Genomic DNA, 175,203 nt, shown 5'->3' with positions numbered 1-175,203 from the left:
CCCCGCCGGCACCGGGCGTGCGCGGCTTCCGCGACATCACGGCCGATGCCAACGATCTCGGCGGCGCTGCCGCGCAGGCCAGCCGCGCCGCGCGCCGCACCTATGCCAACGTGCCCTCGCCCTCGCCGGAATTCGACCGGCTGGAGCCGAGCCTGGAAAACCGTGCCGGCGAGTCCGAGGCGCCCTCTTCCTACGAAGAAGCGATCGAGGAGGCCGAGCGCTACGCGCCGCCGTCGCCGCGCTCACGCATCGCGCCCGAGCGCGAGGCCAAGAAGCGCGTCCGCACCGGCTCGGCCTTTCCGTTCAAGAGCGCGATCGCCGTTGGCATCGTGCTGATCCTGGTCGGCGCCGGCATCCTCTGGGGCAAGCAGGCCGTCCAGATCTTCAACGGCTTTTTCAAACCGTCCGCGACTCAGGTCGCGGAGACGCCGAGCCCGGCGCAGCCGCAGAGCAAGCCGAAGATTCCGGATCGCGTCGGCCAGCCCTCGGCCAGCGACCAGCCTGTCGCGCCGGTGGCGCAGAAGGTCGTGCTCTATGACGAGGATCCGTCCGACCCGAAGGGCAAGCAATATGTCGGCTCGGTGGTGTGGCGGCTCGAGCCGATCAAGGCCTCGGGCAACCAGAAGGCCGACGTCGCCGTGCGCGCCGACATCGAGATTCCCGACCGCAAATTCAAGATGACGATGTCGTTCCGCCGCAACACCGACTCCTCGCTGCCGGCGAGCCACACCGCGGAGCTGACCTTCATCCTGCCGCCGGATTTTCCGGGCGGCAGCGTCTCCAACGTGCCGGGCATCCTGATGAAGTCGAACGAGCAGGCGCGCGGCACGCCGCTCGCAGGCCTCGCGGTCAAGGTCACCGACGGCTTCTTCCTGGTCGGCCTCTCCAACGTCGACGCCGACCGCGCCCGCAACGTCCAGCTCCTGAAGGAGCGCTCCTGGTTCGACGTGCCCCTGGTCTACGCCAACCAGCGCCGCGCCATCATCGCCATCGAGAAAGGCGCCCCCGGCGAGCGCGCCTTCAACGACGCCTTCGCGCAGTGGGGCGATTGAGCCGCGCTGTCATTCCGGGGCGCGCGTAGCGCGAGCCCGGAATCCAGCTCCCTGCACGCTCGGCTGCATGACGGATTCCGGGCTCGGTGCTGCGCACCGCCCCGGAATGGCGACTGCGGCGCTACCGCGCCGCCGCTTCGCGCTTGCGCGATGCCGCGGCGGCGGCGTGCTCGCGGTCCATCACGGCGCGGCAGCCGGGGCTGACCTGCGACTTGTTCCTCACCATGCAGGCAGTGATCCGTGGAATGTCCGGGATCTCACTGGAGCACAGCCGCATCGCATCGCCGGAGCACATCTGCTGTGCTTCGGACGAGAAGGCGAGGCCGGGTGATGTCTGGAGTGCGAGGCTGGTGACGGCGAAAGCAAAGAGCGAAGCGATCGTCTGATGGCGTGTCATGCTGAATGGGTCCCCGATTTCCCTAGGGCTTGAGCCACTTGGCTTTTGGGGCGCCGCACGCGGCTTGATCTGCCGCACGTCACAGCCTTCACGCCGGGAGCTTTGGTCCCGCATGTGGTCGCTCGATCTCTTGATGCTCGAATCGAAAGTGCTGCGCCGCCCGAGCGAAGTATGCGCCATTGCCACGCGGCTGCAATGGTCAGCGCAAAGGAATTCGCAATTGTTGCGCGCGAGTCACGTCGCGCGCGATCAGATCAGCCGATCGGAGGATGCGCTCGCTTGTTCCGCATCGCTCGCGCCGAGAGCGGCAGCGTGTTCCTCGACGGCGGTGACGCCCTTGGCCGTGAGCTCGAACAGATCGCCGTCCTTCATCACGTAGCCGTCGGCGATCAATTGCCCGACCTTACCCTGCCGCTCGTCGGCAAACGCAACGGATTGGCTGATGTCCCGCAGGATCGAGAGTTGTTCGTCGCGCAACATGGCATCACTCTCCGTTCGCGGGGATGGTTCCGATTCTCACATGCCGTGGCTCTGAAACACCTTGCTGCAAGCGCGCGACAGCTTGGCGCGGTTGGCCTGCAGACAGCCCTGCACGGCCATGTCGTTGCCGAGCTCCTTGCGGCAGAAGCGCGATGCGTCCCTTGAGCAGGCCTTCTGCTCCTGCGGCGTGCCCATCTGGCCTTGGGCGAAAGCGGGGACACTCGAGAGGCCGCCCAGGGTTGCCAGCATGATTGTCGCCAGAACGAGTTGAGGGGACATTGGCGGCTCCAATCTGCCAGGGTTGAGTTCAGGTCCAGCATGAACTCGTCGCCTTGCCACTTGTTCCCCTCGCGTGGAGCCCGGCGCCCCGCTGTTCAAGGTTCCCGCTGCGCTGCTATAATACTGGCGAAGGATGAGGGTGTTTGATGAAACGCTATCTGGTGTTTGCGCTGGTCGGCCCCTTCGTGGGCGGGTTCCTGCTGCTGCTGACGACGACCTACCAGTCCGGCTATTGGACCCAGACCAGCCTCGGCGAGGTCGGCAAGCTGTTCGCGGTGTTCTTCAAGACCCTGCAATACAGCTATCTGTTCGGCTTCCTGCCCGCGCTGATGATCGGCGCAGTCGACGACATCCTGATCCATATCCGCCGGATCGGTCCGGGCTTGCGGATGCTCCTGGTCGGCATGTTCGCCTTCGTCCTGGCGTCGCTCACCTACAGCTCGCGCGGGCCGGATTCGGGCACGGTGCAGTTCATCCTGTATGGCCTCGTCGGATTCGTGCCGGCGGCGATTTCATCCTGGCTCGTGCATCGCTATGTCGAGGAGCCGCAAGCAGCGGCGGCGCCGACCTGACGCGCGGCATTCGATCGCGGCAGCAACCTCCGCCGCCGCGGCGCGTTGTCCAGAGACCATGACCATGTCCGACGACGACATCCTTGTTCCTCGCAGATCCCGTACGGGGAGCAGCTCGCGTGCGCCCTTTTCCGGCAAGCAGGCGCGCGGGCCGATCATCGACCAGGAAGGCCACGAGATCAGGCCGGAAAGCCTGGAGCAGGGATTTCGCGAGTTTCGCTTCGAGTTCGGGCAAGCGAGTCCGTTCGGCAATCTGACGCGCGAGCAGCGGATCGCGCGTATCGAGGCGATCGCGAAGCTGCTTGACGTCGCCTTCATCCTGCCCGGCACCAACATCCGCTACGGCATCGACGGGCTGATCGGCCTGATCCCCGTCGTCGGCGACATCATCACGACCGCGATCTCGCTGTGGCTGGTGCGCGAGGCCCGCGCGCTGGGCGCGCCCTGGTACATCACCGGGCGCATGCTCGGCAATGTCGCGCTCGACGGCGTGGTCGGCCTGGTGCCGTTCGCGGGCGACGCCTTCGACGTGATGTTCCGTGCCAACATGCGCAACGTGCGCCTGCTCCGCCGCTGGCTGGAGAAGCAGCCGCGGATGTAGGATCGCTCCTCTCCGCAATTGATGCATATGCTCGAACGGTCGTCATGTCATGCCCGAGCTTGTCCTGGCTTGTCCCGGGCATCCACGTTCTTTGTGCCGCGGCGCGAGGCGTGGATAGCCGGGACAAGCCCGGCCATCACGCTGTGGAAGCATGAAAGCCCCAAACGCAAAAAGCGCGACGACCTTTCGGCCATCGCGCTTTCTGCGCACATCGGAGGCTTGCGAAAAGCTTACGCCGCGTCGGCGTCGGTCTCCGCGGCCGGCGCGGGCTTGGGCCGACGGGGCAGCGGGAAGGCTTCGCTCTCGTACAGCGAGCGGATGCCGTTCTGGTCGAAGCGGGCTTCCTCGACCTGGAGATAGGCGCCGTTCAGCGAATCCGTCGGCAACTGCTCCATCGCGAACTGCACGGCTTCGGCCGCGGTGCCGAACCGGCGATAGGTGAAGCCTGCGCGCTTCTTCTTGCGGATCGCGGCGGGAAAGAGTTCGGCGGAGGTGTTGAAGTTGAACGGACGCAGTGGACGCATGGTCAAAGACCTCGTGATCTTCTCTGGGGCTTTAAGCGCGTGGGGTTGGGAGGGGCAGGAGCCGCCAAGCGGGCCCGCCGCATGTCATTCTCGTCCTCTAATATAGGCCGATTTGACAGAAATGCGACCCCTGCGACGCGAGATGATGAATCCGCGCATGGCAGCTCCGCGATCGAAATAAATCGAATTATTTCAATGGCTTAATTGGTTCACACTTTGCCAAGAAGCAGCAGCACGATCAGCACCACCAGCACGACCCCGCCGATGCCCATGCCGGAATGGCCCAGGCCATAGCCGTAGCCGCCGAACCGGCCGGACAGGCCGCCGAGCAGGTAGATGATCACCAGGATGATCAGGATGGTCCCAAGCGTCATGGCATCCTCCCTGGCGGCCGCCGAATGCGGTGATCGGCCGCACCGCCAAGGGAGAAAAGCACATCACACCGCCGGGTTCCACCGGGGAACCCGACAGCGCGCAAGCTTATTTGGGCTCGAGCTTCAGCGCTGCCGAGTTGATGCAGTAGCGCAGACCGGTCGGCCCGGGGCCGTCGGGGAAGACATGGCCGAGATGACCGCTGCATTTGGCGCAGAGCACCTCGGTGCGGATCATGCCGTGACTCGTATCCCGCTCCTCGTCGATATGGCTCTCGACCGTGGGCTGGGTGAAGCTCGGCCAGCCGCAGCCGGAATCGAACTTGGCGTCGGAAGAGAACAGCACATTGCCGCAGCCGGCGCAGACATAGGTGCCGGCGCGCTCGTCGTGCTCATATTCGCCTGAGAAGGGACGCTCGGTCGCCTTCTCGCGCAGCACGGCGTACTGCATCGGCGTCAGCTCGCGCCGCCACTGCTCTTCGCTCTTGATGACCTTGTCGGCCGTGATCTTCGTTTTGGTGTCGGGCATGGGTCTCCCGTTTCTTCGGTGATCTCGATCAGTTGGTGGCCTTGCTGGCATTCACCAGCGTCGGCTTCTCAATGTAGTTATCCGCGAACAGCTTTTTCAGGTTCTCGACCTTCGGAATGTCGTTATAGGCGATGTAGGGCTGGTTCGGGTGCAGCGTCAGATAGTCCTGGTGATAGGCCTCCGCCGGATAGAACGCCTCCAGCGCGCCGATCTTGGTCACGATCGGCTTGTTGAAGACGCGGGCCGCGTTGAGCTGGGCGATATAGGCCTCCGCCACCTTCTTCTGCTCGTCCGAGGTGGTGAAGATCGCCGAGCGATATTGCGGGCCGACGTCGGGGCCCTGGCGATTGAGCTGGGTTGGGTCGTGCACCACCGAGAAGTAGATCTGGAGGATCTTTCCGTAGGAGATCTTCTTCGGGTCGTACTTGATCTCGACCGACTCCGCGTGGCCGGTATGGCCGCTCGAGACGGTCTGGTAGTCGGCGGTCGCCTTGGTGCCGCCGGCATAGCCGGAGACCGCGTTGACGACGCCCGCGGTGTGCTGGAAGACGCCTTGCACGCCCCAGAAGCAGCCGCCGGCGACTACGGCGGTCTGGATGCCGCTCGCGGGCGCCGCGTCCAATGCGGGAGCGGGGATCACGACCGCCTCCTCCGCGGCGCGTGACGGCACGGTAAGGGCCAGCGTCAGGGCGGTGGTTGCGGCGAGCAGGAAGGCGAGGGCAGGTCGGCGCATGGCGGATCCTCTGGCAAGGGTGGGCAGTCTGAGGCGGGCCGGCGCGGGCGAATAGCCTCGCCGGCATTGTCGCTGCCAAAGATACGACTGCCCCGCCCCGCTGTTACAGGCGGCCAGACACGAGTCCGTGAGGACGCCGGCGGCCGGCGCACCGTCCCGCTCACGCCAGCGAATTGAACCAGTCGAACGCCGTCGACCGTCCGTTCAGGACGTTCGCCTCGCCATAGAGGCTCGACAGGAACGTGCCGCGATGGCTTGCGCCCTTGACCGCAACGCCCTCCGCGAAATGTCCGCCGGCGGCTATTGCGGGCCGCACCAGGCGTGGATGCAAAGCCTCGTCGGCCAGCCCGTAATAGAATCTGGTCGGGGAATCATAATCCCAGAAGGTCGAGCTGTTGGCGCCGAGGCGGCGCTGGAGGGCGCTGTTCGTATCGCTGGTGAAGCGATCGAAGAAGCCATCGACGAGGAAATCGCCGGCGGGAGGAATGCTCTTCGCGATCTCGCCCTCGAGGCTGTAATCGGACCAGTACTTCTCCGCGAACGCCTGATATTGCGACTTGATCGCCGTCTTGAACAAGCCGTTCAGCCCGTAATAGCGCCGGTAACTTCCGAGCAGGACGATCATGCAGGGCGTGATCCAGGCCGGCGGCGTCGGATACGAGCTTTCAGAGGCCGGAATAAAAGCCGCGGGGTTCGCCCAGTAGTGGAAGCTCTCGGCGAGATTGTTGAACGGGCTCTGTGTCGCCGCCGCCCGCACCTTGATGCCGCGGCGCTGCATCTCCTGTTTCAGCCACTGCGTGTTCAGCGCGCCCTGCGACCAACCGTTCAGGAACAGGGAGGACTGGCGCAGGCCCAGTGTCCGCAGCTCGAGCAGCCCCGCCTTCAGGATGTCGAGGCAGCATTGCACGGTCGCGCCCTTCACGGCATAGGCTTCGCTCCGGCCGTTGCGATAGGGGCCCTTGCCGACATAGTCGGCCGCGACGACGGCATAGCCGTTGCCGGCGAAGCGCTGCACATTGAACAAGGTCTCGATCGAATCGACATTGTCGCGCAGCTCGTATGTCTCGTCCTCCAGCCGCAGCAGGTTCGAGGGGACCTGGTCGAACGAGAGGATCGTGCCGTGCTGCCATGACAAGACCGGAACTGCGCCGCGCGCGCCCGCCGGGACGGCAAGCAGGCCGCTGACCTTGACGCGTTCTCCCGTCTCCGGGATGCGCGTGAAGGTGACGATGCGCCTCAGCTCCACGTCATGGCGCGCCGCATATTTGTCTGCAAAGCTCGCCGGCAGAATATTGCCTTCGTTGAAGACGGCATAGAATTTTGCCGCCAGCGTATTGAGCCTCTCCTTCGAGATTCGCACCGATCCGCCGGGCGCCGCAAGGGCAATCCCCGGAGCCGTGATCGACAGCGCGAGCGAACCGGCTGCCACGCTCGCCGATTTCAGGAAATCCCGACGGCTCGCTGTGAGACCATCGAGATCGGTATCGGGATGCTCAGGCTTTGTTGCGCGCGCCGTCATTCGCTCCACTCCAATGCGGTTTTCGTACGGATACATCGCAAAGCCTAGCGGGCAGTGAATGCATCTCGGTGAAGCCGCTCACCCGGAGATTGGCGAGTTCTACACCACCACGCTCAGCCGCTTCGCCGCCCGCGTGATGCCGGTATAGAGCCACCGCGCCCGGGACTCCTGAAACGCAAAGCTCTCGTCGAACAGCACGACATCGTCCCATTGCGAGCCCTGCGACTTGTGCACGGTCAGCACGTAGCCGTAGTCGAACTCGTCATAGGGCTTGCGCTGCTCCCAAGCGATCTGCTCGATGCCGCCCTCGAAGCAGTCGGCGCGCACCGAGACCTTCGTCACCTTGTGGCCGAAATCCTCGTCCGGCGACAGCCGCATGCTGAGAATGCGTGATTTCGAGCGCGAGGTGTTGCGCGACTTCACGCGCCACAGGCCGCCGTTGAACAGGCCCTTCTTGCGGTTGTTGCGCAGGCACACCAGCTTGTCGCCGGCGACGGGAAAGGCGTCCTCGATGTTCTGGCGCTGGCGCACCCGCATGTTGTAGGCGCGGCGGGTGTTGTTGCGCCCGACCAGGATCTGGTCGGCGCCCATGACGCGATCGGGATCGAGCTCTTTCCGCGATACCACCTCGCTCTCGCCATAACGGCCGATATCGAGCTCGCGTCCCTCGCGGACGTCCATCGACATCCGCACGATCGGATCGTCCTGGGCCTGGCGGTGCACCTCGGTCAGCATCGCATCCGGCTCGGAATTGGTGAAGAAGCCGCCGCCCTGGATCGGCGGCAGCTGCGCGGGATCGCCCAGCACCAAGAGAGGGCAGTCGAACGACATCAGGTCGCGCCCCAATTCGGCATCGACCATCGAGCATTCGTCGATCACGATCAGCTTCGCCTTCGATGCCGGCGCGTCGTCCCACAGCTCAAAGCTCGGCTGCTCCTCGCCGGATTCGCGGGCGCGGTAGATCAGCGAATGGATGGTCGAGGCGTCGTCGCAGCCCTTGTTGCGCATGACCAGAGCGGCCTTGCCGGTGAAGGCGGCGAACTTCACCTCGCCATCGACGCCGTCGGCGATGTGCCGCGCCAGCGTCGTCTTGCCGGTGCCGGCAAAGCCGAACAGGCGGAACACCGGCGGCGTGCCGTTGCGGCCCGGCTTGGCCTTGAGCCAGTCGCCGACGGCCTTGAGCGCGGCATCCTGATGCGGGGTGAAAGTGGCCATGTCTGTCTTGATGAGTGGCGAAAAGAGGCGATTCGCCGTCCCCCAAACTAACCATTCGCCCCGCCGGTTCAAGCGCGGTCGCCCCGCAATTGCCGGTGGGGCACCCGCAGGTGAGCCTTGCAAGAGGTCGTCATGCCCGGGCTTGTCCCGGGCATCCACGTTCCTTGTGCCGTGTGGTTAGGCGTGGGTGGCCGGGACATAGGCGAGCGGAAGCGACGCCGTCCTTCGGACGGCTATGCCCGGCCATGACGCCGTGAGAGCTGAGGCTACTGCCAGCCGGGAACGCCGCGCATGTCGGGCAATTGGTGGGCGATGCCCTTGTGGCAGTCGATGCAGGTCTTTTCCTTGGTGAACAGGAAGCGCTGATGCGCCACCGAGGCCCGCGGCGACTGCTTGGTGATGTCCATGGAATCGGCGCTGTGGCAGTTGCGGCATTCCAGCGAATCGTTGGCCTTGAAGCGCGCCCACTCGTGCGCCGCCAATTCGAGGCGGTGATCCTGAAATTTCTCCCTCGTGTCGATCGTGCCGAAGATCTTGCCCCAGACCTCCTTGGAGGCCTGCATCTTGCGCGCGATCTTGTCGGTCCAGTTGTGCGGCACGTGGCAGTCCGGACAGGTCGCGCGCACGCCGGAGCGGTTGGAGAAGTGGATGGTCGACTTCAGCTCGGCGTAGACGTTGTCCTTCATCTCATGACAGCTGGTGCAGAACTTCTCGGTGTTGGTCAATTCCAGCGCGGTGTTGAAGCCGCCCCAGAAGATCACGCCGGCAACGAAGCCGGCGAGCACCAGGGTGCCGAGGGCGAACACCGAGCTCGGTCGTGTCAGCACCCGCCAGAGCTCCAGCGCAAAGGCCCAGCTTCGCGCGAGGAAGCCGCGCTTGGCCTTCATCCCGGCATCAGGCTCGTCAGCGGTCGTCGTCATCGGCGGCCACCCGGGCTTGCGCGCGACAGCAGCGTGTCGATGTCGATGAAATCGTTGCTGACCGGCGGATTGGCGGTGTTCTGCGGCACGTGGCATTCCGTGCAGAAGAAGCGTCGCGGCGAGACCGAGCCCAGGAACTGGCCGTCGCGGTCCATGAAATGCGTGATGGACACCATCGGCGCCTGCGATTCAGCGGTGCGCGCCCGCGCATGGCAGGACAGGCATTTGTTGCCGTTGAGATCGACCTGGTAGCCGTCGATACTGTGCGGGATGACAGGCGGCTGCTCCGGATAGTTGCGCACCTCCTTCTCGGAGGTGTTGCGGTTCGGCAGCATCGGCGGCGCCGGGCCCTCGTCGTTGAGCGGGGTCGGGCCGCGCAGGCCTGACGTCACCGTCTGCGCGGTGAGCGAGCTCGCGCTGGCTGCGATCGCGAAGGCGAGCAGGGCGATTGCGGATCGTTTCATCATGACATGTTCACCCGCTCGATGCGCACGGCGCATTTCTTGAAATCGGTTTGCAGCGAGATCGGATCGGTGGCGTCCAGCGTCACCTTGTTGATCAGCTTGGATTCGTCGAACCACGGCACGAACACGAGGCCGCGCGGCGGCCGGTCGCGGCCGCGAGTCTCGACGCGGGCGCGGATGAAGCCGCGGCGGGAGACCACCTTGACTTCATCCCCGCGGCGGAGCCTGGCTTCCTGGGCATCGTCCGGATGCATGAAGCAGACGGCCTCGGGGAAGGCCTTGTAGAGCTCGGGCACGCGGCGCGTCATGGTGCCGGAATGCCAGTGCTCCAGCACGCGGCCGGTCGAGAGCCAGTAGGGATATTCGTTGTCGGGCGATTCCGCCGGCGGCTCGTAAGGCAGCGCGAAGATGCGCGCCTTGCCGTCGGCATGGCCGTAGAACTGCACGTCGGTGCCCTGCTTGACGTAGGGGTCGCTGCCCTCGCGGAAACGCCATCTGGTTTCCTGGCCGTTGACCACCGGCCAGCGCAGGCCGCGCTCGCGGTGATAGGTGTCGAACGGCGCGAGGTCGTGGCCATGGCCGCGGCCGAACTGGGCATATTCCTCGAACAGGCCCTTGTGCACGTAGAAGCCGAACGCCCTGGATTCGTCGTTGAGATAGCCCGGCTCGATGTCGGTGACAGGGAATTTGTCGACCTGGCCGTTCCTGTAGAGCACGTCGAACAGCGTCTTACCGCGGACGTCGGGCTTCTTGGCGATCAGCTCCTCGGGCCAGACTTCCTCGATCTTGAAGCGCTTGGAGAACTCCATGAGCTGCCAGAGGTCGGATTTCGATTCGCCGGGCGCGGAGACGAGCTGATGCCAGAACTGGGTGCGCCGCTCGGCGTTGCCATAGGCGCCTTCCTTCTCCACCCACATCGCGGTGGGCAGGATCAGATCGGCGGCAAGCGCGGTCACCGAGGGATAGGCGTCCGAGACCACGATGAAGTTCTCGGGGTTGCGGAAGCCCGGATAGGTCTCTTCGTTGATGTTGGGGCCGGCCTGAAGGTTGTTGTTGACCTGCACCCAATAGGCATTGATCAGGCCGTCCTTCAGCATCCGGCTCTGCAGCACGGCGTGTGCGCCGTTCTTGTCGGGAATGGTGCCTTCGGGCAGCCGCCAGATGTGCTCGGCGTGATCGCGATGCGCCTTGTTGGTGACGACCATGTCGGCGGGCAGGCGGTGCGAGAAGGTGCCGACCTCGCGCGCGGTGCCGCAGGCCGAGGGCTGGCCGGTCAGCGAGAACGGGCTGTTGCCGGGCGAGGAGATCTTCCCGGTCAGAAGATGGATGTTGTAGACGAGGTTGTTGCACCAGACGCCGCGGGTGTGCTGGTTGAAGCCCATGGTCCAGAACGAGACCACTTTCGTCTTTGGATCGGCGTAGAGCTCGGCGAGAGCTTCGAGACGGTTGAGCGGCACGCCCGACATTTCGGCGGCCTTCTCCAGCGTGTACTCCGAGACGAACTTGACGAACTCGTCATAGCTCATGTCGGTGGCGTCGTTGGGCTTCGCCGCGCCCGTCGCCTTCTTCTGCAGCGGATGCTCGGGCCGCAGGCCGTAACCGATGTCGGTCTGGCCGCGCTTGAACACGGTATGCGCGGCAACGAAGTCCTTGTTGACCCGGCCGGTCTTGATGATGTGGTTGGCGATGGCGTTGAGGATGTAGAGATCGGTCTGCGGCTTGAACACCATGCCGATGTCGGCGAGGTCGAACGAGCGATGCTCGAAGGTCGAGAGCACGGCGACGCGAACATGCGGCGCGGAGAGCCGGCGGTCGGCCAGGCGCGTCCACAGGATCGGGTGCATCTCCGCCATGTTGGAGCCCCACAGCACGAAGGCGTCGGTGGCCTCGATGTCATCGTAGCAGCCCGGGGGCTCGTCGATGCCGAAGGTCCGCATCATGCCGGCGACGGCCGAGGCCATGCAGTGCCGGGCATTGGGGTCGATGTTGTTGGTGCGGAAGCCGGCCTTGAACAGCTTCGAGGCGGCGTAGCCTTCCCAGATCGTCCACTGGCCGGAGCCGAACATGGCGACGCCGTTCGGCCCGCGCTTCTTGATCGCCTCCTTCCACTTCAGCTCCATGATGTCGAAGGCTTCGGTCCAGGTGACGGGCGTGAACTCGCCGTTCTTGTCGTACTTGCCGTTCGTCTTGCGCAGCAGCGGCTGCATCAGGCGGTCGTGGCCGTACATGATCTTGGAGAGGAAGTAGCCCTTGACGCAGTTGAGGCCGCGATTGACCTCGGACTTGGTGTCGCCATGGGTGGCGACGACGCGGTTCTCCTTGGTCGCGACCATCACCGAGCAGCCGGTGCCGCAGAAGCGGCACGCGGCCTTGTCCCACCTCATTTCGCTGATGTTCCGCTCGGCGACGAGATTGGCGGCGAGCGCCGGAGCGGGCATGCCAGCGGCAGCGGCAGCGATCGCGGCCGCCTCCAGCTTCAGCATCTGGCGGCGGTCGAGCTTGGGCGATGTCATGATGGCTCTTCCTGACTCAGGCGGTTTCGATGGCGTGGAAGACGAGGGCTGCGGAATAGACGTTTGGCAGCGACTGGATGGTGTTGAGCAGGGTGCCGAGGCTGCCGGCATCGGGCGCTTCGGTCACGACGACGAGCTTGCCGCGCGCGTCGCGGCCGTAAATCTCGCAGCCGGGCAGCGCGGTGATCTCGGCTTCGAGCTCGGCGAGACGTTCGGGCCGCGCCTGCACCAGGATGCTGGCGATCTCGGCGCCCGGCGGCGCGATGATGCGATCGGCGCTGAGCACCCGGCCGGTGATCAAGGCACGGCGGTTGAGTGTGTGGGGGGCGGCCTGGGCCATGATGCCTGTCTTTCGCTTCAGGGGAATCAATGTCGGGAGGGCGGGCCGGGAGGGCCGGCAAACATCTGGTAGATCCAGACCCCGAGCCCGTAGCTGCCGACGGTTCCGACCGCGAGGACGGGCATCACGACCGCGGTCAGGAACAGGAAGGCGAAAATCTCCATGCGCTTACGGCGCACGCGCGAAGACGCGTCGTCTGGGGCCGACATATTCGGTCTCATCTGAAATGTGGGGATTGGGACGGCATCCGGGCCGTTGCCTTGCTGCACTTCTGATGCAATCGGGCCGCCGCGGCGTTGATCTGGATCAATGTGCCGGCTTGCGCGGATGTCGCAGCGCTGCGTCGCGGCGGTCCGCCTTGCCACGCACAGGTGCGGATCATTCTCCCGCACGGCGGAATTGCCGCTCCGTAGACAGCGCCGCCTCACCCACTAAGATGCGATCAACAACAATAAACGGGAGGCGTCATGAAGTTCGGCATCTTCTACGAGCTGCAACTGCCACGGCCCTGGGTGCCCGGCGACGAGCTCAGGCTCTACCAGAACGCGCTCTCGCAGATGGAGCTCGCCGACAGTCTCGGCTACGACCACGCCTGGGTCGTCGAGCATCACTTCCTCGAGGAATATTCGCACTCGCCCTCGCCGGAATCGTTCCTGGCCGCAGCGAGCCAGCGCACGAAGAACATCAGGCTCGGCCACGGCATCCTCCAGCTCACCACCAACCATCCGGCGCGTGTCGCCGAACGTGTCGCGGTGCTCGACCTGCTCTCGAATGGCCGCTGCGAATTCGGCATGGGCGAGAGCGCGTCCATCACCGAGCTCACTCCGTTCGGGCGCGACATGGAGACCAAGAAGGAGGTGTTCGAGGAGGCGGTCGCCGCGATCTTCCCGATGTTCAAGGATGCCGGTAGCGAGCACCACGGCAAGTATTTCGACATCCCCCTGCGCAACGTGGTGCCGAAGCCGGTGCAGAAGCCGCATCCGCCGCTATGGATGGCGTGCTCGCAGCTGCCGACCATCGAGCGGGCCGGCCGTCACGGTTTCGGCGCGCTCGGCTTCCAGTTCGTCAGCGCCGACGCCGCGCACGCCTGGGTACACGCCTATTACAACGCGATGACCAAGCGGCTGCACAAACTGGCCGACTACGAGATCAACCCGAACATGGCGCTGGTGTCGTTCTTCATGTGCGCCAAGACCGACGAGGAGGCGCGTGCGCGCGCCGACGGCGCCACCTTCTTCCAGTTCGCGCTGCGCTTCTACGGCGCCGCGCAGAACCGCCAGCGGCCCGCGCCCTACACCGTCAACATGTGGGATGAGTACAACAAGTGGAAGCGCGACAACCCGGAAGCGCAGGAGGCGAGCTTGCGCGGCGGCCTGATCGGCTCGCCCGAGACCATCCGCAGGAAGCTGAAGCGGTTCCAGTCCTCGCACATCGACCAGGTCATCCTGCTCAACCAGGCCGGCAAGAACAGCCACGAGCACATCTGCGAATCGCTCGAGCTGTTCGGCCGCGAGGTGATGCCGGAGTTCCAGAACGATCCGGCACAGGCCGAATGGAAACGAGGCGTGATGAGCGGCGAGATCGAGCTGGAAGAGATCGACACGGAGGCCTTTACGGATCGCTACGGCAAGCTCGCCATCAACGTCGCGCCGGCGAAGGCTGCGGCGGGGTAGGGCTCGCACTTGGCCGCATGGCCCCCGGCTCAGCAGCGCATCGTTGCACGCTGCGCAGAGCCGGGACTCGAGAGGCGTCGTGAACCGCCGTCTCCGGCTTTCGGCAATATCCCGCGGCTGCTATCCTCCGCCAAAAGGACTTCGGTGGAGGAAACCAATGCGGCCCAAAGGGATGGTCTCAAATCCTGCGGCCGGCGATGTCACGCCGGCGGTGCTCGCCATCGGCCGAGCTGACTTTCCGAACATCCTCATCGACACGCTGCGCCGGCAGGCCGGGGTCGGTCATTGCATGGTGTTTGCGCTGACGCGCGCGGGCGCGGCCCGTTGTTTGCTGGACGCCGGCAACATCCCGATCGGCGGCGATCTCGGCGCCGCCTATGCCGGCCAGTTCCACGAATCCGATCCGAACCGCGATGCGCTGTTCGAGGCCGAGGGCGATGCGCCGATCATGCTTCCGTCCTTCGCGCCGCGCATGTACGGCGCGCGTTATCGCAAGATATTCTTCAACGATTCCGGCATCGTCGACAAATGCGCGACCGCGATCTGGACCGGCGACACCTGCTTCTATGTCAACTTCTATCGCATCGCCGCGCAAGGTCGCTTCGGCGACGAACAGTGCCGACGGCTTGGGGCAATCGCACCGGCGATCGCGGCGATCGTCGCGCGCCATTTCCAGGGAAGCGCAACGCCGGACCAGACCCTCGCCGCGCTGTTCGCCACCCGCGCGCCGCTCGCCGATCTCACGCCGCGCGAGCGGGAAGTCTGCCACCGCATCCTGCTTGGCTTCAGCTCCGAAGCGATCTCGAGAGGACTCGGCATCAGCCTGCATTCGACACTGACCTATCGCAAGCGCGCCTATGAACGGCTGGGCATCTCCTCGCAGAACGAGCTGTTCGGAATTGTGCTGCGGTTGCTCTCGGGGCCTCACGGACCGAACTGAGGGGACACCAGGTTCGCGATATCGGCTTTCCGAGAGCAAAATGGAACACGCAGTCTGGCCGCCGTGATTGTCGTATTTTGACCCAGAGCGGACATTGAACCAGTCGAAACAGCTTCGTAGAAACAAATATTACCGGGGTCGCCATTGTTCGCGAAACTGCCCTGGAGTGACGCCAGCGATCCTCCGGAAGGCGCGGGTAAAGTGGGCAGGATCCGCGTAGCCAGAAGCGAAAGCAATTTCGATGATCTTGGAATCGGTGTTACGTAGGAGCTGCCTGGCATTTTCAAACCTGACAGCATCCACCAGCCCCGAATAAGTAAAACCGGCCCGCGAGAGCTGGCGTTGAAGGCTTCGCGCACTGATGCCCGCCATTTCTGCAATTTCAGCAAGCATTGGAGGTCGCTCGTCAAGATAGGACGGAAGCATCAGCTTTAGTACCTGGATGAAATCAAAACCGGAATGTTGGACGTGGTCGTTCAGATCGATAGAACTTTCGTTGGACCTGTTAGGAAGTGCCAGAAGCGAAACAGGCACGTCGATCCACGATGCCCCTTGACCGGACAGGAATCGAGAGGTTGGCCAAAATGACTGGCAAGCCGGACCCGGCGTGTACCGCGCTTCAAAGGCGATAGTTGCGGGAGCCCAATCCGGTCCGGCGAACTGCCGGACGATGTAAATCGGAAAAACGTTCTGAAGCCACTGCGAATGCTCGAGATGCTGAAGCCCCTTGGTCCCGGCAAGCCTGCTGCAATAGCGCGCATGATCGTCGTGATACTCGAGCCAGTTGCTCAAGTTTGAGTCTTCAAGCGAGGCCCATTTGCAGGCCTGTTGCAGCGCGACAAGCAGCGTCGGAGAATGACGGATCAAAATCCGGGTTCTTTCACTCAGGTGGCCGAAGTGTAGCGTCTTGGCAGCGTGGAATCCGAAATCCTCAATACCCTGCGACCTGCTGGCAAATGCTGCAAACTCGATCGCCGGCAAAATGGGAACGTAGTGATCGGATTTTTCCTCCAACGAAGCGGGTAGTCGAAACCTTTCCAGAAGGGAAGCGGCTGGCGTGCCAAGATTATTCAGAATGTCCACGAAGGGACTAAGGTGTTGGCAACGTGTCAAATGAATCTTCGCCACTGACTGCACCTCAAACGAAAACTTGGGAAAATACTAAGAACGCAGCTTGTCGGGCACAATCCTTCCGAGAGAATTTCAGGTTTCAGACAATCCCATTTGGCGAAAATTCTGGCGCTTGGTGGCCAGAGGGGGCTTTCATGGGGCCATAGTCTCTTGATCCGAATTCCATCGAGGGAGCATAGGCTTCGCGCCTCATACCAACCGATGAGAGCTGTCCGCTTGCCTTCATCCAAGGCGGTCCGCGCCGCCATTGTCGCATCGCTGCGGCACGGTGACGCAACCCTCGATAGAACGGCGCAAGCGCTCAAGATCAGTGGCCGTACATTGCAGCGTCACCTCGAGCGCATGGGCACAAGCCACAGCAAACTGCTCGCAGAGGTGCGTTTGCAGATCGCCTGCCACTTGCTCGCCGATTCGAGTAAGCGGTTGTCGGACATCGCAGAATCACTCGGCTATACCAACGCAAGTAGCTTCAGCCGATCTTTTGCACGTTTGATGAAAATTCAACCTGTTGTTTACCGGCGGCAGCAACAGAGCCGCGAGCATGATCGGCTGAATGCCCGCCGTCGTTCTCGCGCGATTGACCGCTAACAATTCCTGACGATTGGCGCGAAATGGCAAGACGCGCGATGTGAATTGGCGAGAAATGCAGAACGATTGCTGCGGCGGGGTCAGCGTCACCATCGCGAACGCGCTGTCCCGCCATTGATCTATACCAATTCCTGACAAGAGAAGCCGTCTTGTCTCGGCGGCGCTGCTCCAAGGCATTCTTTAATTGTTCAGTTGCTGATCGAAAGAACAAACCAGCCTGCAAAGGAGAAGACCATCATGACGGTTCGTCTTGCGATGATCGCGGTTTGCGCCGCTGGCTTAGTGGCTTTCCCGCATAAACTTCTGGCTCAATCGTCGGCAGAGAACAAGCGGCACATTCCGCTCGAGAAATCCATCGGTCAGGCAAAGCCGGAAGTGGTCCCGTCTCTTTTTGTCCTCAACTCGCGCGGCGCGAGCCTGAAAGAAGGGACGCTGGTGCTGACGGGAATTTCACCGAATGCGATCGTGTTTGCCGATCGGCCTGTTCGCGCCGCGGGGCACGATCTCACGTCGCGAATTGTCGAGGATTGGGGCAACGGGAGCGACAACTTCGCGAAGGATCCCCCGAACGCCACCGTGTCAGGATTCAAGAAGGACGGATCATCCGTGGTCGATGCCGTCGTCGTACTGAAATCGCCCAGGCTTGAGGGTGACAAGCTGACCTTCGATGTCGACGTACTCGAAGGCGATCTGGCTGGAGCGGATGGCCCGGCATCGGTTTTTATCGACATCATTGGCCGGCCGTTCACGCCGTTGTCTTTCGCCGGCGTCGCCCGCCGTACGGCCTGGCGCGGAGCGTTCTACCGTGGCGCTGCTTTCGCGGGAGCGGCTGCTGTGGCTGGCGCGGCAGCGTACCCCTATTACGCCCCCCGGTGCGGATACTATCCGTATCCGCCTTGTTACTGAGCAACGCGACCGGCCACGTCACGACCGCTGAGCCGACAGGTGGAAGGTCGGCCCGATCTAAGCCCAACACGAGTTCACAGGAGGGAGATCATGGAACGAACCACCATGATTGCAGCATCGCTGATCGTCGTCAGCATTCAGTCAGCGCATGCGCAGACGGACCTGAGCAGTTATGCCAACGCCAGAAGGCTATCTGGATGTTCAGAAGCTGACATGCGCGCAGCTCGCCGGAACGCGGCAGGGAGACGCCGATCTTCTCACTGCCTGGTATAGCGGTTGGTACAACGGCCTCGCGCGCAAGCACTACCTCGACATCAAGAAGTCCCGCGAGGCGGAGCACGAAGTGATCCAATATTGCAAGGCACATCCTGACCAGCTCATCATCGAGGCGATCGCTGTGGTCTTCAAGGATATGAGAGCGGCGCTCGGGATCAAGATGCAACCGTAATTGTGGGATTGGGCACCTTGTACGGCAGGCCGACAGTCGGAGCCGCCTGCCGATAGTTCGAAGACCATTCGATTTGCAAACAGGGAGAGAACGATGGAGATCACACGTCGCAGTCTTGCGCTTGGCGGAATGAGTCTGCTCGCCGGAGCGGGAATAGCTCAGTCGGCCGGCGCCCAGGAGGGGTCTTTCCTCGGGGTAGGTCAGGGCCTGGAGGACTTCTGGCTCGCGAGCGACGCCTACATATTCGGCTATCCGTTGGTGACGATGGAGATGACTCGTCGGGTCCTCACGAATGTTGCCGAGCCCGTCGGAACACGGGGGCCGATGGGCCATATCATCAAGCTGCGTCAATATCCGGACGCATCGTTCCGGGATGTCACGGCACCGAACGCAGACACGCTCTATACAACTTCGTTCTTTGACGTCGGAAAAGAGCCATGGGTCCTCAGCATCCCGGATATGAAGGGGCGCTATTTCCTGATGCCAATGCTGGATGGCTGGACGACGGTGTTCCAGGTGCCGGGGAAGCGCACCACCGGCACGGGCGCACAGACCTACGCCATCACCGGGCCCGGCTGGAAAGGCAAACTGCCGGACGGGGTGAAGGAATACAAGTCGCAGACCAATATTGTGTGGTTGCTCGGCCGCATCTATTGCACGGGAACTCCAGAGGATTACGCCGCCGTGCACAAGCTGCAGGACGAGTTCAAGCTCGTGCCGCTCAGCGCCTACGGCAAGCCATACACACCGCCTCCGGGAAATGTCGATCCGTCGATTGACATGAAGACGGCTGTCCGTGAACAGGTCAATCGCATGGACGCAGTGTCGTATTTCAAGCTGCTCTGCGACCTCATGAAAACCAATCCGCCATATGCTGCAGATGCCCCCCAGTTAGCCAAATTCGCCCGGATCGGCATCGTCCCCGGCCAGGATTTCGATGAGAGCAAGCTCAAAGCGGACTTCCTCAGACGCTTGCCGGAACTATCGGTCGACAGGATCATGCTCCAGTTCAAGATCAACAAAGCTATCAAGGACGAGAATGGCTTTGCCTTCACGACGAAAGGCGGCATCTACGGCACCGACTATCTGATGCGGGCACTCATCACCGCGATCGGACTCGGCTGCAACCGTCCGCAAGACGCGGTCTACCCGACCTCGGAAAAGGATGCGGAGGGCCACAAGTACAATGGCGCAAACAAGTACGTCATGCGGTTTCCCAAGGGGCACCTGCCTCCGGCGGAAGGATTCTGGTCGCTCACAATGTACGACAGCGGCTACTTCTTCGTGAGCAATCCGATCAACCGTTACTCGGTCAGCGCACGTCAAGAACTGAAGGAAAATCCGGACGGCTCGACCGATCTCTACATCCAGAAGGAGTCCCCCGGCAAAGAAAAGGAGTCGAACTGGCTTCCGGCGCCTGCGGGAGATTTCGTACTCATGCTGCGCATGTATTGGCCGCAGGAGACTGACCCGTCGATCATCAATGGCACATGGACAGTTCCCGGCGCCAGAAAGGTTGCTTGAGAGTACGAACTAGGGTCGCCCCCCCGCTCCGCGGGGGGCGGATTTCTTACTTGGAGCTTAGTAGATCTCCCTGACCACGAGCTAATCTCATGCTCATCATACTGACGCTTTACCTGGTCTTGGTTTGGCTGGTCTTCTCAAAATTCAAGCTCCTTAGATTGGGGTGGGCTTCCGGCACAATCGCGGCCCTGATCGGCGCTTTCATCCTCGCGGTCTTCCTTGCGATGTTCAACTACCTCACGCCATCGGGAAGTTTCGTTGTCGGCTCGCGGGTGGGGGAGATCGCGCCCAACGTTTCCGGTCAGGTGACCAAGATTCCGGTTCTGCCCAACATGCCGGTGAAGGCGGGAACGACATTGTTCCAAATCGATCCGATGCCATTCCAGTACAAGGTCGATCAGCTTGAGGCCTCGCTGGCGGGGGCAAGGCAGCAAGTTCTCCAGCTTAGGGCGAGTTACGAACAGGCGAGCGCTAACGTCGAGGGGCTGACCAAGCAACTCGCTTATCACGACAAGCGGCTCGCCGATTACGCGCAACTGACCGGACAAGGGGCGCAAAGTGAATTTCGGTTACAGGACGCGCAGCTTCAGCAGGAGACGGCCCGATTCCAACTGCAGGCGGCCAAGGCAGCACAACAAAGCGCCAAGCTCGCTATGGACGCTGAGATCGGCGGCATCAACACGACCGTGGCTCAAGTCCAAGCTCAGCTCGAGGATGCCAAGTGGGAGCTCGAGCAGACCACCGTCCGCGCGCCCGCCGAAGGCTACGTGACTGCCATGGCCCTGTCAGCCGGCGACCGGGCAACGCAGGCGCGCGCCGTGATGTCGTTCGTTGTCACAAACGAGATCACAATTCTTGGCATGTTTTCGCCCAACGGATTCCGAACCATAAAGCCGGGTGCGAAGGTCAAGCTGGTGTTCGATGACGATCCCGGCCGCATCTATAATGCGACGATCACGGCAATCCCGCAGGGTACGGGCGAAGGCCAGATTGCTGTTTCCGGAACGCTTACCCGGGCGGGTTCGATCCGGGGTGCCAGGACATATCCGGCACTTATCTCCATCCCGAAGGATACCGATCCCAGTCACCTCAAGCTGGGTATGCCCGGCACCGCGACCGTATTTGCCGATAATGCCGGTGTCATCGGACTACTCATGTCGATTCTGGTTTGGATCAGTTCTTACACCGCTTTTCTGTGAGGTTGCAGGAAGGCCCTCGATTGAGGCTGGTTTGTTGAAAAGCTTCGCGTGGACAAGAATCAACAAAAATGAGGCCAAACATGACAAACGCGCGATACGCAGTATTCTCGTCGCCGGGGCGGGAGAAGCGACCTGCGCCACGAATTGTAGCCGGATTGCTGGCGGCATCTATTGCGTTTCTCTCGCAGCCTGCAAGCGCCGATGAGGGCGGCGTTTCCTACTGGCTTCCTGGCCGCTTTAGCAGCCTTGCTGCGACACCTCAGGTTCCCGGCTGGTCGATGGCGGCAGTCTACTATCACACCAGCGTAAGCGCATTTGGTACTGCGGCCGCCGCGAGAGAGGTTCACGTTGGCAGAATTCCCACAACAGTAAACGTCGATCTGAACTTGCGCTTGAATGGGCGGGGAGATCTTGTCCTGCTCAATCCCACGTTCACCTTCGCAACGCCGGTGCTGGGCGGGCAACTCGCCATCGGGGTAACGGGACTATTCGGGCGATCGAGCGCCGATCTTGCCGGAACGCTGACGACGGCTATTGGCCCCCTCGGGATAACGCGTGCGGGCGGTTTCGGCGACTCGATCACATCTATCGGCGATCTCTACCCGCAGGCGACACTCAAGTGGAATGCAGGCGTCCACAACTTCATGACCTATGTCACAGGAGATATCCCTGTTGGCGCTTACAGTTCGTCTCGGCTCGCCAATCTTGGCATCGGTCATGCCGCCATCGACGCCGGCGGCGGCTACACATACTTCAATCAGCAGGCCGGTTACGAATTTTCCGCCGTGGCAGGCTTCACCTACAATTTAAAGAATCCGGATACGCAATACCAGAACGGCATCGACTTCCACGTAGATTGGGGAGCCTCGCAATTTCTGTCGAAGCAGAACTTCGTCGGCCTCGTTGGTTATGCTTATCAGCAGATCACCGATGACTTCGGCCAGCATCCCGCCCTGGGAGGCTTTCGGTCGCGTGTGCTGGGCATCGGTCCGCAGGTCGGCTTCCTATTCCCCGTGGGGGACATGCAGGGATATCTGAACCTGAGAGGATATGGTGAGTTCGCTGCCGAGAATCGCCCGGCTGGCTGGAATACATGGTTGACCTTCTCAATCTCGCCGATGGCGCCGACCAGCACGGTCACGCCAACCCGGCGGCTAACGAAATAGCTGCGGGCCTCGCCAACCAATGCTGCCGGACACACCGTCAATCAGCCAGCTCTCTCACGTCATTTCGCAGGCGGCCGCACCGGCGTTTCTTCTTGGCGCACTGGCGGCCTTCATCGCCCTGCTGATATCTCGCCTGAACAGGATCATCGACAGATCGATCTATCTGAATCAGATCTCTGATCAGGATCAGGCGAGAAGCCGGCTGAAGGCAGACTTGCCCCGCCTTGTTCGGCGTGCCGCCATGATCAATCGTGCGATCTTCTGGGCCATTGTGGGAAGCATTTCGATAGGCATCGTCATCATCGTAGGCTTCGTAAGTGCATTCTTTGAGATCCGGCACGAAAGAGGCGTCGCCATCCTCTTCGTCATTTCTGTTTCAGTCTTCATCGTGTCTCTGATGGATTTCGCGCGCGAGGTTCGGATTGCGCTGAACGAATTTGACCACTACGGCTGATTTGGCACCACTCTTGTCTGTACTTGGCTCCCAAAGCCGTCGCTGACGAATGAGCAAAGCATATCCGCTCCGCGGGGCAATTCAGACCTCTATTCGCTCCGCGATCAGAAGTGCGTTGTCCGCGTCGCCAGCTCAATATCGAGCGGTGCTCCCAATCTCATGTTGCCGAGCAGGAGTTCGGCGTTAACCATCGCCAACGGTTCCGGTCTGGGCGAAATCGCTTCGAAGTTTCTTAAATCTTGCTGGGTACCTCTTCCAGGCATGATGATCTGGGAGAAGACATGAGCAAGCGGGCCAGACGTGGAAAGGCGGAGACGCTCGCGCTACCGATGGCCGCGAGAGTTGCAATTGGCGCCGTGGCTGTCGCCGCGTTGGGGTACGGTTTGCTGTCTCGCCCCGCGAGCGTGCAACCGGCGCGGAAGCCGTCCGCGCAGGAAGCCCGGGCATCGTCGACTCCGGTTTACGTGTCGACGCCGGTTCAGGCATCAGCGCCGGCTCCGGCTCCAATTCCCGCCCCGGCGCCTCTGGTCGAGCCGCCGAAAGCCGCCGAAGGTCCCGGAGCACTTGTTCGGCAGGTGGTCGACTACGCCAGCCGCCAGCCGCCGGGCACCGTGATCATCGATACCAAGAACACATTCCTTTATTTCGTCCTGAACGACACGCAGGCGATGCGCTACGGCATCGGTGTCGGCCGCGAGGGCTTCACCTGGTCCGGTGAACAGACCGTGGCTCGCAAGGCGGAATGGCCGGATTGGCATCCGCCGGCGGAGATGGTCTCGCGTCAGCCTTATCTGCCGCGGTTCATGGCAGGTGGCCCCGGCAATCCGCTCGGCGCCCGGGCGATGTATCTGGGCGAGACCGAATATCGAATTCACGGCACCAACAACCCCGATACGATCGGGAAGCGGGTTTCGTCCGGCTGCATCCGGCTGACCAACGAGGACGTCGTGGACCTCTATGAGCGGGTGAAGATCGGAGCGAAGGTGATCGTGCTTCCGGCAACCGCTGCCCGTCGTCCGGGAACGCCGCCCGACGCCGCCTTCCGATTGCCGGACCCGGCATCGCCGTCGAAGCGGCCCTTGGCGGCCAACGCGCAGATGCCGTCATCCGGACCGAAGATCGCCGAGGCCCGGTAACTCCAATGCCGCCCGTCCCTATCGTTAGGGACAGACGCCGGCGTCGGACCTCGCTAGTCTCCTGGAAACGAGAATCCAGGAGGGACCGCATTGAGCACGGCGCCGCGCATCGACATCGACCCGGCCGCCTTCTGGGCCGATCCCTATCCGATGCTCGCGAAGATGCGGCGAGAGGCGCCGATCGCCTTCGTGCCGCAGCTCGGCTCGACGCTGCTGACGAGCCGGGACGACATCTCGATCTCCGAGAAGCAGATCGACGTGTTCTCCTCGCACCAGCCCGCCGGCCTGATGAACCGGCTGATGGGCCACAACATGATGCGCAAGGACGGTGAGGCGCACCAGGTCGAGCGCCGCGCGATGTTTCCGACGGTCTCGCCGAAGACGGTGAAGGCGCACTGGACCGCGCAGTTCCAGGCCCATGCCGATCGCATCATCGCTTGCATCGAGCCGGGCCGGATCGATTTCATGCGCGACTTCGCGCTGCCCTTCTCCGGCGAGTGCCTGAAGTCGATCACCGGCCTCACCAATATCGGCTTTCGGGACATGGACGCGTGGTCGCAAGGCATGATCGAGGGCATCGCCAATTATGCCGGCGACCCCGAGGTCGAGGCGCGCTGCCACGCCGCGACGTCGGGCATCGATGCCGCGATCGACGACATGCTGCCGGTGATGTGCAAGCGTCCAAACCAGAGCATTCTCGGCGTGCTGCTCGCCTCGGGCATGCCGATGGAGAGCGTGCGCGCCAACGTCAAGCTCGCGATCTCGGGCGGCCAGAACGAGCCGCGCAAGGCGATCGCCGGCACGGTGTGGGCGCTGCTCACCCATCCCGGGCAGCTCGACCTCGTGCGCAGGGGCGAGGTGTCCTGGCTGCAGGCCTTCGAGGAATATGCCCGCTGGATCTCGCCGATCGGCATGTCGCCGCGGCGCATCGCAAAGCCGTGGAGCATCCGCGACGTCGCCTTCGAAACCGACGAGCGCGTGTTCCTGATGTTCGGCTCCGCCAACCGCGACGAGAAGCACTTCGAGCGCGCCGATGCGTTCGACGTGAGACGAGATACGTCCAGGAGCGTCGCCTTCGGCGCCGGCCCGCATTTCTGCGCCGGCGCCTTCGCCTCCCGCGCCATGATCGCCGACGTCGCCCTGCCGACCGTGTTCGCCCGCGCCAAACGGCTCGAGTTGGCCGATGACGAGGAGGTGCGGATCGGCGGCTGGGCGTTCCGCGGGCTGCTCAATCTGCCGGTGAAGTGGCACTAGGCCGGTGGTGCTCGGGGCACCTAGTCCTCACACGTTCGGTGTCATCGCCCGGCTTGACCGGGCGATCCAGTACTCCGAGACGGTTGTGGTTGAATCGATGGGCCGCGGCGTACTGGATTCCCCGCCTTCGCGGGGAATGACAGCGGAGATGGTGGAAGCTTCGCGCCCCAGTACCCCCAGTCCGCCATGGTGCCATTCTGCCACTGTATTGCCCGACGGGTCAAGTAAATTTCGCTAAATACGAAATTCGTTTCGTAACAAGACCTTGGCTACTGTGCATGGGGTTGTTTTCGCATTTTCATGGTGCTGGGGCGCCGTGCGTTCCGATTGTCACATTCGCGTGCGGAAAAATTCGCTCTGCATTCGCTCCGCGGATTGAAAGATTAATCATGCGCCGCGCCTCGCGCGCAGTGCGCGCATCGCTATTTTTCCGCACGTCTCGACACCTCCGATAAGCCGCACCATCATCCGAGCAACACGAATGAATGACGGCCGCATGCGGCCGGGAGAGTGGAATGCAGCGTCGGGACTTTCTGAAACTGTCGATTGGAACTGCGGCCGTCGCCGCGTTCGCCTCGCGCGTCAACGCGCAAGGTGCGGTGAAGGAGATTCGTATCGGCTACCAGAAGAACGGCGTGCTGGTCATCACGCGCCAGCAGGCCGCCCTGGAAAAACATTTCGCCCCGCAAGGCATCGAGGTGAAGTGGGTCGAATTCTCCTCGGGGCCTCCGATGATGGAGGCGATGAACGTCGGCAGCGTCGATTACGGCGCGGTCGGCGATTCCCCGCCGGTGTTCGCCCAGGCCGCGGGCGCCGCAATCGTCTATGCCGCCGGCCAGCCGATCACCAACGGCCAGGGCATCCTGGTGCCGAAGGATTCGCCGATCCGCACCATCGCTGAATTGAAAGGCAAGCGCATCGGTTTCACCAAGGGCTCCAGCGCTCACAACATCGTGGTGCAGACGCTGGAGAAGGCCGGCCTCACCTATGCCGACATCACGCCAGTCTATCTGACGCCGCCGGACGCCGGCCCTGCCTTCGCCAATGGCAGCATCGAGGCCTGGGCGATCTGGGATCCTTACTTCGCGATCGGCGAGACCAGGCAGAGCGGCCGCATCCTGATCAATGCGCGCGAGGTCACCAAGACCAATTCGTTCTACATCGCCAATCGCGACTTCGCGAGGAACCACGGCGAGATCCTGCAACAGATCGTCGACGTCACCACCGCGACCGCCCGATGGGCCGAGCACCACCGCGACGAGGTCGCGAAATCGCTCGCTGCGGTCACCGGCATTCCCCTCGACATCCAGACCATCGCAGCGAACCGCTCGTCATTCGTGGTCGGCCCCGTCACCGACGACATCGTCGCGACCCAGCAGGGCGTCGCCGACCGCTTCTACAAGCTCGGCCTGATCCCGAAGCCGATCGTGATTCGCGACATCGTGTGGCGCAACCCGGCAGCCTGATCGTGCCGACCGGCCTTCCCATCCACAAGGGTTTGAACATGAGACGTATCATTCAGCGTCTGATCGCAGCCATCGTGCTCTCGATCGGCATCGTCGCCGCCGCAGTCGGCACGACCTACGGTTAGGAGCACATCCATGAGCCAATCCAAGAGCAATATCCTCTGGTTCCTGCCGACCCATGGCGACGGGCGCTATCTCGGCACCGGCATCGGCGGCCGCGAGGTCGACTTCAACTATCTGCGCCAGATCGCGCAGGCCGCCGATCAGCTCGGCTATTTCGGCGTGCTGATCCCGACCGGCCGGTCGTGCGAGGATTCCTGGATCGTCGCCTCGAGCGTGGCGCCGTTCACCGAGCGGCTGCGCTATCTCGTGGCGGTCCGTCCCGGCCTGCAATCGCCGAGCGTGGCGGCGCGCATGACGGCGACGCTCGATCGCATCTCGAACGGCCGGCTTCTCGTCAACGTCGTTACCGGCGGCGATCCGGTTGAGAACAAGGGCGACGGTGTCTTCCTCGGCCATGACGAACGCTACCAGGTCACCCGCGAGTTCCTGGGCGTCTACAGCGACCTGCTCGCCGGCAAGACGGTCAATGTCGAAGGCAAGCACATCCATGTCGAGGGCGGCAAGCTGCTGTTTCCTCCGGTGCAGTCCCCGCGGCCGCCGCTCTATTTCGGCGGTTCGTCCGATGCCGGCATCGACGTCGCCGTGGACACCGTCGACAAATATCTCACCTGGGGCGAGCCGCCGGCGCAGGTCGCCGAGAAGATCGCGAAGGTGAGGGAGGTTGCCGCCGCGCGCGGCAGAAAGCTCTCCTTCGGCATTCGCCTTCACGTGATCGTCCGCGAGACCAATGAAGAGGCCTGGAGCGCTGCGAACGAGCTGATCAGGCATGTCAGCGACGAGACCATCGCGCTGGCGCAGAAGAACTTTGCCCGCATGGATTCCGTGGGCCAGCAGCGCATGGCGCAGCTCCATGGCGGCAGGCGCGACAAGCTCGAGATCGCGCCGAACCTGTGGGCCGGTGTCGGCCTCGTGCGCGGCGGCGCCGGCACGGCGCTGGTCGGCGACGCCCAGACCGTCGCGGCCCGCATCAAGGAGTATCAGGATCTCGGCATCGATACCTTCATCATGTCAGGCTATCCGCATCTGGAGGAAGCCTATCGCTTCGCCGAGCTGGTGTTCCCGCTGCTCTCGCTGGAGCAGCCGAACAACGTGACGAAGCTCCATTTCAACGGCGGTCCGTTCGGCGAGACGGTCGGCAGCGATCTCCGTCCGCAGCACCGGGTGTCGCAGTCATGAGCCTGATCGACAGCGTTTCGCTTCCGCGCAGCCTCCGCCTGCCGCGTCTCGACGGCCTGATCCAGTGGATCGTGCCGCTCGCCATCATCGCGATCTGGCAGGTCGCGAGCGTCACCGGCTTCGTGCCGACCCGTGTGCTGCCGGCGCCGAGCGACGTCGTGCTGGCCGGCTGGAAGCTGCTGCTTTCCGGCGAGCTCGTCCGCAACATCTGGGTCTCGTTCTGGCGCGCCTCGATCGGTTTTCTGATCGGCGGCAGCATCGGTTTCGCGTTCGGCCTCGCCAACGGTCTGTCGCAGCTCTCGGCAAAGCTCACCGACACCACGCTGCAGATGGTGCGCAACGTGCCGCATCTGGCGCTGATCCCGCTGGTCATCCTCTGGTTCGGCATCGACGAGAGCGCGAAGCTGTTCCTGGTGGCGCTCGGCGTCTTCTTCCCGATCTACCTCAACACGCTGCACGGCATCCGCACCGTCGATCCGCAGCTGATCGAGATGGGCCGCATCTACGGCATGACTGACGGCGAATTGTTCCGCCGCGTGATCTTTCCGGGCGCGCTGCCCTCGATCTTCGTCGGCATCCGCTTCGCGCTCGGCATCATGTGGCTGACCCTGATCGTCGCCGAGACCATCGCGGCGTCCTCGGGCCTCGGCTACATGGCGATGCAAGCGCGCGAGTTCATGCTGATCGACGTCGTCGTGCTCTCGATCCTGATCTACGCTCTGCTCGGCAAGCTTGCCGACAGCCCCTCCCGCGTGCTGGAGCGCCTGACGCTTTCCTGGCACCCCGCCTTCCAGAAACGTTGAGCAGAAATACTGGGAATCACATGCAGACAGCGCTTCGTACGTCCCTTCCCGAGACCGAGCTCGCCAGCCGCGCCAATTTCGTCCCTCATGTCCCTCATGCTCGTGTCGTGCACGAGGAGCGTCCGGTTCACACCGGCGGCCGGCCGCTCAGCATCCGGGGCTTGCGCAAATCCTTCGGCGCCAACGAGGTGCTGCGCGGCATTGATTTGCACATCCCCGCCGGCCAGTTCGTCGCGATCGTCGGCAAGAGTGGCTGCGGCAAGAGCACGCTGCTGCGTCTGATCGCCGGCTTGGACGAGATCGACGCCGGCAGCATCAGCTTCGGCGGTGACGTCCAGCCCGAAGACATCCGCGTGATGTTCCAGGAGCCGCGGCTGCTGCCCTGGGCCCGCGTGCTCGCCAATGTCGAGGTCGGCCTCGGCCGCGATCGTGCCTCCAGCGATGCGCATGCGCGTGCCGAGAAAGCCTTGGGCGAGGTCGGCCTCGCCGACAAGCGCGACCAATGGCCCTCGGTGCTGTCGGGAGGCCAGAAGCAGCGCGTCGCGCTCGGCCGCGCGCTGGTTTCGCGCCCGCGCGTGCTCGCCTTCGACGAGCCGCTCGGCGCACTGGACGCTTTGACCCGCATCTCGATGCAGCGGCTCTTGGAGCGCGTCTGGCGTGACCAGGGCTTCACCGCGATCCTGGTGACCCACGACGTCTCCGAAGCGGTCGCCTTGGCGGACCGGGTGCTGGTGATCGAGGAGGGCCGGATCGCCCATGACGTCACGGTCGACACGGCCCGGCCGCGCGCGCGCGGCTCGGCCGAGCTCGCAAGCCTTGAAGGCTCGATCCTGAGCCACCTTTTGTCGGCGGACGATCGTACCTAAATATGAGGGAAGCCCCGCTTCGGGGAGCAATGCCATGAATGTAGTGCCCCGCGATCTCATGACCGAAATCCCCGTCTCGTCCGCCGATTTTCGCGGCGCCATGCGCCACCTCACCGGCGGCGTCAGCGTCATCACCGCCGGGCGGGGCAAGGATATTACGGGCATGACGGTGACCTCGGTCACCTCGCTGTCGGTCGAGCCGCCGACGCTGCTGGTCAGCATCAACCGCGATGCGTCGTCCTTTCCGCTGATCAAGCGCCACGGCGCCTTCGGCGTGAACATCCTCAACGCCGACCAGCTCGAGATTGCCGAGCGCTTTTCCGGCAAGGGCGGGCTGAAGGGCGCCGATCGTTTCGCAGGCGCCAAATGGGTGACGTCGGTCTCGGGCGTTCCCCTGCTGTTCGACGCTTTGTCCGCCTTCGATTGCGAGGTCGAGGAGATCGTCGAACGCCACTCGCACGGCATCGTCATCGGCCGCGTCAGGGACATCAGGAACTCGGCCCGCACCGCGGCCCTTGCCTATTGGCACGGCCAGTATGTGGCGGTCGACCAGGACGAGGACGCCGCCAGGCTCGCAGACGTCAGCCTTCCCGCGCGCGGCCGCCGCGGTATTTGATCGCCGCGCGTGTCGGCGCGGAAGGCTGGCCTTTTCTCCGTCGTCGCTCTAGAAGCGCCTGAACCCCCATGCGGGACGGCAATGGAGCGGATCGATGAAACGCGTTGCAACCTGGGCCTTCTACGCCGTCGGCGCGCTTGCGATCGCCTATCTCGCGCTCTACGCCTACGCGATGTTCTCAGGCTCTCCGATCGTGCCGGGCGACCCCATCCACATCTTCCGCAAGCCCGACGCGCCGAGTTATTCGTGAGGCTCGGGAGGTCTCGTAGGGTGGGCAAAGCGAAGCGTGCCCACCGTTATCTCGTATAAGAGGCGATGGTGGACACGGCGCAAGTGCGCCTTTGCCCACCCTACGGCACCTTCATTCACCCGCGCAGAATCGCCAGCGCCAGCGCCTGTGCGCGCGGCACGATGCTGTCGAGCTCGAGATATTCCTCCGGCGTGTGCGCGAGCCCGCCGACCGGCCCGAGGCCGCAGATGGTCGGCGTGCCGACCGCGGCGGTGAAGCCGGAATCGGCGCAGCCGCCGGAGAATTCGCCCTGGAGCGTAGTGAGGCCGACCTGTCTTGCGGCGGCCTGATAATTTTCGAACAGCGCTTTCGAATCCGCGCTCTGCACCACCGGCACGAACTCGCCCTTGATCGTCAGCGTTGCACTCGTGCCCGGCACGTAGGAGGTCGTGACGATCGTCTCGATTGCGGCCATCACCCTCGCGCGGTCCGCCGGATCGACATAACGCAGGTCGATCTGACCCTCGGCGTAGGGCGCCGTGGTGTTGACGGACTGGCCGCCCGAGACGAGGCCGACATTCAGCGTGATGCCCTTGTCGAGGTCGGTCAGCGCATGGATCTGCACGATCTTGTGCGCGAGCTCGCCGATCGCGCTGATGCCGGCAGCGAAATTGGCGCCGGAATGCGCGGCTTTGCCGGTAATGCCGAGATGCATGAAGATGCCGCCCTTGCGGCCGGTGACCACGTTGCCGGTGGGACGGCCCGGCTCCGAATTGAACACCGCGCGCGCGGCGCGTCCCTCCCGTTCGATCACCGGGCGCGAGGAGGGCGAACCGATCTCCTCGTCCGAGGTGATCAATACCTTGATCGGGTGCGGTGAGCCGCCGAATTTGTGGAAGGCGGTCGCCACGAACACGTTCATGACGAGGCCGGACTTCATGTCGGCGACACCCGGTCCATAGGCGCGGCCATCTCGAATCGTGAACGGACGCCGACCGGCCTCGCCCTTGCCGAATACGGTGTCGCGATGCCCCATCAACAGCACCGGCTTCTCGTTGCTGCCGGGCTTTGCCACCTCGGCATGGATCGCATCACCGAAGGTGGCGTTGGCCTCGCGCCGGAACGGAATGCCGTGCTCGGCAAAGTGCCGCTCGAACCGCGCACCGACCGCATCGACGCCCTCCTTGTCGTAGGATCCGGAATCGATGTTCACGACGTCGCGGAGAAGATCGATCATCGCCTGCCGCTGCGACGCCAGCCAATCCGTGATTTGAGCTTCAGACATGTTCATCCTCGCGTGATTCTCGCAGGGTTATAGGGCCTGGCGTCGCCATGGCCTAGTCACGCGGCGCGGTTCGGTCATGCGAAGGATGCTCTTGAGGTTCGTCATTTCGCTGCGCTCGCAATGACGAGGTTGGCAGCCTGCATCAAACAAAATGCCCGGGACCAGCCCGGGCATCTGCGTTCTCTCAACCAGCGGGGCCGCCTACGCCCCCATCATCGGCATCCGCGGATACTCACCCGGCGTTCCCGCGGGCGGGATCGGGATGCCGCCGTCGGCATATTCGTTGAGCTTGTTGCGCAGCGTGCGGATCGAGATGCCGAGGATGTTGGCGGCATGGGTCCGGTTGCCGAGGCAGTGCTTCAGCGTCTCCAGGATGAGGTCGCGCTCGACATCGGCCACGGTGCGCCCCACCAATGCGCGCGTCACCTGCTCGGCGGCCATGGTGGCATGCGCCACGGCCGGCGCGGTCTTGGCGAGATCGAGGCGGTCGCCGTCCGGCGTGATGATGGCGTCGGGTCCGATCTCGTCGCCGTGCGCCATCAGCACCGCGCGGTGCATGGTGTTTTCGAGCTCGCGGACGTTGCCCTGCCAGCGGTTGGCGGAGAGCACGCGGCGGGCTTCCGCCGAGATCGGGCGCAGCGGCACGCCGTTGGCCTCGGCGTATTTCTTCACGAAGTGCTGGGCGAGCTCCAGGATGTCGGCAGGGCGCTCGCGCAGCGGCGGGATCTTCAGATTGACGACGTTGAGGCGGAACAGGAGGTCCTCACGGAACGTGCCCTCGCGCACGGCTTCGACGAGATTGCGGTTCGAGGTCGCGATGATGCGGATGTCCACGGGCACCGGCTTGGTGCCGCCGACGCGATCGATCACGCGCTCCTGGATGGCGCGCAGCAGTTTCGATTGCAGGCGGACGTCCATCTCCGAGATTTCGTCGAGCAGCAGCGTGCCGCCGGTCGCTTCCTCGAACTTGCCGATGCGGCGCGCGACTGCGCCGGTGAAGGCGCCCTTCTCGTGGCCGAACAGCTCGGACTCCAGGAGGTGTTCGGGGATCGCGGCGCAGTTGATGGAGATGAACGGGCGCTTGGCGCGCGCCGAGCGGGTATGGACGTAACGGGCCAGCACCTCCTTGCCCGTGCCGGATTCCCCCGTGATCATCACCGAGGCGTCGGAGCCGGCGATCTGCTGGGCGAGCTTGATCACCTTCGCCATCGCCTCGTCGCGATAGACCAGCTCGCGGGAATCGTTGGCGACCGCGGCGAGCACCGCGGCGATCAGCTCCGGGTCCGGCGGCAGCGGGATGTATTCCTTGGCGCCGGCGTGGATCGCGGCGACCGCGGCGCGGGCGTCATTGGTGATGCCGCAGGCGACGATCGGGGCGTGGATGTGCTCGGCCTCCAGCCGTAGCACGAGGTCGCGGATGTCGAGGGCGACGTCGACCAGCAGAAGGTCGGCGCCCTTGCCGCCGCGCAGCACGCGCATCGCCTGCTCGTGATCCTCGGCATGGGTCACGGTGGCGCCGTTCTCCATCGCGATCTTGGTGGCGGTGGTGAGCTGGCCCTTCAATGTGCCAACGATGAGAAGCCGCATGTCAGTCTCCTGTCCGTCTGTTCGCGCTGCCGCGCGTCATGTCCTTGTATCTTGCGCTAGCCGCGTTCGGCCTTGATGATTTCCGTCATGGTCACGCCGAGCTTGTCCTCGACCAGGACGACCTCGCCGCGGGCGACCAGCTTGTTGTTGACGTAAATGTCGATGGCTTCGCCGACGCGCCGGTCGAGCTCGAGCACGGTGCCTGGTCCGAGCTTCAGGAGCTCGCCGACGTCCATCTTGGAGCGGCCGAGCACGGCCGAGACCTGCACCGGCACGTCGAACACCGCTTCGAGGTCGGCGGCGGCACGCGCCGCATATTCGTCCTCGTTGTAGCCGACGTCGGTGCCGGTCGGAGGCATCGGGCCGTTGAGATCGGGCAGCGGGACCTGTCCGTCTGTGTCGCTCATGGCTTAATTCCCCCTGCGGGACGCGATATAGCGTCCGACCATTTCGTCGATCTTGGCCGCGATGGCGCCGCGCTCCAGCACGACGCCGCCATCGGCCCATTCGATCCGGCAGTCGCCGGTGGCAATTTCCGGCTCGGCCAGGATCACCAGCCGGCCCTCGAAGCCGCTCTGCTTGGCGAGCCGCTCGATCTTCTCGCGCGCGGCGTCGTAGAGCGCATCGTTGATGCGGACGACGAGATGCGGCGTCGCGACCAGATGCGAGAAGCAGTCCTTGACCAGCGCGACGACCTCGCCGAGCGGCTCGGCGGCGACGAGATCGGCGCACAGCTTGCGCGCCACCGCGACCGCGACCTCGACCGCCTCGGTTTCCATCCTGGTCTCGATGTTGCCGATGCCGGAGGCGACGCCCCGAATTGCGATGTTGATCTCCTCCATGGCGAGCGCGACGCGGCGGTCGCTCTCGGCCTTGGCCTCGTGCTGGCCGGCGGCAAAGCCCTGCTGGTAGGCGCGCGCTTCGGCTTCCGCGACCTTCTGGGCGATCTCGGCTGCAGTCGCGGCCTTCTCGCGCGTCGTCCGCTCGGGCGCCGCGAAGTCGGTATCGAACAGGAATTTTGCCGGAGCGGCCATCAATACACCAGCTCGTCGTCGGCGCGGTTCTTGGTCAGCATGATCTCGCCCTTGGCGGCGAGGTCCTTGGCGAGATTGACCAGAAGCGCCTGCGCCTCGTCGACGTCGCGCAGGCGCACCGGGCCCATCGCCGCCATGTCGTCCTGGAGCATCTTGGCCGCGCGCGAGGACATGTTGCCGAAGAAGAAGTTGCGGACGTCCTCGTTGGCGCTCTTGAGCGCGACGCCCAGCTTGTCCTTGTCGACGTTGCGCATCAGGGTCTGGGCGGAGCCGGAATCGAGCTTCACGAGGTCGTCGAAGGTGAACATCAGCGCCTTGATGCGCTCGGCCGATTCGCGGTTGTCCTCTTCCAGCGAGGTGATGAAGCGGGTTTCGGTCTGGCGGTCGAAATTGTTGAAGATCTCCGCCATCACCTCGTGGGCGTCGCGACGGCGGGTCTGCGACAGGTTCGACATGAATTCGGTGCGCAGCGTCTTCTCCACGCTCTCGATCACCTCCTTCTGTACCGCCTCCATCTTCAGCATGCGGTTGACGACGTCGAGCGCGAGCTCCTCGGGCAGGATGCCGAGCACGCGCGCCGCATGCTCCGACTTCAGCTTCGACAGCACCACGGCGATGGTCTGCGGATATTCGTTCTTGAGGTAGTTGGCGAGGACCTCTTCCTGCACGTTGGAGAGTTTCTCCCACATGTTGCGTCCTGCGGGGCCGCGGATCTCATCCATGATGCCGTTGACGCGCTCCGGCGGCAGGTATTGCTGGAGCAGGCGCTCGGTGGCGTCGAAATTGCCCATCAGCGCGCCGGAAGCCGACATGCGCGAGACGAATTCGAGCAGCATGTCCTCGACGGTGTCGACCTCGACGGTGCCAAGCGTCGACATCTCCAGCGAGAGCTGGCGCACCTCGTCGTCGTCGAGCAGGCTCCAGATCTTGCCGCCATATTGCTCGCCCAGCGCCAGCATCAGGATCGCAGCACGCTTCGGCCCGGCCAGCGCCTCGGTCTTGCTGCCCCCGCGGCTGCCGGCGCGCTGGCCCAGCGTGGAGATCACGCTGGTGATGTCGTTCGAATTGGCGTTTTGCAGGGAGGCGGCCATGTCAGATCACTTCTTGATTCACTTGGCAGAGTTACGTGGCTTGGGTTATTTCGCGGGTTCGGTGAGCCATTGGCGGATGATGGCGACGGTTTCGTTGGGGTTGCGCTCGGCGAGCTCGCCGACGCGATGAACGGACTGGGCGTGGACTTGGCCCTGGATGGTGGCGACGTCGATGGCGCTGGCGGCGCCGCTCGGCAGCAGCGGCTGGCCGGAGGCCGGCGCGGCCTCTTCCGACGCGGCGGGACCCGTCAGCACGCCGGAGATGGCGGCGGCGACCTCGTCGGAGGCGAGGATGCGCTTGACCAGCGGGCGGATCACCAGGAACAGCACGACTAGGCCGAGCAGCATCATCACGCCGAGCTCGACGAAGTACATGACGTCGTCCTTGGTGAACTGGAGCATGCCGAGAAAGCCTGAGGACTCGCCGATCGGCGCGGTGGAAGGCGCGTCGGCAAAGCGCAGATTCACGACCTCGACCTGGTCGCCGCGCTTCTGGTCGAAGCCGATCGCCGAGCGCACCAGGGTGGCGATGCTGTCGAGCTGCTCCTTGGTACGGTCCTGGTAGGCCAGCTCGCCCTTGTCGTTCTTGGAGTAGATGCCGTCGACCAGCACCGCGACCGAGATGCGATTGACCCGGCCGGCTTCGGTCACCTCGGTCTTGGTGGTGCGGGAGATCTCGTAATTGTTGGTCTCTTCGGACTTCTTGCTCTGGTCCTTGGCGGCAGCGCCGGCGTTGTTCTGCTGGCTGCCGGGCAGCTCGTTGTTGACGGTGACCTGGCCGTTGTTGTCGGCGGTCATGCTCTGCTCTTCGCGGGTCTGGCTCGAGCGCAGCACGCGGCCTTCGGGGTCGAACTTGTCCGAGGTCTGGGTGATCTTGTTGAAGTCGAAATCAGCGGAGAGCTGCACGCGGGCGCGGCCCGAGCCGACCACGGAGGACACGATGTCCTCGACCTGCTTGCGCATGCGCTTTTCGAAGGCGATGCGGCGCTCGTCTCCGACCGTCTGCTCCGGATCGGTCGCCGCGCCGTCGGCGAGCAGCTGCCCGGCCTCGTCGACGATCGAGACCCGCTGCGGCTTCAGCCCGTTGACGGCGGAGGCGACGAGATGGCGGATGGCGCGGATCTGCTGGGCTTCCAGCGAGCCGCGGACGCGGACCACGATCGAGGCCGACGGCTCCGGCGCCTCGCGCGCAAACAGCGGGCGCTCGGGCAGCACCAGATGGACGCGCGCGGCCTGGATGCGGTCGATGGCGCGGATGGTGCGGGCGAGCTCGCCCTCCAGCGCGCGGAGATGATTGATGTTCTGGACGAAGGAGGTGGTGCCGAGTGCGTCCGACTTGTCGAACACCTCGTAGCCGACGCCGCCGCCCTTGGGCAGGCCGCCCTCGGCGAGCTTCATCCGCAGCCGCGTGACCTTGTCCTTGGGCACCATGATGATGGAGCCCTCATTACGAATCTCGAACTGGATGCCCTGGCGTTCCAGGTCCTTGATGATGCTCGAGGAATCCTCGACGCTGAGGTCCGTGAACAGCGTCGTCATCTGCGGCGTGGTGACGCGCATGATGACGAAGGCGAAGAAGCCGATGAGCGCGGCAGTGACCGCGATCATCGCCCCGAACCGGGCGGCACCGATACTCTTCAGAAAGTCCGCAAGCCCTTGCAAGCAACCGCCCCAACAGATTCGGCCGCTTTCACCGGAAAGGCCGAGTGGGCAATTATTGCCTAGGTGATGGTTTCGATATGGTTAACGAGAGTTAAGAGGTCGGACAAAACTGCATCATGAAAAAAATCGGCCTCGCTGGGCGAGGCCGATTTTCGTCAAAAGCCGCAGATTTCCGGATCGCCTACTGGCGATATTGCTGGATGCGGGTGGTGCGAAGACCCGCCAGACCGTGCTGGTCGATGGAAAACTGCCAGGAGAGGAATTCGTCGACCGTCAGGGTATAACGGCTGCAGGCCTCCTCGAGCGAGAGAAGTCCACCACGGACAGCGGCGACGACTTCGGCCTTGCGGCGGATGACCCAGCGTTTGGTGCCCGGAGCAGGCAGATCCGCGATCGTCAACGGACTGCCGTCCGGCCCGATGACGTATTTTACCCTCGGGCGATGGGGTTCTGTCATGGCGTACTCACAAACTCTCAACCACTGAACTCACGCCCGTAACCCTACGCCCCGCGGCTTAAAAATCCGCTAAGCCTAAGGCTTCAATACAATTCTCGTTGAAACTTGCGGGAACACGGCCGTCTCGGCCGGCGGGAGACGAGATTCCGGCGGGCCAAGCGGGCAGAAGGTAAATACTTTACTAACGCCGAAAGTCATTCGCGGGCTCGGCGAAAGCCCTGACTCTGATCCGCCTCTCCCCGCTGGGGAGAGGTGCTCTGCCCTCAATAGGCGCTCGTCGCGATGATGCTCTTGACCTGGCTCAGCGTGTAGCTCGCACCGTCGATGGTGAGCAGCGGCGGCGACTGCGTCAGGTCGACCGACGACACCACGCCCTGTACCTGCGCGGCGATGCCGACATTGTTGTTCGCAACGTCCTTGCCGGTGGCCGAGATCGTGTACCTGCCGTCGGGCCATTGCGTGCCGTCATTGCCCATGCCGTTCCAGGTGAAGGGAATGTCGGTGCCGGCGGAGGAGCTGTATTTGCCGGTGAACACGGTCTGGCCGCTGGAATTGGCGATGGAGATCTCGACGGTGGAGTCGGTCGGCACGTTGAGATGCCAAATCGCCGCCGAGTTCGTCATGCTCGTGGTCGAGCCGTCGACCAGCGCGGTCTTGCCGACGAAGCCCAGCGCCTGGGTCGCCTGCGTGGTCTGCTGGAGGGTGACGAGCTGGGCCAGCGAATCGTTGGTCTTGAGCTGCTGCTCGACGCCGGCGAACTGAACCAGCTGCTGGGTGAACTGGTTGGTGTCGAGCGGATCGAGCGGGTTCTGGTTCTGGAGCTGCGTCGTCAGCAGCGTGAGGAAGGTCTGGAAATTGCCGGCGAGCGTCGACCCCGTGGTCGAGCTCATCGAGTTCGACGAGGAGGATTTCGGGATGTCGGTCGTCCCGGAGACGACGGAAGGGGCGGTGGCGGCATTCGTGGTGGTCATTTGCGAATACTCCTCACACTCTGATGTCGACGCCGCCGCTCGATCCGAGCATGCGGCCGTAGCCGCGCCCGACGGGCGCGGCAGCAACGGTTTCGTCCTCGCTGATGATCAGCCGGCGAGCGTTGCCGCCATTGTCGTGGTTCTGCCCGGAATTCTGGCCCGATGAATTCTGGTCGCGCAGGCTGAAGGACAGCCCGTTGCTGCCGGTCTTGAAGCCTGCATCGTCGAGCGCGCGCTGCAATTGCGGTGCGTCCTGCTTCAGCATCGACAGCGTCTCCGGCTTCTCCACCGTGAGATGCGAGGTGACCTGGCCGTTGCGGTCGACATTGATGCGGACGTCGATGCGGCCGAGATCGGCTGGGTCGAGGCTGATATCGAACCGGGACTTGCCGGCGCGAATGGCAGCCGCGATCTCGATCGGCACGCCGCTGATCGGCACGGCCGCATGGGTTGCCGCGGTCGCGGTGAGCGTCGCGGTCGATGCTGTCGCGGCCGAGGTCGTATTGGTCAGCGGCGCCTGCACGGCGGAAGCGGCTTGCGCGCCGGCATCCGTCGCGGCCATGGTGGCTTGCGTGCCCGCATGCGCGTGCGTGGCTGGCGCGCCTTGTGCCGGATCGGCGGCGCGGTCGGCGAGGGCTGCCTTGGCGTCGGTCGCTCCGCTATCTGCCTGCGGCTTTGCGGCTTGCGGATGCGCGGCCGTCGCGGTCGCCGGAGCCTGCGCGGCGTTCGTCTTGCCGGTGTCCTGGCCGATATTCGAGACGTCGGTCTGGGCCTGCGCGGTTGCGGCATCCTTGAACGAGGTCTTCGGCGTGCCCTGACTGACGGCGGCGATCACTCCGCCATTGGCCTTTGCATCGGTCGCGGTCGCCTCGCTCGCGCCGGTCGCGGTCTCGCCGAGCGTCGTCGTGGTGTCGGCATCGACCTCGGCGCTTGCGGCCTTGGCGCTCTTGTCGCCGGCGGTATCGGTCTTGTTGCCGGTGATCTGCGCCGCAGTGGAGGCACTGGCGGCAAGACCTGCTGCGGCGATCGTCAGCGGCGAGGCGGCGGCATCGCCGGCCTGGCTCGCAGCCGCATTCGGATCGGCCGGCACGACGGGCCCGGCAACGACAATCGCGTTCGGATCGGGCAAGGTGGGCTGCGTCGCATCGGTCGGCGCGGCGGCAGCCGCATCGACAGCGGCGCTAGGAGCGTCGGTGCCGTCGGTCTTGTCGCCCTTGGTCTCGTCGGATTCGTCCGCCGATTTGGCGTCCGATGTCTCGGACTTGTCCTTGATCTTGCCGGCGTCCTTGGCGGGATCGCTGGCTGCGTCGCTTTTGTCATTCTTTGCCGGCGCAGACGTGTCGGTATCGTCGCTCGCCTTGCTCTGCGAAGGCTGGTCCGTGGAAGAGGTGTCGCGCGGACTCCGGTCGGATGCCGTGGAATCGCTCCGGCGCGGGGCTGTGTCCTGCGCCTTGTTGCTGATTGCCTGGGTATTGCTGTCGACCAGCGAGCCGAAAGCGTCGTTCGCGGGCGTGTCCTTCGAGGCTTGCGACCGGGCAGGCTTTTGCTGCGCGCTCTGGACTTGCACGCTTGCCACGACATCTGACGTACGACCAACCACAGGCGACCCCTTGGAAGCAACTTCGGACAAGGGGTAGCAAGGAGCGGGCCAGCGTCCTTTCATGTAGATTTATGTAGCAAAATCAACGATTTGATTGTTTGGTGTCGCCGCTGGGCAGCGCGCCGCGGCCCCGCCATTTCTGCCGCCCCGGCAAGAATTGCCCTAAGCTGGCTGCCCGCGTGATTGCTTCACCGGAATGCGGCCTATATTAAAGAGGTCACTCTCAGCCGCTTTCGACTTGGGCAGCCGTGCCCTTCGGGAACTAAAGTTCCGGGGGATCGCCGATGCCCCGCGAGAAGGCACAGGAATCGCGGATCGCGCTACGCCGCCGTCACAACGCTTTAAGGCCCATGCTGAACAGTCTGGATCTCGAAGGCCGTCCCGAAGACACCAGGGTCGTCGTCGCCATGTCGGGCGGCGTCGATTCTTCGACGACGGCTGCGCTGCTGAAGGCGGAAGGCTACGACGTCGTCGGCATCACGCTGCAGCTCTACGACCATGGCGCGGCGACCCACCGCAAGGGTGCCTGTTGCGCGGGCCAGGACATCCACGACGCCCGCGATGTCGCCGCCAAGCTCGGCATTCCCCATTACGTGCTCGACTACGAGGACCGCTTTCGCGAGTCCGTCATCGACAACTTTGCCGACTCTTACGCGCTCGGTGAGACGCCGGTGCCGTGCGTCGAGTGCAACCGCTCCGTCAAGTTTCGCGATCTCCTGAAGACCGCGCGTGAGCTCGGCGCGCAGGCGCTCGCGACAGGCCACTATGTTGCCTCCCGCCGCCTGCCCGATGGCTCGCGCGCGCTGGTCTGCGCGGCCGATGCCGACCGCGACCAGAGCTATTTCCTGTTCGCGACCACGCGCGAGCAGCTCGACTTCCTGCGCTTTCCGCTCGGCGACATGACCAAGCCGCAGACACGCGAGCTGGCGCGCCGCTTTGGACTCGCGGTCGCCGACAAGCACGACAGCCAGGACATCTGCTTCGTGCCGACGGGCCGCTACACCGACATCATCACGCGACTGCGTCCGAACGCGATGGACCCCGGCGACATCGTCGATCTCGACGGACGCGTGCTCGGCCGGCACAACGGCATCGCCAATTTCACCGTCGGCCAGCGCCGCGGCCTCGGCATCGCATCCGGTTCGCCGCTGTTCGTGGTGCGGCTGGATGCAGCGCACCGCCGCGTCGTCGTTGGTCCGCGCGATGCGCTGAAGATGCACCGCATCGTGCTGCGCGACGTCAACTGGATCGGCGATGGCGACATCGACAGCGCGATCGGCGGCGGCCTCGAGATGTTCGTGCGCGTGCGCTCGACCCGCAGCCCCCAGCCGGCGTGGCTGCGCGGCGGCAATGGCCAATACGAGGTCGAGCTCGTCGCCGGCGAGGAGGGCGTCTCGCCCGGCCAGGCCTGCGTGTTCTACGACGCAGCCAGCGGCCAGGCCCGCGTGCTGGGCGGCGGCTTCATCCAGAGCGCCGCGGCGAAGGTTGGCGCGGCCACGTTGCGCCCGCTGGCGGAAGCAATCCGCGGCTGATCATCATGAGATCGGACTGCACTCTCGCGACACTGGAAGTGCGCCCCCTCTCCCGCCTGCGGGAGAGGGTTGGGGAGAGGGCTCTCTCCGCTAGCGATATATCGCAAGCGGAAAAAGCCCTCACCCGCCACGCTCTTGCGAGCGTGTCGACCTCTCCCGCAAGCGGGAGAGGCTCAGACCGCGGGCGAGGCTGGATTTGATCTCATCAACGGCTATTACTCTCTAGGTTTTTGTAGGGGCAGGGGGCATGGCAGCAGACATCTCGCGGGCCGGGGTCGAGAAGGCTTATGGCCGCTGGGCGCCGGTCTATGATCTCGTGTTCGGCAAGGTGTTCGACGCCGGAAGGCAGTCGACCATCGCGGAGGCCGACCGCATCGGCGGCCGCATTCTCGACGTCGGCGTCGGCACCGGGCTTTCGCTCTCCGACTACGCGCGCACCACGAAAATCTGCGGCGTCGACATTTCTGAGCCGATGTTGCGCAAGGCGCAGGCGCGCGTGCGCGCGCTTCGCTTGAGCAACGTCGAAGTGCTCTCGGTGATGGACGCGAAGAACCTCGCCTTCCCCGACAAATTCTTCGACGCGGTGGTCGCGCAATATGTCATCACTGCCGTGCCCGACCCCGAAGGCACGCTCGACGAGTTCGTCCGCGTGCTCAAGCCCGGCGGCGAGCTGATCCTCGTCAACCACATCGGCGCCGAGAGTGGCCCCCGAAAGCTGTTCGAGCTTGCCTTCGCCCCCATCGCCCGCCGCCTCGGCTGGCGCCCGGAATTCCCCTGGGCCCGACTCGTCAACTGGGCCGCCAAGCACGGCGGCATCACCCTCACCGAGCGCCGCCCCATGCCGCCGATGGGCCATTTCTCCCTGATCCGCTACCGCAAATCGTGATTGCGTGACATGGGAACAGGGGACGCCGCGCGGGCGTTTCCTTTCCATGCGCACGACATCACACATCATTCTGGCCGGCCTCCTGATCGCCGCTTCAGGCAGCGCGATCGCGCAGGCTCCGCCCGCCCCGGCGACGCCGCCGCAACAGACCGCGCCGCCGTCCCTGCAGCACGCGGCCAATTGCACGCCGCAGGACCGTCCCAATCGTCAGGCCGACGGCACCACCACCGGCCAGTCCCGGGAACCGCTCGGCGACAAGCTGGCCAAATCCGACGGCGTGCTTTGCCCGCCCTCCGGCATCGATCCCGAGATGCACGCGCCGGCCCCGGACACCGGCGCCAACACCCCGGTGATCCCGCCCCCCGGCAGCCCCGGCGGCGATCCGAATGTGAGGCCGAAATAGGCCTTTGCCCCCCCCAAAATCTCGTCGTGCCCGGGGCTTGCCCCGGGCATCCTCGTTCCCGGGCTGCGAATGAAGGCGTTGAAGGCGTGGATGGCCCGGACAAGCCCGGCCATGCCGAACTCATTGAAACAGAGGCCGTATTCACAAGGCGGCTTGTCCCGACCCTGGCCTCGGCGAGGGCGGAAAAAGGCGGCCCACTTTGCTTGACTTCCCGCCGCCCCCTTCTTTATATGCCGCGCGTTCGCGAGATCGGCCTCAGTCGCCGCCGCGATCCCTGTGGCGGGGTAGCTCAGCTGGTTAGAGCACGGGAATCATAATCCTGGGGTCGGGGGTTCGAGTCCCTCCCCCGCTACCAATCGTGCGATTTTGCCCGCTAAGCTTACGATTTCCTGCGATCTCGTCCGCCCACGGTAGGAAGCCGAGCCGCTGCGTGAATTGCGTCGGCTTAAAGGAACTCGCATACGTTCCCGGCACACATGCGCCATCAGCTCCCGACCGGTTCGACTTCGTGGTCGTCAGTCCAGTCGGCTCGCTCGGGCAATCCCTTGAACTGGCGACCCTGCTGCATCACGAGCTTCCGTCCGTTCCGATCGTCCTTGCGACGAGGACGGCATTCGAGATCGGTGCCGATACACTATTAGGGGCCGGCATTTCTGACGTCGAGCGGTGGCCCATTGTTGCCGAGGAGATTGCGATTGTTCTGTCGCAGATCTCCCGCGCCGGCAGGCCCGAGGTCTCGAGGCGCCTGATATCGGAGGCGTCAGTGACACTTCCGGCGCTATCGTGATGCGGGCCGACGCTATCTTTTGGAATTCTGAAACTTGTCTCGCACATCCACTCAATTCCCTTGTCGCTGGCGAAGCGGGAGTGGCTGTGCACCTTCACCTCAATCGGGGCGCGAGGTGAGGGCCAACCGGCTCGAGGACGAAAAGGATGCGCTTGTGCATCTCGATCGGAAGCTTTGAGAATTGCTTCCCATCACCTGACGCTTTTTCAGCGCGCAGGGTGCGAGCTGGGATGCCCTCCAAAAGGAAACAAGATCAACGGGCGCGTCGCAATAGATGTGACGGTGTAGAATCGCCTCTCACGGCAGGGTACGCTGCGGGCCTACTGGAATAGCCGAGGGCGGCGCCGATGGTCCGGGCTGCCTCCATTACGTGAACCGAATACTCCTTGATCTGCTTGCGCTTGATGCGGGTGTCGGGGCCGGACATGCCGATCGCTCCCACCAGTTCGCCGGAGCGGCCGAGGATCGCACAAGCGCAGGCCGCGATGCCCTCGCGCCACTCGCCATGCAGCACGGAGGAGTAACCCTGCGCGCGTGCCAGCTCGATGTCCTCCCGCAGCTCCTCGATCGTCGTTCGCGTCGTTTCCGTGTAGCGCCTCAGATGCGGCCGGAATCGTTCCAGGTAGTCATCAGGCATATGTGCGAGCATCGCCTTCCCCGTCGCCATGGTGAAAGCGGGTGCGCGCATGCCCACGCTCGTATGGGCGCGGATATGGTGAGCGCTTTCGATCTTGTCGACGTAGACGACGTCGGTATCCTCGAGCACGGACAGGTGAATGGTTTCGCCGGTGATCTCGGCAAGCTTGGTCATTGCCGGTCGCGCGACGTTGATGAGATCCATCCGGTGGATGACATGGCTGCCTAGTGCCCAGATCTTGGTCGTGAGCTCGTAGGTGCTGTGCGGGGGGATCTGGCGCACATAGCCTTGGGACTGCAAAGTCATCAGCAGCCGATGCACGTTGCTCTTGGTGAGCTTCAGCTCGCTCGCGAGGTCCGTGACCCCACGGGGCTGCTCGCTCAGAGCAAGCGCTTCCAGGAGACGCAGCCCCTTGGTAAAAGCCTTATCCATCCACCAGCCAAAATAGAATGATCTTTCACTCGATCTAGCATGGCCGCGCGAACGGCAATAGCCCGGGTGTGGAATCAGCCCCGATCCTTTCGGATCGGGGCTGATCAGCCAGCCTACTGGGCCAGCAAGGCGTTGAGCTTCTCCTGCCCGTACTCTTCATTGGTGGAATTTCCGGCCGGCGAAGCCGCGCCCCAATAATCCGGACTCCATTCGATTGCTTTCGAGACGTTGTCCGGGTTGTTGGCCCAGTAGCGGGCGAGCTTCTTGTCGGTCGCGGCCTCGAACACGACCTGGGAGGGAAGGGCGACCGGGAAGGTCGAGGTGAGCTGCGCCGCGCGCTTGGGCTCGAGCCGCCAGGAAAGCAGTTTCAGCGCGTTGTCGTAGTTCGGCGCTCCCTTGGGGATCGAGAAGAAGTCGTAGTAGACGAAGCCCTGATTGAAGGTCAGCTCGATCGGGGCGCCCTCGAGGGCGAGCTTGCTCATCGAACCGGTGTAGGCCATGCACATGTCGGCCTCGCCATCGAGCAGGAGCTGCGGCGGCTGCGCGGCCGTCGTCCACCATTTGGCGATGTGCGGCTTGATCTCCTTGACCTTCTTCAGCGCCCGCTCCATGTCTATCGGATAGAGCTTGCTCTTCTCCACGCCGTCAGCCATCAGCGCCGCTTCGAACACGAAACGCGGCCAGGCCGGCATGCAGCGCCGGCCGGGGAATTTCTTCACGTCCCAGAAGTCGGCCCAGGTGGTCGGTACATTTTCACCCTTGTACTTGTCCTTGTTGTAGACGAGGCCGACGCCGATCACCTGCAATGCCACGCCCTTCTTGCGCTTCAGCTTGTCCGGCATCGCCGCCAGCGTCTGTTTCGCCGCGTCGGACAGCTTGGAATAGTCAAGGTCGGCCAGGCAGCAGTCGCCGAGCAGCTTCGTCTCCTGGTCGAAGATGAACGTCAGGTCCCATTGCGCCTTGCCGGCTTCGGCTTGAGCCTTGATGCGCGGGCCGCTACGGGCCTCCTGGACGGTGACCACCTTGATCCCGGTCTCCTTCTCGAACGGGTCGTACATCACCTTGCGCAATGCATCGCCATATCCGCCGCCCGGATCCTGCATGATCACGACGTTGCTCTGCGCTTGAGCCAGACCCGTCCCCATCGCGACGAACAGGGCCGAGGCCAATACGGAAGCCGATAGTCGCCAGCGTTTCATTCCCAGCATTTTCTCTTTCCTCCAGTTGAAATTGATTTGCGTCACGACGCCTTCCGCGACGTGGCGAGAACGGGTCGCGCAAGGACGAGCCCTGCGACCACCAGAAGCACCTCCAGCGTCGAGACCACGGCCAGCACCGGATTGAGCCGATAATTGATGTCACCCCACAGCATGAGCGGGAGCGTCTTCAACTGCGCGCTCGACAGGAACAGCGTCAGCACCAGCTCGTCGAACGAGTGCAGGAAGGCAAAGAATGTCGCCGCAGCCAGGCCCGGCATGATGGCAGGCAGCGTCACCAGGCGGAACACGGTCAGGGACGATGCGCCATGGACGGCAGCCGCCTGTTCAAGCCTGGTATCGACGCCTTGAAGCGATGCGGACAGGATCACCACGACGATGGGAAGGCCTCCGATCGCATGCGCCGCGGCAAGGCCGAAGACGGAGCCGACCAGATCGAAACGCAGGAACAGGCTGTAGAGCGACAGGCCGAGCACGACCGGAGGGACGATGATCGGACTTACGAGAAGCAGCATGATGGCGGATTTGCCGCGAATGCTGCTCCTGACGATGCCGAGGGCGGCCGACGCGCCCAGCACGATCGCGATTCCGGCGGACATCGCCGCGACGACCAGGGATGTCCAGAACGCCCGCATCCAGTTTGAATCGGAAAAGAACTGCTCATACCAGCGCAGTGAGAAGCCCGGTGGCGGGAAGGTCAGATAGCTTGCGCTGCTGAAGGAAATGATCATCACCACGATGATCGGCAGGATGAGAATGGCAATGACCAGGCCGCCCATGATGCGAACGGTCCAGGTCCCGCAGCTCGCCGGCAGGCGCCCGAACAGCCGCAGCAGCGGCCAGCCGATCAAATCGGCAGCCGAGGCGCCGAAGCTGCGGCGGCCGACATCGCCCGTGTCGCGGTCTGTGGCTCTTGGCGTGGCCTCCGTCAGCTTGCGGCCGCCCCAGATGAACTCGAAGCCGAGGAAGCGTCCGGCCACCGCGACCACCGCCAACGTGATCGTCAGCAGCACCACGCCCAAGGCCTGCAGGAATCCCTCCGACGTGACCGAGTCCGCCTGCTGGGTGATATGCATGGCAAACATCTGGTCGCCGGGGCCCCCGAGCAGGGTCGGCGTAATGAAGAAGCCGATCGCTGCGACGAAGACCAGCAGGAAGCCGGCGCCCATCCCGGGCAGGGTCAGCGGCAGCAACACGCGCCAGAAAGCCGCAATGGGTCCGGCGCCGCTGGCCAGCGCCGCGCGGGTCAGGCTTTGATCGAGGCGCGCCACGCTGGAATAGATCGTCAGCACCATCAGCGGCAGAAGCACCGCGGTCATGCCGAGAAGCACCGTGCCGCGATTGAACAGAAGCTGCACCGGCTCGCTCAATATTCCGACCGAGACCAGTAGCTTGTTGACGGGCCCGTTGCGGCCGAGCAGGACCATCCACGCGTAAGTCCGGATCAGGATGGCGATGAAATAGGGCAACACGATCGCGGTCGCGATCAGGACCTGGGCAATGCCGCGACTGCGATGAATGAGCAGCGCGGTCGGATATCCGAACAGCAGGCACAGGCCCGCGACGGTGACCGAGATCTGCATCGTGCGGACGAGCGAATCCCAATAGAGCGGTATCGCGAATACCCGCTCGAAGTAGGACGTCCATGACGGCCCGCTCAGGCTGATACGGATGAGATCGATCAGCGGCAGCAGATAGATGAAGGCCAGGAAGGCGAGCGCAGGCACGAGCAGCAGCGCGGGATCCCTCAGCCTCCTGACGAGATCAAGATCCGCGGGACGGTCTGCCTGGACGCCGATCGATGCCGAGGTCATGCAAGCACCCAGCAGTCCGCAGCGCCCCAGCTCACGTGCAGGCGATCCCCGACGGAGGGCAGGGGCCGGTCCGCCATGTCGGTACACCTGATCAGGAGCGGCTCTCCGCCCTCCATGTTCGCCTCGATCCGCAGGATCTCGCCGAGGAAGATCGCAGACGTGACGCTGACGGGCGTGGAATTCGCGGTTGGCTCGTTCGACACGGCAATGCGTTCCGGGCGCACCAGCACGGTTGCGCGCCCGACGTCGATCGTGTCCCGGCTTTCGGCGTTGAACACATATCCCGCGCGGTTCTTCATCGTCAGCGTCGATCCGCGCTTCTGCAGAATCTCAGCCTCGATCAGATTGCTCTCGCCGACGAACGAGGCGACGAAGCGATCGATCGGATGCCGATAGATGTCCAGCGGGCGGCCGATCTGAACGATCTTGCCGGCGTTGAGTACCGCGATGCGGTCGCTCATCGTCAGGGCTTCGCCCTGGTCATGGGTGACGAACAGGATTGTGCTGCCGATGGTCCGGTGAAGGTCGCGGATCTCGATCTGGATCGACTCGCGCAACCGCCGGTCCAGGGCGCTGAGGGGTTCGTCCATCAGCACGACCTTGGGCCTCCTGACGATCGCGCGGGCGATCGCGACGCGCTGCTGCTGCCCGCCCGACATTTGCGAAGGAGACTTCGTCGCATGCTCCGTCAGCCGCATGATCTCAAGCGTTTCAGCGACGCGTCGCTCCGCAGTCGCCCGGTCGACACCGGCCATGCGAAGTGGAAACGCGACGTTCTGGCTGACCGTCATGTTCGGAAACAGCGCGTAGCTCTGGAACACCATGCCGAAGCCGCGCTTGTGCGTCGGCACGTTGTGGACGGGCTTGCCGTCGACGAGGATTTCGCCGCTGTCGAGGCTCTGGAATCCGGCCACGAGATTGAGCAGCGTCGTCTTTCCGCTGCCGGAAGGGCCAAGAAGCGTGATGAATTCGCCCGGCTCGATGTCGATGCTGATCCGGTCGACCGCGTGAAAGCTGCCGTATCTTTTCACCGCGTCGCGGACGGCGATGCTCGATCCGATGGCGTCGCGTTCCCGGAGGCGGCCGGTCGGCGACGTCCGAGCGTTCGCATCGCCGGAGCGCATTGCGCGCAGAGCCGCGGGCTCACCCATTCTCTCCTCCCAAATCGTTCTATATTGTAGAACACTATTCCAATTATTGTTGGCGCAGCGCGCCGTCTTGTCAAGTCGAGACACCCGATCGCAGCGCAATGGCGCGCCGCTGCGATCCATGCGGAGGCGGGATCCCCTGCAAACAAAGGCTCCATTGGTGAAGCCAGATTGACAGGGTCGTCCCGATCCGCCTAACATAAATTTGGAATATCGTTCTACAATATAGAACATATCGCAGGGAGGATGATGGTGTTGAGCGAGCCTCGCGCAATGGCGAAGCACATCGAGCCGGGCATGCGCGTGGCGCTGCCGGTCGACTACGCCGGCGTCTCCATGGCCATGACGCGGCCCATCATCGAGCATGGTGCGGGCAATCTCGATCTCGTCTGCGTGCCAACCGGCGGATTGCAGGTCGACCAGCTTGTCGGCGCGGGTCTCGTCCGGACCGTGGAGACCAGCGCCGTCTCGCTGGGTGAAGCCGGTGCAGCGCCCCGATTCAACGCTGCGGTCAAGGAGGGCGCCGTTCGATTGAAGGACGCAACGTGTCCTGCCATTCATGCCGGCCTGATGGCGGCGCAGAAGGGCAGTCCCTTCATGCCGCTCCGGGGGCTGATCGGAACGGATCTGCTCCGTTATCGCGACGATTGGCGCGTCGTCGACAATCCGCTGGCGGATGGAGGCGATCCGATCGTGCTGATTCCCGCCATCAAGCCCGACGTCACGATCTTCCACGTGCCGATGGCTGATCGTTTCGGCAATGTCTGGATCGGACGGCGGCGCGAACTTGCCGCCATGGCTTACGCTTCGCGCACCGTTCTGGTCACGGTGGAGCGAATCGTCGAGGAAAATCTGCTCGCCGACGAGATGAGCGCTGCCGGCGTGCTGCCCGCGCTCTACGTCACGGCAGTCGCGCGCGCTCCGAAGGGGGCGTGGCCCTACGGACTGTGGGGTGAATATCCGGCCGATAGCGCAGAGATCGCACGCTATGCGAAGGCCGCGCGAACGGCCGACGGCTTCTCTGCCTATATGGCGCAGGCGCAGATGGAGCCCGCGTGATGGCCGAAGTTCTCCCTCGCGAAGTGCTTATTTGCACGATCGCGCGGCTGCTCGACGGGGTCAGGCATGTCGCCGTAGGCGCCTCCTCTCCAATTCCCGCCGCCGGCGCGATGCTGCTGCGTGCAATGAAGGAAGCGGGCGGCGCCGTCGGTCCACGCATCTCCATTCTTGGTTCTGTCGAGCATAATTTCTTCACCAACGGTTCGGCCGAGCTGTTCGATTGTGCTGGTCAGGGCCGGATAGATGCGTTCTTCCTCGGTGGTGGCCAGATCGACGGCTTCGGCAACGTGAACCTTGTCGGGACCGGTGACTATCCGCGCTCCAGCGTGCGCTGGCCTGGCTCGTTCGGGTCGGCCTATCTCTACTTTGTCGTGCCGCGGGTCATCCTGTTCCGCGAGGAGCATACGCCGCGCGTCTTCGTCGAGAAGGTGGACTTCATCAGTGCCCCCGGCGTCAGTCCCGAGGGGGTGTTTCGGAGCGGCGGCCCCGTTGCTCTCTTGACCGGCAAGGGTCTGTTTCGGTTCGACAAGACGCGGCCGGGATTCGAACTCGAGAGCGTTCATCCCGGGCACGATCTTGCAGAGATCAAGCTGGCGACCGGTTTTCAGTTTACGCACGACGCCGAGCCGCGGGAGACGCCGCTGCCAGACCGATCGACGCTGCAGCTGCTCCGCGGCCGCGTGTTCGACGAACTCGCCGAGACCTATCCCGAATTCGCCGCACAAATGCGGCGCGATCTTGGAGCGGTCGACGCATGAGCAGGATCAAGCGGGTCCCGCATTGCAGCCATTGGGGTGCTTACACGATCCTCGTCGAGGACGATCGCATCGTGGGCGTCGAGCCGTTCGAGCACGATCCGGCGCCTTCTCCGATCATCCATTCCATTGCCGAATGGGCCAATCCCGAGCGGCGCGTGCTGCGGCCGATGGTTCGTTCCGGCTGGCTGGACAAGCGCGAAAGGAGTGATCGCCGCGGGCGCGGCCGAGAGAAGTTCGTCGCGGTCAGCTGGGACGAGGCGACGACGCTGGTTGCCGACGAAGTACGCCGCGTGGCCGGCGCGTTCGGCAATGCGTCGATCTTCGCAGGCTCCTATGGTTGGACCAACTCCGGTCGCCTGCATCATGCCTCTTCGCTCCTAAAGCGCATGCTCAATCTGGTTGGCGGCTTCACCAGGCACGTCGATACCTATTCCATCGCGGCAGGTCCGGTCATCCTGCGCCACACGCTGGGCAGCGACGACGCATGCGGTGGCCGCGCCAATACGCTCGACACGATCGCGCAGCACACCGAGACGCTGGTGGTGTTCGGCGCTCTGTCGCCGCGAACCGCGCAGAACGAGGCCGGAGGAATTGGCAGCCACCGCCTTGAGACTTATCTCAGGAAGATTGTCGAACGCGGTGTCAAGGTCGTCCACGTCTCGCCGCTGAAGGACGATTTACCGGACTGGGTCGATGCCGAATGGTGGCCGATCCGGCCGAACACGGACGCTGCGCTGATGCTCGGCCTCGCCGGCGAGATCGTGAAGGCGGGCCGGCACGACACGGATTTCCTCGCGCGCTGCACCAGCGGTGCGGATCGCCTGCTCGGCTATCTCGAAGGCAGAACGGATGGCGTGCGCAAGGACGCCGTGTGGGCCGCCGGCATCTGCGGGCTCGATGCCGGCCAGATTGCTGAGCTCGCAAGGCGCCTGGTCGACACGCGGAGCATGTTGACGGTGAGCTGGAGCCTGCAGCGTGCCCATCACGGCGAACAGCCGTTCTGGGCGGCGCTCGGACTTGCATCGGTTGTCGGCCAGATCGGGTTGCCGGGCGGCGGCGTCGGCTACGGCTACGCCTCGCTGGGGGGCGTGGGGGCACCGCTCAATCTGGGCCGCTCTCCTGCCATTTCGCAGCTGACCAGGCCGATCGACAGCTTCATTCCGGTGGCGCGGATCAGCGACATGCTGCTCAATCCCGGCAGGCCCTTCAGCTACGAAGGCGAGATCCGCACCTATCCGGATACGAGGCTGGTCTATTGGGCGGGCGGCAATCCCTACCACCATCATCAAGATCTCAATCGCCTGTCGGAAGCCTGGACGAGGCCCGAGACGATCATCGTGCAGGACCCGATGTTCACGGCGACAGCCCAGCGGGCCGACATCGTGCTGCCGGCAACCACGTCGATCGAGCGCAATGATCTTGCCGGCAACAGGCGCTCCGACTTCATCCTGGCGATGAAGAAGGCCATCGAGCCGCTGGGCGAATCCCGCCCCGACTTCGAGATCTTCAACGCGATCGCAGGCAGGCTCGGGGTGGCCGATCGGTTCAACGAGGGCCGGGACGAAATGGGCTGGGTCCGCCATCTCTACGAAGCCTGCCGCAGCGATGCCTCGCAGCGCTTCGGCTTCGCGATGCCGGATTTCGATGCGTTCTGGGAAGCCGGCTATGCTCGCTGCCCGGTCAAGACAGAACATACTTTCCTGGCCGACTTCCGCAACGAGCCGGAGGCGCATGCGCTCAGGACCGAAAGCGGAAAGATCGTGCTCGGCAGCGAGACTCTGGCCAGGCTGGACTATGCCGACTGCCGCCCGCATCCCGCGTGGATCGAGCCGGCTGAATGGCTCGGCAATGCCGCCGACGCCGGCCAAATGCACCTCATCTCGCACCAGCCGGCCGGCCGTCTTCACAGTCAGCTCGAAACTGGCGCATCGAGCCGGAGCATGAAACGCAATGGCCGTGAACAGGCTCGCCTTCATCCTGGCGACGCGGCTGCTCTCGGCATCGCTGACGGTCAGACGATCCGCATCTGGAACGATCGCGGGGAGTGCCTTGCGACGGCAGAGGTCACCGACAAGGTCCGTCAGGGCGTACTGGTGCTTCCGACCGGTGCCTGGTTCACGCCGACCGGCAATAGCGGCCTGGAAATCGCCGGCAATCCGAACGTGCTCACGCTCGATATCGGCACGTCCCAATTCGGCCAGGGCTGCTCGGCCCATACCAGCCTCGTGCGAGTCGAGCCGTACGCCGCCGATCGGCGCGATGCGTTCGAGGCCTATCAGGAAACGCTCGTCGCGCTCGCGGCAGTCTAACAGGAGCTTGGAACATGTCTGCGCCCGCCATCAGCCGCTTTCCCGTCCCCGACATCGCAACGCTCCCCGAGGATATCCGCTCGCGGATCGAGGCGGTTCAGGAGAAGTCCGGCTTCGTCCCCAACGTCTTCCTGACACTCGCGCATCGTCCTGACGAGTTCCGGGCGTTCTTCGCCTATCACGACGCTCTGATGGACAAGCCCGGGCCGATCACCAAGGCCGAGCGCGAAATGATCGTTGTCGCGACCAGCAGCGCCAATCAATGCCAGTATTGCGTCGTCGCACACGGCGCCATCCTGCGCGTGCGCGCGAAGAATCCGCTGATCGCGGACCAGGTCGCCGTCAACTACCGCAAGGCCGATATCACCGCCCGGCAGAGGGCGATGCTCGATTTCGCGATGAAGGTCTCGGCGCGGGCCTATGAGGTGGACGACTCCGACATCGTCGATCTCAAGGGACACGGATTCACCGAGGAGGACGCCTGGGACATTGCGGCTATCGCTGCATTCTTCGGCATGTCGAACCGCCTCGCCAACGTCACCAGCATGCGTCCGAACGACGAGTTCTTCGCGATGGGACGCTGAACGCCGCGGACGAAAACTGCAATGGTATCGTTGGTCATCGACAGGCGCTTCCGGGGTCCGCCCAATTCCGGCAACGGAGGCTACGTTTGCGGATGTCTCGCAAGGCACGTCGCCGGAGACGCCGAAGTGACGTTGCGCGCCCCGCCGCCGCTGGAGCGGCCGCTCGACGTGCTGACCAAGGCCGACGGCGGGATCGAGTTGCGCGAAAGCGACAGGCTGCTCGCGACGGCGCGTGCAGCAGGCATCGATGTGTCGGACGTTCCCAGGGTGAGCTACGAAGCGGCCGAAGAGGCGGTCGGCAGAACACCCTACGACGAGCAGACCCACAACCTTCCGGGATGCTTCGTCTGCGGCCCCGCACGTGGCTATGGCGACGGTCTCCGGATCTTCGCAGGCCCGCTGCAGGCGGGATCAGTCCCGGGCAAGCCCGTCGTGTTCGCGGCCTCCTGGGTGCCTCATGGCAGTCTGTCCGGCGACGACGGTTATGTCGCGCCCGAATTCGTCTGGGCCGCTCTCGATTGCCCGACCGGCTATTGCAGCGTGGGCGCCCGACACCTGGGATTGAACGGTGACGAGACGGCCCTGCTCGGACGCATGGCCGCTCGGATCGATCGCCGGCCGCGTCCCGGGGATCGATGCGTGGTGGTGGCGTGGCCGACCGGGCGGGAAGGCCGCAAGCTCTTTGCCGAAAGCGCCCTGCTTGATGCGAAGCAGGAGGTGCTGGCGACCGCGCGAGCCACCTGGCTGTTGGTCGACCGGCAGGTCCAGCTCGGAGCAAGTGCATGAACGCGAATTGGAAGCAGGGCATGAGCGGCTGCGATACAGAGCTCGAACTTCGTCAATCCATCATCGATGCGTGCCGCGAGATGGCGGCGCAAGGCATCAACCAGGGAACGTCCGGAAACATCAGCGTCCGAACCGACGACGGCATCCTGCTCACGCCGTCCGGTCTTCCATACGACCGGATGAAGCCCGAAGACATCGTAGCCATGAAGTGGGACGGCTCGTGGACCGCGTCGGCCGGCAACGTTCCGTCGACGGAATGGCGTTTTCACCTCGACATCCTGAGATCGAAGCAGGAGGTTGGCGCCGTGGTTCACGCCCATCCGATCTTCTGCACGATCATCGCGATCATGAATCGCTCGATCCCCGCGATTCACTACATGATCGCCGCTGCCGGCGGAAACGACATTCCCTGCGCGCCCTATGCCCAATACGGCACGGCGGAGCTGTCGCAGGCCGCCCTGAACGCGCTTCGCTATCGCCGCGCCTGCCTGCTCGCGCATCACGGGCTGATCGCCGTCGGTCCCAACCTGCGCAAGGCCATGTGGCTCGCGGTGGAGGTCGAGGTGCTCGCCAAGCAGTATCACGGCTGCCTTCAACTTGGCTCTCCTCCGCTGCTGCCGGACGAGGAAATCGACAGCATCCTGAAGCGATGGGGGCAGTACGGCCTGCGCGACAGCGACGGAACGCCCAGGATTCCCCAGCGTTCGAGCTAGATCACGATCAAACCACTGTCTGCGAGAAATCATGGCTCACTCTCACGACGTCAGCGTCTGCGGTACTTATATTCTGGATATTCTGGGGGTCCCGGTGACCGAGATTCCGCCCGGTGGCGGCCGCTTGCTGATCGAAGAAATTCGGCTCGCGGTCGCAGGCACCGCCGGCGGAACGGTGGTCCCTTGCGCGCGTCTCGGTCTGAAGGCGCTCGCGGTTGGCGCCGTCGGCTCCGACGAGAAGGCCGACTGGATGCTGAACGCGCTGGAGCGTGAAGGCATCGACATCTCTCTCATGGAGCGAATGGCCGGCAGTCCGACCTCGGCCACGATCCTGCCGATCCGGCCCGACGGCTCGCGTCCGGTCATGCACGCAAGGGGCGCCTCCGCCCGCTGGCGTATCGCACCCGAAGTGCAAGCGGCCGCCTGCCGGAGCAAGATTCTGCATCTCGGCGGGGTTGGCTCCCTGCTCGCGATGGATGGAGCGCCTTCCGTCGCATTGCTGCGTGACGCGAAGGCGGCCGGTTGTACGACGACGCTCGATCTCATCCAGGCACGGCGTGAAACGCTGGCGCTGGTCGAGCCGCTGCTGCCCTATGTCGACTTCTTCATGCCGAGCATCGATGAGACCAATGCCATGGTCGGAACCGACGATCCGGCCGCGTGTGCGCGGTTCTTCATCGACAAGGGCGCGGGGGGCTGCGCCATTTCTCTCGGTGCCGATGGTTCGTTCGTGATGACACGCGACGGACGCCAGTTCACGGTGCCGGCGTTCGAGGTCGCGGTCCGCGATACCTCGGGATGCGGCGATTCCTACACGGGAGGCTTCATCGCGGGTCTGGTTCGCGACTGGGACCTGCTCGACTGCGCCAAGCTCGCGACCGCGACGGCCGCGATCGTCGCGACGGGGCTGGGTTCGGGCGCCAATCTCGTATCGTTCGAGGAGACGGTGAAGGCCATGAACACCCTCCCGGTCCGCAAGCCTGCTCGCGCCTGATCCATTCACACCAGCAAAAACCATTCATCCGAACAACAGGGGAGAACGCAACATGGCCCGACATGCGATCGTGACGGGAGCAAGCCGCGGCATTGGCCGCGCGATAGCCATCGGCCTTGCAAGGCGCGGCTACGATCTCGCGCTGACCGACATCGCAGCCCAGGAGAAGGTCCTTCTCGAGACCGTTGCAGAGGTCAGGGAGCTTGGCGGCCGATGCATCCCGGTGCTGGGCGATGTGAGCGATGTCGGCGATTGCAGGCGGACCGTGGCTGAAGCCGTCCAGGGACTTGGGCACATCGATGCCCTCGTCAACAATGCGGGGATTCTCAGGCTGGCGACCATCGACGAGCTGACGACCGACACGTGGGACCAGACGTTCGCCGTCAACACGCGCGGCGTCTTCCAGATGACCCAGGCCGTGGTGGCCCATATGAAGGAGCGCAAATACGGACGGATCGTCAATATCGCCTCGCTCGCCGCCCGAACGGGCGGTCCGGGACAATCCCACTACGCTGCATCGAAGTCCGCCGTGGTCGGCTTCACGCGCGTCTCGTCCATGGAGTTCGGAGGCCACGGCATCACCGTCAATGCCGTGTGTCCAGGCATCATCGTGACTGAGATGGGGATGAACAATCTCCGCGATCCCGAGCGGGTCGCCTATTTCGAGAAGGTCACCGACCTGCACCGGCTCGGGCAGCCGGAGGATGTCGTCGGTCCCGTGGCGTTCTTTGCGTCAGATGATTCCGCGTTCGTGACCGGCCAGGCCCTCAACGTGGACGGAGGCATCTTCTACAGCTAGCAGCCGGATCGTGCGCCGAAAGAACTCGCTACTGGGCTGGTTCCAGCGTGTCGGTTCGGATCCGAAGCTCCTCGTAAGCCCCAAGGCTTCGTGCGGAAGAACGGCCCTGACGGGTTCGTCTCGCCAGCGAGTTTCTGGCTCCCTCGACCGGGCCGGTGTGGTGCCGGTGACTTTCGCGGGGTGAGGGAGGCCAGAAGGACATCGGCTCCCGGGAGGCGGACGCGCAGGAACTCTTGCACATGGTCGAAGCTTGACTCCTCGGGCCAGCGTCGCCGCCGATGGCTGGCCTGCACGGCCCCGCCTCCAAGCCCCCGTACCCCCAAAGGGTGGGGCCGTGCTTCCAAAGCAGGAGGTGCAATTGTCCGAGCCGACCGAGCAAGAGATCAGAGAACGCGCGCATCGCCTGTGGGAGCAAGCCGGCAGGCCCGAAGGCCGCGAGGAAGAGTTTTGGCACGCCGCCGAGCAGGAGCTGCGCAACGAGGACAAGTCGAACACGTTGCGGACGCCGGATACGCTTTGACCGACAAGACCTGCCCATTCTGCCAGAGACTTGGATGGGTCTGCGCACTAATCTAAGAGGTCGGTCGCCCGTATCCCTCGCAAGACAGAAAAAGCCGCCGGGTTCCTCGCCCAGGCGGCTTCGAAAGTCCGTAGCTGTCGATCGTCTCCGCAGCTCGTGCGTACCGCCGTTACCTTGTTTGCGGCCATGCCTGGTCTTTGTAGGGGAAGGCGCGTGCTTCTGCTGTGATCTGGAGCACACAATGGAAGGGATTCGGTCCATGTCGCCTTCCGGATCCCGGCGCTGCACCGCGATAAGCGCATTCACGCGCGTCCTCGATGCGCTTACTGCGCTGGAGCTTGTCCGGGACCCGAGAGATTTCGGCGAACTCCCCCCTCAGCTCCGATACCACGCCGCCAGGTTCCACGTGATGGTGTCCCACCCGGAGATGTCGGTCATGAGGCTGTTGACGCTCGCGTTGACGATGTGGCGCGAGAGCAGCGGCAGGAACACATTGGCCCCGCAGAAGATCTCGTCGACCTTCATCAGCAGCGCGGCGCGCTTGACCGGGTCGAGCTCCTTCTGCGCGGCCTTGTAGGCCTTGTCGGCTTCGGGATCGGAATAGCGCGAGTTGTTGCGGCCGAGCCACTTGTTGTCCTTGGTGGCGATCTCCCAGGAGACGCACTGGTTCAGCAAGCGCTCCGGATCGGGCTGCGGCTGCGTCGTGTTGTACATCTCCATGTCGGCATAGAATTTCGAGTAGGTGTCGGGGTTGCCGACGTCGGAGGAGAAGAACACCGATGCGGTGACCGCCTTGATCTCGATCTCGATGCCGGCTTTCTGGCAGGCCTGCTTGATGATGGCCTGGGTCTTCTGGCGCGGGGCGTTGGTCGAGGTCTGGAAGACGTATTTGAGCTTCTTGCCGTCCTTCTCGCGGATGCCGTCCGCGCCCCTGGTCCAGCCGGCCTCGTCGAGGATCTTGTTGGCCTTGTCGATGTCGAACTCGTATTTCAGCCTGGGGGACTTGAACTGCCTGGGCGCGTTGACGAAGCTCGCGGTTGCGACGGCGCCGCGCCCGTAGATGAATTTCTGAATCGAATCGCGGTCGATCAAGAGATTGATCGCCCGACGAACGGCGGGATCGGACAACGTCGGGTGCTTGGTCTTGACGCTCGAACGCTCACCGTCGACCTCGGTCCAGGGGTCCGTCGTGTTGAGGATGATGAATTCGACATTGCCGGAAGGCGTGATGTCGAGCTTGCCTTTGCCGCCCGCCTCCATGCGCTTGAGGACCTCCTCCTCCACCTGCATGTTCCAGGCAAAGTCGTATTCGCCGGTCTGCAGCACCGCGCGCGCCGCAGACACCGCGTCGCCGCCACCCTTGACCTCGAGCGTATCGAAATGCGGCTGGTTCTTGACGTGATAGTCGGGATTGCGCTCGGCGCGGATCATGTCGCCCGGCTTGAACTCGACGAATTTGTACGGACCGGTGCCGACCGGCTTGAGATTGCCCGGAGCCTCGCGCGACTTGGCACCGACATAGTCGCCGAAATGATGCTTTGGCAGGATCTGGCCGACCGAGCCGCCGACGAACGGGTCGGCCCAGAACGGCGTCGGCGCCTTGAAGAGCACCTTGACGGCGTAGTCGTCGATCTTCTCGACCTTGATGTCCTTGTAGGAGCCCGTGGTGTAAGCCGCGGTCGCGAGGTCCGCGGCGTACTGCCAGGTGAAGACGACGTCGTCGGCGGTGAAGGGCTTGCCGTCGTGCCAGTTAACGCCCCGCTTCAGCTTCCAGATCACGCTCATGCCGTCCGCGGCAAGGCCGCCGTTCGCTTTGGTCGGCACCTCGGCGGCCAGGCAGGGAATGAGATTGCCGTCCTTGTCCCAGCCGGCGAGCGGCTCGAAGAAGATGCGCGTGGCGATCTGGTCCTTGGTGCCGATCGCGAAATGCGGATTGAGCAGGGTGGGCGCCTGCCAGAGCAGGATCTTGAGCGTGCCGCCGCCGCCGGCCTTGGTCGGCTTGTAGGCAAGCGTGGCGTCTGCCATCGCCACGTCGTGCCACACCAGGATCTGGCTCGCGACCGGCGCTACGATCCCGATCGCGGCGACCTTCTGGATGAACGAGCGTCGCGACAGCCTGCCTTGCTTCACATCGGCGATCAAACCGCGGATCTCATTCTCGTTCATCGGACGACCTCCACCTGCACAATCCGTTTCCGGCAACCCATCATGTTTCATGATGGCCGGGGCGGCAATGCCGGCAAGGCGGGGATGCGACGAAATGACGATGTGGAGAGCGCCCCCGGTCGAGGCACAGACCCGGATCGCCTGCCTGAGAGACCCAGGCGGCGATCCGGTGCGATCTAGGTGAACTTGGGGAAGTTCTAAGGCCGCACCGAAACGCTAACCCGGCAGGCGCAGATCCATCAAGTTTCGGAGTGTTGCGCTGGCGAAAGAATCATTGCCGCGGCCGGGAAATCGCCACAGATCAAAGACGCCCGGCGTGGTTTCTTTTCCGTTTGATGTCGAATGGAGAACGTGCGTCCGCGCGGGCCTGCCAATATGGTTTTCCATTTCATTGATTTCGCGCGGCGGGGAAGCGAATACGGTTCCATATTTGTCGCAGACCTACGGAGACCAAAATGTCGTTTCGCCTGCCTCTGATCCTCTCGGCCGTGCTCGCCGCATGGTCCTCCGCAGCCGGGGCCGAGACCATCAAGATCGGCGTGACGCCGGGTCCGCATGCGCAGATCCTCGAGGCCGTGAAGCCGATCGCCGCCAGGCAGGGGCTCGACATCCAGCTCCTCGAGTTCTCCGATTACGTGGTGCCGAACGCCGCGCTCGACGCCGGCGACATCCAGGCCAATTCGTTCCAGAATCAGCCCTACCTGGACAACCAGAAGGCCGATCGCGGCTACAAGATCGAGGCCGTCGGGCTGACCGTGAATTTCCCGATCGGCGTCTACTCGAAGAAGCACAAAGCCCTCGCCGACATCCCCGAGGGCGGCAAGGTCTCGATCCCGAACGATCCGACCAATGGCGGCCGCGTGCTGCTGCTGCTGCGCGACAAGGGCGTGATCAAGCTGAAGGACGGTGTCGGCTTCAAGCCGACGGTGCTCGACATCACCGAGAATCCCAGGAAGCTGAAGTTCATCGAGGTGGACGCGGCGCAGGCGCCGCGCGCGCTCGACGACGTCGACGCCGCCGCGATCAACACCAACTATGCAACCCAGGCCGGCCTCGATCCGGTCAAGGACCCGATCCTGCGCGAGGATCCGAAGGGCCCCTACGTCAACCTGATCGCCGTCCGCACCGCCGACAAGGACAAGCCCTGGGTCAAGATCCTCGTGGACAGCTACCACACGCCCGAGGTCAAGGAGTTCGTCCTGACCAGGTTCAAGGGCGCCGTACTGCCGAGCTGGTAGGCAATCTGCCTGCGTAAAGTCCATGTAAGGGCGATCCGGCGGGCAGCCTTGTGCAATGCCCCGCTTGTCTGGAGCTGCGGCAACCGACATCATCGGGGGCGTGGCAATCCTCGCCCGACAGGGGTCGTATGAAACGCTTCGCAAACCTGAAACGCCTGGGCTTCTTCACGCGGTTGCTCGACGAGGCACCGCCGGCGGACCGCTATCGCTTCGCGGCCGAGCAGATCGTGCACGCCGAGAAGGCCGGGCTCGATTCCGCGTGGATCGCGCAGCATCATTTTCACGAGCGTGAGGGCGGTCTGCCATCGCCCTTCACGTTCCTCGGCTACGTCGCCGCGCAGACCTCGCGCATCCGCCTCGGCACCGGCATTGTCACGCTGCCGCTGGAGAATGCGGTCAGGGTTGCGGAGAACGCCGCGGTGCTCGATCTGCTCTGCAACGGCCGCTTCGAGCTCGGCGTCGGCACCGGCGGCAATCCCTCGGCCTTTGCCGCTTTCGGCCTCGACAGCACCCAGCGCAACGAGATCTTTGCGCGCAATCTCGAAATCGTTCGCACGGCCTTGGTCGGCAAGCCGCTCGACGGCGGCGACACGCTCTATCCGCTGCGTCCACAATTGGACAAGCGCATCTGGCAGGCGACCTTCTCGGTCGCGGGCGGTGCTCGGGCCGGCAAGGCCGGCGACGGCCTTTTGCTGTCGCGCACCCAGCCGCGGGCCAAGGATGCGCCGAAGGCCACGCTGGCCGAGATCCAGAACCCGATCATCGACGCCTATCTCGCAGCGCTGCCGTCGGGATGCGAGCCGCGCATCATGGCTTCGCGCAGCGTCTTCGTCGCCGACGACCATCGTGAGGCGATGCGCCTCGCAGACATCGGACTGCGGCGCGCGCTGCCGCAATTCATGAAGGGCGGTCACCTTCCCCCGGGCGAGACGCTGGAGGAGATGATCACCGCGTTCGACACCCATGTCGGCGCCGCCGACGAGGTGATCGCCTCGCTCCGCACCGATGCCACGCTCGAGCGGGTGACCGATCTCGTCTTCCAGGTGCATTCGGTCGATGCGCCGCATCCTTATGTGCTGCGATCGATCGAGCTCGTCGCCGACAAGGTCGCGCCGGCGCTGGGCTGGACCCGGACGGCACCCGAAGTGGCGCTGGCGGGCTAGCCGGAATGAACATGTTCGCGCTGCACGAGGCTGACTGATGGGTACGCAAGATATCATCGACACGCTCGCCGGGATCGAGCCGGGATCGGCTCTCGACGCCATCCGCACGCGTCGTCTTCAGGCGCGCGAGAACGCGCAAAAGAGCTATCTCGCCCTGTTTGAGCCGATCGACCCGAGCGAGTTTTCGCTTTCCGAGCGCGCGGCGGTCGCGGCCTTCGTGACCGGGCTCCATGGCGAGTCCGCGGTCGCCGCCTTCTATCGCGAGAAGCTCGCCGCGAACGCGGATGGAGCACCCTTGCTCGAAGCGATCAAGGCCGAGACTGAGCGCGGCAGGACGTCCGGGCCGTACGGCGCCTATCCGGCCGGTCCGTTGTCGATCGAGAACAAGGCCGGGCTGATCTATCGCGTGAGCGCGGAGCGCAAACCTGTCCTCGGCACCCGGCTGGTCGCGGCGCTAGAGCACGCGCATCTCCTGGTGTTCCACCCGCGCGATGCCGCGTCCGCCGACATGAAGGCGTTGCTGGCCGCCGGCTGGTCGACCACCGGCATCGTCACGCTCTCTCAGCTCGTTGCGTTCCTGTCGTTCCAGGTGCGCGTCGTCAGCGGTTTGCGCACGCTCGCAGCAGCAAGCGCGCAGGAGGTCGCATCATGAACACCGTCAACCCGCCCGTCGTCTTCACCCAGGACGAGCTCGGCTGGGTCTCGTGGATCGATCCGCTGCCCGAGGCCGAGCTGACCGAACGGCACTTCGCCGGTCTGGTCGACCGCGCCCGCGCCAAGTCGGAATATTTCCGTCTCCTGGTGCGCGATCCCGAGGTGCTGGAAGCCCGCACCAGGACCGACAAGGACATCTTCTACAATGTGGCCGACGGCCTGCCGCGCGCCGAGCGTGAGCTCGCGGCGGCTGCGACCTCGCGCTACAACGGCTGCATCTACTGCGCCTCCGTGCATGTGCGGTTCGCCAGCACCTACTCCAAACGCCGCGACGACGTGCAGCGCCTACTCGACGAAGGCGTCGAAGCCGATCTCGGCGAACGCTGGAATGCCGTGGTCAAGGCGTCCGTGGCATTGGCCGCGACGCCGATCGCGTTCGGTCCCGACAATATCGAGGAGCTGCGCCGTGCGGGCCTCGACGATGCCGAGATCGTCGACGTCATCAATGGCGCCTCGTTCTTCAACTGGGCGAACCGGCTGATGCTGTCGCTTGGCGAGCCCTCGAAATAGGCAATCTCACCGGCACAAGAATTGCTGCTGTTTCAACATTGAATGGATGGAGCCGTGCATGAGCAACATCGATCGCCGTACCCTGGTCAGGGGCTCACTCGCCGCCATGATGGCGGGAGCGGCCTTTTCGCGCGCCGCCCTTGCGCAATCCGCCGAACCGGTCCTGCTCGGCGTCAGCGGCCCCTTGACCGGGCCCAATGCGCAATATGGTGCCCAGTGGAAGCAGGGCTTCGATCTCGCGCTTGATGAGATTCACGCCGCCGGCGGCATCAACGGACGCAAGCTCGCCTACCAGTTCGAGGACAGCCAGAGCGATCCGCGCCAGTCGGTGGCGATCGCCCAGAAATTCGTCTCCGATCCCCGCATCATCATGGAGCTTGGCGATTTTTCGAGTCCCGCCTCGATGGCGGCCTCGCCGATCTATCAGCGCGGCGGCCTCGTGCAATTCGGCTTCACCAACTCCCACCCTGATTTCACCAAGGGCGGCGACTTCATGTGGAGCACCTCCGTCAGCCAGGCCGACGAGCAGCCGCTGCTGGCGTCCTATGCCGTCAAGCGTCTTGGCCTCAAGAAGCTCGCGGTGCTGCACCTCAACACCGATTGGGGCCGCACCAGCCGCGACCATTTCGTCAAGGCAGCGAAGGAGTACGGCGCCGAGATCGCGGTGACCGAAGGCTACATCGCGGAGGAGCGCGACTTCCGCTCGACGCTGGTGCGCGTGCGCGACGCCAGTCCGGACGGGCTGATCCTGATCTCCTATTATTCCGACGGTGCGCTGATCGCCCGCCAGGCCCGCCAGGTCGGTCTGAAGCAGACGATCTGCGCGGCAAGCTCGGTGTACTCGCCGAAATTTCTGGAGCTCGGCGGCGAAGCGGTCGAGGACGTCCATCTCGGCACGCGCTATTTTCCGGAAGATCCGCGGCCAGAGGTGAAGAAGTTCATCGCGGGCTTCAAGGCCAAGTACAACGGACAGGAGCCCGACGCCTTCAACGCTTATTCCTATGACGCGATGAACATGGCCGCTGCAGTGGTGAAGATCGGCGGCACCAACCGCCGCGCCATCCGCGACGCCTTCGCCAAGGTGAAGGACGTCTCCAGCGTCATCTACGGCCAGGCGACGTTCGACGTCGAGAGCCGCCGCGTCAAGGGTGCCATGAACGCCGAGCTCGTCGTGCGCAAGGGCCAGTTCACGCTGTGGGACGGCAAGCCGACCTGACCTGATGGCCGGAGTGGGCGCTCCGGCCGCACTTCTCTTTTCGCGGGGATCATCGCTTGTCTTCCTGGCTCGACTACACGATCAACGGGCTGATCGTCGGCAATGTCTACGCTCTCGTTGCGGTCGGGCTCGCGCTGATCTTCGGCGTCAGCCGGCTGATCAACTTCGCGCAAGGATCGATCTACCTGGTCGGCGCCTATATCGGCTGGGTCGCGGTGGTGCGGCTGCATACGCCGCTGCCGCTGACTATCATCGTGGTGGCGGCGGCCGCCGCGATGGTCGGCCTGATCATCGAGCGGTTCGGCCTGCGTCCGCTCCAGAACTCGGTGCGCATCGCGCCGCTGCTGGCGACCATCGGCATCAGCTTCGTGCTCGACCAACTGGTGATGCTGACCTTCTCGCCCAATCCGCGCGCGCTGCCGAGCCAACTGCCTGACGTTCGCTTTCAGCTCGGTGGCGGCACCATCGGGCCGCTCGATCTCCTGATCGCCGGCGTCGGCATCACCAGCGCGCTCTTGCTGTTCGTATTCCTGCGCTACAGCAAGCTCGGCTGGGCCGTGCGTGCCACCGCGCAGGATCGCGACGCCGCCATGCAGATGGGCGTCGACGTCAACCGCGTCAATCAGGCGGTGTTCGGCATCGCGGCCGCGCTCGGCGGCGTCTCCGGCCTGCTGGTCGGCATGTACTACAACCAGATCGACACCGCGATGAGCCTGCAGGCGACGCTCAAAGGCGTCGTCGCGGAAGTGGTCGGCGGCGCCGGCAACGTGCCCGGCGCGGTGATCGGCAGCCTGCTGCTCGGACTGGTGGAGAGCTACGGCGTCGCCGTGTTCGGCACCAGCTATCGCAATCTGTTCGCGTTCCTGCTGCTGGTCGTCGTGCTCGTGCTGCGCCCGAACGGCCTGTTCGCCAGCGCGCGGCAGGCCCCGCCCGAGCCGCTCACCGGCACCTTCATCGCGCCAAGCCGTCCGGTCCGCATTCCGCGCTGGGTCCTGTTGGGCGCGGCTGCTGCCTTCGCGGTCCTGCCGTTCTTCCCGGTGTCCTTCTACGTGCTCCAGACCCTGATCAACGCCTGGCTGCTCGGCATGCTCGCGCTCAGCCTGACGCTGGTCGCGGGCACGATGGGCCAGGTCTCGCTCGGTCACGCCGCGCTGCTCGCGATCGGCGCCTACACCTCCGCGCTGCTGTCACTGACGCTGGCCGTTCCGGTCGGCCTTGCCGTCATCGGCGGCGGCCTGATGAGTGCTGCCCTCGGCACGCTGTTGATCTCCCCATCGTTCCGCCTGCGCGGGCATTACGTGTCGATCGCGACACTCGCGATCGGCGAAATCGTCTCGCTGGTGATCCTGAATTGGGAGAGCGTCACCCGCGGTCCGATCGGCATCTCAGGCATCCCGCCGCTGTCGCTGTTCGGCCATGACCTGATCAACCCGTCCTCGGTCTACTGGTTCAGCTTCGTGGTGATGCTCGTGCTGGCGCTGCTGCAAGGACGGCTGCTCGGTTCGCATCTCGGTCGCAGCTTCCGCGCCATCCGCGACGATGACATCGCCGCACGTGCCTATGGCCTCAGCCTGAACCGCTACAAGTCGCTCGCCTTCATCTTCGGCGGTTTCGCCGCCGGCGTCAGCGGTGGCATCGCCGCGCATCTTTACTCCTATATCAACCACGAGACCTTCAACACGCAGCAATCCATCCTGGCGCTGACGGTCGTGATCCTGGGCGGCCTCGGCAACGTCGTCGGCGCGATCGTCGGATCGGTCGCGTTGGTCGGCTTGCCCGAACTCTTCCGCATCGCGGCCGAGTACCGCATCCTGATCTATGGCATCGTGCTGCTGCTGCTGGTGCGGTTCAGGCCGCAAGGCCTGTTGGGGACAGTCTGATGGCGGATCAGCATGCGCCCATGTTGTCCCTGCGCGGCCTGACGCGCCGCTTCGGCGGCCTCACCGCGGTCGATGCGATCGATCTCGACCTCGCCAAGGGCGAGCTCATCAGCATCATCGGCCCGAACGGCGCCGGCAAGACGACGCTGTTCAATCTCGTGACCGGGCTCGACCGGCCCGATGGCGGCGCCGTACGCTTCGAAGGCCGAGACATCACGGGTCTCTCGCCGGAACGGCTCGCGGCCGAAGGCATCGCCCGCACCTTCCAGCTCGGGCGCGTGTTCGGCAATCTCAGCGTCATGGACAACGTCCTGATCGGGGCGCACACGCGTCTGCGTGCCGTGAAGCCGGCGGTGCCGGTGATCGGCCCGCTGCTGGAGTTGGGCCTTGCGCTGCTGCGGCCCGCCAGCGTCAAGGCGGAAGAAGAACGATTGCGCGAGGAGGTGAAAGCTATTCTCGCTCGCTTCGGCGAGCGGCTGCTGCCGCGGATCGACCAGCCCGCCTATAGTCTGTCCTACGCCAATCGCCGCCGTGTCGAGATCGCGCGTGCGCTCGCCTTGAGGCCGCGCCTCTTGCTGCTCGACGAGCCCACCGCCGGCATGAACCCGACCGAGACCGCGGAGATGCAGGGCCTCGTCGCCGAGCTGAAGGCGGAAGGGCTGACCATCCTCCTGATCGAGCACAAGCTGGAGATGGTGATGCGCCTGTCCGACCGCGTCATCGTCATGGATGAGGGCAAGACGATCGCGGAAGGGCCGGGCGAAGAGGTGCGTGGTGATCCCAAGGTGATCGAGGCCTATCTCGGCCACGGGCTATCAGGCACGACGGAGCAGGAGAGTGCGGCATGACGAATCCTTCGCCCGAACCGCTGCTGGCCCTCTTCAACGTCAACACCTTCTATGGCCAGGCGCAGGTGCATTTCGACCTGTCGATCACGGTTGCGCGCGGCCACATCGTCTGCCTGCTCGGCGGCAATGCCAGCGGCAAGTCGACGACGATGAAGATCATTCTCGGTCTGGTCAAGCCGCGCTCTGGCGAGGTGACGTTCGACGGCGCCTCGCTGATCGGCCTCTCCACGCCGCAGATCGTCCGCCGCGGCATCGCCTCAGTGCCGGAGGCGCGCCGGCTGTTCGCGGACATGAGCGTGCGCGAGAACATCCTGATGGGCGCCTTCGTGCGCAACGACCGTGAGGCGGTGGCGCAGGATCTCGACAGGATGCTGACGCTGTTCCCGAAGCTCGGCGAGCGGCTGTCGCAGCGCGCCGGCTCCTTGTCCGGCGGCGAGCAGCAGATGGTGGCGATGGCGCGCGCTCTGATGAGCCGGCCGCGCATGATCGTGATGGACGAGCCGACCATGGGCCTGTCGCCGCTCTACGTCGACCGCGTGCTGGAACTGATCCGCAGCATCAACCAGGTGGGCGTCTCGGTGTTCATGGTCGAGCAGAACGCCAGCCTCGCGCTCGAGATCGCACATGAAGCCTATGTGCTGCAGACCGGCAGGATCGTGCTGTCAGGTCCGGCGCGGGCGCTGAAGGATGATCCGCGGGTGCGCGATGCCTATCTCGGCGGCTCCGAGGCGGCGTAGCAATTCAGGTGCGATGACGCGCCCGCACCGTCATGGCCTGTCCCGGCCATCGCCGTCTGGAACCGCGGCACGACGAACCTTCTCTGGGACTAGCCAGTGTGACTAATCTATGAAAAAATCATACCGTTGGCGCGACAGGGTGTGCAGCGGGACGGAATGAACTTCGTGATGAAATTGTCTGAGCGGGCGGCCGAGCCCGGAACGGTGGTGCTGCTCGGCGGGCTCGTCGCCGCCAACGTCGCCGCATGGGCCTGGGCCTTCTCGCTGTTCGGCGACCGGCCGACGGTGATGGCGACCGCGCTGCTGGCCTGGGTCTTCGGCCTCCGCCACGCCGTCGATGCCGATCACATCGCCGCCATCGACAACGTCGTGCGCAAGCTGATGCAGGCGGGCGGTACGCCGCGCAGCGCCGGTCTCTATTTTGCGCTCGGCCATTCCACCGTGGTCGTGGTCGCGACCATGTTGCTGGCGCTGGGCGTCGTGAGTCTTGGCGGTGACAGCCTGCTCAGGGAGATCGGCGGTCTGATCGGCACGTCGGTGTCGGCGCTGTTCCTGCTGGTGATCGCGGCCATCAATCTCGCCATCTTCGCCGGCCTGTGGCGGACGTTTCGCATGGCGCGAGAGCAGGGCGTTCACGATGCCGCAGGCCTCGATGCGCTCCTCGCCCGTCGCGGCGTCCTGGCGCGGCTGCTTGGGCCGCTGTTCCGTCTGGTGACGAAGCCGTGGCACATGTATCCGCTCGGGTTCCTGTTCGGCCTCGGCTTCGACACCGCGACCGAGATCGGCCTGCTCAGCATCTCCGCCAGCGAAGCCGCGCGCGGCGCCTCGCTCGCCGATGTCCTGGTCTTCCCGGCGCTGTTCGCCGCCGGTATGGCACTGGTCGACACCGCCGATTCGGCGCTGATGGTCAGCGCCTATCGCTGGGCCTTCGTCGATCCCCTGCGCAAGCTCTGGTACAATCTCACGATCACCGGCGCCTCCGTCGCGGTCGCGCTGTTCATCGGCGGCATCGAAGCGCTCGGCCTGATCGGCGATCGGCTCGGCCTCTCCGGCGGCATGTGGACGCTGGTCGACGGTCTGAACGAGTCGCTGGCGAATGTCGGCTTCGCCGTGATCGCGCTGTTCGCGATCGCATGGCTCGCCTCGATCGTGCTCTATCGCCGCATGTTCTCGGTTGACGGGCGAGGTTCGGCGGACGCGGCAGAAGGCTTCGATGCGACCGAGGCCGTCGTGATGAGACGTCCCTGATTCCGCCGACTCAGAGCGAAGCCGCGCTCTGGACCTGTTCCACCGGCAAGTCGTCGGCGTTGGGATCGCCCGGCGCCGTCGCCCAGGCGAGCTCCACCAGCGTCACGATCCGGCGTCCGCCGCCGTCGAGCTGGCAGACGATCAGGCCCTGCTCCTCCATGTAGCCGAGCAGCCGCTGCGCGCGGCGCAGCGAATGCGAGCCGTAGGCGCGGGCGATCGCAGCATCGCCGGGACACGGCCAGCCTTCCTTGGCCGCGCGCGCGATCATCATGAACACGCCCTGCATGTCGTCGGGCAGGATCGAGGCGCGCAGCGCGACGTCCTGCCAGGCGTCGTCTTCAGTGAGATCAGTCCCCAGCCCGGCGCGCGCATGCGTCAGCATGCGGCGGAATTCGTTGAGGTCTGGCACCGCCGCGCCGAGGCCCTCGATGCGGCAGCGGACCACGAACTCCTGATAGAGCACACCGATGGCCCGGAAGCCGGCATCGGGCTCCGCCAGCACGGCGCGCAAGGTGCGGGCGACGCGTTCGCGCCGCTCGGCGAGTTCTTCCGCGCTCACCGGCACCTCGGCCGCCTCGGGCCGGATCTCCGGCGCGGCGGCCGCCTTCGCTGCGCGAAGCTGCTCCAGCAGATCCGGCGCAGGCCGGCGCTGCGGCCGACTGGCATCGGGCGGTGGTGCCGCCAGGATCACGGCGCGCGCATCCTCCAGGGTCGCCTCCGGCAACGGCATCAGCCGCGGCGTCGAATTGCGCGGGCTTGTATCGGTCGGGCCGATGTTCAGGCGCAGCGGACGGCGCGACAGCGCAGGTCCCAGCGCCATGAACTGTCCGCGCTCGAGGTCGCGAAAGGCTTCGGCCTGCCGCCGCTCCATGCCGAGCAGATCGGCGGCGCGCGCCATGTCGATGTCGAGGAAGGTCCGTCCCATCAGGAAGTTGGAGGCTTCCGCCGCGACGTTCTTGGCGAGCTTCGCCAGCCGCTGGGTCGCGATGATGCCGGCGAGCCCGCGCTTGCGGCCGCGGCACATCAGATTGGTCATGGCGCCGAGCGACAGTTTTCGCGCCTCGTCGGAGACCTCGCCGGCAACGGCCGGCGCGAACAGCTGCGCCTCGTCCACCACGACCAGCATCGGATACCAATGGTCGCGGTCGACGTCGAACAGACCGCCGAGGAAGGCCGCGGCACGCCGCATCTGGTTCTCGGCGTCGAGCCCCTCGAGATTGAGCACGGTGGAGACGCGATGCAGCCGGGCGCGCTCCCCGGCGACCTGAAGGCCGCGCTCGGTATGGTCCTCGGCCTCGATCACGAGATGGCCGAAGCGCTCGGCCAGCGTCACGAAGTCGCCTTCGGGATCGATGATGGCCTGCTGCACCCACGGCGCGCTCTGCTCCAGGAGCCGCCGCAACAGGTGCGATTTGCCGGAGCCCGAATTGCCCTGCACCAGGAGGCGGGTCGCCAGCAGTTCCTCGAGGTCCATGGCGGCCGCGGCGCCTGCCGTGGTCTGCCCCATCTCGATCGCAACCGTCATGTCCCCGACTCAAGTCCCCATCATTCGCGGACAGGGGCTTATCAATCCCGTCGCGGCGCGTCGAGCGGCGCGGGGCGAATCATGCCGCGTTGCCCACGACGGGGTTCAGGCGTGCCCCGACAACCGTAGAAGCGCGGGCCGATAGGGTGCTTGCGGATCGTCGTCCTCGGTCTCGGGGATCGCGCAGGAGCCGAATTCCTGCCTGATCCGCTCGATCTCGGCGATTCGCTCGTGCAGCCGCTGCAAATGCTCCGGCGACGTCGCCTTCCAGAATTGGAACGTGTCGGCCGTGAGCGGCAGGAAGGCAGTGCCGAACGGCGTCGGATCGGGAACGGCAGTGCGTCCAAGCAGCAGGAATCGCTCGGTGCCGGAGACGACGAGGGTGGCATAGCCGCGGTTTCCGATCCGCCTGATGCCGTTCAGCGACCATTCGGCGAGCTTGCTGAAATACGGCTCCTCGCGCCAGCGATCCGGGCAGCCGTCGTCGACGGTGACATTGACGGCGTCCTGGCTGAAATGCACGACGAGGCCGGCCGTCTCGGGAAACCAGTCGTCGTCGAGGTGGCCTTGCAGCCAGGCGCATACGAATGAGCGGCACATCTGCGGGCGGCGGTCATAGATCGTGCACCCCGTGCCCGTCTGCCAATGCCGGCACAGCTGGTTCACCGGCTTGTCGACCGCGGCCACTTCGAGGATATCGCAGCAGGCGTTGCACGATCCGCATTGCCGGGCCGGCCGGGTCGTCTTCGGCAGGCCGGTGGCGCGAAAGCCCTGTCCGTCGCGGACCAGCAGCTTCTGCTTCTCCAGCGTATTCAACGCGCGTTCGATCTTGAGGCGGGATAGTCCGGTGGCGTCGATCACGCCCTTCATCGTCGTCGCGCCTGCCTCCACTGCGCGGACGACGCTCAGCATCGCCTGATCCATTCTTGCTGTTCTTGTCTGGCTCTCTCAGCAGCGCATTGCGATCGCGCCGGAACAAACGGACCGGCAAACAGGTCTCAGAAACCTGACTTAAAAACATATCTTTCTCATCTCCCCGTGGGAGGCAAGACACCGGGCCCGTCCTGTGCGCATGCAACGTTTGCGCGAATGAAGGACCTGCACGTGTGCGAGCCGATTTCGCGTGGAAACCGGCTCGCTTTGCCCACGAAGCGCCGGGATAGGGCGACCAGCATGCGGTCGTCTCACGCAGTCGTGATATCAGCGGTCCGCGCGCGGGCGCGGCCAATCGTGTGGCCGATGAGGTGCAAGGATTGTCGTTGAGTTTGCGCCACACCGGGAACAGTGTCGCGCCGAAGCTGGAGTGAGCGGCAATGCAAAGAGGCGATCCCACGCTCGGCCCGGAATGACGCAGATCAAGATCCGCGAGCCCCAGGCCTGTTATTTGGCCGTATGACTTTTCTGACCTTCATCACGGCGGCCTATTTCCTGCTGGCGGTGCCGGGGCCGACCAACACCTTGCTCGCCACATCAGGCGCAGGGGCTGGCATCTCGCGCTCCCTTCATCTGCTCGCGGCGGAGCTGTGCGGCTATTTGCTGGCGATCGCCGTGCTGCGGCTGGCGCTTGGTCCCGTCATCAACGACATCCCGATTGCGGCGATCGTGCTCCGCGTCGCTGTGACCGTCTACATCCTGTGCCTCGCCGTCATGCTCTGGCGCGTCAACACACGCGAGCTGCGCGCTGGAGCTGCGGTGACGTTCGCTCAGGTGCTGCTGACGACCCTGTTGAACCCGAAAGCGCTGGTCTTCGCGTTCCTGCTCCTGCCCCTTGGGGCCGGGCCGCTTGAACTGTTGCCCTGGCTCGGCATAGTCGCGCTTCAGATCGTCACTGCCGGAGCCGTGTGGATCATTCTGGGTGCAACGCTTGGCCGCGGCGCCTGCCACCTCGGGCATCCCGACCTGATCGCGCGCACCGGCGCGGTCACGCTGGTCGCCGTGACCGGCCTGATCTGGCTTCAATCGTTCCTGATCGCCTGAGCGCCGACGTCGCCGGAGACGGCGCGTTATGGCGCGCCCGATCCACCCTGCACGATCTTCTCGTTCAGCTTCTGATCCACGGTGTCGACGGTGCGGTCGATCTCGGCGTTCGGCACGCCGAGCTGATGCGAGATCAGTTTCACCAGGAGGTCGACGCGCTCGATGAAGGGCGCGCCGCTCGCGACCGCGCGCGCGGCCGAGGACGGCTTGAGCAGGCTTTCGGCGGCCTTGGCGTATTTCGCGAACGGCACCTGGTCCTGCGGATCGGCGCCGAGCCGGCGGGCGATCGCGTCGGCATGGTCGTAGATCGTCTGCGAGCGCTTGAGATCGCCGTGCACGGCGTCGCGGATCGACTGCGGCTCGCCGGGCGTGATGCAGCGGTAATTGCCGGCGAGCAGCATCGACCATTTCGCCAGCGGCACGAACAGCGAGTCGAACACCTTCAGCTTCACCGGCACGTCGTGGCCGTCGAGCGTCACGGCGTCGATGTCGGCTTCGAGCTCGCGCAGCAGCTTGTTGTGCTTCTCGTCGGCAAAGACCGATGCCTTGAAGTTGGTCGGCAGGCCGACATGAAGCACGTTGGCGGCTTCCTCCGGCGGACGGAATGCCTGCGGGTCGGGCGAGCACAGCGTCACCAGCCCCGGCTCGAACCGCTCCCACACCTGCGCATTGGTGTAGGCCTCTTCGAGGTCCATGTCGGCGAGTGCCGGAATCCGCTTCAGATAGGGCAGCGGCGGCATGTTCATGATCGACAGGCACGGCAGTTTCGCCGCGGCGATCTTGACCATGAGAACGCGCACCGTGTGGTTGGTGTATTGCGGCTCCTGCATCGCAAGGCCGACCAGATCGTAACGGGAAAGGTCGACATTGGCCGGCGTGACCGCATCGAGCTTGCCGGGCAGGTCGCGCGAGAAGATCGCACGGTGCGCCGCCTCGTCACGCAGCTTGATACGCACCTCGGTACCGTCGCGATTGATCAGCTCCGCCGTCTTGGCGCGGCAGACCAGGGTCACGTTATGCCCCGCCATCAGCAGCTTCGTGCCCAGCAGGGAGCCGTAAGAAGCCCCCAGAATCAATATGTTGCGCGCCATGTTCCGTCCCTTTGGAAAAATTGTGTTTTGAGCCCCGGGCTTCGACATCCGAGGCGAGTTGGCGCCATGTAAAGCGAAGTGCCGCGCGATGGCAACTGGGATAATGCATGCCAGTCAATTTGAATACACGGCTCGGCTCGCATCTTGATGAGTGCGGCGAGCGACGCCGGCAGTCAGCGCCGCAGTGACATGCATCGCCCGAAATTCGGAAATATCGCCTCTGCTGATCCCGCCTCGACGGGAGGCGATCGTGTGTCGTCACGCTTCGGCCGCGGACGCGCGGCGCCGATGAAGCGGCAATCCGCTGCGTCGTTCGCGGTCTCGCGCCCGACGGCGCGTCGCTGCCAGCAATGAAAAACTACAAAACTACAAAGCGGGACCACAAAAACGGCAGAGTGCGCAGGCGCATGACTACCTATGAATGACGGAGCTGAGACGTGAGATCGAGTTGTGCCGACCCGGAGCTTGTCTCGAAACCGGTTCGTTTGGGCAGACTGCTTCATTCAGTGCCGTTGCCGTCGTTCGGAGACAGAGATGGAAGTTGACCATTGGCCTCGCGGCCCGTGCGACGGTGCGGGTCGAAGCCTGGCGCGTCTGCGGAATCGCGCGTCGAATTTCTTCGAGAACATGTCCGTGGCAGAACTTGCGCGCGACGTACACAGGCATCTGTGGGTCTCGGACTGGTTGAGGATTGCAAACGAATATTGGACATTCGCGGAAACTGCGAGCGCGGATGGGCTTCTTGAGATTGCGCGCGAGGCGTACCTTTGTTCGCTGACGGCCTTTGAAGTTTCGAGAAGTCTGGCTTGCCGGGGCGACCTTGCGGGCATCGACCTCGGAAGGAAGATTGATTCCATCACGAGCAGGTTCGAGACAGAATTTGGTGGTGCGATCGAACGCGTCAAGATTGATTGCCACGATCAGGGGACGACCGGCTTCTTTCTCGCGGCGTCCTGTCATGTCCTTCCCGCACCCGCGATCATCTGCATAGGCGACGAGGAAATCTCCTTTCGCTCGATGCTGAGCAGGCTGTTGCCGGCGTCACTCCGCCGCAACGTGTCACTCCTGCTGATCGATGCCTGCAATTCACGTATTCCCCGCACCTTCAAGCCCGAACATCTGCTTCAATGCTGGTTGGATTACCTGGAGGCTCGGCCGGACGTCGATTCGCGGCGGATCGCCATCTACGGCGAAGGGGCGGGCGCCAGTCAAGCATCCCGCCTTGCCCGCTCCGACCGCAGGATAGCTGCCGCCGTGTGCGACGGAGGTCTTTTGACGTCGGTCATGCGTCGAGCATCGGTTCGCTGGATGACCGGCTTTGCGGAGGCCAGCCATGAGGGGACGGCGACGAATTCGTTGCTGCCGTCGCGTCGAATACCTTGCCCGCTTCTCGTGGTCGTTGGAAGTCGCTCGATGGTGCGGGAGCAGGATGCTCTCGAACTGCAAGCCGGCTATCGGCAGGCCGGAGCCGATTGCTCGATCGTCGTACCGAATCGCATCCCGTACCCTCTGGGCGAGGTCGAGAATTTCGTCGCCGTCGACGACTTCATTTTCGAATGGCTCGACAGCAAGCTCGGAACTGCCCGCCGGCTCGATCCCGTAGTCTACCTCTAGCCGCGTCGGGGATCGCCTGCAGGCGGTTCGGCGCGACCACAGCAGCTCCGGGCGTCATTCTGCCCCAGGCATCAACGGATCACGAAACGTCGATGGCCAGCAATCGCGCAGCCAGTCGGGCGTTCTTGGCGATCCTTGCGAGTGCGACGTTCAGATCAGCCAAGGTCTTCTCGTCGAGCTCGTTGAACATGGTGGAATTCAAGGCGAGCTTTCTCTTGGACAGTTTTTCGATTTCCGTTGTCGCCTTTGCCGTGAGCGACATCAGGACGAAACGCGCATCCTCCGCTCCGGGCCGCCGCGATATGAAGCCGCTCTTTTCGAGGTTCTTGGTCTGGTTGGTCACAAAGGCCGGATGGACCCGTAACTTATTTGCGATGTCGATTCCGGCGACGCCGCGACCATCGTCCAGTTCAGTTATTGCCATCAAGATCAGCCACTGCGGCTCGGTTATGCCCAGCAGTTCGGCCCAACTGGTGTGGATGTCCTCCAGCTGGGAGTGGATTTCGACCACGTTCCAGATGAAGTCCGTAATCGCTCTGTCGAGTTTCTTCTCGATCATGTCGGTTCGCGGTTTCGTTCGAAGGGAGCAGAGCAGATCTTGTAACGGCATATTTCGTTGATGTCTCGATGATCGCGCGCAGCCTCGGCCCGTGGGCATTGCATGGAGGCAACGAACTGGTCGTTTTTTAATTGCAAAAAACAATTGACGAAGTTATTTAGTCTGTACTCGATATTTGCTGCTCTTGACCATCAACGGACAGCGATGCGAGACCTCCAAGGAAGCCCTCAGGATGCCCCCTGAGGGCTTTTCTGTGCGCTATTGTGCTGCGTTTCTGCTTGTATCGTCTTCCTGTTGCCCACGGGCAACAGCTTCTTCAGAACATACGATTCACGAAATTAATGAATTGGAGTGATTGTTTTTATAAACTATATGTGATCCCGCGACGGAGGGGGCGCCTCACTGTCGTTTCAGTCCGGACCTTCGGTGCGGACCTGAACTGAACGGAAATTGAAGAGGGCAACGCGGCGTCCACCGAGGCGCCGAGCCCCCGGAACCGACTTGGAGGTACTAATGAAGTTGACGAAGACGCTCTTTCTCGGCTCGGCCGCCGGCCTGATGGCTGTCTCCGGGGCACTCGCAGCCGATCTCCCCGTAAAGGCCAAGGCGATCGAATACGTGAAGATCTGCTCGCTGTACGGCGCCGGATATTACTACATCCCGGGCTCTGACACCTGCATCAAGCTGGGTGGTTACCTGCGCGCTGAAGTCGCGCTGGGCACCAACAGCGTCTACGGCGCTGCGAACGGCGCCACCGCTGGTTCCCACAATCGCCTGAGCAACTATTACACCGCGCGCGCTCGTCAAGACCTCAACATCGATACGCGCACCGCGACCGAGTACGGCGTGGTCCGCACCTTCTTCGATGCAACGTTCTCCTGGACCACGGGGAACTACACCGGTCAGGGCTCCGCGACTGGCGCGACTGGCTACTCCGCCACCACCTCCGGTACGTCGACCGTCAATCCAACGGACGGCGGCACCTCAGGCGGTTCGGTGGGTGTGTATTACGCCTTCATCCAGTTCGCCGGCTTCACGATGGGTAAGGCCGTGTCGCAGTTCGACGCGCCCTGGACCAACTATCCCGGCAACAACTTCGACGGTCTCGTCGGCGGCAGCGGCACGGTCACCGGTGTCTTGCAGGGCTCCTACACCGCCGATTTCGGTCAGGGTGTGACGGCCTCGTTCTCGGTGGAAGACGCGACAGCCTACTATCAGGCCGGCAATCTGAACATGTCGGGTGCGAGCGTCGCCGGCATCGTGGGCGGCTCGTATGGCAGCAACGACGTTGGCGGCTCGCGTTCGCCGAACCTCGTTGGTCAGGTGCGGGTCGACCAAGCCTGGGGTCTGTTCCAGGCGTCTGTTGCAGCCAAGGACAACCACGTCGCCTATTACGGCGCCACCGAGGCCACCGGGCACCCCGACGATAAGTGGGGTTGGGCGATTCAGCTCGCTCTGTCGATCAAGAACATCCCGACCGGCGCGGGGGATACGATCAACATTTCGGGCGTCTACACCGATGGCGCGACCCGCTACAATTTCCAGAACCTCGCGGGCAGCTCCTACTCGATGTATGGCAGCTCGAGCAGCTCGTACGGAAGCGTCGGTTTCGCCAATGCTCCTGACACGGTCTTCGTCACGGGCAGTCAGCAGGAGAGCGTCAAGACATGGGGCTTCCGTGGCGCGTACACCCACAACTGGAATCCGAACTGGAACACCGCGCTGTACGGTGCGTATGCCGGGGCTCGTTTCGGCACGCTGGCTAAGAACTACGTCTGCGGTGGCGGCGGTTACGCTGGTGTCATGAACGTCGCCGGCGTTACGTCCTGCAATCCGGACTTCAATGTCGCCCAATTGGGTGTGATCACCCGCTGGACGCCGGTGAAGAACCTGACCTTCTCGGCCGACCTCACGTGGACCCATCTCGACCAGAAGTATGCAGGCACGGTCACGGTCACGCCGGCAGCCAGCTACGGCAAACCGACAGCAACCTACGAGCTGAAGGATCAGAACAGCCTGACCATGCTCCTCCGCGCTCAGCGCAACTGGTAAGATCCGTCGAAGCAATTCGAGGAGCACCCGGCGGGAAACCGCCGGGTGCTTTTCATTGTGCAGCCCTGCGGACAACTGCGTCTGCAGGCTGCATGGAGCAAAGCGCCTTTAGGACCGTCGCACCGGTGGCAAGACGCCGGACTACGGTTGGAGGCTGCAATCTCCCAAATTGCCCGACCGGGCAAAACACCCCGCGGGGCTGTCAAGCGGGCTGTGCGAAAATATTCCGCTTTACCGAAATTCTGATTTATCGTATGTGTCGTCCATCCCGGGTCATCCTTGAGGGGCGATCATGAGGTCGTCATTGTCGCGAGCCGGGCTTGCGGTGGACGCGGCAGCGTCGTGCACGAGAGTCAGGGCAGGGCGGATTGCTCTCCGTGAGCCCGAAACCGCGTGCGGACGAGCGGCGCTGTCAGGTTCGTCTCGCCTGTAAGTTTCCAGCGCCGTCGACAGGGCTGGGAAAACTGCGGCGAAATGGCGGGCCGCGCGTACGGCACAACCGTGTGGTCCTGGCCGTCGTTGCTACGGTCAAGCTCTTGCGGAGGCGGCAGTCGCGTCAACCGGCGCGGCGCCGGCGACTTTCGCGGGGTGAGGGAGGCCAGAACGAACTCGGCTCCCGGGAGAGCACGGCATAAGCCGTCCGACCATCGCGCAGGGAAGGCCGAGTGATTGGCTCCACCTGTATGCTGCTGTGCGGTCTCTTTGCGCTACATTTTCGCGCAGCAGACCGCGGGTGCGAGGTCAGCACCCGGTCTTCCCTGCGCCCTCCTGGCTCAAGAGGGTGAGCGACGAAGCAAAGCTCGGGCGAATTCAGCCGCGAGGATGCCAAGCCGTGTCTGCCAGTCGAAATGCGTGTTGGGACTGCGATGGCGCCGTGTGCTCCGCAATTGCGAGTTGGGACCAGCCTTGAGGAGTAGACGCGCGCTGAATGAAACGTTGGAATCCCTCCAGGGAAACACATCGGATTGGCTTCGCTGCGCTCGCAATGCCGACGTGCTCGCGGGAGGGACAGGTGCGCGTCTCGAAGAGATTTTTCCGCTGCGAGACCTTCCGCAAGACTTGGGTCTCATCCCAGGCTGGTGTGGCTGCGGTCGAGTCGTCCGCCTCACCCCCGGCTCGCCACGCGCGCGGGGTCGAGATGCTGCTCGATCTTGGGGCGGTCGCGCGTGCGCTCGAAACTGGTGCAGAGCAGCTCGGTCTCTTCGAGCGAGACCGGCGCACGATACAGCCGGCACATGAATTCGGCGGTTGCACGTCCCTTGCCGGTGCCCGGACCGCGCTCTGCGAGAAACATGCAGTCCCGGCAGATACTGGCATTGAGCCGCTGATGGGCTGCATCGAGGTGATTGAGGATCTCGCGGAGAGAGTCGCGCAACCTGATGCACTCGTCGGTCCCGAGCGAAGTGACCGCATTCACCACGTGATTGATCGGGTCGTGCTGGCTCAGGCATTTCTCGCCCTGGGCGGTGACGTGCAGGACGACAGAACGCTTGTCCTCATGCGACGGCTTTCGCACCAGAAAGGACTTGCTCTCCAGAGTCTTCACGATCTGCGATGCAGTCGCCCGGGTGGCGCCGATGAAGCCGGCCAGCGCGGACGGGGTGCGCGAAAATCTGTTGGCGCGGCCGAGAAAGCGCAGCGCCATCCACTCCCGATCGCGCAATCCATGCTGATCGCCTTCGAAATACCAAGCCCTCGCCGCCTGAACCAGCAGCTCGACGGCTTCCCGCGCCAATGGCATGGATCTACCTCGTCCCCGGAACTTTGTCTGCGGCGTCCCGGAGCCGCTCTGCGCCCTGAGTGTCCGACGAGCCTGTCGTGCCGAGCTCTCGTTCAAAGGCACGGACCGCAACGCGCCGCACCTTGGCCGTTGCGGAACGCATCGTCCGGAACGAGAGGCTGCGTCGATGGCATGCCAGCAGCGTCGTCGTCGCGCGGGAGCCCGGGTTGCCGTCACCGGCAGACGGTGGATCGGAGTGGTTCAACCGAAGCCCCCAAAGTTCAAGTCACAGGCAGACGTTTCTTATACTCGAGCGAAACGATGAATGAGCTTCTCAACAAAATCAAGTCAAGACGCTCGCGCAGACTGGATGTCGTCGTAAGCGGCTGCAACGTTCAAGACAATCGCGTTCTTCGGGACACATGATGGTGAACGCAATACGCTGCCTGACGAGCAACATGCGCTCGACTTTGCGAGGGGCTGATTGCACGGCATGTTGCTGTCTGTCGTCGACGCAAACTGACCGAAGCTTGTGCACGACGATGATGTGTGTCGGCACGCCATCCACAACTTGTGCGTTCCGGCGGAGAATGCCCCAAGGGAACTCACAGGAATTGCACGTGACGGTTGTCGTCGCCGTGTTCGCAGAATCGTCGCGCGCGATCGCCTGCGCCGCGGCGGGGCGTTGTGCTCACCCGAATGGTGACGCGCTCGTGACGGAAATCGGTGATGGATCCGGGTACGCATGCGCCGGCAGCGTAACGCCATGCGCAATATCCTGTCGAAAACCTCGCGCAGAATGGGCGGCAGACGCCTCTCATACGCCGCCTCACCCTCTCCATCCGCTAATCGCCCTTGAGCATGTCCCGGAGCTCGCGGAATGGATCGGCGCTCGGCGGAGCCGAAGCGCCTTGCCGCATCGCGTTGTAGATTCTCGGAACCATGTCGACCGCCTGATCGAGACCCGAATCACGTCCCGACTGATATCCGCCCATCAAGCGAAGGTCGCGCGTGTCCTCGTATTGCGCGATCATGGCGCGCAGCTTGCTCACCAGCTCGCGCTCCTCGGGGTCCCAGACGTTATGGGCGAGGCGTGAGACCGACGCCAGAACGTCGACGGCCGGATAGCGCGCCTGGTCGGCGATGTGCCTGGAGAGCACGATGTGCCCATCAAGTGTGCTGCGGATGGTGTCGGCGATCGGCTCGTTGTGATCGTCGCCGTCGACCAGCACGGAGAAAATCCCGGTAATCGTGCCGGATCCCTCCTCGCCTGGACCGGCGCGCTCGAGCAGACGCGGCAAATCGGTGAAGACCGTCGGCGCGTAGCCGCGCGCGACCGCGGGCTCCCCGGCGGCGAGCGCGACCTCGCGGGCGGCATGGGCGAAACGGGTGATCGAATCGACCATGAGCAGGACCGATTCGCCCCGATCACGGAAATATTCGGCGACGGCCATGGCCGTCTTCGGCGCCAGCCGCCGCATCATCGGGCTTTCGTCTCCCGTCGACACGATGGTGACGGCGCGGTGACGGTCGGTGCCCAGCACGTCCTCGATGAACTCGCGCACCTCGCGGCCGCGCTCGCCGACCAGGGCCAGCACGACGGTGTCGAAACCCTGGCTGCGGGCGAGCATCGCAAGCAGCGTCGATTTGCCGACGCCGGAGCCGGCGAAGATGCCGACGCGCTGGCCGGCGCAGATCGGCGCGAACAGGTCGATGACGCGCACGCCGGTGCGCAGCGGCTTGTGCACGCGTGCGCGCTTCATGGCCGACGGCGCCTCCGCCTCCGCCGAGACCGCCTGGGGACCCTGGGTGAGGGGGCCCTGTCCGTCCAGCGGTGCGCCGAGGGCGTTGATGACGCGGCCCTTCCAGCTCGGATCGGGCGCGAAGGACAGCGGCGGCATCCGGTAGGCGACCGAGCCGAGCCCGCCGGCAAATTGCCGGTCGAACGGCTTGGCAACGATGCCGTCGCTGTCGATCCGCACCACCTCCCCGATCTGGCGCTTTCCGGCCGAATTGACGCCGATGAGCTCGCCGAGCCTGACGAAGCGCGACAGGCCGGAAACGCGGAAATGCGTCGGCGCGATCTCGGAGATCGCGCCGCTGATGCTTGCCAGGGGAGTGCTCTGCTGAAGCTCCAGCAGCGCCCACTCGAGTTGCCGAAGAGCGTTCAAGGAAACCGTCCAACCTCAATCTCAACGCGCCCGAGGCGCGGTCTACTTGCCGGGTTCGCCGAGTGTCCGGATCGCATTCTGGAGCGAGCTCTCGGTGCCCTCGATCATCGAATTGGTGCCGTCGAAGGCGCGCGAGGCCGAGATCAGCCGCGTCAATTCGAGCATTGGATTGGCGCCGGAGCCCTCGACATAGCCCTGCTTGAAGCCGTCCCGGGAGAAATCGGCGATGGCGATCGCTGGCCGGTCGGGCGTCACGCCGGAATTGCCGTAGCGTTCGAGATTGGCGTCGGGCGGAATGTTGAACAGGCCGATTGTGCCGATCTCGTTGTTGTCCTGGGTGATCGCGCCGCTGCGCGCGATCGAGATCGGTCCGCCGTTCGGGTCGAGCGTGATCTGCGCGCCGCCGGAATCGACGACGGGGAAACCGCTCACGGTCTGAAGGTCGCCGTTGGGAGCGATCTGGAGGCGGCCGTCGCGCGTGTAGACCGTGCCGTTCGGACCGGCGAAGGCGATCCAGCCCTGTCCGACCACGGCGACGTCGAGCGGGTTGCCGCTCTCGGTGATGCTGCCCATCTCGCGGGAGATGATGTTGTCGCCGGGCGAGGAGAACGCCACCGGGGTCGGTCCCGCCTTGGACAGCACGGTCTCGAACTTCACAACGTCGGTGCGGAACGCCGCCGTGTTGACGTTGGCGACGTTGTTGGCGATCGTCTGGAGACGCTTTTCGAGCGCGACCTGCGCCGACAATCCCACATAGAGAGCCGATTGCATGGCCTACCTGTTGAACTTGATGTTCTGAAGTGTCGTGAGCATGTTGGTATCCATGCTGATCGACGTCGACGCGCCGGCGATCAGGACCAGCGCGGGGTTGGTCGAGGGATCGTTCTGGGCCTGGGTCGCGTCCCACATCGCCGCGAAGCGCTGCACGAACTTGGTGACCTTGGCCGGATCCTGGAAGTCGGTGAGATCGATCTTGCTCGCGATCAGCTTGGCCTGCGCGTCGATGTCGGCCGAGCTGATCGTCGACGGCAGGCCGAGCGCGGTCTGAACCACCTGCGTCAACGCCTTGTCGGCGAGGATCTGGTAGGGGGTCGTGACCGTGGAAGCCTTGCGGGTGAAATACAGCGCCAGGCGCAAGCCTTCGTTCTGATTGCCGGCCTTCTCCTCCATCGTCTGGGTGACGTATTGGGTCGCAGTGCCGGTCGTGGCTGCGGTGGCCTGGGTTGCCTTGTCGCCGAGGGCAGCGAAATTGAAGGCGGTCGCGAATTGCCGGTAGCGGGTGTCGGTCAGCTTGTTGGCGAAGGCGTCCTTGCTCGCAACGCCCTCGGTCAGCACCTTGCGCATGAACGCCTTGGCATAGGTCATGTCGCTGAGGCCGTAGGCCTTCATCGCGTAGGAATAGAGACGATAGTCCTTCAGGAAATCGTCGATGGTCTTCACGTTGCCGATATGGCTGAGGAAATAGTCGGTCTCGCGGCTGACGTCAGGCTGCTGTGCGACCTGCGTCAGCGACTTGCCCATGTCCTTGGTCAGTCGGGTGTAGTCCGCGATGGTGGATAGCATGACGCGCGCCCCTCTGGCCGCTGTTGCGGCTTCGCCTCAAACTGCCGCGAATTGCTTGCGCGAGGCTGGCGACGAAGAAGCCAGCCTCGCGCAAGCGTGGCCGACTAGATATTCCCGATGGGATCGGCGATGGAGCGGCGCGTTGGGCAGTTTCGTGGGGATTTTCATCACGGTAGCGGCACTGCTCGGCGGCTTTGCAGCCATGGGCGGGCATCTGGCCGTGCTCATGCAGCCGTGGGAATTCGTGATCATCATGGGTACCGCGGTCGGCACCTTTATCGTGGCCAATCCCTGGAAGACGGTCGTGGACACCGGTGTTGCCTGCATGCAGGCCATCACCGGCGCGGTGCCGGGGCAGCGCTATTATCTCGACCTGCTCGGGGCCCTGCATGCCCTGATGCGTGAGCTGCGGGGCAAGGGCCGCAACGAGGTCGAGGCGCATATCGACGATCCCTCGTCCTCCGAGATCTTCAAGGCGTTTCCGAGCGTGCTCGGCGATCCTTCGCTGCTCCAGTTCATCTGCGACTACGTCCGCCTCATCATCATGGGAAATGCGCGCACGCACGAGATCGAGGCGCTGATGGACGAGGAGATCCACACCATCGTGAAGAGCAAGCTGACCCCCTACAATGCGCTGGTGGTGGTTTCCGAAGCGCTGCCGGCGCTCGGCATCGTCGCGGCGGTGCTCGGCGTCATCAAGGCCATGGGCGCGCTCGACCAGTCGCCGAAGCTGCTGGGCGGCTTCATCGGTGCCGCGCTCGTCGGCACCTTTGCCGGCATATTCCTGTCCTACGGCATCATTTCGCCCTTCGCGCTGAAGATCAAGATGACGCGCGAGAAGCGCTGCCGGCCCTACATCATCGTCAAGCAGACGCTGCTGGCGTTCATGAACGGCGCCATGCCGCAGATCGCCGTCGAGCACGGCCGCAAGATGATCGCGAGCACAGAGCGGCCGTCGATCGACGTCGTCGAGAACGAGACCATCGCAGGTCCCAAGCCGGTCGTGGCCGAGGCCGAACCCAAGGCGGCGCGCGCATGATGATGGAAGACGCCGAAGTCGATCAGCGCAAGCAGCTGCCGAACTATTTGCTGGACGCCGCCGGCATATCGATCGATCGTATGCCGATGCTCAATGTGATCTTCGATCGCATGGCGGCATCGTGCACCGACAGTCTCCAGCCGATGGCTGGAACCCCCTGCTATTTCTCGGTCAACGGCATTACCAACGACCGCGTCGGCGACATCATCAAGGACTACGAGGCCAACGCGGTGGCGGCGGTGCTGTATGCTGAGCAGTGGGACTCCCGCGTCATCATCATGCTCGACCGTGACTTCGTGTTCACGATGGTCGAGGCGATGTTCGGCTCCGACGGCGCCGAGCCGCCGCTCGACGTCGAGCGCGCGTTCTCGAACATCGAGCTCCGCCTGGTGCAGGCACTGTTCGAGCGGTTTGCCAAGGCGCTGCAATCCGCCTTCGCCGGCACTTCGAACGTCACCTTTCGCGTGGAGCGGGTCGAGACGGCGATGGCTTCGCTGGCGATCGGGCGAAGCGGCAACATGTCGATCTGCGCGAACATCATGCTGCAGGCGCTCTACCGCGGCGGCCAGATGTTCCTCATCATCCCGCACTCCGCGCTCAATCCGCTCCGGCAGAAGCTTGCTCATGTCGTGGTCAGCGACGGTCGCGCGGCCGACCCACGCTGGCGCGAGCAGATGGAGAGCGAGGTCCACCGGACCGAGGTGACGCTCAGCGCGGTGCTCGACGAGAAGACGGTGTCTCTCGGCGACGTCGTGAAGTTCCAGGTCGGGCAGGTGCTCGAGCTCGAGGCCACGCCGCGCACGCTGGCCCGTCTCGAAAGCAACAATCAGGTGCTGTTCTGGTGTCAGATCGGCCAGCTTGACGGCTATTACGCCATGCAGGTGGCAGATCCGGTCGACCAGAAGCGGGAGTTCGTCGATGATATCCTATCTCGTTGATGTGGTGCTGCTGATCGCGCTCGCCTTCACCAGCATGCGGGTGACAAGGATGCACCGCGAGCTGGCGCGGCTACGCAGCTATCAGGGCGAATTCTCGACCATCGTGCACGAGACGGCGGGCGCCTTCGACACGGTCATCACGGCGGCGCACGATTCCACCGCAAATCTCGGACGGCTCGCCAACGTGCTGAGCACGAAGATCGATCAGGCCCACGAGGCGATCGCGGCGCTCGATGCCAGAAGCGGCCTCGCACCCGCCGCGACCGCAGGCGGCGCCGACTTGAACAAGCATTGAAGCCGAAGCCGGCAGGACGACTACGATCGGAACGCCACGGCGCTCCGGCAGCGGAAATACCAAGAGGCGATACCAGATGGCGCAATCCTTCGACTATGAATCTGCACCCGCATCGGCAGAGGCCGAACCGTCTCCCCTCGAGCGGCTGGCGGAGATCGCCCAGCGCACGGCCGAGGAGACCGGCAAGTTCGCCAATATCGACGCCATCCTGCGGATTCCCGTCACGATGCAAGTGGTGCTCGGCTCGGCGACCATTCCGGTGGCGAACTTGATGAAGCTCGGTCGCGGCGCGGTGGTTCCGCTCGATCACCGGGTCGGAGAGCCAGTCGACGTCGTCGTCAACGGCCGCATCGTCGCCCGCGGCGAGGTGGTCGTCGTCGAAGAGGACAATTCCCGCTTCGGCGTCTCGCTCACGGAGATTGTTGGTCCGCTGGGTCAGGGTGATACCTGATCATGGCGGCACCTGTCGGCATCGCGCCAGCCAAGCAGCGAGGTGTTACCACGCTGGGCGGCACGGAAAAGGTTGCCGCGCTCCTGCTGGCGATGGGCCGGCAGGCGGCGGCAAGCGTGCTGCAGCAGTTCGAGCCGCAGGAGATCCGCATCGTCACCAAGGCGGCGGCGGAGCTGCGGCCGATCACCGCGCAGGAGCTCGAGGGAATCGTCGAGGAGTTCGCCCAGCAGTTCTCGATGGGCGCGAACATCCTCGGCACCCTCGGTGGCCTGGAAGCCGTGCTCGGCGACGTGCTTCCGGCCGACCAGGTCTCGCAGATCATGTCGGATCTGCTCGGCAATTCGAGCCGGTCGGTGTGGGACCGCGTCTCGTCGGTGTCTGAGAACTCGCTCGCGAGCTATCTGTCCAAGGAGCATCCGCAGACGGCGGCGCTGATCCTGTCCAAGGTCAAGCCAGCCTGCGCCGCCAAGGTGATGAGCCAGCTGCCCTCGAGCCTGCGCAACGAGCTGATGCGGCGCGTTCTGAGCCTCAAGCCGATCGTCGACGACGCCATGCGTATCATCGAGAAGACGCTGCACGAGGACCTGACGCTGAACTTCGCCCGCAACCTCGGTGCTGATACCTACGCCCGCGTCGCCGACATCATCAACAAGATGGAACGCGGTCATATCGAGGACATGCTGAAGAGCCTGTCGGAGAAGCGACCGAAGTCGGCCGAAGTGCTGAAGGAACTGCTGTTCACCTTCGACGATGTGGTCAACCTGACACCGAAGGCGCGCACCATGATCTTCGACCAGGTGCCGACCGATCGCATCGTCGTCGCGCTGAAGGGCACCGACAAGCATTTCCGCGAGCTGATCCTGTCCTCGGTCGCCTCGCGCGTCCGCCGCGTCGTCGAGCACGAGCTCGCCATCGGCGAGCCGTCGAACCAGCGCGACGTGCTGGAGGCGCGACGCGTGATCACCGATCTTGCGCTCGAGCTGGCGGAGAAGGGCGAAATCGAGCTCAACCCCGAGCAGGAGGATGAGCTGGTCTTCCGCTGACCGCTGAACGGGCATGGCAGAAACATCCGATCCGGAGAGCAAGACAGAAGAGCCGACCGAGAAGAAAGTCCGTGATGCGCTCGAGCAGGGCAAGATTCCGGTCTCTCGGGAGGCCTCTATATTCGCCTCGATGGCCGCGCTGATGGTGATCCAGGCCTTCCTGATCGGCCAGGGCGTGCAGCAATTGACGCCGACGCTGAAGAGCCTCCTCGACGATCCCGAGGGCTTCCCGCTCAGCACGGGCGCAGACGCGCAGAACCTGCTCACCGTGGTCGGACTCCAGGCGCTCCGGTTCCTGGTGCCGTTGGTCGTCATCCTGGTGGTGTTCGGGCTCGCCGCCTCGCTGCTGCAAAACGCCCCGCGCGTGGTGCTCGAGCGCATCAAGCCGGACTTGAACCGGATCTCCCCGATCAGCGGCTGGAGCCGGTTGTTCGGGACGCAGGGCCTGATCGAGTTCGCCAAGTCGCTGTTCAAGCTTGGCGCGGTGAGCGCCGTCGTCGCCTTCGTGCTGCGCTCGTCCGAAGCGAGGGCGTTCGAGGCGATGTACACCGATCCGGTCGCGCTGCCGGAGATGATTCTCAACATCGCGATGCGGATCGTCTCGGCGATCTGCATCGCGACCATCGTCCTGGTGGCGATCGATCTCGCCTGGGCGCGCTTTCACTGGCGGCGCGAGCTGCGCATGACGAAGCAGGAGATCAAGGACGAGCACAAGCAGGCGGAAGGCGATCCGCTGATCAAGGCGCGGCTGCGCTCGCTGGCGCGCGACCGTTCGCGCCAGCGGATGATCGCCTCGGCCTCGCGCGCGACGCTGGTGATCGCGAACCCGACGCATTTCGCGATCGCGCTGCGCTACAAGCGCGAGGAAAATGCCGCGCCGCTCGTCGTGGCCAAGGGCATGGACGTGATCGCGCTGAAGATCCGCGAGGTTGCCGAGCAGAATCGAATCCCCGTCATCGAGAACAAGGCGCTGGCGCGCGCGCTCTACGAGGCGGTCCAGGTCGATCAGGTGATTCCGGCCGAATTCTTCCGACCCGTCGCCGAGATCATCTACTTCCTCCAATCCAAGCAGACGCCGCGGCCGGAGAAGGTCCAGTAGAATTTCGGAGGATGGCGTCTGCCTCATCAGCCTGACGAAAGCTTGACTCCCTAAGCTTCCCTCGAATGGACCAGAATGGGGCTGTCGTGGGACCGCTTTATCTCTTCGAACTCGCATCGTCGCAGGCGCGGTACCTCGAACTCCGCCAGTCGACCATCGCCACGAATGTCGCCAACGCCAACACGCCGGGCTTTCGGGCGCGCGACGTCGAGCCGTTCAACAAGGTGCTCGACGGCATGCCGGTCAGGCTTGCGACGACGTCGCCGTCGCACATGCAATTGTCCGCCACCGATTCCGACACGCGGGCGACCGCGAAGAAGGACAGCTGGGAGGTGGTTCACTCCGGCAACTCCGTCAGTCTCGAGCAGGAAATGATCAAGGGTAGCGACGTCAATCGCGACTATTCGATGAACTCGGCGATCGTGCGGTCGTTCCACCGCATGGTTCTGTCGAGCGCAAAAGCCTGAGGTGAACTGACATGCTGGACTCACTGCAAGCTTCGTTGACGGTCGCGAGCTCCGGGCTCGAAGCGCAGTCGACGCGCATGCGCATCGTCTCGGAGAATCTCGCGAACGCCACCTCGACCGGGCGCATTGCCGGCGCCGATCCGTATCAGCGCAAGACCATCACCTTCGATGCCGCGATGGACCGAGCCTCGGGCGCGCAGCTCGCGAAGGTCAAGGAGATCGGGGTCGACACCACGCCGTATCGCGTGGAGTACGATCCGGGACATCCCGCTGCCGACAAGGCCGGCTACGTCAAGCTGCCGAACGTCAACATGATGATCGAAATGGCCGACATGCGGGAAGTCAACCGGTCCTATGAAGCCAATCTTCAGGTCGTGAAGCAGGTGAGATCCATGCTCGGCATGACCATCGATCTTCTGAGGAGCTGACAATGCTTGAGGCGATTTCATCCACGGCGATATCCGCTGGCCAGGCGGCTAGCCGCGCCACCGAGACGCAGGCGATCTCGCCCGCGGCGACCACGGCGATCCAGACCGGTGACGACGTCGGCTTCGAATCCGTGATGAAGCAGGTGACGACCGACGCGATCGGGACGCTGAAGGCGGGCGAGGCGGCGTCGATCTCGGCGATGCAGGGCAAGGAATCGACGCGTCGCGTCGTGGAGGCGTTGATGTCGGCCGAGCAGGCCCTGCAGACGGCGGTCGCGGTTCGCGACAAGGTCGTGCAGGCCTACCAAGAAGTCGTTCGGATGTCGATCTGACCTGAAGGAATGAAATAAGTGAAATCGCTCGCCATTGCGGCCACGGGCATGAACGCCCAGCAGACCAACATCGAAGTCATCGCGAACAACATCGCCAACATCAACTCGACCTCGTACAAGCGGGCGCGCGCGGAGTTCACCGATCTGTTCTACCAGATGGACCGCATGCAGGGCGTCGCGAACGTCAACGGCTCCTCGCCGATCCCGGAAGGTGCCAATCTCGGCCTCGGCGTCAAGTCGGCGGCGATCCGCAAGCTGCACATCCAGGGCGCGCTGACCCAGACCGGCAACCCCTACGACCTCGCGATCAACGGTCGCGGCTGGTTTCAGGTGCTCGGCCCCAACAACGAGGTGCAATACACCCGCGCGGGCTCGTTCAATACCAATGCGAACGCTCAGCTCGTCACGATCGACGGCTATCTCCTGGATCCCGCGATCACCGTGCCGCAGGGGACGGTCGAGGTCACGGTCAACGCCACCGGCCAGGTGTTCGCCAAGCTGGATACGGAAGTGAACCCGCGGCAGATCGGTCAGCTCAACCTCGCCAACTTCGCCAATGAAGCGGGCCTGGAGCCGCTGGGCGGAAATCTCTATCGCGAGACCACGGCGTCCGGCACGCCGGTCGTCGGGCTGCCCGGCGACGCCGGTTACGGCAAGATCAACCAGAAATGGCTCGAAGCCTCCAACGTCGATCCGGTCAAGGAAATCACCGAATTGATCTCGGCGCAGCGCGCCTACGAAATGAATGCCAAGGTCATCCAGGCCTCGGATGAAATGGCCCAGACGGTCTCGAAGGGCATGCGCTAGTTCCGGTGTCTCGATGTTGAACAGGGTGGGCCTGATCATGCGCGGGTTGGCCGCCGTGCTGCTGGTTCTCGTCGCGGCGCGCGGCGCTGCGGCCGAGGAGAAGCGGCTTCCCGTGCCGGCCGTCTCGATCCGCGCCGGCGAGCTGATCCGGGAGGAGATGATCACCGAACGCGCCTTCGCGCCGAGTCTGCTCGGCGTCGCCATGTTCATCGAGGGCCGTCAGGTCCTGGTCGGCCGCATGGCGCGGCGCGCTCTGTTTCCGGGCCAGCCCATTCCGACCAATGCGGTGGAAGACCCCTGGACCGTCGCCCGCGGCGCCACGGTCAAGGTCGTGGTCGAAGACAGCGGCCTGTCCATCGTCACCTACGGTTCGGCGATGCAGTCGGGTGCGGCCGGCGCACTCATTCCGGTACGCAATACGGATACCGGGGTGATCATCAGGGGCGTCGTCCAGCCGGACGGCACCGTCAAGGTCGTGGACGGGTCATGACAAGACTCCTGCTTGCGCTCGTCCTGCTCATGTCGGTCGTCAGCGCCCAGGCGGCCGTCCGCGTCAAGGACATCGCGGACATCAAGGGTTTGCGCGAAAACCAGATCGTCGGTTACGGCCTCGTCATCGGCCTGAATGGCACCGGCGACACGCTTCGCAACGCGCCGTTCACGGAACAGTCCCTGCAATCGATGCTCGAGAACATGGGCATCAACGTCAGGAACGAGACCACGAGCACCAACAACCCCCCGCGTCCGACGACGCTACGCACGCGCAACGTCGCGGCGGTGATGGTAACCGCGGACCTGCCGCCATCGATCGGGCCCGGCGAGCGCATGGACGTGACCGTGTCGTCGCTCGGCGATGCCACGTCGCTGCTCGGAGGCACGCTGGTCATGACGGCGCTGCGCGCCGCGGACGGCGCCGTTTACGCGGTGGCGCAGGGCGCGATCACGGTCGCCGGCTACAGCGTCGGAGGCCAGGCGCAGAACGTCAGCCAGGGTACGCCGACGGCCGGGCGCATCCCGAACGGTGCGCTGGTCGAGCGCGAGGTGCAGGGGAGTCTCCGCGAGATGGAGTTCCTGGTGCTGGAGCTGAAGAACCCCGACTTCGTCACCGCGACGCGCATCCTCGACGCCATCAACCGATACGCCGGCGGACGCTACCGCGCGCAGATCGCCTTCGAGCGCGACTACCGCACCATCGTGCTGTCGAAGCCGCGTCACATCGGCCCTGTCCGTTTCCTGGCCGAGATCGGCGAACTGACGGTCGAGCCGGACACACCGGCGCGGGTCGTGATCAACGAGCGCACCGGCACGGTCGTGATCGGGCGCGACGTGCGGATATCGACCGTTGCTGTGACCCACGGCAATCTGACGGTTCGTGTCACGGAGATGCCGGTCGTTTCGCAGCCGGCGCCGTTCTCGCGAGGGCAGACGGTGGTCGTCCCGCAGACGGTGGTCGAGGCCAACGAGGCGGGAGCGCAGGTGGCGATCCTGAGCGGGGTCGATCTCCAGCGCCTGGTGCGCGGGCTGAACCAGATCGGCCTGAAGCCATCGGGGATCATCGCGATCCTCCAGGCGATCAAGACGGCAGGCGCGCTCCAGGCCGACGTCATCGTGCAATGATGCATAAGCGTCGTGCAAGCTTGGTCGCTCAATGCTCAAGTCTCGACCGAGAATCGCACGCGGCCCGATGCTGAAGCTGGATCACAAAGCCAAACTCCTCCTGCTGGCCGCGGCCTCAATGCTCGCGAGCGCATCGCCCGTGCTGGCGCTGGACGAGGCCAGGCCGTCGAAGCCGCTCAACCTGCTCTCCTTCGCGCGCGCCCGCGCGGCGGGACCGCAGAAGCCGCAGGTGCCGGCCGCCCCGAATTCCGGCGAGAGTGCTTCGATCCGGGCGACGGCATGGGCGGCCGAAGAGTCGGGACCCGCGGTCACCGGGGCGATGCCGGCTTCCGAGACCCCGGCACCCGCGCCTGCGCCCGCACCGGTCCGTCCGGCCAGGCCCGGCAGCGTCACGGCGCCGCCGAAGCCTGCGCCGCCGCAGGCTGCGCCGGCCCCGGACAACGAAATCGCCCTGTTCTGCAGCAACGTCGCCGATCCCGCCGTCGACGCAAGGCTGGCCTGGCAGCTCAAGGAGCTGGAGAAGGCCGAGAGCCTGCTGCGCGAGCGCATTGCCGAAGTCGAGGCCAAGCGCGCCGAATACGAGAAGTGGATGGTGCTGCGCGACGACTTCCTGAAGAAGGCTGAAGCGAGCGTTGTCGAGATCTATTCGCGCATGAAGCCCGAAGCTGCGGCGACCCAGATCGCCGGCATGACCGACGAGACCGCCGCCGCCGTGCTCGCCAAGCTCAGCCCGAGGAGCTCGAGCGCGATCTTCAATGAGATGGATACGGCTCGCGCGGCCCATCTCGCCGACCTGCTCGGCGGCATGCGTCGCGTGGATGACGGAAAGACCAAATAGATGAACAAGCCGATCCTCGTCCCTTCGCTCCTGCTGGCGTCCATGGCCCTGGCGGGATGCTATCATGATCCGGCCGAAGTCCTGACCGGTCCGCAAATGTCGCCTGTCGGCAGCGGCCTGAGGATGCAGGCCGATCCGATCCCGGTGACGCCGCGCATGCGCACGCCTGTCAGCTATCGCTCGACCTGGGACGACGGCACCGATCTCTACCGCGATCCCCGCGCCCGGCGCACCGGTGACGTCGTGACGGTGATCATCTCGATGCAGGACAAGGCCAAGCTCGACAACAAGACGGGCCGTTCCCGCGATTCCCAGGTCAAGTTCGGGCTCGACTGGCTGATGGACGTCGCAGGCTGGAGCGACACGGGCCAGGCCAACGCCAACCTCAGCACCAATACCCAGATCAAGGGCAACGGCCAGATCGATCGCACCGAGGACATCAAGCTGTCGATCGCGGCCATCGTCACCGACGTGCTGCCGAACGGCAACATGATGATCAGCGGCTCGCAGGAATTTCGCGTCAACACGGAGATGCGCGTGCTCAACGTCGGCGGCATCGTACGTCCGCGCGATATCTCGCGAACCAACACGATCTCCTACGACAAGATCGCTGAGGCGCGCGTGTCCTATGGCGGGCGCGGCAATCTGTCGGACGTGCAGCAGCCTGGATGGGGACACCGTATCTATGACGCCGTGGCACCATTCTGAGGCTTGCGCCGGCCGGGTCGCGTCACGATGGCAGGGGACGTTATGCGCCTGATTGCCGCCATCGTCGTGCTGACCTTGATCGCGATCGGCGCGGGCGCCGTTGCCGGCCTGCATCTGATCGCGACCGCCGAGCGCGTTGCCGATGCGAAGAAGAGCGCCACGCCGCCGCCGATCGCCTCGAGCTACGCCGGCAGCGCGCGGCTCAGGAAACTGTCTCCGATCGTGACCAATCTCGCCGCGCCGACCAACAACTGGGCGCGCATCGAAGCCTCCATGGTGACCGACAGCATGAGCGACGAGGATGCCGGCATTCTGGCCGCACATATCAGCGAGGACATCGTGACCTATCTGCGGTCGGCGACGGTTGCGCAGTTCGAGGGATCGCGCGGACTCCAGCATCTGCGTGACGACCTGACCGAGCGCGCCAACATCCGCTCGTCGGGCAAGGTCCGAGAATTGATCATCGAGACGCTGGTGATCCAGTGAGAGTGAAAGTCCTGCTGATCGCGTTGGTTCTGGTCGTGCTGCCCGAAGCGGCGCTGGCCCAGATTCCGGACCTGAATTCCCTGTTGCCGCCGGGAAACGGCTCGACCAGCGGCCGGATCATCCAGCTGATGGCGTTGATCACGGTGCTGTCGGTGGCGCCGGGGCTGCTCATCATGGTGACGAGCTTCACGCGATTTGCGGTGGCGTTGTCGTTCCTGCGCGCCGGTCTCGGCCTCCAGACCACGCCTGCCAACCTCGTACTGATCAGTCTCGCATTGTTCATGACCTTCTACGTCATGGCGCCGACCTTCGACAGGGCCTGGGAGACCGGCGTCCAGCCGCTGATGAAGAACGAGATCTCGGAAGAGCAAGCCTATCTCAAGATCACCGACCCGTTCCGCGAGTTCATGCTGGCCCATGTCCGCGACAAGGATCTCCAGACCTTCGAAGCGCTCGCCGCGGAGAGCTTCCGCAAGAAGTTCGACGACAAGCGCGTCGATTTGCGCGTCATCATCCCGGCCTTCATGATCTCCGAGCTCAGGCGCTCGTTCGAGATCGGATTCCTCATCATCCTGCCGTTCCTGGTGATCGACATGATCGTGGCGACGCTGACCATGTCGATGGGCATGATGATGATGCCGCCCACGATCCTCGCGCTGCCGTTCAAGATGCTGTTCTTCGTGCTGATCGACGGCTGGAACCTGCTGGCCTCCGGACTGGTGCGCTCGTTCTCGTAAGAGCCGATATCGCTGACCGGCTGGATATGGTTAAGCGATAGGCGCTGGTTATGGTTAGCGGTGGGTAATGTTAACCATATGATTTTACAGCGAAATTCTATCTGACCTTAATCTGGAGGCAAGATTCGGCGTGCTAGCAATGCGGCACGGCGGGTTGGACCCCACCCACATCAGTCCAAAGGCATGATGCCGTCCCTCCGTACCGGTGAAAGCCCGGTATGTCCCCTCGTGAAAATGTATCGCGTACAAAAAAGGGACATTCGCAATGTCAAGCCTGCTTACGAACTCGACTGCCATGACCGCACTCCAGACCCTGCGGTCTGTGAGTTCGCAACTCTCCACCACCCAGAACCGGATCTCCACCGGCCAGCGCGTCGCCACCGCTTCGGACAACGCCGCCTACTGGTCGATCGCGACGTCGATGCGCGCCGACAACGCCGCGCTCTCCGCCGTCTCGGACTCGCTCGGCCTGTCGGCCGCGACCGTGGATACGCAGTATACCGCTCTGAGCACGGTCATCGGCGACAAGGACTCCGGTCTGACCAAGCTGCAGTCGCTGCTGGTCCAGGCCAAGACCGCCGGTATCGACCGCACCAAGATCCAGGCGGACATCACCCAGATCCAGCAGCAGATGAAGAGCACGGCCGATGCCGCGACCTTCAACGGCGTCAACTGGCTGAGCACGACGACCGGAACCACACCGACGAGCTTCAGCCTCGTGTCGTCGTACTCTCGCGTCGGCGGCACGCCCACGACCGGTTCCATCACCGTGACGACCGCCGACTACACGCTCTATTCCAGCACGCAGACCGGCATTCTGGACACCGTGAGCGGCAGTGCGTCGGTCAACACCATCAACATCTCCGCGCTGACGGACTCGGCGGCTGACCAGACCACGCTCGACGGCTACATCGCGCAGGTCACGACCGCCATCAACTCGGTGGCCGCATCCGCTGCCAATCTCGGTGCGGTCAAGAACCGTATCTCGACCAACACGCAGTTCGTGAAATCGCTGATGGACTCGGTTGATCGTGGTGTCGGCCAGCTCGTCGACGCGGACATGAATGCGGAATCCACCCGCCTGGCCGCCCTTCAGGTCCAGCAGCAGCTCGGCGTTCAGGCGCTTTCGATCGCCAACAACAGCAGCCAGAGCATCCTGTCGCTGTTCCGCTAAGATCCAAGTCATCGGAGGAGGGCCGCGCTTCTCGCGAAGCGCGGCCCTTTCGTTTGGCGTGACGCCATGCGCACGCCGTCATTTCGGCTCCCTGTTGCAGCTGGAGCACAGAGCCACAAGCCTCGCACAAGCTTCGCTCGCTAACCTCGCCGTTACGACAGATTGGGCCTTGAACCCGCGTTTTGCGGGAAGCCCAAAGGCATGACGCCGCCCTGTCGTACCGGTGCAAGCCCGGTATGTCCCCTAAGCTCGATTCAATCTTCAAAGGGACATCAAAATGGGTTCTAGTCTCCTCACCAACTCCTCCGCCATGACCGCGCTCCAGACCCTGCGGTCTGTCAGCGCGCAACTCGCCACCACGCAGAACCGGATCTCCACCGGCCAGCGCGTGGCCACCGCTTCGGACAACGCCGCCTACTGGTCGATCGCGACGTCGATGCGCTCCGACAACGCCGCGCTGTCCGCCGTTTCCGACTCGCTCGGTCTGTCGGCCGCGACCGTCGACACCGAATACACCGCTCTGACCTCGGTGATCGGCGACAAGGAATCCGGCCTGACCAAGCTGCAGGCGCTGCTGGTCGAAGCCAAGACCGCGGGTATCGACCGCACCAAGATCCAGGCCGACATCACCCAGATCCAGCAGGATATGAAGCTCAAGGCCAATTCGGCCACCTTCAACGGCATCAACTGGCTGAGCACGACGACCGGTACCACCCCGACGAGCTTCAATCTCGTATCGTCGTATTCGCGTGTCGGCGGCACGCCCACCATCGGCTCCATCACCGTGACGACCGCCAACTACACGCTCTACTCCACCACGCAGACCGGCATTCTGGACACGGTGAGCGGCAGCGCGTCCGTCGACACGATCAACATCTCCGCGCTGACCGACTCGGCGGCTGACCAGACCACGCTCGATGGTTACATCGCGCAGGTCACCGCTGCGATCAACTCGGTGAGCTCGGCCGCTGCTGATCTCGGTGCGGTCAAGAACCGCATCTCGACCAACTCGGAGTTCGTGAAGACCCTGATGGACTCCGTGGACCGCGGTGTCGGCCAGCTCGTGGACGCCGACATGAACGCGGAATCGACCCGCCTCCAGGCTCTGCAGACCCAGCAGCAGCTCGGCGTCCAGGCGCTCTCGATCGCCAACCAGAACAGCCAGAGCATCCTGTCGCTGTTCCGCGGCTAAGCGGCGCTTTCGAAACGACCGTGCTCCCTCAGGGGGCACGGTCCCCGCCATGATCGGCGGATGCGACGGCGAACGACACGCCGGCATCGACCTTCCGACGCCAGACTTCATGCAATACGCCGCAGCCGATGGCGCTGCCATGCGCCCGAGCGTCGGCTTGTGGCCGCCGAACGGATTGCGTCGTCCTGGCTTCTTGCAAAACTGCAACGCCCCGCCAGCGAACTGACACATTCGCGGCCTCGCGCAACCTTCAGACAAGGTTGGCAGCTGAGTGTCCTGTACGTTCGCATTGGTACGAGGTCATATGCTCAGTCGTGCGCAGGTACAGCAACTGCTCAACAATCTGCTGGAGCTTGGGCCGCGACGCCTGATGGCCTTGGGACTGATCGGCTTCGCCGTTCTCGTCACCGTCGTCGGCGGTACCTATTATCTCAGCCGCCCCGAGTTCGAGACGCTCTATACCGGCCTCACCCGCGAAGATGTGACGCGCATGGGCGCTGCGCTGCGCGAGCAGAACATCGCCTTCGACGTCAATACCGCCGGCGATGCGGTCTCGGTGCGCCCGAGCCAGACCATGCAGGCGCGGATGCTGCTCGCCGAGAAGGGGCTGCCGACCAGCGCCAACTCCGGTTACGAGCTGTTCGACAAGATCGGCTCGCTCGGCCTGACGTCGTTCATGCAGGAGGTCACCAAGCTCCGCGCACTGGAGGGCGAGATTGCGCGCACGGTACAACTGATGAAGGGCGTGAAGGCGGCGCGGGTGCATATCGTGCTGCCGGTCCGCGGCTCGTTCCGCGCGACGCAGCAGCCGCCATCGGCCTCGGTCGTGCTGCGCACCGACGGCGCGATCGAGGCGCGCACGGCGCAGTCGATCCGTCATCTCGTCGCCGCCGCCATCCCCGGCATGAGCCGCGACAAGGTGACGGTGCTGGACGCCGACGGATCGATGCTGCTCGCCGAAGAGGACGAGGCTAGCGCCGCGCCGACCAAGATGGCGAGCCTTCAGAAGACGGTCGGCGGCATGGTGCAGGAGAACATTCGCAAGGCGCTGACGCCGTATCTCGGCCTCGACAATTTCGAGGTGAGCGTTGCACCGCAGCTCTCCACCGACAAGCGGCAGATCAACGAGACGGTCTATGATCCCGAGAGCCGCGCCGAACGTTCGGTCCGGAACGTGCGCGAGAAGGAATCGTCGCAGAACGCCGACCGCTCGACGCCGACCACGGTGCAGCAGAATCTTCCCGACCAGCAGGTGAATGCCGGCGGCGGCAAGAACTCCAGCGAGGACAAGAGCCGCCGCGAGGACGTCACCAATTTCGAGGTCTCGTCCAAGACCACGACGACGGTAAGCGACGGCTATTCGGTCAAGAAGCTCTTCATCGCCGTCCTGGTCAACCGCGCGCGGCTGGTCGCCGATCTCGGCGACAAGAGCAACCAGGCCATCGTCGACAGCAAGCTTGCAGAGATCAGTCAGCTCGCGGCGACGGCGGGCGGACTGGACAAGGCGCGCGGCGACCAGATCCAGGTGACGGCCGTCGACTTCATCGAGGGCTCGCGTGAGCTGGCGCCGGTGCCCCCGATCAGCTTCGTCGAGATGATCAACAAGCAGCTCGGCAGCGTCATCAATGCAGTGACGATCCTGGCGGTTGCTGCGATGCTGGTCTGGTTCGGGCTTCGGCCCGCGGTCAACGGCATCCTGACCCATCGCGCGGAGCAGGAGCAGGCCGAGGCGGCTGAGGCCGCCCAAATCGAGGCTGCGGCGGCCCTTGCGTTGCCCGACAGCGAGGAGGCCGAGCTCAACCTCGTCGAAGACCTCGAAGGCAAGATGCAGCGAACGCCGCAGAAGCGGCTGGAGCAGATCGTCCGGCTCGATCAGATGCAGGCGGCTGCGATCCTTAAAGACTGGATGCGACGTGAGGAGGCGGCATGAACGCGGCAATCGGAAAACTCCTGACGCAGTTCGACGCGAATGGCCGGGTCAAGTCGTCGCCGCCTCCGTCGCCGAAAATCCAGGACGTGCTGACGAGGTCGAAGGAAGCCCGGCGCGAACCTCAACCGCGGCCCCAGACCCAGCCGCAACCGCAGCTACAGGCGCCGCCTCCGGCGCCCGCGACGGAAGCTCCGCCCGCCAACCTGCTGGACGATGCCTATCGGCGAGGCCATGCGGCCGGCGTCGCGGAGGGCGAGGCCAAGTTGGCGGAGGAGCGCGTCCGCAGTGCGATCCGGCTCGGTGAGGAGCGGGCCAAATGGTCCGACCAGCAGGCGGTCGCGATCGTCGGCGGCTTCGAGGCGGCCTGCCGGGAGATCGAGAGCAACATCGCAAGCTCCGTTGCGCGGATATTGCTGCCGTTCCTCACCGAGGCGGTGCGTAACAAGGCAATCGGGTCACTGGTCGAGCAGATTGCGGTGCTGACCGGCGGTTCACCGGTGCCGGTCTTCAAGGTCACCGGCCCGAGCGAGCTGCTCGACCTCGTGAAGACGCAGCTCGAGGCTTCCAGGCGAACCGGCATCGCGTACGAGGCCGCCGATACCTTCGAGGTCCGCGTCGTGGCCGACCAGACCGTGATCGAGACGCAGATCTCCGCCTGGAGTGAACGCCTCAAGGAAGCGCGCCGGTAGTCCGCCATGGAAGAGGTCAAGCATGAGATCGTGATCGTCCGCCGGCGCAGCGCCTTCGCCGAGGAGGCGCATCACGGCGGCGTCTGGAAGATCGCCTATGCGGACTTCATGACCGCGATGATGGCGTTCTTCCTGGTCATGTGGCTGCTCAATGCGCTCAACCAGGACCAGAAGCAGGTGGTCGCGAGTTATTTCAACCCGATCAAGCTCGCGGAGAACGCACCTGCTCCAAAGGGTCTCAAGGATCTGTCCAAGAAGGAGCCGTCCTCGTTCGAAGGCCAGGACGGCAAGCGTCAGCCGGCCGGGCCGAACGAAGAACGTCGCGGTGACTCTCCGACGGCCGAGAAGCCGGCCTCCTACGAGGAGAAGGTCCTGTTCCGCGATCCCTATGCGACGCTCGCGGAGATCGCCAACAGCGCGAACCAGTCCACGGGGCAGCGGCGTGCCGGCGCTCTGACGTCCGTCGAAGAGGACGGCCTCAAGGGCGGCGACGCCTACCGCGATCCATTCGATCCCGGCTATTGGAAGCTGGCGCCGCAGGCCTCCAAGGACGCCGATCGTTTCATCGAGAGCGAGCCCAAGCCGAATGCTTCCACGCGCGACGGTGCAGTCGGCCCAAACCCGGGCGAGCCGCAGGCGCGCCGGGCCAAGGCGGAAGAGGCCGGCGGAAGCGTGGCTCCGAACGCGGATAGCCCGTCCGCAAGCCTGTCGCCCCTGCTGCCGCCTGGCCCCACACCCACGCAATCCTCGCGCGAGGGCAGCTCTCAATCTGGCGTTCAAGCCAATGCCGCCCCCCAGGCGCGTCCCAACGACACGGCAAAGGAGTCCGAACCGCGCGATGCGGCGCAAACGCAGCAGCCGACCCTCAAGCAGCTTCAGTCCGCGATCGCGGACGCGCTGTCGGATATCAAAGCGGGCGCGGGGCCCGCGGCCGAGGTGCGTCAGGTCGAGGAAGGTCTCCTGGTCAGCCTGACCGATGATGCGAGCTTCGGCATGTTTGCGGTCGGCTCGGCCGAGCCGCGGCCCGAGCTGATCCGCGTGATCGACAAGATCGGGCCGCTGCTGACGAAACGCCAGGGCACGATCATCGTCCGCGGCCATACCGACAATCGACCATACCGTTCGGAAACCTACGACAACTGGCGGCTGTCGACCGCTCGTGCGCAGATAGCATATTACATGCTGGTTCGCTCCGGCGTCGATGCGCGGCGGATCGAGCATATCGAAGGTTACGCCGACCGGCGGCCGAAGCTTCCGAACGATCCGGCGGCCGCACAGAACCGCCGGATCGAGATCCTGATCCGGGAGAAGCGCCCTTGATCAGGCAGCTGCGCCGCGCCGCCTTGCTGCTGCTGCCGTTCATGGCGGCGAGCGCGTTTGCCCAGCCTGCGCCCCAGTCCGGCGAGCCCTATGAGCTCGTTCGTGCGCTACAGGCGGTGCAGGACGGCATCGCCAACGGCGACACCGCCGCGCACAGCAGCCACATCGCGCTGATCCGGCAGATCGGCGAGAAGTTTCTCGCGGCCGATCCCGCCGTGTGGAGCAATCCGCAGAACAGCCAGGCCGTGGTCATCTACCTGCTCAGCGGCGGTGCGCCGCAGGTCGTTCGCAAGCTGCCGCGCGACAGGATGAACGTCGACGAGCGGCTGTTCAATGGTGCGCTCGCCTATGTCGAGGGTCGTCAGGACGACGCGCGGGAGCTGCTCAAGGACGTCAAGCCGCGGACGATTCCCTCGGGCCTGGGCGGACAGGTCGCGCTGGTCCAGGGCGCGCTGTTCGCGCGTGCAGAGGCATCGCTCGCGATCGAGCGTCTGGACGACGCGCGCCTGCTGTTGCCCGGCACGCTCGTCGAGGAGGCGGCGCTGCGGCGCGAGATCCTGCTGGTGGGTCAGGCGGAGGACTTCGAGAAGTTCGAGTTTCTGACGCTGGCCTATATCCGCCACTACCGCAACTCGATCTATGCCGGCGATTTCTGGCAGCGCTTCTCCGCGGGGCTGACGCAATCGAGCCTGGCGCTCGACGAGCACCGTTTTGCACGGATCACAGCCCTGCTGGAGCAGATCGATCGCACGAGCCGCCTCAAGCTGTATTTCGTGATCGCGCGCGCCGCGATGGTGCGCGGACGGCTGGCCGTGACCCGGCTGGCCGGCGAGCGGGCGCTGGCGCTCAGCGCCGACGCCTCGGCGGATCGCGAGCGGGCCCATTTCTTCCGCGGCGCCTCGCGGGTGCTCACCGACGAGTATGACGGCGGTCTGGCCGAGCTGAAGGCGCTCGACCGGTCGAAGCTCCCCGAGCGCGACCTCCCCCTTCTGAATGCCACGGTGCAGCTCGCGCTCGACGTCCGCAAGCCGTTCGCGGGCGGATCCGTTGCGGCCGCCGACAAGCCTCCGGCAACGCCGGCGCGGCTCGATCTGTCCTCATCGACCGTGACGCTCGCGCGCGCGCAGAAGCAGCTCGCCGAGCTCGAACTCCTTACCAGGGACCGCCGTCCATGACCAAGCTCAGTGGAACCTCCGGACAGCTTTTCTCGGGTCTCGCCGAGAGCCTCAACGTGCGCGGGACGTCACGATCCGCAAAGGGCGCCGGAACCAGATCGCAGGCAAACTCGTCGTTCAACGATCTGCTCCACACCGTCTCGAATCTCGCGAAGCAGGCACTGAGCGATGGTGCCGGCGACACGACCGCGAAGACCGGAACGCTGCGCACGCGTCTGGCTCATTCCAACGAGCAGGAGAGGCCGAAGGACGCGACGGTGCGCGAACGCATCGCGGCGTCCGAGGGAGCGGAGGCCACAGAGGAGCCCTCCGACAACAAGGCCGACAGGTCGTCGGAAAAACTACGTCCGGTGGATCAAGCCGCCGGAGCAGACGTCCAGGGGCAATCGGGCATTGCCGTGGTGGTCGGGCAGGAGATCGTTGCCGCGCCTGCCGTGAAGCTGCAGATGCCACTACAGTCCGCCGATAAGGAGGTGTCTGCGCGCGACGAGCGGTCCTCCACGACGAAGCGCGAGGCTTCCGGCACAGGCGCGGCGAAGGCGGCGACGGTCGACACCGCCCCATCCAGTGTCGCTCCCACCGCCGCGCGCTCGCAGGCTGCGGCTTCGCAAGCGATGGGCGCGGCGCAGTCGGCACCGATGCAAGGCACGGAGGCTTCGAGCGCAATGCCCGGGTCAGCGGGCTTCGAGGCGGTCACGGCCAATGTCGAGCGTGCCGCCAAGGCCTCGGCGCGCGCCGCGCTGCCCGAGACGACCAAGGTCACCGTGGTCCAGCAGGAGACCCATCTGCCGCCAGCGCAGTTCAACGCCCCGCAACAGGTCGCCAATGCAGTCGTCGCCGAGCTGAAGGAGTCCTCGGCACCGGCGGCGTCGGCGCCGGACCTTGCAGCTTCCCAGACCAATGCGCCGGATCAGCCGCTCAAGATCCTGACCGTCAATCTCGAGCCGCCGGCGCTCGGCAACGTCACCGTGCGCCTGCGTCTCGTCGGCACCGAAGTGTCCGTCCAGCTTGCGGCCGAGCGCAAGGACACGAGCCAAATGCTCGACCAGCAGCGCGACCAGATCCGCGATCTCATGCAGTCGGCGGGCTACGTCGCCGACGTCGCGCCGGTCCAGCACGGCTCGCTGGACGGATTCCAGAGCGGCTCCGGCCAATCGCAGCCGCAGCTCTCGGGCCAGCACCAGCCCTCGTCGCAGTCGCAGGGCACGTTCGGTGGTGCCGGCACGTCGTCGGGGCAGTCCGACGGCGGCGCGAAGCAGGCCCGGCAGGCGCACCAGTTCAACCAGGAGACGCGTCATGATCAGGACGTGGCGCCGCATCATCGTCGCGGCCCTGTTTATCTCTAGTGCGAGCGCTGCGCAGGCGGCCGCCGAAATTGCGCGTCCCTGCGAGCGCGAGATGGCGCGCGCGGCGCGGCAGCACGGTATTCCGCTCGGCATTCTCTACGCGGTTGGCCTCACCGAGACCGGTCGGCGCGGCGCGCTCCATCCTTACGCCCTCGGTGCCGACGGCCAGACCGTGTTCGCCAAGGACACGGATGACGCAATCGCGAATTTCGAGACGATGCGCAGCAAGGGGATCAAGCTCATCGACCTCGGTTGCATGCAGATCAACCACTATTACCACGGCGACAAATTCGCTTCGGTACGGGCGATGTTCGATCCCGCCAGGAACGTCGACTACGCCGCGCGCTTCCTGAAGGAGCTGAAGCAGCGCGAAGGCAGCTGGACCATGGCTGTCGCGCGCTACAATGCCGGTCCCAACAACCAGCCGGCGCAGAAGCGCTACGTCTGTCACATCGTCGCTCATCTCGTCTCGAGCGGGTTCGGCGCGTGGACCGACAAGGCGCGCTCGTTCTGTCAGCCGAAAACGACATGACAACATGAAGTTGTGCATCGCTTCCAATCATCAGCCCCGCGCAAGCAAGACCCCCCATTGTAGCTGCAATCTACCAAAGGAGCCCAATTCATGAGCCTGTATGGTGTTATGCGCACCGGCGTTTCCGGTATGTCTGCGCAGTCCAACAAGCTGTCGACGGTCTCGGACAACATCGCCAACGTCAACACGACCGGCTACAAGCGGGCTTCCACGGAGTTCTCCTCGCTGATCCTGAAGAGCGGCTCCGGCAATTACGATTCCGGCGCCGTCGAGACCACGGTCCGCTACGCCATCACCGATCCCGGGCATACGCAGTTCACCACGTCGAGCACGGACCTCGCCGTTCAGGGCAATGGCTTCTTCGTGGTGTCGAACGCAAACAATACGCAGCAGTATCTGACGCGCGCCGGCTCCTTCGTGCCTGACAGTCAGGGCAATCTGGTCAACGCGGCCGGCTACTATCTTCTGGGACAGCCCGGTCTCGTGACCAACTTCTCGCAGAACAGCCTGGCCGGCATGCAGATCGTCAACGTTGCCCAGGTTCCGCAGGTGCCTGTGCCGTCGACGGCGGCAACGCTCACGACCGGCAATCTGGATCCGAAAGCGGCTGTTATCGCCGGTCCGCCGGGTCCGGCGTCGTATTCATCGAAGAGTTCGATCGTCGCCTACAACAATATCGGCCAGGCCGTTACGCTCGACGTCTATATGTCCCACACGGCGACGGCTGCCGGCTCGGATACCTGGCAGATTGAGGTCTATGACTCCGCGACGGGCACCTCGCTCGGCGCCGCCACCACTTTCACCTTCGACACCACGGCGGCCGGCAAGGGCGCGCTGGCTGCGGCGAGCCCGACCGGTCTCACAGTGACCGTCCCCGGCGGTGCGCCGCTGACCATGGACCTGTCGAACATGACGCAGGTCGGAACCGACTTCAGCTTCAAGGCGACCGTCAATGGCAGCGTTCCCTCGGCCATCGACAAGGTCGACGTCGACGATGCGGGCCACGTGACGGCGATCCTCAAGAACGGGCAGCAGTTGACGCTCTACACGATCATGCTCGCCGACGTCGCGAGCCCCGACAATCTGACGCCCGAGCCGGGCAACGTCTATTCGACCAACCTGAATTCCGGCAACGCGCAGGCCGGAAATGCCGGTACCGGCGGGCTCGGCACGATCCAGTCCGGCGCCCTGGAAGCCTCCAACGTCGACCTCGCGGACGAACTCACCGGGATGATCGAGGCCCAACGCGGCTTCACCGCGAACTCGAAATCGTTCCAGACCGGTGCCGACCTGCTCGACGTCGTCGTCAACTTGAAGCGCTGAACTCTTCAGCGCCCATTCCGGGCAAGAGCAAGCCATGTCCCTTACCGCCGCTCTCGACTCCGCTCGCGCTTCACTCATGGCGTCGGGCATTCAGTCCTCGACGATCTCGCGCAACATCGCCGGTGCGAGCGCTGCCGGCTATTCGCGCAAGATCGCCGTGCTGGACAACCTGCCAAATGCCGGCGTCTATGTCGCGGCGATCCAGCGCGCCGCGAGCGGCGGCCTGTTCACCAACGTCCTGACCGCGACCTCGGCGTCCGCCAAGCAAAGCGTGATCTATGACGGTCTCCAGAAGATCGCGGCATCGACCGTGGATGATCCCGAGCTCGATCAATCGCCGACGGCGCAGCTCAATGCGCTGAAGCAGGCGCTGCAGAAATATGCCAACGCCCCGGACAACACCACGCTGGCGCAGGCGGCGGTCGCGTCCGCCAAGGACATGGCCACCGCGCTCAACCAGGCGACCCGGACCGTGCAGTCGGTCCGCGAGGGCGCCGATGCCGACATGAGGACGTCGGTCCAGAACATCAACCAGTTGCTCTCCCAGTTCGAGACCGTGAACACCGCGATCGTGAAGGGCACGATCTCCGGCGACGACATCACCGACTACCTCGACCAGCGCGACAACATCGTCTCGCAGCTGTCGCAGGAGGTCGGCGTCACGATGTCGATCCGTCCCAACGGCGACGCTGCGCTCTACGCCGACAGCGGCGTCGTGCTGTTCGACAAGTCGGCGCGGACCGTCAGCTTTGCGCCGACGAATGCCTACACCGCCGGCACCACGGGCAATGCCGTCTACATCGACGGCGTTCCCGTGACCGGGGCCAATTCGGTGATGCCCCTGAAATCGGGCAAGCTCGCGGGCCTCGCCCAGCTGCGTGACCAGGACGCCGTCACCTATCAGAGCCAGCTCGACGAAATCGCGCGCGGCCTGATCAACACTTTCAGGGAAAGCGATCAGACCGCCGCCGCGCTGCCCGACGTCCCCGGTCTGTTCATCTATCCCGGCGCGCCAGCCATGCCCGCGAGTGCCACCGTCTCGGTGGGCCTCGCCGGCACGATCTCGGTCGCCGCATCGGTCGATCCGGCCCAGGGCGGCAACCCGAATCTGCTGCGCGACGGTGCGATCAGCGGCAACCCCGCCTACCAATACAACACCGCCGGCAACGGCGGCTACTCGACCCGGCTGCAGCAGCTCATCGACGGCATGGATGCGTCGCAGCCGTTCGATCCAACAACGCAAGGCAAGCCGAGCGGCAACCTGATCGACTTCGCATCGTCGTCGACGAGCTGGATCGAGAACCAGCGCAAGACCGCCAACGACAACTCCGAGTACCAGAACACGCTGCTCAACCGCAGCATCACGGCGTTGTCGAACGTCAACGGCGTCAACATGGACGACGAGATGGCGTTGATGCTCCAGGTCGAGCGAACCTATTCGGCTTCGTCAAAGATCATTTCGACCGTCGATGAAATGCTGCAGAGCCTGCTGGCTGCCGTGGGGAACTAAGCCATGATGAGCGCGAACTACGTCTCGACCTTGATGCTGTCCTCGTCCTTGAGGTCCTCGATCACGAACAACCAGGCTGCGCTGAGCAAGGCATCGACGGAGGCGACCACCGGCCGCTTCTACGACGTCGGCCTCGAGCTTGGCGCCACGACGGGAAGCGACCTCACGCTGCGGGCTGACTTCAGCTTCGCCGATCAGCTCGTCGATACCAACGGGCTCGTCGCGGGACGCCTGGACGTGACGCAGAACCGCATCACCCAGCTCAGCAAGACGGCGACGGACTTCCTCAAGGACCTGATCGCGGCCCGCAGCACCGACGGCGGCGGGCGGGTCATCCTGCCGCCTGCGGCCTCCAATCTCCAGGATCTGATCGGGGCCTTGAACGTCTCCTACAACGGCTCGTATCTGTTCTCGGGCATCAACACGCAGAACGCGCCGATCACGGCCTATACCGCCGGCTCGGCCAGCAAGAATCAGGTCGACGCCGATTTTCTCGCAACCTTCGGCTTCTCGCAGTCTTCGCCCGCCGTGGGCACCATTACCCCGGCCCAGATGCAGACCTTCCTCGACACCACGTTCGATGCCGAGTTCGCGAGCCCGGCCTGGAATACCAACTGGTCATCGGCCACCGACCAGACCATGCAAAGCCGCATCTCGACGACCGAGATCGCCGATACGTCCGTCAGCGCCAACGAGGCCGGCTTCCGCAAGCTCGCCGAGGCCTACACCATGATGGCCGATCTCGGGAATGTAAACCTGAGCCAGGAGACGTTCCAGGTCGTCGTGGACAAGGCGATCGGCCTCGTCGGTGAAGCCATCACGGACCTCGCTGCGCTCGGCGGCAGCGTCGGCACGGTCCAGCAGCGGATCACCACCGCAACCGAAAAGCTCAAGACGCAGCAGGACATTCTGAACAATCAGATCGTCGGTATGGAGAAGGTCGACCCGACCGAAGCCTCGGTCCGGGTCAACACCCTGCAGACCCAGATCCAGACCGCCCTGGCGCTCACCTCGCAGCTCCAGAAGATCAGCCTCATCAATTATCTCTGAGCCAAGGCTGCCCCTGGAAGCCTCGTAACCTTTGTCTAGTTGTTCGGTCTCCTGCGAAGAGTGGTCCTGATGACGTTTGAAGCCTATGAAGCCGTCGTTGACGAAAGTGGCTATGAGGCGCGAAGCCGCGAGCGGCAGGCGCTCACTCTCGGAATCGACCGGCTCGAGCGGATTCAGAAGGGTCGCTTCAGCGCCGAGGATCTGGTCGAGAGCCTGCTCTATGTGCGGCGGTTGTGGACGATCTTCATTGAAGATCTCGCGCACCCGGAAAACGGGCTGCCGGACAAGCTGCGCGCCGACATCATCTCGATTGGCCTGTGGGTCGTCAAGGAAGCCGACCGTCTTCGCGAGCAGAGGTCGAACGACGTGGTGCAGCTCATCGAAATCAATCGCCTGATCCGAGACGCGCTTTAATGAAGATCTCCTTGCGGGCGGGCGAACGGATCTACATCAACGGCGCGGTGCTCCGCGTGGACCGCAAGGTCTCCGTCGAACTCGTCAACGACGTGATGTTCCTGCTCGAAGGGCAGGTCATGCAGGCGTCCGACGCCACCACGGCGCTGCGGCAGCTCTATTTCATCGTCCAGCTCATGCTGATGAACCCGACCGACGTCCGCGACGCCGCGGCGCTCTACGCGCAGCATCACGCCGCCCTGTGTGCTGTGTGCGAGAACCGCGAGATGCTGGACGGACTTGGCGCTGTCGACGAACTGGTCGGGGCGACCCGCTACTTCGAGGCGCTCAAGCGGATTCGGGCCCTGTTCCCGGTGGAGCAGGCCATCCTGGCCGGCGCCGCCACCATTCCTCCAGTCGAGGCTGCCTGACAGCGGAGAGACACATGAACGTCACCAGCGCGACCGATAGCACCAGCAGGTCAAGTTCGACCGACACCAGTTCGGCGACGTCGAGCAACAGCGTGGATTACAACACGTTTCTTCAGCTCCTCATCGCCGAGATGAAGAATCAGGATCCGACCAATCCGATGGATACCTCGCAATATATGAGCCAGTTCGCCCAGCTCTCGACGGTCGAGCAGGCGATGCAGACGAATTCGAAGCTGGACGCGCTGCTGTCCTCGCAGTCCTTGTCGCAGGCCAACGGGCTGATCGGGAAGACGGTCAGCTTCACCGATTCGACCGGTGCCAGTTTCAGCGGCAAGGTCGTGTCGGTCTCCATCAACAGCGACGGCTCCATCGCCACCCTCGCGGACGGCACGAAGGTCGCCGTCGGGCCCGGGCTCACGATCAGCCAGTCATGAACGAGCGGGATGCTCTCGATATCGTCCAGGCCGCGATCTGGACCATCATCGTCGCCTCCGGTCCCGCGGTCGGCGCCGCGATGCTGGTCGGCACCGTCATCGCGTTGATCCAGGCCCTGACCCAGATCCAGGAGGTGACGCTGACCTTCGTTCCGAAGATCATCGTCATTCTCCTGGTCGTTGCCGTCTCTGGCTCCTTCATCGGCGCGCATCTCTCGACCTTCACCGAGATGGTCTATTCGCGGATCGAGCACGGCTTCTGATCCGGACAGCCCCGGCACCACCCTCGCGTAAGCTTTGCGCGGCAGATTGCGGGCGGACCCTTCTGCCGGTGACCCATGGCCGATACGTTAGCTGCCAGCCTGCCCAGCCCACGCCGCCTCGGAGCGGACGCCTTCTTCGCGGCCGGCATCGTGACCATGCTCACGATCCTGTTCCTGCCCATTCCACCGATCCTGATCGATCTCGGTCTCGCGTTCTCGATCGCACTGTCGGCGCTGATTCTGATGGTCGCGCTATGGATTCAGCGGCCGCTTGACTTCTCGGCCTTCCCGACCGTGCTGCTGATCGCGACGATCCTGCGCCTGGCGCTGAACATCGCGACGACGCGTCTGATCCTGTCGCGGGGCGGGGAGGGCGAGCAGGCCGCGGGCCATGTCGTTGCCGGCTTCTCGAAGTTCGTCATGGGCGGCGACTTCGTCATCGGCCTGATCATTTTCGCGATCCTTGTCACGGTGAATTTCGTCGTGATCACCAAGGGTGCGACGCGTATCGCCGAGGTCGGCGCCCGTTTCACCCTGGACGCCATTCCCGGCAAGCAGATGGCGATCGACGCGGATCTCTCCGCCGGCCTGATCGACGACAAGGAAGCCCAGCGCCGCCGGCGTGAGCTCGAAGAGGAGAGCGCGTTCTTCGGCGCCATGGACGGCGCCTCGAAGTTCGTCCGCGGCGACGCCATCGCCGGCCTCATCATTACTGCGATCAACATCTTCGGCGGCATCGTCATCGGCGTCACCCATCACGGATTGACTCTCTCCCGCGCCGCCGACGTCTACACCAAGCTCTCCGTCGGCGACGGTCTGGTGTCGCAGATGCCGGCGTTGATCGTGTCGCTGTCCGCGGGCCTCCTGGTCTCCAAGGGCGGCACCAGGGGCTCGGCGGAGCAGGCGGTGCTGCGGCAGCTCGGCGGCTATCCGCGCGCGGTGTCGGCTGCCGCGCTGATGATGTTCGTGCTGGCCCTGATGCCGGGGCTGCCGATGGCGCCGTTCGTGCTGCTTGGGGGTGTCATGGCCTTCGTCGGCTATTCGCTGCCGAGGCGGCAAGCGGCGCGGGAGCGCAAGGAGGCGGCATCCAAGGCCGACGAGCGCGCCCAGGCCGAGGCGAAGGAATCGGTGAAGGAGCAGCTCAAGACCGCCGAGATCGAGCTGGCGCTCGGCGGCCACCTTTCGGTCCATCTCCTGGGCTCGCGCACCGAGCTCGCCCACCGCGTGGCCAAGATCCGCAAGAAGTTTGCCAAGCAGTACGGCTTCGTCATTCCCGAGATCAAGCTCACCGACAATCTGTCGATCGATCCCAAGAGCTACCAGATCCGGATCCACGACACGCGCGTTGCTCATGGCGAGCTCAGGCTCGGCGAGGTGCTGGTGCTGGTCGACAAGGACGGTAAGCCCGACGTGCCGGGCGACGAGGTGATCGAGCCTGCCTTCGGCATGAAGGCGCTGTGGGTGACGGAAGCCTTCACCGAAGAGGTCAAGCGGCAGGGCTGCAAGCCGGTCGACAATCTGTCGGTGCTGCTCACCCATTTGAGCGAAGTGATCAGGGCGAACCTCGCCCAGCTCCTGTCCTACAAGGACATGCGCGGGCTGCTCGACCGGCTCGATCCCGAATACAAGCGCCTTGTCGAGGACCTCTGCCCTTCGCAGATCTCCTATTCGGGCCTGCTGGCAATCCTCAAGATCCTGCTGGCCGAGCGCGTGTCGATCCGCAACCTCCATCTGATCCTCGAGGCGATCGCCGAGATCGCGCCCCATGTGCGGCGCTCCGAGCAGGTCGCAGAGCACGTGCGGACGCGGCTTGCCCAGCAGATCTGCGGCGACCTCTCCGACAATGGCGTGCTCAACGTCGTCCGTCTCGGCAACCGCTGGGACCTGGCGTTCCACCAGAGCCTGAAGCGCGATGCCAAGGGCGACGTCGTCGAGTTCGACGCCGATCCGCGCCTGATCGAGCAGTTCGCGACCGAAGCCAGCGCCGCGATCCGCAAGTTCACCGAGAACGGCACCAGCGTGGTGCTGGCGGTGACCCCCGAAGCCCGTCCCTATGTCCGGATGATCCTGGAGCGGGTGTTCCCGACCCTGCCGATCCTGTCGCATGTCGAAGTCGCGCGCAGTGCCGAGATCAGGGCGCTCGGAGCCGTATCGTGATCAGCGGCCTCGCCGACAGCGTACTGATGACGTTCATCGTGTTCTGCCGCATCGGCGCCTGCCTGATGCTGGTGCCCGGCTATTCCAGCGTCAACGTTCCGCCCCAGGTGCGCCTGTTCGTCGCGCTGGTCACGACGTTTGCGCTGACGCCGATCCTGATCGCGGTCCTGAAGCCGCTCACGGACAACGCGGCACCGCTGACGCTGGCGCTCCTGATCTGCTCGGAGCTCGTGGTCGGCAGCGTCATCGGGCTCGGCGGGCGCGTGTTCTTTCTCGCGCTCCAGACCATGGCGACCATGATGGCGAGTGCGATCGGGCTGAGCAACATCCCGGGCACCCCGGTCGGTGACACCGATCCGGCGCCGGCCCTGGTGCCTCTGATCATGGCGGCCGTCACCACGCTGTTCTTCATGACCGACCAGCATTGGCAGGTGCTGCGCGGGCTGATGAACTCCTACGACGTCTGGCAGCCCGGCAGCAAGCTTGGTGGCAGCATGGCGCTCGACCTGCTCGTCGGCCGCCTCTCGGAAGCGTTCGTGCTGACGCTGCGGATCACCAGTCCCTTCATCGTCTATTCGGTGATCGTCAACCTGGCGGTTGGCCTGATCAACAAGCTGACGCCGGCGATCCCGGTCTATTTCATCTCCGTGCCCTTCGTGCTGTTCGGCGGCTTCCTGCTGCTCTACCTCACCAGCGACGAACTGCTGACGCAATTCATGCTCGGCGTCTCGTCGTGGCTGGCGGAGTGACCCGGTCATGACGTCGCGCGCGGACAAGCTCGGCCGGATGGTCTCGCTGGTGAAGCTCCAGCTTCGGCTGTCCGAATGGCAGCTCGTGCAACTGCGGCAGCAGGAGCGCAGCCTGCAGGACGAGCAGGAATGGCTGGTCGGAGCCCTGAACGATGGCAGGCCGCCCGCGGGATCGTCGAGCGAATCGATCGCGCGGCGCTTGAACAGGACGAGCGTCGGCGCACGCGCGGTGCAGGCGCAGGCCGCGCAGCAGCTCGACCAGGTTCGCGCGGAGAGCCGCCGCGTGAAGCAGCTCGAGGAGGTCGCGAAGGCCGCGCTCGCCGACAAGCTCCGTGACGCGGAGAAGCGCTCGCTCGAGGAGATGACGGGAATAAGCCCTGCCGTGCGCGCGTGGATGCCACGGCCAGCCAACCGGGACAAGATATGATCGTGACCGCCACACCCGACCTCGTTCTCGATGTCCTCGAAGCCGCCGATCCCGTGTCGCAGCGTGCGGCGACCGCGAAGCTCGACGCGTTGAAATCCGCCGATGCCGACTTCGCCGCCACGATGGACGCGGAGATCGGCAAGGCCGCCGCCGATCAATCCGCGACGAAGGTTTCGGAATCGCAGTCGGGGGCAGTGAACGGTCCGCCAGTGCAGGTGATCAAGGCGCCGGGATCCGGCGAGGTTTACCGCAAGTTCGAAGCCTTCATCCTCCAGACCTTCGTCGAGACGATGTTGCCGAAGGAGTCGGAGGAGGTGTTTGGCAAGGGCACGGCTGGCGGCGTCTGGAAGTCGATGCTTGCTGAGCAGCTTGGCAACCAGCTGGCAAAGGACAAGGGCATTGGCCTTGCCAGGCAGCTCGCCGCAGCACATCCGGCCGGACCGGACGCTGCGGGGAAGGCTGGATCATGATCTGCGAACGGGTGACAGAAGTTGAGGGGTGAATTTCCGATGCAGACACAAGAAGGCGCGGCGGCCATGGCGATGGACCAGGCGGTCGCGGACACCGAAATGATGACCACGGAAGCAGCGGCAAGCGATGCGCTGCTGCCTGTCCTGCTGCCGATCGCGGGCGGCGAGGCGATGGTCGAGGCCGCGGACGCGGTGAGATCGGACGAGGTGCGCGGCCTGCTGGCCGCAATCCGCCGGCTCGCGAGTATCGTCGAGGAGGAGACGGCCGCGCTCGCGACGGGTCAAAAGATCGATTTCGACGACTTCAGCGCGCGGAAGAGCCGGAGCATGCTCGAGTTCGTCCGCCTGATGCGGGCGCGGATGCACCTCGGCGGCGAAGTCGAGATCACCGAGGAGATCCAGCGCCTGCGCGAGAAGCTCGAGCGGAATCGTTCCATTCTGGAAATGCACTACGATGCGGTGCGTGAGGTCGCGAGCATCATCGTCACGGCGATCAAGGAAGCCGAATCGGACGGCACTTATACCGGTCGCGCAACGCAGGACGGAAAATGATCAGGCTGGTGCTGGCCGGACTGTGGGTATGCATCCTCACCGCGGGCACGAGTTATGCCGTCGCCTATTGGAAGGAGAACGGCAGCCTGCTGCCGGCGAAGGACGAATATCTCGACGGGCTGCAATATCAGAAGACGCGGGCACTGAGCGTGCCCATGGTCGAGAACGGCAATGTGCAGGGCTACATCGTCGCGCGCTTCGTCTATACCGTCGAGGGGCGGACCATGCATCAGCTGAACGTTCCGCCGGAACCGTTCGTCGTCGACGAGGCCTTTCGCAGGATCTATGCCGACGAGCGTCTCGACTTCAGGAAGCTCGCCCGTTACGACCTCTCCATCCTGACCACGGCCATCAAGCAGCGTGTCAACGAACGGATGCAGGCTGAAATCGTCCAGGACGTCCTGGTGGAGGACTTCAACTACGTGTCCAAGGAAGAATTCCAGCAGAAGCCGTAGAGCAAGCGATCCGGAACAGCGTTTCCGGGAGGATCGTCCCCCCAATGGCCAGCTGACGCCGGCGCCACGACAGTCGCGCCTCGAATGCAGGCATATGTCCTGCCGTCTCTGCCGCTGAAAGCACAACGGCCTCCGCGAAGTTGCTCGCAGAGGCCGTTGCAGGTTTGGCGGCAGCCTCCTGTCGCGTCAGTTTCCGGCCGGATAGGCCGCCGGGGCGGCATGGGCTCTGTTCAGGAGAATCCCGACCTCATCGAGCTCCTGCACCGGCTCGTCGAGGGTCTCGCCGGCCGGGATGTTGAGGCGGTATCCGACGTAACGTCGGGCCACGATGGCGTCGAAGCCGAGGCGGTCGCGGAGCTTCTTGCGCAGCTTGCTGACGTGACTCTCGATCACGCTCTCATCGAAGGTGGACTCGAAGATGCCGTAGACCGCGTTGAAGATCTGCGTCTTGGTGATCCACTTGCCGTGGTTGGCGACCATATATTCGAGAATGCGCAGTTCGCGGCGGGGCAGGGTGAGGGCGTGGCCCGCGATCTCGGGGTCACGGCCGTTGAAGAAGACCTGGATCCTGCTCTCACAGGGCCTCGGCAGCTCGCCCACCCGGCGCCGCGCGATCGCGGCCGTTCGGGCGAGGATCTCACGCAGGTGAACCGGCACGTGCACGACGTCGTCGACGCCCGATTCGAACAGCTCCAGCGTGTTCTTGAGCATCTTCTGGCCGCTCATGGCGATGATGGGCGCCGAGGAACGCTTGCGCATCGCCCGTGGCAGACTTCCGCGTGCATCGCAATCCCCGAGGAGAAAGGCGTCCACCGCTGCCAAATCCGATTCACTCGCGGATTGCAGCCAGTCCCAGAATTCTCCGGAAGAGAAGCCGATCGACGACACACCTTCGCGAATGAGCCCTCCGACGTAGCTGTTCGCGACGCTCTCGCGATCATCAACGATAATATACATCAGTCTTTCGCCCCTGTTTCGCACTTGTTGCGGCCGGTTGGTTGTTGTGATGCTCCGGCTCGGCAACGATGCTGTTTGACGACATTCCTTCCCGCGAACCGTTGTTATGGTTTCGATATTCGCGGGCAGCCCTACGCATTCAGTGCCTGCGTCACGCAGGCCTGCTACATCAACTCGATACTGAACGCTTACTGGCGTGAGGCCCGGCGGGTGCCTTGCGGATCACCTCGCGGAGCGGATTGAGAAACGACCTAGATCAGTTGCGTCAAGTTGCTCATCGCTTCCGAACACTGCTGAACTGTGTCGATCTCCTCGCCAACTGGCGAGAATCACTTGAGTAGGACCGTAACAATTGCCGATTTCCGATCAAGCGTGCGCAGCAAAGCGGTTGCTACACGTGCTTGATGTTGTTGATACGTTTCTGGTTGTTTCTTGGTGTATTCAATCGCATCAGTTGATTTGGATTCCAAACTAGTTTTGCACCGCGGCGGATGTAAAGTTCCGCATCCCCGTACAATTACAGCTATTTTGAGTAGTGCAGAGGTCTTGCAAACTGAGCTGTCTTCAACCCCGGATTGACTCTGGCGTTTGCTTTTCCACATGCGACAAGTCGACTCACTTGTGGCGACACGACTCCAGCTTGGTGAAATCTTGGCGAGTGTGTGTCTTTCGAGTCGCACTATCGCCGCGTGTGTGGCGCGGTCGACTCTTGCAGCGTCGCATCGCGCACTATGGAAAGTTTTCGATGCGCACGTTTCAGGCAAGCTTCGGCAAATAACGTCATCGTTCGACAGATCCAACGAACGGAGCATTTTCACATGTTGTCCGATGGACAAGCTCGTCCCAACGCGACCGCGGATGCTTCCGCTGCGGCGCAGCCGGCTCCGGAGGCGCGCGATACAAAGGATAAGGCGACGCGAGCGGCCAAGCCCGTTGCGAGCGCAAAGCGTGTATCGGCTGCGGCGAGCGACGAAACTCTCGCGAAGGAAGCTCTCGAGGGGCTGAAGCGCATTCGTGCAAAGGCACGCCTCGACAAGATGGCGATCCCGAAACCTGCGCCGGCCGTGATCAAGCCGGCCGTGATCGTGGCGAAGCCGCCGCCACCCCGTCCGACATGGGTCGCACCGCTCGCAACTCTGGCGGTCGCTGCCATGCTGGTGGTCTGCGCCTGCACCGGCGTGATCGCCTATCTCACCACCCAGCCCGCTCAGAACAACGTTGCGGCCAATGCCGAGATCAGAAATCTGCGCGAGACCGTGGCGCAATTGCGCAGGCAGGTGTCGGGCGTGTCCGAAAATCTCGATGGCTTGCGCACTGCGGTCGATCAATCGAGCAAGGCGACGAATGATCGCTTCGGCAGATTTGCCGAGAACCTGGACCGGATCGAGCGGGTAAGCTCGTCCTCGACGGCGAAGCTCGACAAGCTTGCCCAGGGACAGGCCCAGGCGCAGGCTCCGGCGCCGGCAATGGTGCAATCGCAGCCGGTGTCGCAGCAAGGGCCGATGATGGCTTCGGTCGCAGCGCCCGAATTCACGGGCTCGGTGCCTGCGTCCGAGCGCGCGTCGGTGCCGCGCAGGGCGATCAAGGGCTGGTCGGTCCGTCAGGCCTATGAGGGGATTGCGATCCTGCAAGGCCCGAACGGGGTCATCGAGGCCGTGCTGGGACAACAAGTGCCCGGCCTCGGTCGCATCGTAGAGATCAGAAACGAGAACGGGCGCTTGGTGGTGGAATCCAGCGGCGGCGTCATCTATTCGTCACGTAAGGCAACGCCTTGAGCAGTCTTCTATTGACGGTGATGCTCGAAGCTGGTGCATAGCAGATCGACCTCCGTCTCCGCGATCGGTGCACGAAACAGGCGGCAGCTGAACTCGACCGTCGTCTTGCCGTCCGTGGTGGTGCGATCTTCCCGCAGGAAGATGCATCGCTTGCAAACGTCGGTATGATGCCGCTGCTCGGCTGCGTCGGATTGGTCCAACACGTGCCGGAACGTGTCGCGGAAGCGGATCTTGACGTCGTCGTCGAGAACGGCAATCGCCTCGACGAGAACGTTGACGGGGTCGCGCACCAGGAACTTCTTGCCCTGCTGGGTCACGCTCAACATCACCGACCGCTTGTCCGTGGCCGAACGTTTTCGTTCGAGGTAGCCGAGCCGCTCGAGCTCGCCGATGATGAACGAGGCGGTGCCCCGCGTGGTGCCGACGTAGCTCGCCAGCGCCGACGGGGTTCGGGAAAATCGGTTGGCCCGGGAGAGGAAGCGCAGCGCCATCCATTCGCGGTCGCGCAAGCCATGCTTGGTGCCTTCGAACCACAGGATTCGCGCGGCCTGCTCCAACAGTTCAATCGATTCGCGAGCCAAGTTCATTTCAGTTCCAGGTCGTATAAACGTCTATTCAATTGAGCCTTGGGTAGCGCAATCTGGGTGGACGAGAATGAAGCCCGCAGGCGCTCCTTCGTCCATCGGTGGGCGGCGGATCGCGCTTGGGGGAAGAGCCTCTCCGTTTCGGAGATGGAACTTCCGGCCGTGGACTAGTGCGTCACAAAGAAAGTTCGAGTAAATCGCACGGCTCGGATCATCGGAAAATTTCAATCAAATGACGACGGTTCGCCCGGGAATTGGCGATGATGTGCGATGCCCGAGCAACATGATGTGTCATTGCCGCCGCTGCAGTGGCCATTTGTTGCGGCTGAGCATGTCGAGTGTGCGAACAAGGGCATTCTTCGCAACCTCTCGCGGTGTGGCCGGCCGGGAAAGAACAGTCTTTCTCGGTTAATGGATGTTGCGATGCAATGTAGCTAGACGGTTAAGTCCGGTACACGCGCGATCCAGGGACTGTGAGTGTCCTTGGGGCCTCGGACAGGCAGGCGCGGTTCGACGTCAGAACGTGCCGCCTTCGTGGCCACGATCGCAGCATCCTCGAATTCGACGACTCGTGCTCGCAGGCTGGTGATTTGCGTTTCACCGGCAGCTATTGGCGAATGCGTCGCCCCAAGGGGTAGCAGGCAGCAGGAAGCAGGAAGGAATGGACCGATGAGCTTCGAAACCACCATGGCATCCGACGTCGTCGGGCTGACCAAAAGCGCCCCGGTCTCACGTCGCGGATTCATGAGTGCCACCGCGGCCGTGGCGGCGGGCTATACGCTTGCGGCCGGGCCCGTGCGCGCCGGGGTGGTCACGACCGACACCAATGGTCTTGAGGCCGGCGATGCCAAGATCAAGGTCGGCTCCGAGGAGATGCCGGTCTATTTCGCCCGCCCGGCCGGCAATACCAAGGCGCCGGTGATCGTCGTGGCGATGGAGATTTTCGGCCTGCACGAATACATCAAGGACGTGACGCGGCGCCTGGCCAAGCTCGGCGCGTTCGCGGTCGCGCCCGACTATTATTTCCGCAAGGGCGTCGACCTGACCAAGGTCTCGGAGCTCAAGGACCTGCTGCTGGTGGTGAACGCGAAGCCGGACGCCGAGCTGTTGTCCGATCTCGACGCGACGGTGGCGTGGGCGGGATCGCAAGGCGGTGACGTCACCAGGCTCGGCATCATCGGCTTCTGCCGGGGCGGCCGCACGGTCTGGGAATATGCCGCCCACAGCGGCGCTCTCAAGGCGGGCGTTGCCTTCTATGGCACACTGGTCGATCCTGCCAATCCGGCGTGGCCGAAGAGCCCGATGCAGCTCGCGCCCGAGATGAAGGCGCCGGTGCTCGGCCTTTACGGCGGCGCTGATACCGGCATTCCCGTCGCCCAGGTCGAGCAGATGAAGGCAGCGCTCGAGCAGAACAAGAAGACGGCCGAGTTCAAGATCTACCCCGAAGCGCCGCACGGTTTCCATGCCGACTATCGCGGTAGTTACCGCAAGGACGCCGCAGAAGACGCCTGGAAGCAGGCGCAGGCCTGGTTCAAGAAGTACGGCGTGTTGAGCTGATGCATGGTTTCGAAGGGCGGCCCGATCGGCCGCCCTTTTGATTTGCACGCAGCGACCTCACTTCACCATCGCGCCGTAGACGATGTCCTGGACCTGCTCGCGGTAATATTTCCTGAGCTCACCAGGGGCCGCCGTCCCCACCACCACGACGAGACGCTCCTTGGGATCGCAGAAGAACTGCGTTCCGTAGGCACCATTCCAGGTGAACTCGCCGGGATTGCCGGGGACTGACGACAATCCTTCGCTGGTCCGGACCGCAACCGAAAGGCCGAAGCCGAAGCCGCCGCGATGTGGCTCGACATTGGCCACCTTGTTCTTGATCTCGGGGCCGAGGTGATTGGACGTCATGTGATGCACGGTCTTCGGACCGAGGATGCGCTGGCCGTCGAGCTCGCCGCCGTTGAGCAGCATCTGTCCGAAGCGGATGTAGTCGCCGACCGTCGCGAACGAGCAGGCGCCGCCACAATCGAATTTGATCGGGGTGTCCAGGAGCTTGATGGCCTGCGGCTTGCCGGTCAGCGGATCGTTCGTGAACGGGCGGGCAAGGCGAGGGCGCTGGGCGTCAGTCGGGTGGAAGGTCGCATCCTTCATGCCGAGCGGCTGCCAGACGCTGGCAGCGAGATAGTCGCCGAGCTTCTGCTCGCTCACCTTCTCGACGACCGCGCCGAGCACGTCGATCGAGAAACCATACTCGAACTCGGTCGAGGGCTGATGCGCCAGCGGCAGCCTGGTGATGCGGTCGATGAAGGCCTGGGTGTCGCCTTCGATCGCCGGCGCGACGCCGTCGGGATATTGCCGCGCCACCGGGCTCGATGAGTCCGGGCGGCCGCCGTACATCAATCCCGACGTATGCCGGTAGAGATCGTGGATGAAGATCGGCGAGGCCTGCGGCTCGAGCTTGAGCGAACCGTCAGCCTGGGGAACGCCGACCTTCATGTCGGCGAAGCCCGGGTAGTAGTCGGACAGCTTGGCTTGGAGCGGCAGCCGTCCCTGCTCCATCAGAGTCAGGCCGGCGACCGCGGCCATCGGCTTGGTCATCGAGGCCAGCGCAAAGATCGCATCGATCGGCATCGGCGTGCTCTTGGCGGGATCGAGCATGCCATAGGCCTTGTAGTGGACGAGCTTGCCGTCGCGCGCGATGGCGACCACTGCGCCGGGTACGCGCTTGGCCGCGATCTCGCGCGCGAAGAAGCTATCGAGGCGCGCAAGGCCTTGTTTCGAAAAACCGACGTCGTCGGGATTGGCTTCGGGCAGCGGCGCGGCGCGCGCCGCACCGAGCGCGATGACGGCAGTCGCAGCGATCATGGCGATCGTCTTGTTCATTGCATTCTCCCAAGAGGCGAGCTCGTTGTGTGGTGGCTCGCTCGATGGCTAGATCACGACCGCACCGGGATGAAGTCAAGCGCGGGCAAGGCATGTCTGGGAGGCGTGGGAGTGCAGGAACCCTATCGTCCTTCGCCTGCCCGCCACAGCGCGTCGAGGCCGTGCCGATAGGTGGGGTAGGCCAGCGAGACGCCGAGCTCGTGCTTCAATTTCGCGTTGGAGACACGGGCGCTGCTGGCATAGAAGCTGCGGGCCATCGCCGACATCTCGGCGGTCGCGAACGCCTCTTCGGGCGGCGGCGCCACGCCCATCAGCTTCGCCGCATAGGCGATCACGTCCTGCGGCGGCGCGGGCTCGTCATCGCAGACGTTCCAGGTGCCGCCGTTCGGATAACGAATAGCGGCCATGATCGCGCTCGCGATGTCGTCGACGTGGATGCGGTTGAAGACCTGTCCCGGCTTGATGATGCGCCTTGCCGTTCCCGCGCGCAGCGTCACGAGCGCGTTGCGACCGGGACCGTAGATGCCCGCGAGCCGCAGGACCGCCGCATCGCCGCGCGCCGCGTCCGTCCAGGCCTGCTCCGCGGCAACCCGCATGCGCGTGCGGTCGAGGACGGCCTGCGGCGGCGTGCTCTCGTCGACCCACGCGCCGCCGTGATCGCCGTACACGCCGATGGTCGAGAGATAGACGACCTTGCGGCGGCGTTCCTGTAGCACGTCGCCGAACGCCGCGATCGCGGGATCGCCGGCGCTGCCGGGCGGGATCGACACCAGGAGGACATCGGCGTCGCGAACCTGCTGAACCGTCTCTTGCGACGGACGGCCGTTGGAATACGGATGCACCTCAAGGCGGCCGAGGTCGTTCCGCTGCGCGGGGTCGCGCACGGTGCCGGCGACATGCGAGAAGCTGCCGCCGTGCTGGCGAACGAAGTGCCGGGCACTGTAGCCGAGGCCGAGGATGAAGAGCCGCATGCGTCTCCTGTGCAGGTCGGAGTTCCCGCTCGCGCCGTGGCGCCCCACGCTCATAAGAGATTTTTGGGTCCGGCAAAAGATATTGCGATTTGTCTCGCCCGCCACTGCGGGCAATGCTCGCACGTCACAGCCAGTTCGGGAGGGAGGCGTCGTTGGCGACCGGATCGATCATTCAGACGGGAGCGCCCGCGGTAGCGCGACGCGATGCCGGTGAACTGATCCGGCGCGCGGCTGCGCTGATCTTCGACGTCGACGGCACCCTGGCCGAGACCGAGGAACTGCATCGCCGGGCTTTCAACTTCGCCTTCGCCCGCCACGGTCTCGACTGGCGGTGGGACCGTGCCGTCTACAAGGAGCTGTTGCGGGTCACGGGCGGCAAGGAGCGCATGCGCGCCTACCACATCAGGCTGGGGACCGCTCCGCCATTGTCGGACATGGACATCGCAGAGCTGCACCGCATCAAGACCGCGCATTATGCCGAGCTGATCGAAACTGGCTGCTGCCCCTTGCGGCCGGGCGTGACGGATCTGCTCGCTGCGGCCCGTGCGCGCGGCCAGCAGCTTGCCATTGCGACCACCACCTCGCACGGCAATATCGATGCGCTGCTCTCGCAGGCGCTGGGCAGGCGCTGGGCCGCGGACTTCGATGCAATCGTCGCCGGCGATGACGTGCGGCACAAGAAGCCTGCGCCGGACGTCTATCTCGAGATCCTGGTGCGGCTGAAGCTCGGCGCGACGGACTGTGTCGCGATCGAGGATTCCGCCAACGGCCTGGTCGCGGCCTCGCGTGCCGGCATCCCGGTTTTGATCACGCGCAGCATGTTCTTTGGGGACGATGACTTCACCGCGGCGCGGGTCGTGCTGGACGACCTGTCGGAACTCGGTGCCGCCAAATAAAAAACTGAGGAACAACCCCATGCACAGTAGATCACGCCTACGTGATCGCTGCGGTCAGTGGACGCGGTGACTCGTTCTATCGTCCTCGGCCTGTTCGACAATCTGCGCGATCGGGCTGGATTGATGGTGCACCAGGCGCCAGTCGTCGCCGACGCGCCGAAAATGGTTCGCGGCGGCCAAGGCGGTGCCGTCAACGATCTCGATGCAGAGCACCCGCGCGCTGTCGCCATCGACGATCGCCTGCGGCTCGGCGCAGACGATCTGCGGTCGCTCCGGGTTTTGCAGGATGTCGCGCCAGCTTCCGATCACGGTGGCGCGCCCGATGATGGCCGGCCAGCCGGGATGGATGCAGGAGATGGCGTCGTCATCCGCCCACATCCGTTGCATTTCGTCGAAATCGCCGGTCGAAAAGGCGGCGTAGAAGGCCGCGTTGGCGGCGATGACCTTGCTGTCGTTTGCCATGCCTCCGGGGTGGGGCAAGGACAGGCAAAAATCAAGCGCGACTTCCGTCGATTTTGGCCGCAGTGCAGCATTCAAGTTCGCGCCCGCTCTGTGGGCGGTCCACGCGGGGGTAGGCGGGCGAAGACGCATCATCCGATCGCAAAATCGGCTGCCGTCTCCGCGTGTATTGCCGTCGTGTCGAACGTCTCGACCGAGGTATCGTCCTGGCCGACCAGCATCGTGATTTCGGTGCAGCCGAGGATCATGCACTCGGCGCCGCGGGCGACGAGGGCCGCCATCACCTCCTGATAGCGACGGCGCGAGGGAGCAGCGACGTTCCCGAGGCACAGCTCGTCGTAGATGATGCGGTTCACGTCGGCGCGCTCGTCGGCCGCAGGAATCAGGACATCGAGATCATGCGCGCGCAACCGATCGATGTAGAAATCCTGCTCCATCGTGAACTTGGTGCCGAGCAGCCCGACTCGCCGGTATCCCTTGGCCCGAATCCGCTGCGCCGTCGCGTCGCCGATGTCGATGAACGGAACGGTTACGCTGGCCGTGATCTCGGGCGCCAGTTTATGCATCGTGTTCGTGCAGAGCACGATCGCACGCGCCCCGGCGCTTTCGAGCCGCCGTGCGACCTCCGCCAGGCTGGCCGCCGCCTCCTGCCAGCGGCCGGCATACTGCATCTGTTTGATCTCCTCGAAATCGTAGGAATACAGCAACAAGGGTGCCGAATGCAGCTTGCCCATGCGGTCGCGAACCCGCTCGTTGATCAGCTTGTAGTAGAGCGCGGTGCTCTCCCAGCTCATGCCGCCGATCAGGCCGATGGTTTGCATTCCAGTGCTCCCAGCAGTGATTCAATCGGATCGTAGACGAAGACGCCGAAGCTCGGTAGCCGTCCCTTGATTGCGGCACCTTCGTTGTGTCATTGTTCCCCCGCGCCGATTTGATCCTCAGCTTGCGGGCGCTTCTACAAATGCAGCTAAAGAGAACCGCTATCCCTGCATCGTCCCGCATTGCGTGAATCGTCGGCCATCTCGACTGGGAGGGTCAAATGAAATTTGCTGCGATCGCGGATGTGCACGGGAATCTCCCGGCGCTGGACGCCGTCCTTGCGGACATTGCCGCGCTCGGTATCGAGGACGTCGTAAATCTTGGAGACCACGTCAGCGGGCCGCTCGAGGCGTCAAGAACCGCAGACCTGCTCATCGAGCGGGGCTTTCCGTCGGTGCGGGGCGATCAGGATCGAATCCTCCTGGAGCTCCGGCAGGCGGGTACTTCGGCGCGCAGCGATTTCCAGCAACTCGCGCGCAAGCATTTCGACTGGATGGCCAGCATGCCACCCACGCTGATGTACAGAGACCGCGTGTTCCTGTGCCATGCGTCACCTGGGAACGATGCCGCCTTCTGGCTCGATCATATAGCCGATGACGGCGGCGTGCGCGCCAGTCCGATCGAGGCGATCGAGTCCGAAGCCGCGGGGATCACTGCTCAGGTCATCCTGTGCGGGCACACTCACATTCCGAGGGTCGTTCGTCTGAGGAATGGTCGACTGGTCGTAAACCCCGGCAGCGTCGGGCTGCCTGGTTACGACGGGAAGTTGCCTGTGCCTTACGTGGTTGAGGTCGGCACGCCCCATGCGTGCTACGCCATATTGGAGCATGCCGGACGCGCCTGGAGCGCGACGATCCGCTATGTGCCCTACGATAGCGCAGCCATGGCCGCACTGGCGCGCAGCAGGGGCATGCTCACCTGGGCGAGCGCGATTGCAACCGGTTGGATTCGACCGTAACGGAGTTAGGCTGGCACCAGGTCAGAACGGCGCTCCATGGTGCCGCGCTGACGCTGCGGACCTCGAAGCGCTCCGGTATCTGTTCACGGATCTGGTCCAGGATGGCCGCGACAGGGGCGGTCGTGCAAACGGCAGGGACGGGCATGCCGCCTGCGCAGGGTGCGAAAAGCCTTTCGATCTTGCGCGTCTTGTCGGCCTGTCCTACGCCACGTCCGAACGAAATTTTGCGAGGCGGTGAGGGGCACTGCCGAAGTCTCGAGGGAGCCGACATGACCATTCGCAACACCCGCACCGGGGGCCAGATCCTGATCGATCAGCTCGTCGCCCAAGGCGTCGAGCGCGTCACCTGCGTGCCGGGCGAGAGCTATCTGGCGGCGCTCGATGCGCTGCATGACAGCCCGATCGACGTCGTGATATGCCGGGCCGAAGGCGGCGCTGCGATGATGGCGGAAGCCTATGGCAAGCTGACCGGCCGCCCCGGTGTCTGCTTCGTCACCCGCGGCCCCGGCGCGACCAATGCCAGCCACGGCGTCCACATCGCGATGCAGGATTCGACGCCGATGATCCTGTTCGTCGGCCAGGTCGACACCGGCATGCGCGAGCGCGAGGCGTTCCAGGAGCTCGACTACAAGGCGGTGTTCGGCTCCATGGCGAAATGGGCGGTCGAGATCGATCGTCCCGACCGCATTCCGGAGCTGGTGGCGCGCGCCTTCCGCGTCGCCATGCAGGGCCGCCCCGGTCCCGTGGTGATCGCGCTGCCGGAGAACATGCTGACCGAGACCGCCGCCGTTGCCGATGCCATGCGCATCGAGCCCGCCGTGAGCTGGCCGGCGCCTGCCGATATCGAACGCGTCGGTGCGATGCTTGCGAGCGCCAAGGCACCGCTCGTCATTCTCGGCGGCACGCGCTGGACCGATGAGGCGACCAGGAGCATTGCGCGCTTTGCCGAGCGCTTCGACCTGCCGGTCGCGACCTCGTTCCGCAGGGCTTCGCTGATCGATGCCGACCATTCGCACTATGCCGGCGATCTCGGCATCGGGCCGAGCCCGGGCCTGAAGGCGCGCATCGAGGGCGCCGATGTCATCCTGCTGATCGGAGGCCGCATGTCGGAGATGCCGTCCTCGTCCTATACGCTGCTCGACATTCCGACCCCGCAGCAAAAGCTGATCCATGTGCATCCTGGCTCCGAAGAGCTTGGCCGGGTCTATCAGCCGGCGCTTGCGATCCAGGCGACGCCGGCCGCATTCGCTGCCGCCATCGAGACGTTGAAGCCCGCCGGCGCGGTGGCCTGGAAGGGCGAGGCTGCCAAGGCGCACGCCGATTATCTCGCCTGGACCGAGAAGGCGCGCGAGCTGCCGGGCTCGTTCCAGTACGGCCAGGTGATGACCTGGCTGCGCGATCGCCTGCCGAAGGATGCTATCGTCTGCAACGGCGCCGGCAACTATGCCGGCTGGATCCATCGCCACCACCGCTTCCACAGCTTTGCCGCCCAGCTCGCGCCGACCTCGGGCTCGATGGGCTATGGCGTGCCGGCGGGCGTGCTCGCCAAGCGGCAGTATCCGGATCGCGTCGTCGTCGCGTTCGCCGGTGACGGCTGCTTCCTGATGAACGGCCAGGAATTCGCAACGGCCGTGCAGTATGACGCGCCGCTGATCGTGATCGTCGTCGACAATTCACAATACGGCACCATTCGCATGCACCAGGAGCGCGACTATCCGGGCCGTGTCGTCGGTACCCAGCTCAAGAATCCGGACTTTGCGATGTACGCGAAGGCGTTCGGCGGCCATGGCGAGCGCGTTGAGCGCACCGAAGAGTTCGCGCCGGCCTTCGAGCGCGCGCTCGCTTCCGGCAAGCCGTCGATCCTCCATTGCATCATCGATCCGCGCGCGATCTCGGTCGGCAAGGATTTTGTGCCCGCGGTGAAGGCCTAGGCGATGTCGGCCGGCCGCCACGTCGCCATCATCGGTGCCGGCGCGATCGGCGTGATCAGCGCGATCGAGGCGCTGCGCGAGGGCCATCGCGTCACGCTGATCGATCCGGGCGAGCCCGGCGGCGAACAGGCGGCGAGCTACGGCAATGCCGGCTGGCTGTCGTCGCATTCGGTGATCCCGCCGGCCGAGCCGGGCATCTGGATGAAGGTGCCGGGATATCTTTTGGACCCGCTCGGCCCGCTCGCGATCCGCTGGTCGTACCTGCCGAAGGCGTTGCCCTGGTTGATCAAGTACCTGCTCTCGGGCTGGACCGCGGCGCGCGTCGAGACGACGGCGTTTGCGTTGCGTGATCTCCTGAAGGACGCGCCGTTGCTGCACCGGAAGCTCGCGGAAGAGGCGGGCGTCCCTGAATTGATCGAGCGCAACGGCGTGATGCATGTCTTCCCGTCGCGAGGCAATTTCGACAGCGACCTCGGCTGGCGCCTGCGCAACAAGGTCGGCGTCCAATGGCTTGAGCTCAACGCGGACGAGATGCGGCAGCGCGAGCCGGACCTGCATCCGCGCTACACCTTTGGCGTGGTGGTGGAGGAGGCCGGACGCTGCCGCGATCCCGGTGCTTACGTTGCTGCGCTTGCCAATCATGCGATCGCCAGCGGCGCGAAGCATGTGCGCGCCAAGGCGACGGGGCTCAAGCTCTCCGGCAACAAGCTCGTCGCGGTCGTCACCGAAACCGGCGAGATCGCATGCGATGCCGCTGTGGTCGCGGCGGGTGCCCGCTCGAAGCAACTCACCGCATCGGTCGGCGATCCCCTCCCGCTCGAGACCGAGCGCGGCTATCATGTCGTGATCGAGAATCCGGAATCGGGCCCGCGTAGTTCGATGATGGCATCCGACGCCAAGATGGTGGTGAACTGGACCAACAAGGGCCTGCGCGCCGCCGGCACGGTGGAGATCGCCGGCTTAGAGGCCGCGCCGAACTGGAAACGCGCCGAGATCCTGCGCAGCCACCTCCTCAGCATGTTCCCGAAACTGCCGAAGGACATCCCGGCTTCCCGCATCAAGACCTGGTTCGGCCATCGCCCGAGCATGCCGGACGGGCGTCCCTGTATCGGCTACGCGCGCGCCTCGCGCGATATCGTCTATGCCTTCGGCCACGGCCATGTCGGCCTGGTCGGCTCGGCCCGCACCGGCCGTCTCGTCGCCCAGCTCCTGAGCGGCAAGGCGCCGGAGATTCCACTCGCGCCGTTCGCGCCCGATCGTTTCCTCTGAGAGCGCACCATGATCGTCTCAGCCAGCCCGTCTTCCCGCATCGCCCGTGGTGGCAAGGCCATCTATGGCGCGCCGCTCGGCATCCTGATGCTGGAGGCGCGCTTCCCCCGCATTGCCGGCGACATGGGCAACGGCACGACCTGGCCGTTCCCCGTGCTTTATCGCGTGGTGAGTGGGGCTTCGCCGGAGAAGGTGGTGCTGAAGGGCGCAGCCGGCCTGCTGCCTGACTTCATCGACGCGGCCAAGGATCTGGTGCGGTTGGGCGCCGAGGCCATCACCACCAATTGCGGCTTCCTCTCGCTGTTCCAGAAGGAGATCGCGGCGGCCGTCGGCGTTCCCGTCGCGACCTCGTCGCTGATGCAGGTGCCCTGGGTGCAGGCGACCTTGCCGCCGGGCAAGCGCGTCGGTCTCGTCACGGTGTCGGGCTCGACCCTGACGCCGGCCCATCTCGAAGGCGCCGGCGTGCCGCTCGATACGCCGCTGGTCGGTACCGAGAACGGCAAGGAGTTTTTCCGTGTCCTGATCAAGGCCGAGAAGGACGACATGGACGTGGCGCAAGCCGAGCGCGACGTGGTCGAGGCCGGCAAGGCGCTCGTCGCCAGGAATCCGGATGTCGGCGCCATCGTGCTCGAATGCACCAACATGCCGCCTTATGCCGCAGCGCTTCAAGCCGAAGTCGGGCTGCCGGTCTACGACATCTATTCCATGATCACCTGGTTTCATGCTGGACTGCGCCCGCGCGTCTTTGCGTGAACGCGACCGCGAGATCGTCACAAGTCCTGGAGCGAACCCATGAAACTATCCGGCAAGGTCGCCGCCATCACCGGCGCGGCGCGCGGTATCGGCAAGGCATGTGCAAAACGATTGCTCGATGACGGCGTCAAGGTGGTCATCTCCGATATCGATGCCGGCGGCTTGGCCGCCACGGCTGCCGAGTTGGGGTGGCCGGAGGCCTTGCGCACCGTCGCCGGCAATGTTGCCAAGCGCACTGACGTGGATCAGCTGGTCGCGACTGCCGTGAAGGAGTTCGGCCGGCTCGACATCATGGTCAACAATGCCGGCGTGGCCCGCAATCAGGACATCCTCGACATCACCGAGCAGGATTTCGACGAGATCATCGGCATCAACCTGAAAGGCGCGTTCTTCGGCGTGCAGGCGGCCGCCAGGCAGATGATCGCGCAGGGCGGCGGCGGGGTCATCATCAACATGTCCTCGGTCAATGCGCTGCTCGCGATTCCGTCACTTGCGACCTACGCGATTTCCAAGGGCGGCATGAAGCAGCTCACCTCGGTCGCGGCTGTCGCGCTCGCCCCGCACAACATTCGTGTGGTGGCGGTTGGCCCCGGCACGATCCTGACCGACATGGTGGCCTCGTCCATCTACACCTCGGAGGATGCCCGCAGGACCGTGATGTCGCGCACGCCGGCCGGCCGCGGCGGCGAGCCGAGCGAGGTGGCGTCGGTCGTGGCGTTCCTTGCCAGCGACGATGCGTCCTACATCACCGGCCAGACGATCTATCCCGATGGCGGCCGGCTGATCCTGAACTACACGGTGCCGGTGAAGGAAAAGTAGGCACGTTGCCGCCCCACACTCGATGTCATCGCCCGGCTTGACCGGGCGATCCAGTACGCCGAGGCGGTCGTGATCGGATCGATGGGCCGCGGCGTACTGGATTACCCGCTTTCGCGGGGAATGACAGTCGTCGTGAGGCAGGCAGTCTCCCTCACTCCGCCGCAACCGTCATCCCATGGCCGAGCCGCTTCGAGATGCCGCCGGCGCAGTCGCGCAAGGCATGCGCGATCGGGCTGTCCCAGCGCGCGTCGAAAGTGCCTTCCGGCCCCATCGCGGTGATGACCAGCGCGACGTGGCCGGAATGGTCGAACACGGGCGCCGAGAATGCGTTGACCCCGGGCAGGGGATCGCCGAGCGCACGGGCAAGGCCGTGCTTGCGGACCTCGGCGAGTATCTCGGCGACCTTCGCGCCCTTCACCGCGCGCTTCGGATTGTAGCCGACGCCGCGACGATCGAGCCCGCTTTCGAGCGCGGCAGCGATCGTCTTCTCCGGCAGGAACGCCGCAAAAGCGCGGCCCGTCGCGGTCTCCAGCAGTGCCATCACCGAACCGGCCCGCATCACGATGTGGACGGGCTGGGCCGGCTCTTCGAGCTGCACCACGGTTGGACCGTGCGTGCCCCAGACGGCAAGCGAGACTGCATGTCCGATCTGGTTCGCGAGCGCGGCGATCCTGGGGCGCGCGATGCGCACGCCTGAGAGGCGGCGCAGGCTGATGAGGCCGAGCTCGAGCGCCAGCGCGCCGATCTCGTAGCGGCCGGTGGTTTCGTCCTGCTCGATCAGGCCGATGCGGGAGAAGCTGGCGAGATAGGGATGCGCCTTGGCCGGCGTCATGCCGGCTTCGCGGGCGAGATCGCGCAGCATCATCGGCTCGCCGCATCTCGCGAGCGCGCGGAGCAATTCTCCGCCGACCTCGATCGACTGGATGCCGCGGCTTTCTCTCTTCATGCGCCTCCTGGCGGGTGGCCTACGCTGCGTCGCGCCTGGCGGCGCTGTCGGCAAGATGCCGTCCGGCAATGTAACCGAAGGTCAGTGCCGGCCCAAGCGTGATGCCGGCGCCTGGATAATTGCCGCCCATGATGCTCGCCATGTCGTTGCCGGCGGCATAGAGGCCGGGAATCACGCGGCCTTCGGCGTCGAGCGCCCGCGCGTTCTCGTCGGTGACGATGCCGGCATAGGTGCCGAGATCGCCGATCACCATCTTGATGGCGTAGAACGGTCCGTTTTCGATCGGTGCGACGCAGGGGTTCGGGCCGTGCAGTGCGTCGCCCTGGTAGCGGTTATAGGCCTTCGAGCCCTTGCCGAAGGCAGCATCGTGACCGAGTGGGGCGGTCGCATTGAACTGCCTGACCGTTTCGGTGAACGCCTTGGCATCGATGCCGGCCTTCGCCGCCAGCGCCTCCAGCGTGTCGCCGCGCATGAGATAGCCGGACTTCAGGTGATGGCCCAGCGGCATCGGGAAGGGCGGCACGCAGCCGAGGCCGTATTTGCGCAACGTCCTGTGATCGCAGACGAGGAAGGCGGCGATCTCCTCGCCGGGCTTGGCCGCCTTGACCATGGCCTGGACGAAGTCGTGATAGGAATTGCCTTCATTGGCAAAGCGCTTGCCGTCGCCCATCACCGCGATCACGCCGGGCTTGGCGCGGTCGATGAAATGCGGCATCACGCCCTTCGAGCCGTCCTTGCGCGTGGTCAGCGACACCGGCACCCAGGCTGCCGCGTTCGGCAAGCGATTCTCGACATGCCCGCCGGCGGCTTCCGCCAGGCGTAGTCCATCCCCGGTATTGCCGGTCGGCCCCGGCGAATAGTGCTCATTGCCGGTCGGTGCATGCGGAAACATCTTCCTGCGCCGTTCGACGTCATGGGGAAAACCACCGCAGGCGAGCACGACGCCCTGGCGCGCATGCACGCGCACGTCGCGTCCCTCGCGCGAGACGATCGCGCCGGTGACGGCGCCGTTCTCGACCGTCAGCTCGCGCACCGGCGAGGACAGCCACATCGGAATCTTCAGATCGAGCGCGGATTTCGCGAGGCGCCCCGCCAGCGCATTGCCGTTCGTGAGCGTCATGCCGCGGCCGTAGCGCAGCACGTCCATCAGATGCCGCGACAGGCGCTTGGCGACGTAGACCGCCGAGGTCAGCGACTTCGTCACCCGCATGAAATGGATGATCTCCTTGCCGGAGCCAAGCATCATGCCGAACACGGTGAGCTCGGGCAGCGGCATGCCCAGCGTCTTGATCTGATCGCCAAGCTCGCGGCCGTCGAACGGGCGCGTCACCATGGAGCGGCCGCCCTGCGCGCCGCCGGGCGCCTCGGCATGGTAGTCCGGAAACACCAGCGGCATGTCGAAGCGAAGCGCGGTCTTGGTGGTGAAGAAATCGACCGCCTCGGGGCCGGCGCTCAGGAAGGCATCGACCCGCGCGGCGTCGTAATTGTTGCCGGCCTCGTGGCGCAAATATGTGCGGGCCTGTTCCGGCGTCTCCTCGATGCCGTAGGCTTTCGCCAGCGACGTACCGGGAATCCAGAGCCAGCCGCCGGAGCGCGCGGTGGTGCCGCCGAAGCGCGGCTCCTTCTCGACGATCAGCACATCGAGGCCGCGGGAGCGCGCGGTGATCGCGGCCGACATGCCGGAGCAACCCGATCCGGCCACGAGCACGTCGCACTCGTAAGTCTCAATGGCGCCATGCTCGTTGCCGGTCATGCCTCACCTCATTTCTTCAGGAGCGGACATTTGGATTCGGAGACCGGGCGGAAGGCGTCCTCGCCCTTCACGGTCTTGACGATATCCAGATAGTCCCACGGCTCCTTCGATTGCTCGGGCGTCTTCACCTTGGCGAGATACATGTCGCGGATGACGCGGCCGTCCTCGCGCAATTTGCCGCCGTGAACGAAGATATCCTCGATCGGCAGCTCGCGCATCCTGGCCATCACCTTGGCGGAATCGTCGGTGCCGGCAGCCTTGATGGCCTTCAGATAATGCAGCACCGAGCCGTAGACGCCGGTCTGGATCATGGTCGGCATCACCTTGGTGCGCTCGTAGAACTTCTTCGACCAGGCGCGCGTGGCCTCGTCCATGTTCCAGTAGGAAGCCGTGGTCATGTAGGTGCCCTGCGCAGCCCTCAGGCCGATCGCGTGCACGTCGGTGTCGAACATCAGGAGGCCGACCAGCTTCTGGCCACCCTGGACGAGCCCGAACTCGCCGGACTGCTTGATGGCGTTGTCGGTGTCCTGGCCGGCATTGGCGAAGGCGACGACGTCGGATTTGGAGCTCTGCGCCTGGAGTGCGAAGGAGGAGAAGTCCGCCGTGTTGGTCGGATGCTTCACGCCGCCGAGCACCTTGCCGCCCATCTCGTTGATGAAGCGGGTTGCGTCCTTCTCGAGCTGCTGGCCGAAGGCGTAATCGGCCGTGATGAAGTACCAGGACTTGCCGCCTTCCTTGATGACGGCCGAGGCCGTCACCTTCGACAGCGCGTAGGTGTCATAAGTGAAGTGCACGGTGTTCGGGCTGCACAGCTCGTCCGTCAGCGAGCTCGCGCCGGGACCGGACAGCAGCGCGATCTTGTTGCGCTCGCGCACCATGTTGTGCACGGCGATCGCGATGCCGGAATTGGGGATGTCGACCACGGCGTCGACCTTGCCGTTGTCGAACCAGCCGCGCACGATCTGCACGCCGACGTCGGTCTTCATCTGATGGTCGGCGCCGATGATCTCGATGGGCTTGCCGAGCACGGTCGGCCCGAACTCCTCCACCGCCATCTTCGCGGCTTCCACCGAGCCCGGTCCGCTGTTGTCGCGGCCCCAGCTCGACAGATCCGTCAGCACGCCGATCCGCACCACGTCGTCGGAGACTTGTGCGGTGGCCGCTGTGGTCATGGCAGCCGACGTCATGGCCGCGAGCATGGCGCAGGCCAAAAGCCCTCTCATCGTCGTTCCCTCTCTTGACTGGCCGCCTGACGCGGCGGGGTTGTTCTGGAGGTAAATTAGATAATGACGAATAAGTTTGTCAATGGCGAATAGATGCGGAGCCGGGTTCCGCGATCGCCGGCGCGCTTGGCATGTGCAATTGCCCCGCCACCATCATTGCGAGCGGCTTGTCCACCGAAGCTCGAAGACGAGAGCGGAAGCGAAGCAATCCAGATCTCTCCGCCGAGGCATTCTGGGTTGCTTCATCGCAAGGGCTCCTCGCAATGACTGATGTGGCAGTCGTGCGCCAAAATCTCGCGCCGTATCGTGCGGGAGCCAGCGCTGCCGCAGGTTGCAACGGCCGCTGCGATTGGCCATGATGTCCAACGGAATCTCTGGGCAGGGCATGACGGCAGCAGTAGGGGCCTCCGCTTCGGCGGAGAGATCGACGACGGCGCATGTGGTGTGGGCGAGCGCGCTCGGCACCGCCATCGAGTGGTACGATTTCCTGATCTACGGCACGGCGGCAGCGCTGGTCTTCAACAGGCTGTTCTTCCCGAGCTTCGATCCCTTCGTCGGCACGCTCGTGGCATTCTCGACCTATGCGGTCGGCTTCGTGGCGCGGCCGATCGGCGGTGCCATCATCGGGCATTACGGCGACCGGCTCGGCCGCAAGACCATGCTGGTCGCGACCATGATCGCAATGGGGCTCGGCACCTTCCTGATCGGCTGCCTGCCGACCTATAGCCAGATCGGCATCTGGGCGCCGATCCTGCTCGTCTGCCTGCGCTTCGTTCAGGGCATCGGGCTCGGCGGCGAATGGAGCGGCGCGGTGGTGATGGTGATCGAGCATGCCGGCAATCGCCGTGGCTTCTACGGCAGCCTGGTGCAGATCGGCTTTCCCGTCGGGGTCGCCGCGTCCACGGGCATCTTCGCTTTGATGACGAAGCTGCCCGAGGCGGACTTCCTCAGCTGGGGCTGGCGCGTGCCCTTCCTGATCAGCATTCTGCTCGTCGGCGTCGGCTTCATCGTGCGGCTCAAACTCGCGGAGACGCCGCACTTCAAGGAAGTGGTCGAGCGCAAGGAGGTGCTGGCGCAGCCGGCGCTCGAGGTGCTACGCCGCGACTGGCGCAGCTTCCTCCTCGCGGTCGGCATCACGGTATCGGAGGTCGGGCTCGCTTACCTCCTCACCGTGTTCACGGTGGTCTATGCCACGACAAAGCTCGGTCTGCCACGGCAGGTGATCCTGGATGCCGTGGTCTATGCCGCCATCGTCGAGTTCGCGACGCTGCCGCTTGCCGGCTGGCTGTCCGACATCTTCGGACGCAAGGCGCTGTATCTCGCCGGCGGCGTATTCTCGGTGGCGCTGGCCTTTCCGCTGTTCTGGTTCCTCGACACCAGGGAGCCGGCGCTGATCACGCTCGCGCTCGTCGTCACGATGACGCTGACCCATGCGCTGCTGTTCGGGCCGAAGGCCGCGTTCATGCCGGAGCTGTTCCGCACCCAGGTGCGCTACAGCGGTGCTTCGCTCGGCGCCAACGTCGCGGCAGCTTTGAGCGGAGGCTTCTCGCCGCTGATCGCGGCCGGGCTGCTGGCATGGGCCGGCTCGTACTGGGCGGTGTCGGTCTACATCATCGCGCTGTCGATCGTCACGATCATCGCGACGCTGCTGGCGCCGGAGACGGCGCGGGGCCCGCTGAGATCCTGAAGGTCAGCCCCCGCCAGGGGGTGCGGCGGCCCCCGAAATTTTTCTCCGCCCCCTCTTGAAAGCGGTCTCGGATTTTCTAAGTCGTTTTTCGCCGCGAGAGCGGTGTGCCGGACGCCGGAATCGGGTCCGGCACGGGCGCCGGGCTGGTCTTTCGGACCCGTCTGAATTCCCGCCTTGCGCTCCTTCGTATCCATCTTGCTCTTTGGAGGACTTGGTTATGAGGACCAGTTTTGATTTCGCGCCCCTGTGGCGCTCCACCATCGGCTTCGATCATCTGGCCGACCTCGTCGACAGCACGCTGCGCCAGGCGACCGAGGACAACTATCCCCCCTACAACATCGAGCGCTCCGGCGAAGACCATTACCGGATCAGCCTTGCGGTGGCAGGCTTCGGCGCCAGCGACATCACCGTGACGGCCGAGCAGAACGCACTCACCATCGAGGGCAGGAAGCCCGAGACCGCTGCGCGCGAATATCTATACCAGGGCATCGCCGCGCGTCCGTTCCGGCGCGTGTTCAATCTCGCCGACTACGTCCAGGTGAAGCAGGCCTCGTTCCAGGACGGGCTCCTGATCATCGACCTCGTCCGCGAGGTTCCGGAAGCCATGAAGCCGCGCCGCATTCCGATCGCGGGCGGCGCTTCTGCGGCATCGCAGATCGAGCAGAAGAAAGCAGCCTAAAGCGCTCGATCGATTGAATGGCGGAACGCGGCGCGCGGATGCGCGGGCCGCGCTCCCGATGCATGAAGGAGAGAACCATGGCTTTTCGTGATCTCATTCCCTGGTCGAGAAACCAGGAGCTTGCGCCCGCGCGCGACAATTTCGATCCGTTCCTGACGCTTCACCGCGAGATGAACCGTCTGTTCGACGACGTCTTCCGCGGCTTCGGCGGGACAAGCCTGTCGCCGCTGATGGAAGGCCGGTTCGGCTGGCCGAAGGTCGAGCTCAGCGAGACCGACAAGACGCTGACGGTATCCGCCGAGCTTCCCGGCCTCACCGAGAAGGACGTGCAGGTCGAGATCGCCAATGGCGTCCTGACCGTCCGCGGCGAGAAGAAGGCGGAGCGCAACGGCGAAGGCAGGTACTTCACCGAGCGCTATTACGGCGCCTTCGAGCGGCAGATCCCGCTGGACGGTGTCGAGGAGGACAAGGCCGAGGCGTCGTTCAAGAACGGCGTCCTGACCGTGTCGTTGCCGAAATCGGAGAAGGCGCGCGAAGGCGTCAAGCGCATCGCCATCAACACGCATTGATGTCAAGCGGGACGGCGGCGTTCGGCGCCGCCGTCCCATCGTCGACAAACCCGTCCCCTGGAAAGGAGCATGAGGGAGACACGCCGATGACCAACGTGAATTCCAATCCCGGCACTCTCAATCCGCTGTTTCACCCTGCGGCCCATTACGACTCGCCTGCCGACGTTCTGAATGCGCCGGAGCTTTCTTCGCCCGAGAAGCGCATCATCCTGTCGTCCTGGGCATCCGACATGTACGCGGTCGAATCCTGTCCCGCCTTGCGCGAGATTCCCGGCATGAGCCACACGGTCCGGCTCGCCGATATTCTGGCCGCCTTGCGCAGGCTCGACGGCGACAACGACAATGACGATCCGCCGCGGGGCGGCGGCGTGCCGATGCGGCTGCGGCGGCCATGGGCCGCCGCAGAAGGGCGGGCCGCATGATGTTCACGCCCGCCGTTCTCGGACTCGTGCTGCTCGGCCAGGCCGCGGCAGCCTGGACCGTCCCGCTTCTGGCCCTGCAGGGCTGGATCGTCGCACCACGCGACGAAGGCTGAGGCCACGCAGGTCGCGCATATCCACACAACGCAAGCGGCAGGTGACGAAGATGAATGCTGTGCGTCTGCTCTCGCTGGCCCTGCTGGTGCTGACGCTCACGGCGTCGCAGCCTGCCGTCGGCCAGGTTCCGGATCTGAAGACCGGCGGCCCAGTGCCGACCCTGGCGCCGCTGGTGCGCCAGGTGACGCCCGCCGTGGTCAACATTTCCGTGCACGGCCGCGTGCGCGAGGACAACCCGCTCTATCGCGATCCGCTCTTCCGCGAATTCTTCGACGTCCCCAGGCAGATCGAGAAGGAGGTCAACGCGACCGGCTCCGGGGTCATCGTCGACGCCCAGCGCGGCTATGTGCTGACCAATAATCACGTGGTCGAAGGCACCTCCGCCGTTCAGATCACGACCAAGGACGGCCGCCAGTTTTCCGCCAGGGTCATCGGCCGTGATCCGCCGACGGATGTCGCGGTGCTTCAGGTCGAGAACCCGGCCGGGCTCAAGGCGCTTCCCTTCGGCGACAGCGACGGGCTCGAGGTCGGTGATTTCGTCCTTGCGATCGGCAATCCGTTCGGCCTCGGCCAGACCGTGACGTCAGGGCTCGTCAGCGCGCTCGGCCGCACCGGCCTCGGCAAGCAGGGCTATGAGGACTTCATCCAGACCGATGCGGCGATCAATCCCGGCAATTCCGGCGGGGCGCTGGTCAGCCTGCGCGGCGAACTCGTCGGCATCAACTCTGCGATCATCTCGCCCGCGGGCGGCAATGTCGGCATCGGCTTTGCCATCCCGGTCAACATGGCGCGAAAAGTGATGGAGCAGATCATCGTGAGCGGCCGCGTCGAGCGCGGTCGCATCGGCGTCTCGCTGAAGGACCTGCATCCCTCGATCAACAAGGGCTTGAATCAAGGCGCCGTCATCGCCGAGATCGCTGCAGATTCGCCTGCAGAGAAGGCCGGCTTGCGCAAGGGCGATATCGTCACCGGAGCCGACGACCGCCCGATCCGCACCGCCGCCCAGCTCCGCAATACGATCGGTCTTGCGCGCATCGGCGAGGATGTGAGGCTCACTCTGCTGCGCAAGGGTACGCCGCTCACCGCTACCGTGAGAGTGGCGCCAGCGACCGAGCCCAGCAGCGCGCTCGCAGGCCCCAACCGCCTCGTTCGCTGAAACGAATGCGGGGACGAACCGCGCAAGCGGTTCGTCCCCGCGATGGCAGGGCTATCGCATATGAGATGTCGCTATGGGCACCGGCTGTCTCCACAGCGTCATGGCCGGGCTTGACCCGGCCATCCACGCCTTTCCACGCGGCGCAAAGAACGTGGATGCCCGGGACAAGCCCGGGCATGACGACCTCTGCAAAATTCAAATGCGATTGACCTGGGGTGACGGGGCGTGTGATCTCCCAGCTCAGGCCGCGCGGTGATCCAGCCCGCCCTGCAGGTCCCGGATCAGCCGCCGCTTGCGTTCGATGCGTTGGCGATAGAGCTCGTGCTCATGCTCGGTCTTGGCGCTTGCAAGAAGCAGCTCGTAATGGCCGATGACCTTCTCGCTGCCTCGAATGAGCAGGTCCTGCTGGCTGTTCATTGCGCCATCCCCGTCGCATTGGCCGGCGCTCCGGAAGCGCGGAAGCTGACAGGGAAGGTCGCCGCGGTCAGGCCATCGAGCGCCGATTGCTCTTCCGCGAGGCGTCTCTCGACGAACTGGCGCTCCAACTGAGACAGCCTGGTCTTCAGCAGACGCCGGTAGCGGTGGATGTTGTTGCGGTGCGCACGAATGCGGGCCAGATTCTCATCGAGCATCATCGTCTCTCCAGACGGTCGCGTTTGATCCTTTGATTGTCGAGAGGGTGAGAAGTCCTTTCGCGACGGAAAAATATGCCGCGGAAGATCGGTGTCAAGATGTGCGAAGGCGGTGCTGCTGCCGTGCTCGCGATCTCCAGGACGGCGTGGCGGCGCAGCAGAACCGCCGGGAACACGGCAAGGGCTTCGATCCCGCCGCGGCGCCCGGCCCGATCGCTCCGGCCAGCGAGCAGCGTGCGCTCGGCACGTCTGGCGCTGGTCGTCTGGTCTGCCCGAGTTCCATTTGGCCATTGCCTCGTGTTGGCCGGCAAGCGAACCTCGTGCGGCCATATTTCGGCAGGAGTGATTTCCCGAAAGGGAGGCGCTCCGATGACCAAAGCTCTGATCACCGCTGTTGCAATACTGGCGTGCGTACCGGCGAGCGCGATTGCGCAGGAGCGCGCGGGCGATGCGGCGCTCGGCGCGGTGTCGGGCGCGGTCGTGCTGGGCCCGGTCGGTGCGGTCGCCGGAGCCCTGATCGGCTACACTGCCGGACCTTCGATCGCCCGCTCCTGGGGCATGAGAGGTTCGCAATCGGCAAGGCCTCGGCAGCCGCCGCGCCGGTCCGCCGCGACCGGCGGCCCGCCGCGCACGCGCGAGGCGATGGCAGCCAACAGCCAGATGAGAGCCGCCGGCAATCCGGCCCCACCGGTTCAAGCTGCGCCTGCCGTGCCGGCGCCAACGTCGGCGCCGCCCGTTCAGGGCTTCGACTGAAGCCGGACCTCAAGTCGAAGCTTCGGGCGCAGCCGATCGAGCTGGCGAGGCCTGCGTCCTCGTCTAGGATTGGCCCAGGATCTTTCTCGCGGCGCGAAGGTGCGGCCTGTCGATCATCTGGCCGTCGAGCCGCAGCGTGCCGGAATCGGGATTGCTGGCGAACGCCGCGATCACCTTCTCCGCCCATTTCCGCTCGGTGTCGGTCGGCTCGAAGGCCGCGTTGACGATGTCGACGTGCTTGGGATGGATCAGCGCCTTTGCGGAGAAGCCGTCGCGCCGTGCCGCGCGCGTCTCGGCTTCGAGGCCCGCGAGATTGTCGATGTCGGTGTAGACGGTGTCGATCGGCGCGACGTCGGCCGCCGCCGCGGCCATCAGGCAGAGATCGCGCGCCAGGCGATAGGGGCTGTGGAAGACGCCGCCGCTCGCTTTCTCGGTCGCGCCGAGCGAGGCGGAGAGATCCTCCGCGCCCCACATCAGGCCGGCAAGGCGAGGGGAGCAGCCCTTGTAGCTGCCGAGCCCGAAGATCGAGCCGGCGGTCTCCGTCGCGACGCAGACGATGCGGGTCGTGCCGACCGCGATGCCGGCTGCTGCTTCCAACGCCTCGAGCCAGGTGGCGACCCGCCGCACGTCGTCGCCGCCCTGCGATTTCGGCAGCACGATGCCGTCCGGCCTGCCCGGCATCACCGCGGCGAGATCGGCCAGCGTCATGCCGGTGTCGAGCGCGTTGATCCGGACATAGAGCTGACGTGGCTTGCTGCGGCCTTTCAGCATCGCAAGTGTCAGCTCGCGCGCCTCCGCTTTCTTCTCGGTGACGACGGAGTCCTCGAGATCGATGATCAGCGCGTCGGCCTTGCCTTCGCTCGCCTTTTCGAATTTGCGCGGGGAATCGCCCGGCACGAACAGCATCGAACGCATCAGACCGGCCTCTTGTGCATCATCGCCATGCGGCGGCATTTGCCGACGATCTCGTCGTTCTGGTTCAAGGCATGGTGCTCGAACTCGACGATACCGGCCCTGGGCCGCGATTTGGAGTCCCGCACCGAGAGCACCTTTGTCGTGGCCCGCAACGTGTCGCCATGGAAGACCGGCTTTGGAAAGGTGACGTCGGTCATGCCGAGATTGGCGACGGTGGTCCCCAGGGTCGTATCATAGACCGTCATGCCGATCATGATGCCGAGGGTGTAAAGGCTGTTGAAAATGCGCTGACCGAACTCGGTCTTCTCGGCGAAATGCGCGTCGATATGGAGCGGCTGCGGGTTGAGCGTCAGCAGGCTGAACATGGTGTTGTCCATTTCCGTGACGGTCCGGGTCAGCGGATGCCTGAACTCCTGGCCGACGGAAAAGTCTTCGAAATAAAGTCCGGCCATCGCGGTTTCCTCCCTGCGAAATTACGGCGCGCGCATACTTTCGCGCCGCATGACCCTATGCATGGTAGACACACTTCACGGATAAATTCACGTATCTGTGCGCGGATTTTCGAGCTAAAGAACGCGAGCGAAGGCACGCCCGGGCGCAGCAAGCGTCCACGGCCTTTGCGTGGGGAACGCGAAAGAAGGGAGATGGCGCGGTCGCGGCTCCCAAGAAGGAGACCAAGGACATGGATTTCGCGCTCACCGATCAGCAGGAAGCCATTCGCGACGCCGTCGCCAAGATCTGCGAGGGCTTTCCCGATGCTTACTGGCTGAAGAAGGATCACGACGGCGGCTTCCCGCACGACTTCCACAAGGCACTGGCGGACGCCGGCTGGCTCGGTATCTGCGTGCCGGAAGAATATGGCGGCTCGGGGCTCGGCATCACCGAAGCCGCGGTCATGATGCGAACCATCGCGGAGTCGGGTGCCGGCATGTCCGGCGCCTCCGCGGTGCACATCAACGTGTTCGGCCTCAATCCGGTCGTCGTGTTCGGCACGGAAGAACAGCGCAGGCGCATGCTGCCGCCGATGGTCGAGGGCCGCGAGAAGGCGTGCTTTGCCGTGACCGAGCCCAACACCGGTCTCAACACCACGCAACTCAAGACCCGTGCGGTCGCCAAGAACGACCGCTACATCGTCAACGGCCAGAAGGTGTGGATCTCGACCGCGCAGGTCGCGCACAAGATCCTGCTGCTGGCGCGCACCACGCCGCTGGAAGAGGTGCGCTCGCCCACCCATGGCCTCAGCCTGTTCTATACCGATTTCGACCGCAACAGGATCAAGGTCCACGAGATCGAGAAGATGGGCCGCAAGATCGTCGATTCCAACGAGCTGTTCTTCGAGGACTTTGAAATTCCGATGGAGGATCGGATCGGCGAAGAGGGCAAGGGCTTCGAGTACATCCTCGAAGGCATGAACCCCGAGCGCATCCTGATTGCCGCGGAGGCGGTCGGCCTCGGCAAGCTCGCGCTGTCGCGCGCCACCGAATACGCCAAGACCCGCGTCGTGTTCAATCGCCCGATCGGCAAGAACCAGGGCATCCAGCATCCGCTCGCAGTGAACTGGGTCGAGCTCGAGGCCGCCTGGCTGATGGTGATGTCGGCGGCGTGGCAGTACGACAAGGGCATGCCATGCGGCGCCGCGGCCAATGCCGCGAAATATCTCGCCGGCGAAGCGGGCTTCTCGGCCTGCGAGCAGGCGGTGATGACCCATGGCGGCTTCGGCTATGCCAAGGAATACCACGTCGAGCGCTACTTGCGCGAAGTGCTGATCCCGCGCATCGCGCCGGTCAGCCCGCAGCTCGCGCTCAGCTTCATCGCGGAAAAGGTGCTGGGGCTCGCGAAGTCGTATTGAACGGGTCTTGTGGCGCAAACCAGATAGGCGGCCTATTCGGCAGCGATCCGCTCCATCGCGATGGCACGGAGCCTCGCGCGCTGGATCTTGACGCCGTTGGCGCTGTCGGTGACGGGGAAAGCGTCGACGACATAGATCCGCGCCGGCACCTTGTAGCCGGCGAGCCGCTCGCGCAGACGCGCCGTGATCGCTTCCTGCTGCGGCGGCTGCCTTGCCGGGATCACGAAGGCGACGCAGCGCGCCTGGCCCTTCAGATCGACTGCAACCACCTGGGCGTCGGCAACGCCGGTGCACGATTTGAGCTCGTCCTCGATCTCGCCGGGCGCGACCAGGAAACCGCCGAGCCGCATTGCATCGCCGGCGCGGGTCTCGTAGGCGAAGGAGCCGTCGCCGCGCAGCCGGCCGATGTCGCCGGTGCGGAAGAACCCGTCGGCGGTGATCGCTTCGCGCGTCGCCTCGGGATTGTTGAAATAGCCGAGGAAGCGTGATGGTGCGCTGATCTCGATCTCCCCGGAGACGCCCTGGGCCGCAAGCTCGCCGGTCTCGATGTCGCGGACGCGGACTCTCGCATTTGGCGACATTGGCCAGCCGCCGCCCTCGAGGCGGTCGCCGAAGGCATCATCGGCGCGGGCGATCGAAAACAGCGCCTGCACCTCGCTCGAGCCGTAGAGGCCGAACAACGGCATGCCGCGCGTCTCGGCCTCCGCTGCAAGCTCGCGCCAGCCGGGCTGAAACGCGGCGAAGCCGCAGACCTCGAGATTTGGAAATGGGCGTGGCTCATCGGTGAGGGCGAGGATGCGGCGGAACATCTCGTCCGAGCCGAAGGAGTGCGTGATCCCGTGCTCGCCAAGGATCTTCAGGGCTGGCGCCGCCTCGAAGGCGTCGAGCACATGAATGGTCGCGCCGGCTGCGATGAAGCCGAGCAGGCTGGTCATGCCGAAGGTGCCGCAGAACGGCAGCATGGCCAGCAGCGAGTGACGCTGGTGATCGAGCCGGAGCGCCTGGGCGACGGAGGCGGCGTGCGTCGCCAGCGTCCGCTGCGAATGTGCGACGAGCTTCGGTCCCTTGGTCGTGCCTGATGTCGTGTAGAGCAGCACCGGCAGGTCGACGTCACCTTGAGCAGGCGGAGCCAGCGGATAGGACTTGTCGAAGGCATCGAACCGCACGCAGGGCCAGTGTGCCGGGATCGCATCCGCGCCGACCACGGCAAGCTTTTGCAGCGCGGGCACCTCGGCCTTGGCGATATCGGCGAGGATGGCGGCAAAGTCGATCGCGCGGAATGCGGCCTCGACCACCATCAGCCTGGCAGCGGACACCTTGAGCAGGTGCGCGACTTCCGCGCTGCGGTAGCGCGTATTGACGGCCGCGACGACCGCGCCGAGCCGTGCGGCGGCGAACAGCAGTGCCAGCCATTCAATCCGGTTGACCAGCCAGACCGCGACGACGTCGCCCTTGCCGATGCCTTGGGCCGCAAGCCAGGCGGCGGTCTGCTCGACCTTCGTCGAGAATTCCGCGCGAGAGACGGGCGTGCCGTCGAATACCAGGGCGGGATCGGCGGCCTCGGTCCGGATCAGCGATTGCAGCGAAAAATCGTTGGCGCTCATGGCAATCGGAGTAACCCGATCGCGCCAAGCTGTCTACTTGGTGCCGAACATCCGGTCGCCGGCATCGCCCAGGCCCGGCACGATGTAGCCGTGGTCGTTGAGCCGCTCGTCGATTGCGGCGGTCCAGATCGGCACGTCGCCATGCTCGCTCTGAAACTGGGCGATGCCCTCGGGTGCGGCCAGAAGACAGACGAAACGGATGTCGCGGGCGCCGCGCGCCTTGAGCAGGGAGGCGCCGGCGCAGGCCGAGTTGCCGGTCGCCAGCATCGGGTCCATCAGGATCACGGTGCGGTCGGACAGGTCCTGCGGCGCCTTGAAGTAATATTCCACGGCCTGCAACGTCTCGGGGTCGCGGTAGAGCCCGATATGGGCGATGCGCGCCGAAGGCATCAAGGCGAGCATGCCGTCGAGGAAGCCGACGCCGGCACGCAGGATCGGCGCCAGCGTGAGCTTCTTGCCGGCGATCTTCGGCGCCCGCACCGGCGCGATCGGCGTCTCGATATCGACCAGCTCCAGCGGCAGGTCGCGCGTCACCTCGTAGCAGAGCAGCATCCCGATCTCGTTCAGGATCTCGCGAAAGCTCTTGGTCGAGCGGTCCTTCTCCCGCATCAGGGAGAGCTTGTGCTGGACCAGGGGGTGGACGACGACGTTGACGTTGCTGGTGCTCATGAAACCGATCTACACGCTTCCGTGAAACTGCGCCAGATCGGGTCGGCCCTTTCCGTGGGAGACGCGGCCTAACCGGGCATCGCGACGGCGCTGCGGGCGCGGTTGCTCGCCTCGTAGGCAGCCATGGTCAGCTCGCGGTCGATCGCCATGCGCATGGCGTCCATGGCCGGCTGGCGCAGGCGCCTCTTGGCGGTTGCATGCGACGGCTTGTGGATGGCGCGCAAGCCAGCGATGATCTTATCGAGCGTGGTGTCGACCATCTCCGGCGCGACCACGCGATCGAGAAGGCCAGCGGTCAACGCCTCCTCCGGCTCGTACATCTCGCCCAGCGTGGCGGTCCGGCTGAGCCAGGCCGGATGCAGGCGGCTGCGCGCGAGCTCGATGGCAAAGCTGGGTGGCGCGATGCCGATCGCGACCTCGTTCAGCCCCATGCGGTGCGATCCGCGGGCGCCGAGCCTGACGTCGCAGGCGAGCAGCAGGAACGTCCCCATCGGGTAAGCATGGCCCTCCATCACGCCGATGGTCGGGTGCGGAAACGACATCAGCCGCAGCGCAAGCTCCGCGCCGGCCCGGACCATCTCGAGGCTCCTGGCGGCATCGCCCGAGGCGAACACTTTCAGGTCGAAGCCCGCGGAAAAGACGCCCGGCCGCGCCGAGCGCAGCACCACGATCTCCGCTTCCATCTCGGCACGGTCGAAGGCGGCCGCGATCTCGCCCAGCATCGCGGCCGACATCGCATTGACCTTGCCGTCGTCGAGCCCGATTCGCGCCACGCCGTCTCTGAGTTCGTAGGTCACTCCCTTGGGCATCTGCCTCTCCCTGTCATGGTCATGTCTTGACTGTCGGAGGCTGATGTAGACCAATCAATATAATTCTTGACCGAAGGAGAGTACGATGCCGGCCGTGCCAAAGCACCGTCAGCCCATCATCAATGCCGCGGTGACCCTGTTCCGCCGGCAGGGATTTGCCCGCACCGGCCTCAACGACATCGTCGACGTCAGCGGCGCGCCGAAGGGCTCGCTCTACCATTACTTTCCGGACGGAAAATCCTCGATCGCGGTGGCAGCGGTGGAGGAGGCGGGCCGCCGCGTCGCGGAGACGGTCGCCAAGCTCGCGGCGGAGTGCGGCTCGACCGGCGAGCTCCTGCGCGCGCACGCAAGGCTGCTGGCGAGCTGGATGCAGGGCTCCGGCTTCCGCAACGGCTGCCCGATCACGACCGTCCTGCTCGAGCTTGCGCCGCGCGAACGGGCCGTGTCGGAGGCCGGTCGCAAGGCCTATGCGGCGCGTCTATCGATCCTGCGTGACAAGCTGGTTTCCGACGGCTTCGCCAGGCCGCGGGCGGAGGCGCTGGCCGTGCTCTGCACGTCGGCGCTGCAGGGCGCATTGATCCAGGCCCGCGTCGAGCGTAGCCGCCGGCCGATCGAGGTCACCGCGGCGGAGCTGGCACGGCTGATCGAAGCGGAGCGGATGAGCTAGACTCCAAGCCCGCGGGCCACCAGCGTGATCACGAGCGTCAGGATGCCGCCCCAGACCAGGCTCAGCATCATCGTCAGAATGGTCACGCTGACTGCCTGCTCCAGAGTTCCCCTGAAGGGCTGCATGCTAGCCGTCCGAGGTCGGGTTCGTAGTGGCGCGCATGCCGAGCAGCAACGCGCCCATCAATGCGACCAGGATGACGATCTTGAGCTCGACCATGTCGTTACCTCGCAAGGCGCGCCAGGCGCCGCTTCACCCCGCTCAGCCATCGCGCCGCCAGCGCGCCCAGCGGATTGCCATGGTTCGCGACGTCGAGCTCGAAGGTCTCGGCAGGAAACACCAGCGCTCATCGTGCCGGCGCGCTCTGCCGGTTGGCGAAATCGATCGCGGAACTCCTGAACAGGAAGAGGCCGCCGACGCGCCCCCTGGCCTCGCGGGCCACCCAGAGCCCGGCACGGTTTCGTCCGATGAAAAAAGCGGGAATGGCGGCACTGACGACATCAGGGTCGAGTGGCTTCAGGGCCGTCGTCGCGCCGATTTCAGGCGTCGTCGTTCGCGACTCCGGCAGGCGGTGCACGGCTTGAAGGGCGATCGCGGCCATGGCGGCCTCCTCACACATCTGCAAGGTCATGACGTCTGCCGCACCGGTCAGGCGGGGAGATGCCAGACATGGATTGCGGTTCTCAGCGCGATCAGCGCGGTGAGCACGCTGCCCGTCGAGAGCAGGCCGAGCGCCTGGAGCGCGATACGCTCGAGCCGGGCCTTGCGCGCTTCGGAGATGCGCGCCGTGCGTTTGGCCCCGAAGGGCCGGTCGAAACCATGTGTCAGGATCGACATCGTGGAAGTCCTTGTCCTTGGCGCAGCGAGACGGCCGCTCCAATCTGCTGCTTATGATGTCCATCGTTGCGTAGGATTGCGAGATGAGCGCCGGCGCATCCGCATAGGAATGTCATAAAGATGCCGATCCTCGCGCCGGCAGCCCTCTGAAGAGATCGGGGTTCCGCTTCGGTCGGGGGACCTGAGACGGCGCGGGATCCGAATGCGTGATCCCGACCGCCGCGGCAAAGGCGAGGCGCAGCCGCGGCTCCTCGATCTGCTTGCAGAACCGGTCCAGGATGTCCGCCGCGTTCTGTGGCTGCCCGCTGATCGCCGCGCAGAGCTGGGAACTGGTTCGCCGGAAGAAGTGGAACGTCTCGTCGGCGGTGCGCCGTCCCCGAGGCGATCGAGCTCCGCCGCGAGTGCTGCAACGTTGAGCCTGTCGGCTTCATCCCGCGTCACGGCAAAGCGCAGCAGCGCCAGCTTCCAGGCGTGGAGCAGCCTGTCAGATCCATCGAGCGGGTTGATCATGCAATTCCGGACGGGCTCGCCGCGTCAGGCTCCGACGCTGTCGATCAATTCTTCGTCGGCGATCGCAGCGAATGCGCGCACAACGCCTCTCTGCGCGGCTGCGTCCAGCGGCACGATCGGAAGCCTGGTCGCGGCGGACATCAAGCCAAGGATGTTGAGACCGTATTTGAGCGCGGCCGGACTTTCCCTGGACAGGCAGGCGATGAGCGGGATCAGGCGCTTGTGCAGATAACGCGCGGATTGCAGCCGACCCTGCCTGACATGCGAGAAGATCGTGCGACAGAGATCCGGCGCGATGTTGGCGACTTCCGAGATCGCGCCGTCGCCGCCGTCCGCGATGAAGCCGAATGCGGTGGTGTCGTCGCCGGAGAGAAAGCGAAAACTTGCCGGCAAGTTGCGGGACAGCCGCATCGGACGGGCGATGTCACCGCTGCCATCGCGCAGCCCGACGAACTGGCGGGACTCGACCAGACGCAGAAGCGTCTCGTCGGCGAGCGGGCGCAGCGTGCGGGAGGGATTGTCGTGCAGGATCACGGGCAGTCCGATCGCACCGGCGATGGTGCGGAAATGCGCGAGCATACCTTCCTGCATCGGCTTGTTGTAGGCGGGCACGACCGACATGACGGCATCGGCGCCGGCCGCCTCCGCGCGCCGCGCAAGCTCGATGGCGTGGCTGGTTGCGTTGGATACCGCGCCTGCGATGATCCGCACGCGGCCGCGAGCGACGTCGACCGCGGTGCGAATGACGAGCTCCTGCTCGGCCGGCGAGAGCGTCGGCGCTTCCCCGGCCGTCTCGCAGACCACGATGGCGGGAACGCCGGCCGCGACCTGTCGCTCGCACAGTGCGGCGAATGCCTTGAGATCGATCGCATCTGCCGCGTCGAACGGGGTCGGCAGGTCAGGAATGAATCCGGTGAACCAGGCGGCGGGAGGGATGAGCATTGGTTTTCCCCTGTTGGCGCTGGCTCAGGCGGCGCGCTGCGCGACGGTGGCGTTGGGGCGCCTGCCCATGTCGAGCTCGATCTCGCGCGGCAGCTCGACGATGGTTTCGGGATGCTGTCCGTTCTCGAACAGCGCATATTTGATCGCCTGGGCGCGGCTGACGAACAGGCCGCCATAGAGGCCGTTCTGCTCTTGAGCGACCCATTGTCCCCGGCGATTGCGGCCGATGAAGACGATGGTCGAAGGCGAGCTGCACGAGGGAGGTTCGACGAGTTTCACGGGTTTGATCCTTCTGAACGACGCCGGACTCGGACGAGGTCCTCGCCGGCGTGCTCAATATCCTCAGTCGCGAATATGATTTCGAGGGCGGGTGAGCCGCGATTTCATAGGAAGATCATAAAGCCGGAACTGTGCCATTCAGGCCGGATCAATGACGACGTGGACCAGCGCGAACAGCGCGCCGAACGCGACAGCTTCGTCCCAATGATTGAGCGCAGCCCCGAACAGCGGCTCCCGCCTGACGAGGCTGGCGAGTGCGCACAGGACGATCGACACCCAGAGCAGGACGGCGAGGCTCCGGCCGAAGCCGACGCTGCCGAATGCGGCAAAGCCCATGAGCAGCACGAGGCGGACGGCGAAACGCACGATCACGCGCGACGGGCTCAGCATGCGCGGCATGTCCGGAGCTTGCGGCATGGCGTCGATCCGTCGGGCGAGTCTAGCCGAAATTGTCGCAGATCACCGGCTCGCAGAGCGGATCCGGGACGGGACGAACGGAAGGAACGCTCGGCCGCGATACATCCGCCGCCAGCGCCCGCACCTCGAGGAACGCCGACAGCAGGGCGAGCGCGAGGTCGGCATGGCGCGCCTCGACCGCGGCATCCAGCCAGTCCGGCAGCTCGCGCTCGCGCGAGAGCGCGCAATGCCACTCGCCCTCGTCATAGGCGATGCGGCGGACCTGCCACATCGGCAGCTCCAGCTCCATCAGCAGCAGCGCCGCGTCGGCCCATGCCTCGGCGTCGATCAGGCGCGTGAGGCGTACGGTGCGGCCGTTCTGGTCGAGCGAGGTGATGCGCCGGCAGGCCTGTTCGAAGATCTCGATCATCAACGGCCGTGTCATCACCTGCGCATAGCACAAGCGGTCGCCGAGTGATGGCGGATCGTAGCGTCGGAGAGCAGCGGTCATGTCAGGCCTCCTGGAGTTGGCGTCGGTCAGTCGGCCGGCTTCTCCAAGATGGGCCGGAGCGCATTTGAAAACGAGATAGGGATCGGGCGAGAGATATAGGGATCTCATAAGTACATGGAGTATTCCGTCCAGGCGCCGGATCTTCGACTGTCATCTGCGCGGAAGGTGGCGGCTTATAGAAGCAGGGCTTTTTGAAAAGACCTTGACCACGGCTTGCTGTAACCACGATTGCGAGAGCGATGGTGGGCCGCGCCGCTGCGGTGCCGGCCCGGAACGACCGCCTGGAAAGCATTGCCGGCGTCACGTCGCCGCCGGTCATGGCGTGCCGGCCTTTATGAGATTCCTATAACGTCGCCATAGGCCCCATCTCGAAAACCTATGTGCGCGGTGGCATGTCAGCGCGGTGAAGTTCCCGGCCGCGCTGCGTTCGATCGCGGCAAGCGGCCCGCCGGAATCCAGAGACGGGCCATGCCGGAAACGTCTCAACCGAGGAGTATCGTCATGATGGACCTTCTGATGCTGGCGCTGGCCTTCGGCTTCTTCGCGCTCGCGATCGGCTACACCTACGCCTGCGAACGGCTGTGACGGAGCGGACCATGATCTTCGACTATACGCTCGCCGGCGCCGTCTCGTTCGGCCTCCTGATCTATCTCACCTACGCACTGCTGCGGCCCGAACGGTTCTGACGCCGTGCTGCTGCTCGTCGAATTGCTGCTGGCCGACGCTGCGCTCGTCGCGGGCCTGCTTGCGCTGCTCCTGCCGCTATTGCGCCGGACCCGAAGCCTGAAGGGTTGATGTCATGACTGTCATCGGTTGGTTCCAGATCATTCTTTATTGTGCGATCGTCGTCGCGCTGACCAAGCCGCTCGGCTGGTACATGACGCGCGTGTTCAACGGCGAGCGCACGTTCCTGTCGCCCGTCCTGCGCCCGATCGAGGCCGGCATCTATTGGATTTCCGGTGTCGACGAGAGGCGGGAGCAGCACTGGATGACCTACACGGTCGCCATGCTGTTGTTTCATGTCGGCGGCTTCCTCATCATCTACGGTCTGATGCGGCTCCAGGCCATGCTGCCCTTCAATCCGGCTGGGCAGTCCGCGGTCGCCGAAGATCTGTCGTTCAACACCGCGATTTCCTTCATCACCAACACCAACTGGCAGAACTACGGCGGCGAGAGCACGCTGTCCTATCTGACCCAGATGGTCGGCCTCACGCACCAGAATTTCCTGTCGGCGGCGACCGGCATCGTGCTCGCGGTCGCGCTGATCCGCGGCTTTGCCCGCGCCTCGGTTCGCACCGTCGGCAATTTCTGGGTCGATGTGACCCGCTGCACGCTCTATGTCCTGCTGCCGATCTGCATCGTCTACACGCTGTTCCTGGTCTGGCAGGGCATGCCGCAGACGCTCGGCGCCTATGTCGAGGCGACCACGCTCGAAGGCGCCAAGCAGACCATCGCGGTCGGCCCGGTCGCCTCGCAGGTTGCGATCAAGATGCTCGGCACTAATGGCGGCGGCTTCTTCAACGCCAATGCGTCGCACCCCTTCGAGAACCCGACTGCGCTGTCGAACTTCGTACAGATGCTGTCGATCTTCGTGCTTGGCGCCGCGCTGACCAACGTGTTCGGCCGCATGGTCGGCAACCAGCGCCAGGGCTGGGCGATCCTCGCCGTGATGGGCGTCCTGTTCGTTGCCGGCGTTGGCGTCTGCTATTGGGCGGAAGCCAACGGCACCTCGACCATGCATGCGCTGGGCCTGACCGGCGGCAACATGGAAGGCAAGGAGGTCCGCTTCGGCATCGTCGCGTCCTCGCTGTTCGCCGTGATCACCACGGCCGCCTCCTGCGGTGCCGTCAACGCCATGCACGACAGCTTCACGGCGCTCGGCGGCATGATCCCGCTGATCAACATGCAGCTCGGTGAGATCATCGTCGGCGGCGTCGGTGCCGGCATGTACGGCATGCTGCTGTTCGTCATCCTCGCGATCTTCGTCGCGGGCCTGATGGTCGGCCGCACGCCGGAATATGTCGGCAAGAAGATCGAGGCGCGCGAGGTCAAGATGGCGATGCTCGCCATTCTCGTCCTGCCGCTGATGATTCTCGGCTGGACCGCCGTCGGCGTGGTCTATCCGGCGGCGGTCGCCTCCATGGCGAATGCCGGACCGCACGGCTTCACCGAAGTGCTGTACGCCTTCACCTCGGGGACGGGGAACAACGGCTCGGCCTTCGCGGGCCTCACCGGCAACACCTTCTTCTACAATCTCACGCTCGCCAGCGCGATGTTCGTCGGCCGCTTCTTCATGATCGTGCCGGCGATGGCGATCGCGGGATCGCTCGCGGCGAAGAAATCGATCCCGCCGTCGATGGGCACGTTCCCGACCACCGGAGGCCTGTTCGTCGGCCTCGTCGTCGGCGTCATCCTGATCATGGGCGGCCTGACCTTCTTCCCGGCGCTCGCGCTCGGCCCCATCGTCGAGCACCTCGCGATGAACGCCGGCAACCTGTTCTGATCCAGCTCTTTCGGAGTGACCTCCATGGAACCCGTCCATAAACCCAACAAGCGCATGCCGGTGTCGGCGATGCTGGATCCCAGGATCGTGATGCCGGCGATCGGCGCGGCTTTCGCCAAGCTCGATCCACGCGCCATGATCAAGAACCCGGTCATGTTCGTGGTCGAGATCGTTGCCGCGCTCACCACCGTGATCTTCCTGCGCGATCTCCTGACCGGCGGGGAAAATCTCGGATTCACCTTCCAGATCATCCTCTGGCTGTGGTTCACCGTGCTGTTCGCCAACCTTGCCGAAGCAGTGGCCGAGGGCCGGGGCAAGGCGCAGGCCGAGACGCTGCGCAAGACCCGCACCGAGAGCCAGGCCAAGCTCCTGAGCGGCGCGAGCCGCGATTACAAGCTCGTGCCCGGCACGAGCCTGAAGGTCGGCGATCTCGTGCTGGTCGAGGCGGGCGACACGATCCCCTCGGACGGTGAGGTGATCGAGGGCGTCGCCTCCGTCAACGAAGCCGCCATCACGGGCGAGTCGGCGCCCGTGATCCGCGAATCCGGCGGCGACCGTTCGGCGGTGACCGGCGGCACGCAGGTTCTGTCGGACTGGATCCGCGTCCGCATCACGGCAGCCCAGGGTTCGACCTTCATCGACCGCATGATCAAGCTGGTCGAGGGCGCGGAGCGGCAGAAGACGCCGAACGAGATCGCGCTCAACATTCTGCTCGCCGGCCTCACCATCATCTTCGTGTTCGCCACCGTGACGATCCCGAGCTACGCGGCCTATGCCGGCGGCTCGATCTCGGTCATCGTGCTGGTGGCGCTGTTCGTGACGCTGATCCCGACCACCATCGGCGCGCTGCTGTCGGCGATCGGCATCGCCGGCATGGACCGCCTGGTCCGCTTCAACGTGCTGGCGATGTCTGGCCGCGCGGTCGAGGCGGCCGGCGACGTCGACACACTGTTGCTCGACAAGACCGGCACCATCACCCTCGGCAACCGGCAGGCGACCGCGTTCCGTCCCGTGCGCGGTGTGACCGAGCAGGAGTTGGCCGATGCCGCCCAGCTCGCCTCGCTGGCGGACGAGACACCGGAAGGTCGCTCCATCGTCGTGCTGGCGAAGGAGAAGTATGGCATCCGCGGCCGCGACATGGCCGAATTGGGGGCCACCTTCATTCCGTTCACGGCGCAGACCCGCATGAGCGGCGTCGATGCCGGCGGCTCGTCGGTGCGCAAGGGTGCGGTCGATGCCATGCTGAACTATGTCGGCGGCGGCGCTCCGACCGCGGTCGCTTCCGGCAACGCGGCGCGGGCGATGCAGTCTGCCGCGCTTTCCGAGCTCGGCCGCGAGATCCAGGCCATCGCCGATGACGTGTCGAAGTCCGGCGGCACGCCGCTGGCCGTCGCCAAGGACGGCAAGCTGCTCGGGATCGTCCAGCTCAAGGACATCGTCAAGGGCGGCATTCGCGAGCGCTTCGCGGAGCTGCGTCGCATGGGCATCCGCACCATCATGATCACCGGCGACAATCCGATGACGGCTGCCGCCATCGCGGCCGAGGCCGGCGTCGACGACTTCCTGGCGCAGGCAACTCCCGAGGACAAGCTCAAGCTGATCCGCGACGAGCAGGCCAAGGGCAAGCTGGTCGCCATGTGCGGCGACGGCACCAACGACGCGCCGGCGCTCGCCCAGGCCGACGTCGGTGTCGCCATGAACACCGGCACCCAGGCCGCCCGCGAGGCCGGCAACATGGTCGACCTCGACTCGAACCCGACCAAGCTCATCGAGGTGGTCGAGATCGGCAAGCAGCTCTTGATGACGCGCGGCGCGCTGACGACGTTCTCGATCGCCAACGACGTGGCCAAGTACTTTGCGATCATCCCGGCGATGTTCCTGGCGTTCTACCCCCAGCTCAACGTGCTCAACGTCATGAACCTGTCGAGCCCGCAGAGCGCCATCCTGTCGGCGATCATCTTCAACGCGTTGATCATCATTGCGCTGATCCCGCTCGCGCTGAAGGGCGTCGCCTATCGCGCGGTCGGTGCCGGTGCGTTGCTCCGGCGTAACCTGCTGATCTATGGCCTGGGCGGAATCGTCATCCCTTTCATCGGAATCAAGGCGATCGACCTCCTGGTGACCGCCTTGCATCTGGCCTGACATGTCATCGCGAGCGACGAGGCGATTCTGCCAGACCCTCATCCTGAGGAACGCGGAACGCGCGTGTCGAAGGATGAAGGCCCGGCTGGTGGCCTCGCCCTTCGAGACGCCGCGCAGGCGCGGCTCCTCAGGGTGAGGGTCCGGCTTCCCAGCTCGCAGTGACAGAATAATTGGAGACCCAACATGCTCAGAGAAATCCGCCCCGCGATCGTCCTCTTGCTCGCACTCACCGCCATCACCGGCCTCGCCTATCCGCTCGCGATGACCGCCATTGCCGGCACGTTGTTTCCCGTGCAGGCGCAGGGCAGCCTCATCGAGAAGGACGGCAAGGTGATCGGCTCCGCCCTGATCGGGCAGGAGTTCAAGGACGACAAGTACTTCCACGGCCGTCCCTCGGCGACGCTTGCGCCGGACCCCAATGATTCGGCCAAGACGGTGTCGGCCCCCTACAACGCCGCCAATTCGGGCGGCTCCAACCTCGGCCCGACCAGCAAGGCGCTGGCCGACCGGCTCAAGGAAGATGTGGACAAGCTCAGGAGCGAGAATCCGAACGCGGCCGTGCCGGTCGACCTGGTGACGACCTCGGCCAGCGGCCTCGATCCGAACATCTCGCCGGAAGCGGCGCAATTCCAGGTGCCGCGCGTGGCAAAGGCGCGGAATCTGCCTGAGGATCAGCTCAAGCAGCTCGTGACCGCCAACACCGAAGGCCGTCTGCTCGGCCTGCTCGGCGAACCCAGGGTTAACGTTCTGGCGCTGAATCTTGCGCTCGATCGCATGGCCGCGAAGTAGCAGTCTAGGCTCGCAGCGCGCAGATGATTATATTGGCGAGATGGTCCGAGAGCGCCGCGATCCCGAACAACGTCCCTCTCCCGAAGCGCTGCTGGAAGCCGCGCGCCGGGAGGAGAGTGCGAGCGGCAAGCTGAAGATCTTCGTCGGCGCCGCTCCCGGCGTCGGCAAGACCTACGAGATGCTGCAAAGCGCCCATGCCAAGCGCAAGGCCGGCATCGATGTCGTGGTCGGGTTCGTCGAAACCCATGGCCGCGCCGAGACCGAGGCGCTGGTACGCGGCCTCGAAGTGGTCCCGCGCAAGAGGCTGGAGTACCGCGGCCAGATTGTCGAGGAGATGGATCTCGATGCGGTGATCGCGCGGCGGCCGCAGATTGCTTTGGTCGATGAGCTCGCCCACACCAACGCGCCCCTTTGCCGCCATCCCAAGCGCTATCTCGACGTCGAGGAGCTGCTCTCCCACGGCATCGACGTCTACACCGCCGTCAACATCCAACACATCGAGAGCCTCAACGACGTCGTTGCCCAGATCACCCATGTCAGGGTCCGCGAGACCGTGCCGGATTCGGTATTCGACCGCGCCGATGCGATCGAGCTGATCGACCTGACGCCAGACGATCTGATCCAGCGGCTGAAGGAGGGCAAGGTCTATGTGCCCAAGCAGGCCGAGCGGGCACTGGAGCATTATTTCTCGCCGGGCAACCTCACCGCGCTCCGTGAGCTCGCACTGCGGCGCACCGCCGAGCGGGTCGACGAGCAGCTCCTCAACCACATGCAGGCGAATGCGATTCCCGGGCCCTGGGCCGCGGGTGAGCGCATCCTGGTCTGCATCGGCGAGGATGCACGCGCCGCCGGCCTCGTGCGCTACACCAAGCGGCTGGCCGACCGGCTGCATGCGCCGTTCACCGCGATCTCGATCGAGACGCGGCGATCCCTGCAATTGTCCGACGAGGAGCGCGATCGGCTGGCCGACACGTTGCGGCTGGCGGAAGCTCTCGGCGGCGAAGCGCTGACCATTCCCGCCGTCGGCCGCCGTATCGCCGATGACGTCGTCAATTTCGCGCAAGGCAACAACGTCACCCAGATCGTGATCGGCAAGTCGACGCGCTCGCGCTGGTTCGAGATGACGCGCGGCTCCGTCGTGCACGACCTGGTGCGCCGCGCCGGCAACATCACGGTCCACGTCATCGCCGGTGACGAAATGCCCGGCGAGGCCGCGCCCAAGACCGCGGTGCAGACCGCCGCGCGGTCGGAGCCGTTCAATCCGCTGCCCTATCTGAAGGCGCTCGGGATCGTGCTGATCGGCCTCGGCGCCGCGGAGCTGATCCAGCCCCGTTTCGGCATCGAGAACGTCGACCTCGTGCTGCTGACGGCGGTGGTCGCGGTTGCCGTGCGCTATGGCCTATGGCCATCGCTGCTGGCGACCGTCGCGGCTTCCCTGTGCTATAATTTTTTCTTCCTGCCGCCACTCTACACCTTCACGATCACCGACCCGACCAATGTCGCCGCCTTCCTGCTATTCCTGGTGGTCGCGATGATCGTCTCGAATGTCGCGGCGCGCGTGCGCATCCAGGCCGACACCGCCATCGGCCGGATCAGGATGACCGAGCAGCTCCATGCCTTCAGCCGCAAGCTCGCCGGCACCGCCACGCTCGACGACGTGCTGTGGGCGACCGCCTACCAGATCGCGTTGATGCTGAAGGTGCGCGTGGTGCTGCTGCTGCCGGACGAGGGCCTGCTCACGGTGAAGTCCGGCTATCCGCCCGAAGATGAGCTCGATCAGGCCGACCTCGCTGCGGCCAACTGGGCCTGGAGCAACGACCGCCCCGCCGGCCGCGGCTCGGACACGTTGCCGGGCGCCAAGCGGCTGTTCTTGCCGATGCGCACCGGGCGCGGCCCGATCGGCGTCATCGGCATCGACAACGACCGCACCGGCCCGCTGCTGACGCCGGACCAGCGCCGGCTGCTCGATGCGCTGGTCGACCAGGGCGCGCTCGCGATCGAGCGCGTGCTGCTGGTCGAGGACATGGACCGCGTCAAGCGCACGGTCGAATCCGAACGGCTGCGCTCGGCGCTGTTGACCTCGATCTCGCATGATCTGAAGACGCCGCTCGCCTCCGTGTTGGGAGCGGCCTCAACCATGCGCGATCTCGCCGGCGCCCTCTCCGACACCGAGAAGCGCGACCTGCTCGCCACAGTGATTGACGAATCCGAGCGGCTCAACCGCTTCATTGCCAATCTGCTCGACATGACCAAGCTCGAATCCGGCGCTATCGTGCCCAACACGGCGCTGCACGATCTCGGCGAAATCGTGGGCAGCGCGCTGCGGCGCGCCAGCAAGATCCTCAACCGACACAAGGTCGAGCTGGTGCTGGCCGCCGATCTGCCGATGCTCCAGCTCGATGCCGTGCTGTTCGAGCAGGTGGTGTTCAATCTGCTCGACAATGCCGCAAAATACTCGCCACCCGAGACCACGATCTCGATTCGCGGCCGGCGCGAGAGCGGTCATGTCGTGATCGAGATCGCTGACGAGGGGGCCGGCATTCCGCCTGACGAGCTAGAGAGCGTGTTCGACAAGTTCTATCGCGCGCAGAAGGGCGATCACGTCCGTCCCGGCACCGGGCTCGGGCTCGCCATCTCCCGCGGCTTCGTCGAGGCGATGCACGGTACGATCTCCGCTGCCAATCGCAGCGAGCGGAGTGGCGCGGTCCTCACCATTCGCCTGCCCGTTCCGGCAGAGAGCCACGCATTGGATACCGCCGCATGAGCGCTGCTCCGATCAAGGTCCTGGTCATCGACGACGAGCCGCCGATCCGCAAATTGCTGCGGATGGGGCTGACGACGCAAGGCTATGAGATCCTGGAGGCGTCGAACGGCAAGACCGCGCTGGAGAAGCTTGACGAAGGGCCGGCGCTGATCATCCTCGATCTCGGCCTGCCCGACGTTCAGGGGCATGAGCTGCTCCGCACCATGCGCGCCCGCAACGAAGGCGTGCCGATCGTGGTGCTGTCGAGCCGCGGCGACGAAGCCGGCAAGGTGCAGGCGCTCGATCTCGGCGCCGACGACTATCTGACCAAGCCGTTCGGCATGGAGGAGCTTTTGGCGCGCCTGCGCGCCGCGCTGCGCCACCAGCTTCAGGTCAAGGGCGAGCGCCCTGTGTTCCGCACCGGCGATCTCTCCGTCGATCTGGTCCGCCGCATCGTCAAGGTCGGCGAGCGCGAAGTGAAGCTCTCGCCGAAGGAGTATGACCTGTTGCGCGTGCTGGTGCAGCATGCCGGCAAGGTGCTCACCCACCGCTTCCTGCTGAGGGAGCTCTGGGACGAGCTGACGGATGCGCAATATCTGCGCGTCTATATCCGGCAGCTCCGGCAGAAGATCGAAGCAGATCCGGAACGGCCGCAATATGTGCTGACGGAAACGGGGATCGGGTACCGGCTGAAGGCGGGGGATTAGCACCGTCAAGCGAGCCGTCATGGCCGGGCTTGTCCCGGCCATCCACGTGCATCAGCGCATGGGATAGACGTAGATGCCCGGGTCAAGCCCGGGCATGACGACGGAGGTTGAGCCGCGAGCTCACGTCGAGCCGGATTAGCCCGCCTTCCGGTGCCTCGCCGTCGACCGGGGGGTCTTCTTAGCGGCGCGATGCCGTCCGGTCGCCCGCCGCGCATGCGACTTCGTCGCCGTCTTCTTGCCGCGTCCCTTCAGGCTCTGCTTCAGCGCGTCCATCAGGCTGACGACATTGCTCGGTCGCTCCTCGGGCTCGGGCAGCTCGATCTTCTTGCCGCTGGCCTTGCGCTTCACCAGCGCCTTCAGCGCGTCCTCGTACTCGTCCTTGAATTTGCTGGGGTCGAAATGCGCCGCCTTGGTGCGCAGGATATGGCCGGCGAGCTCGACCATGTCCTTGGTGATCTTCGGGCTCTTGATGTCGTCGAAGAACTGGTCCTCCTCGCGCAGCTCGTATGGGAAACGCAGCGTGGTGCCGAGCAGGCCCTTGCCGAGCGGCTCGATCGCCATCACATGCTCGCGGTTGGTCAGCACGATCTTGGCGAGCGCGACGCGTTCCTCGTCCTTCATGGCGTCGCGGATCACGGCGAAGGCGTCGACCGCGGCCTTGCCGTCGGGTGCGATGTAGTAGGGATGGTTGAGATAGCGCTGGTCGATCTCATCGCGCGGCACGAAGCTCTCGATGTCGATGGTGTGATTGCTCTCGATCTGGACCGCTTCGAGCTCCTCCGGCTCGATCTCGACATATTTGCCCTTGCGCAGCTCGTAGCCGCGGCCCTTCTGGTCGGTCTCGACGACGTCACCGGTCTCGGAATCGATCATCTGCTGCTTGAGCCGGTTTCCGGTCTCGCGGTTGATCAGGTGAAACCGCGTCTTTTCGGCCGCCGTGGTCGCCGGATAAAGCACGACCGGGCAACTGACCAGCGACAGCTTCAACGTTCCCTTCCAATAGGCGCGCGGGGCCATTCCATTCTCCAGGGTTTTCAAGGCGTTTTGGAACCCCAACCGTCCCGTGGGGTTTTGGTTCCGGGCGGGACTTTCGCCGTGATAGGCTTGGACGCCGAAAGAGAAGCGGGACCGGTCGTGCTGCAAAAACTCTCCACTTACCGACAGAAGCGGGATTTCGAAAAGACGCCCGAGCCATCGGGCAAGAGCGCAGTGGCGCCGGCGAAGCAGCGGCGCTTCGTCATCCAGAAGCACGATGCCAGCCGCCTGCACTACGATCTCAGGCTCGAATTCGACGGCGTGTTCAAGTCTTGGGCGGTGACGAAAGGACCCTCGCTCGATCCGCACGACAAGCGGCTGGCGGTCGAGGTGGAAGACCATCCGCTCGACTATGGCGATTTCGAAGGCACGATTCCGGAAGGGCAATATGGCGGCGGCACGGTGATGCTGTGGGACCGCGGCACGTGGGAATCGGACGATCCGGAAGCCGGCTTCAAGAAGGGAGATCTGAAGTTCACCCTGCACGGCGAGAAGCTGCATGGAAGCTGGGTCCTGGTGCGCATGCGCAACGACCGCACCGGCGGCAAGCGCGCCAACTGGCTCCTGATCAAGCATCGTGACGAATATGTCCGCGAAGGCGCGGACAACGACGTTCTCGACCAGGACAAGTCCGTCGCCTCCGGCCGCGCGATGGAGCAGATCGCCGAAGGCAAGGGCCGCGCGCCAAAGCCGTTCATGCTGGCCAAGGGTCCCAGGGGCAAGGCCGATGCAGTCTGGCAATCCAACCGTGCCGAGGAGACGAAAGGGCGCACGGTCAAGCCGGCGCCGCGCACGGTGCTGAAGGGCGGCAGAGCGGCGAAGAGGAGCGCCGCGACCGCGACGAACGCCAGGAAGGTCGCGGAGATGCCGGATTTCGTCGCGCCGCAGCTCTGTACGCTGGTGGAGCGGCCGCCGGCCGACCAGGGCTGGTGCCACGAGATCAAGTTCGACGGCTACCGGGTGCAGCTCCGGGTCGAGGACGGCGAGGCGACCCTGAAGACGCGCAAGGGTCTCGACTGGACCGGCAAGTTCGCCTCCATTGCCAAGGAAGCGGCTGCGCTGCCCGACGTGATGATCGACGGCGAGATCGTCGCGCTCGACCATAACGGCGCGCCGAACTTCTCCTCGCTGCAGGCTGCGTTGTCCGACGGCAAGACCGACGAGCTGATCTTCTTTGCCTTCGACCTGCTGTTCGCCGAGGGCGAGGACTACCGCCGCCTGTCGCTCGGCGAACGCAAGGCGCAGCTCAAGAAACTGCTGGAATCGCGCAAACAGAAATCGAGCCAGCTCCGCTATGTCGAGCATTTCGAGAGCGGCGGCGATGCCGTGCTGCAATCGGCCTGCAAGCTCGAACTTGAGGGCGTCGTCTCGAAGAAGCTGAACGCGCCCTATCGGTCCGGCCGCACCGAGAGCTGGGTCAAGTCGAAATGTCGCGCCGGCCACGAGGTGGTGATCGGCGGTTACAAGACCACCAACGGCAAGTTCCGCTCGCTGATGGCGGGCGTGCAGCGCGGCGATCATCTCGCCTTTGTCGGCATGGTCGGCACCGGCTTCGGCGCGGACAAGGTCAAGCGCATCATGCCTGCGCTGAAAGCCATGGCGGCCAAGGACAGCCCCTTCGGCGGCAAGAATGCGCCGAAGAAGACCCGCGACGTGCACTGGCTGAAGCCGGAGCTGGTCGCCGAAATCGAGTTCGCCGGCTTCACCGCCGACGGCAACATTCGCCAGGCGGCGTTCAAGGGACTGCGGCAGGACAAGCCTGCCGAGGAGGTCGAGGCGGAGACGCCCGTCGACACCGAGCTCGCCGAGCCCTCCGCCAGGAAGGCGGTGCGCACGAAGGCGGGCCGGCAGTCGAAGCAGACCGCTCAAAATGCCGAGGTCATGGGCGTAATCATCTCCAAGCCGGACAAGGAGCTCTGGCCCGACGATGGCGATGGCGGCGTCGTCACAAAGCTGGACCTTGCCCGCTATCTCGAGGCCGTCGGCGAATGGATGATCGTGCACCTCAAGGGCCGGCCGTGTTCGCTGATCCGCGCGCCGGATGGCATCAAGGGCGAATGCTTCTTCCAGCGCCATGCGATGCAGGGGACGTCGAACCTTCTGGAGCTCGCAAGGGTCTCCGGCGACCGCAAGCCCTACCTTCAGATCGATCGGATCGAGGGGCTCGCCGCCGTGGCGCAGATCGGCGGCGTCGAGCTGCATCCCTGGAATTGCGCGCCTTATGCCTATGACACGCCGGGCCGGCTGGTGTTCGATCTCGATCCCGCGCCCGACGTCGACTTCGCCGACGTCGTCGAGGCGGCCAAGGAGATGCGGCAGCGCCTTTCCGACATCGGCATGGACAGCTTCTGCAAGACCACGGGTGGCAAGGGCCTGCACGTCGTGGTGCCGCTGCGTCACGGCGCGCGCGACAAGGTGAGCTGGAAGGAAGCCAAGGCCTTCGCACAAGGCGTCTGTCAGTGGATGGCCGACGACGATCCCGAACGCTATCTGCTCAACATGTCGAAGAAGCTGCGCAAGGGAAAGATCTTCCTGGATTATCTGCGCAACGACCGCATGTCGACCGCGGTGGCCCCCTTGTCGCCGCGGGCGCGCGCCGGGGCCACGGTATCGATGCCGGTCACCTGGGCGCAAGTGAAGAGCGATCTCGACCCGAAGCGCTACACGCTACGCACCGTGCCGGGCCTGCTGGCGCGATCGAAAGCATGGGAGGGCTATGACGATGCCGCCGCTTCGATCAAGGCGGCGATGAAGAAGCTGGCGGCGAAGGTGAAGTAGGTTTGTCGCTGTTGCGGCGAAGGCCGGTCTCGTAGGGTGGGCAAAGCGAAGCGTGCCCACGTCTTTCCCTGTCGTGGCGAGGAAGGTGGGCATGGCGCGTTGCGCCTTTGCCCACCCTGCGCGATCCACGTTTTGTTAGATCCGTCCCATCAGCAGCAGGATCAGCAGGATGATGATGACGAGCCCGAGGCCGCCGCCGCCATAATAGCCGGTGCCGTAGAACGGCCCGCCGCCGATGCCGCTGAAGCCGCCAAGCAGGGCGATGATCAGAATGATCAGAATGATCGTGCCGATTGACATACGAGTCTCCTCCAGCCCTTTGTCGAAAGGGTCGTTTGCACCTGTCCCGTCGTGCGGGGGCAACTTGCCGCAGGTTGTAAAGTTCCCGCATTGAAACAAGGCCGAGGGTCCAACTTGCATGGAACCTTTGCAGGTGCAGCAGGGATGACTATGTGGCAAGAGCCACCACCGGACAGGAACCATGTCAGCACCGCTTGTCGTTTCCATCCCACACCGCCTCGGGCGCGAGGAGGCGGTGCGCCGGCTCAAGACGGGGCTTGGCCGCGCCGCGGCCAGCATTCCGGTGATGCAGGTCGAGGAGGAACGCTGGAGCGGCGACAGCATGAATTTCCGCATCCGCGCGCTCGGGCAGATCGCGACCGGTCAGGTCGACGTCGCCGACGACCATGTGAAGGTCGAGGTGGTGTTGCCCTGGCTGTTGCAGCGCTTTGCCGAGATGGCGCAGGCGACGATCAGGAAGCGCGGGCAGTTGCTGCTGACCAAGGACGAGGGAAAGTAACTTCAGGCGCGCACGCGCCGCCGCGAGGGCCTGATGGCGCTTGCGGCTCGGGCCTCGATGAGCGAGGCGGGACAATCGCGGAACGCCTGCGCGAGCGGCAAGTCGTTACCGGCAAGGCCGGGTACGGTGTAGCCCGTGATGTCGATAGTCGCGTCCAGGCTCTCCGGCGCGGGCCATTCCCGGCCGCCTTGCGTGAACGGCGCGAAATGACGCCCGACCACGACGATCGCGACCGCGCGGCCATGACGGCGGGCAAAGGCGATCACGTGGTCGGCATGTGCGCCGCGCACCTCGAGCGGCTGATAGTCACCCTGGGCGAATACGTCGGCGAGTCCATTGCGCAGCTTGAGGAGATGCCGCGTCCAGGCCAGCTTGAGCCGGCCGTCCGGCCAGGACTTGATCAGGCTGCCCCAGTCCGGAGCTTCCAAAGAGCTCAGCGCCGCGTGGCGTGCGGCAAAGTCCACCGGGCGGCGGTTGTCGGGATCGACCAGCGACAGGTCCCAGAACTCGGTGCCTTGATAGAAGTCCGGCACGCCCGGCAGAGTCGCCTTGAGTGTGAGCTGGCTCAGCGAGTTCAACGTGCCGAGCAGTGCGACGCGGCGAGCCAGCGTTTGCAATGCCTCCAGGAATTCTGCGGATCGGGCGGGATCGAGGATCTTCCCGACGAAGTCCCGTATGCCGTCCTCATAGGTTTCATGCGGGTTGAGCCAGCTCGTCTCCTCCTTGCCCTCGCGCGCGGCCTTGAGGGCATAGGCCCGGATACGCCCGACGAAAGCGGCATCGGCCGGCTCCTCGAGCGGCCAGGCGCCGAGCAGCGTCTGGTAGAGCATGTATTCGAACGTCGCCGACGGCGCGCGGAAACTGCCCTGGTGTGCGAGATGCGGGGCGTTCAACACTTTCCAGCGTGCCACCGCGCTGGTCCATTCGCCAGGAATCTCGCTGAGCGCGGCGATGCGCGTGCGGGCATCCTCACCGCGCTTGGTGTCGTGGGTGGCCGTTGCGGTCATGCCTTGCGGCCATTCCCTGGCGCGGGCCTGCATGACCTGGTGAAAGGCGGGAACGGTGAGGCCGCTGCTCGCGGGATCGCCGCCGACCTCGTTCAGCGCAAGCAGCCGGTGGAATTGATAGAACGCGGTGTCCTCCAGCGACTTCGCCATCATCGGCCCGGTGAATTGCTGCACCTTCAGCGCGAAGCGGCGCACACGCGGGGCGCCGTGCGGGGGACGGCCGGGCTTGAGCAGGTCCATGGTGAGGGCATCGCGCAGGAAGTCGAAAATGCCTTCGTCGGCGGCAAACCACTCCGCGCGGGCGCGCTCGATGGTGTCCTCGATCAGCTTGCGGTCCGGTGCCGTCGGGCTGCTGTGCGTCAGGTAGGTGCGATAGACCGGGAAATGCAGCACATAGAGCTCGAGCGCCTGTCGCAGGCTGTCGGCTGAGAAGTCTCGTGTCGAGTAATGCCCGTTGGCGATGCGCGCGAGCAGACGCGACAGCACGGTGAATTCGCTGGCGAGCAACGTCTCCAGAACCCGCCGCTTGGCGTCCTTGACGTAAGGCGCAAGCCGCGGCGGCCGGTTGCTGATCTGCCGCCAGGTCTCGTCCAGCGCTTCGAGGCCCTTGGGATCGACCAGCACATGGGTGATGACGTTCATCCATTCATAGCCCGTGGTGCCCTGGACGCCGGCGAACTTCGGCAGGCGCTCGTGCTCGCACAGAATCTTTTCGATCACGGTATAGAACGGCTTTGTATTGCCATGGGCATCGCGCACCAGCCGGCGCAATCGCTGGCAATATTGTGCGGGGTCACGCAGGCCGTCGATGTGATCGAGCCGGATTCCCTGTAGTTTGCCGTCGGCGATGAGTTGCTTCACCAGCCGGTGCGTGGCGGCAAATGTGCTCGCGTCCTCGACGCGCAGTCCGGCGAGCCCGTTGACGTCGAAGAAGCGGCGATAGTTGATATCGCTGGAGGCAAGCCGCCAGTGCCCGAGCTTGTAGTGCTGGCGCTCCAGCAGATGATGCAGCGTCAGCGTCTGCGCCGGGCGGTCCTTGCCGGCGCGATAGGCGGCAAGGCCGCGACCGATGATGTCGGCGGCGCCCGCGATGTCCTTGAGCTCGGTCTTGAAGACGGGAGCTTCCTTGCGATTGGGACGGCGCAGCCCGGTGTAGCGGGTCGCGAGTGACAGCAGGCGCTTGCCGGGCTCCGTTTCCGCCGCGTCCGCCTCCTTGACGATTACGCGCAGAATTTCGCCATAGCGCTCCGGTGCGATCGGCAGGCGATGCTCGAAATACCAGGCCGAAAGGCTTCCCTCATCGGGATCGTAGCGCAGTTCGATGTCGCCGCGCTCCAGCGCCTCGCCGTAGGACGAGCCGAGGATCGGCAGCAGCACGCCGCCGCGGGCGCGGAAGGCCAGTTGATCCCAGTCGATGTCGAAGGAGGCGGCGTGCGGCGAGGCCTGGCCCCATTCCAGCACGTCGAGCCACCAGGGGTTGTCGGCGAAATGCACGCCGACATGGTTGGGCACGAAATCGATGATGAGTCCGAGATCGTGCGCCTCGAGCGCCTCGTTCAGTCGTGCGAAGCCGGCCTCGCCGCCGAGCTCGGGATTGAACTGGCTGTGATCGACGGTGTCGTAGCCGTGGGTCGATCCCTTGCGGGCCTTCATCACCGGCGAAGCGTAGAGATGCGTGATCCCCAGCGCTTTGAGGTAAGGCACGACCGCGGCGGCCTTGTCGAAGTCGAAATCCGCGGTGAGCTGAAGCCTGTAGGTTGCGAGCGGAATGGCAGGAGGCATGTCAACCTCCGAGACGCCAGACCACCGACCAGGGCGGGAGCCGCTCGCTGGCGCCGCCCCAGATCGGCGTGCCCGCGCTGAGGGTGGAGGTGATCTCGCAATCCGACAGATTGGCGACGAGGCGCAACGTCGTGCCGTCGCCCATCCGCCAATGCGCGGTGAGCAGGCCGTTGTCGGCCGCCTCGGCGTCGCCGAAGCTTGCGCCCCTGAGCCGGGGCACGATCTCCTTGCGACGCAGCGCGAGCAGCTCTTTCACCAGCGCAAGCCGCGCGTCCTGTTGCGGCGTGCGACCGGTCCAGTCGAGCACGGCGGATTGCAGCGTTGCCGGATCGAGCGGGTCGGGCACTTCGTCGCCGTATTTTTCGTAAGCCCAGGCATATTCCTGCTTGCGACCCTTGCGCACGGCCTCGGCGAGTCCGCCGTTGAAATCGCAGAAGAACGGGAAGGGGACTGTCGAGCCCCATTCCTCGCCCTGAAACAGCATCGGCACCATCGGCGCGAGCAGGGTGACTGCGAGGGCGGCCTCGATCTGTTCTGGCGATGCCAGGCTTTCCAGCCGTTCGCCGAGCGGACGGTTGCCGATCTGGTCGTGGTTCTGCAGGAAATTGACGAAAGTCGCCGGCGGCAGCTCTCCGCTCGGCTCACCGCGCGGCCTCTTGCCCCAGAACTCGGAGATCTCGCCCTGATAGACGAAGCCGGAGGCGAGCGCGCGCGCGAGGTCCATGCGCGGCGTCTGGTAGTCGGCGTAGTAACCGGCGAGCTCGCCGGTCAGCATCACATGCCAGACGTGATGATAGTCATCGTTCCACTGGCCGCGATATTTGCCGTTCGGCGGCTCTTGCGCGGCGTCGAGCAGACTGGCGCGATTGTCGCCGTTCTCCAGCACGAGATGGATGTGGCGTCCCGTGGCCTTGGCGAGCTCGCCGGCGGCAACGCTCAGGTCCTGCAGCATCGATTGCTCGCCGGGGATCGCCATGATGTGGTTGGCGGCATCCAGCCTCAGGCCGTCGAAGCGGTAGTCGCCGAGCCAGGACAGCGCGTTCTCGACGGCAAAGGCTCGCGCCTGCGGCACGCGATAGTCGATCGCACTGCCCCACGGCGTGTGCGCATCGGTGAAGAAGGTCGGCGCATAGCGGCCGAGGTAGTTTCCTTCCGGGCCGAAATGATTGTAGACCACGTCGAGAAACACCATCAGCCCGCGCAGATGAGCCTCGTCGATCAGCGTCTTCAGGTCTTCGGGCCGGCCATAGGCGCTGTCGGGCGCGTACCACAGCACGCCGTCATAGCCCCAGCCGCGGCGTCCCGCGAAATCGGCGAGCGGCATCAATTCCAGCGCAGTGATGCCCGTCGCCGTGAGATGATCGAGCTTGTCGATCATGGCGCGGTAGGTGCCCTCCGGCGTGAAGGTGCCGACGTGAGTCTCGATCAGTACCGTCTCTTCCCAGGGGCGGCCGCGCCAATCGCGCGCGCGCCATACGAAGGCGTCGTGATCGATCACCTCGCTCGGGCCAAACACGTCCTCGGGCTGGAAGGCCGAAGCAGGATCCGGCACGTCGATCTCGTCGTCGATCCTGAACTTGTAGGGACTGCCGGCCGTGAGGCCTGCAATCTCTGCGACGTACCAGCCATCCTGCCGGCGCTGCATCGCGTGCCCGCGGTGGTCGAGCAGGAGGTCGACGCGGCGCGCGGCGGGCGCCCATAGTCGGAACGACACGCCGTCCTTCGTCGGCCTCGCCCCGAAGGACGGTCTCATAGCGCCCCCGCGAAGGCGAGCACGGAACGCGGCGGCGCCTTGCTGTCGCTCCCGGGCAGGAAGTCGATCGTATTCAGCATGGCATCGGTCGTGTTCAGGATCTGCTGCCAGCTCTTGTATTCGGACATTTGCGGCAATTTGAATGCGATCTCTTCGGGAGCGGCGTTCAGTACGATAAAGATCGCAGCACCACCCGGTTCCATCGGCCCCATCACATAGGAGAGGAATCGGCCTTCCGGGAATTTCCAGTCGCTCTCCGTCATCTCGTCGCCGGCAGGGGTCAGCCACAGTGCGCCGTAGGAGATGCCGTCCTTGGGGCGGCCATCGAGCCAGCGATGGCTGCGGAGCTGCGAGAACCGGCGGCGGATGTCGGCGAGATGGGCGACGAAGTCGACCATGTCGTCGTCCTCCTTGCCGAGATTGTCCCAGCCTACCCAGCCGACTTCGTTGTCCTGGCAATAGGCGTTGTTGTTGCCGGATTGCGAGTTGCCGACCTCGTCGCCGGCGAGGATCAGCGGAACGCCCTGCGCCAGCATCAGGCAGGCCAGCACGTTCTTGCGCAGCTGCCGGCGCAGGCTGATGATGTTCGGATCGTCGGTCGGACCCTCGACACCGCAATTGTTGCTGTGATTGTCGTTGGAGCCGTCGCGATTGTCCTCGCCATTGGCCTCGTTGTGCTTCTCGTTGTAGCTGAAGAGGTCGGCGAGCGTGAAGCCGTCGTGGACAGTGATGTGGTTGATGCTGGCGCGCGGCCGCCGTCCGTCGTGGTTGAACAGGTCGGACGACGCGGTCATGCGGCTGGAAATGTCGCCGATCAGGCTGCCTTCGCCGCTCCAGTAGCGGCGCATGGCGCTGCGATAGCGGTCGTTCCATTCAGACCATTGCGAGGGGAAGGCGCCGACCTGGTAGCCGCCGAGGCCAAGGTCCCACGGCTCGGCGACGAGCTTGACGGTCGCCAGCACCGGGTCCTGCCGGACCGCTGTCAGGAACGAGCTGCCGCGATCGAAGCCGTTCGGCCCGCGTGCCAGCGTGGTGGCGAGGTCGAAGCGGAAGCCGTCGACGTGGCAGACCTCGACCCAGTAGCGCAAGGAATCCATCACCATCTGCAGCACGCGTGGATGGGTGAGGTTCACCGACGAGCCGCAGCCGGTGAAGTCGTCGTAATAGCGCGGGTTCTCGCGGTTCAGCCAATAGTAGGAGGCGTTGTCGATGCCGCGATAGCACAGCGTCGGGCCGAGATGGTTGCCTTCGGCGGTGTGGTTGTAGACGACGTCGAGCATCACCTCGATGCCGGCATCGTGCAGCCGCGCCACCGTGGTGCGGAAGGAATCGAGTGCATTGTCCTGGGCGTAGCGCGGCTCGGGCGCGAAGAAGGACAGCGTGTTGTAGCCCCAATAATTGGCGAGCTTCTTTTCCACGAGGATGCGGTCGTCGACGAAGCTGTGGATCGGCAACAGCTCGACCGTGGTGACGCCGAGCTTCTTCAGGTGCTCGATCATCGCCGGCGAGGACAGGCCGCCATAGGTGCCGCGCAGATTCGGCGGCACGTCGTCGCGCTTCTGCGTCAGGCCCTTGACGTGGGCCTCGTAGATGATGGTGTCTTCCCAGGGGATGTTGGGGCGGATCTCGCGGCGGCCCCAGTTGAAGGTCTCGTCGACCACGACGGCCTTCGGCATGCCCCGCGCATTGTCGCGCCGGTCGAAGGACAGGTCCTCGCGCGGGCTCCCGGTGCGGTAGGCAAAATGCGCATCGCTCCAGACTAGCCGCCCGGCAAGCCGCTTGGCATAGGGGTCGAGCACCAGCTTGTTGGCGTTGAAGCGGTGACCGTGCTCGGGCTCGTACGGGCCGTGCACGCGGTAGCCATAGAGCTGGCCGGGCGATACGTCGTTGAGATAGCCGTGCCAGACATCCTCGGTCCTCTCAGGCAGTTCGATGCGCTCGAGCTCGCGGCGGCCTTGTGCGTCGAACAGGCAGAGCTCGACCTTCTGCGCGTTGGCGGAGAACAGCGCGAAATTGGTGCCGCGTCCGTCCCAGCTTGCGCCGAGGCGTGCGGGCGATCCAGCAGTCAGACGCATCAGTCAGCTTTCCGGAACGAGGAAGATCGCAGCGAGCGGTGGAATGGTGAGGCGGAGCTCGCCGTCCTCGGCATGAACTTCGCCGATATTCCCGACATTGCTGCCGCCATAATGGGCGGAATCCGAGTTGAGCACTTCCTTCCATTTGCCGCCAAAGGGTACACGAACGCGATAGTTCTGGTAGACATTCGGCGAGAAGTTGACGATCACCAGGCACCGCGCGTGCTCGTCGAATCCCTTGCGCAGCCAGGCGAACACGTTGCGGTTGGCGTCATCGGTGATCAGCCATTCGAAGCCGGCCTGGTCGCAATCCATCTGGTGCAGCGCCGGCACCGCGCCATAGAGCCGGTTGAGGTCGCGGATCAGCGCCTGGACGCCGGAATGGTACTTGTATTCGAGCAGGTGCCAGTCGAGCGACTGGTCGTGATTCCATTCGCGGCTCTGCGCGATTTCCGCACCCATGAACAGCAGCTTCTTGCCGGGATGGCCGAACATGAAGCTGTAATAGGCGCGCAAATTGGCGAAGCGCTGCCACTCGTCGCCGGGCATGCGGCCGAGGATAGAGCGTTTGCCGTGCACGACCTCGTCGTGCGACAGCGGCAGGATGAAGTTTTCCGAGAAGGCGTAGTGCAGGCCGAACAGAATCTCGCCGTGATGGTGCTTGCGGTAGATCGGATCCTTGCTGATGTAGCTCAGCGTGTCGTGCATCCACCCCATGTTCCACTTGTAGCCGAAGCCGAGCCCGCCGAATTCGACCGGGCGCGAGACCTGCGGCCAGGCCGTGGACTCCTCGGCGGCCGTGGTCGCCTGCGGGAAGCGGGCGAACACTTCCGTGTTGAAGCGGCGCAGGAAGTCGATCGCCTCGATGTTCTCCCGCCCGCCATGCTGGTTCGGAATCCATGCGCCGGGCGGCCGGCTGTAGTCGAGATAGAGCATGGACGCGACCGCGTCGACGCGCAGGCCGTCGATCGCATAGCGCTCCAGCCAGAACAGCGCATTCGACACCAGGAAGTTCGTCACCTCGGTGCGGCCGTAATTGTAGATCAGCGTGCCCCAGTCGAGGTGGCGCCCCTGCAGCGGATTGGCGTGCTCGTAGAGCGAGGTGCCGTCGAAATGGCCGAGCCCGTGCGGATCGTCCGGGAAATGACCGGGCACCCAGTCGAGCAGCACGCCGATGCCTTCGCGGTGGCAGGCATCGACCAGTATCGCAAACTCGTCGGGTGTGCCGAAGCGGCTGGTCGGCGCATAGAGGCCGGTCGGCTGGTAGCCCCACGAGCCGTCGAAGGGATGCTCGCTCACGGGAAGGAATTCGAGATGGGTGAAGCCCATGTCGCGGGCGTAGGCCGGCAGCTGCTCGGCCAGCTCGCGATAGGTCAGCCATTCATTGTCGTTCTTGCGCCGCCACGAGCCGAGATGGACCTCGTAGATCGACATCGGCGCCGACAGTGAATTGATGCCGTCGGGCGCCGGCCGCGGCCGCGGCAGATGCGCTTCGTCGAACACGATGGACGCCGTCTTCGGCCGCACCTCGCTCGCGAATGCCAGCGGATCGGATTTCAGCGGAAGCAGATGACCATGCGGGCCGATGATCTCGAACTTGTAGTGATCGCCGGTCTTCGCATGCGGGATGAACAGTTCCCAATAGCCGCTGCCGCGCACCCGCATCGGATGGCGCCGACCGTCCCAGAAGTTGAAGTCGCCGACCACGGACACGCGCCGCGCATTCGGCGCCAGCACCACGAAGCCGATGCCGTCGACGCCATCGAGCTGCATCGGATGCGCGCCGAGCTTGTCGTAGATGCGCTGATGGGTGCCTTCGCCGAGCAGGTAGAGATCAAAATCGGTCAGGATCGGTGGAAAGCGGTAGGCATCCTCGAACTCGACGACGTCGTTGCCGAACTTGGCGCGGAGCTGGTAGTGCTGCGAGCCATTGGGCAGGGCGCCGATGAAGAGACCGGCGTCGTGGACGCGGTCGAGCGAGGCGACCTCGCCATGTTCGCCGACCGCCTCGACGTTGACGGCCTCGGGTAGAAACGCGCGCACCACGCTTCGACCACCCTCGGGATGCAGTCCGAGATAGTGGAAGGGATCGGAATGGCGGCCCTCGATGATCGCATAGGCCTCGGCAGGCAGTTTAGGCATGGGCTTCGCTCTCGGCACTGGACAGAATGCGAAGCAGTCCGGTCAGCGGCGCATGGAGCCCCTCAGGCCGGTGGGACAGCTCGTACTCTACTTCGTTGAATGCGTGATCAAGCAGGAAGAACCTCAACAGGCCGTCCGCGGATTGCGGATTTTCCGGCCAGAGCCGCCGATCGGTCATGGTTTCGTGATAGGCGGACAAGAAGGTTGCGGTAGCGCGCTCGCGCCATTCGTCGAGCGCCGCCGTGAGCCGGCCCTGCTCGTCGGAGGCGCCCTTGAGCGCGCGATTGAGAGCCGTGTCAATCGAAACGTCAATCGAGTGGATCAGGCCCGCGACGTCGCGCGCGGCCGGCGCCTTGCGCCGCTTGTCGGCCAGCGGCACACGCGGATCACCGTCGAAGTCGATGATGAAGATATCGTCCTTCACGATCAGAGTTTGCCCCAGGCGGAAGTCGCCGTGATGACGGATGTTCAACCCGCCGATCCCGGAAGGCAATAGCGCATTCAGTCGGTCGGACAGGCTCGCACGGGCCTCCGCGAGCTGATCGATCAGCGGGCGGTCCGCCTCCCGCAGGCCGTCGCGGCTGTCGGCGAGCCGGTCCAAAACCCGCTCGGCGCGTGCTTTGAGGTCGGATACCAGGCGCCTGATGTATGCGGAGCCGATCGGCTCCGGAGCGAGATCGTCCGGCTTTGCCGCGGCGAGAGCGACATGCAGCTCGCCGAGCCGCCGGCCAATCTGCGCGACGAAGTGCAGGTAAGGCGCCTGCTCCTGGGTCTCGCGGAGCTTCTCGCCCGCCGGCAACACGCGCTGCTCGTCGATATATCGATCGAGATAGCCCGTGGTCACGGTCCAGCCGTCGCCCTGGTTCTCGACATAGGCGTGCAGTACGCCGAGCGCGCTGCGCTGGTCACCCTCGACCAGCTCGACGCTGCCGAGCAGCGCCGGCGTATTGGCGAAGCGCGCGACCTCCGTGAGATAGTGGCCGATCTCGATCTCGGGGCTGATGCCGCTTTCGAGCTGGCGGTAGATCTTGGCGACGTACTGGTTGTCGACCAGCGCGGTGCTGTTCGACTGCTCGATCGCGCGGATGCGTTCGGGCTCCTTGATGGTGTAATCGGCGAAGCGGCTGGTGGGTTTGAACTCCAGCCGCAGATTGTTCTCTTCGACCACCAGATGCTGCGACAGATTGCGCAGGAACAGGCCGATGAAGATCTGGTCGGTCGCGACGTCGAGCAGCGTGCCCTCGCGCGCGCCCTGGCGCACCGCGGCCAGCGCCCTGGGGTTGAACCGCTCGCGGTCGAAGCGCACCCACTCGATCTGTAGCGGCAACACGTAGCGTGTGGCCGCGTCCCCTTGACTGGTCTCGAAGAACGCGATCCAGGGTCTGTTGTCGCCGATGTCGCAGAACGGCACCGCCGAGGTCAGCGCGGTCTTGATCTGCTTGGGATTGTGCTCGGGATACCACCGCGTTCGTGACAGGAAGCCCGGCAACACGTCGCGCTCGAACACGCCGCGCTCGCGGGCGAGGGAGACCCAGTTCGAATTCACCGGCACGACCAGCGTTTCGAACTCCGGCACCGCGCGCGGCGTCACCGGCTCGGACTTGTCGCGTTCCAGCAGCTGGAACCAGTAGAAGCCGTAGGGCCCGAGCGTGATCATGTAGGGCAGCTCGCCGATCGCGGGGAAGCGGGTGCGGCCGAGCATCTCCTGTGGGATGCGGTCCTTCCACGGTGACAGGTCGAGCTCGGTCGCCTGCGCCGCGCGCGAGAGATTGGCGACGCAGAGGATCACCTCGTCGCGGTATTGCCGGACATAGGCCAGCACGGCGCGGTTGGCCGGGCGGATGAAGGTCATGCTGCCGCGGCCGAAGGCGAGCGTCGACTTGCGCACGGAGATCAGCCGTTTGGTGGCGCTGAGCAGCGAGGAGAGGCTGCGCGACTGCGCCTCCACGTTCACGGACTCATAGCCGTAGACGGGATCCATGATCAGCGGCGCGTAGAGGCGCGCCGGGTCGCAGCGCGAGAAGCCGCCGTTGCGGTCCGGGCTCCACTGCATTGGCGTGCGCACGCCGTTGCGGTCGCCGAGATAGATGTTGTCGCCCATCCCGATCTCGTCGCCGTAATAGATGATCGGCGTGCCGGGGAACGACAGCAGCAGCGAGTTCATCAGCTCGATCTTGCGGCGGTCGTTGTCCATCAGCGGCGCAAGGCGCCGGCGGATGCCGACATTGATGCGCGCGCGCGGATCGTTGGCGTAGGTGGTCCAGAGATAATCGCGCTCGACGTCGGTGACCATCTCCAGCGTCAGCTCGTCATGGTTGCGCAGAAACAGCGCCCATTGGCAGGTCGCGGGAATATCCGGCGTCTGGCGCAGGATGTCGGTGATCGGGAAGCGGTCCTCCTGCGCGATCGCCATGTAGATGCGCGGCATCAGCGGAAAATGGTAGGCCATGTGGCATTCGTCGCCGCGGCCGAAATATTCCTGCACGTCCTCCGGCCATTGATTGGCCTCGGCCAGCAGCAGCTTGCCCTTGGAGTAGGCGTCGAGCTCCTGGCGCAGCCGCTTGATGATCGCATGCGTCTCCGGCAGGTTCTCGTTCGAGGTGCCCTCGCGCTCGCAGAGATAGGGAATGGCGTCGAGCCGGAAGCCGTCGACACCGGCGTCCAACCAGCGCTTCATGACCTGGATGATGGCGCTGACCACGCGCGGATTGTCGAAATTGAGGTCCGGCTGGTGCGAGAAGAAGCGGTGCCAGTAGAACGAGCCGGCCTCGGGATCCCAGGTCCAGTTGGACTTCTCCGTGTCGGTGAAGATGATGCGCGTGCCCTGGTATTTCTGGTCGGTGTCGCTCCAGACATACCAGTTGCGGGCGCTGGAGCCGGGATGGCTGCGGCGCGCGCGCTTGAACCATTTGTGCTGGTCCGAGGTGTGGTTGACGACGAGCTCGGTGATGACGCGCAGGCCGCGCTTCTGCGCCTCCTGGATGAAGCGCTTGAAATCCTTCATCGTCCCGAAATCGGGATTGACCGAGCCGTAATCGGCGATGTCGTAGCCGTCGTCGCGGCCGGGCGAGGGGTAGAACGGCAGCAGCCACAGCGCGGTGACGCCGAGCTCCTGGAGATAGGGCAGCTTCTCGGTCAGTCCGGCGAAGTCGCCGATGCCGTCATTGTTGCTGTCGGCGAAGGCTTTGACGTGGAGCTGGTAGATGATGGCGTCCTTGTACCAGAGCTCATCCACGATCTCGGCAGCCTCAGCCTTCTTGGTGTCGACGGAAGACAGAACATTCATGGCGTGAACCTTTACGCCAGGCAGCGGAACAGGAGCGCCGGATCGCGGTCGGGATCGATACGCAACCTGATCCCGCCCCATTCGATGCGGGACCGTTCGCCGGTGAGAAGGTCTTCGAGTTCCGTCACATGGTGGCGCCCTCCACCGGCGTCAATGGTGACGTCGCCGAGCGGCAGCCAGCATTCGCGCACATGACGCGAGAGTGCGATGACGATGACGACGGTGTTGGCCGGATCAGCCGCCTCCTTCGCGAAGGCGATCGTCTCGCCATCCTCGATGCCGAGGAAGCGCACATTGGCCGTCTGCTGCAGCGCTGCGTTCTCGTTGCGGACGCGGTTGAGCTCGGCAATGTAGGATTTGATGTTGCCGGGCTTATCCCAGTCGCGCTGCCTGATCTGGTACTTCTCGGAATCGAGATATTCTTCGCGGCCGGGAATGGCCTCATGCTCCAGCAGCTCGAATCCGCCAAAGATGCCGTAATTGCCCGAGAGCGTCGCGGCCAGCGCGACGCGCGACTTGAATGCCCAGGCCTCTCCGCTCTGGAGGTG

General features: G+C 64.6%; 172 protein-coding genes, 1 tRNA gene and 3 pseudogenes (1 of these 176 cut by a window edge). 108 read left to right on the top strand and 68 right to left on the bottom strand.

Annotated features, from left to right (window positions below; all coding sequences use genetic code 11):
* A pseudogene (locus tag ACM42_RS29735) lies at positions 1-1,052 on the top strand (hypothetical protein); the annotation flags it as partial.
* 121 nt (positions 1,053-1,173) lie between these two features.
* Here ACM42_RS29735 and ACM42_RS29730 read toward each other — a convergent pair.
* The 3 genes from ACM42_RS29730 to ACM42_RS29720 all read right to left on the bottom strand — a co-directional run bounded on the left by ACM42_RS29730 (position 1,174) and on the right by ACM42_RS29720 (position 2,178).
* Positions 1,174-1,449: a hypothetical protein gene (locus tag ACM42_RS29730; protein WP_210343535.1), complete on the bottom strand. Its 276-nt coding sequence runs from the start codon at positions 1,447-1,449 to the stop codon at positions 1,174-1,176.
* Between the two features lie 249 nt (positions 1,450-1,698).
* Complete coding sequence (locus tag ACM42_RS29725) at positions 1,699-1,929, bottom strand: hypothetical protein (RefSeq protein ID WP_271531166.1); 231 nt, start codon at positions 1,927-1,929, stop codon at positions 1,699-1,701.
* A 36-nt stretch (positions 1,930-1,965) separates the two neighbouring features.
* Positions 1,966-2,178, bottom strand: coding sequence for a hypothetical protein (locus tag ACM42_RS29720; protein ID WP_370123931.1), 213 nt, complete (start codon positions 2,176-2,178; stop codon positions 1,966-1,968).
* Between the two features lie 176 nt (positions 2,179-2,354).
* On the opposite strand from ACM42_RS29720, the gene ACM42_RS29715 reads away from it, so the two are divergent.
* On the top strand, positions 2,355-2,780 hold the full coding sequence (locus ACM42_RS29715; protein ID WP_271531164.1) for a DUF5413 family protein: 426 nt from the start codon (positions 2,355-2,357) through the stop codon (positions 2,778-2,780).
* Positions 2,781-2,838: 58 nt separating this feature from the next.
* Complete coding sequence (locus ACM42_RS29710) at positions 2,839-3,381, top strand: DUF4112 domain-containing protein (protein ID WP_271531163.1); 543 nt, start codon at positions 2,839-2,841, stop codon at positions 3,379-3,381.
* Between the two features lie 230 nt (positions 3,382-3,611).
* Here the strand turns inward: ACM42_RS29710 and ACM42_RS29705 are convergent, their stop codons facing one another.
* The 11 genes from ACM42_RS29705 to napE all read right to left on the bottom strand — a co-directional run bounded on the left by ACM42_RS29705 (position 3,612) and on the right by napE (position 12,718).
* Positions 3,612-3,905 (bottom strand): hypothetical protein, encoded by a 294-nt coding sequence (locus tag ACM42_RS29705; protein WP_027560969.1) that lies wholly within the window; start codon positions 3,903-3,905, stop codon positions 3,612-3,614.
* Between the two features lie 209 nt (positions 3,906-4,114).
* Complete coding sequence (locus ACM42_RS29700) at positions 4,115-4,279, bottom strand: DUF3309 family protein (protein ID WP_035704895.1); 165 nt, start codon at positions 4,277-4,279, stop codon at positions 4,115-4,117.
* Between the two features lie 106 nt (positions 4,280-4,385).
* The gene (gene msrB / locus ACM42_RS29695; RefSeq protein ID WP_271531162.1) at positions 4,386-4,805 is read right to left on the bottom strand and encodes a peptide-methionine (R)-S-oxide reductase MsrB; all 420 of its coding nucleotides are present in this window, start codon (positions 4,803-4,805) and stop codon (positions 4,386-4,388) included.
* A 28-nt stretch (positions 4,806-4,833) separates the two neighbouring features.
* A complete protein-coding gene (msrA, locus tag ACM42_RS29690) occupies positions 4,834-5,538 on the bottom strand; it encodes a peptide-methionine (S)-S-oxide reductase MsrA (protein WP_271531161.1) in 705 nt (234 codons plus the stop codon).
* 160 nt (positions 5,539-5,698) lie between these two features.
* On the bottom strand, positions 5,699-7,057 hold the full coding sequence (locus ACM42_RS29685; protein ID WP_271531160.1) for a twin-arginine translocation signal domain-containing protein: 1,359 nt from the start codon (positions 7,055-7,057) through the stop codon (positions 5,699-5,701).
* 99 nt (positions 7,058-7,156) lie between these two features.
* Complete coding sequence (locus ACM42_RS29680; protein WP_271531159.1) at positions 7,157-8,272, bottom strand: ATP-dependent DNA helicase; 1,116 nt, start codon at positions 8,270-8,272, stop codon at positions 7,157-7,159.
* Positions 8,273-8,538: 266 nt separating this feature from the next.
* Positions 8,539-9,192: a NapC/NirT family cytochrome c gene (locus tag ACM42_RS29675; protein ID WP_271531158.1), complete on the bottom strand. Its 654-nt coding sequence runs from the start codon at positions 9,190-9,192 to the stop codon at positions 8,539-8,541.
* Positions 9,189-9,659, bottom strand: a complete 471-nt coding sequence (locus ACM42_RS29670) for a nitrate reductase cytochrome c-type subunit (RefSeq protein ID WP_271531157.1) — start codon at positions 9,657-9,659, stop codon at positions 9,189-9,191. Before ACM42_RS29670 ends, ACM42_RS29675 begins: the two co-directional genes overlap by 4 nt.
* A complete protein-coding gene (napA, locus tag ACM42_RS29665; RefSeq protein ID WP_271531156.1) occupies positions 9,656-12,169 on the bottom strand; it encodes a nitrate reductase catalytic subunit NapA in 2,514 nt (837 codons plus the stop codon). Before napA ends, ACM42_RS29670 begins: the two co-directional genes overlap by 4 nt.
* A 16-nt stretch (positions 12,170-12,185) precedes the next feature.
* Positions 12,186-12,509 (bottom strand): chaperone NapD, encoded by a 324-nt coding sequence (locus tag ACM42_RS29660; protein ID WP_271531155.1) that lies wholly within the window; start codon positions 12,507-12,509, stop codon positions 12,186-12,188.
* A gap of 26 nt (positions 12,510-12,535) precedes the next feature.
* Positions 12,536-12,718, bottom strand: coding sequence for a periplasmic nitrate reductase, NapE protein (gene napE / locus ACM42_RS29655; RefSeq protein ID WP_271531154.1), 183 nt, complete (start codon positions 12,716-12,718; stop codon positions 12,536-12,538).
* Positions 12,719-12,976: 258 nt separating this feature from the next.
* On the opposite strand from napE, the gene ACM42_RS29650 reads away from it, so the two are divergent.
* Both ACM42_RS29650 and ACM42_RS29645 read left to right on the top strand, forming a co-directional pair.
* Complete coding sequence (locus tag ACM42_RS29650; protein WP_271531153.1) at positions 12,977-14,182, top strand: LLM class flavin-dependent oxidoreductase; 1,206 nt, start codon at positions 12,977-12,979, stop codon at positions 14,180-14,182.
* 157 nt (positions 14,183-14,339) lie between these two features.
* Complete coding sequence (locus ACM42_RS29645; RefSeq protein WP_271531152.1) at positions 14,340-15,122, top strand: helix-turn-helix transcriptional regulator; 783 nt, start codon at positions 14,340-14,342, stop codon at positions 15,120-15,122.
* Between the two features lie 129 nt (positions 15,123-15,251).
* Here the strand turns inward: ACM42_RS29645 and ACM42_RS29640 are convergent, their stop codons facing one another.
* Positions 15,252-16,250: a helix-turn-helix transcriptional regulator gene (locus tag ACM42_RS29640; RefSeq protein WP_271531151.1), complete on the bottom strand. Its 999-nt coding sequence runs from the start codon at positions 16,248-16,250 to the stop codon at positions 15,252-15,254.
* Positions 16,251-16,469: 219 nt separating this feature from the next.
* Between ACM42_RS29640 and ACM42_RS29635 the strand changes: the two genes are divergently transcribed.
* The 16 genes and pseudogenes from ACM42_RS29635 to ACM42_RS29560 all read left to right on the top strand — a co-directional run bounded on the left by ACM42_RS29635 (position 16,470) and on the right by ACM42_RS29560 (position 30,228).
* On the top strand, positions 16,470-16,841 hold the full coding sequence (locus tag ACM42_RS29635; protein WP_271531150.1) for a helix-turn-helix domain-containing protein: 372 nt from the start codon (positions 16,470-16,472) through the stop codon (positions 16,839-16,841).
* 237 nt (positions 16,842-17,078) lie between these two features.
* Positions 17,079-17,747 carry a hypothetical protein gene (locus ACM42_RS29630; RefSeq protein ID WP_271531149.1) on the top strand — a complete coding sequence of 223 codons (669 nt, stop codon included), beginning with the start codon at positions 17,079-17,081 and terminating at the stop codon, positions 17,745-17,747.
* A gap of 105 nt (positions 17,748-17,852) precedes the next feature.
* Positions 17,853-18,195: pseudogene (locus ACM42_RS29625) on the top strand (HdeA/HdeB family chaperone).
* Between the two features lie 93 nt (positions 18,196-18,288).
* Positions 18,289-19,719 carry a DUF1254 domain-containing protein gene (locus tag ACM42_RS29620; protein WP_271531148.1) on the top strand — a complete coding sequence of 477 codons (1,431 nt, stop codon included), beginning with the start codon at positions 18,289-18,291 and terminating at the stop codon, positions 19,717-19,719.
* Positions 19,720-19,808: 89 nt separating this feature from the next.
* Positions 19,809-20,918: an HlyD family secretion protein gene (locus ACM42_RS29615; protein ID WP_271531147.1), complete on the top strand. Its 1,110-nt coding sequence runs from the start codon at positions 19,809-19,811 to the stop codon at positions 20,916-20,918.
* A gap of 80 nt (positions 20,919-20,998) precedes the next feature.
* Positions 20,999-22,084, top strand: a complete 1,086-nt coding sequence (locus ACM42_RS29610; protein ID WP_271531146.1) for a SphA family protein — start codon at positions 20,999-21,001, stop codon at positions 22,082-22,084.
* Between the two features lie 19 nt (positions 22,085-22,103).
* On the top strand, positions 22,104-22,538 hold the full coding sequence (locus ACM42_RS29605; RefSeq protein ID WP_271531145.1) for a DUF2721 domain-containing protein: 435 nt from the start codon (positions 22,104-22,106) through the stop codon (positions 22,536-22,538).
* A gap of 281 nt (positions 22,539-22,819) precedes the next feature.
* Positions 22,820-23,674 carry a L,D-transpeptidase gene (locus ACM42_RS29600; RefSeq protein ID WP_271531144.1) on the top strand — a complete coding sequence of 285 codons (855 nt, stop codon included), beginning with the start codon at positions 22,820-22,822 and terminating at the stop codon, positions 23,672-23,674.
* A 90-nt stretch (positions 23,675-23,764) separates the two neighbouring features.
* Positions 23,765-24,928, top strand: coding sequence for a cytochrome P450 (locus tag ACM42_RS29595; RefSeq protein ID WP_271531143.1), 1,164 nt, complete (start codon positions 23,765-23,767; stop codon positions 24,926-24,928).
* 515 nt (positions 24,929-25,443) lie between these two features.
* Positions 25,444-26,394: a sulfonate ABC transporter substrate-binding protein gene (locus tag ACM42_RS29590; protein WP_271531142.1), complete on the top strand. Its 951-nt coding sequence runs from the start codon at positions 25,444-25,446 to the stop codon at positions 26,392-26,394.
* Positions 26,373-26,519 carry a hypothetical protein gene (locus tag ACM42_RS29585; protein WP_271531141.1) on the top strand — a complete coding sequence of 49 codons (147 nt, stop codon included), beginning with the start codon at positions 26,373-26,375 and terminating at the stop codon, positions 26,517-26,519. The genes ACM42_RS29590 and ACM42_RS29585 overlap by 22 nt, the downstream gene beginning before the upstream one ends.
* Before the next feature lie 10 nt (positions 26,520-26,529).
* On the top strand, positions 26,530-27,693 hold the full coding sequence (ssuD, locus tag ACM42_RS29580) for an FMNH2-dependent alkanesulfonate monooxygenase (protein ID WP_271531140.1): 1,164 nt from the start codon (positions 26,530-26,532) through the stop codon (positions 27,691-27,693).
* Positions 27,690-28,496: an aliphatic sulfonate ABC transporter permease SsuC gene (ssuC, locus tag ACM42_RS29575; RefSeq protein ID WP_271531139.1), complete on the top strand. Its 807-nt coding sequence runs from the start codon at positions 27,690-27,692 to the stop codon at positions 28,494-28,496. Before ssuD ends, ssuC begins: the two co-directional genes overlap by 4 nt.
* 20 nt (positions 28,497-28,516) lie before the next feature.
* Positions 28,517-29,362 (top strand): ATP-binding cassette domain-containing protein, encoded by an 846-nt coding sequence (locus ACM42_RS29570; RefSeq protein ID WP_271531138.1) that lies wholly within the window; start codon positions 28,517-28,519, stop codon positions 29,360-29,362.
* Positions 29,363-29,396: 34 nt separating this feature from the next.
* Positions 29,397-29,978, top strand: coding sequence for a flavin reductase family protein (locus ACM42_RS29565; RefSeq protein WP_271531137.1), 582 nt, complete (start codon positions 29,397-29,399; stop codon positions 29,976-29,978).
* Positions 29,979-30,072: 94 nt separating this feature from the next.
* Complete coding sequence (locus ACM42_RS29560; protein WP_028180679.1) at positions 30,073-30,228, top strand: hypothetical protein; 156 nt, start codon at positions 30,073-30,075, stop codon at positions 30,226-30,228.
* Positions 30,229-30,343: 115 nt separating this feature from the next.
* Here ACM42_RS29560 and ACM42_RS29555 read toward each other — a convergent pair whose 3' ends face one another.
* The 9 genes from ACM42_RS29555 to ACM42_RS29515 form a co-directional block, all read right to left on the bottom strand.
* Positions 30,344-31,492, bottom strand: a complete 1,149-nt coding sequence (locus tag ACM42_RS29555) for a M20 family metallopeptidase (RefSeq protein ID WP_271531136.1) — start codon at positions 31,490-31,492, stop codon at positions 30,344-30,346.
* Between the two features lie 201 nt (positions 31,493-31,693).
* Positions 31,694-33,079 carry a sigma-54-dependent transcriptional regulator FlbD gene (gene flbD, locus ACM42_RS29550; protein ID WP_271531135.1) on the bottom strand — a complete coding sequence of 462 codons (1,386 nt, stop codon included), beginning with the start codon at positions 33,077-33,079 and terminating at the stop codon, positions 31,694-31,696.
* A gap of 56 nt (positions 33,080-33,135) precedes the next feature.
* Positions 33,136-33,486, bottom strand: coding sequence for a flagellar motor switch protein FliN (gene fliN / locus ACM42_RS29545; RefSeq protein ID WP_057027996.1), 351 nt, complete (start codon positions 33,484-33,486; stop codon positions 33,136-33,138).
* A 3-nt stretch (positions 33,487-33,489) separates the two neighbouring features.
* Positions 33,490-34,113 (bottom strand): FliH/SctL family protein, encoded by a 624-nt coding sequence (locus tag ACM42_RS29540; RefSeq protein WP_271531134.1) that lies wholly within the window; start codon positions 34,111-34,113, stop codon positions 33,490-33,492.
* Complete coding sequence (fliG, locus tag ACM42_RS29535; protein WP_271531133.1) at positions 34,113-35,204, bottom strand: flagellar motor switch protein FliG; 1,092 nt, start codon at positions 35,202-35,204, stop codon at positions 34,113-34,115. Before fliG ends, ACM42_RS29540 begins: the two co-directional genes overlap by 1 nt.
* A gap of 45 nt (positions 35,205-35,249) precedes the next feature.
* On the bottom strand, positions 35,250-36,866 hold the full coding sequence (gene fliF, locus ACM42_RS29530) for a flagellar basal-body MS-ring/collar protein FliF (RefSeq protein WP_271531132.1): 1,617 nt from the start codon (positions 36,864-36,866) through the stop codon (positions 35,250-35,252).
* 181 nt (positions 36,867-37,047) lie between these two features.
* Entirely contained in the window at positions 37,048-37,323 is a 276-nt protein-coding gene (gene sciP, locus ACM42_RS29525; protein ID WP_002714638.1) for a CtrA inhibitor SciP, read from the bottom strand.
* Between the two features lie 263 nt (positions 37,324-37,586).
* Entirely contained in the window at positions 37,587-38,294 is a 708-nt protein-coding gene (locus ACM42_RS29520; RefSeq protein WP_271531131.1) for a flagellar hook assembly protein FlgD, read from the bottom strand.
* A 13-nt stretch (positions 38,295-38,307) separates the two neighbouring features.
* Positions 38,308-39,894, bottom strand: coding sequence for a flagellar hook-length control protein FliK (locus tag ACM42_RS29515; protein WP_271531130.1), 1,587 nt, complete (start codon positions 39,892-39,894; stop codon positions 38,308-38,310).
* A 350-nt stretch (positions 39,895-40,244) separates the two neighbouring features.
* Here ACM42_RS29515 and mnmA point away from each other — a divergent pair, with 350 nt between their 5' ends.
* The 5 genes from mnmA to ACM42_RS29490 all read left to right on the top strand — a co-directional run bounded on the left by mnmA (position 40,245) and on the right by ACM42_RS29490 (position 43,502).
* A complete protein-coding gene (gene mnmA / locus ACM42_RS29510) occupies positions 40,245-41,426 on the top strand; it encodes a tRNA 2-thiouridine(34) synthase MnmA (RefSeq protein ID WP_271531129.1) in 1,182 nt (393 codons plus the stop codon).
* Between the two features lie 247 nt (positions 41,427-41,673).
* Positions 41,674-42,312 (top strand): class I SAM-dependent methyltransferase, encoded by a 639-nt coding sequence (locus tag ACM42_RS29505; RefSeq protein ID WP_271531128.1) that lies wholly within the window; start codon positions 41,674-41,676, stop codon positions 42,310-42,312.
* 46 nt (positions 42,313-42,358) lie between these two features.
* Positions 42,359-42,715: a hypothetical protein gene (locus ACM42_RS29500; protein ID WP_271531127.1), complete on the top strand. Its 357-nt coding sequence runs from the start codon at positions 42,359-42,361 to the stop codon at positions 42,713-42,715.
* 278 nt (positions 42,716-42,993) lie between these two features.
* Positions 42,994-43,070: transfer RNA gene (locus ACM42_RS29495), tRNA-Met, on the top strand.
* 75 nt (positions 43,071-43,145) lie between these two features.
* Positions 43,146-43,502 (top strand): hypothetical protein, encoded by a 357-nt coding sequence (locus ACM42_RS29490; protein ID WP_271531126.1) that lies wholly within the window; start codon positions 43,146-43,148, stop codon positions 43,500-43,502.
* A 253-nt stretch (positions 43,503-43,755) separates the two neighbouring features.
* Here the strand turns inward: ACM42_RS29490 and ACM42_RS29485 are convergent, their stop codons facing one another.
* The 4 genes from ACM42_RS29485 to ACM42_RS29470 all read right to left on the bottom strand — a co-directional run bounded on the left by ACM42_RS29485 (position 43,756) and on the right by ACM42_RS29470 (position 48,753).
* A complete protein-coding gene (locus tag ACM42_RS29485) occupies positions 43,756-44,571 on the bottom strand; it encodes an IclR family transcriptional regulator (protein ID WP_271531125.1) in 816 nt (271 codons plus the stop codon).
* A gap of 113 nt (positions 44,572-44,684) precedes the next feature.
* Positions 44,685-45,779, bottom strand: coding sequence for an extracellular solute-binding protein (locus ACM42_RS29480; RefSeq protein ID WP_271531124.1), 1,095 nt, complete (start codon positions 45,777-45,779; stop codon positions 44,685-44,687).
* A gap of 32 nt (positions 45,780-45,811) precedes the next feature.
* Positions 45,812-47,602 (bottom strand): ABC transporter permease subunit, encoded by a 1,791-nt coding sequence (locus ACM42_RS29475; protein WP_271531123.1) that lies wholly within the window; start codon positions 47,600-47,602, stop codon positions 45,812-45,814.
* Positions 47,599-48,753 (bottom strand): ABC transporter ATP-binding protein, encoded by a 1,155-nt coding sequence (locus ACM42_RS29470; protein WP_271531122.1) that lies wholly within the window; start codon positions 48,751-48,753, stop codon positions 47,599-47,601. Before ACM42_RS29470 ends, ACM42_RS29475 begins: the two co-directional genes overlap by 4 nt.
* Positions 48,754-48,999: 246 nt before the next feature.
* Here ACM42_RS29470 and ACM42_RS29465 point away from each other — a divergent pair, with 246 nt between their 5' ends.
* The 9 genes from ACM42_RS29465 (at position 49,000) to ACM42_RS29425 (ending at position 57,272) form a co-directional block, all read left to right on the top strand.
* Positions 49,000-49,809, top strand: a complete 810-nt coding sequence (locus ACM42_RS29465; protein WP_271531183.1) for a CoA transferase subunit A — start codon at positions 49,000-49,002, stop codon at positions 49,807-49,809.
* Positions 49,809-50,567, top strand: a complete 759-nt coding sequence (locus ACM42_RS29460; RefSeq protein WP_271531182.1) for a CoA transferase — start codon at positions 49,809-49,811, stop codon at positions 50,565-50,567. The genes ACM42_RS29465 and ACM42_RS29460 overlap by 1 nt, the downstream gene beginning before the upstream one ends.
* Positions 50,564-52,876, top strand: a complete 2,313-nt coding sequence (locus ACM42_RS29455; RefSeq protein WP_271531121.1) for a molybdopterin-dependent oxidoreductase — start codon at positions 50,564-50,566, stop codon at positions 52,874-52,876. Before ACM42_RS29460 ends, ACM42_RS29455 begins: the two co-directional genes overlap by 4 nt.
* Before the next feature lie 14 nt (positions 52,877-52,890).
* Entirely contained in the window at positions 52,891-53,460 is a 570-nt protein-coding gene (locus tag ACM42_RS29450; protein ID WP_028177934.1) for a peroxidase-related enzyme, read from the top strand.
* Between the two features lie 126 nt (positions 53,461-53,586).
* Positions 53,587-54,246: a hypothetical protein gene (locus ACM42_RS29445; RefSeq protein WP_333922132.1), complete on the top strand. Its 660-nt coding sequence runs from the start codon at positions 53,587-53,589 to the stop codon at positions 54,244-54,246.
* Between the two features lie 20 nt (positions 54,247-54,266).
* Positions 54,267-54,959 carry an L-fuculose-phosphate aldolase gene (locus ACM42_RS29440; protein ID WP_271531181.1) on the top strand — a complete coding sequence of 231 codons (693 nt, stop codon included), beginning with the start codon at positions 54,267-54,269 and terminating at the stop codon, positions 54,957-54,959.
* 31 nt (positions 54,960-54,990) lie between these two features.
* Positions 54,991-55,953 carry a carbohydrate kinase family protein gene (locus ACM42_RS29435; protein ID WP_271531119.1) on the top strand — a complete coding sequence of 321 codons (963 nt, stop codon included), beginning with the start codon at positions 54,991-54,993 and terminating at the stop codon, positions 55,951-55,953.
* A 52-nt stretch (positions 55,954-56,005) separates the two neighbouring features.
* On the top strand, positions 56,006-56,752 hold the full coding sequence (locus tag ACM42_RS29430; protein WP_271531118.1) for an SDR family NAD(P)-dependent oxidoreductase: 747 nt from the start codon (positions 56,006-56,008) through the stop codon (positions 56,750-56,752).
* 358 nt (positions 56,753-57,110) lie between these two features.
* A complete protein-coding gene (locus ACM42_RS29425) occupies positions 57,111-57,272 on the top strand; it encodes a DUF2934 domain-containing protein (RefSeq protein WP_080659892.1) in 162 nt (53 codons plus the stop codon).
* Positions 57,273-57,647: 375 nt separating this feature from the next.
* Here ACM42_RS29425 and ACM42_RS29420 read toward each other — a convergent pair whose 3' ends face one another.
* Complete coding sequence (locus ACM42_RS29420) at positions 57,648-59,438, bottom strand: peptide ABC transporter substrate-binding protein (protein WP_271531117.1); 1,791 nt, start codon at positions 59,436-59,438, stop codon at positions 57,648-57,650.
* A 455-nt stretch (positions 59,439-59,893) separates the two neighbouring features.
* Here ACM42_RS29420 and ACM42_RS29415 point away from each other — a divergent pair, with 455 nt between their 5' ends.
* The 9 genes from ACM42_RS29415 (at position 59,894) to ACM42_RS29375 (ending at position 68,992) form a co-directional block, all read left to right on the top strand.
* Positions 59,894-60,676: a MetQ/NlpA family ABC transporter substrate-binding protein gene (locus ACM42_RS29415; RefSeq protein WP_271531116.1), complete on the top strand. Its 783-nt coding sequence runs from the start codon at positions 59,894-59,896 to the stop codon at positions 60,674-60,676.
* Between the two features lie 128 nt (positions 60,677-60,804).
* Complete coding sequence (locus ACM42_RS29410) at positions 60,805-61,839, top strand: putative FMN-dependent luciferase-like monooxygenase (RefSeq protein ID WP_271531115.1); 1,035 nt, start codon at positions 60,805-60,807, stop codon at positions 61,837-61,839.
* Positions 61,840-61,876: 37 nt separating this feature from the next.
* Positions 61,877-62,491, top strand: coding sequence for a CMD domain protein (locus tag ACM42_RS29405; protein ID WP_271531114.1), 615 nt, complete (start codon positions 61,877-61,879; stop codon positions 62,489-62,491).
* Positions 62,488-63,063 carry an alkylhydroperoxidase domain protein gene (locus ACM42_RS29400; protein ID WP_271531113.1) on the top strand — a complete coding sequence of 192 codons (576 nt, stop codon included), beginning with the start codon at positions 62,488-62,490 and terminating at the stop codon, positions 63,061-63,063. The genes ACM42_RS29405 and ACM42_RS29400 overlap by 4 nt, the downstream gene beginning before the upstream one ends.
* Before the next feature lie 58 nt (positions 63,064-63,121).
* A complete protein-coding gene (locus tag ACM42_RS29395) occupies positions 63,122-64,279 on the top strand; it encodes an ABC transporter substrate-binding protein (protein ID WP_271531112.1) in 1,158 nt (385 codons plus the stop codon).
* A 56-nt stretch (positions 64,280-64,335) separates the two neighbouring features.
* Complete coding sequence (locus tag ACM42_RS29390; protein WP_271531111.1) at positions 64,336-66,159, top strand: ABC transporter permease; 1,824 nt, start codon at positions 64,336-64,338, stop codon at positions 66,157-66,159.
* A complete protein-coding gene (locus ACM42_RS29385; RefSeq protein WP_271531110.1) occupies positions 66,159-67,007 on the top strand; it encodes an ABC transporter ATP-binding protein in 849 nt (282 codons plus the stop codon). The genes ACM42_RS29390 and ACM42_RS29385 overlap by 1 nt, the downstream gene beginning before the upstream one ends.
* Positions 67,004-67,744, top strand: coding sequence for an ABC transporter ATP-binding protein (locus ACM42_RS29380; RefSeq protein ID WP_271531109.1), 741 nt, complete (start codon positions 67,004-67,006; stop codon positions 67,742-67,744). Before ACM42_RS29385 ends, ACM42_RS29380 begins: the two co-directional genes overlap by 4 nt.
* 156 nt (positions 67,745-67,900) lie before the next feature.
* A complete protein-coding gene (locus tag ACM42_RS29375) occupies positions 67,901-68,992 on the top strand; it encodes a HoxN/HupN/NixA family nickel/cobalt transporter (protein ID WP_271531108.1) in 1,092 nt (363 codons plus the stop codon).
* Positions 68,993-69,002: 10 nt separating this feature from the next.
* On the opposite strand, the gene ACM42_RS29370 is transcribed toward ACM42_RS29375, so the two are convergent.
* Together ACM42_RS29370 and ACM42_RS29365 are read right to left on the bottom strand one after the other, a co-directional pair.
* A complete protein-coding gene (locus tag ACM42_RS29370) occupies positions 69,003-70,517 on the bottom strand; it encodes an ATP-binding protein (protein ID WP_271531107.1) in 1,515 nt (504 codons plus the stop codon).
* Between the two features lie 105 nt (positions 70,518-70,622).
* Positions 70,623-71,441: a YkgJ family cysteine cluster protein gene (locus ACM42_RS29365; RefSeq protein ID WP_271531106.1), complete on the bottom strand. Its 819-nt coding sequence runs from the start codon at positions 71,439-71,441 to the stop codon at positions 70,623-70,625.
* Between the two features lie 468 nt (positions 71,442-71,909).
* Between ACM42_RS29365 and ACM42_RS29360 the strand changes: the two genes are divergently transcribed.
* The gene (locus tag ACM42_RS29360) at positions 71,910-72,494 is read left to right on the top strand and encodes a LysE family translocator (RefSeq protein WP_271531105.1); all 585 of its coding nucleotides are present in this window, start codon (positions 71,910-71,912) and stop codon (positions 72,492-72,494) included.
* A 26-nt stretch (positions 72,495-72,520) separates the two neighbouring features.
* On the opposite strand, the gene ACM42_RS29355 is transcribed toward ACM42_RS29360, so the two are convergent.
* On the bottom strand, positions 72,521-73,585 hold the full coding sequence (locus tag ACM42_RS29355; RefSeq protein WP_271531104.1) for a ketopantoate reductase family protein: 1,065 nt from the start codon (positions 73,583-73,585) through the stop codon (positions 72,521-72,523).
* Positions 73,586-74,119: 534 nt separating this feature from the next.
* Here ACM42_RS29355 and ACM42_RS29350 point away from each other — a divergent pair.
* Positions 74,120-75,199 (top strand): alpha/beta hydrolase family protein, encoded by a 1,080-nt coding sequence (locus tag ACM42_RS29350; protein ID WP_271531103.1) that lies wholly within the window; start codon positions 74,120-74,122, stop codon positions 75,197-75,199.
* A gap of 79 nt (positions 75,200-75,278) precedes the next feature.
* On the opposite strand, the gene ACM42_RS29345 is transcribed toward ACM42_RS29350, so the two are convergent.
* The gene (locus tag ACM42_RS29345) at positions 75,279-75,758 is read right to left on the bottom strand and encodes a MarR family winged helix-turn-helix transcriptional regulator (protein ID WP_271531102.1); all 480 of its coding nucleotides are present in this window, start codon (positions 75,756-75,758) and stop codon (positions 75,279-75,281) included.
* A gap of 513 nt (positions 75,759-76,271) precedes the next feature.
* Between ACM42_RS29345 and ACM42_RS29340 the strand changes: the two genes are divergently transcribed.
* Positions 76,272-77,810 (top strand): porin, encoded by a 1,539-nt coding sequence (locus tag ACM42_RS29340; RefSeq protein WP_271531101.1) that lies wholly within the window; start codon positions 76,272-76,274, stop codon positions 77,808-77,810.
* A gap of 1,105 nt (positions 77,811-78,915) precedes the next feature.
* On the opposite strand, the gene ACM42_RS29335 is transcribed toward ACM42_RS29340, so the two are convergent.
* The 4 genes from ACM42_RS29335 to ACM42_RS29320 form a co-directional block, all read right to left on the bottom strand.
* Complete coding sequence (locus tag ACM42_RS29335; protein ID WP_271531100.1) at positions 78,916-79,551, bottom strand: MarR family winged helix-turn-helix transcriptional regulator; 636 nt, start codon at positions 79,549-79,551, stop codon at positions 78,916-78,918.
* An 824-nt stretch (positions 79,552-80,375) separates the two neighbouring features.
* A complete protein-coding gene (gene fliI / locus ACM42_RS29330) occupies positions 80,376-81,701 on the bottom strand; it encodes a flagellar protein export ATPase FliI (protein WP_271531099.1) in 1,326 nt (441 codons plus the stop codon).
* Positions 81,702-81,743: 42 nt separating this feature from the next.
* Positions 81,744-82,472, bottom strand: coding sequence for a flagellar basal-body rod protein FlgF (gene flgF / locus ACM42_RS29325; protein ID WP_271531098.1), 729 nt, complete (start codon positions 82,470-82,472; stop codon positions 81,744-81,746).
* Between the two features lie 3 nt (positions 82,473-82,475).
* Positions 82,476-83,264, bottom strand: coding sequence for a DUF1217 domain-containing protein (locus ACM42_RS29320; RefSeq protein WP_271531097.1), 789 nt, complete (start codon positions 83,262-83,264; stop codon positions 82,476-82,478).
* 142 nt (positions 83,265-83,406) lie between these two features.
* On the opposite strand from ACM42_RS29320, the gene motA reads away from it, so the two are divergent.
* The 37 genes from motA to ACM42_RS29135 all read left to right on the top strand — a co-directional run bounded on the left by motA (position 83,407) and on the right by ACM42_RS29135 (position 114,121).
* A complete protein-coding gene (gene motA, locus ACM42_RS29315; RefSeq protein WP_271531096.1) occupies positions 83,407-84,303 on the top strand; it encodes a flagellar motor stator protein MotA in 897 nt (298 codons plus the stop codon).
* The gene (locus tag ACM42_RS29310; protein WP_271531095.1) at positions 84,300-85,241 is read left to right on the top strand and encodes a flagellar motor switch protein FliM; all 942 of its coding nucleotides are present in this window, start codon (positions 84,300-84,302) and stop codon (positions 85,239-85,241) included. The genes motA and ACM42_RS29310 overlap by 4 nt, the downstream gene beginning before the upstream one ends.
* Positions 85,222-85,536: a hypothetical protein gene (locus ACM42_RS29305; RefSeq protein ID WP_124162968.1), complete on the top strand. Its 315-nt coding sequence runs from the start codon at positions 85,222-85,224 to the stop codon at positions 85,534-85,536. The genes ACM42_RS29310 and ACM42_RS29305 overlap by 20 nt, the downstream gene beginning before the upstream one ends.
* Before the next feature lie 76 nt (positions 85,537-85,612).
* Positions 85,613-85,987, top strand: a complete 375-nt coding sequence (gene fliN, locus ACM42_RS29300; protein WP_271531094.1) for a flagellar motor switch protein FliN — start codon at positions 85,613-85,615, stop codon at positions 85,985-85,987.
* A gap of 2 nt (positions 85,988-85,989) precedes the next feature.
* On the top strand, positions 85,990-87,030 hold the full coding sequence (locus ACM42_RS29295; protein ID WP_035670173.1) for a flagellar motor switch protein FliG: 1,041 nt from the start codon (positions 85,990-85,992) through the stop codon (positions 87,028-87,030).
* A 13-nt stretch (positions 87,031-87,043) separates the two neighbouring features.
* Positions 87,044-88,129, top strand: coding sequence for a flagellar biosynthesis protein FlhB (gene flhB, locus ACM42_RS29290; RefSeq protein WP_271531093.1), 1,086 nt, complete (start codon positions 87,044-87,046; stop codon positions 88,127-88,129).
* Positions 88,130-88,194: 65 nt separating this feature from the next.
* A complete protein-coding gene (gene flgB, locus ACM42_RS29285) occupies positions 88,195-88,596 on the top strand; it encodes a flagellar basal body rod protein FlgB (protein WP_271531092.1) in 402 nt (133 codons plus the stop codon).
* An 11-nt stretch (positions 88,597-88,607) separates the two neighbouring features.
* Positions 88,608-89,024, top strand: a complete 417-nt coding sequence (gene flgC, locus ACM42_RS29280; RefSeq protein WP_035670180.1) for a flagellar basal body rod protein FlgC — start codon at positions 88,608-88,610, stop codon at positions 89,022-89,024.
* Between the two features lie 2 nt (positions 89,025-89,026).
* On the top strand, positions 89,027-89,356 hold the full coding sequence (locus tag ACM42_RS29275; protein WP_271531091.1) for a flagellar hook-basal body complex protein FliE: 330 nt from the start codon (positions 89,027-89,029) through the stop codon (positions 89,354-89,356).
* An 18-nt stretch (positions 89,357-89,374) separates the two neighbouring features.
* Positions 89,375-90,163, top strand: coding sequence for a flagellar basal-body rod protein FlgG (flgG, locus tag ACM42_RS29270; protein WP_035670189.1), 789 nt, complete (start codon positions 89,375-89,377; stop codon positions 90,161-90,163).
* Positions 90,164-90,176: 13 nt separating this feature from the next.
* Positions 90,177-90,653: a flagellar basal body P-ring formation chaperone FlgA gene (gene flgA, locus ACM42_RS29265; RefSeq protein ID WP_081494926.1), complete on the top strand. Its 477-nt coding sequence runs from the start codon at positions 90,177-90,179 to the stop codon at positions 90,651-90,653.
* A complete protein-coding gene (gene flgI / locus ACM42_RS29260) occupies positions 90,650-91,780 on the top strand; it encodes a flagellar basal body P-ring protein FlgI (protein ID WP_271531090.1) in 1,131 nt (376 codons plus the stop codon). Before flgA ends, flgI begins: the two co-directional genes overlap by 4 nt.
* Before the next feature lie 67 nt (positions 91,781-91,847).
* On the top strand, positions 91,848-92,618 hold the full coding sequence (locus ACM42_RS29255) for a MotE family protein (RefSeq protein WP_271531089.1): 771 nt from the start codon (positions 91,848-91,850) through the stop codon (positions 92,616-92,618).
* Positions 92,619-93,326, top strand: coding sequence for a flagellar basal body L-ring protein FlgH (gene flgH, locus ACM42_RS29250; RefSeq protein ID WP_271531088.1), 708 nt, complete (start codon positions 92,619-92,621; stop codon positions 93,324-93,326).
* Between the two features lie 42 nt (positions 93,327-93,368).
* Positions 93,369-93,812: a flagellar basal body-associated FliL family protein gene (locus ACM42_RS29245; RefSeq protein ID WP_271531087.1), complete on the top strand. Its 444-nt coding sequence runs from the start codon at positions 93,369-93,371 to the stop codon at positions 93,810-93,812.
* Positions 93,809-94,549, top strand: a complete 741-nt coding sequence (gene fliP / locus ACM42_RS29240) for a flagellar type III secretion system pore protein FliP (protein WP_271531086.1) — start codon at positions 93,809-93,811, stop codon at positions 94,547-94,549. Before ACM42_RS29245 ends, fliP begins: the two co-directional genes overlap by 4 nt.
* A 265-nt stretch (positions 94,550-94,814) precedes the next feature.
* A complete protein-coding gene (locus ACM42_RS29235; protein ID WP_271531085.1) occupies positions 94,815-95,723 on the top strand; it encodes a flagellin N-terminal helical domain-containing protein in 909 nt (302 codons plus the stop codon).
* 277 nt (positions 95,724-96,000) lie between these two features.
* Positions 96,001-96,915, top strand: a complete 915-nt coding sequence (locus ACM42_RS29230; RefSeq protein WP_035670210.1) for a flagellin N-terminal helical domain-containing protein — start codon at positions 96,001-96,003, stop codon at positions 96,913-96,915.
* A gap of 304 nt (positions 96,916-97,219) precedes the next feature.
* Positions 97,220-98,845 (top strand): flagellar basal-body MS-ring/collar protein FliF, encoded by a 1,626-nt coding sequence (fliF, locus tag ACM42_RS29225; protein WP_271531084.1) that lies wholly within the window; start codon positions 97,220-97,222, stop codon positions 98,843-98,845.
* Positions 98,842-99,534 carry a hypothetical protein gene (locus ACM42_RS29220; RefSeq protein WP_271531083.1) on the top strand — a complete coding sequence of 231 codons (693 nt, stop codon included), beginning with the start codon at positions 98,842-98,844 and terminating at the stop codon, positions 99,532-99,534. Before fliF (ACM42_RS29225) ends, ACM42_RS29220 begins: the two co-directional genes overlap by 4 nt.
* 6 nt (positions 99,535-99,540) lie before the next feature.
* Positions 99,541-100,854, top strand: a complete 1,314-nt coding sequence (locus tag ACM42_RS29215) for a MotB family protein (protein ID WP_271531082.1) — start codon at positions 99,541-99,543, stop codon at positions 100,852-100,854.
* Positions 100,851-102,029 (top strand): chemotaxis protein, encoded by a 1,179-nt coding sequence (locus ACM42_RS29210; RefSeq protein WP_271531081.1) that lies wholly within the window; start codon positions 100,851-100,853, stop codon positions 102,027-102,029. Before ACM42_RS29215 ends, ACM42_RS29210 begins: the two co-directional genes overlap by 4 nt.
* Positions 102,026-103,375 carry a flagellar hook-length control protein FliK gene (gene fliK, locus ACM42_RS29205; protein WP_271531080.1) on the top strand — a complete coding sequence of 450 codons (1,350 nt, stop codon included), beginning with the start codon at positions 102,026-102,028 and terminating at the stop codon, positions 103,373-103,375. The genes ACM42_RS29210 and fliK overlap by 4 nt, the downstream gene beginning before the upstream one ends.
* Positions 103,326-103,907 (top strand): transglycosylase SLT domain-containing protein, encoded by a 582-nt coding sequence (locus ACM42_RS29200; RefSeq protein WP_271531079.1) that lies wholly within the window; start codon positions 103,326-103,328, stop codon positions 103,905-103,907. Before fliK ends, ACM42_RS29200 begins: the two co-directional genes overlap by 50 nt.
* Before the next feature lie 90 nt (positions 103,908-103,997).
* Complete coding sequence (locus ACM42_RS29195; RefSeq protein WP_271531078.1) at positions 103,998-105,230, top strand: flagellar hook protein FlgE; 1,233 nt, start codon at positions 103,998-104,000, stop codon at positions 105,228-105,230.
* Positions 105,231-105,264: 34 nt separating this feature from the next.
* Positions 105,265-106,740 (top strand): flagellar hook-associated protein FlgK, encoded by a 1,476-nt coding sequence (gene flgK / locus ACM42_RS29190; RefSeq protein ID WP_271531077.1) that lies wholly within the window; start codon positions 105,265-105,267, stop codon positions 106,738-106,740.
* A 3-nt stretch (positions 106,741-106,743) separates the two neighbouring features.
* Positions 106,744-107,790: a flagellar hook-associated family protein gene (locus tag ACM42_RS29185; protein WP_271531076.1), complete on the top strand. Its 1,047-nt coding sequence runs from the start codon at positions 106,744-106,746 to the stop codon at positions 107,788-107,790.
* 69 nt (positions 107,791-107,859) lie between these two features.
* Positions 107,860-108,204, top strand: coding sequence for a flagellar biosynthesis regulator FlaF (flaF, locus tag ACM42_RS29180; RefSeq protein ID WP_199752193.1), 345 nt, complete (start codon positions 107,860-107,862; stop codon positions 108,202-108,204).
* Positions 108,204-108,614 (top strand): flagellar biosynthesis repressor FlbT, encoded by a 411-nt coding sequence (flbT, locus tag ACM42_RS29175; protein WP_271531075.1) that lies wholly within the window; start codon positions 108,204-108,206, stop codon positions 108,612-108,614. The genes flaF and flbT overlap by 1 nt, the downstream gene beginning before the upstream one ends.
* Before the next feature lie 14 nt (positions 108,615-108,628).
* Positions 108,629-109,048, top strand: coding sequence for a flagellar hook assembly protein FlgD (flgD, locus tag ACM42_RS29170; protein WP_271531074.1), 420 nt, complete (start codon positions 108,629-108,631; stop codon positions 109,046-109,048).
* Positions 109,045-109,311, top strand: coding sequence for a flagellar biosynthesis protein FliQ (gene fliQ / locus ACM42_RS29165; protein WP_027572776.1), 267 nt, complete (start codon positions 109,045-109,047; stop codon positions 109,309-109,311). The genes flgD and fliQ overlap by 4 nt, the downstream gene beginning before the upstream one ends.
* A gap of 75 nt (positions 109,312-109,386) precedes the next feature.
* Positions 109,387-111,468, top strand: a complete 2,082-nt coding sequence (gene flhA, locus ACM42_RS29160; protein WP_271531073.1) for a flagellar biosynthesis protein FlhA — start codon at positions 109,387-109,389, stop codon at positions 111,466-111,468.
* A complete protein-coding gene (gene fliR / locus ACM42_RS29155; RefSeq protein ID WP_271531072.1) occupies positions 111,465-112,217 on the top strand; it encodes a flagellar biosynthesis protein FliR in 753 nt (250 codons plus the stop codon). Before flhA ends, fliR begins: the two co-directional genes overlap by 4 nt.
* A gap of 7 nt (positions 112,218-112,224) precedes the next feature.
* The gene (locus ACM42_RS29150) at positions 112,225-112,644 is read left to right on the top strand and encodes a hypothetical protein (RefSeq protein WP_271531071.1); all 420 of its coding nucleotides are present in this window, start codon (positions 112,225-112,227) and stop codon (positions 112,642-112,644) included.
* The gene (locus ACM42_RS29145; protein WP_271531070.1) at positions 112,641-113,114 is read left to right on the top strand and encodes a rod-binding protein; all 474 of its coding nucleotides are present in this window, start codon (positions 112,641-112,643) and stop codon (positions 113,112-113,114) included. Before ACM42_RS29150 ends, ACM42_RS29145 begins: the two co-directional genes overlap by 4 nt.
* Before the next feature lie 39 nt (positions 113,115-113,153).
* Positions 113,154-113,666 (top strand): flagellar biosynthesis protein FlgN, encoded by a 513-nt coding sequence (locus ACM42_RS29140; RefSeq protein WP_271531069.1) that lies wholly within the window; start codon positions 113,154-113,156, stop codon positions 113,664-113,666.
* Positions 113,663-114,121 (top strand): hypothetical protein, encoded by a 459-nt coding sequence (locus ACM42_RS29135; RefSeq protein ID WP_035670256.1) that lies wholly within the window; start codon positions 113,663-113,665, stop codon positions 114,119-114,121. The genes ACM42_RS29140 and ACM42_RS29135 overlap by 4 nt, the downstream gene beginning before the upstream one ends.
* Before the next feature lie 186 nt (positions 114,122-114,307).
* Here the strand turns inward: ACM42_RS29135 and ACM42_RS29130 are convergent, their stop codons facing one another.
* The gene (locus ACM42_RS29130) at positions 114,308-115,078 is read right to left on the bottom strand and encodes a winged helix-turn-helix transcriptional regulator (RefSeq protein ID WP_271531068.1); all 771 of its coding nucleotides are present in this window, start codon (positions 115,076-115,078) and stop codon (positions 114,308-114,310) included.
* Between the two features lie 818 nt (positions 115,079-115,896).
* Between ACM42_RS29130 and ACM42_RS29125 the strand changes: the two genes are divergently transcribed.
* Positions 115,897-116,853: a hypothetical protein gene (locus ACM42_RS29125; protein ID WP_271531067.1), complete on the top strand. Its 957-nt coding sequence runs from the start codon at positions 115,897-115,899 to the stop codon at positions 116,851-116,853.
* An 8-nt stretch (positions 116,854-116,861) separates the two neighbouring features.
* Here ACM42_RS29125 and ACM42_RS29120 read toward each other — a convergent pair whose 3' ends face one another.
* On the bottom strand, positions 116,862-117,440 hold the full coding sequence (locus ACM42_RS29120; protein WP_271531066.1) for a MarR family winged helix-turn-helix transcriptional regulator: 579 nt from the start codon (positions 117,438-117,440) through the stop codon (positions 116,862-116,864).
* Positions 117,441-118,106: 666 nt separating this feature from the next.
* Here ACM42_RS29120 and ACM42_RS29115 point away from each other — a divergent pair.
* Complete coding sequence (locus ACM42_RS29115; protein WP_271531065.1) at positions 118,107-118,994, top strand: dienelactone hydrolase family protein; 888 nt, start codon at positions 118,107-118,109, stop codon at positions 118,992-118,994.
* Between the two features lie 57 nt (positions 118,995-119,051).
* On the opposite strand, the gene ACM42_RS29110 is transcribed toward ACM42_RS29115, so the two are convergent.
* Both ACM42_RS29110 and ACM42_RS29105 read right to left on the bottom strand, forming a co-directional pair.
* A complete protein-coding gene (locus ACM42_RS29110; protein WP_271531064.1) occupies positions 119,052-120,317 on the bottom strand; it encodes a serine hydrolase domain-containing protein in 1,266 nt (421 codons plus the stop codon).
* Between the two features lie 122 nt (positions 120,318-120,439).
* Positions 120,440-121,288 (bottom strand): SDR family oxidoreductase, encoded by an 849-nt coding sequence (locus tag ACM42_RS29105; protein WP_271531063.1) that lies wholly within the window; start codon positions 121,286-121,288, stop codon positions 120,440-120,442.
* 113 nt (positions 121,289-121,401) lie between these two features.
* Here ACM42_RS29105 and ACM42_RS29100 point away from each other — a divergent pair, with 113 nt between their 5' ends.
* Entirely contained in the window at positions 121,402-122,184 is a 783-nt protein-coding gene (locus ACM42_RS29100; protein ID WP_271531062.1) for an HAD family hydrolase, read from the top strand.
* Positions 122,185-122,238: 54 nt separating this feature from the next.
* Here the strand turns inward: ACM42_RS29100 and ACM42_RS29095 are convergent, their stop codons facing one another.
* Both ACM42_RS29095 and ACM42_RS29090 read right to left on the bottom strand, forming a co-directional pair.
* Positions 122,239-122,646 (bottom strand): nuclear transport factor 2 family protein, encoded by a 408-nt coding sequence (locus tag ACM42_RS29095; protein WP_028180770.1) that lies wholly within the window; start codon positions 122,644-122,646, stop codon positions 122,239-122,241.
* Positions 122,647-122,774: 128 nt separating this feature from the next.
* The gene (locus ACM42_RS29090) at positions 122,775-123,464 is read right to left on the bottom strand and encodes an aspartate/glutamate racemase family protein (protein WP_271531061.1); all 690 of its coding nucleotides are present in this window, start codon (positions 123,462-123,464) and stop codon (positions 122,775-122,777) included.
* Between the two features lie 218 nt (positions 123,465-123,682).
* Between ACM42_RS29090 and ACM42_RS29085 the strand changes: the two genes are divergently transcribed.
* From ACM42_RS29085 to ACM42_RS29065, 5 genes are all read left to right on the top strand, one after another.
* Complete coding sequence (locus ACM42_RS29085) at positions 123,683-124,420, top strand: metallophosphoesterase family protein (RefSeq protein WP_271531060.1); 738 nt, start codon at positions 123,683-123,685, stop codon at positions 124,418-124,420.
* A gap of 269 nt (positions 124,421-124,689) precedes the next feature.
* Positions 124,690-126,351, top strand: a complete 1,662-nt coding sequence (locus ACM42_RS29080; RefSeq protein ID WP_271531059.1) for a thiamine pyrophosphate-binding protein — start codon at positions 124,690-124,692, stop codon at positions 126,349-126,351.
* Positions 126,352-126,354: 3 nt separating this feature from the next.
* Positions 126,355-127,620, top strand: coding sequence for an NAD(P)/FAD-dependent oxidoreductase (locus ACM42_RS29075; protein WP_271531058.1), 1,266 nt, complete (start codon positions 126,355-126,357; stop codon positions 127,618-127,620).
* Between the two features lie 9 nt (positions 127,621-127,629).
* A complete protein-coding gene (locus ACM42_RS29070) occupies positions 127,630-128,373 on the top strand; it encodes an aspartate/glutamate racemase family protein (RefSeq protein WP_271531057.1) in 744 nt (247 codons plus the stop codon).
* A gap of 39 nt (positions 128,374-128,412) precedes the next feature.
* Complete coding sequence (locus ACM42_RS29065; protein WP_271531056.1) at positions 128,413-129,192, top strand: SDR family NAD(P)-dependent oxidoreductase; 780 nt, start codon at positions 128,413-128,415, stop codon at positions 129,190-129,192.
* Between the two features lie 151 nt (positions 129,193-129,343).
* Here ACM42_RS29065 and ACM42_RS29060 read toward each other — a convergent pair whose 3' ends face one another.
* Genes ACM42_RS29060 through ACM42_RS29050 form a run of 3 tightly spaced genes read right to left on the bottom strand, consistent with a single transcriptional unit; the run spans position 129,344 to position 133,114 of the window.
* On the bottom strand, positions 129,344-130,138 hold the full coding sequence (locus ACM42_RS29060; RefSeq protein ID WP_131869566.1) for an IclR family transcriptional regulator: 795 nt from the start codon (positions 130,136-130,138) through the stop codon (positions 129,344-129,346).
* Between the two features lie 19 nt (positions 130,139-130,157).
* Positions 130,158-131,891 carry an FAD-dependent oxidoreductase gene (locus ACM42_RS29055; protein WP_271531055.1) on the bottom strand — a complete coding sequence of 578 codons (1,734 nt, stop codon included), beginning with the start codon at positions 131,889-131,891 and terminating at the stop codon, positions 130,158-130,160.
* An 8-nt stretch (positions 131,892-131,899) separates the two neighbouring features.
* Positions 131,900-133,114: an ABC transporter substrate-binding protein gene (locus ACM42_RS29050; RefSeq protein ID WP_271531054.1), complete on the bottom strand. Its 1,215-nt coding sequence runs from the start codon at positions 133,112-133,114 to the stop codon at positions 131,900-131,902.
* A 385-nt stretch (positions 133,115-133,499) separates the two neighbouring features.
* On the opposite strand from ACM42_RS29050, the gene ACM42_RS29045 reads away from it, so the two are divergent.
* The 5 genes from ACM42_RS29045 to ACM42_RS29025 all read left to right on the top strand — a co-directional run bounded on the left by ACM42_RS29045 (position 133,500) and on the right by ACM42_RS29025 (position 137,741).
* Positions 133,500-134,801, top strand: coding sequence for an MFS transporter (locus tag ACM42_RS29045; protein ID WP_271531053.1), 1,302 nt, complete (start codon positions 133,500-133,502; stop codon positions 134,799-134,801).
* A 217-nt stretch (positions 134,802-135,018) separates the two neighbouring features.
* Complete coding sequence (locus ACM42_RS29040) at positions 135,019-135,480, top strand: Hsp20 family protein (RefSeq protein WP_124162495.1); 462 nt, start codon at positions 135,019-135,021, stop codon at positions 135,478-135,480.
* A gap of 77 nt (positions 135,481-135,557) precedes the next feature.
* Positions 135,558-136,049 carry an Hsp20/alpha crystallin family protein gene (locus tag ACM42_RS29035; protein ID WP_271531052.1) on the top strand — a complete coding sequence of 164 codons (492 nt, stop codon included), beginning with the start codon at positions 135,558-135,560 and terminating at the stop codon, positions 136,047-136,049.
* An 86-nt stretch (positions 136,050-136,135) separates the two neighbouring features.
* Positions 136,136-136,471: a hypothetical protein gene (locus tag ACM42_RS29030; protein WP_271531051.1), complete on the top strand. Its 336-nt coding sequence runs from the start codon at positions 136,136-136,138 to the stop codon at positions 136,469-136,471.
* 163 nt (positions 136,472-136,634) lie between these two features.
* A complete protein-coding gene (locus ACM42_RS29025) occupies positions 136,635-137,741 on the top strand; it encodes a trypsin-like peptidase domain-containing protein (protein ID WP_271531050.1) in 1,107 nt (368 codons plus the stop codon).
* 240 nt (positions 137,742-137,981) lie between these two features.
* Here ACM42_RS29025 and ACM42_RS29020 read toward each other — a convergent pair whose 3' ends face one another.
* Together ACM42_RS29020 and ACM42_RS29015 are read right to left on the bottom strand one after the other, a co-directional pair.
* Positions 137,982-138,158, bottom strand: a complete 177-nt coding sequence (locus ACM42_RS29020) for a hypothetical protein (protein WP_271531049.1) — start codon at positions 138,156-138,158, stop codon at positions 137,982-137,984.
* Positions 138,155-138,376 carry a hypothetical protein gene (locus ACM42_RS29015; RefSeq protein WP_370120293.1) on the bottom strand — a complete coding sequence of 74 codons (222 nt, stop codon included), beginning with the start codon at positions 138,374-138,376 and terminating at the stop codon, positions 138,155-138,157. The genes ACM42_RS29020 and ACM42_RS29015 overlap by 4 nt, the downstream gene beginning before the upstream one ends.
* A gap of 366 nt (positions 138,377-138,742) precedes the next feature.
* Between ACM42_RS29015 and ACM42_RS29010 the strand changes: the two genes are divergently transcribed.
* The gene (locus ACM42_RS29010) at positions 138,743-139,126 is read left to right on the top strand and encodes a hypothetical protein (protein WP_271531048.1); all 384 of its coding nucleotides are present in this window, start codon (positions 138,743-138,745) and stop codon (positions 139,124-139,126) included.
* A gap of 63 nt (positions 139,127-139,189) precedes the next feature.
* Here ACM42_RS29010 and ACM42_RS29005 read toward each other — a convergent pair whose 3' ends face one another.
* The gene (locus tag ACM42_RS29005) at positions 139,190-140,041 is read right to left on the bottom strand and encodes an HpcH/HpaI aldolase/citrate lyase family protein (protein WP_271531047.1); all 852 of its coding nucleotides are present in this window, start codon (positions 140,039-140,041) and stop codon (positions 139,190-139,192) included.
* Positions 140,041-140,496 (bottom strand): annotated as a pseudogene (locus ACM42_RS29000) (MaoC family dehydratase); the annotation flags it as partial. The gene ACM42_RS29005 and the pseudogene ACM42_RS29000, both read right to left, overlap by 1 nt.
* Positions 140,497-140,723: 227 nt before the next feature.
* On the opposite strand from ACM42_RS29000, the gene ACM42_RS28995 reads away from it, so the two are divergent.
* On the top strand, positions 140,724-141,890 hold the full coding sequence (locus tag ACM42_RS28995) for an acyl-CoA dehydrogenase family protein (RefSeq protein ID WP_271531045.1): 1,167 nt from the start codon (positions 140,724-140,726) through the stop codon (positions 141,888-141,890).
* Positions 141,891-141,922: 32 nt separating this feature from the next.
* Here ACM42_RS28995 and ACM42_RS28990 read toward each other — a convergent pair whose 3' ends face one another.
* The 3 genes from ACM42_RS28990 to ACM42_RS28980 form a co-directional block, all read right to left on the bottom strand.
* Positions 141,923-143,494: an AMP-binding protein gene (locus tag ACM42_RS28990; protein WP_271531044.1), complete on the bottom strand. Its 1,572-nt coding sequence runs from the start codon at positions 143,492-143,494 to the stop codon at positions 141,923-141,925.
* Between the two features lie 33 nt (positions 143,495-143,527).
* Positions 143,528-144,163 carry a uracil phosphoribosyltransferase gene (gene upp / locus ACM42_RS28985; protein WP_271531043.1) on the bottom strand — a complete coding sequence of 212 codons (636 nt, stop codon included), beginning with the start codon at positions 144,161-144,163 and terminating at the stop codon, positions 143,528-143,530.
* Positions 144,164-144,231: 68 nt separating this feature from the next.
* Positions 144,232-144,972, bottom strand: coding sequence for a crotonase/enoyl-CoA hydratase family protein (locus ACM42_RS28980; protein ID WP_271531042.1), 741 nt, complete (start codon positions 144,970-144,972; stop codon positions 144,232-144,234).
* Positions 144,973-145,057: 85 nt separating this feature from the next.
* Between ACM42_RS28980 and ACM42_RS28975 the strand changes: the two genes are divergently transcribed.
* A complete protein-coding gene (locus ACM42_RS28975; protein WP_271531041.1) occupies positions 145,058-145,639 on the top strand; it encodes a TetR/AcrR family transcriptional regulator in 582 nt (193 codons plus the stop codon).
* Here the strand turns inward: ACM42_RS28975 and ACM42_RS28970 are convergent.
* From ACM42_RS28970 to ACM42_RS28940, 7 genes are all read right to left on the bottom strand, one after another.
* The gene (locus tag ACM42_RS28970; RefSeq protein ID WP_271531040.1) at positions 145,636-145,764 is read right to left on the bottom strand and encodes a hypothetical protein; all 129 of its coding nucleotides are present in this window, start codon (positions 145,762-145,764) and stop codon (positions 145,636-145,638) included. The two genes, ACM42_RS28975 and ACM42_RS28970, sit on opposite strands and share 4 nt — an antisense overlap.
* Positions 145,765-145,985: 221 nt before the next feature.
* Positions 145,986-146,240 carry a hypothetical protein gene (locus tag ACM42_RS28965; protein WP_271531039.1) on the bottom strand — a complete coding sequence of 85 codons (255 nt, stop codon included), beginning with the start codon at positions 146,238-146,240 and terminating at the stop codon, positions 145,986-145,988.
* Between the two features lie 47 nt (positions 146,241-146,287).
* Positions 146,288-146,476: a hypothetical protein gene (locus ACM42_RS28960; protein WP_271531038.1), complete on the bottom strand. Its 189-nt coding sequence runs from the start codon at positions 146,474-146,476 to the stop codon at positions 146,288-146,290.
* A 534-nt stretch (positions 146,477-147,010) separates the two neighbouring features.
* Entirely contained in the window at positions 147,011-147,928 is a 918-nt protein-coding gene (gene dapA, locus ACM42_RS28955; RefSeq protein WP_271531037.1) for a 4-hydroxy-tetrahydrodipicolinate synthase, read from the bottom strand.
* A gap of 24 nt (positions 147,929-147,952) precedes the next feature.
* Positions 147,953-148,207 (bottom strand): hypothetical protein, encoded by a 255-nt coding sequence (locus ACM42_RS28950; RefSeq protein ID WP_271531036.1) that lies wholly within the window; start codon positions 148,205-148,207, stop codon positions 147,953-147,955.
* A 138-nt stretch (positions 148,208-148,345) separates the two neighbouring features.
* A complete protein-coding gene (locus ACM42_RS28945; RefSeq protein ID WP_271531035.1) occupies positions 148,346-148,624 on the bottom strand; it encodes a hypothetical protein in 279 nt (92 codons plus the stop codon).
* Positions 148,625-148,646: 22 nt separating this feature from the next.
* Positions 148,647-149,114, bottom strand: coding sequence for a hypothetical protein (locus ACM42_RS28940; protein WP_271531034.1), 468 nt, complete (start codon positions 149,112-149,114; stop codon positions 148,647-148,649).
* 596 nt (positions 149,115-149,710) lie between these two features.
* Here ACM42_RS28940 and ACM42_RS28935 point away from each other — a divergent pair.
* The 6 genes from ACM42_RS28935 (at position 149,711) to ACM42_RS28910 (ending at position 157,998) form a co-directional block, all read left to right on the top strand.
* Complete coding sequence (locus ACM42_RS28935) at positions 149,711-149,800, top strand: K(+)-transporting ATPase subunit F (protein ID WP_035677463.1); 90 nt, start codon at positions 149,711-149,713, stop codon at positions 149,798-149,800.
* 113 nt (positions 149,801-149,913) lie between these two features.
* Complete coding sequence (kdpA, locus tag ACM42_RS28930; protein ID WP_271531033.1) at positions 149,914-151,617, top strand: potassium-transporting ATPase subunit KdpA; 1,704 nt, start codon at positions 149,914-149,916, stop codon at positions 151,615-151,617.
* 24 nt (positions 151,618-151,641) lie between these two features.
* Positions 151,642-153,759: a potassium-transporting ATPase subunit KdpB gene (gene kdpB / locus ACM42_RS28925; RefSeq protein ID WP_271531032.1), complete on the top strand. Its 2,118-nt coding sequence runs from the start codon at positions 151,642-151,644 to the stop codon at positions 153,757-153,759.
* 183 nt (positions 153,760-153,942) lie between these two features.
* Positions 153,943-154,548 (top strand): K(+)-transporting ATPase subunit C, encoded by a 606-nt coding sequence (locus ACM42_RS28920; protein WP_271531031.1) that lies wholly within the window; start codon positions 153,943-153,945, stop codon positions 154,546-154,548.
* A gap of 40 nt (positions 154,549-154,588) precedes the next feature.
* Entirely contained in the window at positions 154,589-157,312 is a 2,724-nt protein-coding gene (locus ACM42_RS28915) for a sensor histidine kinase (RefSeq protein ID WP_271531030.1), read from the top strand.
* Positions 157,309-157,998 (top strand): response regulator transcription factor, encoded by a 690-nt coding sequence (locus ACM42_RS28910; RefSeq protein ID WP_271531029.1) that lies wholly within the window; start codon positions 157,309-157,311, stop codon positions 157,996-157,998. Before ACM42_RS28915 ends, ACM42_RS28910 begins: the two co-directional genes overlap by 4 nt.
* Positions 157,999-158,133: 135 nt before the next feature.
* On the opposite strand, the gene ku is transcribed toward ACM42_RS28910, so the two are convergent.
* Positions 158,134-159,015 carry a non-homologous end joining protein Ku gene (gene ku, locus ACM42_RS28905; RefSeq protein WP_271531028.1) on the bottom strand — a complete coding sequence of 294 codons (882 nt, stop codon included), beginning with the start codon at positions 159,013-159,015 and terminating at the stop codon, positions 158,134-158,136.
* Between the two features lie 117 nt (positions 159,016-159,132).
* On the opposite strand from ku, the gene ligD reads away from it, so the two are divergent.
* Entirely contained in the window at positions 159,133-161,811 is a 2,679-nt protein-coding gene (ligD, locus tag ACM42_RS28900) for a DNA ligase D (RefSeq protein WP_271531180.1), read from the top strand.
* Positions 161,812-161,946: 135 nt separating this feature from the next.
* On the opposite strand, the gene ACM42_RS28895 is transcribed toward ligD, so the two are convergent.
* A complete protein-coding gene (locus tag ACM42_RS28895; protein ID WP_074117325.1) occupies positions 161,947-162,111 on the bottom strand; it encodes a DUF3309 family protein in 165 nt (54 codons plus the stop codon).
* A 181-nt stretch (positions 162,112-162,292) separates the two neighbouring features.
* Between ACM42_RS28895 and ACM42_RS28890 the strand changes: the two genes are divergently transcribed.
* Positions 162,293-162,610 (top strand): polyhydroxyalkanoic acid system family protein, encoded by a 318-nt coding sequence (locus tag ACM42_RS28890; RefSeq protein ID WP_271531027.1) that lies wholly within the window; start codon positions 162,293-162,295, stop codon positions 162,608-162,610.
* Positions 162,611-162,612: 2 nt separating this feature from the next.
* Here ACM42_RS28890 and treY read toward each other — a convergent pair whose 3' ends face one another.
* The 6 genes in view from treY to ACM42_RS28860 are tightly spaced (at most 11 nt apart) and all read right to left on the bottom strand, a layout consistent with a single transcriptional unit that may run on beyond the window.
* Positions 162,613-165,399 (bottom strand): malto-oligosyltrehalose synthase, encoded by a 2,787-nt coding sequence (gene treY / locus ACM42_RS28885; RefSeq protein ID WP_271531026.1) that lies wholly within the window; start codon positions 165,397-165,399, stop codon positions 162,613-162,615.
* Between the two features lies 1 nt (position 165,400).
* Positions 165,401-167,152 carry a malto-oligosyltrehalose trehalohydrolase gene (gene treZ / locus ACM42_RS28880; RefSeq protein WP_271531025.1) on the bottom strand — a complete coding sequence of 584 codons (1,752 nt, stop codon included), beginning with the start codon at positions 167,150-167,152 and terminating at the stop codon, positions 165,401-165,403.
* Entirely contained in the window at positions 167,149-169,227 is a 2,079-nt protein-coding gene (gene glgX, locus ACM42_RS28875; protein ID WP_271531024.1) for a glycogen debranching protein GlgX, read from the bottom strand. Before glgX ends, treZ begins: the two co-directional genes overlap by 4 nt.
* A 3-nt stretch (positions 169,228-169,230) precedes the next feature.
* Entirely contained in the window at positions 169,231-171,369 is a 2,139-nt protein-coding gene (gene glgB / locus ACM42_RS28870; protein ID WP_271531023.1) for a 1,4-alpha-glucan branching protein GlgB, read from the bottom strand.
* The gene (treS, locus tag ACM42_RS28865) at positions 171,362-174,655 is read right to left on the bottom strand and encodes a maltose alpha-D-glucosyltransferase (protein WP_271531022.1); all 3,294 of its coding nucleotides are present in this window, start codon (positions 174,653-174,655) and stop codon (positions 171,362-171,364) included. The genes glgB and treS overlap by 8 nt, the downstream gene beginning before the upstream one ends.
* Before the next feature lie 11 nt (positions 174,656-174,666).
* A protein-coding gene (locus ACM42_RS28860; protein ID WP_271531021.1) for a maltotransferase domain-containing protein crosses the window boundary here: on the bottom strand, positions 174,667-175,203 show its 3' end. Its footprint extends 1,410 nt past the window's final position; 537 of the gene's 1,947 nt are visible here — the last part of the coding sequence; the start codon falls outside the window, past its right edge; its stop codon occupies positions 174,667-174,669.

This window comes from Bradyrhizobium sp. CCBAU 25338, from assembly GCF_028128965.1.
GTDB lineage: Bacteria > Pseudomonadota > Alphaproteobacteria > Rhizobiales > Xanthobacteraceae > Bradyrhizobium > Bradyrhizobium liaoningense.
This window is presented reverse-complemented; position numbering and strand designations above follow the sequence as displayed.

Bases quoted from the DNA above. Each gene is read 5' to 3' on its own strand.
- ACM42_RS28890 (WP_271531027.1), top strand. From the start codon at position 162,293: ATGTCAGCACCGCTTGTCGTTTCCATCCCACACCGCCTCGGGCGCGAG.
- flgI (WP_271531090.1), top strand. From the start codon at position 90,650: ATGACAAGACTCCTGCTTGCGCTCGTCCTGCTCATGTCGGTCGTCAGC.
- ACM42_RS29110 (WP_271531064.1), bottom strand. From the start codon at position 120,317: ATGAACAAGACGATCGCCATGATCGCTGCGACTGCCGTCATCGCGCTC.
- ACM42_RS29350 (WP_271531103.1), top strand. From the start codon at position 74,120: ATGGAAGTTGACCATTGGCCTCGCGGCCCGTGCGACGGTGCGGGTCGA.
- ACM42_RS28970 (WP_271531040.1), bottom strand. From the start codon at position 145,764: ATGCAGCCCTTCAGGGGAACTCTGGAGCAGGCAGTCAGCGTGACCATT.
- ACM42_RS29010 (WP_271531048.1), top strand. From the start codon at position 138,743: ATGACCAAAGCTCTGATCACCGCTGTTGCAATACTGGCGTGCGTACCG.
- ACM42_RS29410 (WP_271531115.1), top strand. From the start codon at position 60,805: ATGAAACGCTTCGCAAACCTGAAACGCCTGGGCTTCTTCACGCGGTTG.
- ACM42_RS29630 (WP_271531149.1), top strand. From the start codon at position 17,079: ATGACGGTTCGTCTTGCGATGATCGCGGTTTGCGCCGCTGGCTTAGTG.
- fliG (WP_271531133.1), bottom strand. From the start codon at position 35,204: ATGGCCGCCTCCCTGCAAAACGCCAATTCGAACGACATCACCAGCGTG.
- ACM42_RS29505 (WP_271531128.1), top strand. From the start codon at position 41,674: ATGGCAGCAGACATCTCGCGGGCCGGGGTCGAGAAGGCTTATGGCCGC.
- ACM42_RS29130 (WP_271531068.1), bottom strand. From the start codon at position 115,078: ATGTATATTATCGTTGATGATCGCGAGAGCGTCGCGAACAGCTACGTC.
- fliK (WP_271531080.1), top strand. From the start codon at position 102,026: ATGACCAAGCTCAGTGGAACCTCCGGACAGCTTTTCTCGGGTCTCGCC.
- ACM42_RS29075 (WP_271531058.1), top strand. From the start codon at position 126,355: ATGTCGGCCGGCCGCCACGTCGCCATCATCGGTGCCGGCGCGATCGGC.
- flhB (WP_271531093.1), top strand. From the start codon at position 87,044: ATGGCAGAAACATCCGATCCGGAGAGCAAGACAGAAGAGCCGACCGAG.
- napA (WP_271531156.1), bottom strand. From the start codon at position 12,169: ATGACATCGCCCAAGCTCGACCGCCGCCAGATGCTGAAGCTGGAGGCG.
- ACM42_RS29050 (WP_271531054.1), bottom strand. From the start codon at position 133,114: ATGAGAGGGCTTTTGGCCTGCGCCATGCTCGCGGCCATGACGTCGGCT.
- ACM42_RS29120 (WP_271531066.1), bottom strand. From the start codon at position 117,440: ATGAACTTGGCTCGCGAATCGATTGAACTGTTGGAGCAGGCCGCGCGA.
- ACM42_RS29485 (WP_271531125.1), bottom strand. From the start codon at position 44,571: ATGGATAAGGCTTTTACCAAGGGGCTGCGTCTCCTGGAAGCGCTTGCT.
- ACM42_RS29400 (WP_271531113.1), top strand. From the start codon at position 62,488: ATGAACACCGTCAACCCGCCCGTCGTCTTCACCCAGGACGAGCTCGGC.
- ACM42_RS29195 (WP_271531078.1), top strand. From the start codon at position 103,998: ATGAGCCTGTATGGTGTTATGCGCACCGGCGTTTCCGGTATGTCTGCG.
- treY (WP_271531026.1), bottom strand. From the start codon at position 165,399: ATGCCTCCTGCCATTCCGCTCGCAACCTACAGGCTTCAGCTCACCGCG.
- ACM42_RS29395 (WP_271531112.1), top strand. From the start codon at position 63,122: ATGAGCAACATCGATCGCCGTACCCTGGTCAGGGGCTCACTCGCCGCC.
- flgH (WP_271531088.1), top strand. From the start codon at position 92,619: ATGAACAAGCCGATCCTCGTCCCTTCGCTCCTGCTGGCGTCCATGGCC.
- ACM42_RS28995 (WP_271531045.1), top strand. From the start codon at position 140,724: ATGGATTTCGCGCTCACCGATCAGCAGGAAGCCATTCGCGACGCCGTC.
- ACM42_RS29430 (WP_271531118.1), top strand. From the start codon at position 56,006: ATGGCCCGACATGCGATCGTGACGGGAGCAAGCCGCGGCATTGGCCGC.
- ACM42_RS29015 (WP_370120293.1), bottom strand. From the start codon at position 138,376: ATGATGCTCGATGAGAATCTGGCCCGCATTCGTGCGCACCGCAACAAC.
- ACM42_RS29295 (WP_035670173.1), top strand. From the start codon at position 85,990: ATGGCGGCACCTGTCGGCATCGCGCCAGCCAAGCAGCGAGGTGTTACC.
- dapA (WP_271531037.1), bottom strand. From the start codon at position 147,928: ATGCTCATCCCTCCCGCCGCCTGGTTCACCGGATTCATTCCTGACCTG.
- ACM42_RS29730 (WP_210343535.1), bottom strand. From the start codon at position 1,449: ATGACACGCCATCAGACGATCGCTTCGCTCTTTGCTTTCGCCGTCACC.
- ACM42_RS29060 (WP_131869566.1), bottom strand. From the start codon at position 130,138: ATGAAGAGAGAAAGCCGCGGCATCCAGTCGATCGAGGTCGGCGGAGAA.
- ACM42_RS29385 (WP_271531110.1), top strand. From the start codon at position 66,159: ATGGCGGATCAGCATGCGCCCATGTTGTCCCTGCGCGGCCTGACGCGC.
- ACM42_RS29570 (WP_271531138.1), top strand. From the start codon at position 28,517: ATGCAGACAGCGCTTCGTACGTCCCTTCCCGAGACCGAGCTCGCCAGC.
- ACM42_RS29100 (WP_271531062.1), top strand. From the start codon at position 121,402: ATGCTCGCACGTCACAGCCAGTTCGGGAGGGAGGCGTCGTTGGCGACC.
- ACM42_RS29355 (WP_271531104.1), bottom strand. From the start codon at position 73,585: ATGGCGCGCAACATATTGATTCTGGGGGCTTCTTACGGCTCCCTGCTG.
- fliF (WP_271531084.1), top strand. From the start codon at position 97,220: ATGCTCAGTCGTGCGCAGGTACAGCAACTGCTCAACAATCTGCTGGAG.
- ACM42_RS28920 (WP_271531031.1), top strand. From the start codon at position 153,943: ATGCTCAGAGAAATCCGCCCCGCGATCGTCCTCTTGCTCGCACTCACC.
- ACM42_RS29475 (WP_271531123.1), bottom strand. From the start codon at position 47,602: ATGACCTCGGCATCGATCGGCGTCCAGGCAGACCGTCCCGCGGATCTT.
- napE (WP_271531154.1), bottom strand. From the start codon at position 12,718: ATGTCGGCCCCAGACGACGCGTCTTCGCGCGTGCGCCGTAAGCGCATG.
- glgB (WP_271531023.1), bottom strand. From the start codon at position 171,369: ATGCCTAAACTGCCTGCCGAGGCCTATGCGATCATCGAGGGCCGCCAT.
- ACM42_RS29660 (WP_271531155.1), bottom strand. From the start codon at position 12,509: ATGGCCCAGGCCGCCCCCCACACACTCAACCGCCGTGCCTTGATCACC.
- flbT (WP_271531075.1), top strand. From the start codon at position 108,204: ATGAAGATCTCCTTGCGGGCGGGCGAACGGATCTACATCAACGGCGCG.
- ACM42_RS29070 (WP_271531057.1), top strand. From the start codon at position 127,630: ATGATCGTCTCAGCCAGCCCGTCTTCCCGCATCGCCCGTGGTGGCAAG.
- ACM42_RS29215 (WP_271531082.1), top strand. From the start codon at position 99,541: ATGGAAGAGGTCAAGCATGAGATCGTGATCGTCCGCCGGCGCAGCGCC.
- ACM42_RS29650 (WP_271531153.1), top strand. From the start codon at position 12,977: ATGAAGTTCGGCATCTTCTACGAGCTGCAACTGCCACGGCCCTGGGTG.
- ACM42_RS29605 (WP_271531145.1), top strand. From the start codon at position 22,104: ATGCTGCCGGACACACCGTCAATCAGCCAGCTCTCTCACGTCATTTCG.
- flbD (WP_271531135.1), bottom strand. From the start codon at position 33,079: ATGCGGCTTCTCATCGTTGGCACATTGAAGGGCCAGCTCACCACCGCC.
- ACM42_RS29335 (WP_271531100.1), bottom strand. From the start codon at position 79,551: ATGCCATTGGCGCGGGAAGCCGTCGAGCTGCTGGTTCAGGCGGCGAGG.
- ACM42_RS29560 (WP_028180679.1), top strand. From the start codon at position 30,073: ATGAAACGCGTTGCAACCTGGGCCTTCTACGCCGTCGGCGCGCTTGCG.
- ACM42_RS29710 (WP_271531163.1), top strand. From the start codon at position 2,839: ATGACCATGTCCGACGACGACATCCTTGTTCCTCGCAGATCCCGTACG.
- ACM42_RS29135 (WP_035670256.1), top strand. From the start codon at position 113,663: ATGATCAGGCTGGTGCTGGCCGGACTGTGGGTATGCATCCTCACCGCG.
- ACM42_RS29310 (WP_271531095.1), top strand. From the start codon at position 84,300: ATGATGATGGAAGACGCCGAAGTCGATCAGCGCAAGCAGCTGCCGAAC.
- ACM42_RS29150 (WP_271531071.1), top strand. From the start codon at position 112,225: ATGACGTCGCGCGCGGACAAGCTCGGCCGGATGGTCTCGCTGGTGAAG.
- ACM42_RS29610 (WP_271531146.1), top strand. From the start codon at position 20,999: ATGACAAACGCGCGATACGCAGTATTCTCGTCGCCGGGGCGGGAGAAG.
- fliN (WP_057027996.1), bottom strand. From the start codon at position 33,486: ATGAGCGACACAGACGGACAGGTCCCGCTGCCCGATCTCAACGGCCCG.
- ACM42_RS29040 (WP_124162495.1), top strand. From the start codon at position 135,019: ATGAGGACCAGTTTTGATTTCGCGCCCCTGTGGCGCTCCACCATCGGC.
- ACM42_RS29465 (WP_271531183.1), top strand. From the start codon at position 49,000: ATGGTGTTGAGCGAGCCTCGCGCAATGGCGAAGCACATCGAGCCGGGC.
- ACM42_RS29460 (WP_271531182.1), top strand. From the start codon at position 49,809: ATGGCCGAAGTTCTCCCTCGCGAAGTGCTTATTTGCACGATCGCGCGG.
- ACM42_RS29440 (WP_271531181.1), top strand. From the start codon at position 54,267: ATGAGCGGCTGCGATACAGAGCTCGAACTTCGTCAATCCATCATCGAT.
- ACM42_RS29500 (WP_271531127.1), top strand. From the start codon at position 42,359: ATGCGCACGACATCACACATCATTCTGGCCGGCCTCCTGATCGCCGCT.
- ACM42_RS28960 (WP_271531038.1), bottom strand. From the start codon at position 146,476: ATGTCGATCCTGACACATGGTTTCGACCGGCCCTTCGGGGCCAAACGC.
- ACM42_RS29435 (WP_271531119.1), top strand. From the start codon at position 54,991: ATGGCTCACTCTCACGACGTCAGCGTCTGCGGTACTTATATTCTGGAT.
- ACM42_RS29095 (WP_028180770.1), bottom strand. From the start codon at position 122,646: ATGGCAAACGACAGCAAGGTCATCGCCGCCAACGCGGCCTTCTACGCC.
- ACM42_RS28915 (WP_271531030.1), top strand. From the start codon at position 154,589: ATGGTCCGAGAGCGCCGCGATCCCGAACAACGTCCCTCTCCCGAAGCG.
- ACM42_RS29420 (WP_271531117.1), bottom strand. From the start codon at position 59,438: ATGAACGAGAATGAGATCCGCGGTTTGATCGCCGATGTGAAGCAAGGC.
- ACM42_RS29220 (WP_271531083.1), top strand. From the start codon at position 98,842: ATGAACGCGGCAATCGGAAAACTCCTGACGCAGTTCGACGCGAATGGC.
- mnmA (WP_271531129.1), top strand. From the start codon at position 40,245: ATGCTGAACAGTCTGGATCTCGAAGGCCGTCCCGAAGACACCAGGGTC.
- ACM42_RS29705 (WP_027560969.1), bottom strand. From the start codon at position 3,905: ATGCGTCCACTGCGTCCGTTCAACTTCAACACCTCCGCCGAACTCTTT.
- ACM42_RS29245 (WP_271531087.1), top strand. From the start codon at position 93,369: ATGCGCCTGATTGCCGCCATCGTCGTGCTGACCTTGATCGCGATCGGC.
- ACM42_RS29680 (WP_271531159.1), bottom strand. From the start codon at position 8,272: ATGGCCACTTTCACCCCGCATCAGGATGCCGCGCTCAAGGCCGTCGGC.
- flgD (WP_271531074.1), top strand. From the start codon at position 108,629: ATGAACGTCACCAGCGCGACCGATAGCACCAGCAGGTCAAGTTCGACC.
- ACM42_RS29620 (WP_271531148.1), top strand. From the start codon at position 18,289: ATGGAGATCACACGTCGCAGTCTTGCGCTTGGCGGAATGAGTCTGCTC.
- ACM42_RS28965 (WP_271531039.1), bottom strand. From the start codon at position 146,240: ATGGCCGCGATCGCCCTTCAAGCCGTGCACCGCCTGCCGGAGTCGCGA.
- flgC (WP_035670180.1), top strand. From the start codon at position 88,608: ATGCTGGACTCACTGCAAGCTTCGTTGACGGTCGCGAGCTCCGGGCTC.
- ACM42_RS29020 (WP_271531049.1), bottom strand. From the start codon at position 138,158: ATGAACAGCCAGCAGGACCTGCTCATTCGAGGCAGCGAGAAGGTCATC.
- flgK (WP_271531077.1), top strand. From the start codon at position 105,265: ATGTCCCTTACCGCCGCTCTCGACTCCGCTCGCGCTTCACTCATGGCG.
- ACM42_RS29140 (WP_271531069.1), top strand. From the start codon at position 113,154: ATGCAGACACAAGAAGGCGCGGCGGCCATGGCGATGGACCAGGCGGTC.
- ssuC (WP_271531139.1), top strand. From the start codon at position 27,690: ATGAGCCTGATCGACAGCGTTTCGCTTCCGCGCAGCCTCCGCCTGCCG.
- ACM42_RS29275 (WP_271531091.1), top strand. From the start codon at position 89,027: ATGCTTGAGGCGATTTCATCCACGGCGATATCCGCTGGCCAGGCGGCT.
- ACM42_RS29145 (WP_271531070.1), top strand. From the start codon at position 112,641: ATGATCGTGACCGCCACACCCGACCTCGTTCTCGATGTCCTCGAAGCC.
- ACM42_RS29115 (WP_271531065.1), top strand. From the start codon at position 118,107: ATGAGCTTCGAAACCACCATGGCATCCGACGTCGTCGGGCTGACCAAA.
- ACM42_RS29600 (WP_271531144.1), top strand. From the start codon at position 22,820: ATGAGCAAGCGGGCCAGACGTGGAAAGGCGGAGACGCTCGCGCTACCG.
- ACM42_RS29645 (WP_271531152.1), top strand. From the start codon at position 14,340: ATGCGGCCCAAAGGGATGGTCTCAAATCCTGCGGCCGGCGATGTCACG.
- ACM42_RS29615 (WP_271531147.1), top strand. From the start codon at position 19,809: ATGCTCATCATACTGACGCTTTACCTGGTCTTGGTTTGGCTGGTCTTC.
- ACM42_RS29025 (WP_271531050.1), top strand. From the start codon at position 136,635: ATGAATGCTGTGCGTCTGCTCTCGCTGGCCCTGCTGGTGCTGACGCTC.
- ACM42_RS29590 (WP_271531142.1), top strand. From the start codon at position 25,444: ATGCAGCGTCGGGACTTTCTGAAACTGTCGATTGGAACTGCGGCCGTC.
- ACM42_RS29305 (WP_124162968.1), top strand. From the start codon at position 85,222: ATGATATCCTATCTCGTTGATGTGGTGCTGCTGATCGCGCTCGCCTTC.
- ACM42_RS29470 (WP_271531122.1), bottom strand. From the start codon at position 48,753: ATGGGTGAGCCCGCGGCTCTGCGCGCAATGCGCTCCGGCGATGCGAAC.
- ACM42_RS29370 (WP_271531107.1), bottom strand. From the start codon at position 70,517: ATGACGGTTGCGATCGAGATGGGGCAGACCACGGCAGGCGCCGCGGCC.
- ACM42_RS29345 (WP_271531102.1), bottom strand. From the start codon at position 75,758: ATGATCGAGAAGAAACTCGACAGAGCGATTACGGACTTCATCTGGAAC.
- ACM42_RS29055 (WP_271531055.1), bottom strand. From the start codon at position 131,891: ATGACCGGCAACGAGCATGGCGCCATTGAGACTTACGAGTGCGACGTG.
- treZ (WP_271531025.1), bottom strand. From the start codon at position 167,152: ATGAGACCGTCCTTCGGGGCGAGGCCGACGAAGGACGGCGTGTCGTTC.
- ACM42_RS29200 (WP_271531079.1), top strand. From the start codon at position 103,326: ATGATCAGGACGTGGCGCCGCATCATCGTCGCGGCCCTGTTTATCTCT.
- fliQ (WP_027572776.1), top strand. From the start codon at position 109,045: ATGAACGAGCGGGATGCTCTCGATATCGTCCAGGCCGCGATCTGGACC.
- ACM42_RS29375 (WP_271531108.1), top strand. From the start codon at position 67,901: ATGAACTTCGTGATGAAATTGTCTGAGCGGGCGGCCGAGCCCGGAACG.
- ACM42_RS28990 (WP_271531044.1), bottom strand. From the start codon at position 143,494: ATGAGCGCCAACGATTTTTCGCTGCAATCGCTGATCCGGACCGAGGCC.
- sciP (WP_002714638.1), bottom strand. From the start codon at position 37,323: ATGACAGAACCCCATCGCCCGAGGGTAAAATACGTCATCGGGCCGGAC.
- ACM42_RS29320 (WP_271531097.1), bottom strand. From the start codon at position 83,264: ATGCTATCCACCATCGCGGACTACACCCGACTGACCAAGGACATGGGC.
- ACM42_RS29565 (WP_271531137.1), top strand. From the start codon at position 29,397: ATGAATGTAGTGCCCCGCGATCTCATGACCGAAATCCCCGTCTCGTCC.
- upp (WP_271531043.1), bottom strand. From the start codon at position 144,163: ATGAGCACCAGCAACGTCAACGTCGTCGTCCACCCCCTGGTCCAGCAC.
- ACM42_RS29065 (WP_271531056.1), top strand. From the start codon at position 128,413: ATGAAACTATCCGGCAAGGTCGCCGCCATCACCGGCGCGGCGCGCGGT.
- ACM42_RS29455 (WP_271531121.1), top strand. From the start codon at position 50,564: ATGAGCAGGATCAAGCGGGTCCCGCATTGCAGCCATTGGGGTGCTTAC.
- msrB (WP_271531162.1), bottom strand. From the start codon at position 4,805: ATGCCCGACACCAAAACGAAGATCACGGCCGACAAGGTCATCAAGAGC.
- ACM42_RS28980 (WP_271531042.1), bottom strand. From the start codon at position 144,972: ATGCCCAAGGGAGTGACCTACGAACTCAGAGACGGCGTGGCGCGAATC.
- ACM42_RS29520 (WP_271531131.1), bottom strand. From the start codon at position 38,294: ATGACCACCACGAATGCCGCCACCGCCCCTTCCGTCGTCTCCGGGACG.
- ACM42_RS29715 (WP_271531164.1), top strand. From the start codon at position 2,355: ATGAAACGCTATCTGGTGTTTGCGCTGGTCGGCCCCTTCGTGGGCGGG.
- ACM42_RS29450 (WP_028177934.1), top strand. From the start codon at position 52,891: ATGTCTGCGCCCGCCATCAGCCGCTTTCCCGTCCCCGACATCGCAACG.
- ACM42_RS29105 (WP_271531063.1), bottom strand. From the start codon at position 121,288: ATGCGGCTCTTCATCCTCGGCCTCGGCTACAGTGCCCGGCACTTCGTT.
- ACM42_RS29405 (WP_271531114.1), top strand. From the start codon at position 61,877: ATGGGTACGCAAGATATCATCGACACGCTCGCCGGGATCGAGCCGGGA.
- ACM42_RS29090 (WP_271531061.1), bottom strand. From the start codon at position 123,464: ATGCAAACCATCGGCCTGATCGGCGGCATGAGCTGGGAGAGCACCGCG.
- ACM42_RS29365 (WP_271531106.1), bottom strand. From the start codon at position 71,441: ATGGATCAGGCGATGCTGAGCGTCGTCCGCGCAGTGGAGGCAGGCGCG.
- ACM42_RS29415 (WP_271531116.1), top strand. From the start codon at position 59,894: ATGTCGTTTCGCCTGCCTCTGATCCTCTCGGCCGTGCTCGCCGCATGG.
- ACM42_RS29005 (WP_271531047.1), bottom strand. From the start codon at position 140,041: ATGCGTTCGATGCTGTTCGTGCCGGGCGATTCCCCGCGCAAATTCGAA.
- ACM42_RS29670 (WP_271531157.1), bottom strand. From the start codon at position 9,659: ATGATGAAACGATCCGCAATCGCCCTGCTCGCCTTCGCGATCGCAGCC.
- ACM42_RS29255 (WP_271531089.1), top strand. From the start codon at position 91,848: ATGCTGAAGCTGGATCACAAAGCCAAACTCCTCCTGCTGGCCGCGGCC.
- flgF (WP_271531098.1), bottom strand. From the start codon at position 82,472: ATGCAATCGGCTCTCTATGTGGGATTGTCGGCGCAGGTCGCGCTCGAA.
- ssuD (WP_271531140.1), top strand. From the start codon at position 26,530: ATGAGCCAATCCAAGAGCAATATCCTCTGGTTCCTGCCGACCCATGGC.
- ACM42_RS28910 (WP_271531029.1), top strand. From the start codon at position 157,309: ATGAGCGCTGCTCCGATCAAGGTCCTGGTCATCGACGACGAGCCGCCG.
- treS (WP_271531022.1), bottom strand. From the start codon at position 174,655: ATGAATGTTCTGTCTTCCGTCGACACCAAGAAGGCTGAGGCTGCCGAG.
- ACM42_RS29125 (WP_271531067.1), top strand. From the start codon at position 115,897: ATGTTGTCCGATGGACAAGCTCGTCCCAACGCGACCGCGGATGCTTCC.
- ACM42_RS29035 (WP_271531052.1), top strand. From the start codon at position 135,558: ATGGCTTTTCGTGATCTCATTCCCTGGTCGAGAAACCAGGAGCTTGCG.
- kdpB (WP_271531032.1), top strand. From the start codon at position 151,642: ATGGAACCCGTCCATAAACCCAACAAGCGCATGCCGGTGTCGGCGATG.
- ku (WP_271531028.1), bottom strand. From the start codon at position 159,015: ATGGCCCCGCGCGCCTATTGGAAGGGAACGTTGAAGCTGTCGCTGGTC.
- flhA (WP_271531073.1), top strand. From the start codon at position 109,387: ATGGCCGATACGTTAGCTGCCAGCCTGCCCAGCCCACGCCGCCTCGGA.
- flgA (WP_081494926.1), top strand. From the start codon at position 90,177: ATGTTGAACAGGGTGGGCCTGATCATGCGCGGGTTGGCCGCCGTGCTG.
- ACM42_RS28895 (WP_074117325.1), bottom strand. From the start codon at position 162,111: ATGTCAATCGGCACGATCATTCTGATCATTCTGATCATCGCCCTGCTT.
- ACM42_RS29360 (WP_271531105.1), top strand. From the start codon at position 71,910: ATGACTTTTCTGACCTTCATCACGGCGGCCTATTTCCTGCTGGCGGTG.
- ACM42_RS29185 (WP_271531076.1), top strand. From the start codon at position 106,744: ATGATGAGCGCGAACTACGTCTCGACCTTGATGCTGTCCTCGTCCTTG.
- ACM42_RS29380 (WP_271531109.1), top strand. From the start codon at position 67,004: ATGACGAATCCTTCGCCCGAACCGCTGCTGGCCCTCTTCAACGTCAAC.
- ACM42_RS28945 (WP_271531035.1), bottom strand. From the start codon at position 148,624: ATGCCGCAAGCTCCGGACATGCCGCGCATGCTGAGCCCGTCGCGCGTG.
- ACM42_RS29235 (WP_271531085.1), top strand. From the start codon at position 94,815: ATGTCAAGCCTGCTTACGAACTCGACTGCCATGACCGCACTCCAGACC.
- ACM42_RS29080 (WP_271531059.1), top strand. From the start codon at position 124,690: ATGACCATTCGCAACACCCGCACCGGGGGCCAGATCCTGATCGATCAG.
- fliN (WP_271531094.1), top strand. From the start codon at position 85,613: ATGGCGCAATCCTTCGACTATGAATCTGCACCCGCATCGGCAGAGGCC.
- flgB (WP_271531092.1), top strand. From the start codon at position 88,195: ATGGACCAGAATGGGGCTGTCGTGGGACCGCTTTATCTCTTCGAACTC.
- ACM42_RS29030 (WP_271531051.1), top strand. From the start codon at position 136,136: ATGACCAACGTGAATTCCAATCCCGGCACTCTCAATCCGCTGTTTCAC.
- flaF (WP_199752193.1), top strand. From the start codon at position 107,860: ATGACGTTTGAAGCCTATGAAGCCGTCGTTGACGAAAGTGGCTATGAG.
- msrA (WP_271531161.1), bottom strand. From the start codon at position 5,538: ATGCGCCGACCTGCCCTCGCCTTCCTGCTCGCCGCAACCACCGCCCTG.
- ACM42_RS29540 (WP_271531134.1), bottom strand. From the start codon at position 34,113: ATGGCCGCTCCGGCAAAATTCCTGTTCGATACCGACTTCGCGGCGCCC.
- ACM42_RS29725 (WP_271531166.1), bottom strand. From the start codon at position 1,929: ATGTTGCGCGACGAACAACTCTCGATCCTGCGGGACATCAGCCAATCC.
- kdpA (WP_271531033.1), top strand. From the start codon at position 149,914: ATGACTGTCATCGGTTGGTTCCAGATCATTCTTTATTGTGCGATCGTC.
- ACM42_RS28940 (WP_271531034.1), bottom strand. From the start codon at position 149,114: ATGACCGCTGCTCTCCGACGCTACGATCCGCCATCACTCGGCGACCGC.
- ACM42_RS28935 (WP_035677463.1), top strand. From the start codon at position 149,711: ATGATCTTCGACTATACGCTCGCCGGCGCCGTCTCGTTCGGCCTCCTG.
- ACM42_RS29700 (WP_035704895.1), bottom strand. From the start codon at position 4,279: ATGACGCTTGGGACCATCCTGATCATCCTGGTGATCATCTACCTGCTC.
- ACM42_RS29085 (WP_271531060.1), top strand. From the start codon at position 123,683: ATGAAATTTGCTGCGATCGCGGATGTGCACGGGAATCTCCCGGCGCTG.
- ACM42_RS29720 (WP_370123931.1), bottom strand. From the start codon at position 2,178: ATGCTGGCAACCCTGGGCGGCCTCTCGAGTGTCCCCGCTTTCGCCCAA.
- ACM42_RS29555 (WP_271531136.1), bottom strand. From the start codon at position 31,492: ATGTCTGAAGCTCAAATCACGGATTGGCTGGCGTCGCAGCGGCAGGCG.
- glgX (WP_271531024.1), bottom strand. From the start codon at position 169,227: ATGCGTCTGACTGCTGGATCGCCCGCACGCCTCGGCGCAAGCTGGGAC.
- ACM42_RS29685 (WP_271531160.1), bottom strand. From the start codon at position 7,057: ATGACGGCGCGCGCAACAAAGCCTGAGCATCCCGATACCGATCTCGAT.
- ACM42_RS28975 (WP_271531041.1), top strand. From the start codon at position 145,058: ATGCCGGCCGTGCCAAAGCACCGTCAGCCCATCATCAATGCCGCGGTG.
- ACM42_RS29480 (WP_271531124.1), bottom strand. From the start codon at position 45,779: ATGCTGGGAATGAAACGCTGGCGACTATCGGCTTCCGTATTGGCCTCG.
- ACM42_RS29230 (WP_035670210.1), top strand. From the start codon at position 96,001: ATGGGTTCTAGTCTCCTCACCAACTCCTCCGCCATGACCGCGCTCCAG.
- ACM42_RS29045 (WP_271531053.1), top strand. From the start codon at position 133,500: ATGACGGCAGCAGTAGGGGCCTCCGCTTCGGCGGAGAGATCGACGACG.
- ACM42_RS29340 (WP_271531101.1), top strand. From the start codon at position 76,272: ATGAAGTTGACGAAGACGCTCTTTCTCGGCTCGGCCGCCGGCCTGATG.
- ACM42_RS29675 (WP_271531158.1), bottom strand. From the start codon at position 9,192: ATGACGACGACCGCTGACGAGCCTGATGCCGGGATGAAGGCCAAGCGC.